The organism is Brevibacterium sp. Z349TD_9, assembly GCF_056173565.1.
This window is the reverse complement of sequence record NZ_CM149680.1, coordinates 1141264-1371949: the sequence shown is the minus strand read 5'-3', so window position 1 is coordinate 1371949 and position 230686 is coordinate 1141264. Positions and strand designations below refer to the sequence as shown.

General features: G+C 67.5%; 197 protein-coding genes, 2 tRNA genes, 3 rRNA genes and 1 pseudogene (2 of these 203 running past the window's edge). 89 read left to right on the top strand and 114 right to left on the bottom strand.

Translation table 11 applies throughout. The features are described from left to right. The 5 genes from AC0VYB_RS06125 to AC0VYB_RS06105 form a co-directional block, all read right to left on the bottom strand. A protein-coding gene (locus AC0VYB_RS06125; protein WP_475385090.1) for an NlpC/P60 family protein crosses the window boundary here: on the bottom strand, positions 1-2454 show its 5' portion. It extends 153 nt beyond the left edge of the window; the window shows 2454 of its 2607 coding nt (coding positions 1-2454); its start codon is at positions 2452-2454; the stop codon falls past the left edge of the window. A gap of 359 nt (positions 2455-2813) precedes the next feature. After that, positions 2814-4313 carry an LCP family protein gene (locus AC0VYB_RS06120; protein WP_475385089.1) on the bottom strand — a complete coding sequence of 500 codons (1500 nt, stop codon included), beginning with the start codon at positions 4311-4313 and terminating at the stop codon, positions 2814-2816. A 252-nt stretch (positions 4314-4565) separates the two neighbouring features. Beyond that, a complete protein-coding gene (locus tag AC0VYB_RS06115; protein ID WP_009374816.1) occupies positions 4566-5714 on the bottom strand; it encodes an acyl-CoA dehydrogenase family protein in 1149 nt (382 codons plus the stop codon). Positions 5715-5750: 36 nt separating this feature from the next. Next, entirely contained in the window at positions 5751-6290 is a 540-nt protein-coding gene (gene purE, locus AC0VYB_RS06110) for a 5-(carboxyamino)imidazole ribonucleotide mutase (protein WP_475385088.1), read from the bottom strand. A gap of 1 nt (position 6291) precedes the next feature. Next, entirely contained in the window at positions 6292-7461 is a 1170-nt protein-coding gene (locus tag AC0VYB_RS06105) for a 5-(carboxyamino)imidazole ribonucleotide synthase (RefSeq protein ID WP_475385258.1), read from the bottom strand. Positions 7462-7604: 143 nt separating this feature from the next. Here AC0VYB_RS06105 and AC0VYB_RS06100 point away from each other — a divergent pair, with 143 nt between their 5' ends. Next, the gene (locus AC0VYB_RS06100) at positions 7605-8099 is read left to right on the top strand and encodes a GtrA family protein (RefSeq protein WP_095375690.1); all 495 of its coding nucleotides are present in this window, start codon (positions 7605-7607) and stop codon (positions 8097-8099) included. A 42-nt stretch (positions 8100-8141) separates the two neighbouring features. Here AC0VYB_RS06100 and AC0VYB_RS06095 read toward each other — a convergent pair whose 3' ends face one another. Further along, on the bottom strand, positions 8142-9320 hold the full coding sequence (locus tag AC0VYB_RS06095) for an alkaline phosphatase family protein (RefSeq protein ID WP_101624558.1): 1179 nt from the start codon (positions 9318-9320) through the stop codon (positions 8142-8144). Further along, complete coding sequence (locus AC0VYB_RS06090; RefSeq protein ID WP_095375688.1) at positions 9320-9907, bottom strand: DUF5998 family protein; 588 nt, start codon at positions 9905-9907, stop codon at positions 9320-9322. The genes AC0VYB_RS06095 and AC0VYB_RS06090 overlap by 1 nt, the downstream gene beginning before the upstream one ends. Before the next feature lie 61 nt (positions 9908-9968). Here AC0VYB_RS06090 and AC0VYB_RS06085 point away from each other — a divergent pair, with 61 nt between their 5' ends. The 3 genes from AC0VYB_RS06085 to AC0VYB_RS06075 all read left to right on the top strand — a co-directional run bounded on the left by AC0VYB_RS06085 (position 9969) and on the right by AC0VYB_RS06075 (position 16464). Further along, the gene (locus AC0VYB_RS06085) at positions 9969-12641 is read left to right on the top strand and encodes a bifunctional acetate--CoA ligase family protein/GNAT family N-acetyltransferase (RefSeq protein ID WP_009374810.1); all 2673 of its coding nucleotides are present in this window, start codon (positions 9969-9971) and stop codon (positions 12639-12641) included. A 380-nt stretch (positions 12642-13021) separates the two neighbouring features. Further along, positions 13022-13573 (top strand): TetR/AcrR family transcriptional regulator, encoded by a 552-nt coding sequence (locus tag AC0VYB_RS06080; RefSeq protein ID WP_009374809.1) that lies wholly within the window; start codon positions 13022-13024, stop codon positions 13571-13573. Positions 13574-13728: 155 nt separating this feature from the next. Next, positions 13729-16464, top strand: a complete 2736-nt coding sequence (locus tag AC0VYB_RS06075; RefSeq protein ID WP_193338768.1) for a DNA gyrase/topoisomerase IV subunit A — start codon at positions 13729-13731, stop codon at positions 16462-16464. Positions 16465-16754: 290 nt separating this feature from the next. On the opposite strand, the gene AC0VYB_RS06070 is transcribed toward AC0VYB_RS06075, so the two are convergent. Further along, positions 16755-18206 (bottom strand): adenylate/guanylate cyclase domain-containing protein, encoded by a 1452-nt coding sequence (locus tag AC0VYB_RS06070; RefSeq protein WP_236586888.1) that lies wholly within the window; start codon positions 18204-18206, stop codon positions 16755-16757. A gap of 341 nt (positions 18207-18547) precedes the next feature. Then, complete coding sequence (locus AC0VYB_RS06065; RefSeq protein ID WP_131248372.1) at positions 18548-19501, bottom strand: biotin--[acetyl-CoA-carboxylase] ligase; 954 nt, start codon at positions 19499-19501, stop codon at positions 18548-18550. A 67-nt stretch (positions 19502-19568) separates the two neighbouring features. Between AC0VYB_RS06065 and AC0VYB_RS06060 the strand changes: the two genes are divergently transcribed. Together AC0VYB_RS06060 and AC0VYB_RS06055 are read left to right on the top strand one after the other, a co-directional pair. Then, the gene (locus AC0VYB_RS06060) at positions 19569-21149 is read left to right on the top strand and encodes an acyl-CoA carboxylase subunit beta (RefSeq protein WP_193338769.1); all 1581 of its coding nucleotides are present in this window, start codon (positions 19569-19571) and stop codon (positions 21147-21149) included. Continuing rightward, positions 21146-21481, top strand: coding sequence for a hypothetical protein (locus AC0VYB_RS06055; protein WP_475385087.1), 336 nt, complete (start codon positions 21146-21148; stop codon positions 21479-21481). Before AC0VYB_RS06060 ends, AC0VYB_RS06055 begins: the two co-directional genes overlap by 4 nt. 17 nt (positions 21482-21498) lie before the next feature. Here the strand turns inward: AC0VYB_RS06055 and AC0VYB_RS06050 are convergent, their stop codons facing one another. From AC0VYB_RS06050 to AC0VYB_RS06040, 3 genes are all read right to left on the bottom strand, one after another. Continuing rightward, positions 21499-22293, bottom strand: coding sequence for a TetR/AcrR family transcriptional regulator (locus AC0VYB_RS06050; protein WP_119296561.1), 795 nt, complete (start codon positions 22291-22293; stop codon positions 21499-21501). Between the two features lie 64 nt (positions 22294-22357). Beyond that, entirely contained in the window at positions 22358-23155 is a 798-nt protein-coding gene (locus tag AC0VYB_RS06045) for a carbon-nitrogen hydrolase family protein (protein WP_475385086.1), read from the bottom strand. Positions 23156-23286: 131 nt separating this feature from the next. Next, positions 23287-24483: an MFS transporter gene (locus AC0VYB_RS06040; RefSeq protein WP_063249449.1), complete on the bottom strand. Its 1197-nt coding sequence runs from the start codon at positions 24481-24483 to the stop codon at positions 23287-23289. A 175-nt stretch (positions 24484-24658) separates the two neighbouring features. Here AC0VYB_RS06040 and AC0VYB_RS06035 point away from each other — a divergent pair, with 175 nt between their 5' ends. After that, positions 24659-26338, top strand: coding sequence for a DUF885 domain-containing protein (locus AC0VYB_RS06035; protein WP_475385085.1), 1680 nt, complete (start codon positions 24659-24661; stop codon positions 26336-26338). A gap of 99 nt (positions 26339-26437) precedes the next feature. Then, the gene (locus AC0VYB_RS06030) at positions 26438-27130 is read left to right on the top strand and encodes a GntR family transcriptional regulator (protein WP_063249452.1); all 693 of its coding nucleotides are present in this window, start codon (positions 26438-26440) and stop codon (positions 27128-27130) included. 28 nt (positions 27131-27158) lie between these two features. Here the strand turns inward: AC0VYB_RS06030 and AC0VYB_RS06025 are convergent, their stop codons facing one another. Both AC0VYB_RS06025 and AC0VYB_RS06020 read right to left on the bottom strand, forming a co-directional pair. Continuing rightward, a complete protein-coding gene (locus AC0VYB_RS06025) occupies positions 27159-28019 on the bottom strand; it encodes an aspartate/glutamate racemase family protein (RefSeq protein WP_475385084.1) in 861 nt (286 codons plus the stop codon). A gap of 32 nt (positions 28020-28051) precedes the next feature. After that, on the bottom strand, positions 28052-29569 hold the full coding sequence (locus AC0VYB_RS06020) for an NCS1 family nucleobase:cation symporter-1 (RefSeq protein ID WP_101624552.1): 1518 nt from the start codon (positions 29567-29569) through the stop codon (positions 28052-28054). 343 nt (positions 29570-29912) lie between these two features. On the opposite strand from AC0VYB_RS06020, the gene AC0VYB_RS06015 reads away from it, so the two are divergent. From AC0VYB_RS06015 to AC0VYB_RS06000, 4 genes are all read left to right on the top strand, one after another. Further along, complete coding sequence (locus tag AC0VYB_RS06015; protein WP_475385083.1) at positions 29913-30965, top strand: Rv2578c family radical SAM protein; 1053 nt, start codon at positions 29913-29915, stop codon at positions 30963-30965. 147 nt (positions 30966-31112) lie between these two features. Then, complete coding sequence (locus AC0VYB_RS06010) at positions 31113-31850, top strand: DsbA family oxidoreductase (RefSeq protein WP_475385082.1); 738 nt, start codon at positions 31113-31115, stop codon at positions 31848-31850. Positions 31851-31922: 72 nt separating this feature from the next. After that, complete coding sequence (locus tag AC0VYB_RS06005; protein ID WP_475385081.1) at positions 31923-32495, top strand: NADPH-dependent FMN reductase; 573 nt, start codon at positions 31923-31925, stop codon at positions 32493-32495. A 146-nt stretch (positions 32496-32641) separates the two neighbouring features. Next, the gene (locus AC0VYB_RS06000) at positions 32642-33379 is read left to right on the top strand and encodes an MgtC/SapB family protein (protein ID WP_009374787.1); all 738 of its coding nucleotides are present in this window, start codon (positions 32642-32644) and stop codon (positions 33377-33379) included. 24 nt (positions 33380-33403) lie between these two features. Here the strand turns inward: AC0VYB_RS06000 and AC0VYB_RS05995 are convergent, their stop codons facing one another. The 4 genes from AC0VYB_RS05995 to AC0VYB_RS05980 all read right to left on the bottom strand — a co-directional run bounded on the left by AC0VYB_RS05995 (position 33404) and on the right by AC0VYB_RS05980 (position 37380). Then, positions 33404-34594 (bottom strand): M20 metallopeptidase family protein, encoded by a 1191-nt coding sequence (locus tag AC0VYB_RS05995; RefSeq protein ID WP_082834997.1) that lies wholly within the window; start codon positions 34592-34594, stop codon positions 33404-33406. A gap of 95 nt (positions 34595-34689) precedes the next feature. Then, complete coding sequence (locus AC0VYB_RS05990; RefSeq protein WP_475385080.1) at positions 34690-35991, bottom strand: metal-dependent hydrolase family protein; 1302 nt, start codon at positions 35989-35991, stop codon at positions 34690-34692. A gap of 51 nt (positions 35992-36042) precedes the next feature. After that, positions 36043-36663, bottom strand: a complete 621-nt coding sequence (locus AC0VYB_RS05985) for a TetR-like C-terminal domain-containing protein (protein ID WP_119296569.1) — start codon at positions 36661-36663, stop codon at positions 36043-36045. A 90-nt stretch (positions 36664-36753) separates the two neighbouring features. After that, complete coding sequence (locus tag AC0VYB_RS05980) at positions 36754-37380, bottom strand: TetR/AcrR family transcriptional regulator (protein ID WP_475385079.1); 627 nt, start codon at positions 37378-37380, stop codon at positions 36754-36756. 65 nt (positions 37381-37445) lie between these two features. On the opposite strand from AC0VYB_RS05980, the gene AC0VYB_RS05975 reads away from it, so the two are divergent. The 5 genes from AC0VYB_RS05975 to AC0VYB_RS05955 all read left to right on the top strand — a co-directional run bounded on the left by AC0VYB_RS05975 (position 37446) and on the right by AC0VYB_RS05955 (position 43406). Continuing rightward, positions 37446-38738, top strand: a complete 1293-nt coding sequence (locus AC0VYB_RS05975; protein ID WP_475385078.1) for an ABC transporter permease — start codon at positions 37446-37448, stop codon at positions 38736-38738. A 313-nt stretch (positions 38739-39051) separates the two neighbouring features. Continuing rightward, a complete protein-coding gene (locus AC0VYB_RS05970; protein WP_475385077.1) occupies positions 39052-40359 on the top strand; it encodes an MFS transporter in 1308 nt (435 codons plus the stop codon). Positions 40360-40430: 71 nt separating this feature from the next. Continuing rightward, the gene (locus AC0VYB_RS05965; RefSeq protein ID WP_063250588.1) at positions 40431-41681 is read left to right on the top strand and encodes an aminopeptidase P family protein; all 1251 of its coding nucleotides are present in this window, start codon (positions 40431-40433) and stop codon (positions 41679-41681) included. Between the two features lie 116 nt (positions 41682-41797). After that, complete coding sequence (locus tag AC0VYB_RS05960; protein ID WP_231882260.1) at positions 41798-42538, top strand: IclR family transcriptional regulator; 741 nt, start codon at positions 41798-41800, stop codon at positions 42536-42538. 37 nt (positions 42539-42575) lie between these two features. Further along, positions 42576-43406 carry an MBL fold metallo-hydrolase gene (locus AC0VYB_RS05955; RefSeq protein ID WP_063250586.1) on the top strand — a complete coding sequence of 277 codons (831 nt, stop codon included), beginning with the start codon at positions 42576-42578 and terminating at the stop codon, positions 43404-43406. 288 nt (positions 43407-43694) lie between these two features. Here the strand turns inward: AC0VYB_RS05955 and AC0VYB_RS05950 are convergent, their stop codons facing one another. The 5 genes from AC0VYB_RS05950 to AC0VYB_RS05930 all read right to left on the bottom strand — a co-directional run bounded on the left by AC0VYB_RS05950 (position 43695) and on the right by AC0VYB_RS05930 (position 51771). Further along, entirely contained in the window at positions 43695-46562 is a 2868-nt protein-coding gene (locus AC0VYB_RS05950; protein WP_475385076.1) for an HNH endonuclease signature motif containing protein, read from the bottom strand. Positions 46563-47299: 737 nt separating this feature from the next. Next, the gene (locus AC0VYB_RS05945; RefSeq protein ID WP_144587942.1) at positions 47300-48649 is read right to left on the bottom strand and encodes a purine-cytosine permease family protein; all 1350 of its coding nucleotides are present in this window, start codon (positions 48647-48649) and stop codon (positions 47300-47302) included. Then, positions 48646-49275 carry a YybH family protein gene (locus tag AC0VYB_RS05940; protein WP_144587944.1) on the bottom strand — a complete coding sequence of 210 codons (630 nt, stop codon included), beginning with the start codon at positions 49273-49275 and terminating at the stop codon, positions 48646-48648. The genes AC0VYB_RS05945 and AC0VYB_RS05940 overlap by 4 nt, the downstream gene beginning before the upstream one ends. A gap of 199 nt (positions 49276-49474) precedes the next feature. After that, positions 49475-50980 carry an acetyl-CoA hydrolase/transferase family protein gene (locus AC0VYB_RS05935; RefSeq protein WP_475385075.1) on the bottom strand — a complete coding sequence of 502 codons (1506 nt, stop codon included), beginning with the start codon at positions 50978-50980 and terminating at the stop codon, positions 49475-49477. A gap of 101 nt (positions 50981-51081) precedes the next feature. Further along, positions 51082-51771, bottom strand: coding sequence for a FadR/GntR family transcriptional regulator (locus tag AC0VYB_RS05930; protein WP_009374762.1), 690 nt, complete (start codon positions 51769-51771; stop codon positions 51082-51084). Positions 51772-51961: 190 nt separating this feature from the next. On the opposite strand from AC0VYB_RS05930, the gene AC0VYB_RS05925 reads away from it, so the two are divergent. Both AC0VYB_RS05925 and AC0VYB_RS05920 read left to right on the top strand, forming a co-directional pair. Further along, a complete protein-coding gene (locus AC0VYB_RS05925; protein ID WP_009374758.1) occupies positions 51962-53812 on the top strand; it encodes an FAD-dependent oxidoreductase in 1851 nt (616 codons plus the stop codon). A 30-nt stretch (positions 53813-53842) separates the two neighbouring features. Continuing rightward, on the top strand, positions 53843-54550 hold the full coding sequence (locus AC0VYB_RS05920; RefSeq protein ID WP_205772075.1) for a DUF998 domain-containing protein: 708 nt from the start codon (positions 53843-53845) through the stop codon (positions 54548-54550). A 13-nt stretch (positions 54551-54563) separates the two neighbouring features. Here the strand turns inward: AC0VYB_RS05920 and AC0VYB_RS05915 are convergent, their stop codons facing one another. Next, entirely contained in the window at positions 54564-54710 is a 147-nt protein-coding gene (locus tag AC0VYB_RS05915) for a GPGG-motif small membrane protein (protein ID WP_009374756.1), read from the bottom strand. Positions 54711-54743: 33 nt separating this feature from the next. Continuing rightward, positions 54744-55916: an ifapsoriasin-like protein gene (locus tag AC0VYB_RS05910; protein ID WP_009374755.1), complete on the bottom strand. Its 1173-nt coding sequence runs from the start codon at positions 55914-55916 to the stop codon at positions 54744-54746. A gap of 202 nt (positions 55917-56118) precedes the next feature. On the opposite strand from AC0VYB_RS05910, the gene AC0VYB_RS05905 reads away from it, so the two are divergent. The 3 genes from AC0VYB_RS05905 to AC0VYB_RS05895 are packed head-to-tail and all read left to right on the top strand — an operon-like array spanning position 56119 to position 58383. Beyond that, complete coding sequence (locus AC0VYB_RS05905) at positions 56119-57024, top strand: macrolide 2'-phosphotransferase (protein ID WP_259800676.1); 906 nt, start codon at positions 56119-56121, stop codon at positions 57022-57024. A gap of 12 nt (positions 57025-57036) precedes the next feature. Then, positions 57037-57585: a GNAT family N-acetyltransferase gene (locus AC0VYB_RS05900; protein ID WP_259864258.1), complete on the top strand. Its 549-nt coding sequence runs from the start codon at positions 57037-57039 to the stop codon at positions 57583-57585. Positions 57586-57594: 9 nt separating this feature from the next. After that, positions 57595-58383 (top strand): fructosamine kinase family protein, encoded by a 789-nt coding sequence (locus AC0VYB_RS05895; protein WP_259864261.1) that lies wholly within the window; start codon positions 57595-57597, stop codon positions 58381-58383. A 119-nt stretch (positions 58384-58502) separates the two neighbouring features. Here AC0VYB_RS05895 and AC0VYB_RS05890 read toward each other — a convergent pair whose 3' ends face one another. Continuing rightward, a complete protein-coding gene (locus tag AC0VYB_RS05890) occupies positions 58503-59381 on the bottom strand; it encodes a DUF4352 domain-containing protein (RefSeq protein ID WP_040340914.1) in 879 nt (292 codons plus the stop codon). A gap of 373 nt (positions 59382-59754) precedes the next feature. Between AC0VYB_RS05890 and AC0VYB_RS05885 the strand changes: the two genes are divergently transcribed. Both AC0VYB_RS05885 and AC0VYB_RS05880 read left to right on the top strand, forming a co-directional pair. After that, positions 59755-61251, top strand: coding sequence for a sensor histidine kinase (locus AC0VYB_RS05885; RefSeq protein WP_009374750.1), 1497 nt, complete (start codon positions 59755-59757; stop codon positions 61249-61251). Between the two features lie 67 nt (positions 61252-61318). Then, positions 61319-62011 (top strand): response regulator transcription factor, encoded by a 693-nt coding sequence (locus AC0VYB_RS05880; protein ID WP_009374749.1) that lies wholly within the window; start codon positions 61319-61321, stop codon positions 62009-62011. A 181-nt stretch (positions 62012-62192) separates the two neighbouring features. Here the strand turns inward: AC0VYB_RS05880 and AC0VYB_RS05875 are convergent, their stop codons facing one another. Beyond that, positions 62193-63542, bottom strand: a complete 1350-nt coding sequence (locus AC0VYB_RS05875) for an MFS transporter (protein WP_063250580.1) — start codon at positions 63540-63542, stop codon at positions 62193-62195. Positions 63543-63657: 115 nt separating this feature from the next. Next, entirely contained in the window at positions 63658-66726 is a 3069-nt protein-coding gene (locus tag AC0VYB_RS05870; protein ID WP_119296608.1) for a cytochrome P450, read from the bottom strand. A 114-nt stretch (positions 66727-66840) separates the two neighbouring features. On the opposite strand from AC0VYB_RS05870, the gene AC0VYB_RS05865 reads away from it, so the two are divergent. After that, entirely contained in the window at positions 66841-67761 is a 921-nt protein-coding gene (locus tag AC0VYB_RS05865; RefSeq protein WP_119296607.1) for a LysR family transcriptional regulator, read from the top strand. A 145-nt stretch (positions 67762-67906) separates the two neighbouring features. Here the strand turns inward: AC0VYB_RS05865 and AC0VYB_RS05860 are convergent, their stop codons facing one another. From AC0VYB_RS05860 to AC0VYB_RS05850, 3 genes are all read right to left on the bottom strand, one after another. After that, the gene (locus tag AC0VYB_RS05860) at positions 67907-68068 is read right to left on the bottom strand and encodes a hypothetical protein (RefSeq protein ID WP_162909074.1); all 162 of its coding nucleotides are present in this window, start codon (positions 68066-68068) and stop codon (positions 67907-67909) included. 159 nt (positions 68069-68227) lie between these two features. Continuing rightward, positions 68228-69505 carry a Na+/H+ antiporter NhaA gene (nhaA, locus tag AC0VYB_RS05855; RefSeq protein WP_222125952.1) on the bottom strand — a complete coding sequence of 426 codons (1278 nt, stop codon included), beginning with the start codon at positions 69503-69505 and terminating at the stop codon, positions 68228-68230. A gap of 140 nt (positions 69506-69645) precedes the next feature. Next, positions 69646-69807 carry a hypothetical protein gene (locus tag AC0VYB_RS05850; RefSeq protein ID WP_162909073.1) on the bottom strand — a complete coding sequence of 54 codons (162 nt, stop codon included), beginning with the start codon at positions 69805-69807 and terminating at the stop codon, positions 69646-69648. Between the two features lie 86 nt (positions 69808-69893). Between AC0VYB_RS05850 and AC0VYB_RS05845 the strand changes: the two genes are divergently transcribed. After that, entirely contained in the window at positions 69894-70304 is a 411-nt protein-coding gene (locus AC0VYB_RS05845) for a VOC family protein (protein WP_063250576.1), read from the top strand. After that, positions 70276-70785 (top strand): ribonuclease E activity regulator RraA, encoded by a 510-nt coding sequence (gene rraA, locus AC0VYB_RS05840; RefSeq protein WP_063250575.1) that lies wholly within the window; start codon positions 70276-70278, stop codon positions 70783-70785. The genes AC0VYB_RS05845 and rraA overlap by 29 nt, the downstream gene beginning before the upstream one ends. A gap of 34 nt (positions 70786-70819) precedes the next feature. Here the strand turns inward: rraA and AC0VYB_RS05835 are convergent, their stop codons facing one another. From AC0VYB_RS05835 to AC0VYB_RS05825, 3 genes are read right to left on the bottom strand one after another with little or no spacing between them, the layout of a single operon-like run. Beyond that, positions 70820-71287, bottom strand: coding sequence for a hypothetical protein (locus AC0VYB_RS05835; protein WP_475385074.1), 468 nt, complete (start codon positions 71285-71287; stop codon positions 70820-70822). A gap of 19 nt (positions 71288-71306) precedes the next feature. Then, a complete protein-coding gene (locus tag AC0VYB_RS05830) occupies positions 71307-72341 on the bottom strand; it encodes an IS30 family transposase (RefSeq protein WP_009381402.1) in 1035 nt (344 codons plus the stop codon). Positions 72342-72357: 16 nt separating this feature from the next. Then, positions 72358-73719: a DUF262 domain-containing protein gene (locus AC0VYB_RS05825; protein WP_280559418.1), complete on the bottom strand. Its 1362-nt coding sequence runs from the start codon at positions 73717-73719 to the stop codon at positions 72358-72360. A gap of 789 nt (positions 73720-74508) precedes the next feature. On the opposite strand from AC0VYB_RS05825, the gene AC0VYB_RS05820 reads away from it, so the two are divergent. The 7 genes from AC0VYB_RS05820 to AC0VYB_RS05790 all read left to right on the top strand — a co-directional run bounded on the left by AC0VYB_RS05820 (position 74509) and on the right by AC0VYB_RS05790 (position 81368). Next, a complete protein-coding gene (locus AC0VYB_RS05820) occupies positions 74509-75819 on the top strand; it encodes an enolase C-terminal domain-like protein (RefSeq protein ID WP_063250239.1) in 1311 nt (436 codons plus the stop codon). A 63-nt stretch (positions 75820-75882) separates the two neighbouring features. Further along, on the top strand, positions 75883-77271 hold the full coding sequence (locus AC0VYB_RS05815) for a sugar porter family MFS transporter (protein WP_131248386.1): 1389 nt from the start codon (positions 75883-75885) through the stop codon (positions 77269-77271). Positions 77272-77297: 26 nt separating this feature from the next. Continuing rightward, positions 77298-77714 (top strand): RbsD/FucU family protein, encoded by a 417-nt coding sequence (locus AC0VYB_RS05810; protein WP_131248387.1) that lies wholly within the window; start codon positions 77298-77300, stop codon positions 77712-77714. Further along, positions 77711-78604, top strand: coding sequence for an amidohydrolase family protein (locus tag AC0VYB_RS05805; RefSeq protein ID WP_131248388.1), 894 nt, complete (start codon positions 77711-77713; stop codon positions 78602-78604). Before AC0VYB_RS05810 ends, AC0VYB_RS05805 begins: the two co-directional genes overlap by 4 nt. Continuing rightward, positions 78601-79593, top strand: coding sequence for an aldo/keto reductase (locus AC0VYB_RS05800; RefSeq protein WP_131248389.1), 993 nt, complete (start codon positions 78601-78603; stop codon positions 79591-79593). Before AC0VYB_RS05805 ends, AC0VYB_RS05800 begins: the two co-directional genes overlap by 4 nt. Positions 79594-79656: 63 nt before the next feature. Further along, a complete protein-coding gene (locus AC0VYB_RS05795) occupies positions 79657-80538 on the top strand; it encodes a fumarylacetoacetate hydrolase family protein (protein ID WP_131248390.1) in 882 nt (293 codons plus the stop codon). 68 nt (positions 80539-80606) lie between these two features. Further along, complete coding sequence (locus tag AC0VYB_RS05790; RefSeq protein ID WP_197907841.1) at positions 80607-81368, top strand: SDR family NAD(P)-dependent oxidoreductase; 762 nt, start codon at positions 80607-80609, stop codon at positions 81366-81368. A gap of 10 nt (positions 81369-81378) precedes the next feature. Here AC0VYB_RS05790 and AC0VYB_RS05785 read toward each other — a convergent pair whose 3' ends face one another. From AC0VYB_RS05785 to AC0VYB_RS05765, 5 genes are all read right to left on the bottom strand, one after another. Beyond that, positions 81379-82086 carry a FadR/GntR family transcriptional regulator gene (locus AC0VYB_RS05785; RefSeq protein WP_101624516.1) on the bottom strand — a complete coding sequence of 236 codons (708 nt, stop codon included), beginning with the start codon at positions 82084-82086 and terminating at the stop codon, positions 81379-81381. Positions 82087-82186: 100 nt separating this feature from the next. Then, positions 82187-83155 (bottom strand): ABC transporter substrate-binding protein, encoded by a 969-nt coding sequence (locus tag AC0VYB_RS05780; protein ID WP_101624515.1) that lies wholly within the window; start codon positions 83153-83155, stop codon positions 82187-82189. A gap of 70 nt (positions 83156-83225) precedes the next feature. After that, positions 83226-84272, bottom strand: a complete 1047-nt coding sequence (locus tag AC0VYB_RS05775) for an ABC transporter permease (RefSeq protein ID WP_101624514.1) — start codon at positions 84270-84272, stop codon at positions 83226-83228. Then, a complete protein-coding gene (locus AC0VYB_RS05770) occupies positions 84273-85796 on the bottom strand; it encodes a sugar ABC transporter ATP-binding protein (RefSeq protein ID WP_101624513.1) in 1524 nt (507 codons plus the stop codon). A gap of 153 nt (positions 85797-85949) precedes the next feature. Next, the gene (locus AC0VYB_RS05765; RefSeq protein ID WP_475385073.1) at positions 85950-86672 is read right to left on the bottom strand and encodes a VIT1/CCC1 transporter family protein; all 723 of its coding nucleotides are present in this window, start codon (positions 86670-86672) and stop codon (positions 85950-85952) included. Positions 86673-86854: 182 nt separating this feature from the next. Between AC0VYB_RS05765 and AC0VYB_RS05760 the strand changes: the two genes are divergently transcribed. After that, a complete protein-coding gene (locus AC0VYB_RS05760; protein ID WP_063250236.1) occupies positions 86855-87775 on the top strand; it encodes a VOC family protein in 921 nt (306 codons plus the stop codon). A gap of 25 nt (positions 87776-87800) precedes the next feature. On the opposite strand, the gene AC0VYB_RS05755 is transcribed toward AC0VYB_RS05760, so the two are convergent. Continuing rightward, entirely contained in the window at positions 87801-90008 is a 2208-nt protein-coding gene (locus AC0VYB_RS05755; RefSeq protein ID WP_259864232.1) for a heavy metal translocating P-type ATPase, read from the bottom strand. A 179-nt stretch (positions 90009-90187) separates the two neighbouring features. On the opposite strand from AC0VYB_RS05755, the gene AC0VYB_RS05750 reads away from it, so the two are divergent. From AC0VYB_RS05750 to AC0VYB_RS05735, 4 genes are all read left to right on the top strand, one after another. Next, positions 90188-91651, top strand: a complete 1464-nt coding sequence (locus AC0VYB_RS05750; RefSeq protein ID WP_144589249.1) for a GntP family permease — start codon at positions 90188-90190, stop codon at positions 91649-91651. Next, positions 91648-93036, top strand: a complete 1389-nt coding sequence (locus tag AC0VYB_RS05745; protein WP_475385072.1) for a four-carbon acid sugar kinase family protein — start codon at positions 91648-91650, stop codon at positions 93034-93036. Before AC0VYB_RS05750 ends, AC0VYB_RS05745 begins: the two co-directional genes overlap by 4 nt. A 53-nt stretch (positions 93037-93089) precedes the next feature. Further along, positions 93090-94136 (top strand): 4-hydroxythreonine-4-phosphate dehydrogenase PdxA, encoded by a 1047-nt coding sequence (pdxA, locus tag AC0VYB_RS05740; protein ID WP_009374725.1) that lies wholly within the window; start codon positions 93090-93092, stop codon positions 94134-94136. Positions 94137-94201: 65 nt separating this feature from the next. Beyond that, positions 94202-94927, top strand: a complete 726-nt coding sequence (locus AC0VYB_RS05735) for a DeoR/GlpR family DNA-binding transcription regulator (RefSeq protein WP_009374724.1) — start codon at positions 94202-94204, stop codon at positions 94925-94927. Between the two features lie 6 nt (positions 94928-94933). On the opposite strand, the gene ligD is transcribed toward AC0VYB_RS05735, so the two are convergent. The 4 genes from ligD to AC0VYB_RS05715 all read right to left on the bottom strand — a co-directional run bounded on the left by ligD (position 94934) and on the right by AC0VYB_RS05715 (position 99831). Beyond that, the gene (gene ligD / locus AC0VYB_RS05730; RefSeq protein WP_009374723.1) at positions 94934-95845 is read right to left on the bottom strand and encodes a non-homologous end-joining DNA ligase; all 912 of its coding nucleotides are present in this window, start codon (positions 95843-95845) and stop codon (positions 94934-94936) included. A 68-nt stretch (positions 95846-95913) separates the two neighbouring features. Beyond that, complete coding sequence (locus AC0VYB_RS05725; protein WP_009374722.1) at positions 95914-96810, bottom strand: dioxygenase family protein; 897 nt, start codon at positions 96808-96810, stop codon at positions 95914-95916. Between the two features lie 55 nt (positions 96811-96865). Further along, positions 96866-97945, bottom strand: coding sequence for a maleylacetate reductase (locus AC0VYB_RS05720; protein WP_009374721.1), 1080 nt, complete (start codon positions 97943-97945; stop codon positions 96866-96868). After that, positions 97942-99831: an FAD-dependent oxidoreductase gene (locus AC0VYB_RS05715; protein WP_144589243.1), complete on the bottom strand. Its 1890-nt coding sequence runs from the start codon at positions 99829-99831 to the stop codon at positions 97942-97944. Before AC0VYB_RS05715 ends, AC0VYB_RS05720 begins: the two co-directional genes overlap by 4 nt. Before the next feature lie 155 nt (positions 99832-99986). On the opposite strand from AC0VYB_RS05715, the gene AC0VYB_RS05710 reads away from it, so the two are divergent. The 5 genes from AC0VYB_RS05710 (at position 99987) to AC0VYB_RS05690 (ending at position 105972) form a co-directional block, all read left to right on the top strand. Then, entirely contained in the window at positions 99987-100952 is a 966-nt protein-coding gene (locus AC0VYB_RS05710; protein ID WP_186372624.1) for a helix-turn-helix transcriptional regulator, read from the top strand. Positions 100953-101058: 106 nt separating this feature from the next. Then, the gene (locus tag AC0VYB_RS05705; RefSeq protein ID WP_131248394.1) at positions 101059-101937 is read left to right on the top strand and encodes a VOC family protein; all 879 of its coding nucleotides are present in this window, start codon (positions 101059-101061) and stop codon (positions 101935-101937) included. A gap of 73 nt (positions 101938-102010) precedes the next feature. Further along, the gene (locus tag AC0VYB_RS05700) at positions 102011-102853 is read left to right on the top strand and encodes a fumarylacetoacetate hydrolase family protein (RefSeq protein ID WP_131248395.1); all 843 of its coding nucleotides are present in this window, start codon (positions 102011-102013) and stop codon (positions 102851-102853) included. A gap of 120 nt (positions 102854-102973) precedes the next feature. Continuing rightward, on the top strand, positions 102974-104140 hold the full coding sequence (locus AC0VYB_RS05695) for an acyl-CoA dehydrogenase family protein (RefSeq protein WP_063250231.1): 1167 nt from the start codon (positions 102974-102976) through the stop codon (positions 104138-104140). A gap of 125 nt (positions 104141-104265) precedes the next feature. Further along, a complete protein-coding gene (locus AC0VYB_RS05690; protein WP_475385071.1) occupies positions 104266-105972 on the top strand; it encodes a class I adenylate-forming enzyme family protein in 1707 nt (568 codons plus the stop codon). 115 nt (positions 105973-106087) lie between these two features. Here the strand turns inward: AC0VYB_RS05690 and AC0VYB_RS05685 are convergent, their stop codons facing one another. The 3 genes from AC0VYB_RS05685 to AC0VYB_RS05675 all read right to left on the bottom strand — a co-directional run bounded on the left by AC0VYB_RS05685 (position 106088) and on the right by AC0VYB_RS05675 (position 111051). Then, complete coding sequence (locus AC0VYB_RS05685) at positions 106088-107185, bottom strand: hypothetical protein (protein ID WP_131248396.1); 1098 nt, start codon at positions 107183-107185, stop codon at positions 106088-106090. 66 nt (positions 107186-107251) lie between these two features. Next, positions 107252-109930, bottom strand: a complete 2679-nt coding sequence (locus tag AC0VYB_RS05680; RefSeq protein WP_063250229.1) for an AAA family ATPase — start codon at positions 109928-109930, stop codon at positions 107252-107254. Next, positions 109927-111051, bottom strand: coding sequence for a metallophosphoesterase family protein (locus AC0VYB_RS05675; RefSeq protein WP_063250228.1), 1125 nt, complete (start codon positions 111049-111051; stop codon positions 109927-109929). Before AC0VYB_RS05675 ends, AC0VYB_RS05680 begins: the two co-directional genes overlap by 4 nt. Before the next feature lie 152 nt (positions 111052-111203). Here AC0VYB_RS05675 and AC0VYB_RS05670 point away from each other — a divergent pair, with 152 nt between their 5' ends. From AC0VYB_RS05670 to AC0VYB_RS05660, 3 genes are all read left to right on the top strand, one after another. Next, positions 111204-112109: an ABC transporter ATP-binding protein gene (locus AC0VYB_RS05670; RefSeq protein ID WP_063250227.1), complete on the top strand. Its 906-nt coding sequence runs from the start codon at positions 111204-111206 to the stop codon at positions 112107-112109. A 71-nt stretch (positions 112110-112180) separates the two neighbouring features. Next, positions 112181-113218 (top strand): ABC transporter substrate-binding protein, encoded by a 1038-nt coding sequence (locus AC0VYB_RS05665; RefSeq protein ID WP_063250226.1) that lies wholly within the window; start codon positions 112181-112183, stop codon positions 113216-113218. Further along, positions 113215-115338: an iron ABC transporter permease gene (locus AC0VYB_RS05660; RefSeq protein ID WP_131248400.1), complete on the top strand. Its 2124-nt coding sequence runs from the start codon at positions 113215-113217 to the stop codon at positions 115336-115338. The genes AC0VYB_RS05665 and AC0VYB_RS05660 overlap by 4 nt, the downstream gene beginning before the upstream one ends. Positions 115339-115425: 87 nt before the next feature. Here AC0VYB_RS05660 and AC0VYB_RS05655 read toward each other — a convergent pair whose 3' ends face one another. Further along, complete coding sequence (locus AC0VYB_RS05655; protein ID WP_131248401.1) at positions 115426-116823, bottom strand: SLC13 family permease; 1398 nt, start codon at positions 116821-116823, stop codon at positions 115426-115428. A gap of 87 nt (positions 116824-116910) precedes the next feature. Further along, on the bottom strand, positions 116911-118059 hold the full coding sequence (locus AC0VYB_RS05650) for a PrpF domain-containing protein (RefSeq protein ID WP_063250223.1): 1149 nt from the start codon (positions 118057-118059) through the stop codon (positions 116911-116913). 113 nt (positions 118060-118172) lie between these two features. Between AC0VYB_RS05650 and AC0VYB_RS05645 the strand changes: the two genes are divergently transcribed. Then, the gene (locus tag AC0VYB_RS05645; RefSeq protein WP_063250222.1) at positions 118173-119093 is read left to right on the top strand and encodes a LysR family transcriptional regulator; all 921 of its coding nucleotides are present in this window, start codon (positions 118173-118175) and stop codon (positions 119091-119093) included. Here AC0VYB_RS05645 and AC0VYB_RS05640 read toward each other — a convergent pair. Continuing rightward, positions 119090-119995 carry a LysR substrate-binding domain-containing protein gene (locus tag AC0VYB_RS05640; protein ID WP_009374594.1) on the bottom strand — a complete coding sequence of 302 codons (906 nt, stop codon included), beginning with the start codon at positions 119993-119995 and terminating at the stop codon, positions 119090-119092. The two genes, AC0VYB_RS05645 and AC0VYB_RS05640, sit on opposite strands and share 4 nt — an antisense overlap. A 113-nt stretch (positions 119996-120108) precedes the next feature. Here AC0VYB_RS05640 and mqo point away from each other — a divergent pair, with 113 nt between their 5' ends. Further along, a complete protein-coding gene (gene mqo / locus AC0VYB_RS05635; protein WP_063250221.1) occupies positions 120109-121677 on the top strand; it encodes a malate dehydrogenase (quinone) in 1569 nt (522 codons plus the stop codon). On the opposite strand, the gene AC0VYB_RS05630 is transcribed toward mqo, so the two are convergent. After that, on the bottom strand, positions 121634-123049 hold the full coding sequence (locus AC0VYB_RS05630) for an APC family permease (protein WP_063250220.1): 1416 nt from the start codon (positions 123047-123049) through the stop codon (positions 121634-121636). The two genes, mqo and AC0VYB_RS05630, sit on opposite strands and share 44 nt — an antisense overlap. A 38-nt stretch (positions 123050-123087) precedes the next feature. Then, positions 123088-124779 (bottom strand): amidohydrolase, encoded by a 1692-nt coding sequence (locus AC0VYB_RS05625; RefSeq protein ID WP_063250219.1) that lies wholly within the window; start codon positions 124777-124779, stop codon positions 123088-123090. Between the two features lie 127 nt (positions 124780-124906). On the opposite strand from AC0VYB_RS05625, the gene AC0VYB_RS05620 reads away from it, so the two are divergent. Further along, positions 124907-125506 carry a TetR/AcrR family transcriptional regulator gene (locus AC0VYB_RS05620; protein ID WP_063250218.1) on the top strand — a complete coding sequence of 200 codons (600 nt, stop codon included), beginning with the start codon at positions 124907-124909 and terminating at the stop codon, positions 125504-125506. A gap of 74 nt (positions 125507-125580) precedes the next feature. On the opposite strand, the gene AC0VYB_RS05615 is transcribed toward AC0VYB_RS05620, so the two are convergent. Then, positions 125581-126510, bottom strand: coding sequence for a helix-turn-helix domain-containing protein (locus AC0VYB_RS05615; RefSeq protein ID WP_227007324.1), 930 nt, complete (start codon positions 126508-126510; stop codon positions 125581-125583). 18 nt (positions 126511-126528) lie between these two features. On the opposite strand from AC0VYB_RS05615, the gene AC0VYB_RS05610 reads away from it, so the two are divergent. Continuing rightward, entirely contained in the window at positions 126529-126939 is a 411-nt protein-coding gene (locus AC0VYB_RS05610) for a VOC family protein (RefSeq protein ID WP_009374580.1), read from the top strand. Positions 126940-127003: 64 nt separating this feature from the next. Here the strand turns inward: AC0VYB_RS05610 and AC0VYB_RS05605 are convergent, their stop codons facing one another. From AC0VYB_RS05605 to AC0VYB_RS05575, 7 genes are all read right to left on the bottom strand, one after another. Beyond that, positions 127004-128152, bottom strand: a complete 1149-nt coding sequence (locus tag AC0VYB_RS05605) for an AAA family ATPase (protein WP_063250216.1) — start codon at positions 128150-128152, stop codon at positions 127004-127006. Positions 128153-128389: 237 nt separating this feature from the next. Beyond that, positions 128390-130036, bottom strand: coding sequence for a molybdopterin-dependent oxidoreductase (locus AC0VYB_RS05600; RefSeq protein ID WP_144589232.1), 1647 nt, complete (start codon positions 130034-130036; stop codon positions 128390-128392). A 3-nt stretch (positions 130037-130039) separates the two neighbouring features. Continuing rightward, complete coding sequence (locus tag AC0VYB_RS05595) at positions 130040-130369, bottom strand: hypothetical protein (protein ID WP_144589229.1); 330 nt, start codon at positions 130367-130369, stop codon at positions 130040-130042. A gap of 41 nt (positions 130370-130410) precedes the next feature. Beyond that, positions 130411-131208 carry a Bax inhibitor-1/YccA family protein gene (locus tag AC0VYB_RS05590; protein WP_009374569.1) on the bottom strand — a complete coding sequence of 266 codons (798 nt, stop codon included), beginning with the start codon at positions 131206-131208 and terminating at the stop codon, positions 130411-130413. A 203-nt stretch (positions 131209-131411) separates the two neighbouring features. Beyond that, entirely contained in the window at positions 131412-132995 is a 1584-nt protein-coding gene (locus AC0VYB_RS05585; RefSeq protein WP_009374565.1) for an AbgT family transporter, read from the bottom strand. Positions 132996-133231: 236 nt separating this feature from the next. Continuing rightward, on the bottom strand, positions 133232-134317 hold the full coding sequence (locus tag AC0VYB_RS05580; RefSeq protein ID WP_009374563.1) for an inositol-3-phosphate synthase: 1086 nt from the start codon (positions 134315-134317) through the stop codon (positions 133232-133234). Positions 134318-134448: 131 nt separating this feature from the next. Beyond that, complete coding sequence (locus tag AC0VYB_RS05575; protein WP_119296587.1) at positions 134449-136041, bottom strand: peptide chain release factor 3; 1593 nt, start codon at positions 136039-136041, stop codon at positions 134449-134451. Between the two features lie 155 nt (positions 136042-136196). Here AC0VYB_RS05575 and AC0VYB_RS05570 point away from each other — a divergent pair, with 155 nt between their 5' ends. After that, positions 136197-136571 (top strand): hypothetical protein, encoded by a 375-nt coding sequence (locus AC0VYB_RS05570; RefSeq protein WP_144589227.1) that lies wholly within the window; start codon positions 136197-136199, stop codon positions 136569-136571. Between the two features lie 39 nt (positions 136572-136610). Here AC0VYB_RS05570 and hrpA read toward each other — a convergent pair whose 3' ends face one another. The 3 genes from hrpA to AC0VYB_RS05555 all read right to left on the bottom strand — a co-directional run bounded on the left by hrpA (position 136611) and on the right by AC0VYB_RS05555 (position 142950). After that, on the bottom strand, positions 136611-140912 hold the full coding sequence (hrpA, locus tag AC0VYB_RS05565; RefSeq protein ID WP_475385070.1) for an ATP-dependent RNA helicase HrpA: 4302 nt from the start codon (positions 140910-140912) through the stop codon (positions 136611-136613). Between the two features lie 146 nt (positions 140913-141058). Further along, positions 141059-142366 (bottom strand): Nramp family divalent metal transporter, encoded by a 1308-nt coding sequence (locus AC0VYB_RS05560; RefSeq protein ID WP_144589225.1) that lies wholly within the window; start codon positions 142364-142366, stop codon positions 141059-141061. 155 nt (positions 142367-142521) lie between these two features. Next, positions 142522-142950, bottom strand: coding sequence for a DUF4186 domain-containing protein (locus tag AC0VYB_RS05555; protein WP_063250213.1), 429 nt, complete (start codon positions 142948-142950; stop codon positions 142522-142524). 133 nt (positions 142951-143083) lie between these two features. Between AC0VYB_RS05555 and AC0VYB_RS05550 the strand changes: the two genes are divergently transcribed. The 7 genes from AC0VYB_RS05550 to AC0VYB_RS05520 all read left to right on the top strand — a co-directional run bounded on the left by AC0VYB_RS05550 (position 143084) and on the right by AC0VYB_RS05520 (position 147959). Further along, positions 143084-143464, top strand: coding sequence for a YidH family protein (locus AC0VYB_RS05550; protein WP_009374545.1), 381 nt, complete (start codon positions 143084-143086; stop codon positions 143462-143464). Then, entirely contained in the window at positions 143461-143802 is a 342-nt protein-coding gene (locus AC0VYB_RS05545; protein WP_009374544.1) for a DUF202 domain-containing protein, read from the top strand. Before AC0VYB_RS05550 ends, AC0VYB_RS05545 begins: the two co-directional genes overlap by 4 nt. An 88-nt stretch (positions 143803-143890) precedes the next feature. Further along, positions 143891-144211, top strand: coding sequence for a hypothetical protein (locus AC0VYB_RS05540; RefSeq protein WP_040340898.1), 321 nt, complete (start codon positions 143891-143893; stop codon positions 144209-144211). 53 nt (positions 144212-144264) lie between these two features. Beyond that, the gene (locus tag AC0VYB_RS05535; RefSeq protein ID WP_201671368.1) at positions 144265-145191 is read left to right on the top strand and encodes an AEC family transporter; all 927 of its coding nucleotides are present in this window, start codon (positions 144265-144267) and stop codon (positions 145189-145191) included. 125 nt (positions 145192-145316) lie between these two features. Further along, positions 145317-146435 carry a TIGR01906 family membrane protein gene (locus AC0VYB_RS05530; protein WP_259821150.1) on the top strand — a complete coding sequence of 373 codons (1119 nt, stop codon included), beginning with the start codon at positions 145317-145319 and terminating at the stop codon, positions 146433-146435. 272 nt (positions 146436-146707) lie between these two features. Then, on the top strand, positions 146708-147601 hold the full coding sequence (locus AC0VYB_RS05525; protein ID WP_009374537.1) for an SDR family oxidoreductase: 894 nt from the start codon (positions 146708-146710) through the stop codon (positions 147599-147601). An 85-nt stretch (positions 147602-147686) separates the two neighbouring features. Further along, a complete protein-coding gene (locus AC0VYB_RS05520) occupies positions 147687-147959 on the top strand; it encodes a hypothetical protein (RefSeq protein WP_259821151.1) in 273 nt (90 codons plus the stop codon). Positions 147960-148051: 92 nt separating this feature from the next. Here AC0VYB_RS05520 and ppk2 read toward each other — a convergent pair whose 3' ends face one another. Together ppk2 and AC0VYB_RS05510 are read right to left on the bottom strand one after the other, a co-directional pair. Then, positions 148052-148954, bottom strand: a complete 903-nt coding sequence (ppk2, locus tag AC0VYB_RS05515; RefSeq protein WP_009374533.1) for a polyphosphate kinase 2 — start codon at positions 148952-148954, stop codon at positions 148052-148054. A gap of 91 nt (positions 148955-149045) precedes the next feature. Further along, a complete protein-coding gene (locus AC0VYB_RS05510; protein WP_095375624.1) occupies positions 149046-150317 on the bottom strand; it encodes an MFS transporter in 1272 nt (423 codons plus the stop codon). A gap of 159 nt (positions 150318-150476) precedes the next feature. Between AC0VYB_RS05510 and AC0VYB_RS05505 the strand changes: the two genes are divergently transcribed. Then, positions 150477-150553, top strand: a tRNA-Leu gene (locus AC0VYB_RS05505). A gap of 704 nt (positions 150554-151257) precedes the next feature. Here AC0VYB_RS05505 and AC0VYB_RS05500 read toward each other — a convergent pair. The 3 genes from AC0VYB_RS05500 to AC0VYB_RS05490 form a co-directional block, all read right to left on the bottom strand. Next, positions 151258-151905 (bottom strand): hypothetical protein, encoded by a 648-nt coding sequence (locus tag AC0VYB_RS05500; RefSeq protein WP_141236328.1) that lies wholly within the window; start codon positions 151903-151905, stop codon positions 151258-151260. A gap of 120 nt (positions 151906-152025) precedes the next feature. Next, positions 152026-152283 (bottom strand): hypothetical protein, encoded by a 258-nt coding sequence (locus tag AC0VYB_RS05495; RefSeq protein ID WP_255248954.1) that lies wholly within the window; start codon positions 152281-152283, stop codon positions 152026-152028. A gap of 1017 nt (positions 152284-153300) precedes the next feature. Then, positions 153301-153495 (bottom strand): hypothetical protein, encoded by a 195-nt coding sequence (locus AC0VYB_RS05490; protein ID WP_095376762.1) that lies wholly within the window; start codon positions 153493-153495, stop codon positions 153301-153303. A gap of 87 nt (positions 153496-153582) precedes the next feature. On the opposite strand from AC0VYB_RS05490, the gene AC0VYB_RS05485 reads away from it, so the two are divergent. Next, entirely contained in the window at positions 153583-154617 is a 1035-nt protein-coding gene (locus AC0VYB_RS05485; RefSeq protein WP_009381402.1) for an IS30 family transposase, read from the top strand. Positions 154618-154643: 26 nt separating this feature from the next. Here the strand turns inward: AC0VYB_RS05485 and AC0VYB_RS05480 are convergent, their stop codons facing one another. After that, a complete protein-coding gene (locus AC0VYB_RS05480) occupies positions 154644-155174 on the bottom strand; it encodes a hypothetical protein (protein WP_475385069.1) in 531 nt (176 codons plus the stop codon). Between the two features lie 513 nt (positions 155175-155687). Here AC0VYB_RS05480 and AC0VYB_RS05475 point away from each other — a divergent pair. Next, a complete protein-coding gene (locus AC0VYB_RS05475) occupies positions 155688-156143 on the top strand; it encodes a hypothetical protein (RefSeq protein WP_095376764.1) in 456 nt (151 codons plus the stop codon). Here the strand turns inward: AC0VYB_RS05475 and AC0VYB_RS05470 are convergent. After that, positions 156100-156474, bottom strand: a complete 375-nt coding sequence (locus tag AC0VYB_RS05470; protein WP_009374522.1) for a winged helix-turn-helix transcriptional regulator — start codon at positions 156472-156474, stop codon at positions 156100-156102. The two genes, AC0VYB_RS05475 and AC0VYB_RS05470, sit on opposite strands and share 44 nt — an antisense overlap. Before the next feature lie 90 nt (positions 156475-156564). On the opposite strand from AC0VYB_RS05470, the gene AC0VYB_RS05465 reads away from it, so the two are divergent. Beyond that, a complete protein-coding gene (locus AC0VYB_RS05465) occupies positions 156565-157170 on the top strand; it encodes an NAD(P)-dependent oxidoreductase (protein WP_144589285.1) in 606 nt (201 codons plus the stop codon). Positions 157171-157241: 71 nt separating this feature from the next. On the opposite strand, the gene AC0VYB_RS05460 is transcribed toward AC0VYB_RS05465, so the two are convergent. The 6 genes from AC0VYB_RS05460 to AC0VYB_RS05435 all read right to left on the bottom strand — a co-directional run bounded on the left by AC0VYB_RS05460 (position 157242) and on the right by AC0VYB_RS05435 (position 162923). Beyond that, on the bottom strand, positions 157242-158096 hold the full coding sequence (locus AC0VYB_RS05460) for a hypothetical protein (RefSeq protein WP_144589287.1): 855 nt from the start codon (positions 158094-158096) through the stop codon (positions 157242-157244). A 125-nt stretch (positions 158097-158221) separates the two neighbouring features. Continuing rightward, positions 158222-159595, bottom strand: coding sequence for an NAD(P)/FAD-dependent oxidoreductase (locus AC0VYB_RS05455; protein ID WP_009374431.1), 1374 nt, complete (start codon positions 159593-159595; stop codon positions 158222-158224). An 81-nt stretch (positions 159596-159676) separates the two neighbouring features. Then, positions 159677-160957 carry a S8 family peptidase gene (locus tag AC0VYB_RS05450; protein ID WP_144589289.1) on the bottom strand — a complete coding sequence of 427 codons (1281 nt, stop codon included), beginning with the start codon at positions 160955-160957 and terminating at the stop codon, positions 159677-159679. Beyond that, positions 160954-161892 carry a Ppx/GppA phosphatase family protein gene (locus tag AC0VYB_RS05445; protein ID WP_144589291.1) on the bottom strand — a complete coding sequence of 313 codons (939 nt, stop codon included), beginning with the start codon at positions 161890-161892 and terminating at the stop codon, positions 160954-160956. The genes AC0VYB_RS05450 and AC0VYB_RS05445 overlap by 4 nt, the downstream gene beginning before the upstream one ends. A gap of 9 nt (positions 161893-161901) precedes the next feature. Beyond that, entirely contained in the window at positions 161902-162423 is a 522-nt protein-coding gene (locus tag AC0VYB_RS05440; RefSeq protein ID WP_009374428.1) for a DUF501 domain-containing protein, read from the bottom strand. Further along, positions 162420-162923, bottom strand: coding sequence for an FtsB family cell division protein (locus AC0VYB_RS05435; protein ID WP_040340891.1), 504 nt, complete (start codon positions 162921-162923; stop codon positions 162420-162422). Before AC0VYB_RS05435 ends, AC0VYB_RS05440 begins: the two co-directional genes overlap by 4 nt. A 406-nt stretch (positions 162924-163329) precedes the next feature. Here AC0VYB_RS05435 and AC0VYB_RS05430 point away from each other — a divergent pair, with 406 nt between their 5' ends. After that, positions 163330-164394, top strand: a complete 1065-nt coding sequence (locus AC0VYB_RS05430) for a hypothetical protein (protein WP_259788543.1) — start codon at positions 163330-163332, stop codon at positions 164392-164394. 380 nt (positions 164395-164774) lie between these two features. Here AC0VYB_RS05430 and eno read toward each other — a convergent pair whose 3' ends face one another. The 4 genes from eno to mfd all read right to left on the bottom strand — a co-directional run bounded on the left by eno (position 164775) and on the right by mfd (position 170929). Next, the gene (gene eno, locus AC0VYB_RS05425) at positions 164775-166055 is read right to left on the bottom strand and encodes a phosphopyruvate hydratase (RefSeq protein WP_009374425.1); all 1281 of its coding nucleotides are present in this window, start codon (positions 166053-166055) and stop codon (positions 164775-164777) included. An 82-nt stretch (positions 166056-166137) separates the two neighbouring features. Next, positions 166138-166941, bottom strand: coding sequence for a tyrosine-protein phosphatase (locus AC0VYB_RS05420; RefSeq protein ID WP_009374424.1), 804 nt, complete (start codon positions 166939-166941; stop codon positions 166138-166140). Further along, on the bottom strand, positions 166938-167405 hold the full coding sequence (locus AC0VYB_RS05415) for a MazG nucleotide pyrophosphohydrolase domain-containing protein (RefSeq protein ID WP_009374423.1): 468 nt from the start codon (positions 167403-167405) through the stop codon (positions 166938-166940). The genes AC0VYB_RS05420 and AC0VYB_RS05415 overlap by 4 nt, the downstream gene beginning before the upstream one ends. Continuing rightward, on the bottom strand, positions 167402-170929 hold the full coding sequence (gene mfd, locus AC0VYB_RS05410) for a transcription-repair coupling factor (RefSeq protein WP_081590944.1): 3528 nt from the start codon (positions 170927-170929) through the stop codon (positions 167402-167404). The genes AC0VYB_RS05415 and mfd overlap by 4 nt, the downstream gene beginning before the upstream one ends. A 242-nt stretch (positions 170930-171171) precedes the next feature. On the opposite strand from mfd, the gene AC0VYB_RS05405 reads away from it, so the two are divergent. Beyond that, a complete protein-coding gene (locus AC0VYB_RS05405) occupies positions 171172-171876 on the top strand; it encodes a rhomboid family intramembrane serine protease (RefSeq protein WP_009374421.1) in 705 nt (234 codons plus the stop codon). 69 nt (positions 171877-171945) lie between these two features. On the opposite strand, the gene pth is transcribed toward AC0VYB_RS05405, so the two are convergent. The 6 genes from pth to AC0VYB_RS05375 all read right to left on the bottom strand — a co-directional run bounded on the left by pth (position 171946) and on the right by AC0VYB_RS05375 (position 177172). Then, the gene (gene pth, locus AC0VYB_RS05400) at positions 171946-172548 is read right to left on the bottom strand and encodes an aminoacyl-tRNA hydrolase (protein WP_040341036.1); all 603 of its coding nucleotides are present in this window, start codon (positions 172546-172548) and stop codon (positions 171946-171948) included. 161 nt (positions 172549-172709) lie between these two features. Beyond that, entirely contained in the window at positions 172710-173357 is a 648-nt protein-coding gene (locus tag AC0VYB_RS05395) for a 50S ribosomal protein L25/general stress protein Ctc (protein ID WP_009374419.1), read from the bottom strand. 143 nt (positions 173358-173500) lie between these two features. Beyond that, complete coding sequence (locus AC0VYB_RS05390) at positions 173501-174544, bottom strand: alpha/beta hydrolase (RefSeq protein WP_131248561.1); 1044 nt, start codon at positions 174542-174544, stop codon at positions 173501-173503. Positions 174545-174642: 98 nt separating this feature from the next. Further along, positions 174643-175614: a ribose-phosphate diphosphokinase gene (locus AC0VYB_RS05385; RefSeq protein WP_009374417.1), complete on the bottom strand. Its 972-nt coding sequence runs from the start codon at positions 175612-175614 to the stop codon at positions 174643-174645. After that, the gene (glmU, locus tag AC0VYB_RS05380) at positions 175611-177065 is read right to left on the bottom strand and encodes a bifunctional UDP-N-acetylglucosamine diphosphorylase/glucosamine-1-phosphate N-acetyltransferase GlmU (protein WP_063250203.1); all 1455 of its coding nucleotides are present in this window, start codon (positions 177063-177065) and stop codon (positions 175611-175613) included. The genes AC0VYB_RS05385 and glmU overlap by 4 nt, the downstream gene beginning before the upstream one ends. Positions 177066-177100: 35 nt before the next feature. Next, positions 177101-177172, bottom strand: a tRNA-Gln gene (locus tag AC0VYB_RS05375). A gap of 64 nt (positions 177173-177236) precedes the next feature. Here AC0VYB_RS05375 and AC0VYB_RS05370 point away from each other — a divergent pair. After that, entirely contained in the window at positions 177237-177659 is a 423-nt protein-coding gene (locus tag AC0VYB_RS05370) for a hypothetical protein (protein WP_009374415.1), read from the top strand. A gap of 92 nt (positions 177660-177751) precedes the next feature. Further along, positions 177752-180295, top strand: coding sequence for a UvrD-helicase domain-containing protein (locus AC0VYB_RS05365; RefSeq protein ID WP_100227338.1), 2544 nt, complete (start codon positions 177752-177754; stop codon positions 180293-180295). A gap of 83 nt (positions 180296-180378) precedes the next feature. Here AC0VYB_RS05365 and AC0VYB_RS05360 read toward each other — a convergent pair whose 3' ends face one another. The 4 genes from AC0VYB_RS05360 to purN all read right to left on the bottom strand — a co-directional run bounded on the left by AC0VYB_RS05360 (position 180379) and on the right by purN (position 183300). Then, entirely contained in the window at positions 180379-180561 is a 183-nt protein-coding gene (locus AC0VYB_RS05360; RefSeq protein WP_009374413.1) for an antitoxin, read from the bottom strand. A 188-nt stretch (positions 180562-180749) separates the two neighbouring features. Next, positions 180750-180986: a hypothetical protein gene (locus AC0VYB_RS05355; protein WP_009374412.1), complete on the bottom strand. Its 237-nt coding sequence runs from the start codon at positions 180984-180986 to the stop codon at positions 180750-180752. Between the two features lie 106 nt (positions 180987-181092). Beyond that, positions 181093-182640: a bifunctional phosphoribosylaminoimidazolecarboxamide formyltransferase/IMP cyclohydrolase gene (gene purH / locus AC0VYB_RS05350; RefSeq protein WP_009374411.1), complete on the bottom strand. Its 1548-nt coding sequence runs from the start codon at positions 182638-182640 to the stop codon at positions 181093-181095. Between the two features lie 33 nt (positions 182641-182673). Next, positions 182674-183300, bottom strand: coding sequence for a phosphoribosylglycinamide formyltransferase (gene purN / locus AC0VYB_RS05345; protein ID WP_040341032.1), 627 nt, complete (start codon positions 183298-183300; stop codon positions 182674-182676). Positions 183301-183414: 114 nt separating this feature from the next. On the opposite strand from purN, the gene AC0VYB_RS05340 reads away from it, so the two are divergent. After that, on the top strand, positions 183415-183867 hold the full coding sequence (locus AC0VYB_RS05340; protein ID WP_009374409.1) for a hypothetical protein: 453 nt from the start codon (positions 183415-183417) through the stop codon (positions 183865-183867). Positions 183868-183945: 78 nt separating this feature from the next. Here the strand turns inward: AC0VYB_RS05340 and AC0VYB_RS05335 are convergent, their stop codons facing one another. Continuing rightward, entirely contained in the window at positions 183946-185169 is a 1224-nt protein-coding gene (locus tag AC0VYB_RS05335; protein WP_009374408.1) for a cell division protein PerM, read from the bottom strand. Positions 185170-185439: 270 nt separating this feature from the next. Here AC0VYB_RS05335 and AC0VYB_RS05330 point away from each other — a divergent pair, with 270 nt between their 5' ends. Continuing rightward, positions 185440-187227: a hypothetical protein gene (locus AC0VYB_RS05330; protein ID WP_179952589.1), complete on the top strand. Its 1788-nt coding sequence runs from the start codon at positions 185440-185442 to the stop codon at positions 187225-187227. Between the two features lie 62 nt (positions 187228-187289). On the opposite strand, the gene AC0VYB_RS05325 is transcribed toward AC0VYB_RS05330, so the two are convergent. The 10 genes from AC0VYB_RS05325 to clpS form a co-directional block, all read right to left on the bottom strand. After that, on the bottom strand, positions 187290-188696 hold the full coding sequence (locus AC0VYB_RS05325) for an amidase (RefSeq protein WP_009374406.1): 1407 nt from the start codon (positions 188694-188696) through the stop codon (positions 187290-187292). Positions 188697-188740: 44 nt separating this feature from the next. Continuing rightward, positions 188741-190486 carry a dipeptide ABC transporter ATP-binding protein gene (locus AC0VYB_RS05320; RefSeq protein WP_009374405.1) on the bottom strand — a complete coding sequence of 582 codons (1746 nt, stop codon included), beginning with the start codon at positions 190484-190486 and terminating at the stop codon, positions 188741-188743. A gap of 1 nt (position 190487) precedes the next feature. After that, positions 190488-191411, bottom strand: coding sequence for an ABC transporter permease (locus AC0VYB_RS05315; RefSeq protein WP_009374404.1), 924 nt, complete (start codon positions 191409-191411; stop codon positions 190488-190490). Beyond that, a complete protein-coding gene (locus AC0VYB_RS05310) occupies positions 191408-192355 on the bottom strand; it encodes an ABC transporter permease (RefSeq protein WP_009374403.1) in 948 nt (315 codons plus the stop codon). Before AC0VYB_RS05310 ends, AC0VYB_RS05315 begins: the two co-directional genes overlap by 4 nt. A gap of 12 nt (positions 192356-192367) precedes the next feature. Further along, positions 192368-193870: an ABC transporter substrate-binding protein gene (locus AC0VYB_RS05305; protein ID WP_009374402.1), complete on the bottom strand. Its 1503-nt coding sequence runs from the start codon at positions 193868-193870 to the stop codon at positions 192368-192370. A gap of 167 nt (positions 193871-194037) precedes the next feature. After that, complete coding sequence (rdgB, locus tag AC0VYB_RS05300; protein WP_095376782.1) at positions 194038-194643, bottom strand: RdgB/HAM1 family non-canonical purine NTP pyrophosphatase; 606 nt, start codon at positions 194641-194643, stop codon at positions 194038-194040. Beyond that, positions 194640-195365, bottom strand: a complete 726-nt coding sequence (rph, locus tag AC0VYB_RS05295) for a ribonuclease PH (RefSeq protein ID WP_009374400.1) — start codon at positions 195363-195365, stop codon at positions 194640-194642. The genes rdgB and rph overlap by 4 nt, the downstream gene beginning before the upstream one ends. Positions 195366-195403: 38 nt before the next feature. Then, a complete protein-coding gene (locus tag AC0VYB_RS05290) occupies positions 195404-196225 on the bottom strand; it encodes an MBL fold metallo-hydrolase (protein WP_009374399.1) in 822 nt (273 codons plus the stop codon). Next, positions 196222-196797 carry a DUF2017 family protein gene (locus AC0VYB_RS05285; RefSeq protein WP_063250195.1) on the bottom strand — a complete coding sequence of 192 codons (576 nt, stop codon included), beginning with the start codon at positions 196795-196797 and terminating at the stop codon, positions 196222-196224. Before AC0VYB_RS05285 ends, AC0VYB_RS05290 begins: the two co-directional genes overlap by 4 nt. 3 nt (positions 196798-196800) lie before the next feature. Next, positions 196801-197106, bottom strand: coding sequence for an ATP-dependent Clp protease adapter ClpS (gene clpS / locus AC0VYB_RS05280; RefSeq protein WP_009374397.1), 306 nt, complete (start codon positions 197104-197106; stop codon positions 196801-196803). Between the two features lie 52 nt (positions 197107-197158). Here clpS and AC0VYB_RS05275 point away from each other — a divergent pair, with 52 nt between their 5' ends. Further along, positions 197159-198478, top strand: coding sequence for a nicotinate phosphoribosyltransferase (locus AC0VYB_RS05275; protein ID WP_475385068.1), 1320 nt, complete (start codon positions 197159-197161; stop codon positions 198476-198478). 33 nt (positions 198479-198511) lie between these two features. Here AC0VYB_RS05275 and AC0VYB_RS05270 read toward each other — a convergent pair whose 3' ends face one another. Together AC0VYB_RS05270 and AC0VYB_RS05265 are read right to left on the bottom strand one after the other, a co-directional pair. After that, complete coding sequence (locus AC0VYB_RS05270) at positions 198512-200296, bottom strand: DEAD/DEAH box helicase (RefSeq protein WP_009374395.1); 1785 nt, start codon at positions 200294-200296, stop codon at positions 198512-198514. Then, positions 200297-200551 carry a DUF3039 domain-containing protein gene (locus AC0VYB_RS05265; RefSeq protein WP_009374394.1) on the bottom strand — a complete coding sequence of 85 codons (255 nt, stop codon included), beginning with the start codon at positions 200549-200551 and terminating at the stop codon, positions 200297-200299. Between the two features lie 31 nt (positions 200552-200582). Between AC0VYB_RS05265 and AC0VYB_RS05260 the strand changes: the two genes are divergently transcribed. Together AC0VYB_RS05260 and AC0VYB_RS05255 are read left to right on the top strand one after the other, a co-directional pair. Beyond that, a complete protein-coding gene (locus tag AC0VYB_RS05260) occupies positions 200583-201098 on the top strand; it encodes a flavin reductase family protein (protein WP_063250193.1) in 516 nt (171 codons plus the stop codon). Between the two features lie 113 nt (positions 201099-201211). Next, positions 201212-201865 carry a GNAT family N-acetyltransferase gene (locus AC0VYB_RS05255; RefSeq protein ID WP_063250192.1) on the top strand — a complete coding sequence of 218 codons (654 nt, stop codon included), beginning with the start codon at positions 201212-201214 and terminating at the stop codon, positions 201863-201865. 49 nt (positions 201866-201914) lie between these two features. Here the strand turns inward: AC0VYB_RS05255 and rrf are convergent. The 4 genes from rrf to AC0VYB_RS05235 form a co-directional block, all read right to left on the bottom strand. Then, positions 201915-202034: ribosomal RNA gene (gene rrf, locus AC0VYB_RS05250) — 5S ribosomal RNA — on the bottom strand. Between the two features lie 135 nt (positions 202035-202169). Further along, positions 202170-205275 (bottom strand): 23S ribosomal RNA (locus tag AC0VYB_RS05245). A 386-nt stretch (positions 205276-205661) separates the two neighbouring features. Next, positions 205662-207187 (bottom strand): 16S ribosomal RNA (locus tag AC0VYB_RS05240). Together the 16S, 23S and 5S rRNA genes form the textbook arrangement of a ribosomal RNA operon. Positions 207188-207713: 526 nt before the next feature. Next, positions 207714-208406, bottom strand: a complete 693-nt coding sequence (locus tag AC0VYB_RS05235; protein ID WP_009379303.1) for an SOS response-associated peptidase — start codon at positions 208404-208406, stop codon at positions 207714-207716. A 34-nt stretch (positions 208407-208440) separates the two neighbouring features. Here AC0VYB_RS05235 and AC0VYB_RS05230 point away from each other — a divergent pair, with 34 nt between their 5' ends. The 5 genes from AC0VYB_RS05230 (at position 208441) to AC0VYB_RS05210 (ending at position 213283) form a co-directional block, all read left to right on the top strand. After that, positions 208441-208956 (top strand): MarR family winged helix-turn-helix transcriptional regulator, encoded by a 516-nt coding sequence (locus tag AC0VYB_RS05230; RefSeq protein ID WP_259787645.1) that lies wholly within the window; start codon positions 208441-208443, stop codon positions 208954-208956. A 151-nt stretch (positions 208957-209107) separates the two neighbouring features. Then, positions 209108-210274 carry an acyl-CoA dehydrogenase family protein gene (locus AC0VYB_RS05225; RefSeq protein WP_259787647.1) on the top strand — a complete coding sequence of 389 codons (1167 nt, stop codon included), beginning with the start codon at positions 209108-209110 and terminating at the stop codon, positions 210272-210274. Position 210275: 1 nt separating this feature from the next. Beyond that, complete coding sequence (locus AC0VYB_RS05220; protein WP_475385067.1) at positions 210276-211325, top strand: enoyl-CoA hydratase/isomerase family protein; 1050 nt, start codon at positions 210276-210278, stop codon at positions 211323-211325. After that, on the top strand, positions 211322-212098 hold the full coding sequence (locus AC0VYB_RS05215; RefSeq protein WP_144587980.1) for an enoyl-CoA hydratase: 777 nt from the start codon (positions 211322-211324) through the stop codon (positions 212096-212098). Before AC0VYB_RS05220 ends, AC0VYB_RS05215 begins: the two co-directional genes overlap by 4 nt. Before the next feature lie 168 nt (positions 212099-212266). Next, positions 212267-213283: an NAD(P)H-dependent flavin oxidoreductase gene (locus AC0VYB_RS05210; RefSeq protein WP_475385066.1), complete on the top strand. Its 1017-nt coding sequence runs from the start codon at positions 212267-212269 to the stop codon at positions 213281-213283. A 15-nt stretch (positions 213284-213298) separates the two neighbouring features. On the opposite strand, the gene AC0VYB_RS05205 is transcribed toward AC0VYB_RS05210, so the two are convergent. Next, positions 213299-214054, bottom strand: coding sequence for an ArsR/SmtB family transcription factor (locus tag AC0VYB_RS05205; protein ID WP_144587982.1), 756 nt, complete (start codon positions 214052-214054; stop codon positions 213299-213301). Positions 214055-214118: 64 nt separating this feature from the next. Between AC0VYB_RS05205 and AC0VYB_RS05200 the strand changes: the two are divergent. Continuing rightward, positions 214119-214499, top strand: a pseudogene (locus tag AC0VYB_RS05200) (hypothetical protein); the annotation flags it as partial. Positions 214500-214588: 89 nt separating this feature from the next. Beyond that, entirely contained in the window at positions 214589-215074 is a 486-nt protein-coding gene (locus tag AC0VYB_RS05195) for an EamA family transporter (RefSeq protein WP_475385065.1), read from the top strand. Here AC0VYB_RS05195 and AC0VYB_RS05190 read toward each other — a convergent pair. Further along, positions 215058-216107, bottom strand: coding sequence for an App1 family protein (locus AC0VYB_RS05190; RefSeq protein WP_475385064.1), 1050 nt, complete (start codon positions 216105-216107; stop codon positions 215058-215060). The genes AC0VYB_RS05195 and AC0VYB_RS05190 overlap by 17 nt on opposite strands. A gap of 79 nt (positions 216108-216186) precedes the next feature. Further along, a complete protein-coding gene (trpS, locus tag AC0VYB_RS05185; protein WP_009379289.1) occupies positions 216187-217185 on the bottom strand; it encodes a tryptophan--tRNA ligase in 999 nt (332 codons plus the stop codon). Positions 217186-217430: 245 nt separating this feature from the next. Here trpS and AC0VYB_RS05180 point away from each other — a divergent pair, with 245 nt between their 5' ends. From AC0VYB_RS05180 to AC0VYB_RS05165, 4 genes are all read left to right on the top strand, one after another. Next, entirely contained in the window at positions 217431-219653 is a 2223-nt protein-coding gene (locus AC0VYB_RS05180) for a carbon starvation CstA family protein (protein ID WP_009379288.1), read from the top strand. After that, positions 219650-219892 (top strand): CstA-like transporter-associated (seleno)protein, encoded by a 243-nt coding sequence (locus tag AC0VYB_RS05175; protein WP_144587987.1) that lies wholly within the window; start codon positions 219650-219652, stop codon positions 219890-219892. Before AC0VYB_RS05180 ends, AC0VYB_RS05175 begins: the two co-directional genes overlap by 4 nt. Before the next feature lie 112 nt (positions 219893-220004). Further along, positions 220005-220382 (top strand): DMT family transporter, encoded by a 378-nt coding sequence (locus AC0VYB_RS05170; RefSeq protein WP_063249831.1) that lies wholly within the window; start codon positions 220005-220007, stop codon positions 220380-220382. Further along, positions 220379-220708 carry a DMT family transporter gene (locus tag AC0VYB_RS05165; RefSeq protein WP_063249832.1) on the top strand — a complete coding sequence of 110 codons (330 nt, stop codon included), beginning with the start codon at positions 220379-220381 and terminating at the stop codon, positions 220706-220708. The genes AC0VYB_RS05170 and AC0VYB_RS05165 overlap by 4 nt, the downstream gene beginning before the upstream one ends. Here the strand turns inward: AC0VYB_RS05165 and AC0VYB_RS05160 are convergent. After that, positions 220683-221513 carry an exodeoxyribonuclease III gene (locus AC0VYB_RS05160; RefSeq protein WP_009379280.1) on the bottom strand — a complete coding sequence of 277 codons (831 nt, stop codon included), beginning with the start codon at positions 221511-221513 and terminating at the stop codon, positions 220683-220685. The genes AC0VYB_RS05165 and AC0VYB_RS05160 overlap by 26 nt on opposite strands. 84 nt (positions 221514-221597) lie before the next feature. On the opposite strand from AC0VYB_RS05160, the gene AC0VYB_RS05155 reads away from it, so the two are divergent. Then, the gene (locus AC0VYB_RS05155) at positions 221598-222083 is read left to right on the top strand and encodes a GNAT family N-acetyltransferase (protein ID WP_009379278.1); all 486 of its coding nucleotides are present in this window, start codon (positions 221598-221600) and stop codon (positions 222081-222083) included. Between the two features lie 81 nt (positions 222084-222164). Here AC0VYB_RS05155 and AC0VYB_RS05150 read toward each other — a convergent pair whose 3' ends face one another. Next, on the bottom strand, positions 222165-222830 hold the full coding sequence (locus AC0VYB_RS05150; protein ID WP_186372584.1) for a LysE family transporter: 666 nt from the start codon (positions 222828-222830) through the stop codon (positions 222165-222167). A 72-nt stretch (positions 222831-222902) separates the two neighbouring features. Between AC0VYB_RS05150 and AC0VYB_RS05145 the strand changes: the two genes are divergently transcribed. Beyond that, entirely contained in the window at positions 222903-223835 is a 933-nt protein-coding gene (locus AC0VYB_RS05145; RefSeq protein ID WP_259821102.1) for a LysR family transcriptional regulator, read from the top strand. 109 nt (positions 223836-223944) lie between these two features. Here AC0VYB_RS05145 and AC0VYB_RS05140 read toward each other — a convergent pair whose 3' ends face one another. Then, positions 223945-224826: a bifunctional methylenetetrahydrofolate dehydrogenase/methenyltetrahydrofolate cyclohydrolase gene (locus AC0VYB_RS05140; protein WP_259821100.1), complete on the bottom strand. Its 882-nt coding sequence runs from the start codon at positions 224824-224826 to the stop codon at positions 223945-223947. Further along, the gene (gene glyA / locus AC0VYB_RS05135; protein WP_009379272.1) at positions 224826-226100 is read right to left on the bottom strand and encodes a serine hydroxymethyltransferase; all 1275 of its coding nucleotides are present in this window, start codon (positions 226098-226100) and stop codon (positions 224826-224828) included. The genes AC0VYB_RS05140 and glyA overlap by 1 nt, the downstream gene beginning before the upstream one ends. A gap of 159 nt (positions 226101-226259) precedes the next feature. On the opposite strand from glyA, the gene purU reads away from it, so the two are divergent. From purU to AC0VYB_RS05115, 4 genes are all read left to right on the top strand, one after another. Then, positions 226260-227111, top strand: coding sequence for a formyltetrahydrofolate deformylase (gene purU / locus AC0VYB_RS05130; protein WP_040342043.1), 852 nt, complete (start codon positions 226260-226262; stop codon positions 227109-227111). 165 nt (positions 227112-227276) lie between these two features. Further along, positions 227277-228923 (top strand): phenylacetate--CoA ligase family protein, encoded by a 1647-nt coding sequence (locus AC0VYB_RS05125; RefSeq protein WP_063249842.1) that lies wholly within the window; start codon positions 227277-227279, stop codon positions 228921-228923. Further along, positions 228910-229332, top strand: a complete 423-nt coding sequence (locus AC0VYB_RS05120) for a hypothetical protein (RefSeq protein ID WP_009379265.1) — start codon at positions 228910-228912, stop codon at positions 229330-229332. Before AC0VYB_RS05125 ends, AC0VYB_RS05120 begins: the two co-directional genes overlap by 14 nt. Positions 229333-229334: 2 nt before the next feature. Next, positions 229335-230686, top strand: partial view of a hypothetical protein gene (locus AC0VYB_RS05115; RefSeq protein WP_280559863.1) — the 5' portion only. It continues 1309 nt past the right edge of the window; only the first 1352 of its 2661 coding nucleotides appear in the window; it begins with the start codon at positions 229335-229337; its stop codon lies beyond the right edge, outside the window.

Below are 230686 nucleotides of genomic sequence, written 5' to 3'. Positions count from 1 at the left end.
GGGCTTGGCGTCCTTGATCGAGATGACCTTGCCGGCGTTGCGCTGCTGACTCGTCGTGCGCGGCAGCTTGATGCCGTTCTTGCCGTAGACGTACTGGGTGAAGCCCGAGCAGTCCCATCCCTTCGGCGTGGTGCCGCCCCAGACGTACTTGACCCCGAGGTAGGACTTCGCGTCCTTGATGATGGCGTTGCGCTGCGCCTGGATCTTCTCCTCCTTTGACGGCTTGTCCTTCTTGCCGTCCTTGGAGTCCTTCGATCCCTTGTCGTCTTTGGAATCCTTGGAATCCTTGGAATCCTTCGATCCCTTGTCGTCCTTGGAGTCCTTGTTGTCCTTGGAGTCCTTGTTGTCCTTCGAGTCCTTGTCGTCGTTGCCGGCTGCAGCACCTTCCCCGGAGTCTGCACCCGAACCGCCATCGGCGGCGCTGTCCCCCGGAGGGGAGCTGTCGCCCGAGGCATTCTCATCGACGACTCCACCCGAGATGGTCCCGTTGGGAGAGAACTCCGTCGTGCCGTAGCCCTCGGCCCAGACGAGCTTCGCCCCTTCGAACAGCTGCTCCCCACGGCCGTCCTTGTAGGTGGGGTTCGACTTCGGGTAGCCGAGGTGCCCGCGCTCGTACCCCTTGGCCTTCCAGTAGCCCTGGAGCACGCCGGTCGTGTACCTCGCCCCGGTCTTGGGCGACCAGTGGATCGAGCCCTTGGAGAAGGTCTGGTACGCTCCCCCGTTCTTCAGCCCGCCTCGCTCGTTGCCCGTCGGCAGTCCGATCGTCTGGACGACATCGCCGCTGAACGCTCCCCGGATGGCGCCCTTGACGTGGTAGGCGCCGGTCTTCTTGGACCAGTAGACGACGCCCTTCTCGTAGTTGCGTCCCTTGGCGCCTGCGATGCCCTTGACATCGAACTCACCGCTCGTGGCCTTGCCGAGGTTGTTCTTCTCCGCGTAGTCCTCGATCGCGGTCTTCGGCTTCGGCTTGGGCTTGGGCGACTCGGTCTTCTCGTCCGAGGGCAGGTCGCCGGACTTGAGGATCGAGTTGACGGTGCTGCGGATCTCTCCGAGCTTCGCGTAGAACGCATCGCCCGGGCAGTCGGTGCTGCCGAGGTCGCGGTGGCCGACGAGGGTCGACTTGCTCGCGGTCAGACCGTTGAGCGAGAACTTCCACGCGATGGCGGCGGCCACAGCGTCACGGGTCTTCTTCGGCGGGGCCGAGCCGTTGTACGTGCCGAGGACCGAGATGCCGAACGTGCCGGAGTTGTGTCCGGCGACGTGGGCGCCGATGACGGCCTTCTCGAGCTTGCCGTCGCGGGCCTGCCACAGGCGGCCGTACTTGTCGGCGACGACGTTGTATCCGATGTCGGACCAGCCGCGTCCCTTCTGGTGGAAGGACTGGATGCCGCGGATGATCGCCGGCACGTCCTCGGCGGAGTAGCTGTTCGATCCCGAGGTGTGGTGGACGACGGCCTGCTTGATGCCGCTCGCGTAGTCAGGGCTGCCCTTGTAGGGCTTGGCGCCCCACGACTTGCGGGAGGCGATGTCGGGCCGCGGGACCTTCGCCGACTTCGCGACGGTGGACACCGAGGACGAGCCGGGGACGTAGTTCTGCGTCGTCACGGTCGCCGCTCCGCCGGCGGAGACGGTCGTCGCCTCGGCGGCGTCGCCGGCGCTGCCCGCACCGGTCTCGGTCGCAGCGGAGTCACCGTCGGTGGCCGGCTGCGCGCTCTGCGGGTCGATCTGGACGGGTGCGTTCTCGGCGACCGCCTCGGCGTCCGCGGACGAGCGCTTCGGGTCGACGAGGACGAGTTCGGCATCGCTGGGAGCCTTCTCGCCGAGGATGCGCATCTGGACGCCTGCCGCACGGTTGACCGTGAAGGGTTCGGAGCCCTCGTTCTTCGCCTCCTCCTGCTTCTCCTCGTCGAGCGTCTGCCAGTTCCCCCAACCGGAGTCGCTCTTGACGCGGACCTGGATGCGGATGCTCGACGGTGCGTTCGAGAAGGTGACCCCGACGAGGCTGGGGTTCTTCGACGGAACGTCGAGGACATCGGAGATGAGGGCGATGTTGACGCCGTCCTCGGTCTGCTGACGGACCGACCCGGAGATGTCGCCGTCGTCGTCGGCCTTCTCCGTCGGGGTCGACCCGTCGGTGGGGGCCGTGCCCTCGGCAGGTGCCGTCTCCTCGGTCTTCTCGCCCTGCGCGGCCTCGGCCGGGGCCGGGGTTTCGCTCGAGCCCTCAGGTGAGGTCAGCCCCGCCGAGGTGGGGGTGACGGCTGCCGTCGCCGCCGACGCACCGGTGCCGACCGTGGCGGGCACCTGGGTGGCGGCGAGTGCCGTCTGCGACTTGAAGACGTTGGGAAGGTTGCTCGACGCGCTCTGGTTGGCGACGGAGGCAGCGGAATCGCTGGAGTCGCGTGCGCCGGGGACGTTGAGTCCGTCCTCGCTCACCTTGAGCGCCTGTTGGGTCACTTCCGGCTCGACGGTTGCAGCAAAGGCAGTCGGAGCCGTGACCGCTAAGGTGCCGACGAGAGCGACTGAAGCGCAGCCCGCGACAGTGGGCAGTATGTATTTCATCGTTACAGCCTTTTCGAGGAAGTCAGGGAAGTTCAGGCCTCGGGGTCGGCTTCACCGTCGGCAGTACGGTGGGCAACCCCAACATCTCAAAATTGTTACACATTTCCGGCGTGTCAGACTAGCCAAATAACGAATGAACATAATTACACCGGTGTGGTTCCCAGTGTTCTCAGGCGACACACCGAGCGAAAGTTTTTTCGCGGGGTCCTTCTCCGGTCATCCTCGACCGGGGATCAGCCCCTCGTCCGCACCCTTTACGGGACGTAGCAGATAGCGCGCGCGTCCTCGTCTCCGCCCTTGTCAGGGCTGGCTGAGGCGGCGAGTTCGCGACCGGCGGAGGCGTCGACGTCAATGCCGGCGGAGACGCCCGCAGCGACGCCTGTCGACGCCGAGAGGGCGCTGTCCTGCTTCTCAGCGTCCGTGGAGGCTTTCTCGATCGCGTTCGCAACGAGGCGTCGCGCCTCGGCGAAGTCCGGTTGTGATGGTGTCACGCGCGGCGGAGTGAGGTCAAGCGACTCGATCTTCTGACTCTTCACCTTGAGGGCAAGGTCGACGAACATGTCGACCTGCGAGGACGGGATGTCCGTCGACACCGCTCCGGGGGTGGCCGCGGCGATGTCCTGGTACCGCGTGAGCACGGTCGCCGGGTCGAGCTGCTTGACCATGGCCTCCTGGACGCAGCGCTGGCGGATCATCCGCTCGTAGTCGCTGGAGAACTCGCGGGAGCGGGCGAACCAGAGCGCGTGGTAGCCGTCGAGCTTCTGCTTGCCCGGTTCGATCCAGCCCTTGACCGGGCCGTGCTTGCCCGTGGCCTTATTCACCTTCGAGGAGATCGGCACCCGCTTGCCCGAGACCAGGGTGATCCCACCGAGGGAGTCGATGAGGTTCTCGAAGCCCTTGAGGTTGACCATGGCGTAGTACTGGACCTCGAGGCCGGTGACCGCTGAGACGGCGTCCATCGTCGCCTGCTCCCCGGCGCGCTTCGGGTCGGGGAACTTCTCCTTGTACTTCTCGCCCTGCTGGAACACGGCATTGAGGAGGCATTCGCTGCCGCAGTTGAAGCCCTGCGGGTAGACCGCGTTGAGCGGCGAATCCTCGGGGAAGGGGACGTTCTGCATATTGCGCGGCAGTCCGATGATGACGGTCTTGCCGGTCTCTGCGTCGATCGAGACGAGGGAGAGCGAATCGGGTCGGATGCCCGTGCGGCCCTTGCCGGCGTCCGAGCCGAGGAGAAGGATGTTGTAGCGCCCGTCGACGGGTTTCGCGGCCTTGCCCGAGGCGAAGAGGTCGCTGACGAGCCCGCGCTGGCTGTTGAGGATGTTCGTGCCCCACGCCAGCGGTCCGACGACGACGAGGAGGAGGGCGCAGAACGCGCCGAGGAATCGAGTGCGCGCCTTCTTCGACAGGGTGACCAGGCGGATGCGGCGGACGGTGTCGAAGAGGCAGACGACCCAGTTGAGCCCGACGACCGGCACCCAGATGGTGAGGAAGGTGAGGATGTAGGGGTTCGTGCCGATCGTGAACGCGAACGTGCGATTGATGAGGATGGCGACGACGGCGATGATGACGAGCAGCCAGCTGATCGCCGTGATCGACAGCGAGATCTTCGCCCACCGGCGGGCACGGAAGAGCAGCTGGACGCCACCGGGAAGGAGGACGGAGACGAGGAGCAGCAGCCACGCCCGCAGGTCCCTGGTCGGCTGTGAGGCGTACGACGGGAAGCGGATCGGGTCGATGTACTTCGTCTCGGCCACTGCCTCACCTCTGCCTCTTGCTCGCTGACTGACTTCGGGCGCACCGACGCCCAGGCATCAATCGTGCCAAACCAACGTCCGAGTCCTCTGTGTCCCTCCATTGTGGCGCGTGGCAGAGGCCGAAGCCCGCACCTGCGCGCCTCGCATGTCGCCGATCACACCGTGTTCTCCCCCACACCTCTGCCCCCGGACACGCAGACGGCCGTTCCCGCCGCGAATGCGGTGGGAACGGCCGTGGAGTCGCCGGAGGCCTCAGCCGAGCAGCTGGCGGCCCATGACGAGGCGCTGGATCTGGTTCGTGCCCTCGTAGATCTGCGTGATCTTCGCATCGCGCATCATCCGCTCGACGGGGTGGTCGACGACGTAGCCGGCACCGCCGAGGAGCTGGACGGCGTCGGTGGTGATCTCCATCGCGGCATCGGAGGCGAAGGCCTTCGCCGCGGCTCCGAAGTACGTGAGGTCGGCGTCACCGCGTTCGCTCTTCGCCGCCGCGGTGTAGGTGAGCTGGCGGGCGGCCTCGAGCTTCATGCCCATGTCGGCGAGCATAAACTGGATGGCCTGGAAGTCGGCGATGCGCTTGCCGAACTGCTGGCGCTCCTTGACGTAGTTCAGCGCGTAGTCAAGCGCCCCCTGCGCGATGCCGACGGCCTGCGCGGCGATCGTCACACGCGTGTGGTCGAGGGTGCGCAGCGCGATCTTGAGACCCTCGCCGGGTTCGCCGACGATCCGGTCCCCGGGCAGGCGGACGTTGTCGAAGAGGAGTTCGCGCGTGGGCGATCCCTTGATGCCGAGCTTGCGCTCCTTCTCCCCGAAGGTGAACCCCTCGTCGGACTTCTCGACGACGAAGGCGGAGATGTTGCGGCCCCTAGCCCCATCGGGGTCGGTGACGGCCATGACCGTGTAGTACTCGGAGACCCCGGCGTTCGTGATCCAGGTCTTCACCCCGTTGAGGATCCAGTCGTCCCCGTCACGGGTCGCGCGGGTCTTCATCGAAGCGGTGTCGGAGCCGGCTTCGCGTTCGGAGAGTCCGTAGGAGAAGCCGGCCTCTCCGCGGGCGACGGGGGCGAGGTACTTCTCCTTGATCGCCGCGTCTCCCCCGAGCTGGACGGGCATGCTCCCGAGCTTGTTGACGGCAGGGATGAGGGAGGAGGACGCACAGCCGCGGGCGACCTCCTCGATGATGATCGCCACGGCCAGGGCGTCGGCCCCGACTCCCCCGTACTCCTCGGGGATGTGCGCGGCGAAGAAGTCGGTCTCGACGAGCGCGTCGTGGGCTTCCTGGGGGTACCGGGATTCGGCGTCGACCTCGGCGGCGAAGGGGGTGATCCGCTTCTCGACGACGTCACGCACCGCCTGGCGGATCTCTTCGTGCTCTTCACTGGGCTGGTAGAGGTCGAACATCGTGCTCCTTTGACTGATCGATCGTTCAGTCAACAATTATTGCCCGAGTGCCGCCCCTTTGTCGAGGGCGACCTGACGCAGGCGGGCCCGATGCTCGTCGAGGCGGGAGCGGATCCGCGCCGACTCCTCGTCGGTCCCGGCGCCGAGGATGCGGGCGGCGAGAAGGCCCGCGTTCTTCGCTCCGCCGATCGAGACCGTGGCCACGGGCACGCCGCCGGGCATCTGGACGATCGAGAGCAGAGAGTCCATCCCGTCGAGGTACTTCAGCGGCACGGGCACGCCGATGACCGGCAGGGACGTCATCGAGGCGATCATGCCCGGCAGGTGGGCCGCTCCCCCGGCCCCGGCGATGATCACCCGCAGTCCCCGGTCGGCGGCGGTCTTCGCCCACTCGACCATGTCCTCGGGCATCCGGTGGGCGGAGACCACCTCGGCGGTGGAATCGATGCCGAGTTCGCTCAGCGCCTCGGCGGCCTCCCGCATCGTCGGCCAGTCCGAATCGGATCCCATGACGATCCCGACCGGGGGCCTCGCCGAGGCGGCTGCCCCGGTGCTCGTCTCTTGTGCAGCTGCCATGTCAGGCCCTTTCGTCGGGGTCCGCAGCGCCGGAGCGTGCGGGTGCGGTCGCGGGGACTCCCGCGGGTGCGGGCATCTCGGGATGGGGGTTCGGGTCGACGCCGGCGATGAAGTCCGCGGCATGCCTGGCCCGGGCGAGGACGAGCTCGCGATCGGAGCCGTAGGCGTTGACGTGGCCGACCTTGCGGCCCGGACGCACGCCCTTGCCGTAGAGGTGGACCTTGACCGCGGGATCGTGGGCCATGACGTGGAGGTAGGGCTGGTAGAGGTCCTCGTGCTCGGCGCCGAGGATGTTGACCATGACAGAGACGTCCTCGCGGGCCTCGGGGCTGCCGAGGGGCAGGTCGAGGACGGCGCGCAGGTGCTGCTCGAACTGGCTCGTCACCGACCCGTCCTGGGTCCAGTGGCCGGTGTTGTGCGGGCGCATGGCGAATTCGTTGATGAGGAAGCCCTCAGGGGTCTCGAACATCTCCATCGCCATCACCCCGGTGACGTCGAGGGCGCCGGCGACGGTGAGGACCGCCTCGGTGATGGCGCGCGCCTTCTCCTCCGGCAGTCCCGGGGCCGGGGCGATGGCCTCCTTGCACACCCCGTCCTGCTGCCAGGTCTCGACGACCGGCCACACGGCGGTCTGGCCCATCGGGGACCGGCCGACCATGACGGCGAGCTCCCGGGTGAAGTCGACCTTCTCCTCGGCGAGGAGGACGGGGACATCGCTCAGCCAATCGGCCACCTCGGCGGAATCGGTGATGACACGCACGCCCTTGCCGTCGTAGCCCCCGCGCGGGGTCTTGGCGATGAACGGATACCCGACCTCGGCGGCGAAGGCCTCGGCATCGGCGGTCGAGGTGATCTCCGCCCACCGCGGGTTGGGCAGTCCGAGCTCGTCCATGCGCCGGCGCATGAGGATCTTGTCCTGGGCGAAGATGAGGGCCTGCGGGCCCGGCCGGACCGCGTGTCCGGCGGCGACGAGGGCCTCGAGGTGCTCGGGCGGGACGTGCTCGTGGTCGAAGGTGAGGACGTCGACGGTCTCGGCGAAGGCCTTGAGCGCCGCAAAGTCCGTGTAGTCGCCGACGACGACGTCGTGGATGACCTGGGCCGCCGGGGAGTCGGCGGTCTCTGCGAGGACGGCGAAGCGGACTCCGAGGGCCTCTGCTGCGGGGGCGAGCATGCGGGCCAGCTGGCCTCCGCCGATGACGCCGATGGTTGGAAAAGTCACGCACCCATCCTAGCGGCGGCTCCCAGCCGGGCCACATCGGCGCTGTCGTACGATGGACCTCGTCGAAGCCGCGCGTCAGGGGACAGGAGGGCACCGTGGGCCGCACCCGCGCCGAGCTCTCCCGCCTCGCGAAGTTCACCGCGGTCGGGGCCCTCGCGTTCCTCGTCGACCTCGCCGTCTTCAACCTCGTCCTCTTCACCACCGACATCGGCCCGCTCATCCCCAAGGTCGTCTCGGTCGCCGCGGCGACGACGGTGAGCTGGCTGGGATCGAGGCACTGGACGTTCCGCGACGGCCGCACGAGCCGACCGTGGCGCGAGGCCATCGGCTTCTTCGCCGTCAACGCCGCAGGCCTCGGCATCGCCGGACTGTGCCTGATCATCAGCCACTACGTCATGGGCCTGACCTCGCCGTTGGCCGACAACATCTCCGGCAACGTCGTCGGCGTGCTGCTGGGCAACGTCTTCCGCTACGTCATGTACTCCCGCGTGCTCTTCCGCGTCCCCGGCACCTCCTCGCCGAGGCGGGAGGTCGTCGTCGGCGCGTCCTCGGACGACGAGCCGTGCGTCGACGTCCCTGCCCGACGGTGACAGCGGTGACCGTCGCGGTCGCACTCCCCCGGAAGGCAGCGCTCACACCACGAGGAGCGGGATCCGCAGTTCGGCGTCCGTCGTCGCTCCGTGGTGTCCGATGAGGGCGAGCGCCGAGGCGGACTCGGTCTGCGAGTCGACGACGGCGAAGCCGTCGGTGCACACGGCGATGACGTCGCCGATGCGGCCGAGCACACGCGGATCGACGGGGCCGAAGTAGCCTCTCGCGATCGCCTCGGCGCGCGGGAGGACGAGGGCCCGGTCGCCCAGGGTCTCGGTCCAGGCGGCCGCGACGTCGGCCTCGGCTCCGGGCTGCGCGTAGAGATGGAGGGCCCTGGGCTCCCCGCCGAGGTGGCGCAGCCCCGCCTTGAGGTCGGGGGCGTCGACGAGGTCGAGGCGACGATCATGGTCGATGTCGACCATGCCGTGGTCGGCGGTGACGACGAGCGCCGAATCGTGGGGCAGGTCCTGGGCGAGACGGGAGAGCGCGCCGTCGATGCGTTCGAGCTCCTCGCTCCAGTTCGCCGAGTTCGATCCGCTCACGTGCCCGGTCTTGTCGAGGTTGCCCCAGTAGAGGTAGACGAGCCGGGTGCCCGGCGCCCTGACCTCGGCCAGCGCCTGCGCGGTGCGCTCCTCGAGCGTCTTCGACGCGCGGAAGCGTCCCCCGCGCAGGGAGGCGCGGTTGAGGCCGCGCCCGGCGAACTTCGCCTCGCCGAGGCTGACGACGTCGACGCCGGCGCCCTCGAGTCGTTCGAAGAGCGTCGCATCGGGCACCCACGTGAGCGGGTCGACGTCGAGATCCCACGTGAGCTGGTTGAACACGGCGTCGCGGGAGGGGTCCAGCAGACGGTAGCCGACGACTCCGTGGGCTCCGGGCAGACGACCGGTGGCGAGCGAGGACAGGGAGTTCGCCGTCGTCGATGGGAATCCCGTCGAGATCGGCCGCCTGGTCGAGGCGAGCGACCGGAAGAAGGGGGTGTAGCCGCTGTTGCGGCTGAGCAGCTCCTCGCCGAGCCCGTCGACGAGGACGACGACGACGGTGCGCGCCTCCCGGTCGAGGCCGAGCCCCTCGGCCCGCCTGCCGGCGGTCTCATCGAGGATGTGACCGGCACCGAGGGCGAGCGACGCGGCGGGGACGACGTCGGAGAGCAGCGGCCCCGCATAGTCGGGAGGACCGAGCAGGGTCGAGAGGTCGACGCCGTCGGTGTCGGGGGCGGTCATCAGCGACGCGCTCGGAGGCGGGCGTGGAAGACGGCCTGACGCAGCCGGTCGGCAAAGGCCGCGATCCGGTCGACGGCCGCCTGCCCTTCGGCTTCGGCGGAGACGCGGAGGACGACGTCCTCGGCGAACGTCGACCCGCCGTAGCCGTGATCGCCCATGCAGTCGGGGTCCCCGCACGTCTCGGGGAAGGCCTCGATGCGGCGGGCGGCACCCCACGAGAGGGTGAGCGAGACCTCGACGGGAGCATCGCCGGGAGCGTAGGAGGCGGGGTCGGTGAAGGTGCGCCCGACCATGACGGTGCCGAGTCGTTCGAGTTCGATGTCCTCGCTGCTCGTCACCGCCCTGGCTCTCCCGCCGGGAGCCGCTGCCGGGTCGTCGTCGACGTGGGCGAGCAGCAGCCTCGTCTCCGTGAGGACGAAGGCGGTGACATGACGGTGGATCGACTCGATGTCGACGTGCGTGTCGATGTGGACGAAGTGGCTGAGCACCGGCTCGCCGAAGAGGGAGTCGGCGAGGATGCCCTGGGTGAGCTGCGGATAGTATCCGGCCGACTGGAGGTCGCGGACGAGGACTTCGGGTAATGCCATGGACTCCATTGTGCCGTACTCGCCGCCTGTGCCGAGTCCGCGGCCCGCCTATGCTTGAGGCATGGAAGACTATCCTGCCGGGTGGGAAGCCGATGTCGTCCTCCGTGACGGCGGCACCGCCCATCTGCGCCCGATCGTGCCCTCCGACGCCGATGCGCTCGCGCGCATGCACGAGGCGCAGTCGCCGGAGTCGATCTATCTGCGCTTCTTCGCGCCCCTGCCCAAGCTGCCCCAGCGCGACCTCGACCGCTTCGTCAACGTCGACCATCACGACCGGGTGGCGCTGGTGATGACGATCGGCGACGACATCATCGGGGTCGGTCGCTACGACAGGATCTCCCCCACCTCGGCGGAGGTCGCGTTCAACATCGCCGACGCCCACCAGGGGCGCGGGATCGGCTCGATCCTCCTCGAGCACCTCGCCGCGGCCGCTCGGGAGTCGGGCCTGCGGAAGTTCACCGCCGAGGTGCTCCCCCAGAACCGCTCGATGCTCCAGGTCTTCCAGGCCGCCGGCTACGAGGTCAGTCGCGGCTTCGACGACGGGGTCGTCGCCGTGACCTTCGACATCGACCCGACGGCGCGGTCGATCGAGGTCCAGGCCACCCGCGAGCACCGCGCCGAGGCGAAGAGCGTGCGCACCGTCCTCCATCCCTCCTCGGTCGTCGTCATCGGGGCGAGCCGAAAGCGGAACTCGACGGGCAACCTCCTCATCCGCAACATCGTCTCCGCCCATTTCACCGGCGAGCTCTGGGTCGTCCACCCCGAAGCGGACCAGGTCGCGGGCGTGCCCGCGTACCCCAGCCTCGGCGATCTGCCGGGCACCGCCGACCTCGCCGTCATCGCGGTGCCTGCCGACTCCGTCACCGAGGTGGTCCAGGAGTGCGCAGCCCACGGCGCCAAGGCCGTCCTCGTCATCTCCTCGGGCTTCGCCGAGACCGGACGCGCCGGCGCCGAGCTGCAGCGGCAGGTCGTCGCGACCTCCCGGGCGTACGGGATGCGGCTCATCGGACCGAACTCGTTCGGGATCGTCAACGAGGCCCCCGATGTCCGGCTCAACGCCTCGCTCGCCCCGTTCCTCCCCGAACCGGGCACGCTCGGGCTCTTCAGCCAGTCGGGGGCGCTCGGCACCGCGCTGCTCGCGACGGCGAAGAACCGGGGCCTGGGCATCTCGACGTTCGTCTCCGCGGGCAACCGCGCCGACCTCTCCGGCAACGACCTCCTCCAGTACTGGGAGGAGGACCCGGCCACGCACACCGTCGGCCTCTACCTCGAATCGATCGGCAATCCGCGGAAGTTCTCCCGCATCGCCCGCCGCGTCTCCCGGGTCAAACCCGTCATCGTCGTCAAGTCCGATGTCACGGGGCGCGAGCTGCCGCCCGGGCACGTCGTGCGCACCTCCTCGCTCGCCCCGCACGCCCTCGACCAGGTGCTCGGTCAGGCGGGCGTGGTCCGTGCCGACACCGTCCACCAGCTCTTCGACTTAGCCCAGGTCTTCTCGACCCAGCCGCTGCCGGCCGGACGCCGGGTGGGTGTCATCGGCAACTCGGCGGCGCTGTCGACGCTCATCGTCCAGCGCGCCCGGGCCGAGGGGCTCACCGTCGAATCCGCCGTCGTCTCCCTCCATCCCGAGGTCGATGCCGAGACCTTCGGGGAGGCGCTCGAGGCGATGTACGACCGCGACGACATCGACTCCGTCATCGTCACCTTCACCCCCTCGGCCGGGGCCGAGGAGAACGAGATCGCCGCCCGTCTCGCCGAGGCCGCCGCACGGTCCGCGAAGACGACCGTCGCGTGCTTCCTCGGCATCCACGGCGTCCAGGACGAGCTCACGAGCTTCCTCACCGACTCCGAGGGCAGACGCGTCACCCACACGGTGCCGAGCTACTTGGGACCCGAGGACGCAGTGTGGGCGCTCGCGCGCGCCACCGACTACGCCCGCTGGCGCTCTGCCGACCACGGCCGCTTCCTCGAGATCGAGGACCTCGACGACAAGGGCGTGCGCGAGATCGTCGATGAGGCGCTCACCGGCGCCGCCCCCGGCTGTCCCGTCGTCCTCTCCCGAGAGCGCGCGCGGGAGCTGCTGGCCTGCTACGGGATCGAGACCGTCCCGTACATCACGGCCGCCTCGGTCGCCGAAGGACTGCAGGCCGCGGAGACGATCGGCTACCCGGTCGCGCTCAAGGCCGTGACGAAGTCGCTGCGCCATCGGATGGAACTCGGCGGTGTGCGGCTGAACATCGACACCCCCGAGGAGCTCACCGAGGACTTCACCGCGATCCAGGACCTCATCGCCTCCCTGCCCTCGGACGAGGAGCCGCTCATCGACGTCCAGGCCATGGCCCCGCCCGGCGTGCCCTGCGTCATCCGCGCCGGAGAGGACCGCCTGCTCGGCCCGATGCTCTCGTTCTCCCTGGCCGGGGACACGACCGAGCTCCTCGGCGACGTCGAGCACCGGGTCGCACCGCTGACCGACAAGGACGCCGGGGAGATGATCCGGGCGATCAAGTCCTCGCCGAGGCTGTTCGGCTATCGCGGGCTGCCTCCGGTCGACATCGACCCCCTCATCGACGTCCTCGAACGCCTCTCCGTTCTCGTCGAGCGCCACCCGCAGCTCCTCGACATCGAGATGCATCCGATCGTCGCGACCGAGACGACGAGCTACATCCTCGACGTCCGCATCTCCCTGCTCGCCGACGCCACCCGGATCGACACGACGCGGCGCCTGCTCAGCTGAGGGCTCCGCCGAGACATCCGACGTCTGCGGCGCACCTCGGGTATCGTCGGAGGTGCAGGGGTCCGCGTCGGACCGCCGGGCCGGCACCTGGCCGACAGGGATCGTCCGGTGCGACGACAGTGCCGCTGTTCGGGTCGAAACGCCTGCCCATGGGCGCGGGCGACCCGATTGGTGGGAACCGACTGGCAGTTTGGCGAGTCATATACCAATCCCCCGAGCGAACATGTAGTGTCTGTATCCGTTCGAGCATGAATAGTTATGCATTTGTGCCCAAAACCCCGCGGCCGGACCCGGCCGCTGTCCGTGACCCCCAGTGGTCATTCACCGTCAGCAGGCACTCCTGCGCTGCAGGAGCGCCCACGAGAGCGAGGCAGAGAGCATTGATCTCACGCAAAGATGTCGTCACGGATTCCGCGATCGCCGTCGTCGCCGAGCAGGGAGTCCGCGGGCTCACACACCGCGCCGTCGACGCCATGGCAGAGCTGCCGGTGGGCTCGACATCCAACGTCTACCGCACCCGCGACGCCCTCGTCACCGGGATCCTCGAACGGATCGGCGAACTCAACGCCCGTCAGTTCGACCGGCTCGTCGAGAACACGGCGGCCGGCGGCACCCCGCTCGCCGATGCCGCCGTCGGACTGTGCTTCGATCTGCTCACCACCGACCGCGACCGCTTCTACACCTCCGTCATGCTCAGCCTCGACCCCGCGCTGCCGGCGGAGGCGCTCGCGGCGAAGCGGTCGAACATGGCGACCGTCGACTCGTTCGTCATGAACCTCTGCGGCATCGACGCCGACCTCGCCCGCCGCATCACCAGCTCGGTGCTCGGCATGATGATCGCCGAGCTCATGTCCGGTTCGCCCTCCCGTGAGCACGTCGAGGCCTACATCGGCGAACTCTCGAAGTGGATGAACGACCTCCCGCGCTCGTAGCAGGACTCTCCCGTCCACGGTGCCCCTGACCACCGCCTCGGCGGGGCGGAAGCGACACGAGACCCCGAGGTGGGCCTGGGAACACGATTCGAACGCTAGAATCGACGGGTGCCGCCGCTGAGGGACAGCGGACGCGAGTGTGTGACAGGAGTTCCATGACCGAAGGCAGAGTCATCGATGTCGACGTCTCGGCGGAGATGGAGAGTTCCTACCTCGAGTACGCCTACTCGGTCATCTATTCGAGAGCTCTGCCCGACGCCCGTGACGGCCTCAAGCCGGTGCAGAGGCGCATCGTCTACCAGATGGGCGACATGGGACTGCGACCCGACCGCGGCCACGTCAAGTCCTCGCGCATCGTCGGTGACGTCATGGGCAAGCTCCACCCGCACGGCGACTCCGCGATCTATGACGCGCTCGTGCGGCTCAGCCAGGACTTCATCATGCGGGTCCCGCTCGTCGACGGCCACGGCAACTTCGGTTCCCTCGACGACGGACCCGCCGCCCCCCGCTACACCGAGGCGAGGCTGACGACGGCGTCGATGCAGATGATCGCCGGCCTCGACGAAGAGGTCGTCGACTTCGTCCCCAACTACGACAACACGCTCACCCAGCCCGACGTCCTGCCCGCCGCGTTCCCCAACCTCCTCATCAACGGGGCCTCGGGCATCGCCGTGGGCATGGCGACGAACATGGCCCCGCACAACCCGGGTGAGGTCATCGCCGCGTGCAGCCACCTCATCCGCAATCCCGACGCCGACCTCGCCGAGCTCATGCGCTTCATCCCGGGACCCGACCTGCCCACAGGCGGGCGGATCATCGGCCTCGACGGCGTCCGGGAGGCCTACGAGACCGGCCGCGGAACCTTCCGGACCCGGGCGACGGTCTCGATCGAGAACATCAACGCCAGGCGCAAGGGCATCGTCGTCACCGAGCTGCCCTACCTCGTGGGACCGGAGAAGGTCGTCGCGAAGGTCAAGGACGCCGTCGGGGCGAAGAAGCTCACCGGCATCGCCTCGATCGACGACTACTCGGACCGGAAGAACGGCCTGCGGCTCGTCATCGGGATCAAGAACGGCTTCAACCCGGAGGCGGTCCTCGCCGAGCTCTACCGGCAGACCCCGCTCGAGGAGTCCTTCGGGATCAACAACGTCTGCCTCGTCGAGGGCCAGCCGCGCACCCTCGGGCTGCGCGAGCTCCTCACCGTCTACCTCACCCACCGCATCGACGTCGTGCGCCGGCGCACGGTCTTCCAGCTGCGCAAGGCCAAGGACCGCCTCCACCTCGTCGAGGGTCTGCTCATCGCGATCCTCGACATCGATGAGGTCATCCAGCTCATCCGCTCCTCCGATGACGCCGCGACCGCGCGGACGAGGCTCATGGACGTCTTCGACCTCTCGGAGCTCCAGGCCACCTACATCCTCGACCTGCAGCTGCGGCGGCTGACGAAGTTCTCGCGTCTCGAACTCGAGGCCGAGCGCGACGAGCTCAAGGAGCGCATCGACTACCTCGAGAGCCTCCTCGCCGACGAGGCGAAGCTGCGCGAGCTCGTCGCCTCCGAACTCGAGGCGACCGCGGAGATCATCGGCACGCCCCGCCGGACCGTCCTCATCGAAGGGGCGATGAAGGAGCTCACGGCGAAGGGGAAGAAGGCCCCGGAGAACCTGCGGATCGCCGATGCACCGACCCGCGTGCTCCTCTCGACCTCCGGTCGGATCGCCCGCACCTCGGATGCCGCGGTGCTCGCCCGCTCGGGCAAACGCGCGAGCCACGACGCCCTCGTCTCCGAGGTGGTCGCGACGACTCAGGGCAAGGTCGGGGCGCTGACCTCGACCGGCACCCTCCACCTCGTCGACGTCGTCGACCTTCCCGCGCTGCCGCCCGGTGCCTCGCGGCCAAACGTCGCCGGCGGGGTGAAGGTCGCCGAGTACGCGGCGCTCGAGAAGAACGAGAAGGTCATCGGGCTCATCGACCTCGAGCGCGAGTTCCTCCTCGGCACAGCCGAGGGCGTCGTCAAGCGCGTGTCCGTGGCGGGCCGTCCGAACAAGTCGGAGTGGGACGCGATCGCCCTCAAGGGCAAGGACACCGTCATCGGCATCGCTCAGCCCCGCGACATCGACGCCTCGCTCGCCGTCTTCGTCACCTCGGCCGCGCAGCTGCTCGCCTTCGACGCCGCAGGCCTGCGGGCCCAGGGATGGAACGCCTCGGGAGTTGCCGGCATCAAGCTCGGCGCCGAGGCGAAGGCGATCTTCTTCGGGGCCGTCCCCCGCGAACCCGATGAGGAGATGTCGCTGTCGGTCGTGACGATCGCCAGCGGCGAGAACTTCTACGGTGCGCCGTCCTCGTCGATCAAGGTGAGCGAGTTCGTCGAGTTCCCCACGAAGGGACGGGCCACCTCGGGTGTGCGCGCCCACAAGTTCCTCAAGGGCGAGACCGAGCTCTCGCTCGCCTGGGTCGGCGACTCCCCGCAGGCGGCCGCGCAGGCCGGAGGTGCACGCACGCTGCCCGGTGAGATGTCGCGCCGTGACGGGACGGGGTCCCCGCTCGAGTCCAAGATCGACGTCATCGGCACGCTCCCCCGCCTCGGCGAACCGGGCGAGGACGTCACCGGCGGCGGAGGCGCCGACGGTGCGGAGGCCGATGGCTCCGGGGGCGCGTCGGCGGGCAGCGGACGCTCCGGCGAAAGCTCTCAGGGCGACAGCGGTGCTTCGGGCAGCGGTTCGCCTCAGGCGGCCCGTTCCGGCGGGCTCGCCACGAGCCTCGACGGTCTCGACCTCGATGCCGACGACGCCCGCGAGGCGATCTCGCGCGCCCGCATCGACACGGACAACGGCGTCATCGTCTCCCACGACGAAGACGATGCGGACGACGGCGACGACTCAGCGCTGTTCTGACGGCGGACACGTGCGGGAACGCGCGTACGTTCCCGCAGCAGCACGTCCTACCCGTAGCGTCGTGTCGCACCCCGGACGCCACGTCATCCCGATCGCTCCGCAACCCGCACCCGCGGCGCCTAATCCACCCCGTGCAACGGGAGGTTTTGGGGCTAAGAGGGCGGGATGCGCTGAGTGGGCGGGATGCGAATTGCTCTCCGCCAAGGGGAGGCTCCGGCGCCAAGGGTGCGGGGTAAGAAAGCCGCAGCATCGCCCCGCCGCAGCGTCCGCCCCTCGCCGCGCCGCCGCGCCTACGACTCGTCGTCGAGGTCGAGCTTCATCCGTGCCGCGGTGCCGCGCTCCATCCGGCAGATCCCGGTCTCGCCGAGTCCCTGGAGAGTGAGCGAGCCGCGCGGTTCGAAGACGTAGGCGTCGGAGGTCGAGAGCACCCGCGCGGTCTCCTCGTCGGTGAAGATCGTTCCCGGCTCGGCGACGGCGGTCAGCCGCGCTGCCAGGTTGACGCTCGAGCCGAAGATGTCGCCGAGGCGCGAGAGCACCCGCCCCCACACGAACCCGACCCGTGCCTGCGGCAGATCGGCGGCCGCGGTGACGCGCTCCATGAGCGACATCGCGATCTCCGCGCCGGCCAGCGGGGTCTCGGCCGCGAAGAACACCTCGTCGCCGACGGTCTTGATGATGCGCCCGCCGCCGGTGGCGACGATGTTGTAGCAGATGCCCTGGAACTCCTGGACCATGTTCGCCAGCTGCCTCGGCTCCATCTTCTGCGACAGCCGCGTGTACGAGACGAGGTCGATGAAGCCGACGGCCCGGGCCAGCGGCATCGACGAGTCGTACCAGCCCTGCCGGTTGTCCATCGCCAACCCGTCGGAGACGTTGACGTTGAGCCGCCCCATCACCTCGGCGAGGTTGCGCCGCCACGAGTACGTGAGCATCTTCTGCAACGGGTCGATGAGGTCCTCGATGACCTCGAGTGCCTCCCGACGGGCCTCGGGTTCGCTCAGGCCCTTCTCCTCGGTGAGGTATTCGACGATCGTCTCCATCTGCCACACGACGAGGCGGTCCGTCGTCTGCCCGATCGCACGCGCCAGCGACAGCGCGGTCTCCTGGTCGATGAGTCCGTCCGCGACGGGCTTCGCCCACATCCGCAGCGCGTGCGCATCGCTGACCGTGTACGCCTTGTCGTGCGCATCCGTCTGCGCCATCCCCAGCGCCCGCCACATCTTCCGCGCCGACACCGTCGAGATCCCGCCGAGCTTCGCCGCCTCCCGGCGATCGAGCACGCGCTTACCGTCGAGGAGGATCTCCTCGAGCCGCTCGGCCGCCGTCCGCGTCTCGTAGACCGGATCGTCGTCGTCATCGTCGACGATGTCGATCGCCGAGGTGCGCGGGTCCTCGTGCAGTCCCTCGGAGAAGTCGTCGGCCCGGTCGGGCCTGCCTGAGGCACCGTCGTCGACGGATGCCGGGTGTCCGTTGAGCATGTTCGCGGTGATGACCGGCATCGCCGAGGTGGCCGTCAGTTCGCTGTCATCGATCTTCGCTCGCCGGCGGGTCGTGTCAGTGCCGCGTGAGACGGTGTCATCAGAACGGGAGGCGGTGTCATCAGATCGGGAAGCGGCACCGTCGCCGGAACCGGCGTCGGCGATATCGGCGCCGGTGGCGTCGTCTGCGCTGGCGTCACCCGGGCCCCCGTGCGCCGATCCGCTGTGTGCAGAGTCGACGTCCTGCGGTCCGCCGTGGGTCACGCCCTCAACCCTCGACGCGCCGTGTCCTGGGGTTGAGAGCACTGGACCGGGATGCCCCGAGGCGTCCTGTTCACTCGTGCCCGCAGAGGCACTGTCTGCCGAACCGGCCTGTGCAACCGCATCCTGCGCAGGAGCACCCGTCGACGTGTCCTGTGTCGGCGCGCCCTCCGCGTCGTTGCCCGCCGTGGCACTGCCCCCGGCAGCGCTGTCCGCCGGACCACGGTTGACCGGCGCGTCCTGTCCCGCAGCGTCTCGCGAGGCGTGCTCCCGCGCACTCTCGTCGTTCCGACGGTGCTCGACATCGTCCGCGGGCACGGCGGCCTGCCGGGTGTCCTCACTCATCATCTCGCGGTCGTCCCGGCAGCAGAGGTGTCGGTCCCAAGGGCCGGTCGCAGATGGTGGACGTCGCCGGCGCTCACAGTGGTCCGGTCGTCGATGATGAGGTCCCCGGACGGGTCGAGCCCGGTGGCCGTCCCGATGAGGTGGCTGCCGTCGGGCCGTTCGACCTTGACCCGTGTCCCCAGCGTCACCATTCCCTCGCGCACCTTCTCCGCGATCCGGCTCCGGCTGAAGTCCTCGTCACCATACTCGTCGATCTCCCTCAGGGCAGGAATGAGCGTGCTGAGTATCGACACTAGCAACGCTTCATGATCGATCTCTGAATCCGGCTGACCGAGCTCGATCGCCAGCGAACTCGCGTCTTCCCGCACGAGGTCTTCAGCCGCGAGCCGGGTGTTGATCCCCATTCCCAGGACGATGCGCGGACCCGAGTCGATCATCTCGATGCGCGCGAGGATCCCGCACAGCTTCTTCCCCTCCGCCGTGAGGACGTCGTTGGGCCACTTGAGGACCGCGGGAACCCCCGCCTCGGCGACGGCCTTCCGGACGGCTTCGCCGGTGAGCAGCGGAATCCAGCCCCAGGACTCAACCCCGGTGCGGGGCGCGAGGAGGATCGAGAACGTCAGTGACTTCCGCGGCGGCACCGTCCACGTCCGCCCGAGCCGACCATGGCCGGCGCTCTGAAAGTCGGTGCCGAGGACGGTGAACGCCGGCAGCTCGGCCCGGTCCGCGCCGCTGCCGACGACAGCGCCGGCGACGTCGCGGACGGGATGGCCGACCGCCTCGGCGGGGTGGGGATCGAGGTGCTCGGGCTTGCGGACCAGGGCGGCGAGCTCGTCGTTCGTCGACGAACAGGACTCGTCCCAGACGACGAGGGGAAGGTCGAGCCCGACGGCCTCGGCGCGGGCGCGCAACGAGCGGACGTCGACGAGGAAAGGCGCGTGTTGGCTGGTCACCAGTCCACTCTAGATTCTTTTGGTGGGAGTGCACAATGAACTCGTGCGCCCTCGATAAGGTGGGGGCATGACGGAAACCCCACGCACCACCGCCGAGCGCATCGACGCCTTCCTCGAGCGTCGCGACGCCGCCCACACCGGCAACGAGAAGTCGGTGGAGAACCAGCACAAGCGCGGCAAGCAGACCGCCCGGGAGCGCATCGACCAGCTCCTCGACGAGGGATCGTTCCAGGAGGTCGACGAGTTCGCCCGCCACCACAACACCCAGTTCGGGATGAGTGCGAACCGCCCCGACGGTGACGGCGTGGTCTGCGGTCTGGGCACGATCGACGGGAAGACCGTCGCCGTCTTCGCCCACGACTTCACGGTGCTCGGCGGGTCGCTGGCCGAGGCGAACGGCCGCAAGATCGTCAAGGTCCAGAAGCTCGCGCTCAAGCTCGGCTGCCCGATCATCGGCATCAACGACTCCGGCGGCGCCCGCATCCAGGAGGGCGTCGGTTCGATCGCGCTCTTCGCAGAGATCTTCCGCCTCAACGTCGCCTCGTCGGGAGTCATCCCGCAGATCTCGCTCATCATGGGTCCTTCGGCCGGCGGTGCCGTCTACTCCCCGGCGCTCACCGACGTGACGATCATGGTCGACAAGATCAGCCACATGTACATCACCGGCCCGGACGTCATCAGGACCGTCACCGGTGAGGAGGTCGGCCACGAAGAGCTCGGCGGCGGCCGGACGAACAACACGGTCTCGGGCAACGCCCACTACCTCGCCAGCGACGAGGAGGACGCCCTCAACTACGTCCACGACCTGCTGTCGTTCCTCCCGCAGAACAACCTCGACCCGGCCGACGCCGACGTCTTCGAATCCGACCTCGAGCTCACCCCCGAGGACGAAGCTCTCGATGCGCTCATGCCGGATTCGCCTTCCCAGCCCTACGACATCCTCGACGTCGTCACCACGGTCCTCGACGACGGCGAGTTCCTCCAGGTCTCCGAGCTCTTCGCCCCCAACGTCGTCACCGGATTCGGTCGTGTCGAGGGCGTGAGCGTCGGCGTCATCGCCAACCAGCCGATGCAGCTCGCCGGCACCCTCGACATCGACGCGTCCGAGAAGGCCGCCCGCTTCGTCCGCCTCTGCGACGCCTTCAACATCCCGATCCTCACCTTCGTCGACGTCCCCGGCTTCCTGCCGGGCACCGACCAGGAGCTCGGCGGCATCATCCGCCGCGGCGCGAAGCTCATCTACGCCTACGGCGAGGCGACCGTCCCCCTCATCACGCTCATCACCCGCAAGGCCTACGGCGGAGCGTACTGCGTCATGGGGTCGAAGCAGCTCGGCGCGGACATCAACCTCGCATGGCCTTCGGCGCAGATCGCCGTCATGGGTGCCCAGGGGGCGGCGAACATCGTCTACCGGCGCAAGCTCAAGGCCGCCGAGGAGGCCGGTGAGGACGTCGATGCGCTGCGCGACGAGCTCATCCAGGACTACGAGGACGCTCTGCTCAACCCGTACCTCGCCGCCGAGGAGGGCTACATCGACGCGGTCATCAAGCCGAGCGAGACGCGGGCCCGCATCGTCCGCTCGCTGCGGGCGCTGAAGAACAAGCACGTCGACGCTCCCGCGCGCAAGCACGGTAACATCCCCCTATGAGCGAGGATTCGACGCAGACCGCCGAGCAGAGCACGGCACCGAGCGACGGTGCCGTGTCCGAGGCGAGCACTGGGACGCCAGTGACCTCAGTCGAGGACCGCGCCGTGGTCCACGCTGACGACGGTCAGCCGGTCAGCGACGAGATGGCCAGTGCGGCCGCGGTCGCCGCGGTCGTCGCGATCCGCCAGGTCGCTCTCGCCTACGCCGCCCACCAGGCCGAGGCGCTCGCCCAGGTCGAGACGACGAAGCACGACCGCGCCGGGTTCAATGCGCCCCGGCGCAACGTCCGCCGTCGTCTGCCCCAGACCTGGACGCAGCCGCTCGGTCGCTGAGGCCGGTCGGCGGGCGCTCAGTCGGTACCGGCGGTGAAGATCGCCCGCAATTCCGCGAAGAGCTCGTCAATGATGGGGTCCGGTTCGCCCTCGTCGCGGCGCAGCCGCATGAACGTCGCCTTGATTGCCATCATCGCCACCGCCGCGAGCACCTCGGCCCGGTAGGAGACCGCGGGCCAGTCCTCGGGGCAGCCGTTCGGGGTCCCCTCCCCCGCCGAGGCGGTCGTTGGGTCCCCGGCTGAGTCGACCGCGGCACTCGCCCCTTCCGTCGCCGAGGCGGTCGCTGAGTCGCGCGTGCCCGTGACGTCAGACTCTGCCGACCCGTCGGCTGCCGTCGCGTCGAGGCGGCGCTGGATCATCTCGCGGAACAGGCGCTCGTTGTTGCCCATCCGCGACATCTGCAGCTGCATGAGCTGAGGCTCCTGCTGGAGGACCCGGTGGTACTGGTGCATCTCCTCGCGGCGGCGCAGCCGGCTGCGGACGACTGCGGCGAGGAGTCCCTCGAGGTCGCTGAGCATGTCTCCCGTCGGTCCGCCCGCCTCGAACTCGGCGATGACCGGCTGGTCCTCGTCGTCGAAGACGGTGTCGGAGCGCCCGAGCAGCGCCTCCTCTTTGTTCGCGAAGTAGTTGAAGAACGTCCGCCGGGAGACTCCTGCGCGTTCGCAGATCGCCTCGATCGTCACATCGGCGTAACCGCTCTCGAGGGTGAGCTCGAGCGTGGCTCGGCGCAGCGCCCGCCCGCGTTCGCGCTTCTTCCGCTCGCGCAGGCCCTCCGGCCGGTCGGCTGCGGTCACGTCGGCTGCTGAAGACATGCCGACATTATTGCACTCCGTGCATTTTCATCTCAATCCCGTCTCGGCCCCGCGGCAACTGACGTCAGTAGCCGAGCTTCGCGTTCGCGAGGACGGGAACCGCCTCGGCGGCCTCATCGGCGAGACCGAGGTCGATCTCGACGATCTCGAGCGTCTCCTCCCCGCCGAGGGAGACGACGACGTGCCCGTACGGGTCGGCGACGAGGCTGTGGCCGACTCCCGTGGGGCCCTTCGGGGGCACGTCGACCCCGCTGACCTCGGGATCGGCCTGGCCGAGAGCGACGACGAACATGTTCGAGTCGATCGCCCGGGCTCGAGCGAGCAGCTCCCACTGCTCGACCTTCCCCGGCCCCGAACCCCACGATGCGGAGACGATGGCGAGGCGAGCGCCTCGGCGGCTGAGTTCGGCGAAGAGCTTGGGGAAGCGGATGTCGTAGCAGATCGCGATCCCCACGGCCTCTCCGCCCAGGTCGACGACGGCCGGTTCCTCACCGGCTGCGACGGTGTCGGACTCCTTGAACCCGAAGGCATCGTAGAGGTGGATCTTCGCATACTCGGTGCGGGTGCCGTCGGGCGCGTAGACGGCGAGCAGGTTGACGACCTTGCCGCCGGAGACGGCGAACTCCCCGGCGATGACGGTGGTATCGGCATCGGCGGCCAGCACGGTGAGCGCCTCGCGCCAGCCCTGCGCCTCGGTCTCGGCGCTCTCGCGCAGGCCACGCCCGAACGCGGACATCGTCGCCTCGGGGAAGACGACGACGTCGGCGTCGGCCTCGGCGGCCCGGCGGGTGTAGTCGCGGACCTTCTCGAGGTTGGCCGCGACGTCGGTCGTCGTGTTGATCTGGGCGAGTGCGAGTCTCATCGCGATCCTCCTGCGGCGGACGGTCGGTGGGCTCCTCTCAGGCTACTCGTGTCCCGACCTCGGGTCACCCGCCGTCCGCACCACGGTCTGGCGGCCGAGGTCCGCCGCCCACGCGGGCGCAGGCGCGCCCGTCAGCCGATGAATTCTCGTCCCGGGCGTCCGCCCCGGCCGCGGCCGTGGACGATGGAGTAGACGCCCATCGCGACGACGACGAGTCCGGCGCAGAGGAGGAACATCCCCCGACCGCCGGTGAGCGGCATGAGGGCGCCGAGGATGATCGGCCCGATGCCGGATCCGACGTCGAGGAGGAGGAAGAACGACGAGGTCGCCACCGGCACCCGGGCCATCTCGACGGACTTGACCGTGATCGTCTGGGCGCTGGGCATGAGCGAGCCGAAGCCGAGTCCGACGAGGACGCCGGCGATGACGATGCCGGTCATCGTCGGCCACAGGGCGATGAAGAGGTTGCCGGCGGCGTTGAGGGCGAGGACCGGATAGATGACGACGTTGTCGCCGTAGACGTCCTGGATCCGGCCGACGAAGAGGCGTGCGACGAGGGAGGCTGCGGCGAAGGCGACGAAGAACATCGAGGCGGCGGCGGGCACTCCGTTCTCGGCCGCGTACCCGGCGAGGAAGACGAGGGCGGCGGCGTAGGCGGTGCCGGCGATGAGCATGATCAGCCCGATGCGCAGACCGTCGCGGTCGACGAGGGTCCGAGGGTGGAGGTGCCATTTGGCGGCCCGCTGCTCGGGCGTGAGCTCCTGCTTCGGCAGCCGCAGGAGGAAGCAGAGGATGAGGGCGATGAGCGACATGAGCGCCGAGGCGAGGAAGAGCACCCCGAAGTCCCAGCGCTGGGGCAGGACGACGCCGAGGTAGGGCCCGAGGGCCGTCGACACCGTCGTCGCCGTGCCGAAGTAGCCGGTGCCCTCACCTCGGCGGGAGGCGGGGATGATCGACTGGATGGCCGTCATGATCGCCGTGTTCCCGGCTCCGAAGGCGACGCCGTGGATGAGGCGGATGACGATGAGGAGGACAAGGCTGTCGGCGGCGATGTACGCGAGCGAGGCGAGGACGAAGACGGCCATGGAGATGACGAGCAGGGTCCGGCGGCCGATGAAGTCGAGGTACTTGCCGGTGAGGATGCGGGCGATGACAGCACCGACGATGAAACCGGACGAGGCGAATCCGGCGGCGGCCTGGCCGGCGGAGAAGCGGGCGACCGCGTACCCGGCCATCGACGTCATGAGCAGGTAGAAGACCATGGACATCGCGAGGTTGAGGCCGACGCCGACGACGAAGTCCTTGGTCCACAGCTGTGCTCGTGCCACGTCCGATCCGTCTCTCTTCCCTCAGCCGTCCGCGTCCCGCCGGGCGGCGGGACCATCCAAGGCTATAGCTTCAGCGAACTCCCAGGATGCGATGTCCGCACTGTGCCCATGTGCCTCTCCTCATGGCCTGTGACCGGAGCCATGAGGTGTGCGTCAGCTCATATAGGGTGAGGTCATGACCGAAAAGAGAACCCCTTCCGCCGTCGACGCCGTCGCTGAGGACTTCGTCGACCGCTCCCTCGCCCTCTCCCCCTCCCTCGCCCTCTACCTCGGGCTCGAAGGAGGCAAGGGCTTCGACGACCTCTCCCCCGCCGGCCTCGCCGCGCTCAACGACCTCAATGTCGAGACTCTGCGCCGCCTCGACGAGGTGGAGGCGAGCGCCGACCTCGACGACGTCGACCGGGTCACCCTCGATGCGATGCGCGAGCGCCTCGGCGTCGCCCGTGACTACTACGAGGCGGGCTTCCAGCACGCCGACCTCAACGTCATCGCCTCCCCCGTCCAGCACGTCCGCGACACCTTCGACCTCCTGCCGACCGCGACGGTGGCCGACTGGGAGACGATCGACACCACGCTGGCCGCCGTGCCCGCATCGCTGGCCGGATACCAGGAGTCACTCGCGCTCGCCAAGAGCCGCGGGCAGGTGGCGGCCCGGATCCAGATTGAGAAGGTCATCGACCAGGCCCGCGATCTCGCCGGGGACGACTCGACGTTCCTCACCCTCATCGCCGGTGCCGATGACAACGCCGAGGTGTCCCCGCAGCTGCGCAACGACCTCGCCGCCCATGCCGATGGAGTCCGACAGGCGTACGCCGACCTCGCCGATTTCCTCGGATCCGAGCTGCTGCCGGCGGCACCGGAGAACGAGGCGTGCGGCAGGGAGGCCTACGCCCTGCACTCGCGGAACTTCCTCGGCGCCGAGGTCGACTTCGACGAGACCTACCGGTGGGGACTTGCGGAGCTCGAGCGCATCGATGCCGAACAGCGCCGGATCGCCGAGGAGATCATGCCCGGCACCGACCTCTTCGACGTGATGAAGGCGCTCGACGCCGATCCGGAGCGCACCCTGCACGGCAAGGACGCGCTGCGCGAATGGATGCAGGGGGTCGCCGACGAGGCGATCGCCGAGCTCGGGAAGACCCACTTCGACATCCCCGAACCCGTGCGCACGATCGAGGCGATGATCGCCCCGTCGTCGACCGGCGGCATCTACTACACGGGCCCCACCGACGACTTCTCCCGTCCGGGACGGATGTGGTGGTCGGTGCCCGAGGGCGTCACCGAGTTCGCGACCTGGCAGGAGAAGACGACCGTCTACCACGAGGGCGTCCCCGGCCATCACCTCCAGGTCGGGCAGGCCACCTACGTCTCCGATACCCTCAACCGCTGGCGCCGGCTCATGTGCTGGGTGTCCGGGCACGGCGAGGGCTGGGCGCTCTACGCGGAACGGCTCATGGCCGACCTCGGCTACCTCGACGACCCGGCCGACTACCTCGGCATGCTCGACTCACAGCGTCTCCGTGCCGCCCGCGTCGTCCTCGACATCGGCTTCCACCTCGGTCTCGAGGCGCCCGAGAGCCTCGGCGGGGGCACGTGGGACCGGGAGAAGGCGTGGCAGTTCCTCACCGACAACGTCGCGATGGACCGCAGCTTCCTCGCCTTCGAACTCGACCGCTACCTCGGCTGGCCGGGACAGGCACCGAGCTACAAGATCGGCCAGCGTCTGTGGGAGCAGTTCCGCGACGAGGCGAAGGCCGAGGCCGGCGACGACTTCGACCTCAAGGCCTTCCACACGAAGGCACTCAACCTCGGCTCGGTCGGCCTCGACACCCTCGGCCGGGCGATCCGCCGCTGAGCGGGGTCAGACCTGCGCCGGCCGGGTCTGCGCAGGTCGGGCCCGGCCAGCCGAGTCTGCGCCCTGCAGCCTCGGCGCCCGGAGTGGGAGAATGACGACGTGAAGAACAATGACAGCCCCCGGTCGGAGACCGTGCGGGTGACGGAGATCCTCCGCGACGAGATCATCGACGGGGTGCGCGCGCCCGGCAGCCGCCTCGTCGAGCGCAATCTCGCCTCCGAACTCGGAGTCAGCCGCGTCCCGGTCCGCGAAGCCCTCAAGCAGCTCGCCTCGGAGGGGCTCGTCGCCCACCGTCCGAACACGTGGGCGACGGTGCGCGAGTTCTCTCCCAGCGATGTCGCCGACCTCGCCGAGGTGCGTCAGGCCTTCGATCTCCTCGCCTTCGAACTCGCGGCCCAACGGCACACGCGGGAGGGACTCGCCTCACTCGAGGCGACGATGGAGGCGGGTCGACGGCAGGCCGAGGCCGGGGACGCGGTCGGTGCGCACCGCAGCGCCGCGGCCTTCCACTCGATCGTCACGGAGCTCTCCGGCAACCGGCTCCTCGTCGAGGTCGGGCAGCTCCTCGACTCACGGATGCGCTGGCAGCTGAGCCAGCACGACGAGCTCGACGTCGTCGCCACCGAACATGCCGAGCTCTTCGACGCGATCGCCCACCGCGACGTCGACCGGGTCCGCGAGCTCGCGACCCACCATCTGAGCACGAGCCGCCAGCAGCATGACAAGCACCGGGAGCGCCTCGCCCACGAAGGCAAGACGGCGGAAACCGAGGACGCGAAGGCCGAGGGCTGAGGGCGACGGGCGGAGGGAGACGACGCGCTCAGCCGGCGGCCGGATGCGTCCTGACGGCCGGGTCGGCCGTCGCGGGTCGGTTCGTCGCCGCTGAACCTGCGTCATCGGACAGCGGCCCGGCGTCTGTCGCCGCACTCGCTTCCTGCGCCGCACTCGCCTCCTGCGCACCCCGAGCGAACGGCCACCCGGTCATCCGCTTCGGTCGCGCCGGCGCGAACGTGCGCACCTTCGAGGTCGAGAGTCCGAGGCCGACGAGGGACTCGGCGAGCCTGACGGCGGCGGCTACACCGTCGACGACGGGGACCGAGCAGCGGTCGACGATCACCTCGGCGAGGTCGGCCATACCCCCGCACCCGAGGACGATGACCTCGGCACGGTCACGATCGACCGCCTCGGCGGCCTCACCCGCGATCGCGTCGACGGCCTGGTCGGGATCGGCCTCGAGGTCGAGGACGGCCATCCCCGAGGAGCGCACGGAGGCGCAGTGCCGGTCGAGCCCGGCGAGCAGAAGCCGATCCTCGATGAGCGGGACCGTGCGGTCGAGGGTGGTGACGACGGAGTATCGGCGGCCCAGCAGCATCGCCAGCGTCGCACCCGCCTCGGTGATGTCGACGACGGGGACGTCGAGGAGCTCCTGCAGGGCTTCCCTGCCGTGCTCGCCGTAGCCGGCCTGGATGACGGCGTCGTACTCACCGTCGTATCCGAGCACGGCGTCCATGACGCCGAGTGCCGCGAGGTGGCTCTCGACGTTGCCTTCGCAGGATTCGGGACCGAAGCTCGGGGTCAGGCCGATGATCTCCGTGTCCGCCGACGCGGCCTCCCGTGCCGCTCGGGCGATCCCGTCGGTCATCGACGCGGTCGTGTTGACGTTGACGACGAGGATTCTCATGGGTCTCTCCGGGTCAGGTGGGTGTGTGCGGGTCAGTGTGCGGTCGGGACGGCGATCTCCTCGCCGTCGACCTCGCGGAAGGTGAAGTCGCGGCGGGCGATGACGAAGTAGATGACGGCGGCAAGCCCGGCGCCCAAGAACCACGAGAACTCCGAGACCGAGGAGAAGGCCGGCACGAGGGCGAGGATGAGCGCGATGAGGGACGCGGGGATGAATGCGCCGATCGCCCGCCAGTTGACTCCGTGGTGGTAGAAGTACTCGCCGTCGTTCGCCTCGGTGTAGAGCTGGGGGACGTTGACCTTCGTCTTCCGCACGAGCCAGTAGTCGACCATGATGATGCCGAAGAGCGGTCCGAGCAGGGCACCGAGGCCGCCGAGGAAGTAGACGATGACGACAGGTGAGTCGTAGAGGTTCCACGGGAGGATGGCGAAGCCGATGATCGCCGAGATGATCGCGGCGCTGCGGAAGTTGAGATGACGCGGGAAGAGGTTCGTCAGGGCGTAGGTCGGGGCGACGAAGTTCGCCATGAGGTTGACTGCGACGGTGAGGATGAGCAGGGACAGCGAGGCCAGCGCGAGGAGGATCGGACTGCCGATCGCCTGGACGATGTCGGCGGGTGAGGTGATGACGGTGCCGTCGATCGTGTACTGCGCGCCGGCGAGCGAGATGACGACGAGGCCGAAGACGAGCATGTTGATGGGGATGCCCCAGAAGTTGCCGACGACGATCGAGCCGCGGGTCTTCGCCGAGCGGGTGAAGTCGGAGAAGTTGAGGACGAAGGTGCCGTAGATCGCCACCCACAGCGCACCGCCGCCGAGGATCTGCACCCACATCTCCCACCCGGTGAGCGGATCGTCGATCGACCACGAGATCCGGAAGTCGACCCTGACGAGCATCCACACGGCCAGGGAGACGAAGGTGAGGAGGATGATCGGTCCCGCGATCGCCTCGTACCTGCGGATCATCTCCATGCCGTAGCTGACGATGATGACCTGGACGATCCAGAGCAGGGTGAAGGAGAACCAGCCGAGGCCGCTGAGTCCGAGGAATTCGACCTCGGCCCATGACTGCAGACCCGGCAGGAACGTGAGCAGCAGGACATTGAGGACGTTCGCGGCGAGGTAGGTCTGGATGCCGAACCATGCGATCGCGACGATTCCGCGCACCGAGGCGGCGAGCTGGGCGCCGTGGATGCCGAAGGCGATGCGGCTCATCACCGGGTAGGGCACCCCGGTCTTGTGCCCCATGATTCCCGAAAGGGTGAGGAGGATGAAGAGGAGGGCGGCGCCGACGAGAAGGGCGACGAGGATCTGCCACGCACCGAGGCCGAGGGCGAAGAGTCCGAGCGCGAAGCCGTAGTTGCCGAGCGAGTGGACGTCGTTGGCCCAGAGGGAGAAGACGCTGTAGGCCGTCCAGCTGCGGCCCTCCTTCTTACAGGGAGCGAGGTCGGCATTGTAGAACCGCGGGCTGATCCGGTGGGCCGCCAGTTGCTCGGGGCTCGGCCCGAGGCGCTCGGGATTCGGCTGGTCGGAGGTCACTGTCGTCGCCATGGGGCACTCGCATCCGAGACGGCATAACACTGGAATACCAAACGAGGATCCACAGGGTCATGGTGATGATTGCTGACCGGTTCAGCGTAACGTGGGTCACAGTTCTTCCGCAATGAAGAAAGAGGCTTTCGTCTGCGAACAATCCGACTGCAAGCGTCGCTCCCGACGGTCCGCACCTGGGCGGATGGCCGCCACGGCGCACGCTGCGGATCTGTATTTTTGGCATACCATTTGTCCGAATGGTGAGCGAAGGGCGCGAGGTGGGCGCGCCCGCACCCCCACGGGCGAGCACCCCGGCGGACAGCCCCTTGACACGGACTCGAACACGTGTTCGAATATTGGCATGCGGTGGAACGAGCAGGAGAAGGTGGCCGGGCTCTTCGGAGTCAAGGGGCTCGTCCGCAGCGTGCGCACTCCGGAGTTCGCGGGGATGACCTTCCACGAGGTCCTCGCGAAGTCGGCGCTCAACCGGGTGCCGAAGTCGAGCGGGATGCCCTTTTCGTGGACGATCAACCCCTACCGCGGGTGCTCCCACGCGTGCGTCTACTGCTTCGCGCGGAGCACCCACCGCTACCTCGACCTCGACGCGGGTGAGGACTTCGACCGCGAGGTCATCGTCAAGGTCAACGCACCGGAGGTCCTCGCCGCCGAGGTGGCCAAGCCGAAGTGGTCGCGCGAGCTCGTGGCCCTGGGCACGAACACCGACCCCTACCAGCGCGCCGAGGGTCGCTACGGTCTCATGCCCGGCATCATCACGGCCCTGGCCGACCATGCGACGCCCCTCTCCATCCTCACGAAGGGCACTCTGCTCCGGCGAGACCTCCCTCTGCTCGCCCGCGCCGCCGAGGATGTCCCCGTCGAGATCGGCATGTCGATCGCCGTCCACGACGACACCCTGCAGCAGGCCATCGAACCGGGTACGCCGACGACCACCGCGCGGCTGGCGACCGTGCGTGCGGCAGCCGACCTCGGGTTCCGGGTGACGGTCTTCATCATGCCTGTCCTGCCGAAGCTCACCGACTCCCGCGAGCACCTCGACGCGGCCCTGCGGGCGATCAGTGAGGCCGGGGCACACCGGGTCGTCTACGGTGCCCTGCACATGCGGCCCGGCGCCCGGGAGTGGTTCTTCGAGTGGCTCGGGCGCGAACATCCCGAGCTCCTCCCCCGCTACCGACGGATGTATGCGAACTCGCCGTATGCCTCGAAGGAGTACCGGACGTGGCTGCGCGCACGGATCGATCCGCTCATCGACCGCTACGGCCTGCGCGGGTCGAGGGACGAGGACTACGGCGAGCGCGGGGCGCTCGGCACCAGGGGTGACCGGTCCGCATCCGGGACGTCCTCGATCGCCATCGGCGCGGAAGGCCTCCCGCAGCTTCAGGCCGCCCTCTTCTGAGCCCCGGATTTCCATCCCACCGGCCCCTGACCCCAACCGGCCGCTGACCACACCCGATATCTGAGCGCCGCCGACCGATCGGCGGCGACCGCGCTCACACCTGTTCGCCCGGGGAATAACGCGCGCTGACCGGTAGTTGAAAGTGTCATGAAAATTGAGATCTGGTCGGACATCGCGTGTCCGTGGTGCTACATCGGCAAGCGACGCTTCGAGACCGCGCTGGAGGGGTTCGCCCACAAGGACGAGGTCGAGGTCCGGTGGCGCAGCTTCCAGCTCGACCCCTCGCTCCCCGATCACGTCGAGGAGTCAGAGGCCGCCTACCTCAGCCGGACGAAGGGCATGCCCCCGGAGGCGGTCAAGCAGATGTTCGCGCAGGTGAGCGAGCAGGCCTCTGGCGAAGGACTCTCGTACGACTTCGACTCCGTCGTCGTCGCCAACAGCTTCACGGCACACCGCTTCCTCCACTTCGCGCAGACCCACGGCGTCATGGCCGAGGCAGAGGAGGCACTCATGTCCGGACACTTCGAGACCGGTCGTGACATCGGCAGCATCGACTACCTCGCCGAGGTGGGTGAGAGTCTGGGAATCGATCCCGCCGAGACCCGCAGGGTCCTCGAATCCCATGAGTACACGCGCGCCGTCGAAGCCGACATCGCCGAGGCGCGCTCACTCGGCGCCAACGGGGTGCCGTTCTTCGTCATCGACCGCAAGTACGGGATCTCCGGGGCCCAGCAGTCGGAGACGTTCTCCCGCGCCCTCGACACCGCATGGGAGGAGAGCTCCACGCTCACCGTCCTGTCCGGTGCCGGCTCCACAGCCGCCGATGCGTCCGACGGTGCCGATGCGCCCAGCGGTGCTGTGTGCGGCCCTGAGGGCTGCGACTGAGGTTCCGACGGTCCAACTCCTCGTCCCTCCCCCTGAGCACCACTTCCATCCCTCCGAAAGGACACCCCCACAGTGAACGATTCCGCCCCACTCATCCGCATCGTCGTCGGCAGCATGCGACCGGTCCGCGTCGGTGACCAGATCGCGGCCGCCGTGTCCGAGGTCATCGCCGACGCGACCGGCGCCCGCGTCGAGATCGTCGATCTCGCCGACCTCAGGCTGCCGATGCTCGATGAGCCGGCGATGCCGGCTCTCGGCAACTACCAGAACGCCCATACGAAGGCCTGGGCCGAAATTGTCTCCGAAGCGGACGGAATCGTCTTCGTCACCCCGCAGTACAACGGCGGCTATCCGGCGTCGCTGAAGAACGCGATCGACTACCTCTTCGCCGAATGGCGGGACAAGCCCGCACTCATCGTCAGCTATGGCGGGCACGGGGGCGGGATGTCCGGGGCGCAGCTGCGCTCGGTTCTCGAATTCATCGGGGTCGACCTCGTCGCCGACAACGTCGAGATCACCGTTCCCCGCGAGTCGTACGGCGCGGACGGTCGCCTCGTCGATGCCCTGGAGATCGTCCAGGGCTACGCTGACAAGCTTGAGACCGCGGCGAAGGCTCTCGACCGGACGTTGGCCCCACAGGCCTGAGCCAAGCGCTGGCCGGGGCTCAGGAGCCACCGGAACTCTGAGGCACGGAGACGGCAGCCCGATCCTGCGCAGTGCGGGGTCGGGCTGCCGTCTCTGCTCGTCCGGCGTTCCGAACCGAGCGGTGCAGGACTAAGGTGAGTTCCATCATGGGCTCCTACACCGATTTCCTGGGACCGACCGCGCTCACCGAGGCAGTGCTGCTGCTGGCGAGCTTCGTGCTCTGTTCGCTCATCGGCTTCGAACGCCAGTTCCGGCAGAAGAGCGCGGGCTACCGGACGCATGTGCTCGTCGGCATCGGCACGTGCGCGTTCACGCTCGTCTCCGCCTACGGTTTCTCCGGTGTCCTCGACAGCGACGTCCAGCTCGACCCCTCGCGGATCGCCGCGCAGATCGTCTCGGGGATCGGCTTCCTCGGCGCAGGTGTGATCTTCAAAGGCCGGAACATGGTCCGCGGGCTGACGACGGCGGCGACGATCTGGGTGGCTGCTGCCGTCGGCATGGCGTGCGGGGCGGGAATGCTCGGGCTCGCGACGATGCTCACGGCACTCCACCTCCTCACGCTCTTCGTCGTCGCCCCGCTCATCCGCAGGATCCCCGACAGTGATCACGGGAAGCTCCTTCGCATCGTCTACCGTGACGGCGGTGGGATCCTCCGAGAGATCCTCGCCGTCGCGAGCTCGATGGGATTCAAGAACACGATCCTCGACTCCCAGCGGTTCGAGGACGAGGACGGGGTGACGATGGTGCGCATCGATGTGAGGTTCGACGGCAAGCGCCCCCTGCACATGCTCATCCCGATGATCATGGAGCTCGACGGGGTGGACAAGGTGAGCATGCGCGAGGACCGTGTCCACTCCGTCGATTCCGACGGCGACCCGTTCTGAGCCGGCTCCGGCTCAAGGGACTGCTCAGCCGCGCAGCGACCTCTCCCATGCGAGCGTCGCCAGAGCCGCTGCCTGGTCGGGAAGGTGGGCATCGTCGAAGAGGACCTCGGGCGAGTGGTTGACCGCCGCCGTCTCGGGGTCGACGCCGTCGGGGGTGACGAAGAGGAAGACGAAGGCACCCGGCACCTCCTCGAGGACATACGAGAAGTCCTCCGAGCCCATGACCGGATCGGGAGCTTCGACGACGCGGTCGGGCCCGAAGGCCTTCTGCAGGGTCTCAACGGTGAAAGCGGCCTCGGCAGCATCGTTGACGGTCACCGGGTACTGCTCGTTCCACACCACCTCGGCGGTGCAGCGATGGGCGGCGGCGATCGATTCGGCCAGTCGCGTGGCGAGCTCCGGAAAACGCTTCGTCGTCTCGGCGGAGAGCGTGCGCACGGACATCGCCAGGGAGGCGGTCCCGGGGATGATGTTGACGGCGGATCCGGCGTTGAGCTGGGTCACCTCGGCGACGATGGGGTCGAAGACGCTGAACGATCCGGTGACCATCGAGTAGATGGCCTGCCCGAATTCGAGGAGGGGGCGGATGGGGTCGACGGCGTCCTGCGGACGCGAACTGTGCCCGCCTTTGCCGTGCATGGTCAGGTGGAAGGTGTTCGCTCCGGCCATGATCGTGCCCGGTCGGGTGACGAAGGTGCCGGGCTCACCGGGGGCGACGTGGATCGCGTAGGCGGCGTCGGGGGTCGATCCGATGGTGTCGAACATGCCCTCGTCGATCATGTCCTTTGCGCCGCCGAGGCCCTCCTCGCCGGGCTGGAACATGAATGCGACGGTTCCGGCGAGCTCGTCCTGGTGGGCGGACAGGAGCTTCGCGGCTCCGACGAGTCCGGAGACGTGGAGGTCATGACCGCACGCGTGCATGTTCCCGTTGGTCGAGGCGTAGTCGAGGCCGGTCGTCTCGACGACGGGAAGGGCGTCCATGTCGCCGCGGAGCAGGATCGTCGGGCCCGGCCGTCCGCCGCGGAGGACGGCGATGACGGAGCTCAGCCCTTTTCCGGTCGTGATCTCGAGCGGCAGGCCGTCGAGTGCGTCGAGGATGGCGCGCTGGGTGCGGGGCAGGTCGAGTCCGAGTTCGGGGTTGCGGTGGAGGTCGCGGCGGAGCTCGATGAGCTCGGTGCTCAGGGCGGCGGCTTCGGTGGTGAAGTCGATCGTCATGGTTTCGTGGTCCCTTCTGCGGTGATGTGGGTGGTCATCGGGTTGTTCGGTGCCGGTCATCGGGTTGTTCGGTGCCGGTCGGCGGGGTGCGTCGGTCATCCGGCGAGGAGCGGGCGGGAAGGTTCGTCGCCGAACCACCCGGCGCTGTCCTTGACGACGGCACCACCCTGGACGATGGCGGTGACGTTGTCAGGGTCGGCGAGCGGGGTGATGTCCGTGACCGGATCGAAGTCGACGACGAGGAGGTCGGCGAGCTTGCCCGACTCCACTGTGCCGAGGTCGTCGTCGAGGCGGAGCAGCGCGGCCGCGTTCTTCGTGCCAGCGACGATCGCCTCCATCGGAGTGAGACCGAGTTCGACGGCGTGGACGGGTTCGCGGAGGTTCTCACCGTGGGGGCAGACACCGGAGTCGGTGCCGAGTGCCACGCGGACGCCGGCGGCGAAGGCGGCGGCGAGGCGTTCCCGGGCGATCGCCGACCAGGTCACCTTCTTCTCGTACAGGTAGCCGGGCACCAGGGCGGGGTCGGGCACGCGCAGTGCGCTGCTCAGGGTCGGGACGAGGAAGGTCCCGTGTTCGAGCATGAGGTCGATGCCCTCGTCGTCGATGCCGTAGCCGTGTTCGACCGAACGCACTCCCCCGCGGATCGCCGCCTTGATCCCCTCCGGGCCTTGAGCGTGAGCGGCCACCGGCTGACCGGCGCGTTTGGCGGTCTCGGCGACGATGAGGCGGACGTGCTCCTCGGGGACGCCGAGGTCGTCGGGGGTGTCCGAGGGGCTCGAGACGCCGCCCGTCGTGCACACCTTGATGACATCGGCTCCCCCGCGGATGAGGAGGCGTACGGTGCGGCGGACGTCGTCGTCGGTGTCGATGATCGGGTGGACGGGCATCGGCATCGGGACTTCGCGTCCGTTGGGCAGGGTGAAGTCGGTGTGCCCGCCGGTGGGTGAGAGCGCTGAGACGGCGATGTGCAGACGGGGCCCGTGGATGAGCCCGGCGCTGATCGCATCGCGGATTCCGCGGTCGATGCCGCCGAGGTCGCGCGCCGTCGTCACTCCCGCCATGAGCGTCCGGCGGGCGTTGAGCGCGGTGCGCAGGGTGCGTTCGGAATCGAAGCGGGCGGCATCGGCCGCCTGGTCCTCGATCGAGAGCCCGAGGTGGACGTGGGCGTCGATGAAGCCGGGCAGAATCGTCCTGCCCGTGAGGTCGATGGTGCGTGCGGCTGGAGGCCGCTGCTCGTCGTCGGCCCGGCGCGGACCGGCGTAGACGATGCGCCCGTCGGCGATCTCGAGCTCGGCGTCGGGAAGCGGCGGACCCCCGGTCCCGTCGATGAGGGTGGCTCCGCGCAGGAGGAGTCGGTCGTCACCGGGAACAATGGGTGGGACGAGTGCCGCGGCCATGGTGTCCTTTCGTCGGTCGTGCAGTCGTGATCGCAGGTCGAGTCGTGATGGTCAGGGGTCGGTGGTCCGGGCCCGCGCGCCGGTGGCTCCGACGAGCGATCTCACCAACGTGCGGTAGGTGTCCTTGACCTCATCGTCGGTGCCCTGTGGCCTGCCGGGTCGGAGCGTCAGCCGGAAGAGGGTGATACCGGCGAGAGCGTCGAGGATGAGATCGTGATCGAGGTCGGGGCCGATCTCCCCGCGGTCGACTGCGCGGTCGAGGATCGCCGTGCCCATCGCGTGTCGTCGCTCCATGAAGCCCTCTGAGATGAGCGGGATGACGTCCATGTCGAACATTGCGAGCAGGAGTCCGTTGCCGCGGGCGCGGGCATCGTGTGAGCGGCGGACGTTCTCGACGTTCTGCCACGCGTGGGCGACGAGGTCCTCGACGACGTCTCCCGTATCCGGTTGCTCGCCGAGGTCGAACGTCTCAAGGATCGCTGCGGCGACGAGCTCGGGCTTGGTCGGCCAACGCCGGTAGATCGCGGTCTTGCCGCACCCGAGTGTCGAGGCAAGCTGCTCGATGCGCAGGTTCGTCAGCCCGTTCGCCTCGACTTCCGCGCGCACGGCGGCGAGCACTCTGGCGGTGAGCTCGGCGTCGAGCGGCCGCCCCTTCGTTGTGGGCTGCGTCATGGTCGGAGCCTCTCACGTCCACGTCGCTTTACGCAACACAACGTTTCGTTTTGAGACGGCAAGGCGCCGACGCCACGGAAGTTCCCCTCGTCAGCACTCGAGGCCGGCGAGGACGGTCGCCATCGACTCGGTCACCGCAGTGCGCGCGTCGGCGCCGAAGACGGCAGTCTGGACGATCCCGCCCTGGATCATCGCGATGACGGCGGGCGTCGCACTGCGGGCGCGGTCGGCGGCGTCCGCCTCGGCGAGGCTGAGCGCACTGCGGAAGTACGCCCCGAGGTAGCCCTCGAACCGCCCTGTGACCTCGGCGAAGATCTTCGCGGCCAGGGCGGCGAACTCGGGGACGTGGGCGGCTTCGCCCCAGACCTGGAGGACGAGCGTGGCGAAGGGATTGTCGTCGAGCATCGCGTTGAGCAGTCGGGGGAAGACGATGCTCGGGGGTGGGACATCGCCTGTGAGGTCGAGGTCGTCGAAGACGCTGAGCCGCTGCTCCATAATCCGCCTGCCGACGTCGATCATGAGTTCGGACTTCGAGGCGTAGTAGAGGTAGACGGCTCCCGCGGAGAGATCCGCCTCCTTGACGATGTCAGCCATCGAGGCTGCGGCGAATCCCTTCCGGGCGAAGCAGGCCAGCGCAGCCTCCTGGATGCGCGTGCGCATCGCGGCCTTGTGCTCTTCGGTGACCTTCGGCACGTCTCCTCCAAAACGAATATTCATTCTTGATTTATCCTAGCGCACGGAGTAAAAATGAACGAGTATTCGTTTTCGATGATTGGACGACGATGGCTACGCGACTTCTCGGCACCACGGCCGATCCCCGGCAATCACCCGCGAAGGGGACGAACGGCGACCCGACGACCGCCTCGGCGGCGGGATCCACACCGCCCGACGGCGGTCTCCCCGCTGCGGACCCGACGGATGACTCGCTCCCGAGGCACAGCATCGGACGGGCCCTGCTTGCGGCGGTGTTCGCTGCGGCGATCGTCAGCGTCATCCTCCTCGCCTTCAGCTGGCCGACGGTCACGGCGGATCCCCGCGATCTGCCGATGGCCGCTGTCGGCGATGACGAGCAGGTCAGCGAGATCACGGACAATGCCCCCGAAGGGATGCTCGATCTGCGGGAGGTCGGCTCGCGCGCCGAAGCGGAGCAGCTCATCCGTGAGCGTGAGGTCTACGGCGCGTTCGTCCTCACGGGCTCCGATCCCGAGATCCTCGTGTCCTCGGCGGCCTCGCCGGCCGTCGCACAGCAGCTGCGCGGAATCGGCGCACAGATGCAGGAGGCGATCGACGCACAGGCGATCGCGGGGATGCAGGACGGCATGGAGCAGATGCAGGACGCGCTCGAGGCGGCCGCACGGGCGGCCGAGAACCCCGGGGCCGCGGCAGCCGCCAACAGTCCGGGCAACCCCGGCGGCCCGGGAAGTCCCGGCGGATCGGGAGAGCTTCCGGACGCCTCGGCGATGGAGGTCCCCCAGGTGACGGTCACGGACGTCGTGCCGCTGTCGGAGAACGACTCGACCGGCGCCGGCCTGGCCATCGCCGGGCTGCCGTTGACGATCGGCGGGATCGTCGGCGGTGTGCTCACGAGCATGCTCGTGCGGTCTCGGCGGATGCGCGCGGTCGCCGTCGTTGCCTACGGCATCATCGGCGGGCTCGCACTCGCACTCATCCTGCAGACGTGGTTCGGCATCCTCCAGGGCGACTTCTGGCTCAATGCGCTGGCCTCGGGGCTCGCTGTCGCTTCGACGTCGGCGATCATCAACGGGTTCGTCTCACTCATCGGCACTGGCGGCATCGCCGTCGGTGCGGTGCTGACGATGTTCATCGGCAACCCGATCTCCTCACTCAACCAGCCCAAGGAGTTCCTCGCCGGGTCGTGGGGCGAGATCGGACAGTTCTTCGTGCCCGGGGCGGCCGGCACGCTGCTGCGCGATCTCTCCTACTTCCCCGATGCACCGATGGCGACGGCATGGTGGGTGCTCGTCGGGTGGTTCGTCCTCGGCATCGCGCTCATCCTCATCGGCCACCTCATCGCCCATGCGAAGAAGCGGAAGGCCGCCTCGGGCAGGCACTGAGCTGTTAGCCGGTTCACCACGGTCACCGCTTCCCCGCAGGTTCGGTTACCCCGCAGGCCCCGGGTCGCTCCACGAGCGATCCGGGGCCTGCGGGGTGATGAGGTCCGGGCGGCCGCGTGGCCCGCCGCACCTCCTCGCGAACCGACGGGGGACACATCAGAAGATCATCACAACTGAGCATTGACCTCGCGCACCGCCATCGGTACATTGAATGCAACCCCGTTGCATTCTTTGCAACTCCCGATTGATTGGTCGGAACGATGGATGAGACAACGAAGTCCACTCTCAGCTCAGACTGCTGGACGGTGACGCTGTGACGCAGACACCAGCTCAGACCTCGACTACCGCGGAGCGCAACGTTCTCCGCAGGGTCGTCACTGCCAGCTTCATCGGCAACTTCGTCGAATGGTTCGACTATGCGGTGTACGGATACCTCGCCGCCACGATCGCTCTCGTGTTCTTCCCCAAATCCGAAGGGAATCTCGCCCTCCTGTCGACGTTCGCGGTGTTCGCCGTCTCCTTCGTCGTCAGGCCGATCGGCGGGTTCATCTGGGGGCACATCGGCGACAGGCTCGGTCGACGGACATCTCTGTCGCTTTCGATCCTCATCATGTCTCTGTCGACATTCGCCATCGGGCTTCTGCCGAGCTATCAGGCGATCGGGTTCGCCGCCCCGCTGCTTCTCCTGGCGGTGAGACTGGTACAGGGATTCTCCGCAGCCGGCGAATACGCCGGCGCCTCGGCCTTCCTGGTCGAATACGCGCCGGCTGGCAAGCGGGGGCTCTACGCCGCAGTCGTCCCTGCGAGCACAGCGTGCGGTCTCCTGCTCGGGTCGGTCATGGCGGCGATCCTGTCGACAGCCCTGACCGATGTCCAGATGGAATCATGGGGATGGCGACTGCCGTTCTTCCTTGCCGCACCGATGGGCCTCATCGGTCGATACATCCGCACGAAACTCGAAGACACACCGGCATTCCGCGAACTCGCGGACGAGGACGATGTCATCAGGGCGCCGGTGTTCTCGATGTTCCGAGACCATTGGAAGCCGCTCATCATCGCCATGTGCGCAGTGCTGCTCAACGCCGTCGGCTTCTACGTTGTCCTCAGCTACATGCCCACCTATCTGACGACCGAGCTCGGTTACGGAGCGACAGAGGCCTTCCTCGCAACGACCATCGCCCTCATCACCTATATCGGGTTCATCCTCCTCACCGGCATCGCGTCCGACAGATGGGGAAGGAAGCGGCTGCTCTTCACGGCTGCAATCGCATTCGTCGTCTTCACCGTCCCCGCGTTTATGCTGCTCGACTCCGGAAGCTTCGCCGTCGTCATCCTCGTCGAGATCGGTCTCGGTGCGATGCTCACTCTCAACGACGGAACCCTGCCCAGCTTCCTGGCCGAGATGTTCCCTACGAGGATTCGCTACAGCGGATTCGCGGTGAGCTTCAACATGTCCAACGCGCTCTTCGGCGGCACGGCTCCATTCATGGCGACTCTGCTCATCGGAGTGACTCAGTCGAAGCTGGCCCCCGGCTGGTATCTCATGGCCGCAGCCGCAGTCTGCTTCATCGCTGTGCTCTTCGCGAAGGAGACCTTCCGCAAGCCGCTGAAGGAGATCTGACCGCCAGTTCAGGCTGACCTGCAGCATCTGACCCCCATCGGCCGACAGCCGACCAACCAGAAGGAGAGAACATGACGACGGCCCAACCCACCGCACCATCGGTCGACCTGCAGCGGCTCAAGTCGCTCGAGAACGGAGTCAAGACCGGCCTCACGTTCACACACGACGAGTTCGCACGCCGGCTCACCGGACTCCGGTCGATCATGGAGAACATGGAGCTCGATGCAGTGGTGCTGACGTCGTATCACGGCATCAAGTACTACTCCGACTTCCTCTTCACCAGCTTCGGCCGCAGCTACGCTCTCGTGGTGACCGCGAACGACACCGTCACCGTCACTGCGAACATCGACGCCGGCATGCCCTGGCGGACGAGCTTCGGCGACAACATCGTCTACACCGATTGGCAGCGGGACAACTTCGTCCATGCCATCCACGAGGTCCTGCGCGAACGACGCATCCGGCCGACGCGCGTCGGAGTCGAGGACGATGCGCTCACAGTACACGGTCGGACGGCCATCGCGGCTGAGCTCGACGGTGCCGAACTCGTCGACATCTCCCAGGAGGCCATGCGGCAGCGCATGATCAAATCTCCCGAGGAGATCGAAGTCATCCGCCAGGGAGCGCGCATCGCGGACCTGGGCGGCGAAGCCATCAGAGCGGCTGTCACAGAGGGGATGTCGGAGTACGAGCTCGCCCTCATCGGCACCGAAGCGATGGTCCGCGAGATCGCGCGCACCTTCCCCGATCGGGAGGTCCGCGATTCGTGGGTGTGGTTCCAGTCGGGGATCAACACCGACGGCGCACACAATTGGCCGACCACCCGCAGGATCCGCAAGGGCGACATCCTCAGCCTGAACTGCTTTGCGGTCCCGTCCGGGTACTACACAGCACTCGAACGCACCCTCTTCTACGGCGAGCCCGACGAACGCTCCCTCGAACTGTGGAAGATCAACGTCGATGTCCATCGGCGGGGCCTCGAACTCATTCGACCTGGAGCTCGCTGCATGGACATCGCCGCCGAACTCAATGAGATCTATCGGGAGCACGGTCTGCTCGCCAATCGGACGTTCGGATACGGGCACTCGTTCGGGGTGCTCAGTCATTACTACGGACGAGAGGCCGGGCTCGAGCTTCGCGAGGACGTGCCGACAGTCCTCGAGCTCGGCATGGTGGTCTCGATGGAACCGATGATCACCGTCGCCGATGGGCTACCCGGTGCCGGAGGCTATCGGGAACACGACATCTGCGTGGTCGGGCAGTCCGGAGCCGAGGACATCACGGGATTCCCGTTCGGTCCGGAACACAACATCATTCCCGCGTGATCGTCGAGGTCATATGGCCATCCTGATCGTCGAACTAGGATGGCCATATGCCTCGACAAGCAACTGAGCCTAGCAACGGACCAGGGCAACGCGGGAACACCGTCATCGAGAACACCATGGCGATTCTGCGCTGCTTCGCACCGGACCGTCAGGAGCTCGGGGTGACCGAGATCGCCGCCCAGGTCGGGTTGCACAAGAGCACAGTCTCGCGAGTGCTCACGGCGTTGGAACACGAGGGGATCGTCGAGCAGCGAGCTTCACGGCGCTACAGGCTCGGGCTCGGCATCATCAGTGTGGCAGGTCCGTTGCTGGCGGATCTCGACGTCAGGCGCGCGGCATATCCGGTCCTCGTCGAGCTGACCGAGAGCACGAAGGAAACCACAGCGCTCATGGTGTGGAACGGGGTCGAGGCTGTCACCGTCGAGCAGATCCCCAGCCCCCAGCAGGTCAAGCACACCTCCAGCCTCGGCTCCAGATACCAGACCGCGTACAGTGCTTCAGTGCAGGTCTTTCTCGCCGAAGCGACTTCAGAGGCGATGGGAGTGCTCGTCGACGCGAAGAGACTCGGCGGAATCGACCAGGACTCCGATCTGGACACATACGCGATGAGACTCCGCGCCAACCGGGAGCGCGGATACACCGTGAACAACGCGGAGACCAGCCCTGACGAAGTCGGCATTGCCGCTCCGGTTCGAGATCATCGGGGGGCGGTCGTGGCCGCTGTGCTCATCGCCGCACCGAAGTACCGCACGGACGAGACGGCCATCGCGCGAATGGGCGAAGCGTGCACACGCGCGGCGCGAGAGATCACTGCGCGGCTCGGCGGCGCGCAGTCGTCGACTTCTTCCTCGATATGAGCGATGCCCTCGATGTGAGAGATGAGGAGTCGAAGCGATGCAGGACCACTCAGACGACGTCGTGATCTGCCGCAACTGCGGCGTGGAGACCGGCCCCACTCCCCCGCCGGTGTGCCCGATCTGCGACGATGAGCGGCAGTGGGTCCCCTCATCGGGGCAGGAGTGGGTGAGCAGAGCGCAACTGGCAGACGAGGGCCACAGGGTTGTCATGGAGGAGCGCGAACCGGGGCTTCATGCTCTGCGGGTCGAGCCCCGTTTGGGCATCGGCCAGACGTGCTATCTGGCTGCGACCGACCAGGGCAATTTGCTCTTCGACGTTCCGCCCTACATCGACGTCGACGCCGTCGCCGCGATTCGCGAACTCGGCGGGATCGCCGCGATCGCACCGAGTCATCCGCACATGTTCGGCATGCAGCTCGCGTGGAGCGCGGCGTTCGACGATGCTCCGGTCTATGTCTGCGAGGCAGATTCCTTGTGGGTACAACGGCACGGACCGGCGATGACCTACTTCGAGGCCGATGCCGCTCCCCTCCCGGAAGTCCTGCTGCGCAGAGTCGGCGGACATTTTCCCGGCAGCGCGGTCGCGCTGTGGACTGGTCGCGACGGTCATGGAGTGATGCTCAGCGGCGATTCGATCGGCCCGGTTGCGCGGTCAGGGTGGGTGACATTCATGCGCAGCTTCCCCAACTACCTTCCGCTCTCCGGCGCGGTCGTCAGGAGGATTGCCGCCTCGGTGGCCGATCTCGACTTCGACAGGATGTACGGCAACTTCGGGCAGACCATCCCGAACGGCGCGTACGATGCGGTGCAGTCCTCGGCGGACCGGTACGCCAGGTGGGCCTCCGGGGAGTTCGATCATCTGACGTGAGTCTCGGAGTCCTGCCATGAGCGGCACTGTCCTGCCATGAGCGGCACTGTCCTGCCATGAGCGGCACTGTCCTGCCATGAGCGGCACTGTTTTGCCGTGAGTGGCGCTGCCCTGCCGTGGGTGACGTGAGTCTCGGTGATCTGAGGCGAACATCGACAGCGATAGTCGAGACCCGACAGCCAAAGGCGAGGTCTGATGGCCAGAGCCGAGGTTTGATGGCCTGAATTGAGTATCGATGGGCTGTGATGCGGCCGAGGCCGGTCGCCCAGCCCGGTCCCCCGAGTTGTATCAGAACGGGGGTGGGTCGTCTTCGTCGTGGTCCCATTGCACGCAGGTCGCCGTCCATGCTCGCGAGCTTTCCCAGAACGGGTCGAGCGGCTCCGTCCACTCGTCTCCGGCCTCGTCCCTCCGCCGCCAGATGGAGTATGCCGATTCCCGTTTCCCAGGCATCAGTCTCTTCATCGTCACCGGATCCGATCCGGGCGGCAGGCACGCCTGGTGAGTGACGTTGGGCCAGTCGAGGCAGTCCGACAGTCTCTTCCGCCGTCGAGCTTCGTTCGATCGCGCGATGTTCTCCGCAAGGAGTCGGTCACGCTCCGCTGCCTCTTCAGCACGCCGGATCGCGTCATCGCGCTCACGCACGGCGTCTTCATCAGGCGGTACTTCGACTGTGTCCTTGAATGGTGGAATCAGATGTTCGGGGATCGGAATTTCGCCGGGGCTGAGGCCGCACAGTTCACTGAACTCCAATGCGTGGGCGACATCGATCGGCTGGTCTGGTGCCCGGGATCGGGTTGTGACTCCGTGTCGGAACTCGTACTCGACGGTTCCCGTGTCGAGCATGCGCACGCGGAACCGGTCGGCCGTCTTGATGGCGTGGTGGCGTTTGCACAGTGGGTGGAGGTTGCCGAACCTCGTCAGCCCGCCTTTGAGCGGATCGAGGTGGAAGAACGGAATGATGTGATCGATCTCCGAGGTGACCGCTTTGCGAGTGCACCCGGGAACGGAGCAGACTGCCCATTTGGAGATGAGTGTCCTGCGGACGTTGTTCGGAATCCGGTACGTCGTCGCTTTCGCATCAAGTGGAGTGCCGGTGGCTGGATCGGTGAGGATCCTCGTCATCGTCGAGCTGTAGCCGGCGATGCGACGAGCGGTCTCAGCCGGAATCGGCGATCCTTCGGGGAGAACGCCCGGAAGATCCGACTCACCGCAGACGGTGAGGAACGGAACGGTGACGACCACGCCGGCCTGCCAGTAGAGCCACCAGTGATGCGTGGGCATCGCGATGACGACCCTGCTGTCGATGATCCGCGAACCGTTGAGCGGGGAGGCTGAGAATGCGCTCCCCCGCCGTGAGTCGTCAGTTCCGACCGCATCCCCAGCGACGCCAGATGCGGCGGCGCGGAGGCTCCCATCGCCTCCGGCGCCGGTGGCGGCCACCTGCCCGTCGTGCATGACGATGGCTCCGTCGGAGTCGATGTCGAAGAGCAGATTTCCCTCGTCGTCGAGGAGCGGCTCTTCGCGTTCGGTTTGCACCCCGGTGACCGGATCGATCGATCGCACTCGGATGCAGAGTCTGGGCTGAGGCCGGGACAGGATGTCGTACTCGAGAGCCTGGATCGAACGCTCATCGGCGATCTCCACACCAGGTGGCAGGTCGAATGCAGCCCCACGACGTGCTCGCACTGCCCGCGCCATTGCTTCGACTCGTCGGTAGCAGGCGTAGAGCTCATCCGTGGGACCGATGAGTGACAGGCACGCCGATCCGTTCTTGTAAGTCTGGAAGTCGACGCGGCGGCGTTCGGCGGCCGTCTTCGACCGGTCCTCGGCCGGCTGGAGCACTGTGATGAATTTGCGCAGCGCCGTGCGCAGCCGGTCGCAGGTCACGTCTGCGCGTCGTTCGGCGAGATGTTCGTCGATCCGGGGAAGATACCTGAAGGCTACGGTTCGGCAGAGGTCGGCAGCCGCCTGGACATGAGCCATGGTGAACTCGCCTGCCCGGACGCGGTCAGCGAAACGCGGCAGTCCGTGGATGATCGTCATCGCGATGCCCAAGTGACGGTAGGCCTTGGAGATCGAGAGGCCGAGGATCGAGGCGGTCTCAGCGACATCCTCGGCGGGCACGTTGTCGCTGATCCAGACCGACATGTCCGTGTCGAGGCCGAAGTCCGGGAAGTCGAGGCGATCACTGTCGGTCTCGGCTTCACCGTCACTCTCGCATTCGGCGTCCGCGTCAGTGCCCGCCGATGCTCCAGGACTATCCGATTCTCGACCATCCTGCATCTCACAGGCTGCGCTCGCGATCGTCTCCGTCTGCATCGATGCGAGCAGCGACCACTGTGCGCTGAAGTCGGCATCGAATGAGAGCAACTCGGTCGGCGACTGACGGATGATGACAAGCTCGGTGGATGCCGCAGGCGGGGAGGCCTTACCTGCACACACCAGACATTCGGGGTCCGCGCAGGGGCCGAAAGGGTCACGGCGAGAATCAGGCGGGGCAGGCACAGGGGGACGGCCCGACGACATAGTGGAGCGGTCCGAGGACGCTCTAGCACTGTCCGACGAGGAGGTGGCGCCGTCCGACGATGAGGCAAAGCGGTTCGACGACAAGGTGGACGTCGACACAGTGTCGACAGTCGAATTGAGAAGGTCACCTGTCGCAGGCTCGCACTGGGAATCGCGTGGGGAGGTACAGTTGCCCACGCCGTCGATACAGTCGCCGTCAGCACCCTGATCGATAACTGCAGGTCCGACAATGCCCTCGTCGACGCTGCCGTCTTCCTGACCGCTATCCTCATTGTCACTCTCGCCGCGGCCGTCACGCTCGAGACTGCACGCGACAGAGGCGGCGATGGTCGCGATCCGGAACGGCGAGTCACCGTCGGGAACGGCGTTGCCCCACGCACGGACAGCTCGTTCAAGGGTCAGACCGGCGGTCGCTTCGAGGACCTTGAGCTGCACCTGGTCCGATTCCGCTGAGATCACAGCGAGCGCACTCGAGCTCGAATCGAGGCGGACGGTCGTCTGAGAACGGGTGTGCGAGCCGTGCTCCGCGCCCTCGTCACCAGCGGCAGGTCCGCTGCCGACACGGGCATCACGAGGTGAGGCCGCTGCGCTGTTCGCAGACTGCCCGTTTCCTGTCGGGATGCCTTTCACGGTGGTTCACCTGCCTCGGACGCCATTGTCGAGAAGTGCTGGTCGCTTCGAACTATCTAGTACGTCAATGATACCTGATTCGAACAGAGAATGTGAATACCTGATTACGAAATACTCTCAAGTATTTTCACTCCATCGGATCCCTACTGTTGTTCCATGTCACCCATTGTTGCAGTCGGCACTGACATAAGATCGAGCATCGCAGTTTCAGCACGCACCGCCGTGATCCGGCACTGCCGGGTCACTGAAGTTCACGGCTGCCTGGACGCACCGCCCCAGCACTGCGTCACTGCACCGCCCCAGCACTGTCCCACTGCTGGGGTTCTGGGCCACATCACCGAACAGCGCCCCACTGCCGGGAACCACGGTCACCGAAGCTCAGGGCTGCCGGGGCACCGCTCCAGCGCCGCCTCCCTACCCCGCTGCAGCACCGCCTCACTCCCGGGGTCGAAAGCTCCCGGGGTCGAGGGCGGCCGAGTACAGGGCTACCGGGATCCGCCTCCACCCGACTGATGCTCCAGCGGCAGCAACGGCCATCGCCGACCCACGGAACCCCACCTCGGCCATCGCCGGCCGACGAACCCCCACCTCGGCCATCGCCGGCCGACGAACCCCCACCTCCACACATTGTCCGCCCACGAACCCCTACCTCGGCGCATCACCCACCAGCGGAACTCCACCGCCGCACGTCCACCCGCCCAAGGAACCCCACCCCGCGGACGGGCACACGCCGAATGTCAGCGGTCGGCCGCCTCGGCGAAACGGGAACGCGTCGACCACGACAGCCCGAGATAGAGGAGGAACGAGATGACGAAGGACGGGATCGTCGCTCCCAGCGGACTCGGCCACACATAGGTGAGAAGGTAGGAGGCGAGCGCTCCGATGATCCACACGATGACGGCTGCCCAGTTGATTCCGCGGACGTAGGAGTAGATCCCGCCATCGTCGCGGAGGATGTCGCTCGTGTAGACGCCGCGCTTGATGATGTAGTGGTCGGCGATGAGGATCGCGAACACGGGGACGAAGAACGCGCCGATCATCGTGAGGAAGTCGGTGTACTGGTCGAGCAGCGCGAGCCACGTCGATCCGACGATCGAGATCAGTCCGAGGACGAGGGCGACGGGCAGGAAGCGCAACCGCGACCCGCTCTTCGCGCCGAGCACGGAGTTGACCATGCCGTAGACGACCATCGTGTTCGTCGCCATCACAGAGAGGAAGATGACGATCGCGAGCGGCCAGCCGAAGCGGTCGGCGAGTGCGGTGGGGTCGAAGGGCTCGGCGGTGCCTCCATCGAGGATGATGAAGCTGAACGCCGTGAGCCCGAGCAGCATCGCGAGCACGGTCGAGGTGATGTAGCCGAGGCCGGAACCGACGATCCCGGCCCTCTGACTGCCGGCGAGCCGGTTGAGGTCGCCGGAGAGCACCGTCCACGAGATCGCCGTGGCGATGACGATGTCGAGTGCGAGCACGGGGGTGAATCCGAGGCTCTCATCTGCGGGGATGGAGACGTATTCACTGGGCGCGTGGCCGATGAAGGCCGTGGCGAAGACGTAGGCCATGACGAGGAGGATGAGGAGGGCGAACCACGGCTCGGCCTTCTCGATCCCCTCGTGACCGAGGATCGCGAGCCCGACGACGAGCGCCTGACAGAGGACGGAGAAGAGGATGGGGTTCGAGAATCCCGTCGTCTGCTCGACGACGTAGTTGACGCTGATGCCGGCAAGCATCGCCTGCACCCAGCTCCATCCCATGAGGATGACGACGTTCGCCGCGACCGGCAGGTAGCTGCCAGTAGGGCCGAACGCTCCCCTGGTGATCGCCATCGTCGCCAGTCCCGTACGCGTGCCGATGTTGCCGACGAGGACGAGCACGACAGTCCCCGTCACCGTCCCCGCGACGATGACGACGATCGCGGTCCCGTAGTCGATGCCGGGGACGAAGAGCGTGCCCGTGAGCATCGTCGTGACCACGAGGTTCGCCGCCAGCCAGATCATGAACATCCGACCCGTGCTCAGCCGCCCCCGCACCACCTGCGAACTGTCGGTGTCGGATCCGACCTTCTCCTCGAGTCTGCGGTACCAGTTCATCGACCGACCGCCTCGGTGCCGGGTGCGTCGCCCGACCTCGCCGAGGCTGCCCTGCCCTGGCCGTCGGAGGTGACCGAGTCAGCGGAGGCCGATCCGTCGTCGCCCGGGACCGTGGACAGGTGCTCGTGGATCGCGATGAGATGACCCTCGCCGAGGTGGCGGAAGACGATGCTCTCCCGTTCCCGATACGACTCCCGGCCGCTCCCGGTCTCGACTGTCGTATCGACGGTGTGGGAGAAGACCGCACCGCCGGGGAACGTCTGGACGAGCGGGTCGGACGAGGCGCACGAGACGACCGACCAACCGTCGGCGAGCCAGCCTTGCCACGTCTCTTCGTACTCGGCTCGGGAGTTCAGGCGGTGGTCCTCGGGGTGGAAGATGAAGGAGGCGTCCTCGGCGAAACCGGCGAAGTACGCATCGGTGTCGGTCGCTGCGAAAGCCTCGACGATTGCGACGGCCGCCTGCGTGACGGCGTCGACCGTCGGGGTGAGGGCCTCATCTGTGAGGTCGGCGGTGGTGCCCGCCGAGATTGTGGCACTCACCGAGGGGGTGGTGCTCGCCGGGGTCGCGGGATCGGAAGCAGCTCCGCGGGAAGCGGAGTCCGGCTGGTTCGACTTCTCTGTCATGGTCTTCAGGCACCCTTCTTCGGTCCGGCCTGCTCAGACACTCTAGTGACGCTCGTCCCATCCGCACTATCCATGGTGGACAGGTTTGCGGCGCAGTATTACAGAGTGGAGGGTTCCCGGTCCCCCTTCGAAGCGACTCCCGCCGAGGCGATGCCAAACACGGCGACCCCGCTCGCCCGGCATCCCCGTCCAGGCGCACTCACATGTGCCCGGTCGCCTGGAACCTCTCGTGCCACGACAGGGCCTCGCCGAGGAGGTGCGGCGTGTGCCTCCCGTGCGGGTTCGCTGCGATCGCCCGCTCGAGGTAGTCCTCGAGCCGGTCGCGGTAGTCCGGGTGGGCGCAGTTCGCGATGATTCGCCTCGCCCTGGCCACCGGGGAGATGCCGCGCAGGTCCGCGAGTCCCTGCTCGGTGACGAGGATCTGCGTGTCGTGCTCGGTGTGGTCGATGTGGCTGGCGAACGGCACGATCGAGGAGATCGCCCCGCCCTTGGCCAGCGAGTTCGAGACGAAGAAGTTGAGGTAGGAGTTCCGGGCGAAGTCCCCGGACCCGCCGATGCCGTTGATGATCGACGACCCCATGACGTGGGTCGAGTTGACGTTGCCGTAGATGTCGGCCTCGACCATCCCGTTGATCGCCACCACGCCGAGGCGGCGGACGGCTTCGGGATGGTTCGACATCTCCTGGGTGCGCAGGAGGATCCGTCCCTTGTACGCCTCGATGTTCGCGTTGAAGTCCGCCGCCCGCTCGGCCGAGAGCGAGAACGCCGTCGCCGAGACCGAGGTGAGCTTGCCGGAGTCGATGAGATCGAGCATCCCGTCCTGGATCACTTCGGTGTAGGCGCGCATCCCCTCGAACTCGCTGTCGGCGAGATCGGCCATGACGGCGTTGGCGACATTGCCGACCCCCGACTGCAGCGGCAGCAGGGAGGGCGGCAGACGGTCGGCGCGGATCTCATGGCGGAGGAAGTCGACGAGGTGGGCGGCGATCGCCTTCGAGTCCTCGTCGACGGGCTTGAACGGGAGGTTCCGGTCCGGGCTGTGCGTCTCGACGACGGCGACGACCTTGGCCGGGTCGACCCGCAGATACGGATCGCCGATGCGCTGCATGGGCTCGAGCAGCTGGATCGGCAGGCGCTCGGGCGGTCGCCTCGTGCCGTAGTAGACGTCGTGGAACCCCTCATACGCGCGGGGGTGCCACGAGTTGACCTCGAGGATGACCTTGTCGGCGAGGTCGAGCCACGTCTTCGAGTTGCCCACAGAGCTGCCGGGCACGAGCAGTCCACCGGGCAGGATCGCCGCGACCTCGACGACGGCGACGTCGAGGTTGCCGTAGAAGCCGAACCACGCCTGCTGCGCGGAATGGCTGAGGTGGGTGTCGATGTACTCGGTGTTCCCGTCGTTGATCGACCGCCGCATCGCCGGGTCGGATTGGAAGGGCAGACGTTTGCTCACGGCCCCCGCCTCGGCGAGGACCCCGTCGAGCTCCGGAGCCGTCGACGCCCCGGTCCACAGTTCGATGCGGAAGTCCCTACCGGCGTCGTGTTCGGCCCGCGCATGGTCGGCGAGCGCGCCCGGGACCGCCTTGGGGTAGCCGGAGCCGGTGAAGCCGCTCATGGCGACGCGGTCGCCGTCGGTGATGTGCGTGGCCGCCTCGGCGGCGGTGACGACCCGTGGGGAGAGGGTCGGACAGGAGATCCTCGACATGCCAGCCAGTCTATCGAGGGGTGTGTTCCGGTCCGCCGTCAGCCCCGGTCAGGACCGCTGGTCGGCCCCGGTCGCGACCGGTGCGCCCGGTGCGGTGGCGCTCAGCCTCCCGCGTGCACCCGCATGAGCTCGGCGGTTCGGTCATGGTCGCGGGCCTCGATGGCCTCGACGATGTCGATGTGCAGCTGCAGGCGCTCGGCGATGAATGACTCGAGCGGAGTGTCGGCGACGGGCAGGACGTCGAGCGTGTGGTCGTCGATGATCGCCATGAGGTTGAGGTAGATCGAGCGCAGCAACTGGTTCGGAGTGATCTCGGCGATGCGCCGGTGCAGTCCCCAGTTCGCCTCGAGGAACCGGTTGGCGTCCTCGGCCTCGACGGCAGCGCGCATCTGCCCGATGTGCTCCCAGAGATCCCGGACGTCCTTGAGCGAGCCGTGGTCGACGGCATCTGAGGCGAGCAGGGGTTCGAGCGAGTCGCGCACCCGCATCGCGTCCTCGACGGTCGTCGAGTCGGCGTCGAGGGCGAGCAGCGAGTTGCCCAGTCTGGCCATCGGCGTCGGCTCGGCGGCGAAGAGTCCGCCTCCGGGCCCGGGGCGCAGGGTGATGATCCCCCGATGCTGGAGCAGGCGCAGGGCCTCGTTGAATGTCCCCTTCGAGACGCCGCACTCGACCTGGAGGGCGCCCTTCGTCCCCAGTCGCTGTCCCGGCTCGAGGCGACTCGCGCGGTCCGAGACCAGCGCGACGGCCCTGTCCACCGGCGAGGTCGTCAGGGCTCTGGTCTCGCTCGTCATCGTCCTTCTCCCCTCTGCTCGACAGTGCCTGGCACGAGGTTACCCGACGTGCTTGACATCACGGTCCCTGACCGGGCACTCTTGAAGCCACAAATTCATCATGATTAATTATACCGAATCGGCGCGACGGTGTCCCGCCCTCGCCGAGGCGGTCGCCCCGTCCGCATTCTCGTCCGAAGGAGAACGAGCAATGACCCCTCCTCCCGCTCCCTCCCGCACCGATGTCCTCGTCGTCGGGGCCGGCCCGACCGGACTCACGCTCGCGGCGATCCTCGCCCGCGACGGCATCGACGCGATCACCATCACCCGCTATCCGACGACCGCGCACTCGCCCCGGGCGCACATCACCAACCAGCGCACGATGGAGGTCTTCCGCGATCTCGGCATCGAGGACGACGTCATCGCCGTGGCCACCCCGAACGCGTTCATGCGCAACAACGTCTGGGCGACGAGCTTCGCCGGGCAGGAGATCGCCCGTCTCGAGACGTGGGGCACCGGCAGCGCCCGCTCGGGTGACTACGAGATCGCCAGTCCCAGCGCGATGTGCAACATCCCTCAGCACATCCTCGAACCCGTCATCGCCGAGGCGGCCCGCAGTTTCGGGGCCGACCTGCGGTTCTCCACGGAGCTCGTCTCCGCGGTCGAGACGCCCGAGGGCGTCGAGGCGACCGTGCGCAACCGCGACACCGGGGAGGAGTCGCTCATCCTCGCGCAGTACATCGTCGGCGCCGACGGCGGTCGCTCGACGGTCGCCGAGGAGTTCGACTTCTCCTTCACCGGGGAGTCGGGGCTCGGCGCGGCGCTGAATATCTGGCTCGACGCCGACCTCACGCAGTACTGCGACTACCGGCCCGGCACCCTCTACTGGATGGCGCAGCCGGGCAACGACTACTGGGTGGGCTCGGGGACGTGGATCAACGTCAGGCCCTTCACCGAGTGGGTCCTCCTGTGCATGTACGACCCCGCCGAGGGCGAACCTGACACGAGCGACGAGGCGCTCGTCGCGCTCGCCCAGTCGACGATCGGCGACCCCGACGTCGAGGTGAGCATCAAGCAGGTCTCGAAGTGGCAGATCAACCACGTCGTCGCCGACGAGTACCGGAAGGGCCGGGCCTTCCTCGCCGGCGACGCCGCCCACCGGCACCCGCCGGCCAACGGCCTGGGAACGAACACCTCGATCCAGGACGCGTACAACCTCGGGTGGAAGCTCTCGGCGGAGCTGCGCGGGGAGGCCGAGATGGGACTGCTCGAGACCTACAGTCAGGAGCGTCAGCCCGTCGGGCGGCGCGTCGTCGACCGGGCGATGAAGAGCGTCGTCGACATGGGACCGATCGCGCAGGCGCTCGGCTTCGCGCCGGGTCAGACCGCCGAGGAGGGGTGGGCGAGCCTCAACGGACTTTTCGACGACCCGGCTCGGCGCCGCGAGCTCATCGAAGCCGTCGAACTGCAGAACTACCAGTTCAACGCCCTCGGCATCGAACTCGGCCAGTATTACGTCTCCGATGGCATCGTGCCCGCCGAAGCCGACGACGATGAACGGGGCCGGTCCGACTCCGAGCCAACGACCGCCTCGGCGGGGGCTCGTTCCTCAGCCGCAGCTCCCGACCCTGACCTCGACCACGTACCCTCGACCCGACCCGGGTCGCCGCTGCCCCACGCCTGGGTCGATCGCGACCGGCAGCGGCTCTCGACGCTCGATCTCGTCGGCTCCGGCGGGTGGACGCTCATCACCGGCCACGACGACTCCGGCTGGGCAGAGGCTGCCGAGACGGTCGCCGGCGAGCTCGAAGTCTCCCTGCGCACCGCGCAGGTGAGCATGGGCGGTGAGTGCAACGACGTCCTCCACCGGTGGGCGGCGATCAGCGACCTCACGGACTCCGGCGCCCTCCTCGTCCGACCCGACCGGATCATCGCGTGGAACTGCGCAGTCCGCCCGGTGGATCCGGCGGCAGCCCTGCGGACGGCGATGATGACGGCGACAGGGCGCAGTCGTCCGACCGCCTCGGCGGATCCGGAGACCCTGGCCGCAGCCACACGATAGGGGCGCGCCGGCAGGTCTACCATGGTCGGCATGAGGGAAAGTCTCCTTGTGCCGGAACGCCAACTGCGGATCGCCGGAATCTGCTGGGCGGGGGCGGGTCTGGTCTATCTCCTCGCCGAGGCGGCCGCAGCGTCGGCCTTCCCGAACTATTCGTACGCGGTCAACTACGTCAGCGACCTCGGCGTCCCCGATGTCGAGGTCCTCGCCGGTCGCCGCATCGACTCCCCGCTCTGGCCGGTGATGACGCTCGGCTTCGGCGTCCAGGGCGTGCTCTTCGCGCTCGGGGCGGTGCTCGCCGTCCGCAGTTCCCGACAGCCGCTGGGTCGTGTGTTCGTCGTCTTCGCGCTCGTCCATGGGCTCGGGATGGTCGTCATCGCCGCCGTCCATGGCGGTCAGGCGACCATCGCGGCCGGGCTCGGGTGGGTCCACCTCCTCGGCGCCGGGCTCGCGCTTCTCGGCGGTCAGGCAGCGGTGATCGTCGCCGGCGCAGCACTTCTCCGCCGTCGCGGGCGGACCTCCACCGACGTCCGCCTCGGCGCGGTGAGCATCGCGCTCGGAGTCGTCGGATTCCTCGGGATCGTCATGCTCGAGATCGACGTGCGGGTGGTGGCGGGCACGATCCTCGCCGACGGGGTGTGGGAGCGGATCGGGTTCTACGCGATCATCGCGTGGGAGCTGCTCATCGGTGTCGCGCTCACAGCACGGCGCCCCGATCCGAGGGGAATCGGGGCGCCGTGAGCGGAGGGCCCGGCTAGGCGAAGATGCTCACCCCACCCGGTCCGACAAGGAGTCCGACGACGATGAGGATGACACCCCAGAGGATCTGCTTCCGGAAGATGGCGAAGATTCCTGAGATGACGAGGATCGCGGCGATGATCCAGAGGATTGTGGCGAGCATGATGACTTCCTTTCGTTGTGGTGCGCGGGGGTCTCAGTGCCTGGGGGCGTTCGGGTTGCGGCCGTCGACGTCGGGCTGATTCGGGTCGAGACGGCGCGGACGGGTCGGGTCGACTGCGTTCAGGTCGCCCTGGTCCGGGTCGGCCGCGTACGGGTCGGCCTGGTTCGGGTCGCCCTGGTGCCCGGCGTACCGTCCGTCTCCGTTGACATCGCCCTGATTCGGGGCGAACCGGCGGTCGGGGTCCTGATCACCGGTGTATCGGTTCGACTCGTACGGGTCGGCACCGCGCGGGTCGCGGCCATCGTAACGATCGGATCCGACGCCCTGTGCTGCGCGGGGATCACGACCATCGACGCCGTCGGCGGCGAGGCCGTCGGTGCTGCCGTAACCGGCGTTGCGGTCGTACCTGCCGGCACCGCCCGCGTCGCGGTCGTACTGGTCGTCGCGATCGCTCACACCGGCAGCTCCGACGCCGCGGCCGTCGCGATCGCGGTCGCCCCAGCCGCGTCCGTCGCGGCCGTCCTGATCACGATCGTCCCAGCCGCGGCCGTCGCGGTCACGGGTGCTCTGGTCGTCCCAGCCGCGGCCGTCCCGGTCACGGGTGCTCTGGTCATCCCAGCCGCGGCCGTCCCGGTCACGGGTGCTCTGGTCATCCCAGCCGCGGCCGTCCCGGTCACGGGTGCTCTGGTCGTCCCAGCCGCGGCCGTCGCGGTCATTGAGATTGCGACCGTCCTGATCGCGGTCATCGACGTCCCAGTCGCGAGCGTCGGCGTCGCGGTCGGTCCTGCGCTCTCCTGTGCGCTCATCGACATCGGGGTCGAGCTCGTCGGCGCGGCGGAGGTCGCGCTCCTGCTCGAGCCGCGACTTCTCTGCGGACTGTTCGAGGTGGCTGGCCGAGACGTCGTACTGCTCGGCCTTGGCCGCGGCCTCCTGTGCCTCGGCTTCGCGCTGACGGGCCTCCGCCGCCTTCGCCTCGGCCTCCGCGTATGCCTGGTCGGCGCGGGAGCGGGCGGTTCCGGCTTCAGCTTCGTAGGCCTCGGTGCGCGGGCTGGACTCGGCGACATTCTGGCGGATCTGCGCTGCCTCCTGACGCTGAGCTTCGCGCTTCTTCGCCGCCGCCCTCCGGCTCACCGCGACGATGACGATGATGGCGACGATGACGACGACAGCTGCGACGACGATCCAGAGGATGGTGGATCCATTCATGCGCCCAATTCCTTTCAGTGCGGTCGACCCTCTTCGGCCGGCTCGACTACTACATCGGTGCTCCTCTCATCGTTGCACGGCACCTCCATACCGGCAAGTGTATTTGCGAATATCTCTTGCCGTATGACACAACTTCGTCACAGCCAGGCATCTTTCCGCCAGTCTGCTGTACTTCGTGTCGCGGGTCAGCGACAGTGGTGGGATGCACCCCAGCCCCGCCCCCACCATCCCCATCAGCGACCTGGCCGCCGCCCACGGCCTCGAGATCGACCCGTCGACGATCGTCGTCAGCGAACTCGGCCTCGACTTCCGTGTCGCCATCGCCGAGGCGGCCGACGGCCGTTCGTGGGTGATGCGGATCCCCCGCCGTTCGGATGCCGCCGACCGCGCCCGCGTCGAAGGACGCCTGCTCGCTGCCATCGGCCCTGAGCTGAGCTTCTCGGTCCCGGATTGGAAGATCCACACCGATGACCTCATCGCCTATCCCCTGCTCCCGGGTTCTCCGGGGCTGTCGATCGATGACGCGGGACAGCCTCGGTGGCATTTCGACCTCGAATCCGCGGACTATGCACGCTCCCTCGGCGACGTCCTCGCCGAACTCCACGCCGTCGATGAGGAGATCGTGGCCGATTCCGGCATCCCCATCGAATCCCCCGCCGAGGTGAGGGCCCGCAAACGCGAGGAGATCGCCGCCGTCGCCGCGGAGTTCGAGGTCTCGCCAGAACTCCTCGACAGGTGGAGGGCATGGCTCGCCGACGACCGGTACTGGCCGACGTGGACGACCGTGACTCACGGTGAGATCTATCCCGCACACCAGGTCATGGAGGGCCCGACGATCCTCGGACTCCTCGATTGGACGACGGCGGCCGTCGGCGACCCCGCCCGCGATTTCGCCTTCCACCAGGCCAGCGTGTCGCCGGAGGCCTTCGACCTCACGGTCGACCGCTACGTCGAGAACGGCGGGAAGGTGTGGCCGAAGCTCGCCGAACACTGCGCGCACCTGTTCTCGACGGCGGCCGTCGACCTCGGACTCTTCGCGCTCGAGACGGACGATGAGGAGCATCTGGCGGCGGCGCGGGAGCAGTTGGGCACCGGGCCGAGAGGATGAGGGATAGCGTCGATGGCCGAGGAACTGCTCACCGCTCGTCTGCGCCTGCGGCGACTGGTACCCGGCGACGCAGCCGTCGTTCGGCGCCTGTGGTCGGAACGTGATCCGCGAGTCCCCGCACGGCGTCGCCTCGACGACCGGGGACATCCGACGGTGGCCGAGCTCGCCGAGTCACTCGCCGACCGAGGCAGCGAGACCGAAGACTCGACACTCGGGCTCATGGCGCTCGAGACGCGTGCGACGGCCGAGTTCGTCGGTTACTGCGGCACCGTGATCGGAGGAGCATCCAGGGCAGAGCCTGAGATCGCCTTCGAGATCGCCGCCGAGTTCCAGGGACTCGGCTATGCGACCGAGGCGGCCCACGCGATCGTACAGGTGGCGCGAGCCGCGGGGACGGCCCGACTGTGGGCATCGGTTCGCGAGTGGAACGCCCCATCGTTCCGCGTGCTGGAGAACGTCGGGTTCGTCGACAGCAGCGTTCGCACCCCCGACACGGTCCACGGCGATTCGATCTGGTGGAGCATGGATCTCTGTCCGGACCAGCAGGACCGTGGCCGTTAGCCTGGGGCCATGAGTGATTTCCTCAAACAGCGTTCAGGTGCCCCGCACGGGTTCTTCGCCGCCGAGGCGGCCGGCCTGAAGTGGCTCTCCGCACCCGGGGTCATCCCCGTCGTCGACGTCATCGACGTCGGTGAGGACGTCCTCCGGCTCGAACGTCTCACCTCCGTCCCGCCCAGCCCCGAGGCTGCTGCGGAGTTCGGACGCAGACTCGCCCACCTCCATGACTCCGGCGCACCGGCGTTCGGGTGGGCGCCGGCGGAACCCGCATGGTTCGGACCCCTGGACTCCCCCTTCGAGGTGTCGGTGGAGCCGACGTCGTCGTTCTCCGACTTCTGGGTCGCCCAGCGCCTGAGGCCGGTGGCCGACGACGTCGCCGCTGAGCTCACGCCCGAGGAGAATGCCACGGTCGCCTCGGCGATCACAGCAGTCGGGACAGGAGCCTTCGACGGCATCGCCGGCTCCGGCACGGAATCCCCCTCTCGAGTCCATGGCGACCTCTGGTCGGGCAACCTCATGTGGACTCCGGCCGGCGGGACGCTCATCGACCCGGCGGCCCACGGTGGGCACCGCCTCGAGGATCTCGGAATGCTCGCGCTCTTCGGCACTCCGTTCCTCGACGAGATCTTCGCCGGATACGAAACGGCCCATCCTATGCCCGAATCGTGGCGCGCGGACCTGCCGGCCCACAGCTTCTTCGCACTCCTCGCCCATGTCCGACTCTTCGGGCGAGGCTTCCTCGACCAGACGTTGAGCGCTGCCCGCGCGATCACCGACCGTGGCGTGGAACTGGGGGCGTGAGAACAGCTGCCCTCACCACGGGTCAGATTGTCACGGTTGAGAACCGACGGAGAACAGCAGTGCCCGGCCCGATCGGACCGGGCACCACTGCGAGCTCCTACGGCAGCCGATCCGCCTGACTACTTGAGCGAGATCTCCACGGGATCGGAGAAGATGCCGCCTTCGAAGGTGAGTCGGTCCGGGGTGACGTCCTCAGGGACGTCGAAGACGAGCACGCCCTCAGCGGTGTTGCCCGGGTTGATCTCCTCGAGGAAGAGGATCGAGTCCTCGTCGGCGTAGATGCCCGCCTCCGAGTCAGAGGAGTACGTGTTGCCCTTGTCGTCACCGAGTTTGATGTTGTCCTCGAAGAAGTACTCGGGTGAGCTCTTCGTGTTCTTCACCGACAGGGAGACCGTGACGAACTGCCCCTGTGCCTCGGTGTTCAGATACTCCGAACCGACGCTCGAGACTCCGTCCTCGACCTTGTTCACGGTGATCTCCCACCCGTCGGCGGTGACGGCATCGCCGATGCCGTACTCGGGGGCGGCCTCGGCCTTCTCCTCGGCGGGCTTGTCCTCCGCAGGCTTCTCACCGGTGTCCTGCTCCTCTGCCGCACCACCGTCGGAGCCACCCTGCGACGAGGTCGAGCCTGTGTCCTCGGTCTCGTCTCCGCCGCCTCCGGAGATCGCACTGAAGAAGATGATGACGACAAGGACGACGAGGAGCCAGAACCACCAGCGCTTGAGCAGGGGCTTCTTCTGCTTCGGAGGCTTCTGCCCCGGGTGCATTCCCGGATAGCCGCCGGGGCCGGCCGGCGGCTGCAGGCCCCACTGGGGAGGCTGACCGGGCTGAGGCTGACCGGGCTGCGGCTGACCGGCGTACTGCGGTGCCGCGTACTGCGGCGACCACTGAGTCTGACCTGATGGCTGGGGACCTGCCGGATGCTGGGGACCGGGCGGCTGGGGAGAGTTCTGCTGAGGACCGGACTGCTGGGGATATGGGTCGGGCGGATTCGACATGATGCTCCTTGCAGGGGCGAATAATTCTGACCCGTTCAGCCTCGGGGAATTCTCAGGATTGCGCGTCCGCCCATCGGATCGAACAGGCGAGCCGATCGGTTGATGCTCTTCACCCGATCGGTGGACTACGCGTGTCAGACCCTGCCGATACGATTCATCTGTGTCAGGTCAACCACCCCCGCCGGAGCAGCACCGGCCGCAGCCGGCTCAGTCGCCGCAGCCGGCCCGGGCTCCGCGCGCTCCTCAGCACCCCGGCAGCATGCTGCCGCATGATCGCGACGGCGCACCCCCGGGCCGCCACGGTTCGGACGTGCGCCGACCTGCGCTCAACATCCCTCCGCGACCTCCCCGCCATCCCGTCCAGTCGACACCCATGGGGCACGGTCCCGCGGCGACGAGCGGACAGCAGCTCCAGTGGTCGCCTCCTGCAGGCAACGTGACCAGTCGGTCGGCGGCTGAGCACGGCCGATCGGCGACCCACTCGGCGTCGGGTCGGCGCGGCTCGACCCCGCGCTGGCTGCGGATCACCGGGAGCATCCTCATCGGGATCGTCATCTTCGTCTCCGGCTATCTCACCTCGATGATGGCTCTGACGGCGAACACACTGGCATTCGGCGACGGCATTCTCAGCGTCATCGGCGTCCTCCTCGTCATCCTGCTCCTGCCGATGTGGGGCACCGTGTTCATGCGCCGCAGATGGCCGTGGGTGCCCTTCCTCGTCGGGCTCGTCCCGGCACTGGCGTGGGGAGACTGCCTCCTCATGCTCATCGGACTGTTCCACCTCATCATCCGGGGGTCCCGCCGCAGTGCGGTCATCGCCGCAGTGACCGGCTCCGTCGTCGTCATCGGTTCGATAGTGCGACACTGCCTTTCCCCGACGGCACTCAATCCGTTCAGCTTCTTCGTCATCTCCTCAGCGGTGCAGCCGGGCAATCCCGCGCTCCCCACACCTCCGGAAGACACCGTCCTCGCCGTCAACGTCGTGACCATCGGCATCGGCACCATAGCTCTCGGTCTCAGCCTCGGACTGGGGTATCTCATCCGGCGCACCCAGCGGATGAGAGCGGTCGAAGCCCGCGCGGATCGAGAGGCACAGCGCAACGAATCGCTCTCGGCCGAACTCGCGCGCCAGTCCGAACGCGAACTGCTCGCGCGCGAACTCCACGACACGCTCTCCCACCGCCTCTCCGTCATCTCCCTCCACAGCGGTGCCCTCGAACTCGGCAGCAAGGACGGCGCCGATGTCGCGTCGACCGCCTCGGCGCTTCGGCAGGAGGCGCACGCCTCCCTCGAGGATCTGCGCGAGCTCGTCGGCGGAGTCCGTGAGGGCACGCTGGCCGGCGCCGGCCCGCACAAGGAGCAGTCGACTCCCCCGAGCCTGGCCTCGATGCGCTCGATCCCCCAGCTCATCACGTCGGTGCAGGCCACCGGCACGATCGTGCGCCCCTCGATCATCATCCAGGACGTCGAGAGCGCATCGACGAGCTTCGACCGAGCTGTGTACCGGATCGTCCAGGAGTCCCTGACGAACGCGATGAAGCACGCCCCCGGAGCGCCTGTGACGGTCGAGGTCTCGGTCTCCGCCGACCGCGGGGGCCATCTCATCATCGTCAATCCCGCGCCTGTGCCGAGTCCGCGTCACGGCCATCGCGACACCGGCGCCGAGGTGCTTCCTGCCCGGCCGTCGGCCCCGCCGTTCTCCCGCGGCGGTGCCCCGGCGAGCCGTCCACTGTCCACGTCCGGTTCGGGATCCGGCCTCGAGGGCATCCGCGAGCGGGCCGTCATGCTCGACGGCGAGGCGCACATCGGTATTCGTGACGGCGACTTCGTCGTCGAGGTGATCCTCCCGCCCTTCCCCCGCCGAGGCTGAAACCGACCGACCCGGCCTGATACCGCAGTCGTCACCGGTGTCTTCACCCTCCGGTAGTCTGTCGTCCATGACCCAGACCGCCGATCCCATCCGCGTCATCGTCGTCGACGACGACCCGATGGTCGTCACCGGGATCAAGGGGATCCTCAGCACGACGGACGACATCGAGACGGTCGGGTCGGCGCTCAGCGGTGAGGACGCCCTCGACCAGGTCGCCCTCCACTTCCCCGACATCGTCCTCATGGACATCCGGATGCCCGGCATCGGCGGGATCGAGGCGATCGAACGGCTCACCAACAGCGTCCGCCCGCCCAAGGTCGTCGCGCTCACGAGCTTCGACAGCGACGATTACCTCTATCGCGCTCTGGAGGCCGGAGCCGCCGGATACCTCGTCAAGGACATCGGCCCCTCCGCCCTCGCCGAGGCGATCCGCAGAGTCCACGCCGATGAGCCGTTCGTCTCCCCTGTCGCCCTCAGACGACTGATCGGAAACGCCACGTCCCGCTCAGCGCGCACGATGCAGCGCGAAGCCGAGGAGCTGCTCGCCGACCTCACCGAACGTGAGCTCGAGATCGCCGTCTACGTCGCGCAGGGCCTGTCGAACCAGGAGATCGCCGACACGATGTTCATGAGTCAGGCGACCGTGAAGACGCATCTCAATCGGATCAACATCAAGCTCGACACGAGCAACCGCGTCCACATCGCCGTCATCGTCGAACGCGCTCAGCTGCCGGCGATGCGACCGCCGTCGACCGGCTGAGCCCCTCCGCCGGCAGCAGGCCCCTGATTCCTCGTCATGGCGCGGACCCCCGACTGGCGACACGCAAGTCGTTGATTCTGCGCACGCATCGATGCCCCGAGCAACCGGCCCAGGGCACCGACGAGGCCTCCGAACTGACCGGCGAGGCGACCGTCGATGTCCGACGGCCGCCTCGGCGAGGTCAGCCCCGGCGCCACACCCCCACAGTCTGGGCGTCTTCGTTGTTCACTGACAGATCGATGCCGCGCCGGTCCTTGACCAGGGAGACGGCGAACAGCGAGATGCCGGCCATGATGACGAGGTAGAGCGACACCGAAGCGGTCGTCCCGGTCGCCTCGAGCAGAGCCTGAGCGATCGTCGGGGCGAACGCTCCGCCGATGACCGCACCGAGGGCATAGGAGATCGCGACGCCGCTGAAGCGGATCGAGGCGGGGAACAGCTCGACGTAGAGGGCCGCCTGCGGCCCGTACGAGAGGCCGAGCCCGATGGAGAAGACACCGAGCGCAAGGTACATGAGCCCGAGGTTGCCGGTGTTGATGAGCCAGAACAGCGGGAACGCGGCGACGATGAGGATGATGAAGCCCAAGACGTAGGTCTTCACCCGCCCGATGGCGTCGGCGAGGTAACCCGAGACGGCCGTCGAGAGCAGCCACACGAACGACCCGAAGGTGATCGCCAGGAGCACATCGATGGGGGCGAAGCCGACGGGGTCGGTCGCGTACTTCGTGACGAAGCCGCCGGTCGTCATGTAGCCGCTCGCGTTGTTGCCGGCGAAGATGAGGGCCGCAACGATGACGAGGGGAAGGTGCTTCTTGAAGAGGACGAGGATCGGCGCCTTGCGCTTGGCCGACTCCTCCTGGATCTCCTGGAACACCGGCGTGTCCTCGACCGTGCGGCGCACCCAGTAGCCGACGCCGATGAGGACGACGGAGAGGAGGAACGGAATCCTCCATCCCCATTCGAGGAACGCATCCCCGGGCGAGATGACGCCGGTCATGAGCGCGATGACGCCCGAGGAGAGCAGCATGCCCAAGGGCACGCCGAGCTGCGGGTAGCACCCGGCTCGGCCGCGCCGGGTCACCTCGGCGTGTTCTACGGCGAGCAGCGCGGCACCGCCCCATTCGCCGCCCGCGGACAGCCCCTGGATGATGCGGAGCAGGATGAGGATGATCGGAGCGGCGACGCCGATGGCCGCATAGGTGGGGATGAGGCCGATGAGCGCGGTCGCCACACCCATCGTCACAAGCGTGACGACGAGGATGAAACGGCGCCCGAGCCGGTCACCGAAGTGCCCGGCGAGGAACGCGCCGAGGGGCCGGAAGAGGAACGAGATGCCGATCGTCGCGAAGGAGAGCATCTGGGCGCCCGCCTCGCCGGCGGGCGCGAAGTAGAGCTGGGCGAAGACGAGGGCAGCGGCGGTCGAGTACGTGAAGTAGTCGTACCACTCGATCGTCGTGCCGATGACGGTGGCGAAGGCGACCTTCCGCTGAGTCCGCTTCGCCTGCGGCGTGGTTCCGTGAGTGACAGTCATGAGAACGTCCTTGTTCGATCGTGATTGCAGTGCTGTGGCCGTGGAGTGGAGCACAGCGCCGGCGGGCAGGGCTCGTGGAACGCGGTCGTGGAGTGAGCCCTGCCCGTGGCGCGGGTCAGGCAGGAGAGTGTTCTGTCGTCAGATTCGAGAGCACTCCTTCCGCCCATTCGCATGCGGCCTCCCCCGCGGGGACGGTGCCGCTGGCATCGTGGCGACCGTACTCGCCCACCCGAGTCGCGCCTCGGGCCTCGAGGGCCTCGGTGAGGAGCTCGCTGCCGCGCGAGTACGTCTTCGTATAGCTCGCATCGCCCATCCCGAACACCGCGAACCGCACCCCGGTGAGGTCGACGTCGCCCTCCTGCAGCTGGGCGTAGAACTCCCTCGCCGAGCTCGGGACCTCCCCGTCGCCGTAGGTCGAGCACACGACGAGGTGGAAGCGGTTCGGGTCGAGGTCGGCGGGGCTGAGCGTCGCGAGGTCGGCGATGACGAGGTCGTCGCGCTCTCCGATGAACGCCCCCAGCTCCTCGGAGACGAGCTCCGCATTGCCCGACTCGGTGCCGAAGAGGATCGTCAGCGGAACGTCGGGGGCAAGGTCGTGGCCGACGCTGCCCGAGGAGGTCTCGAGCTGCGCGTCGAGGCTCTCATCCCGCGCGGCGGAGAGCAGTTCCTGTCGGTCGGTGATCTTCGACCGGCAGCGCCCGACACCCGCGCCGAGGCGCTCGCGGAGGTCGATGCGACGCCAGCCGTCGAAGTCCGTGGACTGCGCACCGGGGTCGAGCCCCGCAGCGCCGTTCGAGATCGTCCCGGCGTTGACCTCGGCGGCCATCGACGCCGCGAGCGTCTTCGCCTCGGTGCGCTGGTCGGGGATCGTGCCGCGGCCGTTGCCCTTGAGCCAGCCGATCGCGAAGAGACCATCGCTGATCCGTCCGTCGCCGGGGATCGGCGAGACCGGGCAGATGCCCTGGCGGGCGACTGTGGCCGTGTCGCGGACGAAGCCGATCGCTGTGATCACCGAATCGACCTCGAGGTGGACGGCTTCCCCGGCGACGTCGATGTCGATGCCGGACACCGCGCCGTCGGTTCCGGTGATCGCTTCCGGAACGGCGGTGAACCACCAGTGGACCTCGATCGATGCACCGGAGGCATGGCCGTCGATCGCGGGATCGAGGAGGTCGCGCAGCGCGTCGAACTTCGCGTCCTTGCCCGGGGCGGTGGTCTCGAGGTCGACACCGTGGAGGACGTGTCGGAGTCCGCGGACGCGGGCGAGTTCGCGGATCATCACCGGATCGAACTTCGCCGCGCTCGGCCCCGACCTGCCGATGACGTCGAGGCGGGAGATGTCGGCGCGCAGCGGCCGGTAGACGCGGTCGTCGAGGTCGCTGCCCTCGAGTGTCTCGTCCTGACTGGTGAGGAGGCGGACGATGTCGACGGCGACGTTGCCCTGGCCGACGATGGCGACACGCGAGCCGAGGGTCACGGCAGGAGCGGCCGCCTCGTCGGGGTGACCGTTGAGGATCCGGGTGAGGGTGCCTGCCCGATAGACCCGGTCGAGGTCGGCTCCGGGCACCGCGAGGTCGCGGTCGTGGGAGAGTCCGCTGGCGAGGACGACGGCATCGTAGTTCGACCTGAGGTCGTCCATCGAGATGTCGCGGCCGAGTTCGGTGTTGCCGATGAAGCGGGCCCGGGGGTCGGCGAAGAGTCGGTCGAACTGCGTGGACACGGACTTCGTGCCCTGGTGGTCGGCGGCGACACCGTAGCGCAGCAGTCCGTACGGTACGGGAAGTCGGTCGAAGACGTCGACGGAGCTGCCGGGAACCTGACGGAGGATCTCCTTCGCGGAGAAGCAGCCCGACGGTCCGGAGCCGACGACGGCGACCTTGGGTCCGGGTCCGCGGTCAGTGCCCGACTCCCCCGCCGAGGTGGTCCCCCCGGTGACGGCGGCACCGTAGTCGGGTCCGGCTGTGGCCCCGGTCCACGTCACCGGCAGCGTGAGCATGCCGCGGAAGACCCATCCGCCGATTGTCGTCTCCTGCGTGGTGTCGATCTCGAGGCCCTTCAGGCTGTTGAAGAGCAGCGGCAGGGCGACGTCGGCGATCTCGGCTCGGGCCGCCCAGTTGCCGAGGCAGACGTGGACGCCCTTGCTGAAGGCGAGGTGGGGCTTGACCTCGCGATGGATGTTGAACTTCTCGGCCTCGGCCCAGACGGTCTCATCGCGGTTGGCTGAGAGCACGCAGATGCCGAGCTTTGCACCCGCCGGCAGAGGGGTGCCGGCGAGGACCGTGTCGCGGGTGACCTGGCGGGAGTACATGCCGATGGGGGCGATCCACCGGATGGTCTCCTCGAAGACCGTCGCCCACAGAGCAGGGTTGGCCATGGCCGCGGCCCGCTGTTCGGGGTGTTCGAACATCGCCAGGGCTGCGACTCCGAGGGCGTCGCGGGGTTCGTTGAGTCCCCCGCCGATCGTCATCTTGATGTTCGCTCGGATCTGCTCGATCGGCATCCTGTCCCCGGGCATCGAGAGCAGCCCGGAGAGGAGGGAGTCGTCGCGGTGGGTGAGGTGGTGGTCGAGCATCTCGTCGAGGGCGAGGTCGACCTCGTTGAAGGACCGCTCGGCCTTCGCCCAGACGACGGGGTCGTCGGAGTAGTTGCCGACGCCGTCGATGAGCGTCTGGGACCAGCGCTGCATGTCCTCCTGGCCGACGTTGTAGAGCCCGATCATCCGCCGCAGCGTCTCGGCGGCGTACGGGGCGGCGAAGTCCCAGATGAGGTCCGATCCCGGACCCTTCTCGATGAGCTTCGCGAGGAGGTCCTCGGCGACCTCGCGATACATCTTCGTCCAGATCCGCTTGACGTAGCCCGGCTTGAGGACGGGCTGCCAGGCGCGGCGCTGCGCATAGTGCTCGGGATCGTCACGGCGGAGCATCGAGTGGCCCATCGCACGGATCTGCAGTGAGTCCTTCTCGTTGGCCGAGTAGACCTCCTGGTCGTGCTCGGTCTCGCTGACCGCTTCATAGCTGGTGATGAGGTAGCGGTTGACCGACGGCACCCAGTGGACTCCGCCTTCGGCGCGCAGTCGTTCGTAGATGGGGAACGGGTCCGCGTAGAGGTCGGGGATCGTCACCCAATCGGCGACCGGAACCTGGTCCGCGGTCTGCGGCGCGTCGGCGTGGAGCTGAGAAGTCATCGTTGTCTCCCCCTCATCTTCGAGATCTGTGATGGCGTTCACAGACCAGTATGTGGAGAATGGAAGAAAAGGAAAAGCGGAATTAATCGCATTACTAGTTCGGAAAAGTCGAATATGCATGCAGACCTCGTCCCCAACTTCAGCCTGCGCCAGCTCTCCTACCTCGTCACGGCAGCCCGCCTGGGCACGATCTCAGCCGCAGCGGCGGAACTCCATGTCTCCTCCTCGGCGATCTCGGACGCCATCACCGCGCTCGAGCATCAGCTCCAATCCCATCTGTGCGTGCGGAGGAAGGCGCAGGGACTCGTCCTCACGGCCGCAGGAAAGCAGGTCGTCGCCCGCGCGCAGACCCTCATCGCCGAGGCGAACGAACTGCAGCGCGAACTCACGACCACCGACGGCGAACTCGCGGGGCCGGTGACGATCGGCTGCTATCCGACCCTGGCGCCGGTGATCCTCCCCGTCCTCCTCGCCGAGTTCGGCGACCAGCACCCGCGGGTGGGCCTCGAGATCGTCGAGACCACGCAGGACCGCCTCGCGGGACGTCTCGAATCGGGTGAGATCGACGTCGCCTTCGTCTACGAGACGCTCATCCCCGGCACCCCCAACCACGTACGCCTCTTCGACCTCCCCGCCCATGTCGTCCTCGCCGCCGACGATCCGTTCGCCGACCGGGAGACGGTGCGCCTCGAGGACCTCGTCGAGCGCGACATGATCCTCCTCGACTCGCCCCCGTCGAGCCAGCACACGCTCTCGATGTTCCATGACCGCGGCCTCCAGCCGAAGGTGCGGCACCGGACGACGAGCTACGAGGTCGTGCGCACGCTCGTCGGTCGCGGGCTCGGTTATGGAGTGCTCGTCCAGCGCCTGCGCAATCCCGCCAGCTATGAGGGCTACCCCCTGGTGATCAAGGAGATCGAGCCGGCGGTCGAGCCGGTCGGCGTCGAGGTCATCTGGCCCTCAGGCATCACCCTGCCCGCACGGGTGGAGGCCCTCATCGAGTTCGCCCTCGCCCGGGAGTGGGGGCACGGGTGACGAATGCCCTCGACGCCGCCGGCCGGTGGTCGGTGACGGTGCGCCGCCGCCCGCCCAGCCGCCTCGACGACGAGACCGGCCCGGTTTCCGGCTCGGCCCGAAAGACAGAGCCGCCCCCGTCCGACGACGAGAGCGGCTCATCGGATCAGTAGTTCTCCGGCGGGTCACTGGCAGGGAACGACTCGTCTCCCCATTCCTCGACGAGCTCGTCCTGGTGAGCGCGGTCGGCGGCTTGGGCGTCGAGCTCCTCGGCCGTGGGGCCGGTGGTCTCGGTGGGCTCGTCTGCGGGTTCGGAAGTCTCGGACATGATCGCGTGCCTCCATCGGTGATGAGTGTGTCATCTCCATTTTGCCCGGTGAGAACGGATTCGGATACAGGAAGCCTGGCCGATTCGGGAATCGGCGCCCGACACGCCGTCGGCGGAGGCGACCGGTGACCGGTCACCTCCGCGAGGGCACCGTCGCCCTCAGGCGGACGAGCGCGTCATGCCGCCGTCGCGGACGAGATCGTGGGTGCGACCGGCCAGACGGTAGTGCCGGTTGCGCACGGCGAGCCAGACGGCCCCGATGAGCGCGGCGAGAAGGGAGCCGCAGAGCACACCGACCTTGACGATCTGCGCGCGGTCGTCGCCTTCGCCGAAGCTGAGATCGCCGATGAGCAGGGACACGGTGAAGCCGACTCCGGCCAGGCACGAAACGCCGATGAGGTCGACCCACCGGAACGTGGGGTCGAGGGAGAATCCTCGGATCCGCGTGACGACGAAGGCCGAGACCGCGATGCCGACCGGCTTGCCAAGGACGAGCCCGAGGATGATCCCGACGGCGACCGGGCTCACCAGTGATTCGGCGAGGCCCGAGAGTCCGCCGACGTCGACCCCGGCGGCGAAGAACGCGAAGATCGGCACCGCGATCACCGCGGAGGGGATGCTCCAGGCATCGGCGAAGCGGGCGGCTGGCCCGTGCCCCTCGGCGCCGTGGATGCCGTCATGGGCGTGGAATCCGCGCTCAGCCGCCTTCCCGCGGCGCACCTTCCCGCGACGCGCCTTCGCTGCCACCGGCACGGTGAATCCGAGGAGGACGCCGGCGATCGTCGCATGGATGCCGGAGGCATGGACGAGGGTCCAGGTCGCGAACGCGAGCGGCATGAGGATCCACCACGCGTGGATCCCCCGCTGCACGGCGAAGCCGAACGCGAGCAGCGGAAGCAGCGCGAGGCCGAGCGGGGCCCATGCCAGATCGTCGGTGTAGAAGACCGCGATGATGGCGATGGCGAGGAGATCGTCGACGACGGCGAGGGTGAGGAGGAAGGTCCGCAGCGCGGGCGGCAGGAATCTGCCGACCATCGCGATGATCGCCACGGCGAACGCGATGTCCGTGGCCGCGGGGATCGCCCAGCCGTTGAGTGCACCGCCGCCCGAATCGAGGTTGACGAGCACGTAGAGCAGCGAGGGCACGGCGACACCGCCGATGGCAGCGGCCACCGGGATCGCCGCGGTCCTCGGGTCGCGCAGCCTGCCGGCGACGAACTCCTCTTTGAGTTCGAGGCCGACGACGAAGAAGAAGATCGCGAGCAGCCCGTCCGAAGCCCAGCTGTTCACCGAGAGGTTGAGCTTGAGGGACTCGGGGCCGAATTTCGTCGAGCGGAGGCTCTCGTACCAGTCGGCCGCCGGGGAGTTCGCAAGGACGATCGCGGCTGCGGTCGCAGCGAGCAGGAGGATGCCGCCGACGGCGTCGTGCTTGAGCACACGGGCGATCGTCTGGCGGAGGGAACGAGCAGGAGCAGAGGAATCAGGGGTGGCCGAAGACATCGGTGAGGTCGCTTTCGCAGAGATGGGATGAGGGCGCGCGGGCGCGTCGATCCACCCCGAGAGGGCGGATCCGCGTGTCAGCGGCGCGGCGGCGGGCAGCCGGCGATCTCACCGTGGGCGTTCGTCCCCCAGGAACTCATCCACCCGTTCGTGCCGTTCGACAGAGTCGTCATGAGCTTCGACTTCGGGAAAACGGCGTCGCGGACGGACTGCCGGAGGGTCGAAACGGAAGAAGGCACCCCTCTACTCTATCGACAACGCCGGGACCTGGGCCAATCACGCCGGGCCCCTGTGAGGGGGTTCGGTCCCGTGCTACGGTGCTGGCATGAGACCCGCTGCCGTCGTCGTCTGCCTGCCCGCCGCCGACCTCGATCGCTCTCTGCGCTTCTACCGGGAGTGCTTCGACCTCGAGCCTTCCGACGCCGACGACATCATCGTCGCTTTCGAACTCCCCCACCTCTCCCTCTTCCTCATCGCCGAGGCGGAGTACCGCACCTACCTCGACCGTGCGGGTGTCGGCACCGCGGCCGTCCCCGCTCCCGGTGCGGTCATCGTCTCGTGCGCGATCACCTCCCCCGGCGAGGTCGATGACGTCGCCCAGCGGGCGGCAGCCGCCGGAGGTCGCGCCGACCCGCCGGTCGACCTCGACGGCTCGCACACCGCCTACATCCACGATCCCGACGATCACGTCTGGGAGCTCGTGAGCAATGAGCAGACCGCCCGCGCCGCCGAATGACTGTGGAGGACATGTGACCGTCTCGACCGCCGACCTTTGGGACGAACGAGGTCCCGAACTCCATTCCATCGCGCTCAACTTCATCGACTTCGGAGACAAGGTCGCGTTCTCGGGGCCGGCCCGCACCGTCCGCTGCTTCGAGGACAACGCGCTGGTGAAGTCGGTCCTCTCGGGCCCGGGCGACGGCTCCGTCCTCATCGTCGACGGCGGCGGATCGATCGCAACCGCGCTCATGGGCGACATGATCGCCGAACTCGCCCTGGGCAACGGGTGGGTCGGCGTCGTCATCAACGGCGCCGTCCGCGACCGCGAGGTCCTCGCCACCCTCGACCTCGGCGTCAAGGCCCTGGCGAGCAATCCGCGCAAGAGCGGGAAGACCGGCGACGGAGAGCAGGACATCGTCGTCGAGTTCGGCGGGGCGACGATCCGTCCCGGAGCGATGGTCTTCGCCGATGCCGACGGAGTCGTCGTCGAACGCTGACGAGATCGGACGCTCGGCGTCGCAACTCACATTGTCAAAGTGAAAAGTAGTAGTCGCGAATATACTCGGCCATCGTGGCTCTGCGATTGGCCAGGAACTCCTGGTAGTTCGCAGCAGTCGTCTCCTCGAGTGTCAGCGGGACCGCATTCTCAGCGAAACTCTTTTGCAATTCCTCCAGCGAATTGATCTCGCCGAGCGACAGTTTTCCATCCTCGATCTGTGTTCGAACGCGTCCAAGATAGGCGGCGGGCACACTGTCTTTGATTCCAATGTTGATCGGCGTCTCGGTCAATGCGAAGTTCGCGATCTGGTTGTACTGCGTACGGTCCGTAACGCCAGACTTCATCAGGTAGTTCTTCGGAACGAGATGGTGAATGTCCCCGGACTCCTCCATCATCTGCCCCACGGTGATGTGCTTCGACAGGAACCCCTTAGCCTGTTTGTGCACCTGCGCGGCGAGGAAGACCGAGAAATACGGACTCCTTATGCTCGTAGTGTTCATACTGGACGGGAGGGCGATGTCAAGGCGTCGAAGCAACATGGGGCTCGCCGGCGAGCAGTCGAGCGAATGCCTCGGTGGGCGTGAGATAGCCCAGTCGGCGGCGGGGTCGATTGTTGATCTCCTCGGCGATGGTGGTGAGGTAGGGCTGGTGATCGGGGATCACCGTGCCCTTGGGCAGATACTCCCGGTAGAGCCGGTTCGTGTTCTCGTTGCTGGGCCTCTGCCAGGGCGAGTGGGGATCGGCGAAGTAGACCGGCATCGCCGTGGCCAGGGAGACCTTCGCGTGCTGGGCCATCTCGCTGCCCTGGTCCCACGCCAACGATGCCTTCATCATCTCGGGCAGGTCGTTGAAAAACTCGATGACCGCGTCAGCGGTTGGCTCGGCGTGTTTCGAGGGCAGGGCCAGCAGCCCGGTGAACCCGCTCATCCGCTCCACCAGCGTCGCCGCGCACGAGGTGCCGTTCTTCCCGATGATCAGGTCACCCTCCCAGTGCCCCGGCACCCGACGCTGGGCGGCGTCCTCACCTCGCTCCGCGATCGGGACCATACCTACGATTGGGCCACCGCGCGTCCGCCCGGTCGTACGTGGTCGGCGCTTGGTCCGCTTGGACTGCAGGAAGATGCCCTTGCGGGCGAGCTCACCCTTCGGGATTGCGTAGATGTACTGGTAGATAGCCTCACCGGAGACGGTTCGGCCGCGTGCGTCAGGAGAGTTCGCCATGCGTTCAACGGTCGGGTCTGTCGCCTCCAGACGCAACCGGCCCGCTATCTCGTTCGGCGTCCAGGACGCGGCCAGGTCGGCGTCCACCCTCGCCTGCAGCACCGGATCCCCCGCGACCTTCCGCTGCTGCGGGCGAGCTCGCCGACGCTGCGCTCTGACGTCTGCGGTCACGGCCTGGTAGCCGCGGGTCTTCGTCGAGTTCCGGTGAAGCTCCCGCGAGATCACCGACGGGCAACGCCCCAGGTGACGGGCGATCCTCCGCACCGACCAGCCCGCTTTCGAGGCCGCCGAGATCTCCGACCTGTCGCTGAACGACAACCCCACCCGCGCCATCTGCACACTCCACCGATCAGACCCCCGCCGACCGGGAGTGTTGCTTCGACGCTATGACACCACCGAGTTCGATCTCCCAGAAGCCGTCGGTGAGCTGTCCGCGCTCGATCTGATCGAGATAGTTGGCGACGCCCAGTTCGCCGATTCGACGCATGTCGACCTCGAATTGCGTCTCGAAAGATCCTGACGCGCGCCCTGTCAACATTGACATGACAAACCATCGACGAACCACGCTCTTGATCTCACCGTCTGTCATCTGCTTCTCGGCGCGCAACCGGATGAACAGCGCATACGCGAAGTTGAGCGCGTTCTTAGAGGTGATCATCTTCGCCTGAGTGAAACCTGCCGATTTTACGGTGAGGACAAACTGCTGGAAATTGTACTGATTGACGATCTCCAGCAGAGCGTTTTCCAAAGTCTCGAATGACTGCACGGCGAGCTCTTCGCTGAAGGACCGAGTTTCGAAATCCCGGCCGGACAGCAGACTGACGAGCGAAGCCATCCTTCCTCTGCCGAAGCCTCGCAAACCGGCGATTCGAATGACGTCCGTGTACTCAGGGTCGTACAGATCGGAGGTGTCATTCCTCAGCCAAGCGATTCGTTCCATCAATCCGGAATCAGCGAACGCTTTGTCATTCGCCGAAATGTCATCGTACGCCTGCGGGTGACGCGCCATATGGCAGAAATAGTCGATGAGCTTGCGGAGGTTCGAGCCGTACATTCCGTGGCTTGAGATCTTGCTCATCGCGAAATCGGCACTGGAAAGGGTAACGCCTTTCGAGTTGATGCGTATGAAAATCTCGGTGACCGTGTTGATGTCGAGATCGTCAGCGAGTGTGATGATGCCGACCTGAGCATTCTGAATTCCAGCAAGCCGCTCAAAAGCGTCCTCGACTGCGTTGGCATCTGCCTCCGGGTTGGCTTCGAGATACGAACTGATCGACCGGAATGTCGATCGGCTGTTCATAAACTCGGAGATATCCGATATCCAGGCTGGGTCACGGTCAAGGAACGGAGTCAGTGTCTCAAACTTCTCCTCTTGCGGATTGAAGGCGATCTGTATCCGCTTCTTGGCGTAGTTTTTGTCGACGACCTCGGCACCGACCAGAGCAGCAGTCATAGCAGTGATTCGCTGTTGACCGTCGATGAGGATCTGCTTGAAGCCGGAAGTGGAACCGTCTTTGAGCCCGACGTCCTGACTCTGCCACGTGATGAGGTAACCGACAGGATAGCCCTTGTACAGGGAATCGAGAAGATCGCGCACCTTCGTCGAAGACCAGACGAACGGCCGTTGCATCTCGGGGATCGCGATCTGGCCACTGCGGACCCACGAGAGCAATGTCTGGACCTGGTCCTGCCTCACTGAATACTTGGACACCTCAGACTCCTTGCAATTGCACTCAACGTCCTGTTCAGAACCTCAATGTACACTCAGATCGACTCGTCGACTGGCCAACGCGATAGACAAGTTCGCAGTCATTCTGAACGGATTGATGGGCCAGCCGCGAGGCGGCGAACGCACGTGAAATCAGGACCCTTCGCGACTACGTATCGAATCCCATCCACATCGGCAGGCGAAGGCAGCGAGACATGCGCCGAACCCCATAACTGCGAAATGGCCCAAGAGTTCTCGTCTGCCCTCCATGCACCTCAAAGATTGTGCAATTTTCTACTCGCTGAACGGGCAATGAGAACACCGGTTCAGGTCCATCTGTCTGCGAGATGCAACACCAGGGGCAGGGAGGTTGACCCATGGCGAACTGGATCGTCGGACTTCGCCATCGTCCGCACACAACGGAGGCGGCGTCCCAGAAACACCAGCCCTCCGAGGTCGACTGGAGCATGGCTTCGATCGCCCGCTCGGCCACGGGGCTGGCCTCAGACCCGCAGATTGCCACGAGTCTCCATCGCCGCTTCGAGGTCCCGCTCGACGCCATCAATGGTGATCGGCCCCTCAGACACCAAACGGTCGCGCGCAGACATCCGATCACTCGTCACTGCAGTCACTGCCCACTCCCCTGCTCATTGGCCGCAACCACACCATCCTCACCCTTGACCACTTAAACATCCTATGTTTAAACTCGGGTTGATGAGCGTGACCGAGTATCTGGACGATCGCCCCGTTCAGACATCCGATCACAACACCGCAGTTGTGTGAAAGGACGCAATGTCTACCATCTCCTCGATCGACGTCGTCGACCTCCGATTCCCCACTTCGGCGAGCCTCGACGGCTCCGATGCGATGAATCCGGACCCCGACTACTCCGCGGCCTACCTCATCGTCTCCACCGACTCAGCCGACGGCCATGAGGGACACGGGTTCGTCTTCACGATCGGGCGCGGCAACGACATCGAGACCGAAGCCGTGCGCGTCATCGCCGAGACCCTCATCGGACGCGAGGTCGAACCGATCCTCGAGGACATGGGCGGCTTCTGGCGCGAACTCGTCCACGACTCGCAGCTGCGCTGGCTCGGACCTGAGAAGGGCGTGAGCCATATGGCCATCGGCGCCGTCGTCAACGCCCTCTGGGACCTCAAGGCGAAGCGGGCGGGCCTGCCGCTGTGGGAGCTGCTCGCCGCCATGAGCCCGGCAGAGATCCTCGACCTCATCGACTTCCGCTACCTCTCGGACTTCATGACCAGGGACGACGCGCTCGCGATCCTCGAACGCGCAGAACCCGGTCGGGCCGAGCGGATCGCCGAGCTCCGCGAGACCGGATACATGGCGTACACGACGACACCCGGGTGGCTCGGCTACTCCGACGAGAAGCTCGCGCGGCTGTGCCGGGAGGCCATCGCTGAGGGCTTCGACCAGATCAAGCTCAAGGTCGGAGCCAACCGGGACGACGACATCCGCCGCCTCGGCATCGCCCGGGAGATCTGCGGGCCTGACTTCCCCATCGCCGTCGATGCCAACCAGCACTGGGACGCCGCCGAGGCGGTCGACTGGATCGACGACCTCGCTCCTTTCGGTCTCCGCTGGGTCGAGGAGCCGACCTCGCCGGACGACATCCTCGCCCATGCCCACATCCAGAAGCACATCGCCCCGACCCCCGTCGCCACGGGTGAGCACTGCCAGAACCGGATCGTCTTCAAGCAGATGCTCCAGGCCGACGCACTGCGGGTCATGCAGATCGACGCCACCCGGGTCGCCGGGGTGAACGAGAACATCACCAACCTCCTCCTCGCCGCTCACGCCGAGGTCCCCGTCTGCCCGCACGCCGGGGGCGTGGGGCTGTGCGAACTCGTCCAGCACCTCTCGATGTTCGACTTCGTCGCCGTCTCCGCGACCATGGACGACCGCTGCATCGAGTTCGTCGACCACCTCCACGAGCACTTCCTCACCCCCGTCGACGTCCACGACGGGCGCTACTGGCCGCCCACGGCACCCGGCGCCGGTGCCGAGATCCACCGGCGGACGCTCTCCGACTACGCGTTCCCCGGCGGTCCTGTGTGGCACGCACGCGAGATCGCCTGAGCGCAGCCCGCGTCCCGGCGCACAGACTCCGAGCACCGAAACCGAACAATGAGGATCGACGACGTGACCGACCGCACCACCACCGACACCCCGCTCACCCGCAGCCACGACAGTGAGCCGATCCCCCGCCGGATCATCCTCATCGCCGTCCTCGCCGGCTTCTCCGGTCTCCTCTACGGCTACGACTCGGGCGCGATCTCGGGCGCCCTGCCGCTGCTCATCGACCAGATGGGCCTCGACGCCGGCGAGCAGGGGCTCATCACCTCCCTTCTCCTCTGGGGCGCCCTGCCCTCGATCATCGGGGCCACGCTCGCCGCCCGCCGCTTCGACCGCCGCCACCTCCTCATCGTCGCCGCCGTCATCTTCTTCGTCGGCTCGCTCGCCTGCGCCTTCGCACCGACACCCGCGGTCCTCGGGGCCGCCCGCTTCTTCCTCGGCCTCGGCGTCGGGATCGCCAACATGTTCGGCCTCATCTACCTCTCCGAACTCTCCCCCACTCGCATCCGCGGACTGCTCACCGGGCTCTACCAGCTCGCCGTGAACTTCGGCATCCTCGCCGCCTACATCGTCGGCGATGCCTTCCAGACATCGGGTCTGTGGCAGTGGATCCTCGGCGTCGGAGCGATCCCCGCCGTCGTCTTCTTCGGCGGCATGGTCCTCTCCCCCGCCAGTCCGCGCTGGCTCATCACCCGCGGACGCGACGCCGACGCGCTCAGGGTGCTCGGCGCCCTGCGCGGAACCGAGGAGATCGCCCGCCTCGAGTTCACCGACATCAAAGACAGCCTCGCCCAGCAGGAGGCCGGACTGCGCGGACTGACGACCTCGGCCCGCCGCCCCATGATCGTCCTGCTCGTCCTCACGTTCTTCCAGGTCTTCACCGGCATCAACGCCGTCGTCTACTATGCCCCGATCATCTTCGCCCAGTCGGGCATGGGCGATCGCGCCGGAAGCTACGCGAACTACGGCGTCGGCATCGCCCTCGTCGTCTCCACGGCCATCGCCCTGCCGATCATCGACCGGCTCGGCCGCGTCCGCCTGCTCGCGATCTCCATGCTCGGGCAGACCGTGGCGATGATCGCCCTCTGGCTCCTGCCCGACGCCGGCTGGGTGTCCATCGCCGCCGTCTTCGCCTACACATTCGCCTTCGGCATCGGCATGGGGCCGGTTTTCTGGCTCCTCGTCCCCGAGGTCCTCCCCCTGTCCGTGCGCGCCATCGGCACCGGCGTCATCACCTTCACCCAGTACCTCTTCAACGCAACGTTCGCCTGGGCCTTCCCCGTCGCCCTCGACGCGATCGGTCCGCTCGTCTTCCTCGTCTTCGCGCTGCTCTCGGCCGCCGCCCTGTGGTTCGTCCTCACCCGCGTCCCCGAGACGTCGGGGCGCTCCCTCGAGGAGATCGAAGCATACTGGAGGACGAGAGGGGCATCCGCCTCGGCGACCGACCAGGACTGACCCCGCACCGACGCAGAGGAGAGCCCATGCTCACCACCCCGATCACCCACCCCGAACTCCTCGCCGCCCTCGCCCGGTGCGGTCACGGGACGACGATCCTCCTCGCCGACGGCAACTATCCCCACCTCACCGGCGCAGCTGAGGGCGCCACCCGGATCGCCCTCAACGTCGCCCCCGGTCTCCTCACCGTCGACCAGATCCTCGCCCCGCTGGCACAGATGATCCCGATCGAAGCGTGCGCGTTCATGCTCACCGCCGAGGCCGGCACCGCTCCCGCCGTGGTCGGCTATACGGTGATCCTGCCGGACGTGCCCTTCACCGGGCACGAGCGCTTCGCGTTCTACGACCTCGCCCGCAGCCGGGACCTCGGCCTCGTCATCGCGACCGGGGACCAGCGCCAATACGCGAACCTCCTCCTCACGGTCGGAGTCGTCGTGCCATGACAGAGCTCATCGACTCCCATCTCCACCTCTGGGACCGCGACCGCTTCACCTACCCGTGGATGGCCGGCCTGCCGGACCTGCCGCGCACCTCCCGGCCCGGCGAGCTCGAAACGGCGGCGACCGGGGCGATCGTCATCGAAGCCGGCGCCGCCCGTGATGAGGCCTTCGCCGAGGTGGAATGGCTGACCCGGATCGCCGCCGGGCCCCCGCTCATCCGCGGCATCGTCGCCGCCGTCGACTGCACTGATCCGGGCCTCGCCGAGGCGGTCGACCGGCTCCGCTCCCACCCCCTCGTCGTCGGGGTGAGGGACAATTTCGAGGGTCGGGCCACAGGCGACCTCGCCGTCGGAGCCTCGGAGACCGCCGACACGCTGCTCGCCGGAACCCTGACCGCCCTCGACGCGGGGCTGAGCATCGACCTCTGCGTGCGCGCAGAACAGCTGAGCGAACTCGAGACATTCGTCTCCGCGATCGTCAGCGCCCGCGGCTCGGCCGACCGGGTCGTCATCGACCACCTCGGCAAGCCCCTGCCCGCCGATCCGGACTTCGCGCATGACGGATGGGCAGCGGCGATGGCTTCGCTCGCCCTGCACCCCGGCCTCCACGTGAAGTTCTCCGGACTCCCCGGTCAGGTGCCCGGGCGGGTGAGCGGCGAGGCCGCGAACGCCCTCGCCGCACGTTATGCGGCCGACACTCTCGCGGCCTTCGGCCCGGCCCGGACGATGTACGGCTCGGACCACCCCGTCTCGACGACCGGCCACGGTCTCGGACTGCCCGTGTGGGAGGAGGCTGCGACCTCCGCGCTGCGCACCGTCCTCGACGAGGCGGACCTCGCCGCCGTCCTGGGCGGGACCGCCGCCGACTTCTATCTCTCAAGGAGGAGCGAATGACTCTGAGGAACTCCGTCGTGCAGCGCCTGCACGACATGCGCACGCTCGGATTCGGAGGCGCCCCGATCGGAAACCTCTACCGGCAGATCGACGACGAGACCGCCCATTCAGCGATCGAGGAAGCCTGGTCACTGGGAATCCGGTACTACGACACCGCACCCCACTACGGTCTCGGGCTGAGCGAGCGTCGCCTCGGCGAGGTGCTGCGGACCAAGCCCCGTGAGGAGTACCTCGTCTCGACGAAGGTCGGTCGGCTCGTCCGCCCCGCGGAGGACCCGCAGGAGTGGGACGACGAGGGCTTCGCCGTGCCCGGCGACCAGGCCCGTGTGCGCGACTACTCCCCGGACGGCATCCGCCGCTCCCTCGAGGAGTCCCTCGAGAGGCTGGGCCTCGACCGCATCGACATCGTCTACATCCACGACCCCGACGACCACTGGACCGAGGCGATCGACGGGGCCGTGCCCGAACTCGCACGCCTGCGCGACGAGGGGATCATCGGCGCGTGGGGTGCCGGGATGAACCAGGCGGAGATGCTCACCCGCTTCGTCACCGAGACCGACATCGACGTCGTCATGCAGGCGGGCCGGTACACGCTCCTCGAACAGGGAGGTCGCGAGGACCTCATCCCGGCGTGCGCCTCCCGCGGGGTCGGTATCGTCAACGTCGGCGTCTTCAACTCCGGGATCCTCGCCAACGCCGACCCGGGCAGGAAGGCGAAGTACAACTACGAGGACGCACCCCGAGAGGTCCTCGACAAGGCCGAGGCGCTCGCAGCATTGGCCGCGGAGTGCGGGACGACGCTGCCGGCGGCAGCCGTCCAATTCAGCCTCCGGGACCCCGCGATCACCAACGTCACCCTCGGCATGCGCACACCTGACCAGGTCAGACGCAATGTCGAACTCGCCGCCCACCCCGTACCCGAGGACTTCTGGGCCCGCGCGGTCGCCGCGGGACTCCTCACCGCCGACCCTGCGACGCTGGGCCCGTGAGGCCCCGCGACCACCGACCGCCCATCCACTCGACCCGACCCTGACAGCACAGAGGAGTTGCGAATGAGACTCATGAGAATCGGCGACCGCGATGCCGAGACCCCCGTCGTCGACGTCGACGGCCGACACTTCGACCTCAGCGCCGTCGTCACCGACATCGACCCGACGTTCTGGGCGGACGGCCCTGCCCGGATCGCCGCGGCGCTCGAGGCCGGCACCCTGCCGGAGATCGACATCAGCGGGCAGCGCATCGGCGCACCGATCGCCCGGCCTTCGGCCGTCATCTGCATCGGCCAGAACTACGCCGCGCACGCCGCCGAATCCGGTGCCGCGGCACCGACCCAGCCGATCATCTTCCTCAAGACCCCGAACACGATCACCGGACCCTACGATCCGATCGGCATCCCGCCGCGTGCGACGACGTTCGACTGGGAGGTCGAGCTCGGCGTCGTCATCGGTGCCCGGGCCGCCTACCTCGAGAGCCCGGAGGCCGCCGCCGAGGTCATCGGCGGCTACCTCGTCGCCAACGACCTCTCCGAACGCGACTACCAGACGGTGCATTCGGGAGGGCAGTGGTCGAAGGGCAAGGTCGTCAAGGACTCGATGCCGCTGGGACCCTGCCTCGTCACCGCCGACGCGATCGACCCGCACCGGCTCCGGCTCGCCAGCTGGGTCAACGGGGAACCCCGGCAGGACTCGAACACCTCTGACATGATCTTCCCCGTCGAGGACATCGTCTGGCGGCTGAGCCAGTACATGCAGCTCGAGCCCGGCGACGTCATCTCCACCGGGACCCCGCAGGGCGTCGCCCTCTCCGGCCGCTTCCCCTACCTCGAACCCGGGGATGTCTCCGAGGTCGAGATCGAGGGACTCGGTCGACAGCGGCAGGCCTACTTCCGGGTCGACGCTCCCGCCGGGACCGGCGCCGACCTCCTCCTCGACTGACCGGCCGACGTCCATCGGCCTGTGACGTCGACCTCCACCATCCGACTCCAGAGAGAAAGCTGCACAGCATGAGCACCATATCGGAATTCGCCGGTCTCACCGCCCTCGTCACCGGTGGCGCATCGGGCATCGGCAGGGCCGTGACCGAGCTCCTTCTCGACGGCGGGGCGAACGTCGCCGTCCTCGACCTCAACCCCGCAGGCGCTCCGGACGGCGCACTCGGGCTCGCCTGCGACGTCTCCGACCGTGCCTCCGTCGCGGCCGCCGTCGAGGCGGCGGCCGCGGAGTTCGGCGGCATCGACATCGTCGTCAACAACGCGGGGATCGGGGCACAGGGGCAGGTCGATGCCAACGACGATGCCGAATGGGAGCGTGTGCTCAGCGTCAACGTCGTCTCCGTCGCCCGGGTCACCGCCGCCGCCCTGCCCTACCTGCGCCGCTCGGAGCACGCAGCGATCGTCAACACCTCGTCGGTCGCCGCCACTGCGGGACTGCCCGACCGTGTCCTCTACTCGGCGAGCAAGGGAGCGATCTACTCGATGACGCTGGCCATGGCCGCCGACCACGTCCGTGAGGGCATCCGCGTCAACGCCGTGTGCCCGGGCACCGCGAACACCCCGTGGGTGATGACCGGGCTGATGGCCAGGGCCGAGGACCCCGAGGCGGAGCTGCGGGCGCTCAACGCCCGCCAGCCGCACGGTCGCCTCGTCGAACCCGAGGAGGTGGCGCGCACGATCGTCTTCCTCGCCAGTCCCCTCCAGGGATCGACGACGGGCACGGCCGTCGCCGTCGACGGTGGCATGCAGGGACTGCGTCTGCGTCCCGAATGAGACGGCTTCCTCAGGCTTCGGCGATGTCGTCGAGATCCTCCTCGGTGACGACATCGACGTGGTCGACCCAGCGCTGGACGCCGGAGACGTGAAGGATCATGATCGACTGGGCCAGCCTGGCGTCCCCGGCGGCGAGCGCATCGATGATGAGCCGATGCTCCTCGAGCGTGCGCTCGACGGCTCCGGCCTCGGTCATCCCCCGCCACGTCCTGGCCCGGGTCGTCTTCATCGACACGGCCTCGAGCATCGCCGCCAGGTAGGCGTTGCCCGAATGCTTCGCGATCGTCGAATGGAACTCGAAGTCGTGGGCGACGAGGGACTCGACCGAGGCGGGATCCGTGTCGCTGATCGTCTGCCGCAGCTGAGCGAGACCCTCCTCGTCGATCCGCTCGGCCGCCCGATACGCGGTCTCGGCCTCGAAGATCCGACGGACCTCGAGGATCTCCTTGAGCGACCCGGAGGCGTGGACGTCGACGAGGAAGGACACCGCCTCGGTGAGGTCTTCGGCCGAGAGCGAGGTGACGTAGGTGCCCGATCCCCGGCGGACGTCGAGGACGTTGATGAAGTCGAGGGCCTTGACCGCCTCGCGCAGCGAGTTCCGTGACAGGCCGAGGCGTTCAGCGAGCTCGGCCTCCGGCGGCAGTCGGTCGCCGGGCCGAAGCTCGCCGGAGACGATGAGGTCCTTGATCTTGTCGAGCGCGTCGTCCGTCAGTGCCATGGCCCCAACCTAGTACACGACCGCCTCGGCGGAGACGACCGCACCCCGGCGAGGTGGGAGTCCGTCCTCGCCGAGGCGGTCGCGCCGTCCTCCGAGCGGATCATTCGTAGAGCAGCTCGGCGATCTTCGGGTCCCCGATGTTCGACTTGTCGTACCAGTAGAAGCTCGTCGGGATCTCCTTCTCGAGCTCTTTGCCGTCGATGGCGTCGACGGCGGCCTGGACGGTCTTTCCGCCGATGTCGAGCGGGCTCTGCGTCACCGCTCCGAGCATCGAGCCGTCCTTGATCGCATCGATCTGCGCCTTGCCGGAGTCGAATCCGACGACGGTGACATCGGTGTTCCCGAGCTCCTTGACGCCCTGGACGACGCCGATCGCCGCGCCTTCGTTCGTGCCGTAGAGGCCGGCGAGGTCCTTGTTCGACTGGAGCATCGCCTTCGTCGCATCCGCGGACTTCGCCTGGTCGCCGTCGGCGTTCTGCTCCGCGACGATCTCGATGCCCGGTTCGTTGGCCTCGAGGTACTCGACGAAGCCGTCGCGCCGGTCGACACCGGTCTGCGCGGTCTCCGAATGGGTGACGATGCCGACCTTGCCCTTCCCGTCGAGGGCTTCGGCGAGCTTCTTCGCATCCTCGGCCGCGGCCGCCTTGTTGTCGGTGGCGACCGTGGTGAGCGGGATGTCGCTGTCGACGCCGGAGTCGAAGGCGATGACGGGGATGTCACTCGACTGCGCCTGCTGGAGCAGAGGGATGACGGCCTTGCTGTCGAGCGCGGCGATGGCGACGGCGTCGGGCTGCTTGTCGAGGGCTCCCTGCAGCTGGGTGACCTGCTGTTCGACGTCGGTCTCGCTGTCGGGGCCCTCGAAGGTCACGGTCACCCCGAGCTCCTTCGCCTTCTCCTCGGCGCCCTTCTTCACGGTCTGCCAGAACTGGTGCTGGTAGCCCTTGGAGATGATCGCGATGGTCCGTTCGCCCTCACCTCCCCCACCTGATCCGCCCGACCCGCAGCCGGTGGCGATGAGCGCTGCGGCAGAGAGAGCCGCGAGCGAGGTGAGCAGCTTGCTGGTCCTCATGGTGTTCTCCTTCGAATGATGAGGCGGTGTGTGGGTGCCGTGGTGGAACGTGATGGGACGGTGGGCCTTCCTAGGTCGAGGACCCGCTCGCCGAGTTCTTCTTCCGGACGATGTCGAGGTAGACGGCGAGGAGGACGACGACGCCGATGGCGACCTGCTGCCATTCCTGGGCGACCCCTGCCATCCGCAGGCCGTTGTCGAGGACGGCCATGATGAGCGCGCCGATGACCGTGCCGATCATCGACCCCCGGCCGCCGGCGAGCGAGGTGCCGCCGATGATCACCGCGGCGATCGCCTGCAGCTCGATGCCGGCGCCGCCGGTGGGCTGAGCCGAGCTGAGACGGGAGGCCGAGAGCACCCCGGCGAGGCCGACGAAGAGGCCGCAGAGGACGTAGACGGAGATGAGCCACGCCCGGACGTTGACGCCCGAGAGCCGGGTGGCCCGCTCATTCGATCCGATCGCGAAGGCCGTGCGTCCGATGAGGGTGCGCTGCAGGATGATCACGGAGACGACGATGAGGACGAGGAAGAGCACGGTGCCCAGGGGCAGGCGCATCCCCGGCACGAGCGAGGCATTCATGATCGCCCCGAACCCCGGCTCTTCGGTGAAGTAGATCGGCTTCGTGCCGCTGATGACGAGGGAGAGCCCCTGCGTGACCATCATCATCCCGAGTGTGGCGATGAAGGACGGGAGCCCGAGGACGGCGACGTTGAATCCGTTGATGAGCCCGATGAGCCCGCCGAAGCCGATCGTCAGGGCGATGCCGACGGGCAGCGGCAGGCCCATGTTCGTGATGAAGACCCCGGCCATGACTCCGCAGAGGATCATGCCCGTTCCCACCGAGAGGTCGATGCCGCCGGTGATGATGATGAACGTGACGCCGAGGGCGAGCAGCCCGACCGTCGTCACCGTGGTGAGGATCGTCGAGAGGTTGGTCAGGGTGAGGAACGAGTCGGGATTGATGATCGCGAAGACGATGACGATGATGACGAGACTGGCGACGGCGAGCAGCTGCTGCAGCGAGTTGCGCCACCGGCTGCGGGTGCCCGCCGGCCGACTCGGCGACGACGCTGCGGTCGTCTGCGACGCGGGGGCGGAGGCGAGTTCGGTGTTCATTCAGGCCACGATTCCCATCGATTCGGTGTACCGGGTGGCGAGTTCCATGATCGAGTCCTGCGTCGCCTCGGCGGCGTCGAGGATGCCGGTGAGGTGGCCTTCGCTGAGCACCGCGATGCGGTGGGAGAGCAGGAGGACCTCGGGCAGTTCGGAGGAGATGACGATGATCGACTTGCCCTGCCGGCTGAGTTCGCGCAGGAGCGCGTAGATCTCCGCCTTCGCCCCGACGTCGATGCCGCGGGTGGGTTCGTCGAAGATGAAGACGTCGCAGTCGCGCACGAGCCATTTGGCGATCGCGACCTTCTGCTGGTTGCCGCCGGAGAGCCGCTCGAGGATCTGCTGGATCGACGGGGTCCGGATCTTCAGGGTGGAGACAAAGTCACGGGCAGCGGCGTCGATCCGCCGTTCGTCGGTGAAGCCGGCGCGGCTGAAGCGGCGCAGACTCGGCAGGGCGATGTTGTCGCGCACGCTCTGTCCGGTGAGGACGCCGAGCTGCTTGCGGTCCTCGGAGAGATAGCAGATGCCCATCCGTGCCGCGGCGGCGGGATTGGGGATGCGCACGCGCCTGCCTCCGAAGCGGATCTCGCCCGCCGAAAGCGGGTCGGCACCGATGATCGCCCGCGCCGTCTCCGTCCGCCCGGCGCCCATGAGCCCGGCCAGACCGAGGATCTCTCCGCGCCGCAGGCCGAAGCTGATGCCCTTGAGTTTCGCCTTCGTCGCCAGGTCGCGGACCTCGAGGACCACCTCGGCGGTGCCCTGATAGCTCGGGACCTCGGTGACGGCGTCGAGTTCGCGTCCGACCATCATCCGGATGACTTCGGGCATGTCCGTCGTCGCTGTGGGCACGGTTCCGATCTTCTCTCCGTCGCGGATGACGGTGATGCGCTGAGTGATCGCCTTGAGCTCGGGCATTCGGTGGGAGATGTAGATGACCCCGGTCTCGGGCGTGACGAAGCGGCGGATGAGGCCGTGGAGGATCTCGACCTCCTCATCGTTGAGGGCGGCGGTCGGCTCGTCCATGATGAGGATCCGCGCGTCCTGGTTGAGCGCTTTGGCGATCTCGACCATCTGCTGCGCAGCCACGGTGAGGCGACCGACGACCGCCTTCGGGTCGAGGGTGAGACCGAGCCTTGCCAGGAGCGCCGCGGCATCCCGGTTGAGCCGACGTTCGCTGATGAAGGGACCGATCCGCGGTTCCCGGCCGAGGTAGATGTTCTGGGCGACGGTGAGGTCGTCGACGAGGTTGAACTCCTGGTGGATGATCGCGATGCCGAGGCGTTCGGCCTCGGTCGTCGATCCGATGCACACCGGCTTCCCGTCGATGCGGAACTCTCCGGTGTCGGGCGTGTAGACCCCGGAGAGCAGCTTCATCAGCGTCGACTTCCCGGCTCCGTTCTCCCCGACGAGTCCGAGGACTTCGCCGGGGCGGAGATCGAGATCGACATCGGCAAGGGCGCGGACGCCGGGGAACGACTTCCCGGCGCCGCGGATGTCGAGCAGCGGGGTGCTCGCGGTATCTGACATCTGGCGGGACTCCTCATTGAATACCTAAGACATCCTATGTCTGTAGTTCAGACTAGATGCCTCGATCGTCAATGACAAGAATCTTCGCCAAACGTTTCCCATCCGATATGAGAATTACCTTCAATACATTGGATGACTTGCCGGACAAGGGAGTCAGCCCGTCGCGACTCCGAAGAGTAGGCCGATGAGGTAGGTCGCGACCATCGTCGCCGATCCCATGAGGACGTTGCGAATGACGGCGGGCCGCCTCGGTGCCCGTCCGAGGCCCGCACTGATCCACCCGGTGAGGAAGAGACCGACGACGACGGCCGCGGCCGCCACCCACACACGGTGGGCGCCGACGGGCAGGAGGATGAGGACGAGCGGGATGAGGGCGCCGGCGGTGAACGAGACGAACGAGGACGCCGCCGCCGCCCACGGATTCGTGAACTGCTCTGGATCGATGCCGAGCTCGACCTCGGCGTGGGCGGCCAGCGCATCCCGCTTCGTCAGCTCCACGGCGACTTCGCGGGCGAGCTCCGGCGAGAGCCCCTTCTCCTGGTAGAAGCCGGCGAGCTCGGCGAGCTCGTCGTCGGGCATCTCCGTGAGCTCCTGCTTCTCCTTGGCGATGAGCGCCTTCTCGGTGTCGCGCTGCGTGCTCACCGACACGTACTCTCCCCCGGCCATCGAGAACGCGCCGGCGACGAGGGCCGCGACGCCGGCGGTGGCGATCGCGGCGATGTTGTCCGGTGTCGCTGCGGCGACACCGATGACGACACCGGCGGTCGAGACGATGCCGTCGTTGGCACCGAGCATGCCCGCGCGCAGCCAGTTGAGCTTCTGACCGGTGCCGCGCTCGTGGGGTTCGTGGGGATGGGGCTGCCGTTGCGCTGTCATGTCCCCATCATCGTCTCCCCTCGCAGGCCCGGCAAGGATGCGCACGCTCCCCTACCCCGGGCGTGACCCGTCTGCGATGGGACCCCTCTCGCCCTGCGGGACTACGATGAGACTTCAGCGCCTCGGGCGACGTCAGCACCTCGGGCACAGCGGAGTCCGCCGGAGACAGCAAGGAGCAGGCCATGTCCACCGATCCCACCTCCGAGACGGCGCTCAGCGCCGATCTCGGCATGGACGCCGTCACCCTGCGCGTCGGCGACCTCGAGACGATGACCGACTACTACGCCGACGCACTCGCCCTCGAACCGCTCGAGGAGTCGAGCCGGGGGCGTGAGGTCCACCGGGCGCTCGGGCGCGGCAGGACGCCCATGGTCAAGTTCGTCGCGACGCCCGGTCTGCCCGGTGTCGACCCTCGGCAGGCGGGGCTCTTCCACACCGCGTTCCTCTTCGAGACACCGGAGTCGTTGGCCGCGACCGTCGCCCACGCCGCGGAGAACACGCGCAGCCGCTTCGTCGCCTCCCAGGACCACCTCGTCAGCCAGGCCTTCTACTTCACCGATCCGGAGGGCAACGGCATCGAACTCTACGTCGACCGCGATCGCGCCACGTGGGGCCACTCCCCCGACGGTGAGGTCGAGATGGATTCGATCCGGTTCGACCCCGACGCGTTCCTCCGTGAGCACCTGACGACCGACGCCCTCGCGCACACCTCGGAACTCGCAGGCACCGTCGGGCACGTCCATCTCCAGGTCGGCGACATCGAGAGGGCGCGGGCCTTCTACGTCGATGCCCTCGGGTTCGGCGTCACGCACTCGACGATGCCCGGGGCGCTCTTCGCCGGCGCGGGCGGCTACCACCACCATGTCGCGATGAACACGTGGAACAGCCTCGGCGCCGGACCGCGGGCGGCGAGCCTCGGCCTCGGGGACCTCGCGATCACCGTGCCGGGCCGCGATGACCTCGACGCCCTCGGGCAGCGTCTGCGTCGCCACTCCCTCGACTTCGCCGACGACGGACGCTCCCTGCGCCTCACCGACCCGTGGGGCACCCAGGTCACGGTCGCCGCCGGAGCGAGTGCGCTCGACGAGGTGCTCGAGCGCTGAGGCCCGAGCGCTGGGGCCGGGCGGTTCACCGCTCCGCGGCGGCGACCGCGGCCTCGGGGCTGAGGTCGAGGCGACGCAGCAGCTGCGCGTTGAGGGCGACGACGATCGTCGAGGCGGACATGAGGATCGCGCCGACGCTCATCGGCAGGACGAAGCCGATCGGGGCGAGGATGCCCGCGGCCAGCGGCACCGCGATGAGGTTGTATCCCGCCGCCCACCAGAGGTTCTGCTTCATCTTCCGGTAGCTGGCCCGGGAGAGCTCGAGGACGGAGAGGACGGACCGCGGATCGTCGGAGGCGAGGATGACGCCGGCCGAGCCGATCGCGACATCCGTGCCGGCGCCGATCGCGATGCCGACATCGGCCTGCGCGAGCGCCGGGGCGTCGTTGACGCCGTCGCCGACCATCGCCACCGTCTTGCCCTCCGCCTGGAGTTCGGAGACCTTCGCGGCCTTGTCCGCGGGACGGACTCCCGCGAAGACCCGGTCGATGCCGAGGTCACGGGCCACGGACCGGGCGACCGCCTCGGCGTCACCGGTGATCATGACGACCTCGATCCCCTGGTGGTGGAGTGCGTCGATTGCCTCCCGTGACTCCTGCCGGATCTCGTCGGCCAGGCGCAGGGCACCGACGACGGAGCCGTCGACGAGGACGTGGAGGATGATCGCCCCCTCACTGCGCCACTTCTCGGCGACCTGCGCCTCGGCGGCTCCGCGTTCGGTGAGCAGATGCGGTCCGCCGACCTCGACGACGGACCCGTCGACCTCGGCGCGCACGCCCACGGCCGGAGACGAGGAGAAGTTCTGCGCGCTCGGCACGCGCAGCCCCCGGTCCTCGGCTGCCCGAACGATGGCGCGGGCGAGCGGGTGCTCACTGTCGGTCTCGGCCGCTGCTGCCAGGGCGAGCACCTCGTCCTGGCCGCGCTCTCCCGTGGTCTCGACGGCGGTGACGGTCGGCTCGCCCTTGGTCAGGGTGCCGGTCTTGTCGAAGAGGACGGCGTCGACGGTGCGCATCGTCTCGAGCGCGAGACGGTCCTTGATGAGGACGCCGGCGCGGGCGGCGCGCTCCGTGGCGATCGAGACGACGAGCGGGATCGCCAGACCGAGCGCATGGGGGCAGGCGATGACGAGGACGGTGATCGTGCGGACCACGGCGGTGTCGGGCATGCCCACGAGCGTCCAGACGATCGCGGTGATGACAGCGGCGCCGAGGGCGAACCAGAACAGCCAGGCGGCGGCCCGGTCGGCCAGGCGCTGCGCGCGGGACGAGGAGTTCTGCGCGTCGGCGACGAGCTTGCGGATGCCGGCGAGGGCGGTGTCGTCACCGGTCGCGGTGATCTCGATGCGCACCCCGGAGTCCGTGGCGACGGTGCCGGCGACGACGGTGTCGCCGACGCCGCGGCGCACCGGGCGGGACTCGCCGGTGATCATCGACTCGTCCATCTCCGCGGTGCCGTCGACGATGCGGCCGTCGGCGGGAACCGCGGAGCCGGGACGGACGACGACGATGTCGCCGACGACGAGGTCCGCGGGTGAGACCGTGACCGTCTGCCCGTCGACGACTTTGACCGCCTCGTCGGGAAGGAGGGCTGCGAGGCTGTCGAGCGCCGAGGTGGTCTGCGCGAGCGAGCGCATCTCGAGCCAGTGCCCGGCGAGCATGATGACGATGAGGAGGGCGAGCTCCCACCAGAAGTCGAGCTCGGGGTCGAGGAGTCCGAGCGACGAACCCCATGAGGCGAGGAAGGCGACGGTGATCGCGAGCGCGATGAGGAGCATCATGCCCGGCTTGCGGGACCTCAGTTCGCTCAGCCCGCCGGTGAGGAAGGGCCGACCGCCCCAGACGTACATGACGGTGCCGAGGATCGGGGCGATCCAGCGCACCCATCCCCACGGTCCCGATTCGGGCACCATATAGCCGACGAGGTGGCCGAACATCGGACTGAATGCGACGACGGGGACGGCGATGATGAGGTTGACGACGAAGAGGCGCCCGAACACGGCGGCATGGCCGCCATGGCCACCGTGGCCGGAGTGGTCGCCGTGGCCGGCATGGTCGCCATGGCCCGCGTGCTCGGAATGATCGCCATGGCTGGCGTGGTCGCCATGATCGCCGTGTTCCATACCGGAGTGGTCCATGTGCGAATGGTCCTCGCCGTGGTCCGTCGGAGCGTGGTCCATGTGCTCGTGACCGGCGTGCACATCGGTGCCCGTGTTGTCCTCGCGCTGTGTGTCCATACCTCGAACATATACCCCCCACGGGTATTATTCAAGGGCCAATCCGAGGTGATCTCGAGAAATTTTCTTTGCTTTCATGCGCATCTATGGCCCATACTTGCTCATACTGTGCAACTTCTGAGCCGGTTCAGTCGGCTCCCTGACCGGATCCCCCGGCCAGCCTCAACGTGGAGGAACCCATGGACCTGCAGCTCATCGCGGCACTCGTCGCCGGGATCGCGACGATCGTCATCATCGTTCTCGCGACCCGCCTCGACGCCTTCATCGCCCTGCTCATCGCCGCTCTCGTCACCGGCGTCGTCGCCGGTCAGGATCTGCTCTCGCTCATCGACGCGGTGACCACGGGCTTCGGCAACACGCTTGCGAGCATCGGCATCGTCATCGGCCTCGGGGTGGGCATCGGCAAGATCCTCGAGGTCTCCGGTGCCGCCGACTCCCTCGCCCGCGCCTTCCTCCGCGCCTTCGGCAAGGGACGCGAACCGTGGGCGATGGGATCGGTCGGCTCGCTCGTGTCGATCCCCGTCTTCTGCGACTCCGGGTACGTCATCATGAATCCGCTCGCCCGGTCGATCGCCCGCGTCAAACGCGGCGGCTACATCACGCTCGCCCTTGCCCTCGGTGCCGGCATGACGCTCACCCACCACATGGTTCCGCCCACCCCGGGCCCGCTCGCTGCGACCGGCATCCTCGGTGCCGACATCGGCGGAGTCATCCTCACCGGCCTCGTCTTCACCGTCCTCCTCCTGCCCGTCGTCGTCATCTACGCGCGCTGGATCGGCCCGAAGCTCGAGCCGTACCTCAACGCCAAGGTCAGCCGCGACGTCTACGCAACGGCCGGCGTCGGAGCGGCGACCGCCTCGGCGACCACCGTCGACACGGTCACCGGGGACGAGGTGACGGTCACCGAGGAGACGACGACGGAGACTCCCGCAACCGCGGTCGGCGGGAAGAAACCCGGGGCGTTCCTCGGCTTCCTTCCGCTCATCATCCCGCTCCTCCTCATCGTCGCGAACACCGTGTCGACGGCGATCGACCGCAACGCCCAGGGCGTGCTCTCCGGGGATGACTACGAACCCTCGAGCTGGGTCGCTCCGCTCGCATTCATCGGCAACCCCGTCGTCGCCCTCATCATCGGCCTCGTCCTCGCCGTCTACACCCTGCTGCCGCGGTTCACCCCGGGCTCGCAGGTCCAGAGCTGGCTCGCCGACGCCGCCGCCTCGGCCGGCCTCATCCTCCTCATCACCGGTGCCGGCGGCAGCTTCGGCATGGTGCTGCGCGAGTCGGGCGTCGGCGACGCCTTGGCCGAGGCGATCGCCTCGATCAGCCTGCCCGCGCTCCTCGTCCCGTTCATCATCGCCTCCCTCGTCCGCCTGGCCCAGGGGTCGGGCACGGTCGCGATGATCACCGCCGCCTCCGTCACCGCCCCGCTCATCGAGCCTCTCGGGCTCAGCCCGCTCGTCGCGGTCATGGCGTGCACGGCCGGGTCGATGGTCTTCTCCTACTTCAACGACTCGTACTTCTGGGTCGTCACCCGCTTCGCCGGGCTCGACGGCATCCAGGCGATCAAGGGCTGGTCGGGGATCACGACCGCCGTGTGGCTCGGTTCCATTCCGCTGCTCTTCGTGCTCGACTTGGTCGTATGAACAGCGACCCGACCGAACCGGAGCACTCCCGGATCCTCATCGTCGCCGACGACCTCACCGGTGGGAACGCGTGCGGCGCCCTGTTCGCCGAGGCGGGACTGCGCACGATCACCGTGACGGGGACGAGTCCGCACGAGAGGGTCGACCTCGACGTCCTCCTCGACGACTACGACGCCGTCGTCCTCAACGCCGACTCGAGGCACCTTCCCGCCCGGAAGGCCGCCGAACTCACCGATGCCCTCATCCGCGTCGCCGGCGACGTCGACCTCCTCGCGTGCCGGACCGACACGACCCTGCGCGGCAACGTCGGCGTCACCGCCGAGGCGGCGCTCGAGGCCCGCCGACAGCTGGCTCAGGCGGCCGGCGGGGTGCCCCGCCGGGTCATCGGCCTGTGCGTGCCCGCCTTCCCCGCCGCCGGACGCACCACGGTCCAGGGCCTCCAGCTCCTCGACGGCACGCTGCTTGAGCACACCGAGCTCGCCCGAGACGTGCGCTCGCCGATGCGGACCTCGGAGGTCGACCGGATCCTCGAGGACGGCACCGACCTCGAATGCCACCTCATCGAGCTCTCCCGGGTCCTGCAGGGCCGACGGGCAGTTCGTGCCGCGGTGATCTCCGGCATCTCCTCCGGTGCCGACGTCATCGTCGTCGATGCCCTGACCACCGAGCACATCGAGCTCGTCGGGTCCGTCGTCGCCTCGGTGACACGCGAGATCGCGGACATCCCCGCAGACGCCCCCGGCGAGCACGCTCGGCTCCACGCGAATCTGCGCCACGGCGAGGTCCTCGACTGGGTGACGATCGATCCCGGTCCCGGCAGCCTCGCCCTCGCCAGGTCCCTGCTGCCCACCCGTTCCCGCGGGGTCGTCTTCGGGATCTCCGGCTCGGCGACCGAGGTCACCCGGGCACAGCTGGCGACCCTGAGCGAGGATCCGTCCGTCTGCGTGGTCCGCACGGTCCTTGACGGCGAGGGCCTGCCCGACGTCGAGGCCACACTGGCACGGATCGGGTCGGTCACCTCGGCGAAGGCGGTCATCGTCGCCACCGTCACCGAGGCCTCCGACGTCGTCGACCTCACCGATGCCGCGGCGGAGGAGACGACGCGCAGGCTGGCTGAGATCGCGGGGATCGTCATGGAGGCCCCCGAGGTCACCGGCCTCTACACCACCGGCGGGGACGTCACCGCCGCGGTGATGTCCGCAGTCGGGGCGGTGGGGATGGAGATCGAGAAGGAGATCATCCCCCTCGCCGTCGGCGGTCGCCTCGTCGGAGGCCGTGCCGACGGAATGCCCATCGTCACCAAGGGCGGGCTCATCGGCGACTCCGGCACGGCCGCGCTCTGCCTCGACTACCTCATGGCGACCTCGCGGGTCGGTGCGGGATGAGACCCCGTCCACCCGACCTCCCACCCCTTTCGCCCCCAGAGAAGGAGCATGACATGTCCGCACCCGTCCTCGCCGTCACCGTCGGAGACCCCGTCGGGATCGGTCCCGAGATCACCGCACAGGTGCTCGCCGAATTCGCCGGGCAGGGCGACCAGCACGGCATCGCCGTCGCCGACCTCGCGGTCATGCGGCGCGCCGTCGACGTCCTCGGACTCGACGTCGAACTGCGGGCCGTGAGCGACTGGTCGACCGCCTCGGCGGGGGAAGGCGTCATCGACGTCTTCGACTTAGGCGTCCTCGGTGACGATCTGCCCGACTGGGGCGTCGTCGACGCCCGCGCGGGACGAGCGGCGGTGACGGCGATCGAGGTCGCGACGAAGGCGGCGATGGACGAGGAGATCGCCGGCATCGTCACCGGCCCGATCAACAAGGAGGCCGTGTGGGAGTCGGGGTCGGTCCACCTCGGGCACACGGAGATGCTCGGTGAGCTCACCGGGGTGACGAAGCAGGACACGATGTTCGTCGTCGAGGACACGAAGATCCCCGATCACAGGCTCCAGATCTTCTTCGCCACGCGGCACATGTCCCTGCGGCGGGCCATCGACGCGCTCACGGTCGAGACGCAGGTCGACTCGATCGAACGCGCCCACCGCGCCCTTCAGCTCTACGGGGTGACCGAGCCCCGGCTCGCCGTCGCCGCCCTCAACCCGCACGGCGGAGAGAACGGGGCGTTCGGGGATGAGGAGATCGAGATCCTCCGCCCCGCCGTCGAGGCGGTCAACGCCTCCCGCGGCTTCGACGTCGCCGGCCCCATCCCCGCCGACTCCGTCTTCCATCAGGGCCTGACCGGTCGCTTCGACGGGATCCTCTCGCAGTACCACGATCAGGGCCACATCGCCGCGAAGACCTACGATTTCGACGGGACGATCTCGGTCACGGTGGGCCTGCCGATCCTGCGCACCTCGGTCGATCACGGCACCGCATTCGACATCGCCGGGCAGGGACTCGCCGACGCGGGCACGATGCGCTCGGCCTACCGGGCAGCGATCGGCTACGCTCCCTTCGTCGACGGGATCCGCGCGGAGTACCTGCCGCGGTGACAGAGTCCGCGGCAGGTTTCACCGACCTGCCGAGGTGAGGGCGAACGAGAAGGGAGAGGTGTGCGATGGCGATCCGCACGGGCACGCAGCGGCGACGTGACGACATCATGTCCCTGCTCAAGACCGGGTCCTGGTCGATTCCGCGCCTGGCCGCCGAACTCGGAACCTCGGAGTCGACGATCCGGCGGGACCTGCGGGAGATGGCCGAGGCCGGAGAGGTCATCCGCACGATCGGCGGAGCAGCTGCCGCCGGCTACGTCGAACCTCCGCTGGGTGAGCGGATGGAGCTCAACGCCGAGGCGAAGGACGTGATCGCGGCGGCCGCGGCGGACCATCTCTCCGACCCGAGCGTGCGCACGGTCTTCCTCGACGCTGGGTCGACGACGGTGCGCCTGGCCGAGCGCATCCGCGATCGCAGCGACCTCACCGTCATCACCCGCGGGCTTGAGATCGCCCTCACCCTCGCCCACCCCGAGGGCCCGACGGTCGTCATGGTCGGCGGCGAGGTCTCGACGATGTCGCACGGCACGACGGGAGCGCTCTCCGACCATGCCCTGTCCCGGATCCACGTCGACTTAGCCTTCCTCGGCGCCGACGCCATCGACCCGGCCGTCGGCCTCGGTGAGCCGACTCTGGCCGAAGCGCGGACGAAGGAGCTCATCGCCGAACGCGCCCGGCAGGTCGTCGTCCTCGCCGACTCGTCGAAGGACGGCCGTGAGGTCGCAGCATGGGCACCGATGCCCGCAGGATGGATCTGGATCGACGAGACGGGTGGAGGCACGACCGGCTGAGCGGGCTCAGGTGCCGCTCAGCCGCTCGAGCCTTTCCATCGCCCTGCTCAGGCCCTGCCGGTGCCGGGCGATGCCCGCCCACGGATCGCCGTGGGTCTTCAGGCGCCGGGCGGCGGAGGCGATCGTGAACTCCTGCGGTGCGACGGTGTCCACCTCGTCCCAGGTGATCGGCATCGACACCGGCGCTCCCGGACGCGCGCGCACCGCGAAGGGCGGCACGGCCGTCTGCGCGTAGGCGTTGCGGGCGACGTCGAGGTAGACCCGGTCACCCCGCTTCGCCTTGCGCGCCGCTGTGGTGAGCAGGTCGCGGTCGCGGGCGACGAGGACCTCGGCGAAGCGGTGGGCGAAGTCGCGGACGACGTCGAAGTCATGGTCGGGGCGCAGGGGAATCATGACGTGGTAGCCGCGGGATCCAGTCGTCTTGACGAAGGCCGTGAGTCCGAGCTCCGCGCAGAGCTGCCCGACCATCGTCGTCGCCCGGCGCACCGCCTCGAGTCCCGGCACAGTCGGGTCGAGGTCGACGATGAGCTGGTCGGGCCGCTCGAGGTCGGCCGCGGTCGAGAGCCACGTGTGCGGAGTCAGGCACGCCTGGTCGGCGAGATAGACGAGCGTCTGCGTGTTGTCGATGGCCACCTGGTCCTGGCTGCGATGCTCGGTCTCGACATCGACCCGCACCCGGTGGACGAAGTCCGGGAAGTACGCGGGTGCCCGCTTCTCAAAGAACGATTCCCCGTCGATGCCGTGGGGGAAGCGCTCCATCGAGATCGGCCGGCCCCGGGTGTGAGGCAGCATCGCCACGGCGATGTCGGCACAGTAGCGGGCGAGATCGGCCTTCGTCACCGGTGGGCCGTCAGGGCCGAAGAGCACCTTGTCCGCGTGGTCGATCCTCACCTGCGCGATCCGCACCGTCTCGCCCATCACCGCTCCTCTGTCGCCGAGTCACCGTGCCTCGCAGTATTCGCGCTCGCGCCCCCCCTGGCAACCCCTCACGCTCCTTCGGGGGCGAGGACAATGTCGAAGCGGGCCCGCGACCATGAGGCGTCGCCGAGATCGCGCCCGTCGGGCGTCGGCGTCCCCGGCTCCTGCTGTTCGAAGTCCTTGATGAGCGACTCCTTGACGCCGAACACCGAGTCGGTGGCGAGCAGTTCGTCGCCGGTGACGAAGATGTGGGTGACGAGTGTGCGCAGTCCGGGGGCGGTGACCATGAAGTGGAGGTGACTCGCGCGCATCGGCGACCGGCCGGTGGCCGCCAGCAGTGCGCCGACCGGGCCGTCGTCGGGGATGGGATACGGGGTGGGGGTGAGTCCCCAGAACCGGAACGATCCGTCGTCCTCGGAGAAGAGATGGGCGCGTCCGTAGACGCGCTCGTCATCGTGCTGGACGTCGTAGAGGCCGTCCTCGTCGGCCTCCCACACCTCGATCCGCGCTCCTGGCACCGGGTTGCCGTCCGTGTCCCGGACGACGCCCTCGACCCAGGCCGGCTGCCCCACTCCCCCGCCGGCGATGTCGCCGCCGTTGTCGATGCGCGGGGCGTCGTCGACGAAGAACGGGCCGAACACCGTGGCCTCGGTCGCGTCCTTGTACGGAGTGTTGCTCACGTTGATCGTCTGCATCGACGCCCCGAGGACGTCGGAGAGGAGGATGAATTCCTGCCTGCGGTCATCGGTGATATGGCCGACGGCGGTGAGGAAGGCGATCGCCTGGTTCCATTCCTCCTCGGTCAGCCGCACGTCGCGGATGAAGCCGTGGAGGTGGGTGACGAGGGAGGTCATGAGCTCCTTGAGCCGCTCGTCGGAGGTGCCTGAGAACGAGGCGATGACCGTCTCGGTCAGGCGCTGCTCGACCTCTTCGGGAGTGAGGTTCGAAGGGGTGGTGCTGGTCATGGTGTCGCTCCTTCGTTTCGGCGGCGCTCGTGCTGTGCGCCGCAGTGGGTTCGCATCAGGCTCTCTTCGCAGCGGACGTCGGTTCGTCACCGCGGAGGGCCGCGGTGAGCAGGTTGGTGAGGTTCTCCTTCGTCACTGCCCGCGGGTTGTCCTCGGGGATCGCGTCCAGGGACAGATCGACCGCCTCGGCGATGTCGGCCTCGGTGAAGCCGAGCTCGGACAGGGCCCGCGGGGCACCGACGGCCTCACGGAGGCGTTCGAGTCCGGCGACGGCGGTCGGCGCCCCGAAGGCCTCGGCCATGCGGGTCTCGGCCTCGGGGACGGCCGGGGCGTTGAAGGCGAGGACGTAGGGAAGCAGGGTGGCATGGGTCTGGGCATGAGGGAGGTCGAAGGTGCCGCCGAGGACGTGGGCGATCTTGTGGTGCATGCCCGACCCCGCCGAGGCGAAGGCCACGGCGGCGAGGTAGGCACCGTAGAGGGTGTCCTCGAGGCCGGTGAGGTCCTCGCCGTCGGGGTCGAGCCGGGGAAGCCCGAGGGTCAGTGCCCGGATTCCCTCGAGGGCGAGCGCACGGTTGATCGGGTCGGCTCGCGGCGCCCACATCGAATCGATGCAGTGGGCGAGCGCGTTGAGGCCGGAGGCCACGGCGAGGTCGTGGGGCAGATCGGCGAGCAGGGTGGCATCGTAGACGACGGTTCTCGGCAGCACGGCGTCGTCGGTGCCCGTGCGTTTGCGGGCGTTCTCCGTCCTCCCCCACACGTTCGTCGCCTCGGAACCGGCGAAGGTCGTGGGCACGGCGATGATGGGGATCCGGGTCTCGAGGGCGACCGCCTTGGCCAGCCCGGTCGCCGATCCCCCGCCGACGCTGACGACGAGGTCGATTTCGGCCTCTTGGGCGGCGGCCACGGCCCGGTCGGCCACCTCGGCGGGGACGTGCATGACGACCTCGCGGTGCCACAGCGCGACGGGGAAGTGGGAGGAGAAGTCGCTCACCTTGTCGGCGGCGGATCCGGAGACGATGACCATGATGCGTTCGGCACCGAGGCGCTCGATCTCCTCGGCGATCCGGGCCGCGGCCTGTCCGGGGGCGAAGACGACGCGCTGGCCGAGCGTCGTGTGGGTGAAGTCAAGGCTCATGCCGGTTCCTCCTGCTTCTCGAGTTGTTCGGCGGCGGCAGACTCTGCCGCCTCCGGAGCACCGGCGTCCGCGGCACTCGCGCGCACTGAGCTTCCGCTGCGGGAGAGGACGGCGGTGAGTGCCGCCTCGAGGTCGGCTGCGGGGTCGGCGGGAAGGCTCTCAACCCGCCACGCGATGTGCTTGTCGGGGCGGACGAGGATCGCGCCGTCCTCGGCGGTGCCGCGTATCCGGTCCCAGTCGAAGTAGAGGTCGGTGATGTCGCGGTCGGGTCCGATGACGACGGTCTCGACGTCGACGCCGAGGCGGTCGCTCACCTCACGTGCCGCATCCTCCCAGGCCGCGCCAGTGGTGCCGGTGATGAGGGTGAAGCGGGAGTAGGGCGCGAGGTCGTGGGTCGAGTGCTTGTCGATCCAGTTGCCCACCCACGCGTGCGGCAGACGGACCCCGGGGTCCGTGCACGCTTCGTAGTAGAGCTCGGGGTCGCGCGGGTTGGGGGTCTGCGCGCGCCCGTCGGCGACGACGGCGGTCGAGGCGTAGCGCTGCCCGAGTTCGACCCCGTGGGCGTTGAACTCGTAGTTCTTCAGCTCCATCGCCGCTTTGACCTGTCGGCGGCGCTCGGCACCGGCAGGGGTCGCGTCCTTGCGGGAGGCGATCGCCGCGGTCATCTCCTCCTCGGACTGTCCCGGTTCGAGGCCGAGGGCTGCGAAGAGCTCACCGAACTCACGCCCGGACTGGTTGGCGCGAGTGACGATCTGCTGGGCCACCGGGGCCCGTTCGCTCGAGTAGGTCTCGAGCAGCTCCTCCCCCGCCGTGCCGCGCAGCACCGCCGCGAGCTTCCACGCGAGGTTGTAGGAGTCCTGGATCGACGTGTTCGATCCCAAGCCGTTCGACGGCGGGTGCTTGTGCACGGCGTCGCCGGCGCAGAAGACGCGCCCCGACTGCAGGCGGGAGGCGTACTGCTCGTTGTTGCCCCACAGGGAGATGCCGGTGATCTCGGCGTCGAGTTCGGGGTCGCCGATGAGATTGCGCACGATCTCGAGGGCGTCGGCCTCGGTGACCTCCGGCACCCCCTGGGTGATGTCGAAGCCCCAGACGATGAGCCATTCGTTCCACGGCCTGACCATGCGCACGAGCCACGCACCGATCCCGCCGATGTTCGAGCCGGGTTGGATCACCCAGTAGAGGACAGAGGGACGGTGACCGACGAGCTTCTCGAGGTCGGCTGTGAACGTGATGTTCATCGACCCGGCGATGTCCATCTCCCCGACCATCGGCAGGTCGATGTCGGCGGCGACCTTCGACCGGGCTCCGTCGGCGCCGATGAGGTAACTCGCGCGGATGAGCTGGGTGCGACCGGTCAGTCGGTCGAGGACGGTGACGTCGACGTGGTCGGGATGCTGGACGTGGGAGAGGTACTCGGTGGAGAAGCGGGTCTGCGTCCCTCGCATCGTCGCGTTCTTCACGAGGATCGGCTCGAGGTAGGTCTGCGGGATGTCGCAGTTGAGGGAGGGCGAGGCGAGTTCGTAGTCGGCGTGCCGGGCCGGATGGTTGCCCCACGTGAGGATGCGTCCGATCTCCTCCCCGGCGATCGAGGTGCAGAAGACGGTGTCGCCGATCATCTCGTGCGGGGTCGCCTCGGCGAGCACCTGATCCTCGATGCCGACGTCGCGGAAGATCTCCATCGTCCGCTGATTGGTGATGTGGGCGCGTGGGGTGTTCGCCGTCCAGCGGTACTTCGTGATCATGACGTTGTCGACGCCGAGGGTCGAGAGGAAGAGTGCGGCGGAGGCTCCGGCCGGTCCCGAGCCGACGATGAGGACGTCGGTGTCGACGGCATCGCCGTCGGGGGTCGCGGTCTCTGCGACGCCGTCGTTGAAGATGACCATGGTGGTGCTCCTTGTCTTGCTGCTGCGGTGGAACAGGACAACTGAGACCGAGCGTGGCAGGTCGGGTGCTCCCCGTCACCCCGCCGAGGCGATCGTGGCCGAAATCGTCAAAAACGTGAGAGCGGCGTCACACTCCGGCGTCTACCATGGTGTCCATGTCTGCAGGAGCTGAGACAGGGAGCGTGCTCGCACGGTTCTCGACCGGGTCGGTGCCTGCGCACCAGCGGGTCGAGGGCTGGGAGGCGTACCACGCCTCGACGCTCGTGGGCCTGCGCACCGAACACGCCGTGGGCGCGCGGTTCCGCGCGCAGACCTCGACGCTCGAGCTGCCGCGGATGCGCATCGCCAGGGTCACGGGAAGCCCGCATACGGTCCAGCGGGAGTCGGCCGACATCGCCGCCCACCCGGTCTCCGGGGCACTCGTCTACCTTCCGCTGACCGGGTCGAGCAGATTCTCCCACCGCTTCGGACGGCTCGAGATCAGCCCCGGGCGCGGTGTCGTCTTGAGCGGAGACACTTCGTTCACCCGCGAACTGAGCACCGGAGTCGACGAGATCGTCGTCAGGCTTCCCCGCGAATCGCTCCTCGAGCTCACCGGCGCGGCCTCGTGGCGTCGACCGACGCCGCTCGTCACCGGGCACGGGTCGCCCCGCGATGCCGCAGGCCGCGAGTTCGCCCACATCGCCGATGCCCTGGCGGCCCGCGGACTGCGCGGAGGCTCCCGCCTCGACGAGCGCATGCTCGACCTGCTCGCCACCCTGCTCACCGACGCCACAGGAGACGCCGGAGCTCTCGACGAGGCGCGAGCGCTCATCAGCGAGCACCACCGCGATCCCGGACTCACGGCTTCCCGGATCGCCCGGCGCGTTGGACTCTCCGAACGCCACCTCTCACGACTCTTCGCCGAGGCGGGCCACAGCGTGCCGGAGACAGTGCTCGCCTACCGACTCGAGACGGCTCGGGACCTGCTCGCCGACCCACGTGCCCAGGAGATGAGCATGGCCGAGGTCGCCGCGGCCAGCGGATTCCGCTCGCAGGCGCAGTTCTCCCGCAGCTACCGACAGCGCTTCGGCTCGAGCCCTCTGCGGGACCGGAAAGCCCTGGTCAGCCTGCCTTCGTGACGTCGAGTTCGAGCACATCCGTGACCGCACCCTTGATTGTCCGGGATTCACTGCTATCGTATTGAGCATAATCATTATGATTTATTGACTCGAAGAGGAGTGGACCATGTCGGCAGAAGGATCAGTCTCAGAGATCGGGTACGTCTCCCTGCACACCCGCGACCTCGGCGCGACACTGACGAACGCGATCGACGTCTTCGGGCTCGTCGAGTCGGATTCATCCGGCAAGAAGGCGTTCCTCACGGCACAGAACAAGCACCACGAGATCGTCTACACCCAGTCGGACAAGGACGCCCTCGACCACACCGGGCTCATCGTCGACAGCACCGCCGAACTCGAGGCGATCCGCGAGAAGGTCGCCCGCGGCGGCTACCAGGTCATCTCCGAGCAGCCGATCGAAGACCACATCGAAGAGGGCTTCGCCTTCGTCGGCCCTGAGGGCTTCACATGGCAGATCTACACCGAGAAGCTCGACTACAGCATGCTCAAGCGCGGATCGAGCGCTCCGGACCGCCTCGGGCACACGAACATCCAGGTTCGGGATGCCCTCACGCAGCGCGACTTCCTCCACGACGTCTTCGGCTTCGTCGTTTCCGACCAGATCGGCAATGAGAACTTCTTCATGCGCTGCAACAACGATCACCACGGCATCGCGGTCTTCACCTCGAACAAGACCGGCATCCACCACCATGCCTGGCAGGCGGGCAACGTCTTCGACCTCATGCGCCTCGGCGATCGCCTGGCACGTCGCGGTGCCCGGCTGGCATGGGGGCCGGTGCGCCACGGTGCCGGCGACAACGTCGCCGTCTACTACGTCGAACCCAACGGCACGGTCATCGAGTACTACTGCGACATGGAGACGATCCGCGACAAGGGCCGGCCGGCCAGACACTGGGATCCCGACGACCTCTACTGGATCAACCAGTGGGACGGCCAGGTGCCTCCCGGCATCCTCGATCACGGGGTCGCCAACGTCGACCGCTGAGGCGCTGCCCACCGAACCTCGACACCCAGGGACCGCCACCCTGCGAACCGACTACTCACAGACAAGGACAACCATGAGACTCGCCAATCACAGCTCCCGCGCCGTCATCCTCACCTCCGACGGTGAGGGCATCGACGTCGCGACCGCCAGCGAGGGCCGCTTCGGCCCCGACATCCAGGACGTCTACGACCAGTGGGACGACTTCCTCGCCTGGGCACCCGATGCCGCCGGGGAGACCGTGAGCATCGACCCCACGCAGCTCGGGGCGGTCTCGCCAAGACCCCTGCAGTCGATGGGGGTCGGCCTCAACTACGACGAGCACGTGACCGAGAGCGGATTCGACCGACCCGACTCGCTGCCGCCGGTGTTCCCGAAGTTCCAGTCCTCGATCACCGGGCCGTACACGACGGTGGCCCTCGTGCCAGAGGGCCGAAACGACTGGGAGGCCGAACTCGTCATCGTCATCGGGCGCGAAGCCCATGACATCCCGACGGGCACCGGCTGGGACTACGTCGCCGGCGTCACCGTCGGCCAGGACATCTCCGAACGGACCACCCAGCTCGAAGGGCCGGCCCCGCAGTTCGGTCTCGGCAAGTCGTTCCCCGGCTACTCGCCGCAGGGGCCGTGGCTCGTCACGCCCGACGAGCTGCCCGATCGCGACGACCTCGCGATCACCTGCACGCTCGACGACGAGGTCGTCCAGTCCGGCCGCACGAGCCAGATGATCTTCGACGTCCCCGCCCTCGTCGAGAGCCTCTCCCGCATCCTCACCCTCTCCCCCGGCGATGTCATCTACTCCGGCACCCCCTCGGGCGTCGGGTTCACCCGCGAACCGCCGAAGCTCCTCCAGCCCGGTCAGGTCCTCGTCTCCACGATCGAGGGCATCGGTGAGATCCGGCAGGAATTCAACGGCTGAGCCGCCGCTTGACCGTCCCCGACCCCGGTGCGAGACTGAACGAACGATCAGTGATCGCGGTCACCGCCTCGGCGAGGATGCCGAAGGCCTGCGATCCGGCACCCACGGAGGACGGACTCAGTGAAGCGGAACCTGTACGACGACGACCACGAAGCCTTCCGCGCGACCGTCGCGGCTTTCCTCGACCGTGAGGTCGTCCCCCACGTCGAGGAGTGGGAGGAGAACCACCTCGTCGATCGTGGGATGTGGGTCAAGGCCGCCGAGGCGGGCGTCATCGGCCTGGCCATCCCCGAGGAGTTCGGGGGTGCCGGGGTCGCGGACTTCCGGTTCGAGATGGTCCGGTCCGAGGAGATCGCCCGCCGAGGCGTCGGCGGGGTGACCGGCGGATGGGGCGTCTCCGACGGCATCGTCCCCGGCTACCTCATGGCCTTCGGGACGCAGGCCCAGAAGGAGAAGTACCTCACCGGTCTGGCCTCGGGGGCGATGATCGGGGCGATCGCGATGACCGAGCCCGGCGCCGGTTCCGACCTCCAGGGGATCACGACGAAGGCGGTCCGCGACGGTGACGAATGGGTGATCAACGGCGCGAAGACGTTCATCACCAACGGCCACCACGCCGACTTCGTCATCGTCGTCGCCCGCACGAACCCCGACGTCAAGGCCGCGCGCGGGACTTCGCTGTTCATCGTCGACGCCGACACCCCGGGATTCGAGCGCGGACGCAAGCTGGCGAAGCTCGGACTCGAGGCCCAGGACACCGCGGAGCTCTCCTTCACCGATGTCCGTGTCCCCGCCGATGCACTGCTCGGGGAGCTCGACGGGGGCTTCGTCCATCTCATGGTCAACCTGCCCACCGAGCGCCTCCTCATCGGGTCGGGAACGCTCGCCGCGGCACGCGCGGCCCTCGAATGGACCGGCGAGTACGTCTTCTCACGGCCGGCCTTCGGGCAGACGATCGGCGACTTCCAGAACACCCGGTTCGAACTCGCCGAGCTCGAGACCCGCGTCGACGCCCTCGAGGCCTTCATCGACCGCTGCGCGCTTGCGCTCAATGCCGGCGAGCTCACCGCCGTCGATGCGGCGAAGGCGAAGTACCTCGGCTCCGACCTCTCGATCGAGGTCATCGACCGGTGCCTGCAGCTCTTCGGAGGCTACGGCTACATGCTCGAATACCCCATCGCCCGCGCCTTCAAGGACAACCGGATCCAGGCGATCTTCGGCGGCGCGAATGAGGTGATGAAGGAGCTCATCGGGCGCGACATCGCCCAGCGGAACCGTCCTGCATGATCGACCGTTGACTCCCCCGCCGCGGGTGAATAGGGTGAGAACCACTGAACGAATGTTCACTCGGAGGGTCAGCGCAGACTTCCCGACGACGCACCCCCACCGACGACGCTGGAGGAAGTGACGCAATGAGCTCATGGTTCGACGCCCGCCCGTGGCTGCAGACATGGGGCGACATCGCCCCGATACCCCACACCCTGGAGACCTCGACACCATTGCGAGACCTCGCGGCGACCGTCGCCGCCCGCGGCGAGAAGACCGCGGTGAGCTACTACGGCTACGAGCCGACATGGACCGACTTCGATCGGGACTCGACGGCGTTCGCCGCGTATCTGTCCGAGCAGGGCATCGGGCGCGGGGACCGGGTCGGGATCTACGACCAGAACACGCCGGCGTTCATGATCGCGACCTACGGGATCTGGAAGGCCGGCGGTGTCGTCGTTCCCCTCAACCCGATGTACCGCGGGGAGCTCGAGCACGTCTTCGCCGATGCCGACATCCAGGCCCTCGTCGTCTCGAAGGCGGCCTACCTCGATCGGGTGAAGCCGTATGCGGAGTCGATCCCCACCGTGGTCCTCGCGGACGACCGCGGCTACCAGGTCACCGGCCCGGAGTCGATCTTCGGAATGTTCGACGGACTTCCTGGGAGGCCTGGGGTGAGCGGGGATCCGGAGACCGGCGACGACCTCGGCGGTCCCGACTTCCAGGCGGTCGTCGAGGAGCATCGCGACACCGGCTTCACCCCCGCCGATCCGTCGCCGGAGGATGAGGCGATCGTCGTCTACACCTCGGGCACGTCGGGGCGGTCGAAGGGAGCGTCGGGCTCTCACGCCTCGGTGTCGAGCAATTCCCGCTACAACGTCCGCAATCCGCTCTTCGAACCCGGTGACGGCTATCTCACGCTCGCGCCGATCTTCCACATCACCGGGTTCATCTGCCTCTTCATCGCCGGTGTCTCCGGGGGTGCGAGGCTCATCGCCAACTACCGGTTCGAGCCCGCGTCGTTCCTCGCACTCCTCGTCAACGAGCGACCGACGTACATGGCGGGACCGGCGACGGTGTTCACGGCGATGCTCGCCCATCCTGCGGTCACACCGGACCACTTCGCCTCGTGCAAGCGTGTGATGTCCGGTGGCGCACCCCTTCCCGAGGGGTTGGTGCGGAAGTTCGAGGAGAGGTTCGGGGTGGCGATCGGTCAGGGATACGGGCTCACGGAGACGGTCGGGCAGGCGGCTGCGGTGCCCGCAGGTCTGCAGGCTCCCGTCGATCCTGACAGCGGCAACCTCTCGTGCGGTCTGCCGCAGCCGGACACGATGATCCGCATCCTCGATGACTTCGGCGAACCTCTCGGCCCTGGTGAGGTCGGTGAGGTCGCGATCTCGGGGCCGGAGGTCGTCTCGGAGTACATCAACAATCCTGCGGCCACGGATGAGAACCTGCCCGGCGGCGAGCTGCGCACCGGGGACGTCGGGTACATGAATGAGGACGGCTGGCTCTTCATCGTCGACCGGAAGAAGGACATGATCAACGCTTCGGGCTACAAGGTGTGGCCGCGAGAGGTCGAGGATGTCCTCTACACGCATCCGGCCGTCCAGGAGGCAGCGGTCGTCGGGATCCCCGACGAGTACCGCGGGGAGGATGTCGCCGCGTTCGTCACCCTGCAGCCGGGCACCGAGGCGACCGCCGAGGAGATCATCGCCTACTGCCGGGAGCGGCTCGCCTCGTTCAAGGCACCCCACCAGGTGACGTTCATCGACGAGCTGCCGAAGACGAGTTCGGGCAAGATCCTGCGCCGCACGATCCGCGCCGATGCCGCCGAGTATACGAAGAGCTAAACAATGGCCATTCCCCAGAATCGTAATCTACGTCCAGCTTCTTTTACGCATACCCATGAGTAACGATTTACACGAAAAGCAACATACTTTCGCACAAAATGCGTGCACTCAGATTCTAAGGGCTCGCCGGTTTCAGCCAACGTTCGTTTACATCTAACCAATTGTCAATCGAAATCAGTCTCCTATTGACAATCTTCTCTTGTCGAACTTTGATCGCTTCCCCTAGTCGCGAAGATGAGTATACAAATTTTTCAATAGCCACAAATACAATTACCACCAAAACGCCGACAGTTATCAAATCTGGCAAACTGATAGACGAACCAGAACTGGCCGACAGCGCCCCAGTCACAGCAACAGCCATCCCAACCGACAATGCCTCAAGAATTCTCAGCAGAATATACAATCCTCTATTTGCATTGCGACCTCGCAGCCAGTTGCTCCACGAAGAAACCCGAAGATAAACAAGAAATAGGGTGCATATTATTCCGTAGGTACACGACACCACCAAGAACCCTGCAATGATCTCGTATGGGAGGCGAGATATAGATGTAACTACCGAAAGAACTGCAACCAACAAAATTGCACAGCCGCAAACTATCGTATAAGGATTGCGCCCGCGATCGGTCGCGCCATCTCGTAAACTGTCGAGAAGCTCCTTCACCTTCTCGCGCTCCAGCATGTTCTCTTCCCTAGCCTTCGAACGAGAAAATCGACTTGGCCCCATCGACGCCGAGGTCAGAATGCAGATAAATGTTCCAAGCAGGCTAATAAATACGACACCTAAACTCGTCTCACGTGGGCCCACGGACACAAAACGAGTCAGTGACGACAACGCAACAGTTGAAAAATAAGCAGCAAAAATAAGATTCAAGAAATCAACATAATTACGTACATCTCCCGCCTCGTCTTCCTCGCCCCACGTCAGCGACTCTGACCTTCTTGATCCAAATGCCGCAAGGGCCACTCCAATGGCGGTTATACCGACAACCTGACCTGGATATCCATATCCATTATCAACGAACTCTCGCAGAATTGATTGAGCCCACCCTGCCTGGACAGCCCGATAGTCATCTCCGATAAAAATTGAAAATATAAATGGGAAGACGATGACGATCGGAACCACAAGAGAAGCCACCATAAATGTTGACAACGCCACTCGCCCATGAATAGCGGAAACTCGGCGCTGGTTAGAATTTCGTGACTTCAAGTTCATATTAGCCCACTCTTGTACTGTGTGATTGGTGGATACTGACAGCTGAGTTCGGCAGTATTCGAGCGACTACCCCAGACTCACGGTCGTCGCGCCGCCGACGGAGGCGAAGCGCTCGGGCTGGCAGGTGAGCAGGATGACCTGCGCGGACTCGCCGATGGTGCCGAGAACGACGTTGAGGGCGGCCAAGCGCTCGGGGTCGGCGAAACCGAAGGCATCGTCGAGGATGACCGGGGCACCCGCCGACGGGTCGACGAGGGCGGCGACGGCGAGCCGGCCGATGAGGGCCAACTGCTCCCGGGTTCCGCCCGAGAGCGATTCGAACGGCACCGTTGTCCCGTCGAGTGTCCGTGAGGCTATCGCGAGATCCTCGGACACCTCGACCGAGAGATCGGGACCGAAGATCGGTCGCCCGAGACGCTCGATCTGCGCCTTGAACGGCGCGACGTACTTCCGTTGGGCCTCATCGCGATGCGCGAGCACCGTCGAGCGGAGCAGATCGATCGCCCGCGCACTGCGCTCGAGACGAGCACATCTCCTCTGCGCTGTCTCGAGTGCTTCCTCGGCGCTCTTGAGCTTCTCGTAGATGCCCTCACCGGCCCGGTCGTCAATGAGCGCGGTGAGTCGATCGACCTCCTGCCGATCCTTCTCCCGCTGCGCCTCCTTGCTCACGACGAGCTGCCGGACGTTGTTGACCTTCATCTCCAGCGTCTGCGGATCCGCGGCGTCATAGGCGGACCGGGCCTCGGCCACTCGCGCCTCGGCAGCACGTGCCTGTTCGGTCGCGGCACTCACCGCCGACCCGAGCGCTTCGTCCGACTCTGCCGCCCTGGCCTCGGCGAGCGCCTTCTCCAGACGTTCGGCCTGCGTCCGCGCCTCCTGCAGGGTGGTCTGCGCGCGGACGGTCTCGACGCGAGCGTCGTCGCGGTTCGCTCGCGCTGTCTCGAGTCGCGCAGTCGCCTCGTCCATGTCCGCCTGGGCATCATCGACGGCCGTGTCAGCGTCGGCAAGAGCCGTTTCGAGATCGGCGACCGTCTCAGCAGAATCGTCGTCGTCGCCCGCGCCGTCCGTCCGCGCGCCGTCCGCCGACCCTTCGCTGTCCGATGCTTCGTCACCGGACTCCCCGTCGTCTCCGCTGCCGGCGATGAGCGCCTCGGCCCGCGCGAACGCCGCTTCGAGGTCCTCGCGCCCGTCCGCTCCGAGCAGGGCTGTCAGCGTCGATACGGCCTCCGCTGCCTCAGCCTCGGCGTCCGCGCGGCGGTGTGCCCGCTCCCGTGCCTGAGCGACCGAATCGACCTGCAGGCGCTCGAGCTCTGCCGAAAGCGCCGACTGCGCGGCCTCGAGCGTCCGGTCGAGCTCGACCGGGGACGCCCCGGGACGCACGGTGATGTCGGCGACCCCGTCGACGACGATGCGCACATCACTGACCACGGCGAGCTCGGTCTCCCTCGTCTCTTCGAGCTCCGCGCCATCGATGCGGACCGGAGTCTCACCGAGGCGGCGGGCGACGATCTGCGCCGCAGCGGAGGTCTTCGCGCTCTCGGCGATGCGCACGTCGGTCTCAAGCGAGATGAGACGGTCGACATCGGCCGCGGTGACGGCGATCGACCGCACCGTCGCCGCAGCAGTGGCCCGCCGCTCCTCCTGCACCCGGATCTCACCGAGGCGACGCCGGAGGTCGGCATAGTCACCGCGCGCCCGTGTCCGGGAGAGACGCTGCGCCGTACGCTTGGCCTCCGCCCGAGCCGCCTCGAGCACCTCACGGGCAGCGGTGACCTCACGCTGTGCCTGCGCGAAGGACTCGTCCTTCTCCGCCTGCGAAGTCTCGAGGTCGTGGGCACGCTCGCTCGCGGCGATCACCGTCTGTGCCGCAGCATCGGCATCGTCGACGAGGGCAGTCCGTCGCTTCCGCGCTTCCTCGGCCAGCGAGACGTCGCGGGCGATCGCCTCGGCGCGCTGCTCGGCGTCGGTGAGCGCGGACTTGAGTGCGTTCAGCGCCGCGAACTCCTCCTCAGCGGCCTCCTTGTCCGCGACCGCGGCAGTCAGCTGCTCGCGCACGGACTCGAGTCGGGCAGAGGCCCGAGCATGCCTCTCGACGAGGTCGTCCATCTCCGCGCTGCGCACGGTGAGCTCACGGTGGGCCTCCTGGGCCGCCGTGACCTCGGCGTCGATGTCCCGGTACTCCCCCGTCGGCCTGCCCGACTTCGTGAAGTACTTCGCATACTCGTCCTCGACCCGGTCGAGGAACGCATCGTGATCGGCGACCTCCGCCCCGGTCTCGCTGAGCGCGGACTGGAGCGCGCTGATCTGCGCCATCGGAGCCTGGGCGAGGCTCTCGCCCTGCGAGACATCGAGGGCGACGAGGAGGTCGACGTCGACGGTGTCGGCGAGGACGGAGAGGAAACGCTCGTGGGCCTCGTCTCCACTCAGCTGCTCGGGGCGCGGTCGCAGGATCTCCAGGGTGGTGTACTGGCCACGCAGCCAGCGCTTCGCGTATCTGAGCTCGATGTCGCCGGTCGTGAGGTGAAGGGAGACCTCGGGTCCTTCGTCGACGCCGATCGGCTGAGTGTCCTTGACGCTCGCCTTCTTCGAACTCGATTTGTCCTCTCGCAGGTGGGCGATCGCCTCGTGGATCGAGGACTTCCCCACTTCGTTGGGACCTTCGACGATGGTCACCCCGTCGGCGAAGTCGACGGTGGCGTCGACGATGCCGCGGTAGTTCTGCAGGCGGATCGAATGCAGTCTCATGTCCCGCTCCTCGCGAATCGGTAGAGGAGTCCCAGGGCATCCTGGGCGGCGGCGTCGTCGCCGGCGGCCCGCTCGGCGAGGTCGTCGAGGGACTCCTGGAGGTACCCGCTCAACCCGAGACCGGCGAAGTCCTCGTCGGCGGCGATGACGGCTAGATCCGTGTGCCGCTCCCACAGGGAGACGAGCGCGAAGAGGTCCCCCGCGTGGTCGAGGACCTCGTCGAGCCTCGCCTTCGCTGCCGTCGAGAGGGTGCCGCGGAGGATGAGCCAGAGCGCGGTGCGGTCCTTGTCGGCGATCGCCGCGAGCCGGGACTCGAGCGCGGTGACGTCCTCAGCAGAGTCCACGTCCTCCTCGATGACGACGAACGACCACTGGCCCACCGGCACCTTCTCGACGTCGACGGCATGGGTCTGCGGGTCGACGTCGACGACGAGGACGTTGCCCGGATCGTCCTCGCGCCGCGAGGTCACTTCCGGCGCGCCCGGATACCAGATGCGCTCGGCAACCTCGTAGGTCGCGTGCCGATCGCCGAGAGCGACGAACTGCGCCCGGTCCGCGTCGAGGACGCGGCGCAGGTTCGCCTCGTCGATCGTCGCCACTGACTCCCGGTCGGGATCGAGGCTGCTCACCGCCCCGTGTCCGGCGATGATGCGGATCCGGCCGGGAGCCACCTCGGCGAGGTCATCCGTCGCGGCCGCGACGAGGTCGTGGAGGGGGCGCTTCGAGAACCACGGAGCTCCGACGACCTCGGTGCCCGGCACCACCTCGACGGGAGCGGAGTCGCGGAGAACCCGGACGTGCTCTGGCTGCCGGGACGTGAAGGCCGGGGAGTCGTAGATCGACGCGGCATCGAGCGGATCGTGATTGCCCGGCAGGAGGACGACAGGCACGGTGAAGGCCGAGAGGACCTCGAAGGTCCGGGAGACGATCGCGCGATCGAGCTGGTTCGACTCGAAGACGTCCCCGCAGACGAGGACGAACTCCGCGCCCCGCTCCTCGGCGAGCTCGCCGATCCGGCGGATCGCGTCGAGCCTGGCCCGATGGAAGCGGGGCCTGGCCTCGGCGCTGAGGAAGTGCGCGGTCATGCCCAGCTGCCAGTCTCCGGTGGCGATGAATCTCATCGGTGCCCTCCTCACGTCGTCACCATCCTATGTATGGGCCCCAGAGTACGAGTCGGCACGGACACGGCCTGTGATGCTCGCCATATCTGCGCGGATCGCGGTCGATTCGCGCCGCCGCCCAGGAACTTAGGATAGGCTATGCAATTGTGAAGATGACAGCTCAGGCGCAGCCGTCCGTCCTCGATGCGCACGGCGGGGCGACGCTCAACGCGGCCCGCCTCCGTCTCGGCTACGAACGCCGTACGGTCGTCGACGACGTCTCGCTCTCGATCGCCTCCGGACGGGTCACTGCGCTCGTCGGGCCCAACGGCAGCGGCAAGTCGACCGTCCTGCGGTCCCTGGCCCGCCTCCACCCCATCGACTCGGGTGCCGTCTCGATCACGGCGGGCGGGTCGACGACACCGTCCTCGGCGCTGTCCTCGCGGGAGTTCGCCACGGTCGTCACCCTGCTCTCGCAGTCGCGCCCGCACCCCTCAGGGGTGAGCGTCCACGACGTCGTCGCCTACGGCAGGCACCCGCACCGCAAGCGCTTCGCCGCGCTCACCGAGACCGATCACGCGGCGATCGACAAGGCGCTTGCCCTCACCGGCACCGCGCACATGGCCGAGCGTCCCGTCGACCAGCTCTCCGGCGGGGAACTCCAGCGCGTGTGGCTGGCCACCTGCCTGGCCCAGGACACCGGGGTCCTCCTCCTCGACGAACCGACCAACCACCTCGACCTGCGCTACCAGGCGGAGATCCTCGACCTCATGCGCGAACTCGCCGACGACCACGACACGGCGATCGGGGTTGTCCTCCACGACCTCGGCCACGCCGCCGCCGTCGCCGACCACGTCATCCTCCTCGATGCGGGACGAGCGCGCGCGGTCGGGACCTGCGAAGAGGTGTTCACCGCCGAGATGCTCACCGAGGTCTACGGCCTGCCGATCACCGTCACCACCGACGAGGACACAGGCCTCGTGCGCGTCGAGGCTCTGCCGCGCCGACGGCGCCGACCCACCGCGCCCCGATCGCAGCGATCATCGGCGCAGCCGACCGCGGTCACCACCGCCCCCTGAACCGCTCTCCCCCTCCCTGTCACAGCCGGCACTCGTCCCCGGAGTGCGCCCACGAGAAGGAAGACCCACCCATGGCCACACTGCCACGCACCTTCGCCCTCGCCTCGGCGAGCGCGATCTGCGCCCTCGCACTCTCCGCGTGCGGGACCACCGACACCGACGCCTCGGCGGATGACGCCGCACAGAAGTCGACTTCGGCGTCGTGCGCCGACGACCAGACCGCGACCTCGACGGACCCGGTCTCGGTCACCGACGACACGGGCACGACCATCGAACTCGACAAGCCCGCGGCGAAGGTCGTCTCCCTCGAATGGCAGTACACCGAGGACCTGCTCTCCCTCTGCGTCGACCCGGTCGCCGCCGCCGACGTCAAGGGCTACACCGCGTGGGACACCGCTGAGAAGCTGCCGGAGACGACGACCGACGTCGGCACCCGTCAGGAGACCAACGTCGAGTCGATCCTCTCGGCGAACCCCGACCTCGTCATCATCGAGAAGGAATCGCGCGACGACAAGGTCATCCAGCAGATCGAAGACCAGGGCGTGCCCGTCATGGTCATGACCGGCGCCGATGCGAAGGATCCGATCGCCTATATGAAGGACACGTTCTCCCTCGTCGCCCAGGCCACCGGTCGCAGCGAACGCGCACAGGCGGTGCTCGAGGACTTCGACGCGAAGGTCGAGGAGTCGAAGCAGGCCATCGCCGATGCGAAGCCCGAAACGACGGACTTCGTCTACTTCGACGGCTGGGTCAACGGCTCGAACGTCGCCATCCGACCCTTCGGTCAGGGCTCGCTCATCGGTGAGCTCGGGGAGACGATCGGGCTGACCAACGTCTGGACCGGTGAGGTCGACCCCGCCTACGGGCTCGGCCAGACCGACATCGAGGGCCTCTCCAAGGTCGGCGACGCGAACTTCTACTACACCGGCACCGAGGATCCCGAGTCCGAGGACTACGTCGAACTGCTGAAGAAGAACGACATCTGGGCGAACATCCCCGCCGTCAAGGAGGATCGGGCCACACCGTTCCCTGCCGGCATCTGGACCTTCGGCGGCCCGAAGTCCTCCGCACAGGCCCTCGACGCCTACGTCGGCGCCCTGACGAAGTGACCCAGACGTCCACCGACGCCGCTGAGACCGACGTCCGGGACGGTGCCGCGGCGCCGTCCCGGGGCGTCGGGCTCCTCGGTGCGCTCACGGCCACCGGGGTCCTCGTCGGTCTCGCCGTCGTCCTCCTCGTGCTCTCGGCGTGGCACATCACGCAGGGCACCTCGGGGATCGGTCTGCGCGACCTCCTCGGGGCGCTCACCGGTGCCGCCTCCCCCGCCGAGGCGGGCCCCAGTGTCCGCGACATCCTCATCGGGTCGCGGCTGCCGCGCGTGGGTGCCGCCGTCCTCGTCGGCATCGCCCTCGGCGTCGCCGGCGCGCTCTTCCAATCGCTGGCCCGCAACCCGCTCGCCTCCCCGGACACGCTCGCGGTCACCGGCGGGGCCTACTTCGCCGTCACCCTCGTCACCGCCTTCGGGCTCGCCGTCCCGGTGTGGGCCTCCGGTGGCGTCGCGTTCGCCGGCGGGCTCCTCGCCGCCGCGCTCGTCCTCGGACTCGCCGGCGGGGCCGCGGCGTCGACGACGAAACTCGTCCTCGCCGGCACCGCCACGGCGCTGGCACTGCAGGCGGGCACGTCGACGCTGCTCATCCTCTTCGCCGAGGAGACGACGAGCCTCTTCTCCTGGGGCTCCGGCACCCTCAATCAGCTCGACGGCTCGGCCGCCCTGCGCAGCGCCCCGGTCATCGCCGTCATCGTCGCCGCGGCCCTCCTGCTCGCCCGCCGCCTCGATCTGCTCAGCCTCGGCGACGACACGGCTGCGGTGCTCGGCGTTCCGATCCGCTCGACGCGGGCCATAGGCGTCATCCTCGCCGTCCTCCTCACCGCCACCGCAGTGACGCTGGCCGGGCCGATCGGCTTCGTCGGCCTCGCCGCGCCGGTGATCACCCGCCTGCTCGCGCGGTTCGTCCCGGTGCTCGCCAAGCATGTCGTGATGATCCCCGCGACCGCACTCATCGGGGCGATCATCGTCGTCCTCGCCGACGCCGTGTTCCGCGCGATCGTCGGAGCCACGGCCGCGATCACCCTGCCGTCCGGGGTGACGACGACCATCCTCGGCGCGATCATCCTCGTCCTCCTCGCCCGCCGGATGCGCACCACGGGTCCGGCACAGCCGACCTCGGCGGCGCGGAGCACGGTGCACGGTGGCCGTCGCGCCGCGCTCGTCATCACTGCCCTCACCGTCGGCCTCCTCGTCGCCACCGTCCTCGCCCTGCTCACCGGGGAGCGGTTCTACCTCCTCGGCGACGTCGCTCTGTGGCTGCGCGATCAGACGGCCCCGGTGATCGGCTTCGCCTTCGACTCCCGGGCACCGCGGGTCGCCGCTGCCCTCCTCGCTGGTGCCGCGCTCGCCCTCTCGGGCACGTTCGTCCAGGCCAGTGCGCGCAATCCGCTCGCCGAGCCCGGGCTTCTCGGCATCACCGGCGGGGCCGGGCTCGGCGCCGTCATCGTCGTCACCCTCGTTCCCGGCGCCACGGTCGTCCTCATCTCCACCTTCGGCATCATCGGGGCACTCGTCGCCTTCGCGATCGTCTACGGCCTGTCGTGGCGGGGCGGGATGAACACCGACCGCCTCGTCCTCATCGGCATCGGCCTGTGGTACGGCTTCACGGCTCTGACCACGCTCTTCCTCATCCGCGCGAACCCGTGGGACACTCCGGCGATCTTCACGTGGCTGTCCGGGTCGACGTACGGGCGCGTATGGGCCGATGTCGCCCCTGTCGCCCTCGTCCTCGTCATCGCGATCCCGCTCGCCGCGGTGTGGAGTCGGGAGCTCGACCTCCTCGCCCTCGACGACGACACGCCGAGGCTCGTCGGAGTCGCCCGCGAACCCGTCCGCCTCGGCGTGCTCATCACCGCGGCCGTCCTGGCAGCGGTGAGCGTCTCCGCGGTCGGCGTCGTCGGCTTCGTCGGGCTCGTCGCCCCGCACGCGGCGCGCGCCCTCGTCGGCAGCCGCCATTCCCGGGTCATCCCCGTCGCGATGCTCCTCGGCGGCCTCGGGCTCGTCGTCGCCGACGCCCTCGGGCGCACCGTCATTGCCCCCGCACAGATCCCGGCAGGCCTCATCGTCGCCCTCATCGGCGCTCCCTACTTCGTGAGGCTGCTCGCGCGGTCACGGGCCTAGGGAACGACCGCCTCGGCGAGGACGGCCGGCACATGACAACGGGTGGGCCCCTCCGTTCGGAGGAGCCCACCCGCGTCTGTCACGTCGTCACATGATGCCCGAGACGACGAGGAGCAGCCACGTGAGCAGCGGGGCGAGGAGGACGACGATCGCACCGTAGATGATGAGGTCGCGCCAGATCGTCTTCGCCGCACTGCCCTTCGCGTTGGCGATGATGAGGGCGCCGTTCGTCGAGAACGGGGAGACGTCGACGATCGTCGCCGAGATCGCGAGTGCGGCCATGACCGCGGTCGCGCTGAGCTCGCTCTGCTCGAGCAGCGGGATCGAGAGCGGGATGAACGCGGTGAGCAGCGCCGTCGACGAGGCGAAGGCGGAGCTGATGCCGATGACGTAGCAGAGGACGACGGCGACGAGGAGCGGGATGCCGATCGAGACGGCCATCGTCGAGAGCGAGTCGATGACGCCGGCCTTCGTGAGCAGGGAGATGTAGACGATCATGCCCGAGACGAGGAGCACCGTCGACCACGAGATCCCCGAGACGAACGTGTCCGAGTGCTTCATCGAGGTGAATGCGAGGACGAGACCGCAGGTGAGTCCGAGGAATCCGATCGGCAGCTCGAAGCCGACCGCACCGATGACCATGACCGCGATGAGGGAGAGCGTCAGCCACACCTGCGGGGTGAGGACGGAGCGCCCCACCGGCGCCGAGGTGGGTGCCGGGTCCACGAGTGTCGTTCCGCCCTTGCCCCACGACGTCCCGGTGCCCGCGGGGGCCGCCGTCCCGCCGAGGCGGCCCGCGGGTGCGCCCGCACCGCTCGAGGGTGTCGCCTCGGTGGGGCCGTCGGCCTCATCCACGGCCTCGGGTTCCGGTGTGGTGCGCAGACGACCGAAGACCCGCATCACGGCGACGGTGAGGATCGTGACGATGACGTTGATCGCATACGAGGCGGCGAAGAGGGCGCCCTGGTCGATGTCGAAGCCGTTCTCCGCGGCGATGTCGCGGACGATGATGCCCGAGACGGAGATCGGTGAGAACGCTCCGGCGTGGGCGCCGTTGATGATCATCGCGCCCATGACCACGCCGCTGTAGCCCGAGGCGGCACTGAAGCCCATCGCTGCGGGAGCCAGCAGGGCGACGGCCGCCGGGGAGAACGTGCCGAGGGAGGTGAGGATCGAGGCGATGACGAAGAAGATCCACGGGACGATGCCGAGGCGTCCGCGCACGGCGCGCACGGCGAGGTCGACGAGCATCTTGATGGTCCCGTTGCGCTGGGCCATGCTGAAGAAGAACGTCACTCCGACGATGGTGAGGACGATGCTCGCGGGGAACTCCTCGAGGATCTCCTTGTCGTCCATGCCGAAGACGAAGGTGCCGAAGAGGAACGCTCCGACGAACCCCATGATGCCGATGTTGATCGGCCACTTTGTGGCGGCGATGAACATCACCACCAGTACCACCAGGATGAGAATCTGGACGAGGGTCATGGGAGGTCCTCCAACTTCATTGTCAGTGTGATTGTCTCTGATTGCGGTTGCGTGGTGCCGTCCGATCCGATGACCGAGCGGGTGGGGTCAGCCGACGAGCTGCAGTGCGGTGTCGGCGTGCGGAAGATCGATGTCGGCGGCGGCGATGCGCCTGGCCACGCGCCTGACCCCGAGTCGGGCGACGTCGCCGGCGGAGTCGAGCTGCACTTCGCAGGTGATGACCCCGGCGGGAGTGCCGATGCGGATGCTCACCTCGCCGCCGCGCGAGAGGAGTCGGTCCGGGCCGATGAGTGAGCGGACGAGGCTGCCGTCGACGAATGCCGCTCGGGCGAGGGCGATCGCCGCGGTGAGGCCGATCGCCGGGTGCGGGTCGAACATCGAGACCATCCGCACCGAGAGGTCGTAGGAGGCGGCGGCGACCCGCTCTCCCGTCGTCGTCGTGAAGTCCTCGGCAGGACCGATGATGCCGACCTTCGGAACGGCAGGGCTGGGGTCCTCACCGGGCAGGGTCAGCCCCATCGCCTGGGACGCCGACTCGCGGATGGCGAGGAGTTCGGGCAGGCGCAGGCGCACCTCGGGAAGGGTGTCGCTGCCGGTCATCCCGAGGTCGGTTGCGGAGACGAAGCATGCGGGAGCTCCGGCGTCGATGGCGCTCACGGTGACCGTGCGCCCGGCGGCACTGAGCACCGTCGTCGCCGCACCCGCGGGCAGAAGCTCCCCGGTCGAGGTGCCGTCGACGTTCTCGAAGAAGACGTTGACGGGCACCCCGGGCATGGCGCTGCCGGGGATCGTCTCGTCGCCGTCGGTGGGGATCGCCCGACCAGGGGTGGCCACCTCGGCGACGAGGACGGATCGGGTGTTCTCGTTGATCATCCTCACCTCGGTCACGTCTCCGCCAGCACGGACGAGCCCGTTCTGGATCGCGAAGAGCGCGACGGCCGAGGCGCAGTTGCCGCAGTTCGACGTGAACTCGACCGCGGTCTGCCCGATCCCGACCTGGGCGAAGAGATAGCTGATGTCGATGCCCGGGATCGCCGAGGGCGAGATGATCGCCGCCTTCGACGTCGTCGAGGAGGCACCCCCGACCCCATTGAGCTGCCGGTCGTCGCCCGACCCGAAAACCGCCGCGAGGGCGGTCGCGATCTGGGCTCGATCCGCGGGCATCTCATCGCCCATGAAGAGCCAGCACTTCGATGTGCCGCCCCGATACCACTGTCCGTGGAGTTGACCGTTCACGTGTGTCTCCTGAATCCGACGCCGCGGTGATGCGGCTTTCGATTCACGGTGTCACGCAGCATGATTAAGTTCAATCAACACTTTGTTACCTCGATCTAAGCTATGCTTAAACCATGAGTTCAGCGCCGTACAGCGTCGATCGACTCCTCCTCCTGCTTCTCGTGTTTCGGACAGGCAGCCTCTCCGCGGCCGCCGATGAGCTCGCGCTCTCCACCTCGGCGGTGTCGCAGCAGATGAGCAAGCTCGAACGCGAAGTCGGCCTTCCGCTCGTCGTCCGGCACCCGAAAGGGATGCGCCTGACCGATGCGGGTCTCAAGCTCGCCGCGCACGCGATGACGATCGACAACGCACTCGCAGCCGCCTGCAACGACATGGAGGCCTTCGCACAGCTCGACCGCGGCGAAGTGCGGATCGCGACGTTCCCGACCTTCGCCGCCTCGGTGATGCCGAAGGTCCTCCTCCACTTCCATGACCTCCACCCCGATGTCGAGGTCACCGTGCGCAGCTACCGCCTCGACCGCATCGGGGAGGCACTCGAGCGCCGGGAGGTCGACCTCGCGACACTCTGGGACTATCCGTGGGCGCCGATCGGGCAGGACATCCCCGTGCAGACCACACTGCTCAAGGAGCCGACGATGCTCCTGCTGCCGGCCGGGCACCGTCTGGCGCGCCGACGCATCGTCGATCTCGAGGAGGTCGCCGACGACCGATGGATCACCCGATCCTCGCACCCGGTCGCCTCAGTGCTCGAGCGGATCTGCCGGGATGCCGGGTTCGACCCGGACATCGTCTTCGAGGCCAACGACTACCCGGAGCTGCTCGGCATGGTCTCGGCAGGTCTCGGCGTCGCAGTCGCCCCGCGGCTGGCGGTGCGCGCGCACGGACCCGACGTCAGGGTCGTCGCGATCCGCGGCAATCCGGCACCGCGGCGGATCCTCCTCGCCAAACTCGCTGAACGCGTTCAATCCCCTGCCACTCTCGCCCTCGTCCGGTCCTTCCGCACCGTGAGCGCGGCGAAGGAGTGGCGGGGCTAGGACGCAGACCCCTCTCCCCACTCCTCTGCCGCCTCGGTGATGTAGTCGCGCAGCCGCGCGACGACCCGGCTGGGCCGGCGGACGGCGGAGACGAGCGCGATCTCCCGGACGTGCGTTCCCCTCAGCTCCACCTCGGTGAGGCCCTCGATGGGGCGGACGCTGCGCGGGATGAGGGCGATGCCCATGCCCCGACTGACGAATTCGCGGATCGTCGAGAACTCCGTCACCTCGGTCTTCACCTCGGGGACGAATCCGGCAGCCAGGCACCACGCGTCGGTGAGGGTGCGCAGGTTGTACGGCTCGGGGTTGGCGATGAACCGTTCGTCGGCGAGTTCGGCCAAGGAGATCATTCGGCGCCGGGCCAACCGGTGGTCGGCCGGGACCGTCGCGACGACGGTCTGACGTGCAAGGACCTCGTGCGCGAGCTCCCTCGGCGGCGGGATGATGATCGCGAGATCGAGCAGACCCGCCTGCAGGTCGTCGACGAGGACGGCTCCGTGGGCCTGTTTGAGGTCGAGGCGGATCCCGGGATGGGCGTCGCTGAAAGCGGCGAGAAGATCGGGGATGACCCCGGCGCCCATCGTCAGGGGGAAGCCGAAGCGGACGACGCCGTGGTCGGGATCGGCCGCCTCGGCGAGGTCGGAGATCGCGATCCCGATCTCCCGCAGCGGAGCCCGGATCTCCGCGACGAGGTCCCTGGCCTGCTGAGTGAGACCGACCGTGCGCCCCCGCGGGACGACCATCGGGACGCCGAGGTGGTCCTCGAGGCCGTGGATGCGCCGACTCATCGTCGACTGGGGGATGCCGAGGACCGCGGCTGCGTCGGTCATGTGACCGTCCTGATCGGCGAGTTCGACGAGTGCCCTGAGATGCGGGACGAGGGCATCGAGTTTTTCATCCATATTCGGATCATACTCATCGATCCACTCATTGGACGGATGATTCGTTTGGGAGGATCGTGGTGGTACGGCCCGGGAACACCCGCCCGTGACCTGCATCCGACATGGAGGACACCATGCCCCGCACACCGCGAACCGAGACTCTCCCCTATGCCGATGTCGTGCTCATCGGCGGCGGCATCATGTCAGCGACCCTCGGGTCGATGCTCGCCGTCCTCGAACCGTCGTGGCGGATCGTCGTGCTCGAGAAGTCCGTCGACCTCGCCTCCGAGAGCAGCGACCCCTGGAACAACGCCGGCACCGGTCACTCGGGGTTCTGCGAACTCAACTACATGCCCGATCCGAACGACGGGACGAAGCCTGCCGCGATCGCCCGGCAGTTCCAGCTCAGCCGACAGTGGTGGTCGCATCTCGCCGAGGCGGGCCTCGTCGATCCTGCGACGTTCATCCACCGCACGGCGCACATGAATCTCGTCTTCAGCGACCGCGACGTCGCCTACTTGCGCCGGCGGGTGGATACGCTGCGGACCGATCCGCTCTTCGCCGATATGGAGTACTCGGAGGATGCCGAGGAGATCGCCGCGTGGGCACCGCTGACGATGGAGGGCAGAGGGCCCGACGGCTCGGTCGCGGCCTCTCGGGTCCGCCGTGGCACGGACGTCGACTTCGGTGCCCTCACCCGGGCATTGACGTCGGTCATCACCGCTGAAGGCGGGGGCGAGGTGCTCACGGGGCACACCGTCACCGGTCTGAGTCGAGACGGTGACGGCTGGATGGTCACGGGGACGATCGGCGAGACGCCTGCGACCGGTGGCAGCCGGTTCGCGATCCGGGCGGGAACGGTGTTCGTCGGCGCGGGCGGCTTCGCGCTGCGGCTGCTGCAGAAGGCCCGTGTTCCTGAGGTCAAGGGCTATGCGGTGCTGCCGGTCGGTGCCGCGTTCTACCGGTGTTCTGTCCCCGCCGTGGTGAGACGCCACAATGCCAAGGTCTACGGGCAGGCCGATGTCGGCGCTCCCCCGATGTCGGTGCCGCATCTCGACAAGCGGGTCGTCGACGATGAGGAGCATCTCCTCTTCGGACCGTTCGCGACCTTCAGCACGAAGCTGCTCAAGCACGGTCGCCTCAGCGACTTCTTCACCACCCTGCGACCGGACAACCTCCACGTCGTCGCCGCTGCGGGCCTGCAGAATCTCAGCCTCGTCCGCTACCTCATCGGCGAGCTCGCCGCGAGCCCAGCGAAGAAGTTCGCACAGCTGCGCAAGTACTACCCGAATGCGCGACCGAATGAATGGGAGCTCATTCCCGCCGGCCAGAGAGCCCAGCTCGTCACCCCCGATCCCCACCGGATCGGGGTCCTGCAACAGGGCACCGAGCTCGTCGTCTCCGCCGACGGATCGATCGCCGGCCTCCTCGGCGCCTCCCCCGGCGCCTCGACCGCAGTGCCGATCATGGTCGACCTGCTGCGGCGGTCGTTCCCAGCCCAGTGGCGTCGGTCCTGGGAGGAGCGCATGATCGACGCCGTGCCCGACCTCGCCCGGCAGGACTGGAGCGTCGAGGCGGTGGCGGCGAGTGAGGTCCGCACTGACCGAGCACTCGGTCTCGGCCGAGACGAAGCATCTGCCGCCGGAGAGTCCGAAGCGTTCAGTCGAGTTCCGGCTCGGCCATCGTCGGTGCCGAGACTCTGAAGGCGCGGGTGCGCACAAGCAGGAAGACGAAGCCACCCAGCGCCCAGACGACACCGACGATCTTCGCGTTCGCGTCAAGACTCAGCCACAAGGCGACATTGATGACGAGGCCGATACCGGGAAGAACATATCCTGCCCACACGCCGATTCTTCCTGCGGGTCGCAGATACTTGAACGTGGCCAGGATCAGCGAGAGGTTGACCGCTCCGAAGGCAACGTAGGCACCGAAGTTGATCAGCGAGGCCGCCGATTCCAGGTCGAGGAACATTGCCGTGGAGGCGAGCACGGCGATGATGACGATATTGACCACAGGAACTCCTGACCTGCGATTGATCCGTCCGAACACCCGCTCCGGCAAGGTCCCGTCTCGTCCCATGGCGTAGAGAAGGCGGGCCGCACTCATCTGTTGGGTCAGCCCGCAGCCGAGGACTGCGAACATGTACCCGCCGACGAACAGCGCCTGGAACGCCGCACCACCGATGTACTTCGCGATCTCCGGCGATGCACCGACGATGTCACCGACCGTCGACACATCAGGGAAGAGCACCTGCATGGTGTAGGTGACCACGACGAAGAACACGCCGGCAGAGATGACGATGACAATGATCGCGCGAGGAATGTCGACCGTGGGTCTGACCGCTTCCTCTGACATCGTGGTCACCGCATCGAACCCGAGGAACGACAGAGCGAGCAGAGATGCGCCTCCCAGAAGGGCTCCGGTCGGCACTCCGCTGGGATCGAAGGGCATCAGACTCAGCTCGCTTCCTCCAGCACCCACGATGATGTTCCGGACGGCGAAGAAGACGAATGCGGCAGCGACAACGAGCTGAACGACGACGAGGATGACATTGACCTGGGCCGCGAGTTTGACTCCGACGACGTTGAGGATCGTGCAGATCACGATTGTCGAGATCACCCAGATCCACGACGGCACCTCTGGCAGGACAGCGCCCATGTAGATCGCAGCGAGGAGAGCGTTGAGCATCGGCAGCAGAAGGTAGTCGAGCGTAGCGGCCCACCCCACCATGAATCCCACGTGAGGATTGATCGTCTCCCGGGCGTAGGTGTATGCGGATCCGGCTCGCGGATAGTACTTCGACATCTTCGCGTAGCTCAGCGCAGTGACGACGACTGCGGCGAAGATGATGATGTATGCCAAGGGCACACGTCCGTCGGTCGTTTCGGCAACGATGCCGAAAGTGTCGAACACTGCCAAAGGGGCCATGTACGCGAGTCCGAGGAAGACGATGTGTCGCAGTCGCAGGCGTCTGCGCAGAGTGCGCGAACCATCGACTTCAGTTTCAGCACTCCTCTGGAGGTTGCTCTCGGTTGCGGCACTCGTCGAACGGTTCTTCTTTGAATCGGTTCGCATTGTCCTGCCTTCCAGATGATTCGATGGATGGATTTCCGTCAGTGGTGTTGGTGACCGGAGCAGCTCGCCGCCTGGCTCCGGGTCTTGGCGGCGACTTCGACGCGGAAGTCGGACGAGAGTGGGGCCATTGCGTCATGGACGATGGCGCCGCCGACGATCGTCAGGTCAGCCCGTTGTTCAAGGATTCCCGCCGCATCGAGAGAGTAGAGATCGGCAGACCAGGCGACGAGGTCCGCCTTCGCCCCGACCGTGATCACTCCGAGATTCTGCTCCTCATGCCAAGCCCAGGCGCCCTGCCGCGTGTAGCCTTCCAGCGCTCGATCGAGCGTGATGGCCTCGGCAGTCGTCCACGACGTCCTGCCGTCGAGACCTGCACGGGTGAGCGCAGAATAGATGCCGACCAACGGATCCATCTCCCCGACCTGCCAATCGCTCGAGAGCGCGACATGAGCACCGGATTCCATCAGCGACCGGACTCTCCAGGCGCGGTCCCATCTCGCCTCGCCGACATTCTCCATCCAGGTTCCCTCGATGAGATCGGGAGAGGCGTGGCGCGGCTGCATCGCTGCTGTCACCCCAAGAGACGCGAATCGAGACAGATCGTCGGGGTGGAGGCACTCGACGTGGACGATTCCGTGACGACGATCCTGTGTCGAATTGGCCACCGTGGCGGCTTCGATGGCGTCGAGCGCGAGCCGGACTCCTCCGTCACCAGTGGCATGAGTGTGCGTCTGGAAGCCGAGCCGGTCGAGCTCCGTGACGATCTTGCTCAGTTCGCCGATCGGTGCCGAGGGGTGTCCACGGTGGCCCGGCCGGTTGGCGTAGTCGTCCAGCATCCACGCGGTGTGCGGCTCGATGACATCATCGGCATAGAGCTTGACCGGCCCGAAGCGGAGACGGTCAGTTCGTGGGGCATCGTGGACTGCGGTTCTCAGGTCCTGGCGAAATTCCGGTGCGGCATCGACCGGGTGGAAGAGAGCGGCGATGACCCGCGACGAGAGCCTGTCCTCACTCAGTGCTCGTTCGAACAACCCGATCTCCGCAACAGGAACCTGCGGTTCGACGACGGTGGTGATGCCTGACCGTGTCGCCATCTCGAGGCTTCCGAGCAGCTTTCGGTACCGCCGATCGGGCGAGTACATGGGAATGTCGCGTTGCAGCGCTTCGAGTCCTGCGCTGGTCATCGCCGAGGTATAGAAGTCGGTGACCCAACCAGTTGGGCGCCCGTCGGATCCGAACTCGGGGTTTCCCCACGCGATGTCGCGCCCATCGCTGATTCCGAGCGCTGCCAATGCGGCGTCATTGAGCCATACTGAGTGCTGATCGTAGGTGGTGACGAAGATCGGTCGGTCCGTGAGGCCGGCAAGGTCGGCCGCGTTGGGTCGACGGTTCTCCACCACTGAGTAGACAGCGTTCTCGGCACACACCCACGACAGCTCCGGACGCTGCGATGCGAGTTCGCCAATTCGACGGCGAACCTCCGACAGCGTCTCCGCACCCTCAAGGCTGACGGCGTCCGGGTCGAACCCGAGCAGCAGGTGATTATGGCTGTCGATGATGCCCGGCGTGAGCAACCGCCCTTCGAGATGCCTGACCTCTCGCGCCTTCGGAGCCTCATCCGCTGCCCCGACGAATGCGATTCGACCACCGAGAATCCCGACGGCTTCCGCCCAGGGGAGATTCGGATCGAAGGTGCGGACTTTGGCGTCAGTGAGCAGAAGGTCAAGCATGTGCGGCCCCGTTTCGATGCATCGTTGCACGGTCAGTTCTATTCTTTGACGCTAGTGTCAAAGAATTGGTTCCAGGCTCACACCGCGGTCCGACGATGTCAAGAGCGGAACGCGATAGTCTCATTCCATGGCACGGACTAAGAACCAATCCCAACGGCGGGACGCGCTCATCTCAGCGACGCTGGAGACCGTCGGCGAGACTGGCCTGAGATCGGTCTCGCTGGCCGATGTGGCGCGGCGAGCCGGCCTGACACGGGGCGCGATCCTCTACTACTACGACGACCTCGATGCGCTGCTGCTCGAGACGCACCGCGCAGGCGTCGAACGGTTCTGCGATGCCAGAGAAGCTGTCATCGCTGAGCTCGATGATCCGCGTCGGCAGCTTTCCGCCGCGATCAGCGAAGGACTGCCGACCGGGCCTGACGACGCGCTCATGCGGCTTCTCTATGAGTTCGATGTCCTCGCGGGCACGTCAAGTGCCCACGACGAAATGGTCGAGCACATGTTCACCAGGCAACTCGACATCTATCGCAGGGTCCTCACTGCAGGCACCGATTCAGGAGACTTCTCCCCTGTCATCGGCATCGAGCAGCTCGCACTCAATCTCGTCGCACTGGAAGATGCCTACGGTTTGCACATCGTTGCGGGCAACTCCCTGCTCACTGTCGCGGACGCCGAAACAGCGATGCGGGCTGCAGCCACCGGACTCGGAGCGGCTCCCGCTTGACCTTCTCGCGTATGGAGAATCCGGACTGACGCAGGAACATCGCGGCTGAACTGGGCGCTGGAACGCGGTCGCAGTCACCGTTCCACTGTTGGAGCATCCGAACCGCTCCTGCCGGCTCGGGCTCGGTCCCGCAGCGCGACATACTCGGTGGGCCGATACCCGGTGACGCGGAGGAAGTCGGCGGTGAAGTGCGACTGATCGAACCAGCCCAGTCCCGTCGCGAGATCACCGAGCGAACCGTCCCAGCCGCGGTCGAGAGCGGCGACGGCGTCGATGACCCGTGAGCGCACGAGGATCCGCTTCACCCCGACCCCGCAGTGGTCGAGGAAGAGCCTCTGCAGGCTGCGTTCGCTCATCGCGACCGCCTCGGCGAGTGCTCGCAGGTTCGTCACCGCCCGATCGGACATGGCCGCCAGTGCCAGACGCACACGTTCGTACCCCGTCGTCATCTCCGGTGCCTGGGAGAGCAGCCAACGATCGAGCACCTCGGCGGCGGAATTGAGGTCATGCGGGACGGCGAGCTCCGCGTCGATCCCGGGGAACCACCGCTCCGCTGCGACGGTCGAGTCGCGGATATCGGCGGGCCGCCCGGTCGTGAACGCACGCATCCCGCCGAGGCGGAACTTCACCCCGACGACGCCTCCGACACCGGAGAGCTCTACGTCGAAGCGCGTGCGCGTCACCGGCCCCGTCACCCACAGTCCCGGGCCGGTGATGCCGGCTCGGCGCAGGTCGCCCCATTCGGCGGTGAGATTGACTGCGGGTTCGGACACCGTCGCCGCACGGTAGCGCTCCCCCGGCTCGAGGTCCCACCTCACCGACCAGTAGCGTTCGATCCACGGCTGCAACGCCTCGGCGGGATCGGCGACGCGGTAGCGCGCGTGATCGAGCAACTCACTGGGCCGGAGCACTCGACCGAGCATGTGCTCCGGCGGCCCGGGATCGGCGACACCGACGCCGGCCTCCGCACCTGGCGGGTTTTTCCTAGCGGCGACGTCGTCCATGACACAAGAATGGCAGACATGACCGACACACAGACAGACACAGCCTCCTCCGATTCTTCGACCTCACCGGTGGCCAGCCTCGCGATGGTCACCCTCGACGCTCCCGACGCCGCCGAGCTCGGGAAGTTCTGGACCGCTGTCCTCGGCTGGCCCATCGTCTACTCGGACGAGAACTACGCGATGCTCAAGGGACCGAGCCACGCCCTGGGCATCGGAACGATCCCCGACTACAAGCGACCGGACTGGCCCGACGACGGGCACAAGCAGTTCCACCTCGACCTCGCCGCCGACGACATCGAGACCGCCGTCGCCAGGTGCGTCGAACTCGGTGCCACCCGCGCCGAACCGCAGCCGGGCGAGACCTGGACGGTCCTCATCGACCCGGCCGGTCATCCCTTCTGCGTCACGGACGCGAAGAACTGGCAGTAGGTCGGAACTTCTCTGATCCGGGGCGGCCCGGGCGCTCTGCCCGACCCCCTCGGTCGGCGCGGGCTCAGTGCCCACGCGTCTGCTCGAGGAGATAGTCGCGCAGGTGCGGGATGACGATGCGAACGAGGCCGTGGGCGGGAGACTCGATGACGCCATGCGCAAGCAGCATCCGCCGGTAGTCGTTGGCCGTCTGCTTCTTCGCTCCGAGACGTTCGGCGATCTCCCCGGTGTGGGAGATCCGGTCGTCGGCGGCCATCGCGTTGAGATAGCGCCGGGCACCCGGGGTGAGGGCGGCCAGGGTGGGTTCGTAGATCTGTTGGATGAGGATCTCCTTGGCCTCGCCGATGATGGCCTCGACGTGGTCGGCGGTGATCACCTCGGCGTCGGCTGACTCCCGCCAAGCCAGGTCTCCGATGATCTGGACCATGTACGGATACCCGAGCGAGGCCTCGGTGCCGAGGGCGAGCGCCTGCGCGTCGAACCTCTTGCCCGACTCCTCGGCCGGCAGGCGGAGGGCGAGCGCCGTCTCGTCCGGGGTGAAGCTGCCGAGGTTGATCCGACTCGCGCGTCGGAGGAAGGTCGAGACCTCGTCGTTGACGATAGTGTCGATGCTCGCCGGCAGGCCCGCGGCGACGAACGCGAGCGGCGCCTCCTGCGACATAGCATAGGCGACGGCATCGGTGACGGCGCGGAACTCGTCGAGGTTCGAGCGGTGGACCTCGTCGAGGGAGATGACGAGCCCCGTGCCGTGCGCGTCGAGGAGTTCGAGCACCTTCATCAGGTGGTGCCGGAAGTCCGGCTGCAGGGCGCTCGTCGTCTCGGTCCGAGTAGTCAGTCCCCCGGCCCCTGCCGGCAGGGTGATGCCGACGACCTTGGACTTCGTCGTCTCATGGGCATCGTGCGCCTCGAGCGCCTCAGGCAGCCTCGCCCCGGTGAGCCTGCCGACGAATCCGGGCGAGGCCTGTTCGCGCACCGTGAGCCACTGCCGCGACTCGGCGACGTCCTCGAAGATGTTGAGCAGCACCGTCTTGCCGACTCCGCGCTGACCGGTGACGAACACGGTCCGTCCCGCTCCCCCACGCTGGTCGAGCGCCCTGGCGAATGCGTTGACCTCAGCTTGGCGTCCGACGGCGACGGGCGGCGTCGTCCCGAACCCCGGCCGGTAGGGTGATTCGCCGCTGCTCGCCGAGGCGGGAGGGATGGTGATCGTCATGACTGACCTGCTCATCGTCGGGAGTTCGTGACCGCACTCCGTATTTTACCGTATTTACCGTATTTGGCGTATGAACCCGTGCGAACACTTGTCGCTCCCCTTGAGCCCCGCCTCGGCGACGATTTCGGCGGCAGGACAGCCATCGACGCGGTGAACCGACAAAAACGCGGTGTGCTAACCGCGTTTTTGTCGGTTCACCGCGTCGGTGCCGAGAGGCCCGCCCGCCGCCCGCCGTTCTCACTCGACGATGAAGTCTCGGTCGTGGAGGCCCGTCGCGCTGCCGGGGATCGCGGGCCTGCGGTCGGAGATCTGCACGGTGCCGTCCTTGTCGATGGCCCGCACAGTCACCGTGTGGCTGCCGGGTGCGACGTCGGTGAAGACGTGCCGCCACTGCCGCCACGTATCGACGCTCAGATCTTCGCTCAGATCGGCCGTCTGCCAGTCGCCGTTGTCGAGGCGCACCTGGACCTGCCCGATCCCGGTGTGCTGGGCCCAGGCCATGCCGGCGGTGACGACCTGCCCATTGCCCGCCGGCACCCGGGCACCTGCCCGCGGCACGTCGACCCGGGAGGCGACGAGCACCGGTCCGTGGGTCGACCAGCCCCGGGTCGTCCAGTACGCCTGTTTGTCGGCGAACCGGGTGACCTCGAGACTCGTCACCCATTTCGTCGCCGAGACGAACCCGTAGAGGCCGGGGACGACGAGGCGCGCGGGATATCCGTGGTCGCGGGGCAGCGGCTTTCCGTTCATCCCCACGGCGAGCAGCGCCGCGCGATCGTCGGTGAGCACCTCGAGCGGGGTCGAGGCGGTGAAGCCGTCGTCGGAGCCCGAGAGCACCATGTCCGCCCCCTGCTTCGGCCGGGCCCGGGCGAGGAGTTCGCTCACCGGATAGCCGAGCCATTTCGCGTTGCCGACGAGGTCCCCGCCGACCTCGTTCGACACACAGGTGAGCGTGACGTAGTGCTCCTCGAGGGGCAGCGCGAGCAGTTCCTCCATCGTCAGCGTCACCTCCCGCTCGACCATTCCGTGGATCCGCAGCGACCACGTCGCCGCGTCGACGGCGGGTGGGACGAGCGCAGTGTCGATCCGGTAGAAGTCCGCGTTGGGTGTGACGATCGGGGCGAGATCGTCGATCTCGAGGTCCGCTCCCGCGGGGATGGGTGGCGCCGAGGCGGCCGGTCGTGGCAGCACCAGGTTCGCCACCGTACCTGCCGCGTTCCGCGCGAGGACCGCTGCGGACTGTCCGGCCGCGATCGCCGCGACCCCGATCGCGCTCAGCCCCGCGGCAATGCCGAGGAACAGCCGCCGGTCGGGACCGTCGGCCGTGTCCGCCTGTTCGACGGCCCCCGAAACCTCGGCTGTGTCCGTACGCTCGACGGTCTCCGCGGACCCACCGGTCTTCGCGGATGCCGGGACCATGGCGGGAGGCACAGAAACCCGTTCGGTGCGGTGGTCCGCCCTGCCGAGGCGGAGCAACCCGAGATACGTCGCACAGCCGAGGCCGATCCCGACGAGCGCAGGCAGCGCGCCGACCAGCGTCCCTCCGGTGGTGAGCTGGAGGACGACCGGCAGGGCTCCGAACCCGATGAGGAGGACGAGGGAGAGGCTGCGATGGTGCGCGCCGAGCCACCCGATGAGACCGCCGATGAGGACGCCGACGACGGCGATGGTGATGACGAGGGCGAGCTTGTCACCCGTCCCGAAGAGCGCGATGGCCGCTTTGATGAGGGCTGTGGGCACGAGCGGGATGATCGTCTGCCCGAGGACGAGCAGCGGCGCCGAGGTGAGCGAGAGGATCCCGGCGAGGAATTCCGAGGAGCCGAAGTAGGTCAGCGCGGCGACCGCTCCGGCCAGCGCGAAGACGAAGGGTCGGCGATCGGTCATGGCCTACGCCAGTCTCCGGCGCAGGTCCACTGCGGCGTCGAGGAGGCGGCCGAGCACCTGTTCGCGCGATGCGGAATCGAGCATCTCTGCTCGCCGTCTGCCGGTCTCGATGAGGACGACGACCTGGTCGGCGAGACTCTGGTCTCCGAGATCGGGAACCGCGCGACCATTCGAGCCGATCGCTGAGAACTCGGCGAGCGCCTCGGCGATGGAGTCCCGACGCGACGTCGTCGACCCCTCCCCTGCCTCGGCGAGCTGGGCGGAGGTGAGCCCGATGATGCGCACACGCAGACGGCGGACCTCGGTGTCGAGGTCCGCCGTCTGCGAGTTCATGGCTCAATCATAGGCGCCGCAGGCACTGCGACGCCCCTGCGTCAGTTCCTGAAGTAGGAGATGAGACGCAGGATCTCGATGTAGAGCCAGATGAGGGTGGTCATGAGGGAGAACGCGCACAGCCACGAGTACTTCTCGGGGATGCGCTGCTTGACGCCCTCTTCGACCATCTGGAAGTCGGCGATGAGGGTCATCGCGGCGAGGATCGTCGCGAAGATGCCGATGATGACGCCGAGCGGCATCGTCATGCCCATGATGTTGATCTCGATGGCGCGGGCGCCGCCGGTGCCGGTGAACATCGCGACACCGAAGTTGATGAGCGAAAAGATCGCGTAGCCGCCGACGGCGATCATCATGAACTTCATCATCTTCGAGCCGTAGCGCACGCCCTTGAACTTGAAGAGGGCGAGCATGACGCCGAAGACGCAGAGGGTCGCGAGCACCGCCTGGAGGACGATGCCGGAGAACTGGGTCTCGAAGATCATCGAGATGCCGCCGAGGAAGACTCCCTGGAACGCGGCGTAGCCGATGATGAGGCCCTTGTTGGGTTCCCGCTTGAATGCGTTGACGAGGCCGAGGACGAGGCCGATGAGCATCGCCGGGAAGGCGAGCACGGGCACGAACCAACCGAGGACGGCGCCGGCGAGGAGGATGGCGAAGAGGACGCCCGTCTTCATCATGACGTCGTCGTAGGTCATCGCCCGGTCGTCGACGGGGCGGCCGGTGTTGCGGTTCTCCGCTGCCGGCTGGTTGAAGAGGTCGTTGAGCTGCTGGTCGGTCATGACGGGCTGCTGGTTGCGTCCCGCCTGGACGCCTTCTCTGATGGTGCGGTCCATCATGGGGTTACTCACGGTCGAGATCCTTTCGATCTGAGTATGCGGGTCGCGCAGACCGGTCGTCGCGCGAATCGAACATCACGCTCAAGTCTAGCCGTCACACCTGGATGGCAACTGTGACCGCAGGGTCGGGCGACAGAGCGTTGTGTGATTGTAACGCTGGGCGATTCGGCCGTATTCCTCACTTTCTCCCTCTGCGGGGGACGTCAGTTCATCTGGTAGTGCATGGCCGCACCGGGTCCCCATGGGAGGCCGGTGAACCACCAGAGGAAGAAGAGCAGGCCCCAGAAGAGGAACATCGTGAACGAGAGCGGGATCGTGAACGACAGGAGCGTGCCGATGCCGGCGTCGCGCTTGTAGCGCTGGATGAAGCCGAGGACGACGACGAAGTACGGCGACATCGGGGAGATGATGTTCGTCGTCGAATCGCCGATCCGGTAGAGGGCCTGCGTCGTCTCCGGGGAGATCGACAGGAGCATGAACATCGGCACGAGGACGGGAGCCATGAGCGTCCACAGACCGGAGCCGGAGGTGAGGAAGAGGGCGCCGAGGGCGACGAGAAGCCAGCCGCCGAGGAGGATGACGAACGTCGAGGTGTCGAGCGAGCCGAAGAAGTCCGCCCCGCGGATCGCGAGGATCTCGCCGAGGCTCGACATCTTGAACAGGGCGAGGAACTGGCTGGCGGCGAAGAAGAGGACGATGACGGGGACGAAGGGCAGCAGGCCCTTGCCCATCATCTCCGGGATCTCGGTGATCTTCGTGATCGAACCGGTCGCGTAGCCGTAGACGATGCCGACGATGAAGAAGCCGAAGCCGATGATCGCGGCGATGCCTGCCATGAGCCCGGATTCGGGTCCGAAGCCGCCTGCCTCGTCGCGGAGGAACGAATCGGCGGGCAGGGCGAGGAAGAAGAGGATCGCGGCGCAGACGACGATGGTGATGACGGCGAAGAGCACACCGCGCTTCTCCTTCGCGTCGAGGGCCATCTTGACATCGAAGGCCTCCGGATCGTCCTCATCGAGGGGGTCGAGCTCCATCGCGTCGGCGCGCTTGGACAGGAGGAGCTCGGTGACCAGGGTGATCGCCCCGGCGACGACGAACATCGAGATGAAGTTGAAGTAGAAGTTCGCGACCGGGCTGACGACGTACTCGGGGTCGATGATCTGCGCCGCCGAGGTGGAGAGACCGCCGAGGACGGTGTCCATGGCATTGACCATCGGGGCCGCGGAGTACCCGCCGGAGGTCGCGGCATACGCGACGATGCAGCCGAGCATCGGGTTGCGGCCCACGGCGCGGAAGGCGAGCCCGCCGAGCGGGATCATGATCATGTACGAGGCGTCGGAGGCGATCGACGAGGCGGTGCCGGCCAGGGCGACGATGAAGGTGATCCACCTCGGCGAGGCGCCGGCGATGGTGCCGCGAAGCATCGCCGGGATGAGCCCGGACTGCTCGGCGACGGCGACGCCGAGGAGGACGATGATGACGAGACCCAGCGGTGGGAAGGTGACGAAGTTCATCACCGCTCCCCCGACGATCTCGCGCAGGGATTCCGTGGTGAAGAGGTTCGTCACGGTCACCGTCTCCCCAGTTGCCGGGTTGACCGCGTTCAGCCCGGTCGCGGAGAAGATCGCGGAGAGGATCATGACGATGACGGCGAGCGAGAGGAAGAGCCAGAACGGGTGCGGCAGCTTGTTGCCGGCCTTCTCGATGACGACGAGGACCTTCATCAGCCAGCTGAGGCGGTCAGGGCTGCCGGCTGCCTTTCCGGTGTCGGCGGTGGTGGTCGACATGGGGTGCTCCTCGGTCGGTCGGCGGTGCTCGGCGCGGGTGCGCACGGTCGGTTACCGTGATCGGCGGCCGGTCGGCCACGTGATCGCGGTCACTGAGAAAGATACCAGCCCACCGACAGCTTCCGTTGTTCCCACCGGGTCTCGCATGGCGGGTGGACGGGGCTGAGACGACGAAGCCGGCCACACCCGTGGTGTGACCGGCTTCGGCCTCGCGCCCCGTCCTTCGGGGGCTGCGGTCAGCGTTCGATGTCGCCGCGGATGAACGCTTCGACCGCCTCGTGGGCGGCATCGTCGTTCTTCTGCTCGGGCGGGGACTTCATGAAGTAGGAGGAGGCGGAGATGAGCGCTCCGCCGATGCCGCGATCGAGGCCGATCTTCGCCGCACGCACTGCGTCGATGATGACGCCTGCCGAGTTCGGCGAATCCCACACCTCGAGCTTGTACTCGAGCGAGACGGGGGCATCGCCGAAGTTGCGGCCCTCGAGGCGGACGAACGCCCACTTGCGGTCGTCGAGCCATTCGACGTAGTCGCTCGGTCCGATGTGGACGTCGCGGGCTGAGAGCTCGGCGCCGGTGTTCGAGGTCACGGCCTGGGTCTTCGAGATCTTCTTCGACTCGAGGCGCTGGCGCTCGAGCATGTTCTTGAAGTCCATGTTGCCGCCGACGTTGAGCTGGTAGGTGCGGTCGAGGACGACGCCCCGGTCCTCGAAGAGCTTCGCCATCACCCGGTGGGTGATCGTCGCACCGATCTGGGACTTGATGTCATCGCCGACGATGGGCACGCCCGCGGCCTGGAACTTCTCGTCCCACTCCTTCGTCCCGGCGATGAAGACGGGGAGAGCGTTGACGAAGGCGACCTTCGCGTCGATCGCGGCCTGCGCGTAGTACTCGGTGGCCTCCTGCGAACCGACGGGCAGGTAGCAGACGAGGACGTCGGCCTCTGCGTCACGCAGCGCCTGCGCCACGTCGACGGGCTCGGAGTCGGATTCGACGATAGTCTCACGGTAGTACTGGCCGAGACCGTCGAGGGTGGGACCACGCTGGACGGACACACCGGTCGGGGGAACCTCGGCGAGGGTGATGGTGTTGTTCTCACTGGCCGTGATCGCCTCAGCGATGTCGGCGCCGACCTTCTTGCCGTCGACGTCGAAGGCCGCGACGAATTCGATGTCACCGACGTGATAGTCCCCGAATTCCACGTGCATGAGTCCGGGCACCTTCGTCCCCGGGGCCGCATCGCGGTAGTACTCCACACCCTGGATCAGGGACGAGGCACAGTTGCCGAGACCGGCAATGGCGACTCGAATCTTCTTCGTTCCCACGAATTCTCCTTCAGTCCTCTCGGGTCTCCCCGGGTGCCGGGTGAGCCCGGCGGTGTCCGCGTGCGCGCGGACTCGATTGTCAATCTTAGTGACTTCGTCAAAACCGCGGAGTCGGCGTCCGCGGTCCTCGATCAGCTGACGACGAGCGGTTCGAGGACGAGGTCGGGATGGTTCTTCTCCACGCCCTGGAGGCGCCAGCGATCGGAGAACAGGGCGAGGAGTTCGCCGTCGGAGCGGCTGAGCACCTCGACGTTGCGTTCGCGGGCGAGCGTCGGCACGCATTCGGGTGTCGTGCGCCGGGCGAGGGAGAAGTTGAGTCGTTCGAGCGAGCAGGGGGCGTTGAACTCGTTCGTCATCCGGTCCTCGGCGACTTCGAACTGCATCGGTCCGACCGCGCCGAGCACGGGTGCCTGGTCACCGCGCAGGTCCGAGCGCAGAACCTGGATGACGCCTTCGTGGTCGAGCTGTTCGATGCCGCGGCGGAACTGCTTGTACTTCGAGGAGTCCTTCGCGCGGATGACCATGAAGTGCTCGGGCGAGAACGTCGGGATCCCGGGGAACTCGACCTTCTTGTCCAGGTAGAGGGAGTCGCCGACGCGCAGGGCGCTCGCGTTGACGAGGCCGACGACATCACCGGGGAAGGCTTCGTCGACGACGTCGCGGTCGCGGCCGAAGACCTGCTGGGCGTACTTCGTCGCGAACGGCTTGCCCGTGGCCGAATGGGTGAGCACACTGCCGCGTTCGAAGACACCGGAGCACACGCGGATGTAGGCGAGGCGGTCACGGTGGTTCGAATCCATGCCGGCTTGGACCTTGAAGACGAATCCGGAGAACGGGGCGGCGACGTCGCGCGGGGCGCTGTCCTTGTCCTCGCGCGCCTCGGCGGCGGGGGCGAGGTCGACAAGGGTGTCGAGCAGCTTGTGGATGCCGAAGTTGAGCACCGCCGAGGCGAACATCACCGGGGTCGACTTCCCCGCGAGGAATGTCTCCTGGTCGTGGTTCTGATCCTCCATGTCGAGGAGCTCGGATTCGTCGACGGCCGTCGTCCACGCCTCCCCCTCGAGCTCGGCTGCGGCCTCGGGGGCGAAGGTCTCCTCGCCGGCGATCGTCGCGCCGCCGTCGGTGCGGGTGTACTTCGTGTACTCGCCGGTGATCCGGTCGAGGACGCCGCGGAAGTCACCGGACTGGCCGACGGGCCACGTGATCGGGGTGGGAAGGAGGCCGGTGCGCTGCTGGACCTCGTCCATGAGGGCGAGCGCATCGAGTCCGGGACGGTCCCACTTGTTGACGACGGTGATGATCGGGATGTTCCGGTGGGCGCAGACTTCGAAGAGCTTCATCGTCTGCGACTCGAGGCCTTTGGCGGCGTCGATGAGCATGACGGCGCAGTCGACGGCGGAGAGCACACGGTAGGTGTCCTCGGAGAAGTCGGCGTGGCCGGGGGTGTCGACGAGGTTGAAGACGGCATCGCGGTACTCGAACTGGAGGGCCGCCGAGGAGATCGAGATCCCGCGGTCCTGCTCCATCTGCATCCAGTCGGAGACGGTGGCGCGGCGGCCGGCCTTTCCGTGGGTGGCGCCGGCCTGACCGATCGCCCGCGCGTGGAGGGCGAGCGCCTCGGTGGTCGTCGATTTGCCCGCGTCGGGGTGGGAGATGACGGCGAACGTGCGGCGGCGTGCCGCCTGCGTCCGGATCTCTTTGTCGGAATATCGGCCAGAAGTCACCAAAATATCCTACCGCCGATCGCCCGCCGAGTCCCTGTCCGATCAGTCACAGTGGCGCCGAGGCAGCGGCGGCGTCGTTGAAGCTCACCGCGGAAGCTCGGATGCTCGGTCTGCTTCCAGCGAGTTGCCGAACTGGGTGTCTATGCTGAGTGTCGATGACTGAGGAATACGTTGACTACGCCGGCCGGTCGGAACCGAAGGAGCGGTGGCTCAAAGCCCTGCCGCTCATCATCGCAGGGGTCCTCGGAGTGCCGCTGCTCGGCATGGCGATCCTCTTCTCCCTGTCGATCGCCCAGATCACGAAGTACGTCTTCGACCTCGGGACATCGGGATGGGAGGCTGCCGGACTCGTCCTGCTCAGCCTCTCCGGCGCATTCTGCGTCATCGTTTACCTCGTCTGTCTCTTCGTCGGTTCACGGCGCCGGACGTGGCGGTGGCGCATCTGGTGGGCGGCGGGCGCCTTGGTCTCCGCCGGTGCCCTCCCCCTCTGGTGGCTCCTCGGCGGGTTCTTCACCGGTGCCTCACTCTAGAACGTCCTTCCCGGAGCTTCGCCCCCGCCCCGCAGCGACCTACAGCTGCGCGAGGGCCTTCGCGATCCGCTTCTCGGAGACCGGGTGGGTGGTGCCGAGCGAGTTCGCATAGAGGCTGACTCTCAGCTCTTCGAGTTGGACGAGGACGTCGCGCCAGGGGCTCGGCACAGAGACGAGCCACCATTCCCACGCCGCCTGCCCCAGTCCGGGGAAGCGGTTGGCGATCTTCTTCGCCACCGCCTCGGCGCTCCCGGTGACCCGATCCATGAGCTGACGATCACGCATCGGCGAATCGACCATCGCCCCGATCCGCACCTTCTCCGCCTCCACCCACTTCGGCAGTGCTGCCACCATCTGCGGGGTCATCGCCGCGATCGCCGCCGCACTCACCCGCGAAGCCGCCCACGCTTGGACGTCGGCGAGGTTGGACAGGATCGCCAGCGACGAGGAGTTCGAGACGAGTCTGTCCAACTCCGTCGCTCGCCTCAGCGCCGTGATGAGGGAGGGCAGGAGCTTCGTCGTCGCTTCGATGAGCTGCGCATTCACCGCCGTCTCGACCCGAGCGAACTCCGCCTCGTCGCCGACCCACGCGGACTCCGCCGGCCCGATCTCGGATTCGACGATTCCGCGCACCCCTGATCGGACGAGGGCGGTGAGCAGTTCGTCCGAGCGCTTCTGATGCCCGGCGAGGACGAGCTTCTCCTCCGTCGTCAGGCCGTCCTGCAGGTACTTCAGCGTCTCTCCTGTGCGTCGGGCGAGCAGCGTGATGACCGCTTCCCTGCTCGCGATCCGCGCCTGCAGGACCGTGTCGAAGGCGACAAGGTCGACGCTGTCTCCGCGGTCGGTCAGTCCGGGCACGACCCCCGCCTCGGCGGCATCAGGATCGGGCAGGTCGCCGACGCTCCACCCTGTCAGTCCCCGCTTCTCCGCGAACGGCGACGCCTTGGCTCGGGCCTTCCTCACAGCCGGTTTCGCCTGCGTCGTCAGGGCGCTGAGGTCGTCGCCGAGCCCGACGGTCGTCGTCCCGTCGACGAGGCGGAAGCGGATGCGCAGATGGGCGGGGATCCGGTCGCGGTCGAAGTCATCGGCACTCACGGTGATCGGGACGAGGTCCTGCAGCCCTCCCCCGCCGGCGCGTTCGCTCAGATGCGCGGCGAGGACCTCGGGCAGGCTGCCCTGATACGGCGTGAGCGAGGGCAGGATGTCGCGGGCGACGTCGGGCGCGGGCACGAAGTAGCGCCGCTTGGCCTTCGGCAGCGACCGGATGTAGGCGGCGACGAGCTCTTCGCGCAGCCCCGGAACCTGCCAGCTGAACTCGTCGGGGTCGACGACGGGCACAGCGCTCGCCGGGATCTCGACGGTCACCCCGTCCTCGCTCGAGCCGGGATCGAACGAGTACCGCAGCTTCGCCGTCGTCCCGTCCGCGAGCTCCCATTCCATCGGGTAGTCCTCGGCCACCGAAGCGGTCAGCGATTCGCTGTCGTCGCTGAGCAGCACCGAGGTCGTGAGGTCGAGCAGGTGCGCATCGCGGCGCTTCTGACCCTTCCACCACGACCGGAAGTCCGCCGCCGAGGTAATCGTGGCGGGAATGCGCTCATCGAAGAACTCGAAGAGGGCATCGTCCTGGTCGAGCACACGACGGTTGCGGGTACGCGACGCGAGCTCCTCGGCCTCCTCGATGACGGCAGCGTTGTGGTCTTCGAACCCGAACCTCTCGCGCCAGTCGCCGTCGATGAGTCCCTTGCGGATGACCATGTCCCTGGCCGCTGCGGCGTCGATCGTCCCGTACCCGACCCGACGGTCGCTGATGAGCGTGACCCCGTAGAGCGCGATCTTCTCGTAGACCATCGCCGATCCGGCCCTCGTCGACCAGTGTGGGTCCGAGTGCTGCCGGCTCACGAGGTCCCCGGCGGCCTCGACGACCCAATCGGGTTCGATCGCGGCGACCGTGCGCGCCCATAGGCGGGAGGTCTCGACGAGTTCGGCGGCCATGACGAAGTCCGGGTTGACCTTGAACAGGCCCGATCCGGGGAAGATCGCGAACCGCGTGCCGCGTGCCCCCTGGTAGTCCCCCAGCCGTTCCGACCGGGACCCGATCATCGAGAGCAGACCGGTGAGGAGAGCGCGGTGAATGGCCACGGCCGTCGGGTCGAGCTTCATCGCCGCGGCATCGGCACCGCGTCCGGCCTCGACCCCGCCGCGGGCCTTCTTCGCCTGCTTCTTCGCCGCCGTGAGCTCGGCGAACCCGATCTTTCCCTGCGCTGTCCGGGCGGTCGATCCCTGCCTCGCCGAGGCGGTCCCTCCCCGGTGTCCGCGCGTATCCTCGGTCTCCCGGCCCCCGCCTCGGCGGGAGTCTGCTGAGACCTCCTCGTCGGAGTCGGCTCCGTCGGCACGTCGGCCCCCACCGGCACGACTGTCATCGGCTGCGTGCTGGCGCCAGCTCGGACGCTCGACGCGGATGCCCGCCGAACCGAGCAGCGACCGGAGCTGACCGACGAGGTCCTGCCATTCGCGGATGCGGACGAAGTTGAGGAACTCGGCCTTGCACTGACGGCGGAACTTCGACGACGACATCGCCGCCTGCGAGTCCTCGAGGTAGTTCCACAGGTTGAGGTAGGAGAGGAAGTCGCTGCCGCGGTGGACGAAACGGGCGTGCTTCTCATCGGCGGCAGCCCGCACCTCGGCGGGACGTTCACGCGGATCCTGGATGGAGAGAGCCGCGACGATGACGAGGACCTCTCCCCCGACACCCGCCTCGGCGCCGGCGATGACCATGCGTGCGAGCCTCGGGTCGATGGGCAGGACCGAGAGCTTCCGGCCGGTAGGAGTGACCCTGATCGAGCCGGTCTTGTCCGCCTCGAGGGCACCTAGTTCGGTGAGCAGTGTGCGCCCGTCGCGGACGGCCTTGGCATCGGGCGGAGTGAGGAACGGGAAGCCGAGGATCTCCTCGTCGCTCGAGGCGAATCCGAGGTCGGCCATCTGGAGGATGACGCTGGCGAGGTTGGTGCGCAGGATCTCCGGGTCGGTGAACTCGGGCCGGGATGCGAAGTCGACCTCCGAGTAGAGGCGGATGCAGATGCCCTCGCTCGTTCTGCCCGACCGTCCCTTGCGCTGGTTCGCGCTCGCCTGCGAGATCCGCTCGATCGGCAGCCGCTGCACGCGGGTGCGGTTCGAATACCGGGAGATCCGGGCGGTGCCGACGTCGATGACGTACTTGATGCCGGGCACAGTCAGGGAGGTCTCGGCGACGTTCGTGGCGAGCACGATGCGCGGCCTGGTGTGCGGCTTGAACACCTTCTGCTGCTCGCCGGCAGAGAGCCGGGCGAAGAGCGGGATGACCTCCCAGTCGCGCAGTCGCTGCGATTTCCGCAGGTGCGCCTCGAGCGCGTCGGCAGTGTCGCGGATCTCCCGTTCCCCGGAGAGGAAGACGAGGATGTCACCGGGATCCTCGGCGCTGAGCTCGTCGACGGCTGAGATGATGCCCTCGATCTGGTCCTCGGCCCCGGCCTCATAGTCCCCGGATTCGCCGGGACCGTCGACGTCGTCGTCGGCGGTCTCGTCGGTCAGGGGCCGGTAGCGGACCTCGACGGGGTAGGTCCGGCCTTCGACTTCGATGATCGGGGCATCGTCGAAGTGGGCGGCGAAGGACTCGGGGTCGATCGTCGCCGAGGTGATGATGATCTTGAGGTCGGGCCGCTTCCTCCGCACCTCCTTGAGGTAGCCGAGGAGGAAGTCGATGTTGAGGCTGCGTTCGTGCGCCTCGTCGATGATGATGACCTCATAGTCGCGCAGGAGCTTGTCCCGCGAGAGCTCGGAGAGGAGGATGCCGTCGGTCATCACCTTGACGCGGGTCTCGTCGGCGACCTGCGCCGTGAAGCGGACCTGATAGCCGACCGTGCCGCCGAGGTCTTCGCCGAGTTCGTCGGCGATGCGCTCGGCGACGGTGCGTGCGGCGATGCGCCGCGGCTGCGTGTGGCCGATCATCCCCTCGTCGCCGAGACCGAGCTCGAGGCAGATCTTCGGCAGCTGCGTCGTCTTGCCCGAACCGGTCTCACCGGCGATGATGACGACCTGGTTGTCGCGGATCGCCTCGGCGATCTCATCCTTGGCCGCACTGACGGGCAGTTCCGGCGGGTAGGTGACGGTGACGGGGTGGGCCGCGCGGGCCTCGCGCAGGCGGGCGCGGCGCTCACGGTGCTCAGCGCCGGTGCGACCCCGTCCGCGGCCGCGCTTCTTCGGCCCGCCGCGGCGTGATCGACCTCTGCCCTGTCCCTGCTGCGCGTTCCGCGCTTCGGTGTCTCGTGTGTGCTGCTCGGCCCCTGCCAGGTTCTCTTCTGCCATGTCATCTCCCAGCTTAGCGGCAGACCTCCACACTCGAACCGGGGCACCGAAGCACCGTCAGAGCCTCTGGTTGCCTGCGGCGTCGGTGGTGAGCGCCGAGGTGGCTGGGCGTTCTCGGATGAGATCGGCTACCGGTGCCGTCAGTCTCAGCTCCACAGGGGTGAGAGCGCGTCGATGAGCTGCTGGATGCCGAGGATGAGGAAGAGCAGGGCCGTGATGCCGAGGGCGAGGTTCGTGTGCCACTTGTTCGCCCACTGCTTGGGCACGCGCCTGCCGTTGAGCAGCCCGAGGAGGGTGAGAGCGAGGAAGGGCATGAACAGCGCGCCGAGCACCCCGTAGGCGAGGATGAGCCCGATCGGCTTGCCGAGGAGGAAGAGGAGCATCGGCGGGAACGTCAGCCACAGGAGGTAGAACTTGAAGTACCTGCCCCCGGTGAGGGTGTCGGGGTGACCGGCCGGCTTCTTGCGCATGTGCCCCCAGAAGTCGGCGAACATGAGCGAGACGCCGTTCCACACACCGATGATCGAGGAGAACGAGGCAGCCCAGAACCCGATGAGGAATCCGACGCCGACGACGTCGCCGTAGCGGGCCTTGAGGACATCGGTGAGGTCGAGGAGCCCTTCGTCCCCGGCCGAGAGCGAGACGCCCGCCGCCCGGACCACCTCGGCACCGACGATGAGCATCGCGATGACGAAGATGCCGGTCATGACATAGGCCATCGTGTTGTCGATGCGCATCACCCGCATCCACTTCGGCGTGATCCATCCCTTCTCCCGCAGCCAGTATCCGTAGGCGGCCAGAGTGATCGTGCCGCCGACGCCGCCGGCGAGCGCGAGCGTGTAGACGACTCCCCCGTCGGGGATGAGCGGGATGAGTCCTCTGAGGAGTTCGGGGATGTTCGGGGCGGCGATGATCGCCAGTCCGACGACGGTGACGAACATGATGCCCACGAGCACCGCGGTGATCCGCTCGAAGACCGTGTACCTGCCCAGCCACACCATGGTGAAGCCGGCGAGTCCCATGACGATCGCCCACACCGTCAGCGGCACCATGGGGAAGAGCGCGGCCAAGGGCAGGGCGGCCGAGCTCATCGCGGTCGCCCCGTAGACGAAGCCCCAGATGATGATGTAGGGCCCGAAGTACCACGTCGTCCACCGACCGAGGCTCCGCCAGCCCTCGAAGATCGTCTTGCCCGTCGCCAGGGTGTAGCGGCCCGCGCCCTCGACGAGGACGATCTTGAGGATGACGCCGACGATGACGGCCCAGAGCAGCGCGTACCCGAAACGGCTGCCGGCGACGAGTGTGGCGACCATGTCCGCGGCACCGACACCGGTGGCGGCGACGACGAGTCCGGGACCGATGATCTTCCATTTCGGCTTGCCCTCGGCCTCGCCGAGGCGATCGGCACCGGAATCCCCACCGGTGGTGGGAGGCTGGCTCGCTCCGTCAGTCATGCGTCTCCTTCGTCGACATCGACCCACACGGGTCTGGAGACATGCTACGACAGAGTGTGTCGGCCACCACACGGCACCCCGGATCGCGGACAGCGCAGGGCGGCGGGGTCCTTGGGACCGGCACGGGCCGAAGGGCACGGGCCGGGCGGGAAACATCAGAACAGGGTGGGCTGAGGCGTCCTCCTCTCCCGCTCCGGTTGCGGGGACGGTCGCCTCGGCGGGGCGGCTGCGGCCTCGAGTTCGATCCACCGGCAGATGATGGCGACGACGTCGGCCTGCTCCGCCTCGGTGAGGGCATGTCCGGCGGCGATGCCGTGGCTGTTCTGCAGGCACGTGCGACAGCACGTCGCCGTCGCATGCTGGGCGAGGAAGACCGGGTGTCCCTTCCACGGTGTCTGCTTGCCGTCCTTCGGCGGGTGGGCCGGCGCCAGACGGGTGGCGATGAAGTCCTCGGCGTGCGCTCGCACGGTCTCCGGTGCCCGGTCGAGGACATAGTCGAGCTCGGCCCCGCGGAGGTGGAAGCGCGATCGGAACGGCGCCCGGGTGATGCGCCTGATCCGCTGGTCCAGCTGGTGATCGTCCATGATGGTGCCACCGTATCCGGCGGCCCTGACACAGCCTTCGCCCCGAGCCTGCGCCGCCGATGTCCCGGCGCCGCACCGCGCTCATCCCGGACGTCGCCCCCGGTCGGCGAGCCTGCGCGTGTATCCTCAGAACGTGGAATCCGATGATGCACGCGGCCGACTCGCCCGTCGGATGTTTCCCGACGGGGAGGATCCCGACCCCCGCTTCACCCTGGCGAACGAACGCACGTTCCTGTCCTGGATCCGCACGGCGCTGGCCTTCATCGGCGGCGGCATCGCCGTCGAGGCCTTCACCGGGGAGATCTTCTCCCCGGGCCTGCGGGCGACGCTGTCGATCGTGCTCATGGCCATCGGCTTCGTCCTCGCCGCCGGAGCGGCCTTCCGGTGGTACCGGATCGAAGCGGCGATGCGCCGCAAGCAGTCGCTGCCGCTGCCGCTCATCATCCCCATCGTCAGCCTCGCCTCGGCACTGGGAGCGGGACTGCTCGTCCTCGTCTTCGCCGGAGTGCTGTGAGCGCGCCCAGGCTGGCCCCGCACGAGGACCCCGGCCTGCAGCCGGAGCGCACGACCCAGTCGTGGCTGCGCACGAGTCTGACGATGACGGTCGTCAGCCTCCTCTTCATCCGCTGGATCACCCTCTTCCCCGTCCTCTCCGTCGCCGTCTTCGTCGTCTGCATCGGACTCGCGGCCGCGGTGATCTCCCTCCAGGTCCATCGGTACCGGGCCGGGTCAGGATCCATCCGCGACGAGCGCGGCAGGCCGAGTCCGTGGCCGATCCTCGGCCTGACCACCTCGGTGTGCCTCATCGCCGGGCTCGGCATCGCCTCGGTGATCCGACTCACCGTCGGCTGAGTCGTTCCGGAGGCTGAGCGGCGGATCGATGTTCCTCGTCGTGAGACCGCGTGACCGCGGGGCCGACGGCGTCTCTAGACTGGAGGGCATGAAGGACGCACACGAAGTCTCCACCGCCCCGCTCGTCGCCCTCGGCCTCGTCGGCGGGTTCCTCACCGCTCGCGAAACCGGCATCCGGCCCCTCGGCGGCGTCGTGCTCGCCGCTGCCGGCGCCTACGCCGCCCGCACGTGGTACGCCAAGCGCGGGTGGCCGACCGCGACCGCGCTCGGCCTGGGCTACCTCGGCGGCTTCGGGCTCTCCCACCCGCTGGCGAAGAAGATCGGCGCCTGGCCTGCGGTGCTCACGGTCACTGCCGCCTCCGCAGGAGCGGCCCACCTCGCCGTCGACGCCCGCGGCGAGACCGCCTGACCCGCCCCTGCCCGTCCGCCGAGGCCCCAGGAAGCGAGGACCACCGGTAAGCCATGCTGGCCGTATTCGAAGGATTCGCCGTCATCGCCGGGGTCATCCTCGTCGGGTTCCTGCTGGGACGCTCCGGGGTGCTCGGCCCCACCGGTCAGCAGGTCATCGCGAAGCTCGTCTTCTATGCGGGCACCCCGACGCTCCTCTACGTCACGGTCTCCCAGACCGACCTCGGGCTCATCTTCAACTCGGCCCTCCTCGCCACGGGCGGGTCCTCGCTCATCGCCGGCTTCGTCCTCTTCGCCCTCACCCGCTGGATCAGGAAGCGCAGCACAGGCGAGGTGATGTTCTCCGCATGGGCGGTCAGCTACGTCAACATCGGCAATCTCGGCATCCCCATCGCCGCCTACGTCCTCCACGACGTCGGCTATGTCGCTCCGGTCCTGCTCTTCCAGCTCATCATCCTCGCCCCCATCGGCATGGCCGTGCTCGACGCGGCGGGGAAGAAGAAGCACGACACACACTGGTACTCGACGATCCTCCAGGTGCTCAAGAATCCGATCCTCCTCGGTGCCGCGGCCGGGGTGGCAGCCTCGGCGACCGGCTTCGAACTCCCCCGCTTCGTCTTCGAACCCATCGACATGATCGGGGCGACCGCGGTGCCCGGTGCCCTGCTCGCCTTCGGGATCTCCCTCAAGGACGGCTGGGCGCTGCCGGTGAGGGGGACGCGCTCACAGCTGAGCTACATCACCGTCGGCAAGCTCGTTCTCCAACCGCTCGTCGCATGGGTCATCGGCGGTCCCCTGCTCGGCTACTCGGGCATCGACCTCTTCGCCATCATCGTCACCTCGAGTCTGCCGACGGCGCAGAACGTCTACATCTACTCGATGCAGTACCGGCAGTCCGAGGCGCTCATGCGCGACGCCGTCTTCATCACGACCGTCCTCGCGGTGCCCACCCTCGTCATCGTCGCCGCGCTGTTCGGATGACGCGTCCCTGACGGTGAGCAGGCTGGGACCGGGCTCCCCCACCGGTGGACCTGCCGCCTCGGCGATCTCCGGCTTCAGGGCGTGTCCTCCCGGGCTCTCCGGCACCCGTCGCTGACAATGGGAACGTGGCTGGAGACGAGAAGAACGAGACCGATGACCTTCTGAGCAGGCGAATGAGCTCGGGGTCGCACAGTGCTGCCGAGACACCGTCGAAGGCACCGCTGACGGCAGCGAACGACCCGTCGACCGACACCGAGGCGTTCGATCCGATCACGGACCCTATCCGCAAGGACGAACCCCGGCCCTCGACGGGACCGGTTCGGGTCACCCCCGCCCATTCCACCGCCCCCCAGGACACCGCACGGACCCGTGAGGTCCCAGCGCACCAGGCGGACACCTCGGCGGCGCCCGCCGCGACGTCGAACACGGCCGCGAGTACCGGCTCCCGGTCCTCGGTGATGAGCGACGCCGACTGGGCGGCGGTGACGAAGGCGGCGACCTCGCGCGACACCCATGAACCCGAGTTCCCGGAGCGGCGGAGGAACCCCCTCGAGATCATCGGCACGATCTGGATCGCCCTCTCGGTGCCCTTCATCCTCCTCGCCCTGGCCGTGCGGACGATCGCGTCGGGGATGTTCCTCAAGTTCGAGTACTTCCGCCCGGGATTCCCCGCCGACCAGTTCGGGTTCGGCCAGGCCGATCGCGAGCACTATGCGACGTACGTCATCGACTACCTCCACAACCTCGACTCCCGGCGCTACCTCGCCGATGTCATCCTGCCCACCGGAGAACCGGTCTTCATCTCCGACGAGCTCAACCACATGGCCGACGTCAAAGGGCTCATCTCTCTGCTCTACCTCATCGCGATCATCGCCTTCATCGGCACCGTGCTCTTCTCGCTCTACCTCTCGCGCAAGGGCGGCATGGGGATGCGCTTCGGCTTCCGGCTCGGCGCGATCTTCAGCATCATCGCCATGGCCGGCATCGCAGTCGTCGCACTGCTGGGCTGGGAGAGCTTCTTCCGCGGCTTCCACCGCATCTTCTTCGCCGACGGCACGTGGGAGTTCTACGCCGACGATTCACTCATCCGGCTCTTCCCGCCGCAGTTCTGGGTCGATGCGGGCATCGGCGCCGGAGCGATCTTCCTGCTGCTCGCCATCATCGTCTTCCTCTTCAGCTTCGCCGGTCACAAGAAGCGCCGCGCCGCCCGCAAGGCTCAGCGCGAAGCGGCCGACGCGATCTGATTCCACACCGTGCGCTCGCACGGTCTCCCTCGGCGCGTGAGCGCCCCCACGGTTCCGGCCGGGTGGTCTTTCCCCTTCCACCCGGCCGCATCGCTGTCATCACCGCCTCCACGGCCGCATCGCTGTCATCACCGGCTCCACGTTCGACCTCGGCGGAGGGGAGCCGGCGGCGCAGCCACCGTCCGGTCGGCCTTGCGCCCATGCCTCATCGTGACTACCGTTGAAGGTAAGGCACCATGCCGTATCGGAAGCACCCGACGAAGGAGCCGACAATGGCGGACCAGCTGACCTTCCAGAATCCCGTGACCCGCTACCCGGTCATCAGCCCACCCGAGCAGGACCAGCCGGAACCCGGCCTCGACCGCGACCTCGAACCCCAGACCGACCGCGGAGAGGACTCATACCGCGGCACCGGCAGGCTGACGGGGCGCAAGGCGCTCATCACCGGCGGCGACTCGGGAATCGGCGCCGCCGTGGCCATCGCCTTCGCCCGGGAGGGCGCCGATGTCGCCCTCAACTACCTCCCCGAGGAGCAGCCCGACGCCGAGGCGGTGAAGACGGTCATCGAGGCGACCGGGCAGAGCGTCCACCTCCTCCCCGGCGACCTCAGCGACGCCCAGTTCTGCCGCGAACTCGTCGAGTCCGCAGCCAGCGCCCTCGGCGGGCTCGACGCCGTGGTCAACAATGCCGGACGCCAGATCTCCGTCGAGGACATCGCCGACCTCAGCGATGAGCAGTGGGACGCGACCTATCAGACGAACATCGCGGCGATCTTCCGCATCTCCAAGGCAGCGATCCCGCTGCTTCCTGCCGGTTCGACGATCGTCAACACGACTTCGGTCCAGGCCTACAGCCCCTCGGCCCATCTCATCGACTACGCCTCGACGAAGGCGGCGATCAACAACTTCACCAAGGGCCTCGCCCAGCAGCTGGCCCCGCAGGGCATCCGCGTCAACGCGGTCGCCCCGGGCCCGTTCTGGACTCCGCTCCAGGTCTCCGACGGCCAGCCCAAGGAGGCGCTGCCGGAGTTCGGGAAGTCGACGCCGATCGGACGGGCCGGACAGCCCACCGAGGTGGCCCCCGCCTACGTCTTCCTCACCTCGCCCGAATCGAGCTACGTCATCGGTGAGACGCTCAACGTCAACGGCGGCGAGCCCTCGCCGTGACCGCAACCGGCACCGGCGCACCCGCATCCCACAGACGCCGGGCACCCACGCCCGACGAACCACCACGACGAAGGAGGAGGCAGACATGAGCACCGACGATGAGCACACCACCGAGGAGACCGTGCCGGACAAGAGCTCGAAACCGGCCGTGGCAGAGACCACCGCACCGAAGGTGACTGTCGACCGCGACGAGCACTCCGTGGGAGGCAGTGCATCGAACAGCGACGGGAAGACCGAGGAGCACGAGGTCGACTCGGAGAAGTTCGGCTCCGAGGACGCAGGTCCGGTCGATGTCGACGCCGTCCTCACGGACGACTCGTCATCTCAGGACGACGGACCCCCGGAGCCTCCGGCCTGAGCGCCCGAGACCCAGCCCTGCCGACCAGCCGCCGATGACGCACCCGTCATCGGCGGCTGGTCTGTGTCGTCGGCGGCTCGTGTCGTCGGTGCTCAGTCGTCGACGGCGTCGCGTCCGCGGCGCACGAGAAGGGGATCCGGGGCGTAGACGACCGAGGTGTCCTTGCCCGCGTAGTCGAACTGGTTGAGGAAGTAGCGCATCGCATTGAGCCTCGCGCGCTTCTTGTCATTGCTCTTGATCGTGATCCACGGAGCGTGGTCGGTGTCGGTGCGCCGGAAGGTCTCCTCCTTCGCGAGCGTGTAGTCGTCCCACCGTCCCAGGGACTCGAGGTCCATCGGCGAGAGCTTCCATCGGCGGACGGGGTCGATCTGTCGGATGGCGAACCGGGTGCGCTGCTCGCGCTGGGTGACGGAGAACCAGAACTTCGTGACGTGGACGTCGGAGTCGATGAGCATCTTCTCGAACACGGGAGCCTGCTCCATGAACGTCTGGTACTCGGATTCCGTGCAGAAGCCCATGACCCGTTCGACATTGGCCCGGTTGTACCACGAACGGTCGAACATGACGATCTCGCCGCTGGTCGGCAGGTGCGAGATGTAGCGCTGGAAGTACCACTGACCGGCCTCCCGGTCCGAGGGCTTGTTGAGTGCCACCACTCTCGCCGCACGCGGGTTGAGGTGCTCGGTGAAACGTTTGATCGTCCCGCCCTTGCCTGCGGCGTCGCGTCCTTCGAAGACGACGACGTGCTTGGCGTCCGTGTCCTGCCCCCAGTACTGGAACTTCAGCAGCTCGACCTGGAGGCGGTACTTCTCGATCTCGTACTCCTCCCGGTCCATGAGGTCCGGATACGGGTAGCCTTCACGCCAGGTCTCGACGGCGCGTCCGAGCGGATCGATGAGCTGCGGGTCCGGGGTGTGACTGTCGGTGACCGTGTATCCCTCGATGCGCAGCTTGTCGATGTACTCGCGCAGGTTCTCGTTCGGCAGGATGGACACGGTCTCTCCTTCGCTTCGGCGGTGCCTGCACCGGGTGGGGATTGTGGGGAGCGGTGCCGGCAACTGGGACGGTATTGGGTCGAGGTGAACATCAGGTTATGCGATCGATGTCGCCTTTCGGAACCAGCCCTGCCCCGATGAGGGGGAACACGGCGACGATCGCGAACGACAGCGGGTATCCGAGCACGGTGATGAGCGCGCCGAGGCCGGGCCCGACGAGGGCGGAGACCGCGAACTGTCCCGTGTTCTGGGCTCCCAGCGCCTTCCCCGACCAGCGGGGGCCGGCCGCTTCGGCCACCGAGGCGAACGCGAGTCCGTTGTCGGCGACGGACACCGTCGAGGCGAGGACGAAGACGATCGCGGCGATGACGGGAAGAGAGGTGAGGGAGACAAGGGCGACACCGCCGGTAAGCGCGCAGGCCGCGACGGCGATGAGGCGGATGAGGCCCACTCGGGTTCCGAGCGCGTCCGAGGCACCGCCGACGACGAGACGCCCGAGAGCACCGGTGAGCTGAGCGGCGGCGACGATGCCTCCGGCCATCGCCGCCGAGACGCCCTGGTCGGCGATGAGCCAGATGAGTCCGTACGTCGAGAATGCGAACTGGGGGACGACGAGGAGTGCGGAGACGACGTGGATGCGCCAGAGGAAGGCATCCGACCGGTAGGGATTCCCCGCCGAGGCTGCTCCCCCGCTCTGCCTGTCACGATCCGTCTCCTCGGCTCCCGCACTCCCCCGAACCCCGTCGTCCTCGGCGGTGGGCACGAGACTCGGGGCCGCCTCGGCGGGGGGAGGATTGCGGACGAGGAGGACGCACACGATCGTCATGAGCGCGGTGACGGCGGCGGCGAACCAGAGGTAGGCGGCGATGCCGCCGGCGGCGGCGATGGGTGGGACGGTGAGGGCGGCGAGCGCAGTGCCCAGGGGCTGGGACATCTGCCGGATGCCCATCGCAAGCCCCCGGCGGTGTCGGGGGAACCAGCCGATGACGACGCGACCGCTCGCCGAGTTCACCGAGGCGGCTGCGGCACCCGAGGCGGCGATGGCGACGGTGAGCAGAATCGGTGAGCCGGCGACGGCGACGGCCGCAGCCGAGGCGAGCGCGGTGAGGCCGAGACCGAGTGACATCGCGAGCCTCTCCCCGAACCGGTCGGCGAAGGCGCCCCAGGCGATGAGCGTGAGGAGAAGTCCGAAGCTCGGGGCCACCGCGACGGTGCCTGCCTGGGTGAGCGAGTAGCCGAGCTCGCGGGTGAGGTGCGGGATGAGGAACGCGGGACCGGTGATCGCTACGGTCGCCGCCATCTGCGAGGCCACTCCGACGACGAGGATGACCCAGGCCTGTCGGCTGGGCGGGGTCGGGGTCATGGGTGAGACGTTAGCCCTCGTTCACAATCTGAAGCAATGCGTCTCAAAGGATGACCTCGAGGGCGCTGCCGTCGGTGGCAGCCGATCCGGAGGACGCGCGGCCGCGCACCCGGGAACATGGGACGGTAGAGTGAGTGCTGGCGATGCGACGGCGCTCCTCCCCCTATAGCCCAATCGGCAGAGGCAGTCGACTTAAAATCGATTCAGTCTGGGTTCGAGTCCCAGTGGGGGGACCACAGCCGCAATCTCTCACCTGCGGCGGAGCAGATCCGTAGACTGACGCCTGCTTGGTTCGGAGTCGAGAACCCCACACCTACCCCATCTTCTGTCATTTCAGTTCTGCGCGGGTCGGTCGAGGATCTCCGTGATTCCCTGAGCCGCGCCGACACCTTCTGCACGCCCCGCTTCTCGGTGACCATACTCTCGGAGTGCCCAAGCACAGTTGACTCCGCCTGTAGAGTCGCCTCGGCTTCAATGAGCATGGCAGCAGATTCTCGGAAGACTGGCGACGAGACGCCATCAGAGTCGTTCTTTGCCTTGAGCGCCTCGTGAAAGGACCGCCGATAATAGTTCGCTCACGTCAACGTTCGCGCTCCAGGCGGAAACACCGCGTTGGATTCAGTTGGAGTCGAGAGGACGCTGCTGGGGAAGATGCAGCGATGGAGTCGTTCTTCACTGTGTTGCAGACGAACGTCCTCGTGCGGTGCCGTCGGGTTTCGCCAGCGCGATTGAGCAATAGGATCGTGCACCGGATTAATAAGACGTATCGCCGAAAGCGTCGGCAGCGGCGTTTGGGTACACAGGCCGCGGTTGAAATCGAGCTGGTTCACCACGAGGAGGTCGTACTGGCGGCATAAGCCCCGGAATCAACTAAGCCTTCAGCAGACCCATACGACTGCGCCCGGACGAAGCAATGCCCACATCGGGGATGCCATCGCGTCTATGAGTCGCTCTGGAAGCGCCAAAGTGCGTTCTCAAAAGCACTAAGGGACCCGTTCCTTCCCGACTTATCGAATGTATCGACAACGATTTCTCGCGCCGAGTGGGATCCGACTGGTTCGATATTAGCCGCTATCAGGGCGTTGTTCACGAAGCGGGTGATCATGGTGTCAGCTTTGACCCCGGGAACCCCGAGCAGCATAGTGAAGTACTCGAAGGTCACCCATCCCAATCCGCGCACGCTGGTATATGTCCTCTTCATCTCATGAGCGTCAGCTTCGAGAAAGTCGCGAGCATGAATGATTCCCGCGGCGATAAACCGATCGGAGGCAGCGATGACCGCCTCGCTCTTAGGACGGCCACCAGTTGTGCCGAACCCAATGATCTCTCCAATGCGCACACTCCCCAGACTGCTCAGTACAACCAGGTTGTCCCTCGCCCCTGCCTCGACGTCGCGGAAGGTTCTCACTCGACCGCTGACTCCTCTGCTCGGGTCCGCGGCGCGATAACGTGCGCGGATCGAGAAGACAGCATCAAGCAGTGCCGTTGATATTTCATCGATCCATCCTCCGCCGTACATGGAGAAATACTCGACAGGTATCTGGTCAACTGCTGAGAGAACGGCACCTGTGCGACTGTGGGGAGTCATATCCATATGGTGGCACGAAACTGTGCTCAAAGTGTCCAATCAACGTTCACGCGAACTCTGCGGGCAACTGGTGCGCGGCACCCGCTCCGAAGAAGGGCCGCCGCGCACCAGTTCTCACCACTATTTGAGTTTCACTTTGATATCGGTGCCCTCACTGATGAGATTCGCATACTCAGTGAGATCTCGATCAGAGGGTGAGCCCCCGAGCTTCTTCCATTCGCGCCTGAGTACAGGCTTGATGGTGGAATCTGGTTTCCCCGCATAGCGCTTGGACAGGTCATTGAACATCTTCTGCCAGCTTTGAGCGAGGCCCTTGATCTCGTCTTTCATCAGCTTCTTCAGATCGCGATCGAAACTGTCGGAATAGTCGATTGTCACATCGGAACTCATCGTCACACGCTTTGCTTGATCGTCTTGCCGGGGTGACGCTGAGCCGTCGACTCTTTGACGAAACGACCTGTTGCCGCCGAACGATTGACGGTCGTCCTGTTCGACGTGCCGGGCCCCACACGCTCAGTCACTGTTGTTGACGGACTTCGACGGGCTGTCGAGGCCTTGACGAATCGTCCCGTACGAGCGCTTCTATTCACGGTGCGTGCCATCTGGCACCACCTCCATTCTGGGCCGTGACCCATTGCGAGCACTGCGCATGGAGCTGATAGTCTCGATACCCTAGTTCCCCAACTAGACATCGAGCCCTGGACAGCTCCACCCTGGAGATCTCCAGGGCTTCGGTGCTCTGAGAACTATTGTAGTAACCGTGGCTGACACGAAGGCGGCCCTTGCGGCCGGCTTCGATTACTGGTGAAGCGGACTGAGCTAGAATCTTGCATCTATGCCGCAGGATCTTCTAGTATCGCGGATCTTACGCTCGAAAGGTCGCAGGCGATGAAGACGAGCACCGGTACCGATCTCAGACGCAACACAGGCCAAGTCTCACATGTTAGGGGCAGAGCCATGTCGGTCCATTGTGTATGTGATGAACTACCAGCTATTTCGTTCCAGTTCAGTGAACACTTGGTAGAGATCCCGCTAGTGCGTACCGTCTTCAATACTGACCCCATCAGACACATATTCGCGTGCCAGGGGCCGTGAGGTGTACTCGATTTCCGTGGTCGACTATCGGGACCTTCCACAACCCCTCTCGGCCAGGAGAGGCAGATTGCTGTGAAGGTATGAAAATGCCCTCGAGGGTGTCTATGACCGTGGAACGCCGCGCGTCGAAAACGGCAATCGTGTTCCGAGCCGATCCATAGCGGCGGTGCGGTGTGAGCCGACATGCGGCGACATTTCTCGGGTTCGATGATGCGATCTTCGTCGACCACTCCGACCGTCGATACCAGACGCTTGGCGTCCGATTGTCGCCGGCCGACGTTTGGTGGGCAGGGAGGCCAGTTACTTGAACTTCTGCTGCGGCTTGTAATTGAAGATCGACTCGCCGGGCCGATATGGCTGGCCGGCAGTCTCACGTTCACGCCGCTCGTCCCTGCGCGACCACCGCATGCCGACACGCACGCCTTGCGCGATGACGAGGATGAGGATGACGAGGCTGATTGCCCAGACGATCAGCAATCCGAAGAATGTTCCCATGGCTTGTGCTCTCCTGAGTAGTGGGTGGTGTCATAGCGTCGAAGCAACACTCCCGGTCGGCGGGGGTCTGATCGGTGGAGTGTGCAGATGGCGCGGGTGGGGTTGTCGTTCAGCGACAGGTCGGAGATCTCGGCGGCCTCGAAAGCGGGCTGGTCGGTGCGGAGGATCGCCCGTCACCTGGGGCGTTGCCCGTCGGTGATCTCGCGGGAGCTTCACCGGAACTCGACGAAGACCCGCGGCTACCAGGCCGTGACCGCAGACGTCAGAGCGCAGCGTCGGCGAGCTCGCCCGCAGCAGCGGAAGGTCGCGGGGGATCCGGTGCTGCAGGCGAGGGTGGACGCCGACCTGGCCGCGTCCTGGACGCCGAACGAGATAGCGGGCCGGTTGCGTCTGGAGGCGACAGACCCGACCGTTGAACGCATGGCGAACTCTCCTGACGCACGCGGCCGAACCGTCTCCGGTGAGGCTATCTACCAGTACATCTACGCAATCCCGAAGGGTGAGCTCGCCCGCAAGGGCATCTTCCTGCAGTCCAAGCGGACCAAGCGCCGACCACGTACGACCGGGCGGACGCGCGGTGGCCCAATCGTAGGTATGGTCCCGATCGCGGAGCGAGGTGAGGACGCCGCCCAGCGTCGGGTGCCGGGGCACTGGGAGGGTGACCTGATCATCGGGAAGAACGGCACCTCGTGCGCGGCGACGCTGGTGGAGCGGATGAGCGGGTTCACCGGGCTGCTGGCCCTGCCCTCGAAACACGCCGAGCCAACCGCTGACGCGGTCATCGAGTTTTTCAACGACCTGCCCGAGATGATGAAGGCATCGTTGGCGTGGGACCAGGGCAGCGAGATGGCCCAGCACGCGAAGGTCTCCCTGGCCACGGCGATGCCGGTCTACTTCGCCGATCCCCACTCGCCCTGGCAGAGGCCCAGCAACGAGAACACGAACCGGCTCTACCGGGAGTATCTGCCCAAGGGCACGGTGATCCCCGATCACCAGCCCTACCTCACCACCATCGCCGAGGAGATCAACAATCGACCCCGCCGCCGACTGGGCTATCTCACGCCCACCGAGGCATTCGCTCGACTGCTCGCCGGCGAGCCCCATGTTGCTTCGACGCCTTGACATCGCCGTGTGGGTTGGCTTTCTAATCACATGTACGGGGCCCATGCGTCGTACTTTCCTTGCAGGTCTTCCATCGCCATTTCGAAGTCCATGACTTTGCTGACGCAGTCGTCGCTTGTCGAACAGTCCTCCGGTATCGCCTCCCCCGCCTCAGAAGCCGCCGTGGCTGCATCCTCGGTGGATTGCCAGATGACTGCAATGGATACTGGCGGATCTCCGAGGTAGACCAGAGAGTTTTCGTTCGTGGCGGAGTCGAGTTCGAGCCGCTTGGTCTCGGCAATGAGGCTGCCGCTTATAAGGCTGAGTTCACAGGCCATAATGTCTGTTCCATTTGCTACCCCCATGGGGCTGCAGCCATTCTCATCCCACGTCTCGAGCCAATCATCAACGTCTCTGCGCCCTTCAGCAATGATCGACGCGAATTCCTCGGCGGCGGGGCTGGCCGCTTCTGCCTCAGCCGCGGCCGGCCCCGTTGCTACGGAGGTCTCTTCTTCAGCGGAGCAGCCAGTGATAATGAAGGAGGCAGCCACAACGGCGACAAAGAGCTTCTTGGGCATGATTGGATCATAATTCTTTGACCGTTCAAGCACATAATCACTACCACTTTAGTATCCAATTCGTTACGAGGGTGTCCTGCGTCATGTTTTGCTGGTTAAAACCCACTGGTGCCCAACGAACCTTTGAACGAGCATGAGTGTCTCTCGCGGAGTCTTCAGGGCTCCAGCGAATACTCGCGCAGCAATGGTCGCTAGTTGCCAGAGTTCACTCCAAACAAGCAGTAGAACGCGGTATGTGCGAGCGAGACACTGTCGTCATGAACCAAGTCGACCTGGCCGCGAGTTCGACTCGCTCAACTTTTACTCAACGTTGTCAACGGAATCCAACGAAAGATCTTGGCACCCCGAGCCGCCAGGCAAAGACAGGATCTCAGGATTCGCGGGCCGGGAGACACTCAATGAAAGCCGAGGAAATGGTTGATTCCACATCGATGCAGTCTGGGTTCGAGTCCCAGTGGGGGGGACCCATGGAATCGGCTCGCCGCGTTCGCGACTCTCGGGCATGATGGCCCTATGACCTCTCTCCTCCTCTCCCCCGGGCAGCCGCCGCAGCCTGTCATCGGCATCGACGACCCGCGCGCCGTCGATGCCCCAGGTCCGGCAGTCATCGTCACCCCGTCCGAGGAGGACGCCGCCGCCGGACGGTCCGCTGCACCGACCTCGCGACCGCTCGCCTATCGCGAGGCCGGCGGGCAGTGGCATGTCATCGGCTCCGAGGCGGCCGATCACTGGTCCGCCCTCTCCCCCGAGGTGAGCGACCGGCTCCTCGCCGATCGCGCGGCCGGCCTCGACGTCGAGGAGTTCAAGGCGATCACGAACGGGGCGAGTGCGTCGATGATCACGAACAACTGGGTGCACTCCGGCCACCCCCGCCGGTATCGGATCGCCGGGGAGCTGCGCGAGCTCGCCGAGGTGGTGGCCGCGCTCAGCGGCCGGCCGCCGACTCCTCACGCTCCCGATTGTCGGTGATCGCAGCAGCGTTGAGTTCGGCCCAGCGGCGCAGAGTGGCCACGGGTTCGCGCAGTGAGCGCCCGAGGTCGGTCAGCCGGTATTCGACGCGCGGAGGCACCTCGGCGTAGGCCTCCCGGGTGATGAGCCCGTCGGCGGCCAGCGATCGCAGCGTCGACGTGAGCACCTTCGGGGTGATGCCCCCGATCGCCAGGCGGATCTCGTTGAACCGCAGCGGCCCGTTCTCGAGGACATCGATGATGAGCACGGTCCACTTGTCACCGATCCGATCGAGGATCACCCGCGTCGGGCATTCGGGGTCGAAGGCGTTGCCTTCCCAGCTGATTCCCATGGAATGGCTCCAATAGTATCTTTGAGGTACCCGGTACCCAAAGCATATCTTTGTGATGTCAACTCAGCAACACCGTCGAAAGGACTCACCATGAGGATCGCACTCTTCGGAGCATCGGGAATGGTCGGCTCGCGTGTGACCATGGAAGCCGCCGATCGGGGCCACGAAGTCACCGCCATCACCCGCTCGGGCACCGAGGTTCCCGGCGCCGCACGCAGCATCACGGGCGAGATGGGCGACGCCGCCTTCGATGCGCAGATCGTCGCCGATCACGACGTCATCGTCTCGACCACCGGCCCCAGCCGCACCGGCGGCGACCACGGAGAATGGCTCGATGCCCTCCGCACCATCGCCGCCGCCAGCGGCGACACGCGGATCTTCGTCGTCGGCGGCGCCGGGTCGCTCCTCGTCGACGGAGTCATGCTCAAGGACACCCCGGGCTTCCCGGAGGAGTACAAGGCCGAAGCCGAGACCGGCACCCGCGCCCTCGAGATCCTCCGATCAGGCGACTACGAGCCGTGGACGCTCATCTCCCCTGCCCCGGTCATCGCTCCGGGAGAGCGCACCGGGAAGTTCACTGTCGGCACCGACTCTCCGGTGGGCGATGCGATCTCCGCCGAGGATTTCGCCATCGCGATGGTCGATGAGATCGAGAAGCCCGCGCACATCAACTCCCGCTTCACCGTCGCCAACTGACTCGCCTCTCGCCGAGGCGGCGGCCGGGTCCCGCTCGGCCACCGCCTCGGCGAGGTCCCGCCTCGGGGAGGTCAGTCGAGCGAGTAGTCCCGGGAGGAGATCGCGAAGCCGTGGTCGCCGTTGACGCAGACGACACCGCGGTCCTCATCCGTCGTGCAGGCGATGCCGCGGACGATGAGGAGCTCACCGTAGCCGAGCACCCGCGTCTGCGTGCCCCAGCCGCCGGAATCGGAGAACTGGGTGAACGTCGGATCCCCGAAGGCCGCGAACCGGGCGGCGCCCCTGGCCCCGAGGACGATCGCCGTCGGCTGCTGCCGCTGGCCCATGTATCCGACCTCGGGGAGGTCGTCGGGGAAGTTGAGGTTGTCGCACCCGACGCCGTCGGCGGCGAAGCTGCAGTGGTGCTTGCGGGATTCGGTGGTGAAGTAGATGCCCTCGGCACCCGTGGCCGTGCCCTCGTAGTCCCACGGCCGGACGTGGTAGCCGGCGGGCGCCTCGACGGAGGCGGGACGGACGACGAACCGCTGCGGGCCCTTCTCGCAGGCGAGCGTGAGACCGTAGTCGGCGACCTCGGCGTCCATCGGGAACACGCACTGCCACCCGTCGACCTGAGTGCCGTGCCCGGATTCGTCGACCGCGTCGTCTCCGCGGCCGAACGCCCCGACCGCCCGCATCGCCTCACCGCAGTCCGTCTCCGGCGTCCCCTGGTAGACACTCTGATCCTCCAGGGGTGCAGGAGCGGTGCCGCAGTGCCCGCGGGGCAGCGGCTCCTCAGCGGCCGTCGGGGTGCCTGCGGCCGGTGGCGCCTCCGCCGCCGAGGCGGTCGTCGCCTCGGGCGCGGGTGACGCCTGATCCTCCCCGCCGATTCCGCAGCCGCCGAGCAGCAGGGCGACCACCAGGGCTGCGATGCCGACGGTGCGCTTCATGGACTCAGAGTAGCCTCATCGCGAGTCCGCGGACCCGGCGGAGACCCAATCGTAACCTGGAACGACGACGGCGCCGGAAGTGCGAACACTTCCGGCGCCGTCGGCGCGTCAATCAGAGGCGGACCTCAGGCCGAGACGGCTTCCTTCTTGGGAACCGGCTTCGACTCAGCGGCCTCGACGAAGGCCTTGCGGGGCACGTCGAGGTCGACGAGCGCCGAGTTGTCGCGGCCGAGCGCGAAGTTGAGGATCCAGTTGCCGAAGACCTTGACCTTGCGGTCGATGCTCGGGATCGCGTAGCCGTGGTAGGCACGGTGCATGAGCCAGGCGAGCAGTCCGCGGGCCTCGAAGTCGCCCATCTGGGAGACGCCCTTGTAGAGGCCGAGCCCGGCGACCGAGCCGATCGTCTTGTGGAAGTACTGCTTGAACTCGGTCTCTCCGCGGAGGGCGGCGAGGACGTTCGCTGCGAGCACCGGGGCCTGGCGCACCGCGTGCTGGGCGTTGGGCACGCAGTATCCGCCGACGCCGCCACCGGAGAGGTCGGGCACGGCGGCGTTGTCACCGGCTGCCCAGGCGCCCTCGACGACGCCGTCTTCGCCCTCGACACGGAGATCGGCGCGCACGGTCACGCGGCCGCGTTCGTCGATCGGCAGGTCGGAGTCGACGAGGACCGGGTTGGCCTTGACGCCGGCCGACCACACGATCGTGTCGGCGTCGAACTCCTCGCCGTTGGAGAGCTTGATGTGCTTGTCGGTGCAGTCCTGGAGGAAGGTCTCGAGGTAGACGTCGATGCCGCGCTCGCGCAGGTGCTCGACGACCCAGCGGGCCTGTGCCTCGCCGACCTCGGGCATGACGCGGCCGAGGGCCTCGACGAGGACGAAGCGGACGTCCGCCTCGGTGAGGGTCTCGTACTGGGAGATCGCGGAGCGGACCACGTCCTCGAGTTCGGCGAGGAGCTCGATTCCCGCGAAGCCGCCGCCGACGAAGACGAAGGTGAGCGCCTTGCGGCGTTCCTCGTCGTCCTCCATGAGGGCGGCGTCGGCGAGACGGGAGAGGAGGTGGTCGCGCAGGGCCACGGCTTCCTCGATCCGCTTGAGGCCGATCGCGTTCTCCTTGAGGCCGGGGATCGGCAGGGTGCGGGCGACGGAGCCGGCCGCCATGATGATGTGGTCGTAGTCGAGCTCGAAGGGCTCGTCGTTCTCGGGTTCGACGACGACGAACTTGTCGGCGTGGTTGATCGACGTCACCTTGCCGGTGATGACCTCGGCGCCGGGCAGGTTGCGGCGCAGCGGCACGACGGCGTGACGGGGTTCGATCGAACCGGCAGCCACCTCGGGGAGGAAGGGCTGGTACGTCATGTACGGGTTGGGGTCGATGACGGTCACGGTGGCTTCACCGCGGCCGAGATTCTTCAGCAGATTCTGGGCCGTGACGAGACCGAGGTATCCGCCGCCGACGACGAGGATGCGTGGACGCAGTTTCGAGTTTCTGATGAGAGCCATAGCCCCATCCTAGGCCCTTGTGAAAACTTTCACTAATCATCCGACGACGCCCCAGATGAGACGCGTATCACGCCCTCAGGATCAGCGGCGGCGACGCAGGTGGATGACGAGGGAGAGGACGATGAGGCTCAGGGCGACGGCCCCGCCGACGCCGAGCGTCCAGTATCCGAGGGTCGGCGTCGATTGGGAGGAGACGACGTCGGTGGGTGCGACCGCCTTCTGACCGCCCTCCTCGGTCGGGGCAGCGGTCTCGGTCTCGGTCGGGTCCTTGTCGGCGCGGCGGTGCATCGTCACCCAGCTCGAGAGCGCGTCGGCGGCACTCGGCACCGATTTCGGCACGTCTGCCTTCATCGCCGCCACGGGATCGAGGCGACCCCAGCCGACGATCGGATCCGGCTTGTCCGCAGTGCTCTGACCCTTGTAGCCCTTCACCGGCTTGGCGGTGGTGAGCAGCTTCGCCGCCACCTCGTCGGCGCTGAGGTCGGGGTTCTCCGCGCGGATGAGGGCGGCGACTCCGGAGACGACGGGTGCTGCGAACGAACACCCCTGGCCCTCGGCGTAGCCACCTGAGTAGTACGGGATCGGGATGTCGGCCGCCGGTCCCATGAGGTCGACGGCGGTCCCCGGTGCGGTCGAGGCGTCGAGCACGCGTCCGTTCTTGCCGAGACCGCCGACGCCGATGACGCCGGGCACGGTCGAGGGCGACCACGCCTGGGTCGCACCCTGGGAGGCGTTGCCGACACAGGCGACGACGAGGACGTCCTTCTCGTACGCGTAGGCGAACGCCTTGTCCCAGCTCTCCGGCCACGCGGGATCGTCCCAGCCGAGGGACATGTTGATGACCTTCGCGTCGTTGTCGACGGCCCAGCGGACTGCTTCAGCCGCCTGCTCGCGAGTCGAACCGGACTCCTTCGGGCGGTCGGGTCCGAGCCACATCGAGGCGGAGAGGACCTTCGCGTCGGGGGCGACGCCGACGGGACCCGGCCCCTCCCCCTGGCCTGCGATGACGCCGGCGACCGCGGTTCCGTGGTGGATCGTCTCCTTGCCCCCGATCGGGGTCGTGCCGTCCTTGCCGAGTCCGCTGAAGTCCTTGGCCTTCGTCACCACGCCCTTGAGGTCCGCGTGGTCCTTGTTCACCCCGGAGTCGATGACGGCGACGTTGACGCCCTCCCCGGTCGAGGTCTTCCACAGCTCGTCGATGCCGTAGTCCTCGATGAACCACTGTCCGGGCCCGGCCTTGGGCGCGGCGAGAGCGGGCTGGGCGGTGCCGACGATGAGACCCATGACGAGTCCGATGAGCGCGAGCCGGCGCGCACCGGCGGTGAGCCGGCGTCCCGTGGTGTGTGCGGTCGGGTGGGTCATGAGGCGAGGTCGAGGGCGATGCCGTCGAGGATGTCGGTCTCGGAGACCGTGATCGCCAGCTCGCCTCCGCGGGTGCGGACGGCGTCGTCGACTCGGGAGACCGTGCGGGCGAAGATGAGGCCGCCGGCGGCGATGACGTCGACGCGACCGGGATGCATGTAGGGCAGTGCGGCGCGGGCGTCCCGATCCATGCGCACGAGGTCGTCGGCCTGCCGCTCGACCTCGGAGACGGTGAGACGGGCCCCGTGGATCCGCTCACGCTGGTAGCTGTCGAGTCCGAGGATGCCGGCGGTCAGCGTCGTCACGGTCCCGGCCACGCCGATGAAGGTGCGGGCGGCGCCGAGGTCGACCACCTCGGCGGCGTCATCGAGGTGGGTGTCGATGTCGGTCACTGCCGCCCGGATCTGCTCGCCGTCGGGCTGGTCGGAGGCCATGTGGCGTTCGGTCAGGCGCACGGAGCCGATGTCCATGCTCACTGCGGCCTCGACGTCTCCGGTACCGAGGACGAGCTCGGTCGATCCCCCGCCGAGGTCCATGACGAGGAACGGGCCCTCATCGGCGCTGCGTCCGGCGGTGGCGCCGAGGAAGGACAGACGGGCCTCCTCGTCACCGGTGATGACGTCGGGGACGACGCCGAGGATCGCGAAGATGCCGGCGAAGAACTCGTCCCGGTTCCTCACGTCCCGACTCGCCGAGGTGGCGACGAAGCGGATCCGCTCCGGCGAGTACTCGGCGGCGAGCTCGGCGTACTCGCGGGTGACGGCGAAGGTGCGCTCGAGGGCCTCGGGAGCGAACTCCCCCGTGGCGTCGACGCCCTGGCCGAGCCGGACGATGCGGGTCTCGCGGCGGAGTTCGGTCATCGCACCGTGGTCATCGATGTCGGCGACGAGCAGGCGCAGCGAGTTCGTTCCGCAGTCGAATGCGGCTACGCGCATGGTCTCCTCCTAGTCGGTCGTCTCGGCGGGGGTGACGGCCGGGGTCGGGACGTCGTCCATGAACGACAGGGCGCGGTCGCCGATCGGGTTGACGCCAGGGCCCGCGGCCAGGGCATGGCCGACGAGTGCATGGAGGCACTTGACCCGGGTCGGCATGCCGCCGGCGGAGAAGTCGGCGATCTCCTCGACCTCGGCGATGCCGGCGGCCTCGCCGATCTCCGCCCGCACGGCGAGGTAGGCCTCATGGGCACGTCGGTACGCCTCGGCGAGGGTCTCGTCCTCACCGAGCTCAGCGGTCCACTCGGCCATGATGCCCGAGGCCTCCAGGCGCGAGCTCTCGGCGACGAACGCCGGATGGGTGAGGTAGAACGTCGTGGGGAACGGGGTGCCGTCCTCGAGCCTCGGGGCCGTGGCGACGACGAGCGGCTCTCCCGTGGTGCTGCGGGCGGCGATGCCGACGACACCGCGGGGAATGCGTCCGAGCTGCTCCTTCAGCGTCGCGAAGTCCGCCTCGGTGCACTCTGTGATCATTGACCGGTTCCCGTCGTGTTGCTCGAATTGCCGACCTCTTCGATCGACTCCAGCAACTCAAGGTACCAGGGTTGACTGCGCTGTGGGGACACTGTGTCCGAATCGTCATCCTCGCTCGTCTCCTGATTGGTGACGATGACGGCGTTCTTGCCCTTCTCGACGTAGTACTGCTCTTCCCGGGCCTTGCGCGCGATGTGGGTCGGGTCCTTGAGATCCTCGTTCTTCTCCCGCAGCGCCTCGACCTCGGAGCGGGTCGCGTCGATCTCGTTGTTGAGCGCCGCGATCTGCTGCGCCTGCTTGAGAGCGGAGTTGATCGAGGGCAGGAAGGTGACGAGGACGATGGCGAGCACGGCGAGGAACACTCCGGCCTGCCACGACATGCGGCGCCCGCGCGCCTCACGCTGCGCGGGCACCTCGACGACCGGCTTGGGGCGACGCCGAGGGGAGGCTTTGCCGGGGGCCGTCTTCGGGGCAGATCTTCTCGGTTTGCTCGGAACCATGACTCTTCCTAGTGCGACCGGGGATTGGGAAGGCAGTCGCAGTACTGACAAGTCTGCCGTGTCGACTTCGCCTCGGCGAGGATTTCGCCGTCGTGGCGTGTTCGCGTCCTCCGCCCCGGGAATGCCCTCCCAACAGGCCGCACGTCCTACCCAGAGCGGCGAATCACACACTTCGCAGCACACACAACCCGGAGCTCAGCTTCCCGCACCCGGAGCCGCATGTCCTACGTTTGCACGGGGATGATTCAGCGGCAGCCATGACGGATGGCGCCCCTCGCCGCTCGCGACGCCCGGTTCGCGCGCGCTCGGCCGTCGCAACCGACTCGGCGTCCACACTCTTATCCACACCCCATGCACAGAGTTATCCACAATTATCAAACTGTCTATTGTGCTTAGACTTCATTTGATGCACTTTGGTTTCATGTACAAGATCTTCACGACCCAAGAGCTCACCCGCCTCGGTTTCACCCACACCGACCTCCGCTTCGCTCGCGACTGCTGTCTGCTCCGCCTCTCCCGAGGCGTCTACCTCGTGCGTCACGTATGCAGCGTCGACAGCCACCGCGTTCTCTGGAGCAGCATCGACGAGGGCACACACGACGAGTTCGTCGCACACGGCGACCAGCGCGACACGATCGAAGCCCTCAACGCCGCCGTCATGGCCCACTGCGAGGTGCGGTTCCAGCAGGGGCAGCGGCACATCGCAGTCCCGTCGACCGGCGATGCACGCGGCAATGCCGCGTCCCCGGAGGACGCGGAGATCATCACCCACATCTCCGCGGCGCTCGTACACGGGCTGCCGGTCGCCTACCCCGTCACGCACCAGGTCGAGGTCGTCCGCCCGGGAGTCAATCGCCGATTCCCCAACCTCCACGTGCGTGGGGCGACGATCCCGAAACAGCACATCCAGACGACCCCTTACGGCCTGCAGGTCACGACGCTCGAGCGCACACTCGTCGATGTCGCCCGCACGTACAGCCTCGAGATCTCCGTGGCCATGCTCGATGACGCCCTGCGTCGCAAGCTCACGACTCCGGCGACGATCCGCACGGTCTTCGCCCAGTCGTTCGAGAAGCGGAACTCGAAGCGCGTGGAACTCGCGCTCGATCTCGCCGATGCCCGCCGCGAGTCACCCGCGGAGTCGGTCGCGGCCGTGCGGTTCTACCAGCACGGCATCGTCGGCATGACCCCGCAGGTGAGCTTCACGACCGACACGTTCGGCACCACCATCCGGGTCGACTTCTGTCATCAGGCGGCCAATCTCATCGTCGAGGTCGACGGCATCGGCAAGCTCTACCTCGGTTCGGGGGTGCCTCGCGACGAGCTCGAACGGGAGCGTCGACGCGAGCAGTGGCTGCGCGATCGCGGGTGGCGCATCGTGCGCATCAGCTGGAAGGAACTGTTCCAGGAGGCGAAGTTCGAAGAGATCAAGCGGGCGGTGATGGGGGCCACGACCGCCTCGGCGAGGTGACGTTGCATCCTCCCCGCCGGTGCAACGACAAAAACAACCCGCACAAGGGGAGGATTTGGCGCTCCGGGTAGGACGTGCGAAGCGAACGGGGCGTTATGGAGCCAAGGGTGCGACGTGGCGCTCAGGGTAGGTGAGGCGACCAGGGGTGAGCACAGCCGACGCGCAATCGCCGAGGCGGGGGCTGGGTGACCGTTGATGGTCACCCGCCCCCGCCTCGGCGCAGTGGTGCGGCCGACTGACGTCAGCCACCGTGCGGCCGACTGACGTCAGCCACGGTGCGGCGCGCGGACGTCAGCCACGGTGCGACCGACTGACCTCAGCCACAGTGCGGCCGGCTGACGTCAGCCGCAGTGCAGCCGGGCCAACCCGGAGGCAGGGCCTCAGGCGTCGAAGCGCGGGAACGCGCGCTTGCCGGCGTAGCGGGCGGCGTCGCCGAGCTGCTCTTCGATGCGCAGGAGCTGGTTGTACTTCGCGACGCGCTCGGAGCGGGCGGGCGCACCGGCCTTGATCTGCCCGGCGTTGGTGGCCACCGCAAGGTCGGCGATCGTCGTGTCCTCGGTCTCGCCGGAGCGATGCGAGATCATCGTCGTGTACCCGTGGGTCTGCGCGAGCGCCACGGCGTCGAGGGTCTCGGTGAGGGTGCCGATCTGGTTGACCTTGACGAGCAGCGAGTTCGCGGTGTCGTTGTCGATGCCGCGCTCGAGGCGCTCGGGGTTGGTGACGAAGAGGTCGTCGCCGACGAGCTGGACCTTCGAACCGATCGCCTCGGTGAGCTTCGCCCAGCCCTCCCAGTCGTTCTCGTCGAGGGGGTCCTCAATCGAGACGAGCGGGTACTTGCCGAGCAGCTCCTCGTAGTAGGCTGCCATGTCCGCAGCCGACTTCTTCTCGCCTTCGAACTCGTAGGCGCCGTCCTTGAAGAACTCCGAGGAGGCGACGTCGAGGGCGAGCGCGATGTCACGGCCGGGACGGTGGCCGGCGATCTCGATGGCCTCGAGGATGAGGTCGAGGGCCGCGGCATTCGATTCGAGGTTAGGGGCGAAGCCGCCCTCGTCGCCGAGTCCGGTGGACAGGCCGCGCTCTTTGAGCACGCCCTTGAGCGCGTGGTAGACCTCGACGCTCCACTGCAGCGCCTCATGGAAGCTCGCCGCGCCGATCGGGGCGATCATGAATTCCTGGATGTCGACGTTCGAGTCGGCATGCGATCCGCCGTTGAGGATGTTCATCATCGGCACGGGCATGACGTGGGCGTTGGGGCCGCCGAGGTAGCGGTAGAGCGGGAGGTCGGCCGAGACCGCCGCCGCCCGCGCGACCGCGAGCGAGGTGCCGAGCATCGCGTTCGCGCCGAGGCGGGACTTGTTCTCCGTGCCGTCGAGTTCGATGAGCGCCTGGTCGACGAGGCGCTGGTCGTCGCTCTCGAGGCCGACGATGGCTTCGTTGATCTCGTCGATGACGGCGTCGACGGCGTTCGTCACACCCTTGCCGAGGTAGCGCTCGGGATCTCCGTCGCGCAGCTCGACGGCCTCGAACTCACCCGTCGAGGCACCGGAGGGGACTCCGGCGCGACCGACGGACTCGTCGGCCAAGAGCACTTCCACCTCGACGGTGGGATTTCCCCGGGAATCCAGGATTTCGCGGGCATTTGCGGCGACGATCTCAGTCACTGATCACTCCTTAGCAGTCGGTATCACATGGGGAACATGTGCCTGCGGTTCAGCTTAGTGCACAACGCGAGGGCGCCCGTCCTCACGCGGCTCGGTCGTCGCCTGCCTCGAGCAGCCGCTGTCGCAGTCGTGCCGGTGTCTGCGGATCCATCCCATGCTCGAGCAGGTACTTCTCCACGGCGTCGTCACCGTAGGTCTCGGTGAGGGAATCGAGGATGCCCGCCAGCAGATCCCGGGGTGCGGCCGTCGCCGTCTCGACGAGGTTGCCCGAGATCCCGGCGTCCGAGTAGTTGCGGAGGACGGATTCGAGGAACGCCCCGCCGAGGTGGTCCTCGGTGACCGTGTAATCGTCGAGGATGTCGTCCCGGTCGACGCCGAGGAGGTCGAGGACGAACGCCGCCACGAGGCCGGTGCGGTCCTTGCCCGCCGAGCAGTGGAAGACGATGCCGTCCCCGCACCGGTTCGCGATCGTGTCGACGGCGAGTGCGAGTCGCGGCCCGAAGTGGTCGATGAGGTAGTCGTAGATCCGGCGCAGGGAACGGTCGGTGAGGTCGAGTCCCGTCGTCTCGGCGAGCTCCCTCATCTCCTCGGCGCTCAGCGGCGCTGCCGGGAAGAACCGGTCCTCGAAGATCGGGAGTTCGATGTGGTCGACGTCGAGGCCGGCGAGGGCGTCGGGGTGCTTCGCCCGCTCGCCGATGTCCCGCAGGTCGAGGACGGTCGTGATCCCCAAGCGGCGCAGCTCCTCGCGCGAGCGGTCCGTGAGCTGGGCGAGGCCGTCGGCGCGGAACACCTTCCCCGTCGCCACGGACTCTCCCCCGCCCACGGGTGCCCCGCCGAGGTCGCGGAAGTTGAAGGTCCCCTCGATGTCGATCCTGTCCAGGCTCACTGTTCCTCGCTTTCGTCCGCGGCGACGCGTTCGTCGTCCTTGATCCGACGGTACTCGGCTTCGACGTCCTCGAGCGAGGCCATCGGTCCGCCCCGCCCCTGACCGTCGAAGGCGAAGGGGTGGCGACGGACGAGTTTGGCCTCGAGTCCGTCGATGACGGCGCCGAGGCTGTGGCCGTAGTCCTCTCCCCCGCTCTCATCGAGCAGCGCGGAGTGGAAGAGCACCTGGTAGAGGACATCGCCGAGTTCGTCGATGACGGCCTGCCGCGTCGCCGGGCCGGGCGAGGCGCGGAAGTCCGCCAGCGCCTCGATGAGCTCTTCCGTCTCCTCCCTGGCGTACTTCTCCAGGCTCGCATGGTCCTGTTCGGACGACCACGGGCACCGGGAGCGCAGCACCGCCATCGCCTCGACGATGCCGTCGACGCGGGGCGCCGCCTCCGCTGACGTGCCGCCGTCGCCGGTCATGCCTGAACGACCTCGGAGGGAACCACCTCGGCGGGGACGACCGGGAGGATCGCGTCGAGGAACTGGTGGGCCCAGCGGAGGATGTCGGAGTCGGTCATCTCCTTGGCTCCGAACCCGTTGCCGTCCATCGGCTTGGGCACGAGGACCGAGCGGATCGCGGGCTTGAGCAGCGACTTCGGATAGAGGCGCTTGAGCCGCACGACCTGGGAGTCCTCGAGTTCGACGGGTCCGAAGCGGACGAAGTTGCCCTGGACGACGATGTCGTTGACGCCCGAGGCGCGCGCCCGGATCCGCAGCCGGGCGACGTCGGCGAGGACGCCCACGGCCTCCGGGTAGGGACCGTAGCGGTCGACGAGTTCGTCGAGGACCTCCTGGAGTTCGTCCTCGTTCGCCGCGGCCGCGAGCTTCCGGTACGCCTCGAGGCGCAGCCGCTCGTGATCGACGTACTCGGCGGGCAGGTGGGCGTCGACGGGCAGCTCGATGCGCATCTCCGCCTCGGGTTCCGTGTCCTCGCCGCGGAAGTTCGCGACCGCCTCGCCGACGAGGCGGACGTAGAGGTCGAAGCCGACCCCTTCGATGTGTCCCGACTGCTGGCCGCCGAGGAGGTTGCCGGCGCCGCGGATCTCGAGGTCCTTCATCGCTACCTGCATCCCGGCGCCGAGCTCGGTGTGCGCGGCCAAGGTCGTCAGCCGGTCGAGGGCGGTCTCCGTGAGCTGGGTGTCGGCGGGGTAGAGGAAGTACGCGTACGCGCGTTCGCGGCCTCGACCCACGCGGCCGCGCAGCTGGTGGAGCTGGGAGAGGCCGTAGCGGTCGGCGTGGTCGATGATGAGGGTGTTGGCATTCGCGATGTCGATGCCGGTCTCGACGATCGTCGTGCACACGAGCACGTCGTACTTCTTCTCCCAGAAGTCGACGATGACCTGCTCGAGACGGTGCTCGTTCATCTTGCCGTGGGCGATCGCGATCCGGGCCTCGGGCACGAGTTCGGCGAGGCGGGCGGCCACGGCCTCGATGTCGCGCACCCGGTTGTGGATGTAGAAGACCTGGCCCTCGCGCATGAGCTCGCGCCGGATCGCGGCCTTGACCTGCTGGTCCTCGTACTTGCCGACGTAGGTGAGGACGGGGTGGCGCTCCTCGGGCGGGGTCGCGAGCGTCGACATCTCGCGGATGCCGGTCACGGCCATCTCGAGCGTGCGCGGGATCGGGGTCGCCGACATCGCCAGCACGTCGACGTTCGTGCGCATCGCCTTGAGAGTCTCCTTGTGCTCGACGCCGAAGCGCTGCTCCTCGTCGATGATGACGAGCCCGAGGTTCTTGAACCGCACCTCCCCGCTGAGGAGGCGGTGCGTGCCGATGACGAGGTCGAGCTTGCCGTCGGCGAGGTCGGACACGACCTTCTCCGACTCCTGCTTCGTCTGGAACCGGGAGAGGGCACCGACGGTGACGGGGAATCCCGCGTACCTCTCGGCGAAGGTCTCGAAGTGCTGCTGGACCAAGAGGGTGGTCGGGACGAGGACGGCGACCTGTTTGCCGTCCTGGATCGCCTTGAACGCCGCCCGCACCGCGATCTCCGTCTTCCCGTAGCCGACGTCGCCGCAGATGAGCCGGTCCATCGGCACCGACTTCTCCATGTCGGCCTTGACCTCGTCGATCGTCGTGAGCTGATCGGTGGTCTCGACGTAGTGGAAGGCGTCCTCGAGTTCGCGCTGCCACGGGGTGTCGGGCCCGTACGCGTGGCCGACGGTCGCCTGCCTGGCCGAGTAGAGGCGGATGAGCTCCCCGGCGATCTCCTTGACCGCCTTGCGCGCCTTCGCCTTCGTCGACTGCCAGTCGGCGCCGCCCATCTTGTTCAGACTCGGGTTCTCACCGCCGACGTAGCGGCTGACCTGGTCGAGGGCGTCGGAGGGCACGTAGAGTCGGTCACCGGGCTGGCCGCGTTTGGCCGGCGCGTATTCGATGATGAGATATTCGCGCGTGTGCTTGGCGGCGCCCTTGCCCGTCGTCCGCTGCGTCATCTCGACGAACCGTCCGACACCGTGCTGCTCGTGGACGACGAGGTCTCCGGGGGCGAGGTTGAGGGGGTCGACCTGGTTGCGCTTGCGGCGGGTCGGCAGTCGGCGCATGTCACGGGTCGAGGTCGCAGCCGCCCGCCCGAGGACGTCGGCCTCGGTGAGCACGGCGAGCTTGAGGTCGTCGAAGACGAAGCCCCCGAACGGGGCGGCCGTGGTCACGGTGACGAGGGCCTCGGGCGCATCGGTCGGGTCCTCGACGAAGGTCGCGGGCACCCCGGCCTCGGAGAACACCTCGACCATGCGCTGGCCCGGCCCTTGTCCTTCGGTGAGGACGAGGATCCGCCACTGGTCGTGGACGAGCCCGCGCACGTCGGTGAGGATCGCCTCGACGTCACCGGCGTAGCCCTTCGGCGGCCGGGCGGGGATGGAGAAGAGGTTCGCGTGCGGGGAGACGAGTTCGGCGTCGGTCGCAAACCCCCCGATCTCCCACCAGGCGAGTCCGATGAGTCCGGCGCCCTCGCGCATCTCCTCGAGCGTGCGGAAGGTCGCGGCGGAGAGGTCGATCGGCGAGTCCCCGCCCGCGGCGGCACCCGACCACGCGGCTTCGAGGAACTCGTTCGTCGTCACCACGAGGTCGGCGGCGCGCGCGGCCACACGTTCGGGTTCGGTGACGATGATCTTCGTGCCCTCGGGCAGGAGCGCGATGAGCGGTTCCATCCCGTCGGCGAGGACCGCGGTGAGCGACTCCATGCCCTCGACGGCGATGCCTGCGGCGATCTTCTCGAGCATGTCGGCGGCGGCGGGAAGGGTGGGGGCGAGCTCGGCGGCCCGCGCCCGGACGGAGTCGGTGAGGAGGAGTTCGCGGACCGGGGGCGCGGACAGGCGCAGGGGGTCGGCGTCCGCCTCGGCGGGGATGGAGCGCTGATCGGCGACGGCGAACTCACGGATCTCGTCGACCTCGTCGCCGAAGAACTCGATGCGCAGCGGATGGTCGACCGTCGGCGGGAAGACGTCGACGATGCCGCCGCGCACGGCGTACTCGCCACGGCGGGAGACCATGTCGACACGGGTGTAGGCGAGTTCGGTCAGACGCGCGGAGAACGCCTCGATCTCGGCTTCGTCGCCGACGGCGAGCTCGATCGGCGGGATCTCCCCGAGTCCCTTGGCCAGGGGCTGGAGGAACGCGCGGACGGGGGCGATGATGAACGTGAGTGCGCCCCCGGGCTTCGGGTGGGCGAGGCGGCGGAGGATCTCGAGGCGCTGACCGACAGTGTCCGAGCGCGGGGAGAGCTTCTCGTGCGGCAGGGTCTCCCAGCTGGGGAAGACGGCGATCGAGTCGGCAGGCACCCAGTCGGCCAGCGACCGCGCGAGGTCCTCGGCCTCCCGGGTCGTGGCGGTGACGATGAGCTGCGGTGAGGCGGCGGGCCCGGAGGAGACGGTGCGCCGCAGAATCGAGGGCCACAGTCCCTTGGTCGCGTCGATGGTCCCGCCGGTCGTCGTCGGGTCGGCCATGGCCTCGACGAGTTCGGTCACGGTGGGATTCTGCAATGTGAGATCGAGTCCGTTGAGCACCTGGCAATTCTAGTCCACGCCCCTGACTCGGACCCGATCCGACCTGTGCGCGCCTGACCAGGACAGGGACCGGGAACGGGAGGGTCGACCGGGGCCGACACCCGCCGCCGGACTCCCTAACAGTACGGTCACGGGCCCGCGTCTCTGGGGGTTCTCCAAAGTTCGTGGCCGATAATCGAGGCATGAGCTCCGACAACTCCCCTCGTTTCACCGCCGAGGAGTCCCGGGCCCTCTTCGGCACCGACTCTCCGCACTCACCCCAGCCAGGCACCCGCCAGTCCCCCGGTGCGCGCCTGCGCTCGATGTACTCCGGCGGGTTCTCCCGCTTCGCCCCCGTCTTCATCCTGCTCGCGATCATGTGGATCGTCGAGATCGTCGACGCGATCCTGCCGGCCGACCTCGACGCCTTCGGCCTGCAGTCGTGGAATCCGATCGCCCTCTACGGGATCGTCACCGGGCCCCTCCTCCACGCCGGGTTCGGACACCTGCTGGCCAACACGTTCCCGTTCCTCATCCTCGGCCTCTTCATCGCCGCCGAGGGCGCCCGCCGCTTCTGGCTCGTCACGGTGATCTCCGCGGTCGTCTCCGGCCTCGGCGCGTGGCTGACGACCTTCCCCGGCCACTACATCGTCGGCGCCTCGGGCATCGTCTTCGGTTACTTCGGCTACCTCGCGGTGCGCACGTGGTTCACCGAGGACGTCCTGCGCAGGATCATCTACTTCGCGATCGGGCTCTTCGTCTTCGTCACCTACGGCGCCTCCCTCGTCTTCGGGCTCTTCCCGCAGGCCAACGGCGTGTCGTGGCAGGGTCACCTCTTCGGCTTCATCGGCGGCATCATCGCCGCGTGGTACATCCACCGCCGGAGCGGTGCCCGTCCCGTGGCCTGAGTGATCGTCTGATCCGGCGGTCCTTCCGACCGGTTCGTTCCCGCCCTCGCCGAGGCGGTCCCGGAGTCCTCAGCTGCGGGCGTGGAACTTCGCCTGCACGGGCAGCAGGCCCTCGATGATGCACATCTCGACGGCGTCGGCGACGTCGGAGACGAAGATCGGCAGGGTCGTGCGCTCGTCCTTCGCAAACGGCCGCAGCACGTAGTCGGCGGTGTCCTGGCGGCCGGTGGGCCGTGCGACGCCGGCGCGGATGCGCACGTAGTCCTTCGTGCCCAGCGCCGAGGTCATCGACCGCAGGCCGTTGTGTCCGCCCTCTCCCCCGCCGACCTTCGCCTTGATCGTGTCGAAGGGCAGGTCGACGTCGTCGTGGACGGCGATGATGTGGTCCGGGTCGATGCCGTAGAAGTCGGCGACCTGCCTCAGCGGCCCACCGGAGTTGTTCATGTATCCCGTCGAGGTGGCGAGGACGACCCGAGGTCCCGGCACCCCGGGAACGGACCCGGTGGGGAGCCGGCCGGTGCCGACGTTCGCACGCAGCTTCGTCCGCGTCAGGCTGATGCCCATGCGCGAGGCGAGTTCCGCGACGACCATCTGTCCGATGTTGTGCCGGGTCGCCGCGTACTCCGGTCCCGGATTGCCGAGTCCGAAGACCAGCCAGGCTTCGCTGCTCATCGTCACCCTCTCCTCATCTCGTCATCCCTGCCGCCCGCCGAAGGCGTGTCCGGACCCAGGATAGGCAGATCGGCGGGCCGCCGTGGTGGCGGCCCGCCGATCGTCGTGGTCACACTCGGGTGAGTGCCGGTCCAACCCCGGTCAGGGTCGGATCAGTGTTCTCACTCCTCCTCGGAGGCCTCGTCCTCGGAGGCGGCCTCGTCGGTCGACTCCTCGTCGGCGGCCTCGTCCTCGGTGGTCTCGTCGGCATCGGACTCGGTGTCCATCTCGAGCTCTTCGGAGATGTTGACGACAAGCAGCTCCGGGTCGGCGACGAGCTCGACGCCGGCCGGCAGCTCGACCTGCTCGGCGAGGATGTGCTCACCGGCGGGGCGGCCCTCGACGGAGACCTCGAAGAGCTCGGGCAGCTTGGTCGCGTCGGCGAGGACGGCGAGCGTCGACTCGACCTGCGAGACCATCGTGCCGGGGGCGGCATCGCCGACGACGTGGACGGGGACGTCGACCTCGATCTTCTCGCCGCGCTTGACGATGATGAGGTCGACGTGCTCGATCTCACGGCGCACGGGCTCGATCTGGACGTCGCGGGCGATCGCGAGGACGTTCTTCGCGCCGTCGGTGCTCTCGATCTCGAGCAGGGCGTTGGCGTGCTTGAGGGCCATCATCGTGGCGTGTCCCTCGAGCGAGATGTGGACGGGGTCGCCGCCGTGGCCGTAGACGACCGCGGGGATGCGACCGGCGCGGCGGATGCGGCGGGCAGCGCCCTTGCCGAATTCGTCGCGGGGTTCTGCGATGAGCTTGAAGTCAGCCATGTTTCTCTCCTTCGTGGTGATCTCTCATGCACCACGGCGAAACAGTCTGAGGCCGCACCCGGGGCCGCATATCAGCGCACCCGAGGTGGGTCAGGACCGCGTCGATCACGGAGACAGGCGTCTCCCTCGCCGAGGCAACCCGACTATTCTACGGCACCCTTGGTGAGTGCTCCAAGTCGTTCCTGAACGGCTGCCGCGCACGCGGCGAGTCCCTCCGCGGTGAGGAGGATGTCGTAGTGGTTGGTGCCGAGGACCTCGACGACCTCCATGCGCGGCCATCGCTGCCGGTAGGAGGCGACGAGCTCGGGCGGGTAGAGGCCGGGCTCGGCGGCGACGAGGTCGCGTTCGGCGGCGAGGAAGGCGACGTCGGACTGCTGCTCCTCGTCGGCCATGACCGCGGCCAGCGCCGCCGGGTAGGCAGCGCCCTGATACATGTCGGCGGAGTCGGCCTCCATCGCCTCGACCGAGGTCGAGGGCTGGAACGTGTCGTCGTCCTTGGCGGCGAGGTCGTAGACGAAGCTCTCGGTCGCCACGGTGTCGAGTCCGTCGACGAAGGCGGGATGGGCGGCGAAGAACGCGAGGTACTCCTCGACGGTGGTGAAGGTCATCGACAGCCTCTCGGCGGCTGGGCCGAGGACGGCGGCGATGAGGTCGTCGGTGTCGAGTGCGGCGTTGAGCTCCTCGCTCTCGGCCTCGCCGGGCGACAGCTCCTCCCCCGCGCCGGGCAGCGCGAGCGGGAGGGGAAGGCCGCCGTCGATGAGGACGGGGCCGCGGAAGCGCACGGTTGCCTCGGTGTCGGTGGTGGTGTCGTCGGCACCGACGACCGCAGGCAGTCTGGCGAGCGTCATCGCGACGAATCCGCCCATCGAATGCCCGACGAGGGTGACGGTGCCCGAGTCGGAGAACGTCTCGATGGCGGTGAGGACGTCCTCGGCGTGGACGCGCATGCCGAAGGGACCGGGCAGGAGGCGTGAGTCCGCGCGTCCGCGCAGGTCCGGTCCGATGATGCGCACGCCCGGCAGGAGCGGGACGAGCCCGGCGAAGAAGAGGTGGTTCGAGGTGATGCCGTGGATGACGCACACGGTGGGCACGGGTCCGGGTTCGGCGGAGACCGGTTCCCACACGCCGACGGAGAGCGCGCCTCCGGCGACGTCCACCCTGTAGCGGTTGTAGTCATGGGTCGACATCCTCCGGGCTCCCTTCCCTCTCCTGCCTCCAGTGTAGAGCGAACCCCCGCTCGGGGGCGGGGGTTCGTCGGTGTCCACGGTGCGGTAGACGGCGGGTCTCAGACCTCGAAGAGGCTGGTGACCGACCCGTCCTCGAAGACCTCGTGGACCGCGCGGGCGATGAGCGGGGCGATCGAGAGCACCGTGAGCTTGTCGAAGATCTTGTCCTCGGTCAGCGGCAGGGTGTTGGTGACGATGACCTCGTCGGCCACGGAGTTCGACAGGCGTTCGACGGCGGGCCCGGAGAACACGGCGTGGGTGGAGACGACGATGACGTTCTTCGCCCCCGCCGCCATGCACGCGTCCGCGGCCTGGACGATGGTGCCTCCGGTGTCGATCATGTCGTCGACGAGGACGCACGTGCGGCCTTCGACCTCACCGACGACGCGGTTGGCCTTCGTCTCGTTCGGCCGCGTGATGTCGCGGGTCTTGTGGATGAAGGCCAGGGGCACGCCGCCGAGGGCGTTCGACCAGTTCTCGGCGACCTTGATGCGGCCGGCGTCGGGCGAGACGACGGCGAGGTCGCCGGGGTACTTGTCCTTGACGTAGCCGGCGAGGATCGGCATCGCGATGAGATGGTCGACCGGTCCGTCGAAGTAGCCCTGGATCTGGGCGGTGTGGAGGTCGACGGTGATGATGCGGTCCGCACCGGCGGTCTTGTAGAGGTCGGCGACGAGGCGGGCGGAGATGGGCTCACGGCCGCGGTGCTTCTTGTCCTGGCGCGCGTAGGGGAAGAAGGGGGCGATGACGGTGATCCGCTTCGCCGAGGCGCGCTTGAGGGCGTCGACCATGATGAGCTGCTCCATCAGCCATTCGTTGATGGGAGCGCTGTGCGACTGGAGGACGAAGACGTCGCAGCCGCGCACGGATTCGGAGAACCGGACGTAGATCTCGCCGTTGGCGAAGTTGTAGATGTCGGTCGGCAGGAGCTCGGTGCCCAGGTTCTCCGCCACCTGCTCAGCGAGTTCGGGGTTCGCCCGTCCGCTGACCAGGACGAGCTTCTTGTCGCCCGCCGTCGTTATCTCGTTCACTTATCCGTTCCCCTATCGGATGCGGCCTCGGCGGCCTGCGCTGCAGGCGTGCCGGGGCGGTTGGCTTCGACCCAGCCCTCCAGGTTGCGCTGCGGGGCCACATTGATGGCGAGCGCTCCTGCAGGGACATCCTTGCGCACCACGGTGCCCGCACCCGAGTAGGCGCCGTCGCCCACTGTGACCGGGGCGACGTACATGTTGTCCGAGCCCATCCGTGCGTGCCTGCCGATCGTCGTGCGGTGCTTGGCGACTCCGTCGTAGTTGACGAACACCGAGGCGGCGCCGATGTTCGTGCCCTCCCCGATCTCCGCGTCGCCGACGTAGCTCAGGTGCGGCACCTTCGCACCCGGTCCGATGTCGGCGTTCTTCGTCTCGACGAAGGTGCCGATCTTGCCGTCTGCGCCGAGCTTCGTGCCCGGGCGCAGGTAGGCGAAGGGTCCCACCGAGGCGCCGGGTCCGACGATCGCGAGCTCCGAGTGGGTGCGCACGACCTGGGCTCCGGCGCCGACCTCGGTGTCCTTGAGCGTCGAGTCGGGTCCGACGACGGCACCATCGTGGATATCCGTGGCTCCGAGGAGCTGGACGCCGGGGAGGATCGTGACATCCTGGCCGAGGGAGACGTCGACGTCGATCCACGTCGTGTCCGGGTCGATGATCGAGACGCCGGCCCGCATCCACTTCTCGCACGTGCGGCGGTTGAGCTCCTTGCCGAGCTGGGCGAGCTGGACGCGGTCGTTGGCGCCCTCGACCTGCCAGAGGTCGTCGGTCGCGGTGGCGGCGACGGGCAGGCCCGCGTCGTGGGAGACCCCGACGACGTCGGTGAGGTACTTCTCGCCCTGGGCGTTGTCCGTGGTCAGGGAGGCGAGACCGGTGCGCAGGGCCGTCGCGTCGAAGGCGTAGATGCCGGAGTTGATCTCACGGATGGCCCGCTCCGCCTCGGTGGCGTCCTTCTGCTCGACGATGCGCAGGAGGTTGCCGGCGGCGTCGCGGACGACACGGCCGTAGCCGGTGGGGTCGTCCACCTCGGCGGAGAGGACGGTGACGGCATTGCCCTCGCCCTCGTGGACCTCGACGAGACCGTTGATCGTCTCCGTCGTCAGCAGCGGGACGTCGCCGTAGGTGACGACGACGGTGCCGGCGAGGTCGGCGGGAAGCTGGGTGAGCGCGCACTCGGTGGCCCGGCCGGTGCCGGGGACCTCGTCCTGGTCGGCGACGAGGACGGTGCGCGTCGAGGTGACCGTGAGCTGGTCGAGGTGGGCGACGAGCTGGTCGCGCTCGTGGCGGACGACGACGACGAGGTGGTCGGGCGAGGTACCCTCGGCCGCGGCGATCGCGTGATGGAGAAGGGAGCGCCCGCCGATCGGGTGCATCACCTTCGGCAGTGCCGACTTCATGCGAGTGCCCTGGCCGGCGGCCAGGACGATGACGGCAGTGGGACGGATCTGCGGCATTGAAAAGGTATCCTTCGCAAGTCGGATGGGGCCAGCTCCGCCCATAGGATTCGAACCTATACTGCACGGCTCCAAAGGCCGGCGTGCTGCCATTACACCAGGGCGGAACAGCGTGCGCCAGTCATAGGGCCCGCGCTCACGAGTACCCATCATGCCATTACGATGAACGGTATGGAAATTCTGCGCGAGGTGCTCCTCACCCTTCATCTTATCGGCATGGCGATCATCGTGGGAGGCTATTTCACGGTCATCCGCTCGCCTCGGGTGCTGCCGGGAATGCTCCACGCGTCCTACCTCCAGCTCGTCACCGGACTCCTCCTCGTCGGCCTCGCGGAGATGGGCGGCGGCCAGGTCGATCACATGAAGATCGGCATCAAACTCGTCGTCGCGATCCTCGTCACGGTCTTCGCATTCCTCGGCAACCGGCAGGAGAAGCGCTTCGCCGCAGAGACGGCGGTCGAATCAGCGGCGGCGGGCACGACCGCCTCGGCGAACGGAGCCGTCACCGCGGTGCGGCACCCCTCGGCGACGATGGCACACCTCACCTTCGCCTTCGCGATCCTCAACGTCCTCGTCGCGGTCTTCGTCGGCTGACCTTCGTCTCCTCCCCCGGCTCAGCCACCTTCCGGGCGCTCGGGTGAGGGCGTCTGCCTGCGTCAGGGGCGGACGGTATCGTTGGTTCCGACATGACTGCTGCAGCTGACCACACTTCGATGACCGCCGACTCCCGCGCCGACGACCTGCTCTCTGGCCTCAACCCTCGGCAGCGGGAGGCCGTCGTCCACACGGGCTCTCCCCTGCTCATCGTCGCCGGTGCCGGATCCGGCAAGACGACGGTGCTCACCAGGCGCATCGCCTATGCCCTGGCCACCGGCCGCGCGCATCCGGGCGAAGTGCTCGCGATCACCTTCACGAACAAGGCGGCGAAGGAGATGGCCGAACGCGTCTCCGCGATCGTCGGACCGGCCTCGCGGGCGATGTGGGTCTCGACGTTCCACTCCGCGTGCGTGCGCATCCTCCGCCGGGAGGCGAAGACGCTGGGCAGAAGCACGAACTTCACGATCTACGACGCCCAGGACGCGCAGCGCCTCGTCGCGCAGATCCTCAAGGAGCTCGGCCTCGACTCGAAGAAGTACGCGCCGCGGTCGATCCTCCACCGGATCTCCAACCTCAAGAACGAGCTGCAGACGGCCGAGGACTTCGTCCCGCGCCCGAACAATCCCGCCGACGAGGTCTTAGGCGACGTCTTCCGTCGCTACACCCAGCGTCTGCGCCTGGCCAACGCCTATGACTTCGACGACCTCATCGCTGAGACCGTCCACCTCTTCGGGGCCTTCCCCGAGGTCGCCGACTCGTACCGTCGCCGGTTCCGCCACATCCTCGTCGACGAGTATCAGGACACGAACCCCGCCCAGTACGCCCTCATCCGGGCACTCGCCGGTGACGGCGCGGGCGGGTCGACCGGTGCCGAGCTCACCGTCGTCGGCGACGCCGACCAGTCGATCTACGCCTTCCGCGGAGCGACTGTGCGCAACATCGTCGAGTTCGAGCAGGACTTCCCCGCCGCCGAGGTGGTCCTCCTCGAGCAGAACTACCGTTCGACCCAGAACATCCTCGATGCTGCGAACGCCGTCATCGCCCACAATCAGGACCGCAAGGACAAGCGCCTGTGGACCTCCGAGGGCGGGGGCAAGCCGATCGTCGGCTGGGTCGCGGAGAACGAACAGGCCGAGGCACGCTTCGTCGTCGACCGCATCGACGAGCTCATCGACGAGGAGAAGTACACCTACGGCGACTTCGCCGTCTTCTACCGCACGAACGCCCAGTCCCGGGCGATCGAGGACGCGCTCGTCCGCTCGGGCATCCCCTACAAGGTCGTCGGCGGCACGCGGTTCTACGAGCGCAAGGAGATCAAGGACGCCCTCGCCTACCTCCGCGTCATCGCCAATCCCGACGACGACGTCAACCTCCGCCGCATCCTCAACGTGCCCAAGCGCTCGATCGGCGACCGCACCGAGGGAATCATCGCCGACTTCGCGGACCGGGAGGGCATCAGCTTCTATGCCGCACTCGGTCGCCTCGGCGAGATCCCGCACCTGTCCACCCGCGCCCAGTCCTCGGTGGAGAAGTTCTACGCTCTCCTCCGCGATCTCTCCGCCACCGCCGAGGTGGCCCCCGTCTCCCGCGTCATCGAAGCGATCCTCGAACAGAGCGGATACCTCGAATCCCTGCAGAAGAGCACGGACCCGCAGGACGAGTCCCGGGTCGACAACCTCGCCGAGCTCGTCGCCGTCGCCGAGGACTTCTCCGCGACCCGTGCTGTCGCCGCCGATCCGGAGGCCGCCGACGCCGACCCCGGACAGTCCGAGGCTGCTGACGCGGACCCCACCCCCGCCGAGGCGGGCCGACCGTCGGGTGCCGAAGCGCAGGTCGCCTCGGATGCTCAGTCCGCATCGGATGCCGAAGCGCAGTCCCCCGCCGAGGCGGCCGCAGACGCATCGATCGACGCATTCCTCGAACAGGTGGCGCTCGCCTCGGACACCGATCAGATCCCCGACGCCGAGCTCGGGCAGGTCACTCTCATGACCCTCCACACGGCGAAGGGCCTCGAGTTCCCCGTCGTCTTCCTCACCGGCCTCGAGGACGGCGGCTTCCCACACGCCCGCTCGTTCGAGAATCCCAGCGAACTCTCCGAGGAGCGGCGCCTCGCCTACGTCGGCCTCACCCGGGCGAGGCAGCGACTGCTCGTCACCCGCGCGGAGACGCGCAGCATGTGGGGTCAGCCGCAATACAACCCGCCCAGCCGCTTCCTCACCGAGATCCCCGAGAACCTCATCGAATGGGAGAGCACCGGCAGCTTCTCTTCGGCCCTCGGCAGCGGCGGCGGGAGCAGCTTCGGCGGCTACGGTGCGCGCGGATACGGCGGCGGGTCCTCCTCGCGCGGAGGCTCCGGCGCTTCCGGTGTCGGCGGGTCCTCACGCACCTCGGGAGCCTCCCGCGGCTCTCGCGCCGCGAGTGCGCCCTCGGCAGGCTTCCCGAATCGCATCCGCCCCAACCGTGAGGTCATCTCGGTGTCCGTGGGCGAGAAGGTCTCCCACGAGTCCTTCGGCCTCGGGACCGTCACCGAGGTCAACGGCACCGGCGACAAGACCGTCGCCGTCGTCGACTTCGGTTCGGCCGGCACGAAGCGCCTCCTCCTCCGCTACGCCCCGGTCGAGAAACTCAGCTGACCGCCCCCAGGGCACAGAGAAGCGCCGAGGTGATCATCCACCTCGGCGCTTCGTCCATGCCGGACGCGGCAATGGACTGAGGATCACTGGTTGCCGATGGCTCCATCGGCGCCGTCGCGGCCCTGGTTGATCTGGTCTTCGAACTTCCCGCCGGAGAGATTGTTGGCGGCATCGGAGGCCTTGTCGAGACCCTGGTCGCTGATCTCTTCGCCCTTATCGCTATTCACGGCGTCCTTGGCTTTGTTGGTCAGGTCATCAAATCCCATGCTGTCTCCTTTCATCGGAAGAGGCCCGTACGGACCTCCTGACGCAGACCACGATGCCACTTTCGTCACCGAGGGCAACCGGAACCTCCGACTTTCACAGAGATCTCCCAATGTGACCATCGCCACTGCCTCGGTAACTTCTCGGCGACTCCGGGCGCCGGCAGCCCTGCCCGTCACTCTCGCTGACGTCAGCGGCTCTGCGGGACGACGATCGCGAGTCCGACGAGGAGGGCTGTGAAGATCAGGCAGGTGAGGATGTCGACGCCCTTCGAGCGGTTGACCCAGAACTCGCCCCACGGCGAGGGCATCGACCGCATGAGCGCGAGTCCCCCGGGGACGGCGGCGAGGACGAAGGCCCCGAGCCGGAAGTCGATGAATGCGCACGCTGCGGCCACACCGGTCGCCGCGAGGCAGCCGAGCAGCACCCAGTCCTTCGAGACCGGATGCGAGTAGCGCCGCTTCCAGTAGATCCACCGCTTGGCGAGCGCCCCTCTCCCCCGCCGGGCATGGCGGGGGGAGGTGCGGGTCCGCTCAGTGGAAGAAATGGCGGCTCCCTGTGAGGTAGAGGGAGACTCCGGCGTCCTCGGCCGCGGCGATGACCTCGTCGTCGCGGATCGACCCACCGGGCTGGACGACGGCGGTGACACCGGCGTCGAGGAGGATCTGGAGTCCGTCGGCGAACGGGAAGAACGCATCGGAGGCGGCGACGGAGCCGGAGGCGCGTTCGGCACCGGCGCGCTCGACGGCGAGCTTCGCCGAGTCGACCCGGTTGACCTGACCCATGCCGACGCCGACCGAGGCGCCGTCCTTGGCCAGGAGGATCGCATTCGACTTCACCGACCGGCACGCCTTCCATGCGAACTCGAGATCGGCGAGCACCGCGGGGTCCGCGGCCGGACCGGCGGCGAGCGTCCAGGACTTCGGCGAGTCGCCCTCGGCCTGGAAGACGTCACGGTCCTGGACGAGGAAACCGCCGGTGATCTGGGTGATCTCCTCGGCCGGGGCGTCGATGTCCCCGAGTTCGATGAGGCGCAGGTTCTTCTTCGATGCCAGGATCTCGAGCGCCTCGGGCGAGAACGACGGGGCCGCGAGGCATTCGGTGAAGATCGGCTTGATCGACTCCGCGAGTTCGGCGTCGACCTCGCGGTTGACGGCGATGACACCGCCGTAGGCCGAGAGCGGATCCGAGGCGTGGGCTGCCCGGTGGGCGGCGGCGGGGGTCTCGGCGACGGCGATGCCGCACGGATTGGCGTGCTTGATGATCGCGACTGCCGGCTGGTCGAAGTCATAGGCGGCCCGGATCGCGGCATCGGTGTCCGTGTAGTTGTTGTACGACATCGGCTTGCCGCCGAGCAGTCTCGCCCCGGCGATGCCGCGCGTGCCGTCGGAGTAGACGGCGGCCGACTGGTGGGGGTTCTCCCCGTAGCGCAGATCCGCGAGCTTGTTCCCGGTCAGTCCCGCGAAGTCGGGCTGCTCGCCCGCGGGAGCGAGCTCCCCGGCGAACCACGAGGCGACGTCGGAGTCGTAGGCCGCGGTGTGGGCGAAGGCGCGGGCGGCGAAGGCCCGGCGGGAGGCGAGGTCGAAGCCCTCCCCTGCCGCCGCCTCGGTGACGGCCGGATAGTCGGCAGGGTCGGTGATGACGGTGACGGTGGGGTGGTTCTTCGCCGCGGCACGGACCATCGAGGGTCCGCCGATGTCGATCTGCTCGATGCACTCGTCGAAGCCCGCACCGCTGGCGACCGTCTCGGCGAACGGGTAGAGGTTGACGACGACGAGGTCGAAGGGCTCGATCCCGAGGTCATCGAGTTGGCTGAGGTGCTCGGGCTTGCGCGAGTCGGCGAGGATCCCGGCATGCACCTTGGGGTGGAGGGTCTTGACACGGCCTTCGAGGGTCTCGGGGAACCCGGTGAGCGCTTCGACCTCGGTGACCTCGACTCCGGCTTCGGCGATCCGCGCGGCCGTCGATCCCGTGGAGACGATCTCGACTCCGGCGGCGGCGAGCCCACGGGCGAGCTCCGTCAGTCCGGTCTTGTCGTAGACGCTGATGAGCGCTCTCCTGATCGCGCGGGTTCCTGTCACAGGTCCTCCTTGAGGGCTTGGTGGGTGATCGGCTCAGACGACGACGTCCGCCGCGGCGGGGTATCCCGAGACGTGGCGGCCGTCGATGGTGAGATCGTGGGTGGTGAGGAAGCGGAGCAAGCGGACGACTTCCTCCCGCTCCCGGGTCTTGATGCGCTCGTGGACGCTGTCCTCGGTGTCTCCGTCGAGCACCGGGACCGTGAACTGCGTGATGATCGGGCCCGTATCGACCCCGGAGTCGACGAGGTGGATCGTCCCGCCGGTGACCTTGACGCCGTGGGCGAGCGCGTCGCGGACGCCGTGGGCGCCGGGGAAGGCCGGCAGCAGCGCCGGGTGGGTGTTGATGATCCGCTGGTCGAAGGCGGCGATGAAGTCGGCGCCGAGGATGCGCATGAAGCCGGCGGAGACGACCCAGTCCGGGTCGAGGTCGGCGACCGTGTCGCGCAGCCGCACATTCCATGCATCGCGGTCGGAGAAGTCCCGAGGGCGGACGACGAAGGTGGGGATGTCCGCGGACTCGGCCCGGGCGAGGACACCCGCGGTCGGAGAATCGGAGCCGATCGCGACGATCTCGACGTCGGCGGATCCGGGTCCGGTGAAGGCGTCGATGACGGCCTGGGTGAGGGTACCTGAGCCGGAGGCCAGCAGAACGATGCGCACGAAGGCCATTCTATCCTCGCCGTCACGGGCGCACCGACCCGGACCGTGCCGGCTTCCGCTGGGGCCGGACCGGGCGCCGAGGCGATTGCCAGTCGACTGTGACAAAATGACGGGGTGACGTCACCGAACAGCACCGAAGAGAAGAATGCCCCCACCCCCGAGGAGGAGAGGCAGGCCGCGCCGGCGCGGCACGGACTCATCCTCATCCTCCTCGTCCTGGCCGCGGTGCTGACGTTCACCTATCCGCTGCCCTTCAAACTCGCCGCCGCGGGCTTCGCGATCGCCGCGATCGTCTGGTCGGTCCGCTACATCATCGCCGTGGTCAGAGCGAAGCAGAAGCGCAGCATCTCCCTCGGCGTCCTCGGCGGACTGCTCAGCGTCTACCTCGTCTTCTCCACCCTCTCCTCCGTGGTGCTCTGGCCCGTCCAGTCGAGCTACGAGGAGTGCGTGCGGGATGCGATCACCCAGCAGGCGGAGCTCAAGTGCGCGAGCGACTACGAGGACGGACTGGGCTCCTGGTTCAAGCAGATCACCGGACAGGACCTCGAGCTGCCCGGCTCGAACTGAGCACAGCGCACCTCTGAGCGGCCTCCGGTGCCGCAGTTCCGACCCCACCAGTCCGACCACCACCCGGGGTGCCGGCGATCAGCTGCGCTCGCTTCCCGCGAGAGCCTCGTCGTCCTCGCGGTCGAACTCCATGTGCGAGAGCATGGTCAGCCCGCAGCCGATGCTCAGACCCAGACCGACCCATCCGGTGACCGCGAGCGCGGAGACGAGGGGTGAGGGACCGAAGGCGGCGAGCCCGATGGGACCGATCGCACCGAAGGAGAAGAGCGCAGCGGTCTCACCGACGATGAGGACGAGCCCGGACGCGACGGCCACACTCATCCATCCGGCGGCATGGACCCGGCGGGCATGCGCGCGGCCGATGACGACGCAGCCGATCCCGAGGAGGACGAGGAGGACCGGTGCGGCCTTCGCCCACACCGGGTATCCCCCGACGAGGAGTTCGAGCACGGGAACGTCGGGCACAGGTCCCGAGGCCGTGAGGAACGCCGAAGAGACGCCGTCGCCGATGCCCACCCCTGTGCCGGCGATCCACGACAGCGCGCTGAAGAGCGCTCCCGGAGCGAAGAGCACCTGGACCACGACGAGGCCGATGCCGGCCGACAGCGGGGAGCTGTAGGCCTCCATCGCCTCGGCGAGGTCGGCCCACCGCAGTCCGAGCCCGACGGCGATGACGACGACGGCGAGTCCGAGGGCGCCGAAGAGCACGCGCCTGCCCAGGGCGGTCGCGGCACTCCAGACCTCCTCGTCGAGTCCACTCAGCCACGGGAGGTCGACGACGCCGCGGACCCGGACATAGCCGAAGGCGAAGGCCGTCGCGAGCAGGGCGAGCAGCCGGAGGACGCCGAGCGGATCGAGAGTCGCCTCCCCGACGAGGACGGCGAGCACGACGAGCGGCCCCGCGTAGACGAGGGCGAAGCCCGAGAGCGCCATGGCGCACGTCGCCCACCACGGAGTCTCCTCCGCCTCATCGCCGGGCTGAGGATCGGCATCGGAGAGCACAGTGATGAGTCGGGCCGCCCCCGAGGCGAGGAGGGCCCACACTCCGAGGGTGACGAGGCTCGGGGGCAGTGAGAAGTCGAAGCCCATCGTCGACATGCTCAGACCGTGGACGACGGCCCAGAGGGCGAAGGCCCACTCGGGGATGATCGAGTAGTCGAGCTGGGCGCCGAGGCCGACGAGCCAGAAGACCGTCGCGACGACGAACGCCGAGGGCACGACGATGAGGCCGAGGCGGAAGGCTTCGACCATGCCCAGGAGGACGGGATGGCGCGTGGAGCTCTGAGGTGGAGAAGTGTGCATCGGTACCATTTTCGCCGACGGCAAGCGCACATTGCGGTATTGACCACGCGATTCCCACGTCCGGGACGTACAATTGCGCCAGAACGCGCGTGTCGGAAGTTAAGGAAGCAGACTGCGATGAGCAACGGGAACGACGAACAGAATGTTCCGCCCCCACCGAACGATCCTCCCCACCGGAACACGGACGCGTCGACCGGCGAGGGCAGTACGGGCGTGACGGGTTCGGGAAGCGGTCCGAACCGAGCGTCCGCAGGTGAGGAGACGGTCGCGATGCCGAGCCCGTTCTCCTCGGACCGTGATGCGCGGGAACCCGCGGCGGATCGTGATGCGCAGAACACCGCGGCGAAGGAAGCCGACGAGACGTCGTTCGGCTCCGACGCTCCCCCGTTCGGGGCCGCTGACCAGGGCAGAGGTCCCGGATCGCAGCAGACTTCGGACGGCGCTGCGACCACTCCCCAGCCGCGCGTCGAAAGCGGCGCTCCGTCGGGCCCGGGCGCCGGAGGCCCGCAGGGGCAGGGCCCCGGTGCCGACAACGGCTCGCAGTGGTCGGGATCGCGCAATGAGCAGGGTCCTCAGTCGGCACCGCATTTCGGCGGGTCCCCATCGCAGCCCGGCGCACCCCAGTACGGCGGACCCGACCAAGGTGGATCGCAGCCCGGCGGCCCGCAGTACGGCGCACCCGGCCCCCAGTTCGGCGGTCCGGGGCAGAACGGTCCTCAGCAGGGCGGCCCTCAGCAGGGCGGCCCCGGCGGTTATTCGAACGAACAGGGCACGAGCCGCTACCCCGCCGTACCGGAGCAGAACGGCGGGTACCGGAACCCGGCGGGTCCGTACCAGAACCAGTCCGACCCCTACCAGAGCGGACCGCAGCAGACCGGTTCGGGGCAGCGGACGGGTTCGGGACCCGGGTCGTCCCAGGCCCTCCCGCAGCCGGCACCGGCCCCCGGTTTCGCCGGTTCGACCGCAGCGACGACCCGGGCAGAGTCCCGGGCACCGAAGAAGAAGGGGAAGCTGCCGCTCTTCATCGCCCTCGGTGCCGTCGTCCTCGTCCTCGTGCTCGTCCTCGTCGGTGTTCTCGTCGTCAACTCGGTGAACAAGAACAACTACGGACCGGACTCGGTTGCCGAGGACTACGTCGCGGCGCTGAACAAGGGTGACTTCGCCGCTGCGGAGAAGATCGCCCCGTCCCCGCGTCCTGAGGGCACGAACCTCGACCTGCTGTCGACGAACTTCACCGAGTCGTCGCCGGCGAAGATCAAGAACGCGAAGGTCGAATCCTCGAACGTCGACGGTGACAACGGCAAAGTCACCGTCAGCTACACGCTCGACGGAGCGAACTACAACGTCGATCTCACCGCGAAGAAGGACGGCAAGCAGAACCTCTTCTTCGACAAGTGGGCGCTGACCGGGCCCGCGCTCCACGTCATCTCCCTCGACGTCCCCGCCGCTGACGGACTGACGATCAACGGCACCGACTACAAGGCGCAGGCGGGCACGACGGCCTTCGCCGTCTACCCGGGCAAGTACGAGTTCGCGATCCCTGCGAGCAAGTGGGTCTCCGAGGCCTCGGACACCGCTGCGGCGAACTTCCCGCAGGCCTATGCCCCGGGTGATCAGCCGAGCGGCGAGCAGGTTTCACCGCTCACGCTCAACCTCGATCTCGCCCCGACCCCGGACTTCGAGAAGGAGGTCCAGAAGCAGGTCGATGCCGAGCTCGAGAAGTGCTTCGACAACAAGGACATCAAGCCCAAGTGCAAGTTCATCAAGTTCGATCCCACGCAGATCCCGGTCGGCGGCACGGACAAGAAGCTCGATGAGCTCGCGAAGAAGAACACCGCGAAGTGGAACATCAAGGAGATGCCCGACGTCAAGGCCTCCTTCGGGGTCGGTGACACCAACACGGGGTCGTTCTTCACCGAGAAGAACGGCAGCTTCGACTTCAGCGTCGACGGAAAGCAGCGCGGCTCCTCGTACTTCTCGAACGGGAATCCGCTGTCGGTGTCGGGAAGTGTGACGATCGAGGGCGACAAGCTCTCCGTCGAGTTCTTCGACTTCTGACGCTCTCCCTCCGACGGTGATCGCCGGGACTCCTGTCGGAGTCCCGGCGATTCTCGTCTCGCTCAGGCTCCGTCGAGGACTGCGCGCCGCGGCAGGGGGACGGCGGCGGCGGCTTCGAACCACCGGCCAGCGGCGATGACGAGGTCGTCGGCGAAGCGGCGCCCGGAGATCTGCACGCCGATCGTCCGCCCGTCGCCGGTGAATCCCGCGAGCACGGTCGCCGCCGGCTGCTCCGACATGTTGTAGGGCATCGTGAACCCGATGTGCCCCATGGGCGCGGTGGCATCGGGGTAGGGCATCGGCTGTTCGGCTGCGAACGCCGCGTCCGGGGCCACCGGGGAGAGGACGAGGTCGAGGTCGCCCGTCGCAGCGACGGTGCGCCGTCGGATCTCCTGCACGCTGTGGTAGCACTCCATGAGGCGCGAACCCGTGACGTCGGCCCCGCCCTGGGCCCACTCCCGGATGTAGGGCAGGATGAGCTGCTGTTCGGCGAACGGGAGCGCCCGGAGGTCGTTCCACGACCGGACCCGCCAGAACAGGTCCATGTCGGCGAGCAGACCGTCGTCGATGAAGGGGGCGACGGGCACGATCTCGGCTCCGGCGGTGCGGAATGCCGCGGCCGCCTCGGCGATCGCGTCGGTCGTCTCCGACGTCGCAGGGACCCCGCACCCGGCGTCGAGGTGGAGGCCGATGCGCAGGCCCGCAGGATCGAACGGCGACGATGACGCATCGGCACCATCGGCGGCGCCGGCGGGAAGCCGCGTCCAGTCACGGTCGTCGGGGGCGGAGATGACGGTCATCGCCGCGGCGACGTCGGCCATGGTGCGCGCCATCGGGCCCGCGCAGCGTCCCATGTAGGGGGCGTCGAGCGGGACCCGTCCGAAACTCGGCTTGAGGCCGGCGAGGCCGAGCCAGGTGCACGGCAGGCGGATCGATCCTCCGATGTCGGAGCCGATGTGGATGGGCCCGTAGCCGGCCGCGGCCGCGGCACCGGCACCGGCGCTCGATCCGCCCGTCGTCAGGCTCGGGTCGAGCGGGGACCGGGTGATGCCGTGGAGCGAGGAGACCCCCGAGGAGAGCATGCCCCAATCGGGCATCGTCGTCGATCCGACGATGACGGCCCCGGCCTCGGTGAGCCTCTCGGTGATCGGCGCATCGTGGTCGGCGAGTGGCACGTCGAGCCACGCATGGCCCGACGGCATCGGCACTCCCCTGCGCGCGATGTTCTCCTTGATCGTCACCGGCACCCCGTCGAGGGGTCCGAGTGGAGCCCCGGCCGCGAAGCGGCGGGCGCTCGCTTCGGCGGCCTCACGGGAGCGCTCGTCGTCACGGTGGTGGAGGGCGTTGATGACGGGTTCGCATGCGTCCATCCGCGACTGCACGCTCGCGAGCACCTCGAGCGGGGAGAACTCCCCCTCGGCGTATCCCGCGGCCATCTGCGCTGCGGTCAGATCGGACAGAGCCGTCATCGTCCTCTTCTCCTTCGTCGTGGGTCTCGGGTCGGCGTCTCGGCTCAGCCGGTGAGCGCGGCGGCCAGGGTCGGGGTCGCGGCGATGAGGCTCGCCGTGTACTCCTCTCGGGGTGCGGTGTAGACCTGCTCGGTCGTCCCCGCCTCGACGATGCATCCGTCCTTCATGACGATGACATCGGAGCACAGATGCCTGACCACGCCGAGGTCGTGGGAGACGAAGAGCAGGGTGAGGGCGTAGTCGTCGACGAGGTCGGTGAGGAGGTTGAGCACCTGCGCCCGGACGGAGACGTCGAGGGCGGAGACGGGCTCGTCGGCGACGAGGATCTGGGGCCGGGTGACCAGTGCCCGCGCGATCGAGATCCGCTGCCGCTGTCCGCCGGAGAACTGGTGGGGGTAGCGCCGCATCGCTGCGGTGTCGAGGTCGACTGCGGCGAGCATCGCCTCGACCTCGGCGAGGCGCTCGTCGCGTCCGATGCCCTTGGCGATGAGCGGTTCGGCGACGATGTCCTCGACCCGCATCCGCGGGTCGAGGGAGGCGAAGGGATCCTGGAAGACGATCTGGAGGTCCTCGCGCAGACGGCGCAGCGCCGAGGCGGACGCCGACTCGACGGCGATGTCGCCGACGCGGACATGGCCGCTCGTCGGTCGGTCGAGACCGGAGAGGATGTTGAGCAGCGTCGACTTCCCCGACCCCGATTCGCCGACGATCCCGAGCCGCTGGCCCCGTGCCACCGTGAAGCCGACCCCGTCGAGTGCGCGCACCGGAGCCCGCCGCCGCAGCAGTCCCCCGGATCGGTAGAGCTTCGAGACGTCGGCGACCTCGATGAGAGGCGATGCATCCCGTCCGCGCGGCGAAGGGCCGTGGCCCGGCGGGTCCGCAAGGCCCTCCTCTGCCGCCGAGGCGGTCGTCGCCTTCCCGGCCGGCGTCCCCGATGGGTCTTCGCCCGGCCCCGTGTAGTCGAGTGCCGTGCGCAGGGTGAAGAGGTGCCCGTCGGCGTCGGTGGCGTCGAGATCGGAGGAGGCGAGCAGGCCCCGGGTGTAGGGGTGCTGCGGGTCGGTGAAGATCTCTTCGACCGTGCCGGTCTCGACGATGCGGCCCTGGTACATGACGATGACCCGGTCGCACAGTCCCGCGACGACGGCGAGGTCGTGGGTGATGAAGAGCAGCCCCGCCCCGACGGCGTCGACCCTTTCGGCGATGAGGTCGAGCATCTGCTTCTGCACCGTGACGTCGAGGGCGGTCGTCGGTTCGTCGCAGATGAGCAGCCGCGGGGCGTTGGCGAGGGCGATCGCGAGCATGACCCGCTGCCGTTGCCCTCCGGAGAGCTGGTGCGGGTAGGCCAGGCGGGCGCTCTCGGGAGCGGGCATCCGCACGTCGCGGAGGAGTTCGAGCACCCGTCCGGGGACCTGCGCGCGGGGGACGCCGCCGTGGAGGCGCAGCGCCTCGGCGATCTGGTCGCCGACCCGCATGAGCGGGTTGAGCGCGCTCATCGGCTCCTGGAAGACCATCGACACGAGATCCGCGCGCATGCGGGCCAGCCGCTTCTCGCTCGCGGTGAGGACGTCGCCGTCGAAGCCGGCGAGGCGGATCGTCCCCGTCGCGTGGAGTTCGTCGGGAAGCAGTCCCATGATCGAGGCCGCGGTCAGGGACTTCCCCGACCCCGATTCGCCGATGAGCCCGACCCGCTCCCCCGGGACCAGCCGGAGAGAGACGGAGTCGAGGACCGGTTCCCCGCTTCCGGCCGGGGTGATCGTGAGGTCGGTGACGTCGACGAGGGTCTCGGTCATCTCAGCGCACCTCCATCTTCGGGTCGAAGCGGTCGCGGAGTCCGTCGCCGAGGAGGTTGAAGCCGAGGACGGCCACCGCGATGGCCAGGCCCGGCCACAGCGCGAGTTCGGGACGGGTGGCGAGGAACTGCTGGGACTCCTGGAGCATCCGCCCCCACGAGGGCACCGGCGCCTGGGTGCCGAGGCCGAGGAAGGAGAGCCCCGCCTCGGCGAGGACGGAGATCGCGAACGTCACCGACGCCTGGACGATGACCATGCCGGCGATGTTCGGCAGGACGTGGACGACGGCGATCGCGGCGGTGCCCCGGTTCGCGGCGCGGGCGGCCCGGACGTACTCGGAGCCGAGCACCTGCATCGTCCCCGACCGGGCGACACGGGCGAACCCGGGGATGGAGGCGATGCCGACGGCGACCATCGCCGGGCCCGTCCCCGGCTGGTAGACGGCGGCGAAGATGATGGCGAGCAGAAGGGCAGGGAAGGCGAGGAGGATGTCGTTGGCGCGCATGATCAGGGCGCCCAGCCACTGACCCCACGGGTACTGGGCGAAGACCGCGGCGAGGATCCCGATCGGGGTGCCGATGAGCAGGGCGATGCCGACGGCGACGACGCCGACCATGAGTGTGATCCGTGCGCCGTACATGATCCACGTAAGGGTGTCCCGGCCGAAGCGGTCGGTGCCGAGGGGATGGGCAGGGCTGCCCGCCTGCAGCCGGGCTGCCGGGTCGACGGCAGCGGGATCGTAGGGTGTCCAGACGAAGGAGACGAGGGCGAGGAGGACGACGAGGGCGACGAGGACAGCACCGATGATCATCGGCGCTCCGACACGTCTGCGCGGACGCCGTCCCCGGCCGCGGGCACCGACGACATGCTCGGCGGCCGGGAGGCCGTCGGCGTGGACGCGGTCGCGTGGGTTCGTCGCGCTCATGCGGCAGCCCTCAGTCGCGGATCGACGACCGGGTAGAGGAGGTCGACGACGAAGTTGATGAGGAGCACGAGCACGATGAGGACCATGACGATGCCCTGGACGGTGACGAGGTCGCGGTTGGATACGGCTCGCACGAGCTCGGAGCCGATGCCGGGGAGGACGAAGATCTGTTCGATGACGACGGCGCCGACGAGCAGGGTCGCGAGCTGGACCCCGGCGACGGTGATAACCGGGATCGCCGCATTGCGCAGTCCGTGCCGGAACAGCGCCCGGGTCCGGGTCAGCCCCTTCGCCCGGGCGGTGCGGATGTAGTCCTCGCGCATGACGTCGAGGACGGCGGAGCGGACGTAGCGGGTGAGGATCGCCGCCTGGACGAGGGCGAGGGAGACGACGGGGAGGACGAGGCGGGCGAGGAAGCCGCCGACGCCTTCGATCGGCGCCATCCACCCCTGGGAGGGGAACCACCCGAGGGTGAGGGAGAAGACCATGACGAGGAGGATCGCGGCGAGGAAGCTGGGGATCGCGATCCCGATCTGGCTGAGCGCCGAGATCGTCGCCCCCACCCAGCTGCGCTGCTCGAGGGCGGCGAAGGTGCCCAGCGGCACGGCGATGAGCACGGCGACGATGATCGCCGCGACGACGAGGATCGCGGTGACTTGGACGCTGTCGACGATGACCGGGGTGATCGGGGCGCCGGTGACGTAGGACGTTCCGAAGTCCCCGCGGACCATCCCGCCGAGCCAGTCGAGGTAGCGCACGAGCGCCGGCTCATCGAGGCCATAGCGGGACTCGAGCTCCGCCACCGCCTCAGCGGTGGCGTTCGTCCCCAGGGCCACCTGCGCCGCATTGCCCGGCAGGACGCTCATGAGGGCGAACACCGCCACCGAGGCGACGAGGAGGGAGAGGAGGAACTGGACGAGCCGACCGAGGACGTAGGCGATCATGGTCGGGACAGGTCAGTTCCAGCTGAGGTCGGCGATGCGGAAGGCATCCGAGACGCGGTTGACGGGGATGCCTGCGACATCGGCCTTGGCGACGACGAGGTTGGGGAAGAGGAAGAGGAAGTCGGCGGCCGCGTCCTCGGTGATCGTGCGCGCGATGTCCTTCATCCCGGAGATGTACTCCTCCTCGGTGCCCGTGTCGGCCTTCTCCGCGAGCTCCCTGATCTTCGCATCGTCGTAGCCGGTGTAGTAGTCGGAGGAGAAGACGGTGAGGATGTCGCGGGGTTCGGCGTGGTTGATCACCGACATGTCGTACTCGTGCTTCGTGAAGGTCTTGTCCAACCACACTGCGGGGAACTCCTGCGTCTCGATCTTCGCGGTGAGACCGACCTCGCTCAGCTGCGAGGACACGATCTCGGAGATCGCCTTCGCGTACGGCAGGTTGGGCACGGTGAAGGTGAACTCCTCGCCGGTGAGCCCGGCGTCGTCGATGAGCTGCTTCGCCTTCTTGGGGTCGTAGGGCCACACCCCGGTGAGATCCTCGTAGTAGGGGTCGGTCGGCGGGACCATCGATCCGATGAGTTCTCCGTATCCGGCCCATGCGGTGTCGAGCACGGCTTTGCGGTCGATCGCGTACATCACCGCTTCACGGGCGCGCTTGTCCTTGAAGATCCCGTCGGCGTTGTTCATCGTCAGCACGACCTCGCCGTTCGTCGTGCCCGAAATGATCTGGTAGTCCGCGCTCTGGAAGTCCCCGGCGAGTTCCGGGGCCTGGAGGTTGGAGACGACGTCGATCTCGCCGGACTTCAGGGCGTTCGCGGCGGAGACGGCGTCCGTGAAGTACTTGAACTCGACGTTCTTCACCGCCGGGGCCTCGCCCCAGTAGTCGTCGCGCGCGACGAAGTCGATCGACTGCCCGCGCGTGAACTTCTCGATCGCGTACGGTCCCGTGCCGATCGCCTCGTTCGCGAGGTCCTCGGTGCCCTCGGTGTCGAAGACGGCCCCGATGAGTGTCGTGAGGTTGAACAGCCACTGGTTCGACGGTGTGGCCAGCGTGATCTCGACCGTGGAGTCGTCGGGAGTGGCGATCGAGTCGACGACGTCCATCTTCGCCCCGAGCGCATTCGTCCACTCGTTCTTCGCTCGCTCGTAGGAGAACTTGACGTCCTCGCTGGTGAGGTCTGCTCCGTTGGAGAACTTCACTCCCTCGCGGAGGGTGAAGGTGTACGTCTTCCGATCTTCGGACACCGTCCAGTCCTCGGCGAGTGCCGGTTGGATCTCACCGGATTCGTCGAGGCGGACGAGGGACTCGTAGACGTTCTCCATGAGGGCCTCGGGGATCGCGACCCCCGAGGTCGAGGTGAAGTCGAGGTTGACCGGTTCGGCGGTGAAGGCGATCGCCATCGAATCGCGCTGCTCGTCCGATCCGGGATCGGAGGCGCCCGCCGAGCACGCGGAGAGGACGAGGGTGAGGGCAGCGGCGGCTGCGACCCAGAGGGCGGTGCGCGGAGACTTCATGGTTCACCTCGTAGTTCGGGACGCCGATCGGCTCGCTCAGTCTAACCGACACGGCAGGGCGCGAATGTGTCCCGTGTCACATCCCGGGCCGCTCACCGGGAACGGGGCCCGGTCCTCGGGGCGGCTGCCGGGTCAGCGGCCTGCGGTCGCCGAGGCGGGAGGCGGTCTCAGAGTCCCGTCTGCTCGGCGAGGATGCCGGCGAGGCCGTCGAAGGCGATGCGCCGATGCGAGCGCGCGTTCTTCTCCTCCGGGGTCATCTCGGCCGCGCTCTTCTCCGAGCCCTCGGGGATGAAGATGGGATCGTAGCCGAAGCCGCCGTCCCCACGCGGTGCGGTGGCGAGGTGGCCGGGCATCGCACCCTCGGCGACGAACTCGCGCCCGTCAGGGGTGACGGCCGCAGCGGCGCAGCGGAACTGCGCTCCCCGGTGTGCGGCGTCGATGTCGCGCAGCTGGGACAGCAGCAGCTCGAGGTTCGCCTGGTCGTCGCCGTGGCGTCCTGCCCATCGGGCGGAGAAGATCCCCGGTGCCCCGCCGAGGACGTCGACGGCGATCCCGGAGTCGTCGGCGATCGCGGTCAGCCCGGTGGCCGCCGCGGCGGCATGGGCCTTGATGAGCGCGTTCTCGGCGAACGTCACCCCGGTCTCCGGGATGTCCCCGAGCCCCGCCTCGGCGGCGGTGCGGACCTCCGTGCCCTCACCGAGGACAGGGAGGAGGATCGCGAGGAGCTCGCGCTTCTTCTTCTCGTTGTGGGTGGCGAGGACGAAGGTCGTCATCGTCCCAGCGCCTCGCGCTGAAGCTCGGTGAGGTCGGCGCAGCCCTTCGCGGCGAGGTCGAGCAGCGAGGAGAGCTCGTCGCGGTCGAACGGCGCACCTTCGGCAGTGCCCTGGACCTCGACGAACTTCCCGGAGCCGGTCATGACGACGTTCATGTCGGTCTCGGCGGTCGAGTCCTCGACGTAGGGCAGGTCGAGGAGGGGCTGACCGTCGACGATGCCGACGCTGATCGCAGCGACCGAATCGGTCAGCGGCTGGTGGGCGGCGGGAATGAGTCCGGACGAGCGGCCCTTGTCGATCGCGTCGGCCATGGCGACGTAGGCACCGGTGATCGAGGCGGTGCGGGTCCCGCCGTCGGCCTGGAGGACGTCGCAGTCGAGGACGAGGGTGTTCTCCCCGAGCTTCGTCATGTCGATGACCGCTCGCAGGCTGCGCCCGATGAGGCGGGAGATCTCATGGGTGCGCCCGCCGAGCTTGCCCTTGACGGACTCACGGGTGCTCCGGGAGTCGGTGGCGCGCGGGAGCATCGCGTACTCGGCGGTCACCCATCCGCGGCCCTGCCCCTTGAGCCACCGGGGGACGCCTTCGGTCAGGGACGCCGCGCAGAGCACGCGCGTGTTGCCGAACTCGATGAGGGCCGAGCCCTCGGCGGTGGTGATCCAGTTCCGGGTGATCTTCACCTCGCGGAGCTCATCAGCTCCTCGTCCGTCTGCGCGCGCCATGGTCCTCTTTCCTGTCTCGGTCTCGGTTGCGGTGGGGCTCACACGCTCCACCAGGCTTCGGGTTTCGCGAGTTCGATGGGGCCGCGGTACTCCCCCGCGGCCTCTCCGCGCACGATCGTGCAGTCCGTCCAGACGGGGATGTGCGTGAGCACGAGGGAGCGGACGTCGGCATCGGTGGCCACACGGCCCGCGCGCTTGCCGGTGAGGTGGACTCCGCGGGCGGAGTCCCTGCCCTCCTGGAACGCGGCCTCGCAGAGGAAGAGGTCGGCCCCGCGGGCGGCTTCGACGAGGTTGGCGCACTCGTCCGTGTCAGCCGAGTAGGCGATGACGGATCCGGTCGCGTCCGTGATCCGCACCGCGTAGGTCTCGACGGGATGGTCGACGAGGAAGGTCTCGATGGTCAGCGACCCGATCTGCCAGACCGATCGGTCGTCGAGGTCGATGAACTCGAACGCGCGGGAGAAGTCCGTGTCTTCGCAGCCGTCGGCGGACGGGGCCTTTCCGGGATCCGTGTGATAGGCGCGGGTGAGTCGCTCCTCTGCTCCGGCCGGGGCGTAGACGGCGGTGCGGGTGCGGATCGTGCCGGTGTCCGTGACGTCTCCGGAGAAGAAGCGCGGGTCGTAGCTGTGGCGGACGTAGAACCCGAGCATGTCCATGCAGTGGTCGGGGTGGAGGTGGCTGAGCACGACAGCGGTGATCGAGTCGAGGTCGACTGCTCGCTGCAGAGGGCTGAGCGCTCCGGAGCCCAAGTCGAGGACGATGCGGGTCGGCTTCTCCTCCTCGGTCTCGACGAGGTAGCAGCTGGCGGAGGAACCGGGGCCGGGGAAGGAGCCGGCGGTGCCGAGGGCGGTGAGTTTCATTCGTCGTCATCCCCTTGCATCTGCGCGAGCAAGGTCATCGTCAGTCGGTCTTGAATCCAGGTCAGGAAGTCGTACAGGGTCAGGGTGAGCTCTTCGGACTCGTCGAGCTGGTCGCGGTGGGCGTACTTCTCCTCCTGCGCCTCCTCGGTGTCGATGCCGAGGCGGACGGCGAGGACGAGCCGAAGGTCGTTGAGGCCCTTCATCCACGCGAGCACCTCGTCATGGCTGAGCGTGATCGCCGCTCCTCGCCTCAGTCCGGCGACGATGATGCGGATGTTGTGCGCCTTCGCCTGGGCGAGGTCGAACTCGGTGAGCCGCCGGAACTCCTGCGAGCGTTCGTCGTCGAGGGGGTCGACATCGGGGAAGAGCCGCAGCAGCGCCGGATCGTCGGGGCGAGGGCGCTCGACGAGGCCGAGCCTGGCTTCCCAGTTCTCCGAATCGGGACGACCGTCCTCCCCCTCATCCTCGGCGAGGAGGGCGGCGAGGTCGGTGAAGACCGTGAGCATGAGTGAGCGTTCGTTGTCCTCGAGTCTGAGGACGACGTCGTCCCCACGAGCGTCGATGGCTGCCATGCCTCAGTCTGATCCTGATTCTGGTTGGCACGCGGCCCACAGTCCGTATTCGTGCATCGCCTGGGTGTCGCGCTCCATCTCCTCGCGTCCCCCGGTGGCGACGACGGAGCGGCCCTTCTCGTGGACTTCGAGCATGAGCCGGTGAGCCTTCTCCGCGGAGTACCCGAAGTAGGACTGGAAGACGTAGCTGACATAGCTCATGAGATTGACCGGGTCGTTGAAGACGACGGTCCTCCACGGCCTGGCCGGATCCACGGCGGTGCGGACGCCGACGTCCGGCTCCAGAACAGGGGTCGTTGGATTGCTCACGTTTCCACAATACGGCAGATCCGTGATGCTGTCGTGACGTAAGATCACGCCTATGAGTGATCTCACACGCACCGATTCCACTGCGTTCTTCACCGATCAGTACGAGCTGACGATGGTGCAGGCCGCCTTGAGATCGGGCGCTGCTCACCGGCCCAGCCTCTTCGAGGTCTTCGGTCGCAGCCTTCCCGCCGGACGCCGTTACGGCGTCGTCGCAGGTACGGGACGCATCCTCGAGATGCTCGAGGACTTCCGCTTCGACGAGGAGGAGCTTGCGTTCCTCAGCCGTGAGCGCATCGTCGATGCCGCGACGATCGACTGGCTGGCGAACTACCGCTTATCGGGAACGATCCGGGGCTACGCCGAGGGCGAGATCTACTTCCCGGGCTCCCCGCTGCTCACCATCGAGTCGAGCTTCGCCGAGGGTGTCATCCTCGAGACGCTCATCCTCTCCGCGCTCAACTACGACTGCGCGGTCGCCTCGGCGGCGTCCCGGATGGCGCAGGCCGCCGGCGACCGACCGGTGGCGGAGATGGGCGGGCGTCGCACGAACGAGCATGCGGCAGTGGCGGCGGCCAGGGCCGCGGTCATCGGCGGCTTCTCCTCGACGTCGAACCTCGCTGCGGGACTGCGGTACGGACTGCCGACGATCGGGACCTCGGCGCATTCGTTCACCCTCCTCCACGACTCGGAGCGCGAAGCCTTCGCCGCGCAGCTCGAGTCGCTCGGCACCGATACGACCCTCCTGCTCGACACCTACGACGTCGAGGAGGCGCTCAAGACGGCGATCGAACTCGCCGGCCCCCGCCTCGGCGGGGTGCGCATCGACTCGGGCGACCTCATCGAACAGGCGAGCGAGGTCAGGGCGGGCCTCGACCGCCTCGGCGCGAAGGACACGACGATCACGGTCACCAGCGACCTCGACGAGTACGCGATCGCAGCGCTCGCCGCCTCCCCCGTCGACGCCTACGGCGTCGGCACTCGCGTCGTCACCGGCTCGGGCGCACCGGCGGCGGGGCTCGTCTACAAGCTCGTCGCGCGCGCCGACGAATCGGGGACGTGGACGGCGGTGGCGAAGAACTCGACGGGCAAGCCCTCCCGGGGCGGACACAAGGAGGCCAGGCGCCTCATCGACGGTGCGATCGCCGTCGAAGAGGCCGTCGGCATCCCCGACCTGCCCGATGACCTCGACGACGGACGGCACCTGTCGGTCGACCTCGTCGTGGGCGGGGAGATCGACCGGTCGTTCACGGGGGCCGGCGGAGTGAAGAAGGCGTGTGCCCGCCATGACGAGTCCCTGGCGGAGCTGCCGCGGTCGGCCAGGCGCCTCCAGGACGGGGAGCCGGCGATCCCGACGGTGTTCTACTCCGGCTGAGGCCCACCCCGGCTGAGTCCTACCCCGGCCCGGTCATTTCTGGCCGACGAACCAGCCCTGGAGCTTCTTGATCCGCGCCTGGATCTGCTCACGGGTGGCCTGGGCCACCGCAGGTCCTCCGCACGCCTTGCGGAGTTCGACGTGGACGGTCTTGTGCGGGGTGCCGGTGCGCCGTGACCAGGCGCCGACGAGGCTCTGGAGCTGGTTGCGCTCCTCCTTCATCGCCCGATGCTCGAGTTCGCTCGTGTGGACCTCGGCGGCAGGAGGCGGTGCGGCGGCGGTCTTGCGCTGGGCCTGCTTGGCCTGCTGGGTGCGCAGGAGTTCGTGGACCTGTTCGGGTTCGAGGAGGCCGGGGATGCCGATGAAGTCGAGTTCGTCCTCGGAGCCGATCGCTCCACCGGTGCCGAACTCGCCGCCGTCGTAGAGCACCCGGTCGAACAGCGCCTCGGCACCGAGCGCCTCGAAGGAGCCGAGCTGGTCGGAGGCGCCCTCGCTGCGGTTGGCCTGCTCGAGGGCCTGATCGTCGAAGACGACGACATCGTTCTCATCCTCGTTGCGCGGCCGGTCGAGGGCGTGGTCGCGTTCGACCTCCATCGAGTTCGCGAGCGCCAGGAGGATCGGCACCGAGGGGAGGAACACGGACGCGGTCTCTCCGCGTTTGCGGGCGCGGACGAAGCGTCCGATGGCCTGGGCGAAGAAGAGGGGCGTCGAGGACGAGGTCGCGTAGACGCCGACGCACAGACGGGGGACGTCGACGCCCTCGGAGACCATGCGCACGGCCACCATCCAGCGGTCGGTCGAGTTCTGGAACTCCTCGATGCGCGCCGAGGCCCCGGCTTCGTCGGAGAGGACGACGGTGGGCTTCTCCCCGGTGAGCTCGCGCAGCACCTTCGCGTAGGCGCGGGCCGCATCCTGGTCAGTGGCGATGACGAGACCACCGGCGTCGGGGACCGTGCGCCGGACCTCGGTCAGACGCATGTCCGCGGCTTTGAGCACGGCGGGGATCCAGTCGCCGGCCGGGTCGAGGGCGGTGCGCCAGGCCTGGGAGTTGATGTCCTTCGTCGTCTCCTCGCCGAGGACGTGGGACATCTCGTCGCCGGCCTTCGTCCGCCACGACATGGCACCGGCGTAGGCGAGGAAGAGGACGGGTCGGACGACGGAGTCCTTGAGTGCCCGGCCGTAGCCGTAGGAGTAGTCCGCGACCGAGGTGCGGATGCCCTCGGCGTCGGGGGCGTAGGTGACGAACGGGATCGGCGAGGTGTCGGAGCGGAACGGGGTGCCCGTCAGCGACAGGCGGCGCACGGCCGGACCGAAGGCCTCGCGGACCGCGTCACCCCAGGACAGGGCGTCACCGGCGTGGTGGACCTCGTCGAGGATGACGAGCGTGCGCCCGGCTGCGGTGCGGTTGTGGTGGAGGACCGGCTTCGCGGCGACCTGGGCGTAAGTGAGGGCGACACCGTGGAATCCGGGGGCGTGCTTGCCCTGGGAGTTCTTGAAGTGCGGGTCGAGTTTGATGCCCACGCGCGCAGCGGAGTCCGCCCACTGGACTTTGAGGTGCTCGGTGGGGGCAACGACCGTGACGCGGTTGACGACGCGCTGGGCGAGGAGCTCAGCGGCCAGGCGCAGGGCGAAGGTCGTCTTGCCCGCACCGGGGGTCGCGACGGCGAGGAAGTCCTTCGGCTGGTCCCGGAAGTAGAGTTCGAGGGCCTCGGCCTGCCACGCGCGCAGTTTGCCGGCCGTTCCCCAAGCGGCGCGCTCGGGGAAGGCCGGTGAGAGCTGTTCGGCGGCGGAGGTCCCTGGGAGACGTTCCGCGGCCATCTACTCCTTGGGTCCTTCAGGCATCGATTCGAAGATCTCCTTGCACTTCGGGCAGACAGGGAAGCGCTCGGGATCCCTCGTGGGGACCCACACCTTTCCGCACAGGGCGATGAGCGGCGTCCCGGTGACCATGGATTCCATGATCTTGTCCTTGGGAGCGTAGTGGCTGAACCGCTCGTGGTCGCCCGGTTCGACGAGCTGCTCTGTCTGCTCACGCTCGATCGTGGCTGAACCGCCTGAAGATGGATAGGTCATGGCTCCATTGTAGTTCCCTAGAATGAGAACCATGGATCGGTCCCACGAGTATTCGCTCACAGAGCGCTATCGCGAGCTCAGCGACGACATCGCCGCGGCCGTCGCCGTGGTCTCGGCCAAGCGAGGCGGTGCCGCGCACGCGATCACCGTCGACTCGTTCCTCGACGTCTCCTACGATCCGCCGACGATGGCGGTGAGCGTCTACTCAGGCTCGAGGATGATGGAGACCTTGGAGATGACCGATCACTTCGCGATCTCCGTCCTCAGCGCTGAGCAGCGGGACATCTCCGAACGCCTCGGGGCGTCGGGGCAGCCCCTCTACGGGGCGCTGTCGGGCATCGACACCTTTCCGGGTCCGCGGTCGGGTCAGCCGATCCTCAGTCATTCCGTCGCGTGGTTCGAGCTGCGGATGACGGAGATCGTCCAGGTCGCCACGCACAGTCTCGTCGTCGGCGAGGTGGTGGCCTTGGGGGCCGGGCCAGGAAGCGGTCAGCTGCAGCCGCTCCTGCGGTGGCGGAAGGCCTACGGCACGATCGGCCGTCGCTGAGGACCATCACCGGGAAGGCCGCGGGCCACCGGCCTGTGGGTGGGTCACCGCGGCGGGCCACCGTCCTGAGCGTGAGTAACCGCGCCTGGCTTCCGAGCCCCTAGACTTCCGGTATGGACCTCGCTGAGATCTGGCCGCCCTTCGGCCTGCGCATCACGACCGGAGACATGGAGCTCGCCCCGACCCGGGAGGCGGATCTTCCGGAGCTCGCCGAGATCGCCCGCGGCGGCGTCCGCCGAGACGGTGTGCGGGCGTTCCTCGTCGACTGGGATTCGGGCACCGACGAGGAGATCGGCCGGTCGATCGCCCAGTATCAGTGGGGGACGCGCGCGAACTACTCCCCCGGTGACTGGACCATCGAGTTCACCGTCCGCGTCGACGGACGCGTCGTCGGCCTGCAGGGGGCGAGCAGCACGGACTTTCCGAAGACGCGGTCGGTGAAGACCGGGTCATGGCTCGCACGGTCCGAGCAGGGACGCGGGTACGGCACCCGGATGCGCCGTGCGCTCGTGACCGCCTTCGCTGATCATCTCGGTGCCCGCACGTTCCACACCGGGTATGTCGAGGGCAACGATGCGAGCCGGCGGGTGTCCGAGAAGCTCGGGTACTCCCCCAACGGGGACTTCACGATCGTGGTCCAGGGCGGTGTGGCATGTACGGAGCATCAGATGGTGCTGCGTGCCGATGACATCGTCCGCGACGATGCGGTCGAGGTCGCCGGCGCCGAGGCGGTCCGCCGGTTCCTCGGTCTCGATGCACACCCGTGAATGCAAAAAGTGGGGGCACCCCCGAAAAGGGTGCCCCCACCAACAATTATTGCGGCAGTCACTTACTCTCCCACAACCACCAAGTTGCAGTACCATCAGCATGACATGGGCTTAGCTACCGGGATCGGAACGGTTAACCGGGCGTTTCCCCACCACTATCACCACCGCAAAACCATCAGACAACCACCACACACGAGAGTGTGTGTGGTAGTGGTCCAAGAACCGTACAGCGAACGCGAACACCATCGTGTCATCTCGTCAAAAAATCGTTAATGCTTTTCACGCACACACCAACCCTCTTGGGTTGTGTGAGTGATCGGCGTATTAGTACCAGTCAACTCCACACCTCACAGTGCTTCCATACCCGGCCTATCAACCCAGTGTTCTCCTGGGCACCTCTCCCCACAAAGGGATGGAAATCTCATCTCGGAGCAGGCTTCCCGCTTAGATGCTTTCAGCGGTTATCCTTCCCGAACGTAGCCAACCAGCCATGCACCTGGCGGTACAACTGGCACACCAGAGGTTCGTCCGTCCCGGTCCTCTCGTACTAAGGACAGCCCTCCACAAATTTCCTACGCACGCAGCGGATAGGGACCGAACTGTCTCACGACGTTCTAAACCCAGCTCGCGTACCGCTTTAATGGGCGAACAGCCCAACCCTTGGGACCGACTCCAGCCCCAGGATGCGACGAGCCGACATCGAGGTGCCAAACCATGCCGTCGATATGGACTCTTGGGCAAGATCAGCCTGTTATCCCCGAGGTACCTTTTATCCGTTGAGCGACCACGCTTCCACAAGCCATGGCCGGGTCACTAGTCCCAGCTTTCGCTCCTGCTCGACACGTCCGTCTCACAGTCAAGCTCCCTTGTGCACTTACACTCGACACCTGATTGCCAACCAGGCTGAGGGAACCTTTGGGCGCCTCCGTTACTCTTTAGGAGGCAACCGCCCCAGTTAAACTACCCATCAGGCACTGTCCCTGAACCCGATCAGGGTCCGAAGTTAAGGAATCCAGAATGGTCAGAGTGGTATTTCACTTGCCGACTCCACCCGATCTGGCGACCAGGCTTCAACATCTCCCACCTATCCTACACAAACCACACCGAAGCCCAATACCAAACTATAGTGAAGGTCTCGGGGTCTTTCCGTCCTGCTGCGCGTAACGAGCATCTTTACTCGTAATGCAATTTCGCCGAGTTCGTGGTTGAGACAGCAGAGAAGTCGTTACGCCATTCGTGCAGGTCGGAACTTACCCGACAAGGAATTTCGCTACCTTAGGATGGTTATAGTTACCACCGCCGTTTACTGGGGCTTAAATTCTCCGCTTCACCCCAAAGGGTTAACGGGTCCTCTTAACCTTCCAGCACCGGGCAGGCGTCAGTCCGTATACATCGACTTACATCTTCGCACGGACCTGTGTTTTTAATAAACAGTCGCTTCTCTCTGGCCTCTGCGACCACCACCAGCTCCCAACCGCAAGGGCTGTTCACCAGGATGGCCCCCCTTCTCCCGAAGTTACGGGGGCATTTTGCCGAGTTCCTTAACCACGATTCTCTCGATCACCTTAGTATTCTCTACCTGACCACCTGTGTCGGTTATAGGGTACGGGCAACACACACCCTCACGTCGATGCTTTTCTCGGCAGCAGAGGATCACCAGATCACCCCACCACTGTGGGGCGCCCATCAGCTCTCACACTTGTGTGGGGACGGATTTGCCTACCCCCACATGCTACGACCTTAGACCACGACTACCATCGCGTGGCCTGGCTACCTTTCTGCGTCACACCTCACGCTTACCGACTCCACACTCAGGTCCTCACCAACCCACCAACCAGACATCCGAAGACGCCACGGGTGGACCGGGGAGTTAGTGTCATGTGTTTTGGTATTGTCGGTTGTGTGTCGGTACCAGAATATCAACTGGTTGTCCATCGACTACGCCTGTCGGCCTCGCCTTAGGTCCCGACTTACCCAGGGCGGATTAGCCTAGCCCTGGAACCCTTGGTCATCCGGTGGACGGGTTTCTCACCCGTCTTTCGCTACTCATGCCTGCATTCTCACTCGTGACGCCTCCACCACTCGTTCACACGGCGACTTCACTGGCGACACGACGCTCCCCTACCCAACACCACACCATTACAGTATCGTGATGCTGCCACAACTTCGGCGGTGTACTTAGCCCCGCTACATTATCGGCGCTCAATCACTTGACCAGTGAGCTATTACGCACTCTTTCAAGGGTGGCTGCTTCTAAGCCAACCTCCTGGTTGTCTTCGCAACTGAACATCCTTTCCCACTCAGCACACGCTTAGGGGCCTTAGTTGATGGTCTGGGCTGTTTCCCTCTCGACAATGAAGCTTATCCCCCACTGTCTCACTGCCACGCTGAACCTTACCGGCATTCGGAGTTTAGTTGACGTCAGTAACCCGGTGGGGCCCATCAGCCATCCAGTAGCTCTACCTCCGGCAAGAACCACGCAACGCTGCACCTAAATGCATTTCGGGGAGAACCAGCTATCACAGAGTTTGATTGGCCTTTCACCCCTAACCACAGGTCATCCCCTCCATTTTCAACTGAAGTGGGTGCGGGCCTCCACAACATCTTACTGCTGCTTCACCCTGCCCATGGCTAGATCACTCCGCTTCGGGTCTAGGACACGCGACTGGACCGCCCTATTCGGACTCGCTTTCGCTACGGCTACCCCACACGGGTTAACCTCGCCACGCACCGCTAACTCGCAGGCTCATTCTTCAAAAGGCACGCCATCACACCAACACGGGTGCTCTGACGGATTGTAAGCACATGGTTTCAGGTACTCTTTCACTCCCCTCCCGGGGTACTTTTCACCATTCCCTCACGGTACTGATCCGCTATCGGTCATCAGGAAGTATTTAGCCTTACCAGGTGGTCCTGGCAGATTCACACGGAATTCCACGAGTTCCGTGCTACTCGGGAGAGTGTGTAACACTGGGGCCACGCGTTTCGTCTACGGGACTCTCACCCACTCCGGTACTGTTTCCCACCAGCTTCGACTACACGTAAGCACTCATCAGCGTCTCGGTCATGCTGAACCGAACACACACACCCCACAACACCATGTACGCAACACCAGCACGCTTGACACGCACACGGTTTAGGCTCATCCAGTTTCGCTCGCCACTACTCCCGGAATCATTCTTATTTTCTCTTCCTACGGGTACTGAGATGTTTCACTTCCCCGCGTTCCCTCCACACACCCTATATATTCAGGTGCGGGTCACCGCACTCGCATGCGGCGGGGTTCCCCCATTCGGACATCCTCGGATCACAGCCCGTTTATCGGCTCCCCGAGGCTTATCGCAGATTTCCACGTCCTTCATCGGCTCCTGATGCCAAGGCATCCACCATGCGCTCTTACACACTCACACCCACCCCTAGGGGTTGGTATCAGTGTGCGCGAAAATATCACACTAAGATTTTTTGACTCAAAGAAAATCACACTACACACCAGCACAAAGGCTGGTGCTTGATGCTCGCGTCCACTATACGATTCTCAAACCACTACCAATCACCACCCCAGCCAGCACCAGCACTGCTGCTGCCTCTGGGTTGGGTCGGTGCCTGGTGAAACCACTTGTGGTTCCAGGACCCAACAGCGTGTCTGTTCTATCCGACCACCCACCCACCGTGCCCGGGGCATTGACCCCAGCCCGGCTGGTTGGGCGAGCGAAGTATGTGATGTTCCACCCTTGAGCAACCCACCCGAACCACACATGGGTTCTGTTGGTGGGCACCATACTGGTGTGCTCCTTAGAAAGGAGGTGATCCAGCCGCACCTTCCGGTACGGCTACCTTGTTACGACTTAGTCCCAATCACCAGTCCCACCTTAGACGGCCCCCTCCTTACGGTTAGGCCACCGGCTTCGGGTGTTACCGACTTTCGTGACTTGACGGGCGGTGTGTACAAGGCCCGGGAACGTATTCACCGCAGCGTTGCTGATCTGCGATTACTAGCGACTCCGACTTCACGTAGTCGAATTGCAGACTACGATCCGAACTGAGACTGGCTTTAAGGGATTCGCTTGCCCTCACGGGTTCGCCTCTCTCTGTACCAGCCATTGTAGCATGCGTGAAGCCCAAGACATAAAGGGCATGATGATTTGACGTCATCCCCACCTTCCTCCGAGTTGACCCCGGCAGTCTCCTATGAGTTCCCACCATCACGTGCTGGCAACATAGAACGAGGGTTGCGCTCGTTGCGGGACTTAACCCAACATCTCACGACACGAGCTGACGACAACCATGCACCACCTGTACACCAGCTTCAAAGAAGAGGACCTGTTTCCAGGACGGTCCGGTGTATGTCAAGCCTTGGTAAGGTTCTTCGCGTTGCATCGAATTAATCCGCATGCTCCGCCGCTTGTGCGGGCCCCCGTCAATTCCTTTGAGTTTTAGCCTTGCGACCGTACTCCCCAGGCGGGGCACTTAATGCGTTAGCTACGGCGCGGAGAACGTGGAATGCCCCCCACACCTAGTGCCCAACGTTTACGGCATGGACTACCAGGGTATCTAATCCTGTTCGCTCCCCATGCTTTCGCTCCTCAGTGTCAGTTACAGCCCAGAGTCCCGCCTTCGCCACCGGTGTTCCTCCTGATATCTGCGCATTTCACCGCTACACCAGGAATTCCAGACTCCCCTACTGCACTCTAGTCAGCCCGTACCCACTGCACGCGCAACGTTAAGCGTTGCGTTTCCACAGCAGACGTGACCAACCACCTACGAGCTCTTTACGCCCAATAATTCCGGACAACGCTCGTACCCTACGTATTACCGCGGCTGCTGGCACGTAGTTAGCCGGTACTTCTTCTGCAGGTACCGTCACTTGCGCTTCTTCCCTGCTGAAAGCGGTTTACAACCCGAAGGCCGTCATCCCGCACGCTGCGTCGCTGCATCAGGGTTTCCCCCATTGTGCAATATTCCCCACTGCTGCCTCCCGTAGGAGTCTGGGCCGTGTCTCAGTCCCAGTGTGGCCGGTCGCCCTCTCAGGCCGGCTACCCGTCGTCGTCTTGGTGAGCCATTACCTCACCAACAAACTGATAGGCCGCGAGCCCATCCCCAACCGAAAAAACTTTCCACCACCAGACATGCGTCCGACGGTCGTATCCGGTATTAGACCCAGTTTCCCGGGCTTATCCCGAAGTCAGGGGCAGGTTACTCACGTGTTACTCACCCGTTCGCCACTCATCCACCCGGTGCAAGCACCAGGCTTCAGCGTTCGACTTGCATGTGTTAAGCACGCAGCCAGCGTTCGTCCTGAGCCAGGATCAAACTCTCCATAAAAAACTTCTTACTTCAGTGATCCCGGCAAGACAGTCACCCATCCACGGGGGTGGACGGTGACCCCACCATGAACCGAAACAGTCCATGGATTTTGGTTGTCTTACCAGAAAAAATTCTGGCATCACATTGTTCAAACAAACACGCTATTGGATTCTCAAACCACAAACACACACCCACACCACACACGAATATTCGCGTCTCGTTGGGGGCATCCACAGATTTCGCACTTTTCGCCTTGCGGCCCGCCGTACCAGCGGATGTCTACTCTACAGTGTCTTTCCGAACCGTGCAACTCGAAGTTCATCTTCGCGTCACTCGGATTCGTCATCGAACTGAAGCGTTCGCTGCCTCAGCAGCTCGATCTACTCTACACGAGTGCGATCCGCTCAGGCAAGGCCGAGAAGGGCGCTGCAGAGGTGATCTCGCTCACCGCGATCCCGGCGCCGGCCGCTGAGTGCCGGAACCCCGGCGAATTCATTCAGCTCCGCGCCTGCGTTCTCACGCCACCGGCGCGACGCCAGCAGCCTCACGCCACCGGCGCGACGAGCTCGGGCGAGTCGTTGCGGACGTTGCCGACGGCCCTGCCCACCTTGTGCCGCGTCACCGAGGCCGGGTCGACCTGGGCCAGGGTCGAGGCGAGCAGGTCGGGAACCTCGCCGCTCGGCACCGCCGGGTCGATCCAGTCGTCGAGGTGCTCCCGGGAGAGGAACACGGGCATGCGGTCGTGGACCTCGCGCAGGTGCCCGGCGGATTCCATCGTGAGGATCGAGGTGGAGACGAGCCACGCATCGTCCGGCTGCTTCCAGAACTCGAAGAGTCCGGCCATGAACAGCGGATCGGCTCCGGCCGCCGACATCATCCACGGCTGCTTGCCGTCCTCGGTGACCTCCCACTCGTAGTAGCCCGGGATGGGCAGTGCGCAGCGGCGGCGTTTGATCGCCTGGCGGAACATCGGCTTCTCGAGCACGGTCTCCGACCGCGCGTTGAAGGCCTTGAAGCCGATTCCCGGATCCTTCGCCCAACTGGGGACGAGACCCCAGTGAGCGGTCTCGAGGCGCCTCGTCACCTCCCCTTCGTCGTCGAGACGTTCGACGACGATGGGGATGTCGGCTCCCGGAGGCACGTTGTAGCGCGGGGTGTAGTCATAGGAGACGACGTCGAGTCGCAGCTCGTCGGCGAGGTCCGCCGGATCCGAGGACAGATTGAGTCGACCGCACATGCGCCAATCCTCTCACTTCACTACACTGTCGACAATGGCGGCGGAGAAGAGCACAGCGTTGAGATTCGATCCCATCGAGGAGTCTCGGAAGCAGTGGCTCGCCCACGGGTGGGACGAGGCGACCGACGGAATGAACACCGTCATCTCGGTCATGCGCATCCATCAGCTCTTCCTCGCCATGGTCGACTCCGCGCTCAAGCCCTTCGCACTGACCTTCTCGCGGTACGAGGTCCTCACCCTCCTCTCCTTCACACGCGCGGGCACCCTGCCGATGTCGAAGATCTCCGCCCGGCTCCAGGTCCACGCGACGTCGACGACGAACTCCGTCGACCGGCTCGAGAAGGCCGGACTCGTCCGCCGCCGCAGCCACCCCGACGACCGCCGGACCACTCTCGTCGACCTCACCGAGGCCGGGCGGGAACTCGCCGCACGGGCCACCTCGGCGCTCAACGACGAGGTCTTCACGTCCCCGGCCTTCGCCGGCACCGACCTCGGCGAGCTCCTCCCCCACCTCGAAGCGCTGCGCACCAGCCTCGAACTCCGTCCCTGAACCGCGGGCACGGCAGACACCTGCTGCCACGTGACCGGACTCCCCCATTTAGTTGGACGTCCAAGTAAATCCTCCGTATCCTGGTGGAAACGGTGACCGCGGTCACCTCGGAACTGCGCGCTGAGCGCCCATTCGCCTTCCTGGAGGAACCATGTCCCGCAGCACTGCGACTGCCCTGCCGTTCGGACTCACCGAGGAGCAGCAGACCATCTCCGCGATGGTCCGCGACTTCGCCGACACCGAGATCGCCCCGCACGCCCTCGAATGGGACCAGCAGCACCACTTCCCCGTCGACGTCATCAAGCGCAGCGCCGACCTCGGCATGGGCGGCATCTACGTCCGCGAGGAGTCCGGCGGCACGGGGATGGGCCGGATGGACGCCGCCCTCATCTTCGAGGCGATGTCGACCGGCTGCCCCTCGGTCGCCGCCTACATCTCGATCCACAACATGGTCGCGTGGATGATCGACAAGTACGGCAACGAGGAGCAGAGGGAGAAGTACCTGCTCCCGCTCGTCTCGATGGAGCACCTCGGCAGCTACTGCCTCACCGAGCCCAATGCCGGCTCCGATGCCGGGGCGCTTCGCACGACCGCCCGGGAGGACGGCGACCACTTCGTCCTCAACGGGGTCAAGCAGTTCATCTCCGGTGCCGAATCGTCCGAGACCTACCTCGTCATGGCACGCACCGGGCAGGAGGGGGCCCGCGGCATCTCCGCGTTCATCCTCGAGAAGGGCATGGAGGGTCTGACCTTCGGCGCCAACGAGCAGAAGATGGGCTGGCGTGCGCAGCCGACCCGCCAGGTCATCATGGAGAACGTCCGGGTGCCGAAGGAGAACATGCTCGGAGAACCGGGGCAGGGCTTCAAGATCGCGATGTCCGGACTCGACGGCGGCCGGCTCAACATCGGCGCGTGCTCCCTCGGCGGCGGACAGTCGGCATTGGAGAAGGCGATCGAGTACATGGGCGAGCGCCAGGCCTTCGGCACCGAACTCACCGGTTTCCAGGCCCTGCGCTTCGAGGTCGCCGAGATGCAGACGAAGCTCGAAGCCGCCCGGTCCCTGCTCTGGCGCGCCGCGAACGCCTACGACGCCGGGGATCCGAACACCTCACTGCTCTCGGCCATGGCCAAGCTCACCGCCACCGACTCCGGCTTCGATGTCGCCAATCGCGCCCTCCAGCTCCACGGCGGCTACGGGTATCTGACAGAGTATGGGATTGAGAAGCTGGTCCGTGACCTGCGGGTCCACCAGATTCTGGAAGGCACCAACGAGATCATGCGCGTGATCATCTCGCGCAAGAGCACAGGAGTGGGCTGATATGACGACACAGGCCTCGGCAGAGCCGAGCATCCTCACCTCGGACTCCGGCGGAGTCGGACGCATCGAACTCAACCGACCGAAGCTGATCAATGCGCTCAGCCTCGACATGGTCGCCGGCATCGACGATGCCCTGCGGGCCTGGTATGACGACGACGGCGTCGCGCTCGTCCTCGTCACCGGTCGCGGCGACCGTGGTCTGTGCGCCGGCGGGGACATCAAAGCCGTGTACACCGACATCGTCGCCGGCAGCGACGAGAACTCCCGGTTCTGGAACCGCGAATACCGGATGAACGCGGCCATCGCCGAATACCCGAAGCCCTACGTCGTCATCATGAACGGCATCACGATGGGCGGCGGCGTCGGGATCTCCGGGCACGGCTCCCACCGCATCGTCACCGATTCGACGAAGGTCGGCATGCCCGAGACCGGCATCGGCCTCTTCCCCGACGTCGGCGGCACGTACCTGCTCGCCCGCGCCCCCGGAGAGCTCGGCACCCACCTCGCACTCACCGGCACCGCCGTCCGCCCGGGAGCGGCGATCGCGCTCGGGCTGGCCGACCACTACGTGCCCGAGGCCGACATCGCCGACCTCATCACCGACCTCGAGTCCGGCGGGGACGTCGAGACCGTCATCGCCCGGTATGCGGCCGAACCCCCGGAGAGCGAACTCGCCGAGGCGGCCGCCTGGATCGACGAATGCTACCGCGGCGATGACGCCGAGGCGATCGTCGCGGCCCTGGCCGCGCACGAGAGCCCCGACGCCCGCGCCGCCGCCGAGCTCATCCTCACCAAAGCCCCCACCTCGGTGAAGGTGACGCTGGCGGCCCTGCGGAAGGCGGCGACGATGACCCTGCCCGAGGTCCTCGAGCAGGACTACCGGACCGCCGTCGAGATGACCCGTCGCCCTGACCTCAGGGAGGGCATCCGCGCGCAGGTCATCGACAAGGACCGCAACCCCCAGTGGTCCCCGGCCACCCTCGCGGAGGTCGACGACGCCACCGTCGAGCAGATCCTCACCACCGAACAGGAAGCCAAGGTGTTCTCATGAGCGAATTCGCAACGATCCTCACCAGCGTCGACGACGGCGTCGCGACGATCACGATCGATCGGCCGAAGGCCCTCAACGCCCTCAATCTCCAGGTCCTCACCGACATCACGGATGCGGCCACGGCCTTCGACGCCGACGACTCCGTGCGCGCGATCATCATCACCGGCAGCGAGAAGGCCTTCGCCGCCGGTGCCGACATCAAGGAGATGGCCGACCTCGACTTCGCCACCGCGTACCGTTCCGACTGGTTCGCCGGCTGGGAGCGGCTGACCAGCGTCCGCAAGCCGATCATCACCGCCGTCGGCGGCTACGCGCTCGGCGGCGGCTGCGAACTCGCGATGATGGGCGACATCCTCATCGCCGCGACCACGGCGAAGTTCGGCCAGCCCGAGATCAACCTCGGCGTGCTCCCGGGCATGGGCGGCTCGCAGCGTCTCACCCGCGCCGTCGGCAAGGCCAAGGCCATGGACATGTGCCTGACGGGTCGGATGATGGACGCCGAGGAGGCCGAACGCTCCGGGCTCGTCGCCCGGGTCGTCGCTCCCGAGGAGCTGTTGGCGACGGCGAACGAGATCGCTCGGACAATCGCCGGGAAGTCCCTCATCGCCTCGGCGATGGTCAAGGAGGCGATCGACGTCGCCTTCGAGACGACCCTCGAACAGGGTCTGCGCTATGAGCGTCGGCTCTTCCACTCGGCCCTGGCGACGAACGACCAGTCCGAGGGCATGGCCGCCTTCGTCGAGAAGCGCGACCCGAACTTCACGGACTCGTAGCCGCCGACGCAGAGAGCAGGCGAGGCCGCAGGGCGCGGACGGGAGGCGATCCCGTCCGCGCCCTACGTCGTCTCCAGGCCCGCGAAGAGCGCCCGGATGGTGGGCCCTCACCGCAACCTAACAATCGTTCAGTTAGAGTGGGGCTGTTCGCTCATCCAAGGAGGCATCGTGAACCTGTTCGAGACGCTCGACCTGCGCCTGCGACTCCCCGTCGTCGGCTCCCCGATGTTCATCGCATCGGGCCCCGAGCTCGTCACCGCCCAATGCCAGTCGGGCATCATCGGCGGATTCCCCACGCTCAACGCGCGCCCGGCGTCGATGCTCGCCGACTGGTTCGCCGAGATCACGGAATCGAATGCGAACTGGACCGCCGCGCACCCTGAGCGTCCGGCCGCCCCGTTCGCCGCGAACCTCATCGTCCACCGCTCGAACAACCGCCTCGAAGCGGACCTCGCCGAGGTGGTCCGCCATGAGGTGCCGATCGTCATCACCTCGCTCGGCGCCCGCGAGGAGGTCAACGAGGCCGTCCACTCCTACGGCGGGGTCGTCCTCCACGACGTCATCAACAACCGCTTCGCGCACAAGGCCGTCGAGAAGGGCGCCGACGGCATCATCGCCGTCGCCGCCGGTGCCGGCGGGCATGCGGGAGCGCTCTCCCCCTTCGCCCTCGTCCAGGAGATCCGCTCGTGGTTCGACGGACCGCTGCTGCTCTCCGGGGCGATCGCGCACGGCCAGTCGATCCTCGCAGCGCTCGCGGCCGGCGCGGACTTCGCCTACATCGGCTCCGCGTTCCTCTCCACCCACGAGGCCAACGTCGTCGACGAGTACCGGCAGATGATCGTCGACTCGGTCGCCGATGACGTCGTCTACTCGAACTACTTCACCGGGGTCAAAGGCAACTACCTGCGCGGATCGATCGCCGCCGCCGGCCTCGACCCCGACGCCCTGCCGGAGGCCGACCCGACGAAGATGGACTTCGGCACCGACCCGGAGTCGGGCACGAGCGCGAAGGCGTGGAAGGACATCTGGGGCTCGGGTCAGGGCATCGGCGCCCTCGGACTCCAGTGCTCGACGGCCGACCTCGTCGATCGCCTCGTCGGCGAGTACGAGGCGGCCCAGGCGCAGCTGCGGACCCGCCTCGCCCGCACCCAGTCCGCACCGACGCAGGCGGCCGGCACCCTCTGAGGCAGACTCACGGACTCACGCGCAGTCGATGCCGAGAGCCGAGAACCGTTCGACGCCCAGCGGGGTGATCTCCAACGATCGCCCCGCCGGGCGCCTGCGCACCAGCGCGAGGTCTTCGCACACGGCGAGCAGACGCCGCCCGAACCGGCCCGAGCAGTGGATCTCCCGCTGCGACCAGTCCATGCACGCTCCGATCCCCCGCCCGCGCCCGGGTGGGAGCTCGAGGCGGACGCCGAACATGTCCTCGAGCACGGCCTCGACCTCGTCGCCGAGGTGCAGGGGGCAGTCGGCACCGGTCACCCGATCGGGATCGTCGGGGTCGACGTCGTCGCGGTCGATGCCGCCGCGTTCGACGAGGACGCCGAGGAGGTCGACGCCGAGGCGACCCGCGAGGTGGTCATAGCACGTGCGTGCCCGTGACAGCGCCGCCAACTCACGGTTGCTGTTCAGCGATGTCACCGCAGGAGGGGCGCAGAGCGCTCCGAGGTGCTCGATGACGACGGCGATGTCGGCCCGGACGCTCTCGGCGAGCTCGACATAGCGGTAGCGTCCGCTGCGCCGCACACTCACCCATCCGGCCTCCCGGAGCACGGAGAGGTGACCGGTCATCGTCTGCGCGCTCACGCCGCAGTAGCTCGCGAGATAGGACACCGGGGTGCGCGAGCGGTCGAGGAGGAGATCGAGGGCCTTCGCCCGGGTCGGGTCGGCGAGCAGCCGGGCGAGCTCCCAGAACGGCGGGACGACGACCGGGGCGGGAGCTGCGCTTCTCATGGTCGGAGTCTACGCCCAGGACACTTCGGCCGGCTCCGAAGTGTCCCGGACCTAGGCTTCGAGCATGCAGATCCTCGCCTCAGTGACCTTCGTCCTCATCTGGTCGACCGGCTTCATCGTCGCCCGAGCCATCGGCGATGCCCCGCAGACGTTCCTCTTCTGCCGCTTCCTCGGCGCGGCGCTCGTCCTCGGTCTCGTCTGCGTCGTCTGTCGCCACCTCGTCACCCGCTTTCCCCACCGTCTGCGACTGTGGAAGCCGGCGGCCGCTCTCGTCGGTGCCGAGTCCGCGGAGCCGGGTTCAGGAGTGCGCACGGTGTGGACGCTCCTCTTCATCGGTGCGCTGCAGAACGGCGCGTACCTGTGCCTGTCGTACTTCGCCGTCGTCGACGGCTTTCCGGCCGGGATCATGGCCCTCGTCGGCGGCTGGCAGCCGGTGCTCACCCTCGTCGTCACCGCGCTCGTCGTGCGCAGGCGCCCTGATCAGGCCGTTCTGCTCGGCGTCGGGGTTCGCTGGTCGGCATCGCCTTCGTCCTCGTGCCCGGTGTTCTCGGGACCGCGGGCCCGGTGCGGCCGATCCACATCGTCCTCGCCTTCACCGCGGTCACGTGCCTGTCCGCGGGCACGATCTGGCAGAAGCGCGTCGCCGCCCATCCTCTGCTGCCGACCCTGGCCTGGCAGTCCCTCGGAGCGGCAGGCGTCGCCTTCGTCGCGGCGATCCTCACCGACGAGCGGGGCGCTGACTTCGGCTGGCCCTTCCTCGCCGGACTCGTGTGGTCGGTGTTCGGCATCTCGATCCTTGCGATGCTCATCATGGTCCACCTCGTGCGCGTGCGCTCCGCGGCCTACGTCTCGGCTCTCGTCCTCGGCGCACCCCCGCTGGCCGCCCTCGAGGCGGCGCTGCTCTTCGGTGAGCGGCTGAGCTTCGTCCAGTGGACGGGCACCGTGCTCACCCTCGTCGGGGTCGGACTCGTCGTCCTCGTCCCCCAGGGCAGCCCGCCGGAGCTCAGACGGTCGAGATGATCCCGCGTTCGGTCAGGCGGGACGCGAGACCGGCGCCGTCGGGCGCATAGATCCACGGCACGCCCTGGCCGCGGCCGTGGCGCTTCGAGCGACCGCCCGCCCACACGGCCTCGCCGACGGTGAGCTGGCGGATCGCGACGGCCGCGACGTTGTTCGGGTGGTTCTCGACGAACTCGCCGTAGATCTCCTCGTCGTTCTGCCCGTCGTCGCCGATGAGCAGCCACTTCATCCACGGGAAGTCCCGGGCGAGGCGTTCGAGCGTGTTGCGCTTGTGCTCCTTGCCCGAGCGGAACACGCGCGTCGTCGTCGGCCCCCAGTCGGTGAGCAGGAGCGGCCCGATGGGATAGAGGTTGCGGGAGAGGAACCGTTTGAGCGTCGTCGCCGAGTTCCACGCCCCCGTCGAGAGGTAGAGGATCGGGGTGTTGGGGCGCATATAGGTGATCCGGTCGTAGAGGACCGACATGCCCGCCACGGGTGAGCGGGCGTGCTCGCTGAGGACGAAGGTGTTCCAGGCGGCGAGGAACGGCCTCGGCAGCGAGGTGACCATGACGGTGTCGTCGATGTCGGAGATGATCCCGAACGTCGAGTCCTCCCCGATGATCCGCACCGCCGCGGAGTCGACGAGTGAGCCGTCGGTCCACAGCTCGATCTCCGTCTCCCCCGGGGTGAAATGGCCGGGGATGACCGTGTCGATGATCCCGCCGCGGTCGGAGGTGACCATGTGCTCTTCGTCGTTGATGCGCACCCACGCCGTGTCGTTGGGCAGCGGCACGCTCACGAACGACCGCCAGCCGCGCACGCTCGCCTGCGCGTCGGCCGACGGATGGCCGTCCGGGGTGAGGACGAGTTGGGCGAGGACCCGCACCCAGTCTGTGCCCCCGTACGTGTCGTAGGCGAGCACGGTGCGCTGGTAGTTCTGATCGGTCGCCCGATTCTGGATCCAGCGGTTGAACCGGTCCTCGAGCCGGGCTGCGGTGTGGAGCATGTCGGGCGTGAGGTTGAGCGGTCCCTCGTCGGGCTTCTTCTTGGCCACGGGTGATCCTCCGGCTCGCTGTCGTCAGGGTGTGGTCAGTGCTCTCTGCGACCGCCGGCGCCGATGCGCCGAGGTCGGATCAGATGAAACCGACCTTGTCATAGACTTCGCGCAGTGTCACCTCGGCGATGGCATTCGCCTTCTCCGCTCCGGCGTCGAGGAGGCGCTGCAGCTGGGCCCGGTCCGCGAGGAGCTCGGTGGTGCGTTCGCGCATCGGGGCGAGCGCCTCGACCGCCACCTCGGCGAGGTCGACCTTGAGGTGGCCGTACATCTTCCCCTCGTAGTCGGCGACGATGTCGGCGACGGGGCGACCGGTGAGCGAGGAGTAGATCGTGAGCAGGTTGGACACGCCGGGTTTGGCCTCGGGGTCGAAGCGGATCTCCGTCTCGTCGTCGGTGACGGCGGACTTGATCTTCTTCGTCAGGGCCTTCGGCTCGTCGAGGAGGTCGATGCGCCCGAGCGGGGACGGCAGCGACTTCGACATCTTCGCCTCCGGGTTCTGGAGGTCGTAGATCTTCGCCGTCGCCTTGAGGATCTGCGCCTCGGGCACGACGAAGGTCTGCCCGAAGCGGTGGTTGAAGCGCTCGGCGAGGTTGCGGGTGAGTTCGAGGTGCTGACGCTGGTCCTCCCCGACGGGCACCATCTGCGGGTTGTAGAGGAGGATGTCGGCGGCCATGAGCGCCGGATACGTGAGCAGGCCGAGGGAGACATGGCCCTGCTTGGCGGACTTGTCCTTGAACTGCGTCATCCGCGTCGCCTCGCCCATCGAGGTCGTGCACTCGAGCACCCAGCTCAGCCGGGGGTGCGCGGGGACCTGGGACTGGACGAAGATCGTCGACTTCTCCGGGTCGAGGCCGGCGGCGATGAACTGCGCCGCAGTGGTCAGGGTCCGCTCACGCAGTTCGGCGGGATCCTGCTCGACGGTGATCGCGTGCATGTTCGCGATGAAGTAGAAGGCGTCGTGGGACTCCTGATGGGTGACGAACTGCTGCAGGGCTCCGATGTAGTTGCCGAGATGGAGGGAATCCGAGGTGGCCTGGATGCCCGAGACCGTGCGGGGCAGTGAAGGTGTCGTCATGCCTCTATGATGCCTCTGACCTGCTCACCCCCGCCAATCGCGGGCGTGTGTGCGGCCCGTTCCCCACAGTGTCCGTCCCCTCGCCGAGGCGGGGGTGAGATCCGGACCACACCTGCGAGTACACTGGCGATGAAGGACACATGATTCGCCAAGGCGACTCTCAGGATCGGGTTCGCACCCGCTGCCTGCGACGACGCTGATCGACTCGTGACCGGAAGTGCCCCAAGCTCAATGAGGAGGACCGAGTGTCGGTTGAATACGTCAAGACGGAGGAGAGCCTGCCTCCTGTCGCGGTGGTCGAAAGGCCCCGGTGGACTCCGGCGAAGATCGTGCTGTGGGTGGCCATCGCGCTCATCGCCGGTGCCGGGTGGACGATGGTCGCCTTCGTCCGCGGCGAGGAGATGTCGGCGAGCTGGTTCGTCGCCGCCGCGGTCGGCAGCTACCTCATCGCGTTCCGCTTCTACGCGAAGTTCATCGAATGGAAGATCGCCCGTCCCGACCCCAGGCGGGCCACGCCCGCTGAGCTCAACGACAACGGCCGCGACTTCGCTCCCACCGACCGCCGGGTCCTCTTCGGCCATCACTTCGCTGCGATCTCGGGTGCCGGACCGCTCGTGGGCCCGATCCTCGCCGCGCAGATGGGCTACCTGCCGGGCACCCTGTGGATCATCCTCGGAGTCATCGTCGCCGGCGGCGTCCAGGACTACCTCGTCCTCTTCTTCTCGATGCGACGCAACGGACGCTCGTTGGGTCAGATGACCCGCGACGAGCTCGGCCGCACCGGCGGCATCATCGCCTCGATCGGGATCATCCTCATCATGGTCATCCTCATCGCGGTCCTCGGCGTCGTCATCATCAACGCGCTCGCCGAGAGCCCGTGGGGCGTGTTCTCCATCGCCATGACGATCCCGATCGCGATCTTCATGGGCGTCTACATGCGCTACCTGCGACCGGGCAAAGTTGTCGAGACCTCGGTCATCGGCATCGTCCTCCTCGTCGCGGCGATCGTCGCCGGCGGGTGGGTCAACAGCTCCCCGTACTGGTCGGAGGTCTTCCTCCTCGACAAGGTCACCCTCGCATGGTGCCTGATGATCTACGGCTTCCTCGCCGCAGTCCTGCCCGTGTGGGTCCTGCTCGCCCCGCGCGACTACCTCTCGACATTCATGAAGATCGGCACGATCGTGCTGCTGGCCGTCGGCATCCTCATCGTCAACCCGACCGTGCAGATGCCCGCGTTCACGGAGTTCGCGTTCAACACCGCGGGCCCGGCCTTCGCCGGCGCCCTCTTCCCGTTCCTCTTCATCACGATCGCCTGCGGTGCCCTCTCCGGATTCCACGCGCTCATCTCCTCGGGCACGACCCCGAAGCTCATCGAGAAGGAGTCGCAGGCCCGGCTCATCGGCTACGGCGGCATGCTCATGGAGTCCTTCGTCGCGATCATGGCGCTCGTCGCAGCGATCTGCCTCGACAAGGGCCTCTACTTCGCGATGAACGCCGCCGAACCGCTCACCGGCGGCACCGTCCAGGGCGCGGCCGACTTCATCAACAACTCGCTCGGCATGTCCGGGGTCGAGACGACCCCGGAGTACCTCCAGCAGGCGGCCACCGATGTCGGTGAGGAGAGCATCGTCTCTCGCACCGGCGGTGCCCCGACGCTGGCGATGGGCATGGCGCACATCCTCCACAACGTCTTCGGCGGACCGGCGTGGATGTCGTTCTGGTACCACTTCGCTGTGATGTTCGAAGCGCTCTTCATCCTCACGACGATCGATGCCGGCACCCGCGTCGCCCGCTTCATGCTCAGCGATGCGCTCGGCAACTTCGCCAAGCGCTTCCGGGATCCCTCGTGGACGCCCGGCGCCTGGCTGACGACGGCGATCATGGTCGGCGCGTGGGGTTCGATCCTCCTCATGGGCGTGACCGATCCGCTCGGCGGCATCAACACCCTCTTCCCGCTCTTCGGCATCTCGAACCAGCTGCTCGCCGCGATCGCGCTCGCCGTGATCTTCGCGATCGTGTGCAAGATGGGTCTGGCCCGGTATGCGTGGATCCCGGGGATCCCGCTCGCATGGGATCTCGTGGTGACGATGACGGCCTCGTGGCAGAAGATCTTCTCCTCGGACCCGAAGCTCGGCTACTGGGCCCAGCACTTCACCTACCGTGACGCACTCGCGGCCGGGGAGACCTCGGTCGGAGCCACGCAGGGGGTCGAGGCGATGAACGCGGTCGTGCGCAACACCTTCGTCCAGGGCACGCTCTCGATCGTCTTCGCCCTCCTTGTTGCCATGGTCGTCGTCATGGCGCTGTGGAAGTCGATCGAAGCCATCCGCAAGGGCTCGATGCCCACGAGTGAGGAGCCCTTCACGGAGTCGAAGCTCTTCGCCCCCGCCGGGCTCATCGCCCGCCGGGCCGAGCGCGAGGTCCAGGCGCAGTGGGAGGAACGATCGGGCACGGAGCCACGGCCATGACCGACACGCAGACCCATCCGCTCACCCGCCTCGTCAGGGACCCGTGGGGGTCGCTGCGCCGAGGCGGGGCCTGGATGCTGTGGTATCTCAAGGAGATCATGGGCGAGAACGCCTACATCCACTACCTCGAGTCCTACGAGCGCCGGCACGGCACCCGGGAGGGAGCGATGGGTGAGCGCGAGTTCTGGCGCGACATCACCGACGAGCAGGACCGCAACCCGAAGGCCCGCTGCTGCTGAGTCGTCCCCGCGGCTGAGACGACTTCGGCCGCGGGGACAGGGCTCTGTCACAGCAGAGCTCTGCTGCTGAGACGGATTGTCGTCCCGTCGTCCCATCGTCGAAGATGGAGGCATGCGGACGTGGCTGTTTCTTGCGGGGGCGATCCTCGCCGAGGTGACGGGGACGCTGTCGATGAAGGCCGCCCTCGAGCACCCCGCCCTCTATGTCCTCATGGCGCTGGGATACGCGTGCGCGTTCGTCTTCCTCAGCCTCACCCTGCGGTCGGGGATGCCCTTGGGCATCGCCTACGGGATCTGGGGCGCGGCCGGGGTCGCGCTCACCGCCGCCGCCTCGGCGGGCCTCTTCGGGGAGCCGATCACCCCGGTCATGGGCATCGGCATCGTCTGCATCATGGCCGGGGTCGTTCTCGTCGAGGTCGGCCACCGCGGTGAGGAGAAGCCGGCGTCGGCGCGCATCGACCTGCCGCCTCGGCGAGGGGAGGACGCATGATCGTCGGCTGGATCCTCCTCATCGGCGCGATCCTCCTCGAGGTCGCGGCGACGATCTGCCTGCGCATGGCCTCGGTCGGCGGATCGAAGGCATGGTACGCGGGCGTGGCAGGCGGCTACATCGTCTCCTTCAGCCTGCTCAGCCTCACCCTGCGCACCGGGTTCCCGCTCGGGGTCGCCTACGGGATCTGGGCGGCCACGGGCGTCGCCCTCACCGCCCTCGCCGGCCGCGTCCTCTTCCGGGAGCGGCTGACCCGGGTGATGATCGGCGGCATCGCCCTCATCATCGTCGGCGTCCTCCTCATCGAGGTCGGCTCGCAGATCTGAGCTCGGGGATCGCGTAGTCGATGACGAGCGGGGCGTGATCGGACCAGCGCTCGCCCCAGCTGTTCGCCCGGTCGACACTTGCTCCCCTGGCCGTCGCCGCGAGCCCCGGGGTGGCCATGTGGTAGTCGATGCGCCATCCCGCGTCGTTGTCGAAGGCCTGGCCGCGCATCGACCACCACGTGTAGGGGCCGTCGATGTCGCCGGCCAGCTGCCGGTGGACGTCGACGTAGCCGACCTCGCCGAAGAACCGGTCGAAGTAGGCCCGCTCCTCGGGTAGGAACCCGGCCTTCTTCCGGTTCGCCTTCCAGTTCTTCAGGTCCCGTTCGGTGTGGCAGACGTTGAGGTCGCCGGTGACGAGGACATGGTCGGAGGCGGCAGCGAGCTCGGGAAGGCGCTCGGTCATCCGGTCGAGGAACCGGTACTTGTCGTCCTGCTTCGGGGTGCCCGCCTCACCCGAGTGGACGTAGGCGGAGACGAGGGTGAGCACGGTGTCGTCGCCGAGGCGGAAGTCCGTCTCGAGCCACCGCCCGGCTCGGTCGAAGTAGCCGTCGGAGCCGATGCCCTCCCGCGTGGCGAGGGGTTCGGCCTTCGCCATCACGGCGACTCCGGCACGGCCCTTCGCCTCGGCGTCATGGCTGATCGTCGTGTACCCCGCACCTTCGAGGACGCCGAGGGCGATGTCGTTGGCGGCACGGACCTCCTGGAGGGTGATGAGGTCGGGGGCGGAGGCATCGACCCAGGTGGGCATCCCCTTTCGCCATGCTGCGCGGACACCGTTGACGTTGACTGAGGCAATGCGGATCATTCCTCTATGATGGCAGAGCGAAGTACTCTTCCGCGCACCGGCGTTATAGAGTGAGAGCACGAACGAACCACATGAGGAGGGGCAATGGCTGATGAGAGATTCGATCCGGAAGAGCTGAGCATCAGTCCGCTCGATGAGGTCGACGCCCGCGAGATGCGCGAGTTCCTCCTCAGTGCGCAGGAGAACTTCTGGGGAGACCGCGACCTGCGGGCCGACCACGACGCGTACTGGTTCCGCCAGTTCGTCGCCTCCGGCCTCGTCGCCCGCTACCGCTCGGAGATCGTCGGCTACCTGCTCGGTGAGATCCCCGCCAGAGGGCCTGCCTACATCCACCTCGTCGCCGCCCGGTCGGACTTCCGCCACCTGGGCATCGGCCGTGAGCTCTACCGCGCGTTCTTCGACCACGTGCGCCAGTTCGGCGGCGATACGGTGCAGGCGACGACGGATCCCGAGCAGACCGGAGCGATCTCGTTCCATTCGTCGATGGGCTTCAGCGGCGAACTCGTCGAGGACTACGCGGGCCCCGGCAACCCGCGCGTCTTCTTCGAGCTCAAGCTCAACCAGGACTGAGGCGCCTCCCCCGGAGCGCCGCACGCGGCCCGGTCATCTCCAACGAGGTGACCGGGCCGTCGTCGTCCGCGCTCTCACCGCTCACCCCGAGGCGAGCAGCCGCAGCGCCAGACCGGCGATGACCGCTGCGGAGACCATCGCAGTGATCCGCCGGCCGGATCCGGAGAGGAGCGCCTTCCCCGCACTGCGGCCGATGAGCACAAGCACGCAGTGCCACGAAGCAGAGGCGAGGATGATGCCGGTCAGGAGCGCGACGGCCTCGGATGCGGTGCCCGCGCTCAGCAGCCCCCCGGAGACGACCACCGAGACGAAGTAGAGCAGCGGCCACGGGTTGAGCGCGGTGAGGGAGAAGAAGAGGAGCGCTTCACGCCAGGCGCGCCCGGGCGCGGTCCGAGGCGGTTGTCCGTCGCCGCACTTCGGTCCACCACCGACGGTTCCGCGTTCGGGATCCGCCGGGTCGCGGGTGAGACCGTCGATCGCGATGCGGGCGGCCAGGACGAGGAGGACACCGGCACCGGCGACGGTGACCGCCGACTGCCATGGTGCGATGAGGCGGGCGGCGGCCGCGCCGCCGAGCAGCGCCGCCACGGCGTAGAGCGCATCCGCGGCCACGGCCCCGAGGACCGCCGCGAGTCCCTGCCGCAGCGTCGCGGTCGCGCTGCGGTGGATGAGGAGGACGGCGACGGCACCGACGGGGATCGCCAGTCCGTAGCCGGCCCAGAGTCCGAGTCCGAATGCCTGCCACATACGGCCACGATGGCTCATCCGAACCGTTCGCGTCTATCGAAGATTTCGCCATTCATTGTGTAGTGTTTCACCATGATCGATCCGCGCCTGCGCACTCTCCGAGCCGTCCGCGAGGTCGGGACCGTCACGGGAGCCGCGGCCGCCCTCCATGTCACCCCGTCGACGGTGTCCCAGCATCTCAAGCAGCTCTCCCACCTCGTCGGTGCCGAACTCGTCGAACCCGTCGGACGGAATGTCCGTCTCACAGAGGCGGCGGAGATCGTCCTCTCCCATGCCTCGGCGCTCGACGCCGAATGGGAGCGAACGCTCGCGGACCTCGCGACCCTGCGCGCGGACGAGGGCGCTCGTCTGCGCATCTCCGGGATCGCCTCGGCGATCGTCTCCCTCATCTGTCCCGCCGTCGACCGCCTTCGCAACCTCGACCCGCGGATCGCAGTGGAGATCCGCGAGGACGCGATCGGGGACCGGTTCCGGATGCTCGCGGACGCGGAGACCGACATCGTCGTCGCCGTCGCCGGCTCTCACCGTGTCGGGGCCGCAGAGGATCGGGGAGGCGAAGCGCACGATCTCCTCGTCGACCCGCTCGACATCCTCGTCGGGGAGGCCCACCCGCTTGCCGACGCGATTTCCGTCGGCCTCTCCGATCTGGCCGACGAGACCTGGATCGGGGCCGGCGATATCCGCGACCAGCAGGTGGTGTTCGCCGACCTCTGCGCTCAGGCGGGCTTTCGCCCGCGCGTGCGCCACGACGCGCTCGACTGGTCGGCGGTCGCCGCGCTCGTCGGTCACGGCCACGGCATCGCCTTGTTCCCGCGCACCGCTTCCCTGCCGGCCGGTGCCGCCGTCTCGAGGATCCCGGTGACGTGGCCCGACTCCCCGTCCATTCCCCATCGGCTTCTGCGCGCCCACGTCCGTCCCGGCAGCGCCGCCCATCCGGTCATCGGCGCGGGACTCGACGCCCTGCGGGAGCAGGGCAGGCTCCTCGCAGGCCCGACGCGGGACTGAGCAGAGACAGCGAACGGCCCGGCCACCTCATGAGAGGCGGCCGGGCCGTCTGCAGTTCCCCGGAACAATCCGGGCCGTTCGAGTGTCCCCGGAACAATCCGGGTCGGTGTCACTGGGCGGAGCGCTGCGCGGTGTCGACGACGTTCCTCAGCAGCAGGGCACGGGTCATCGGACCGACCCCACCGGGGTTGGGCGAGACCCAGGCGGCCACCTCGGCGACGCCGGGATCGACGTCACCGACGATCTTCGACTTCCCCGTCTCCGGGTCCTCCTCACGGGAGACCCCGACGTCGAGGACGATCGCACCGGGCTTGACGTCCTCGGGCCGTACGATGCGCGGGGCACCGGCGGCGGCGACGATGACGTCGGCCTGCTTGAGCAGCTCGGGGAGGTTGCGCGTGCCCGTGTGGGTGAGCGTGACCGTCGCGTTGTACTCCCGGCGGGTGAGCAGCGAGCCGATCGACCGGCCGACGGTGACCCCGCGGCCGATGACGACGACGTGCTTGCCGTCGAGCTCGATGCCGTTGCGGACCATGAGCTCGATGACCCCGCGCGGGGTGCACGGCAGGGGTGTGGTGATCGGGCGGCTCACGTTGAGCATGAGTCGGCCGAGGTTGGTCGGGTGGAGTCCGTCGGCGTCCTTAGCCGGGTCGATGCGCTCGAGGATCGCATCGGTGTCGATGTGGTCGGGAAGCGGCAGCTGCACGATGTAGCCGGTGCACGCCTCGTTGGCGTTGAGCTCGTCGATGACCTCTTCGAGCTCCTCCTGCGTCACCGAGGCGGGCAGGTCGCGACGGATCGACTCGATGCCGACCTCCGCGCAGTCGCGGTGCTTGCCGGCGACGTACCACTTCGATCCCGGATCGTCGCCGACGAGGACCGTCCCGAGACCGGGGACGATCCCCCGCGAAGCGAGCTGACCGACCTGCGCCCGCATCTCGTCCTTCATCTGCGCGGCGACGGCCTTGCCGTCGAGGATCTGCGCGGCCATCAGTACTGCTCCAGACCTTCGTAGAGCGGGAAGTCGTCGCTGAGCCGCTTCACCCGGGCGGCGAGCGCCTCGACGTCGGCACCGGGCTTGAGCGCCTCGGCGATGACGTCGGCGACCTCGGTGAACTCGGCGTCGCCGAATCCGCGGGTCGCCAGCGCCGGGGTACCGATGCGCAGACCCGAGGTGACCATGGGCGGGCGCGGGTCGAAGGGCACGGCGTTGCGGTTGACGGTGATGCCGACCTCGTGGAGGAGGTCCTCGGCCTGCTGCCCGTCGAGGGCGGAGTTGCGCAGGTCGACGAGGACGAGGTGGACGTCGGTGCCGCCGGTGAGCACGGTCGCCCCCGCCTCGGCGACATCGGCCTCGAGGAGACGGTCGGCGAGGATCTGCGCGCCGCGCAGGGTCCGCTCCTGACGGTCCTTGAACTCTTCGGTCGCCGCGAGCTTGAACGCCACGGCCTTCGCCGCGACCACATGCATGAGCGGACCGCCCTGCTGGCCGGGGAAGACCGCGGAGTTGAGCTTCTTCGCGTACTCCTCCTTGCCGAGGATGAAGCCCGACCGGGGGCCGCCGATCGTCTTGTGCACCGTCGAGGAGACGACATCGGCGAACGGGACGGGGTTGGGGTGGAGGCCTGCGGCAACGAGCCCGGCGAAGTGGGCCATGTCGACCCAGAGCTTCGCACCGACCTCGTCGGCGATGTCGCGGAAGGCCTGGAAGTCGAGCTGGCGCGGATAGGCGGACCAGCCGGCGACGATGACCTCGGGACGGTGTTCGAGGGCGCGCTCACGCACCTTGTCCATGTCGATGCGGTACGTGTCGGGGTCGACCTCGTAGGAGGCGACGTCGTAGAGGCGGCCGGAGAAGTTGATCTTCATGCCGTGGGTGAGGTGGCCGCCGTGGGCGAGCGAGAGGCCGAGCATCTTGTCGCCCTGGCGGGCGAGCGCATGCATGACCGCGGCATTGGCCGAGGCACCCGAGTGCGGCTGGACGTTGGCGTACTCGGCGCCGAAGAGGCTCTTGGCCCGGTCGATCGCCAGGTTCTCGGCGATGTCGACGAACTCGCAGCCACCGTAGTAGCGCTTGCCCGGGTACCCTTCCGCGTACTTGTTCGTCAGCACCGAGCCCTGGGCTTCGAGGACCGCGCGGGGAACGAAGTTCTCCGAGGCGATCATCTCGAGCGTCGAACGCTGCCTGCCCAACTCGAGGTCGAGGACTTCGGCGATCTGCGGGTCGATGTCTGCAAGCGAAGCCTGCAGCGAGGTGTCGGACATATGCACTCCTGTGGCGTCGAGGACTGGCGGCACGGATCCGGCCCGCGCGCGTTCCGAAGCAATGCTAACAGCGTTGCCCCCGCCCGGCTCAGGCCGACCGCCTGCCGGATCCCGGACACGTGAGCGGCCGGCAGGGCCGGCGACGATAGGATTCCGGGCATGAGCCGTGAATGGATACTGTCAGTGACCTGCCCCGATGCGACCGGAATCGTCCACGCCGTGACCGGGGTGCTCGCCGGAATCGGAGCGAACATCACCGAATCCCAGCAGTTCTCCTCCCCCGACTCGCACCAGTTCTTCCTCCGCCTCTCCTTCTCCACACCGACCCCGGTCACCGCCGCAGACCTCGAAGGCTCGCTGTCCGAGGTGGCCGACCGTTTCGCAATGGAGATCGGCCTGCAGCCGGGTGAGAAGCGCACCCGCACCCTCGTCCTCGTCTCGAAGGCCGCACACTGCCTCAACACGCTGCTCTTCCAGCAGAGTGCGGGCCGCCTGCCCATCGACATCGTCGGGGTGGCCGGGAACCACGACGTGCTCCGTCCGCTCGCGGAGTTCCACGGCCACGACTTCCACCACATCCCCATCTCCCCGGAGACGAAGGAGAGCGCCGAGGCGGAGCTGCGTCGCCTCGTCACCGACCTCGACGTCGAACTCATCGTCCTCGCCCGGTACATGCAGATCCTCTCCCCCGACCTCTGCGCGGCCCTCGAAGGCCGCGTCATCAACATCCACCACTCCTTCCTCCCGAGCTTCAAAGGCGCCCGGCCCTACCACCAGGCCCACGCCCGGGGAGTGAAGATCATCGGGGCGACCGCCCACTACGTCACCTCCGACCTCGACGAGGGACCGATCATCGAACAGGACGTCGCCCGTGTCGACCACGACCACGACACCGCCGACTTCATCACCCAGGGTCAGGACGTCGAGGCGGCCGTCCTCGCCCGCGCCGTGCGCTGGCACGCCGAGGGGCGCGTCCTCATGGACGGTCACCGCACGGTCGTCTTCGACTGAGCGGAACGAGGCCCCGCTTCGGCGGGGAACGGGGCCCGCCTCGGCGGGATGCGGGGGCGTGCGCCTCGGCGGGATCCGCACCCCCACCTCGGCGACGTGGTGCGGAACTGACACAAATCCCTCCGAGCCGGCCCGCGCGGGCCCGGGCTGGGCTACTGTCACTGTATGAGTGAGACTCAGCCCACAGGCCTGCGCCGCCTGCCGATCCCGCGCGGACCCGTCAACCTCGCCCGGCAGGCCCTGCTGCGGACCGCGAACCTCGGGCTGACGGCCGCGTACGGGACGTACCGGATGCACCCGGCGATCTGGCGCTTCACCGCCCGGCACTACTCGCCGAAGCTCGAGCCCTTCGCTCGGCTCAACGCGTGGATGATCTGCCAGCAGGCCTCCCTCGACGTCCCCGCCTACCAGGACTACCTCGCGCGCACCGGCTTCGCCTTCTCATGGTGGGACCTCGAGGCCTACACCCCGACGTCGAAGGACGCCTTCGTCCGGAAGTACTCTGAGGAACACCGGTGCTGGGGCGGGAGGATCGAGCGGGTGGGCACGGTCGTCGACGAGTCCTCGGGCTCCTCGGGCACACCGTTCAACTGGATGCGCTCGAAGCGCGAACTCGACACCGTGCACAAGAACGTCGCCGGGTACGTGACGATGCTCTTCGGGGACAAGGACCTCTTCTGCATCAACGCGTTCTCGATGGGCGCGTGGGCGACGGGGACGAACACGGGTCTGGCGATGGCGAAGGTCGCGATGGTCAAGAACACCGGGCCCGACCTCGAGAAGATCCTCGACACGATGCGTCACTTCGGGCCCGACCACACGTACCTCATCAGCGCCTATCCTCCGTTCCTCAAGCATCTCGTCGACCGGATGGACTCCGAGCCCGGCGCCTGGGACGACTACCGGATGAGCGGCTTCGTCGGCGGTGAGGCGATGACCGAGGGGCTGCGCGACTACCTCGAACAGCGCTTCGACCGGGTCTACTCCGGCTACGGGGCCTCCGACCTGACGATCGGGATGGCCGGGGAGTCCGACCTCTCCGTCGTCATCCGCAGGGCGCTCGCCCATGACCTCGACTTCCGCGCCGAGGTGCTCGGACCCGACGAGTCCCGCGTGCCCATGGTCTTCCAGTACAACCCGCTCGAGACCTACCTCGAGACGACCGAGGACGGGGAGCTCGTCGCGACGATCAACTCCGCGTCGGTGATGAGTCCCAGGCTGCGCTACAACATCGGCGACGAGGCGAGACTCATCGACTTCCCGACGATGGTCGAACTCACCCGCCGACACCCCGACCTCGCTCGCGCATGCTCGCAGGCGTTCTCCGGCAACGGGATGAAGCTGCCCTTCGTCCTCCTCTTCGGCCGCTCGGACTCGACGATCTCGTACATGGGCGCGAACATCTACCCCCTCGACATCGAGAACGGCCTCTACCGGGACAACCCCCGCGCCCACCTCATCGAGTCCTTCCGGATCGAGCTGCGCGAACTGCCCGACCACGAGCACCGCCCGGCTCTGCACATCCAGCTGCGCGAGACCGCTCCGGCGCTTTCCGCCGGTGAGCGAGCCGAACTCGCCGAGACGATCCGGACCGGCGTCCTCGGCCACCTCGCCTCGGTCTCCCGGGACTTCGCGCAGAGCATGAAGGAGGACCCGACGACCGCGGAGCTCGAGATCGAGATCCACGACTTCGGCACCGGCCCCTTCGCCGAGGCATCGACGAAGATCAAGAACGTCTACCTCCAGAAGCAGCCTGCAGCGTCCGCGTCCGCACCCGCAACTCAGTCAGGGGAGAGCAATGCGATCGAATGACTTCTCACAGGCCCCGCCGCAGGCCCGAGCCGGGGCGTACTTCCTCGGCGCCAACCGGTACCGCAGCCCGCTCGTCATGCTCGGCCAGCTCCGGCGCTGGCCGAAGCTGGCGAAGGCGCTGAGGCGGGCACCGGGCTACCTCTGGCATCGCAGCTACTACGAGTTCCCCGACCGCATCGGCCTCTTCGTCGCCTTCGCGACCCGAGACGACCTCCTGCGGTTCGCGCGCACCCCCGAACACGTCGAGATCATGCACTGGCTCATCGGCGACGGTGAGAAGTCGCCGGCCCGCGGCGGCTTCATCCGCCTCCTCGAGGCCGAGGAGTGGGGCTACACGAACGGCGAGTTCCGCGCCGAGGACGGCCGCCTCGCCATGATCGACTCCTTCACCCCGATCTCCGAGGAGTGAGCGTGGAGGCCGGAGGTCCACGGTCGGGACTGACGCGCCACCGGGTGACGACGAAGGCCGAGCTGCGAGGCTTCATCGACCTCACCGCCTCGATCGCGTCCGCCCGGGGCGAGTCCGATCATGTCGTCCCCCTCGTCGCCTCGGACATCACCGCGTGGGCCTCGGGGTCCGGCTGGTTCGCCGAGGAGGTCGAGCTCTGGCTACTCACGGACGACTCCGGTGCGGCCGTGGGCCGGGTGCTCTGCCATCGGTCCCGTCTCCTCGCCGAACGGCTGAGCGACGGTCCGGGAGCACAGGCACCAGAGACCCTCTTCTTCGGTGCGCTCGAGGCCCTCGATGCGACCGTGATCGAGGAGATCATCGCCCTCGTCCTCGATCGGGCGGACGCGCTCGGCGCCTGCCGGGTCTTCGGTCCCGTCTCCCCGCTTCCCAATGTCACCGGCGGACTCGTCACGGCAGGCTTCGAGCATCCCGGATTCTTCGACACCGCATGGAATCCGGAGTTCATCGCCGAGACCTTCGCCGCCGCGGGATTCTCGACATGGGGTCCCGCGCAGACATGGGAGGTCAGGCTCGACACGGTCCCCCACACTCGCGCGACCGCAGTCAGCCCCGTCGAATGGGCCGAACACGGACTGCGTCGCCGGCCCGTCACACGTCTGGGCTTGCGCGGGTTCGCAGCCCGGCTGCTGCCGACGCTCAACGCCGCGTTCTCAGCCCTGCCCTACTTCACGCAGATCTCCCCCGCCCAGCTGAGATCGCAGATGGCAGGGCTCTCGGTGCTGGCCGATCCCTCACTCATCGTCGATGTCGTCGGCGCCGAGGAGGGCGATGACGCGCCGTCGCGGTGCTTCGCCCTCGTCGTTCCCGACCCTGTCCCGCTGCTCCGTCGCCATGGCGGTCGGCTCGGTCCGGCGGCCGCCTGGGACCTGCTCCGTCACCGCTCCCGCCTCACCGACGCCGTGCTCATCATCCAGGGCACCGATCCCCGCTTCCAGGGTCAGGGTCTGCTCTCCCTCGTCACCAGGGAGGTGTACGCGGGACTCGTCGCCGGCGGCTACCGGCGTCTGCGGGTGACGTTCATCGCCGAGGACAATCCCGCCTCGGCGGCGGTCTTCGCCAAGGCCGGAGGCACGCCCCTGCACTCGCTCTGCTTCCTCGACCGGAGGCTCGAGTCCGCGCCGGAGGGAACGGACTTGGCCCTCGAACGGCCGGCGGCGGATGCCTCAGACACTGCGGCGACGGACGACGCGGACACGACGGGGTCGGACGCGTCCGACGTTGAGGGGGCGGATGCGTCCGACACGACCAGGACGGGAGCCTCAGTCACGGCGGCGACGGGCACCTCTGTCAC

Bases quoted from the DNA above. Each gene is read 5' to 3' on its own strand.
- AC0VYB_RS05975 (WP_475385078.1), top strand. From the start codon at position 37,446: ATGGCTACGCGACTTCTCGGCACCACGGCCGATCCCCGGCAATCACCC.
- AC0VYB_RS05475 (WP_095376764.1), top strand. From the start codon at position 155,688: ATGACCTCTCTCCTCCTCTCCCCCGGGCAGCCGCCGCAGCCTGTCATC.
- AC0VYB_RS06025 (WP_475385084.1), bottom strand. From the start codon at position 28,019: ATGAGAATCCTCGTCGTCAACGTCAACACGACCGCGTCGATGACCGAC.
- glmU (WP_063250203.1), bottom strand. From the start codon at position 177,065: ATGCCGCAGATCCGTCCCACTGCCGTCATCGTCCTGGCCGCCGGCCAG.
- AC0VYB_RS05225 (WP_259787647.1), top strand. From the start codon at position 209,108: ATGTCCCGCAGCACTGCGACTGCCCTGCCGTTCGGACTCACCGAGGAG.
- trpS (WP_009379289.1), bottom strand. From the start codon at position 217,185: ATGACGACACCTTCACTGCCCCGCACGGTCTCGGGCATCCAGGCCACC.
- AC0VYB_RS05870 (WP_119296608.1), bottom strand. From the start codon at position 66,726: ATGACTTCTCAGCTCCACGCCGACGCGCCGCAGACCGCGGACCAGGTT.
- mqo (WP_063250221.1), top strand. From the start codon at position 120,109: ATGCCCCGCACACCGCGAACCGAGACTCTCCCCTATGCCGATGTCGTG.
- AC0VYB_RS05780 (WP_101624515.1), bottom strand. From the start codon at position 83,155: ATGAGGACCAGCAAGCTGCTCACCTCGCTCGCGGCTCTCTCTGCCGCA.
- AC0VYB_RS05275 (WP_475385068.1), top strand. From the start codon at position 197,159: ATGAGTGATCTCACACGCACCGATTCCACTGCGTTCTTCACCGATCAG.
- AC0VYB_RS05405 (WP_009374421.1), top strand. From the start codon at position 171,172: ATGAGCTCCGACAACTCCCCTCGTTTCACCGCCGAGGAGTCCCGGGCC.
- AC0VYB_RS05860 (WP_162909074.1), bottom strand. From the start codon at position 68,068: ATGTCCGAGACTTCCGAACCCGCAGACGAGCCCACCGAGACCACCGGC.
- AC0VYB_RS05310 (WP_009374403.1), bottom strand. From the start codon at position 192,355: ATGATCGCCTACGTCCTCGGTCGGCTCGTCCAGTTCCTCCTCTCCCTC.
- AC0VYB_RS05360 (WP_009374413.1), bottom strand. From the start codon at position 180,561: ATGGGATTTGATGACCTGACCAACAAAGCCAAGGACGCCGTGAATAGC.
- AC0VYB_RS06010 (WP_475385082.1), top strand. From the start codon at position 31,113: ATGAAAATTGAGATCTGGTCGGACATCGCGTGTCCGTGGTGCTACATC.
- AC0VYB_RS05520 (WP_259821151.1), top strand. From the start codon at position 147,687: ATGAGCACCGACGATGAGCACACCACCGAGGAGACCGTGCCGGACAAG.
- AC0VYB_RS05470 (WP_009374522.1), bottom strand. From the start codon at position 156,474: ATGGGAATCAGCTGGGAAGGCAACGCCTTCGACCCCGAATGCCCGACG.
- AC0VYB_RS05455 (WP_009374431.1), bottom strand. From the start codon at position 159,595: ATGGCTCTCATCAGAAACTCGAAACTGCGTCCACGCATCCTCGTCGTC.
- AC0VYB_RS05930 (WP_009374762.1), bottom strand. From the start codon at position 51,771: ATGACGAGCGAGACCAGAGCCCTGACGACCTCGCCGGTGGACAGGGCC.
- AC0VYB_RS05560 (WP_144589225.1), bottom strand. From the start codon at position 142,366: ATGACTGACGGAGCGAGCCAGCCTCCCACCACCGGTGGGGATTCCGGT.
- AC0VYB_RS06050 (WP_119296561.1), bottom strand. From the start codon at position 22,293: ATGTCTTCAGCAGCCGACGTGACCGCAGCCGACCGGCCGGAGGGCCTG.
- AC0VYB_RS05705 (WP_131248394.1), top strand. From the start codon at position 101,059: ATGTCGGCAGAAGGATCAGTCTCAGAGATCGGGTACGTCTCCCTGCAC.
- ligD (WP_009374723.1), bottom strand. From the start codon at position 95,845: ATGGGCGAGACGGTGCGGATCGCGCAGGTGAGGATCGACCACGCGGAC.
- AC0VYB_RS05170 (WP_063249831.1), top strand. From the start codon at position 220,005: ATGCGGACGTGGCTGTTTCTTGCGGGGGCGATCCTCGCCGAGGTGACG.
- AC0VYB_RS05890 (WP_040340914.1), bottom strand. From the start codon at position 59,381: ATGTCGAATCCGCCCGACCCATATCCCCAGCAGTCCGGTCCTCAGCAG.
- purE (WP_475385088.1), bottom strand. From the start codon at position 6,290: ATGGCAGCTGCACAAGAGACGAGCACCGGGGCAGCCGCCTCGGCGAGG.
- AC0VYB_RS05615 (WP_227007324.1), bottom strand. From the start codon at position 126,510: ATGGACGACGTCGCCGCTAGGAAAAACCCGCCAGGTGCGGAGGCCGGC.
- AC0VYB_RS05965 (WP_063250588.1), top strand. From the start codon at position 40,431: ATGACGACGGCCCAACCCACCGCACCATCGGTCGACCTGCAGCGGCTC.
- AC0VYB_RS05570 (WP_144589227.1), top strand. From the start codon at position 136,197: ATGACTGAGGAATACGTTGACTACGCCGGCCGGTCGGAACCGAAGGAG.
- AC0VYB_RS05480 (WP_475385069.1), bottom strand. From the start codon at position 155,174: ATGCCCAAGAAGCTCTTTGTCGCCGTTGTGGCTGCCTCCTTCATTATC.
- rph (WP_009374400.1), bottom strand. From the start codon at position 195,365: ATGGCGCGCGCAGACGGACGAGGAGCTGATGAGCTCCGCGAGGTGAAG.
- AC0VYB_RS05595 (WP_144589229.1), bottom strand. From the start codon at position 130,369: ATGAACTCGCAGACGGCGGACCTCGACACCGAGGTCCGCCGTCTGCGT.
- AC0VYB_RS05320 (WP_009374405.1), bottom strand. From the start codon at position 190,486: ATGACCGAGACCCTCGTCGACGTCACCGACCTCACGATCACCCCGGCC.
- AC0VYB_RS05535 (WP_201671368.1), top strand. From the start codon at position 144,265: ATGCTGGCCGTATTCGAAGGATTCGCCGTCATCGCCGGGGTCATCCTC.
- AC0VYB_RS05725 (WP_009374722.1), bottom strand. From the start codon at position 96,810: ATGACCAGCACCACCCCTTCGAACCTCACTCCCGAAGAGGTCGAGCAG.
- AC0VYB_RS05175 (WP_144587987.1), top strand. From the start codon at position 219,650: ATGACCGACACGCAGACCCATCCGCTCACCCGCCTCGTCAGGGACCCG.
- AC0VYB_RS05430 (WP_259788543.1), top strand. From the start codon at position 163,330: ATGCACTTTGGTTTCATGTACAAGATCTTCACGACCCAAGAGCTCACC.
- AC0VYB_RS05805 (WP_131248388.1), top strand. From the start codon at position 77,711: ATGACAGAGCTCATCGACTCCCATCTCCACCTCTGGGACCGCGACCGC.
- AC0VYB_RS05235 (WP_009379303.1), bottom strand. From the start codon at position 208,406: ATGTGCGGTCGACTCAATCTGTCCTCGGATCCGGCGGACCTCGCCGAC.
- AC0VYB_RS05230 (WP_259787645.1), top strand. From the start codon at position 208,441: ATGGCGGCGGAGAAGAGCACAGCGTTGAGATTCGATCCCATCGAGGAG.
- AC0VYB_RS06095 (WP_101624558.1), bottom strand. From the start codon at position 9,320: ATGACCGCCCCCGACACCGACGGCGTCGACCTCTCGACCCTGCTCGGT.
- AC0VYB_RS05880 (WP_009374749.1), top strand. From the start codon at position 61,319: ATGACCCAGACCGCCGATCCCATCCGCGTCATCGTCGTCGACGACGAC.
- AC0VYB_RS05145 (WP_259821102.1), top strand. From the start codon at position 222,903: ATGATCGATCCGCGCCTGCGCACTCTCCGAGCCGTCCGCGAGGTCGGG.
- AC0VYB_RS05620 (WP_063250218.1), top strand. From the start codon at position 124,907: ATGGCACGGACTAAGAACCAATCCCAACGGCGGGACGCGCTCATCTCA.
- AC0VYB_RS05710 (WP_186372624.1), top strand. From the start codon at position 99,987: ATGTCTGCAGGAGCTGAGACAGGGAGCGTGCTCGCACGGTTCTCGACC.
- AC0VYB_RS05775 (WP_101624514.1), bottom strand. From the start codon at position 84,272: ATGAACACCGAACTCGCCTCCGCCCCCGCGTCGCAGACGACCGCAGCG.
- AC0VYB_RS05305 (WP_009374402.1), bottom strand. From the start codon at position 193,870: ATGAAGTCTCCGCGCACCGCCCTCTGGGTCGCAGCCGCCGCTGCCCTC.
- AC0VYB_RS06105 (WP_475385258.1), bottom strand. From the start codon at position 7,461: ATGCTCGCCCCCGCAGCAGAGGCCCTCGGAGTCCGCTTCGCCGTCCTC.
- AC0VYB_RS05490 (WP_095376762.1), bottom strand. From the start codon at position 153,495: ATGGGAACATTCTTCGGATTGCTGATCGTCTGGGCAATCAGCCTCGTC.
- AC0VYB_RS05810 (WP_131248387.1), top strand. From the start codon at position 77,298: ATGCTCACCACCCCGATCACCCACCCCGAACTCCTCGCCGCCCTCGCC.
- AC0VYB_RS06060 (WP_193338769.1), top strand. From the start codon at position 19,569: ATGACGGAAACCCCACGCACCACCGCCGAGCGCATCGACGCCTTCCTC.
- AC0VYB_RS05990 (WP_475385080.1), bottom strand. From the start codon at position 35,991: ATGGCCGCGGCACTCGTCCCACCCATTGTTCCCGGTGACGACCGACTC.
- AC0VYB_RS05485 (WP_009381402.1), top strand. From the start codon at position 153,583: ATGGCGCGGGTGGGGTTGTCGTTCAGCGACAGGTCGGAGATCTCGGCG.
- AC0VYB_RS05640 (WP_009374594.1), bottom strand. From the start codon at position 119,995: ATGGATGAAAAACTCGATGCCCTCGTCCCGCATCTCAGGGCACTCGTC.
- AC0VYB_RS05255 (WP_063250192.1), top strand. From the start codon at position 201,212: ATGGACCTCGCTGAGATCTGGCCGCCCTTCGGCCTGCGCATCACGACC.
- rdgB (WP_095376782.1), bottom strand. From the start codon at position 194,643: ATGACGACCTTCGTCCTCGCCACCCACAACGAGAAGAAGAAGCGCGAG.
- AC0VYB_RS05500 (WP_141236328.1), bottom strand. From the start codon at position 151,905: ATGACTCCCCACAGTCGCACAGGTGCCGTTCTCTCAGCAGTTGACCAG.
- AC0VYB_RS06085 (WP_009374810.1), top strand. From the start codon at position 9,969: ATGGAAGACTATCCTGCCGGGTGGGAAGCCGATGTCGTCCTCCGTGAC.
- AC0VYB_RS05685 (WP_131248396.1), bottom strand. From the start codon at position 107,185: ATGAACTTGAAGTCACGAAATTCTAACCAGCGCCGAGTTTCCGCTATT.
- AC0VYB_RS05895 (WP_259864261.1), top strand. From the start codon at position 57,595: ATGAGTGATTTCCTCAAACAGCGTTCAGGTGCCCCGCACGGGTTCTTC.
- AC0VYB_RS05835 (WP_475385074.1), bottom strand. From the start codon at position 71,287: ATGAACACTACGAGCATAAGGAGTCCGTATTTCTCGGTCTTCCTCGCC.
- AC0VYB_RS05585 (WP_009374565.1), bottom strand. From the start codon at position 132,995: ATGTCGACCACCACCGCCGACACCGGAAAGGCAGCCGGCAGCCCTGAC.
- AC0VYB_RS05995 (WP_082834997.1), bottom strand. From the start codon at position 34,594: ATGACGATCGACTTCACCACCGAAGCCGCCGCCCTGAGCACCGAGCTC.
- AC0VYB_RS06020 (WP_101624552.1), bottom strand. From the start codon at position 29,569: ATGGCGACGACAGTGACCTCCGACCAGCCGAATCCCGAGCGCCTCGGG.
- AC0VYB_RS05940 (WP_144587944.1), bottom strand. From the start codon at position 49,275: ATGACAGAGAAGTCGAACCAGCCGGACTCCGCTTCCCGCGGAGCTGCT.
- AC0VYB_RS06015 (WP_475385083.1), top strand. From the start codon at position 29,913: ATGCGGTGGAACGAGCAGGAGAAGGTGGCCGGGCTCTTCGGAGTCAAG.
- AC0VYB_RS05510 (WP_095375624.1), bottom strand. From the start codon at position 150,317: ATGACCCCGACCCCGCCCAGCCGACAGGCCTGGGTCATCCTCGTCGTC.
- AC0VYB_RS05735 (WP_009374724.1), top strand. From the start codon at position 94,202: ATGGCGATCCGCACGGGCACGCAGCGGCGACGTGACGACATCATGTCC.
- glyA (WP_009379272.1), bottom strand. From the start codon at position 226,100: ATGTCCGACACCTCGCTGCAGGCTTCGCTTGCAGACATCGACCCGCAG.
- AC0VYB_RS05120 (WP_009379265.1), top strand. From the start codon at position 228,910: ATGCGATCGAATGACTTCTCACAGGCCCCGCCGCAGGCCCGAGCCGGG.
- AC0VYB_RS05670 (WP_063250227.1), top strand. From the start codon at position 111,204: ATGACAGCTCAGGCGCAGCCGTCCGTCCTCGATGCGCACGGCGGGGCG.
- AC0VYB_RS05285 (WP_063250195.1), bottom strand. From the start codon at position 196,797: ATGGCAGCCATCGACGCTCGTGGGGACGACGTCGTCCTCAGACTCGAG.
- AC0VYB_RS05525 (WP_009374537.1), top strand. From the start codon at position 146,708: ATGGCGGACCAGCTGACCTTCCAGAATCCCGTGACCCGCTACCCGGTC.
- AC0VYB_RS05755 (WP_259864232.1), bottom strand. From the start codon at position 90,008: ATGGACACACAGCGCGAGGACAACACGGGCACCGATGTGCACGCCGGT.
- AC0VYB_RS05745 (WP_475385072.1), top strand. From the start codon at position 91,648: ATGAACAGCGACCCGACCGAACCGGAGCACTCCCGGATCCTCATCGTC.
- AC0VYB_RS05765 (WP_475385073.1), bottom strand. From the start codon at position 86,672: ATGACAGCGCAACGGCAGCCCCATCCCCACGAACCCCACGAGCGCGGC.
- AC0VYB_RS05700 (WP_131248395.1), top strand. From the start codon at position 102,011: ATGAGACTCGCCAATCACAGCTCCCGCGCCGTCATCCTCACCTCCGAC.
- AC0VYB_RS05460 (WP_144589287.1), bottom strand. From the start codon at position 158,096: ATGAAGCGCACCGTCGGCATCGCAGCCCTGGTGGTCGCCCTGCTGCTC.
- AC0VYB_RS06090 (WP_095375688.1), bottom strand. From the start codon at position 9,907: ATGGCATTACCCGAAGTCCTCGTCCGCGACCTCCAGTCGGCCGGATAC.
- AC0VYB_RS06000 (WP_009374787.1), top strand. From the start codon at position 32,642: ATGGGCTCCTACACCGATTTCCTGGGACCGACCGCGCTCACCGAGGCA.
- AC0VYB_RS05325 (WP_009374406.1), bottom strand. From the start codon at position 188,696: ATGACGGCTCTGTCCGATCTGACCGCAGCGCAGATGGCCGCGGGATAC.
- AC0VYB_RS05330 (WP_179952589.1), top strand. From the start codon at position 185,440: ATGCCGAGCCCGTTCTCCTCGGACCGTGATGCGCGGGAACCCGCGGCG.
- AC0VYB_RS05665 (WP_063250226.1), top strand. From the start codon at position 112,181: ATGGCCACACTGCCACGCACCTTCGCCCTCGCCTCGGCGAGCGCGATC.
- rraA (WP_063250575.1), top strand. From the start codon at position 70,276: ATGAGCAGACCGCCCGCGCCGCCGAATGACTGTGGAGGACATGTGACC.
- AC0VYB_RS05820 (WP_063250239.1), top strand. From the start codon at position 74,509: ATGTCTACCATCTCCTCGATCGACGTCGTCGACCTCCGATTCCCCACT.
- AC0VYB_RS05220 (WP_475385067.1), top strand. From the start codon at position 210,276: ATGACGACACAGGCCTCGGCAGAGCCGAGCATCCTCACCTCGGACTCC.
- AC0VYB_RS05165 (WP_063249832.1), top strand. From the start codon at position 220,379: ATGATCGTCGGCTGGATCCTCCTCATCGGCGCGATCCTCCTCGAGGTC.
- AC0VYB_RS05625 (WP_063250219.1), bottom strand. From the start codon at position 124,779: ATGCTTGACCTTCTGCTCACTGACGCCAAAGTCCGCACCTTCGATCCG.
- AC0VYB_RS05785 (WP_101624516.1), bottom strand. From the start codon at position 82,086: ATGGCACTGACGGACGACGCGCTCGACAAGATCAAGGACCTCATCGTC.
- AC0VYB_RS05270 (WP_009374395.1), bottom strand. From the start codon at position 200,296: ATGGCCGCGGAACGTCTCCCAGGGACCTCCGCCGCCGAACAGCTCTCA.
- AC0VYB_RS05935 (WP_475385075.1), bottom strand. From the start codon at position 50,980: ATGTCGAGGATCTCCTGTCCGACCCTCTCCCCACGGGTCGTCACCGCC.
- AC0VYB_RS05435 (WP_040340891.1), bottom strand. From the start codon at position 162,923: ATGGTTCCGAGCAAACCGAGAAGATCTGCCCCGAAGACGGCCCCCGGC.
- AC0VYB_RS05900 (WP_259864258.1), top strand. From the start codon at position 57,037: ATGGCCGAGGAACTGCTCACCGCTCGTCTGCGCCTGCGGCGACTGGTA.
- AC0VYB_RS05980 (WP_475385079.1), bottom strand. From the start codon at position 37,380: ATGAATATTCGTTTTGGAGGAGACGTGCCGAAGGTCACCGAAGAGCAC.
- AC0VYB_RS05960 (WP_231882260.1), top strand. From the start codon at position 41,798: ATGGCGATTCTGCGCTGCTTCGCACCGGACCGTCAGGAGCTCGGGGTG.
- AC0VYB_RS05450 (WP_144589289.1), bottom strand. From the start codon at position 160,957: ATGACCCACCCGACCGCACACACCACGGGACGCCGGCTCACCGCCGGT.
- AC0VYB_RS05125 (WP_063249842.1), top strand. From the start codon at position 227,277: ATGAGTGAGACTCAGCCCACAGGCCTGCGCCGCCTGCCGATCCCGCGC.
- AC0VYB_RS05800 (WP_131248389.1), top strand. From the start codon at position 78,601: ATGACTCTGAGGAACTCCGTCGTGCAGCGCCTGCACGACATGCGCACG.
- AC0VYB_RS05155 (WP_009379278.1), top strand. From the start codon at position 221,598: ATGGCTGATGAGAGATTCGATCCGGAAGAGCTGAGCATCAGTCCGCTC.
- AC0VYB_RS05910 (WP_009374755.1), bottom strand. From the start codon at position 55,916: ATGAATGGATCCACCATCCTCTGGATCGTCGTCGCAGCTGTCGTCGTC.
- AC0VYB_RS05865 (WP_119296607.1), top strand. From the start codon at position 66,841: ATGCATGCAGACCTCGTCCCCAACTTCAGCCTGCGCCAGCTCTCCTAC.
- AC0VYB_RS06035 (WP_475385085.1), top strand. From the start codon at position 24,659: ATGACCGAAAAGAGAACCCCTTCCGCCGTCGACGCCGTCGCTGAGGAC.
- AC0VYB_RS05160 (WP_009379280.1), bottom strand. From the start codon at position 221,513: ATGATCCGCATTGCCTCAGTCAACGTCAACGGTGTCCGCGCAGCATGG.
- AC0VYB_RS05600 (WP_144589232.1), bottom strand. From the start codon at position 130,036: ATGACCGATCGCCGACCCTTCGTCTTCGCGCTGGCCGGAGCGGTCGCC.
- AC0VYB_RS05945 (WP_144587942.1), bottom strand. From the start codon at position 48,649: ATGAACTGGTACCGCAGACTCGAGGAGAAGGTCGGATCCGACACCGAC.
- AC0VYB_RS05875 (WP_063250580.1), bottom strand. From the start codon at position 63,542: ATGACTGTCACTCACGGAACCACGCCGCAGGCGAAGCGGACTCAGCGG.
- AC0VYB_RS05750 (WP_144589249.1), top strand. From the start codon at position 90,188: ATGGACCTGCAGCTCATCGCGGCACTCGTCGCCGGGATCGCGACGATC.
- AC0VYB_RS05390 (WP_131248561.1), bottom strand. From the start codon at position 174,544: ATGTCGACCCATGACTACAACCGCTACAGGGTGGACGTCGCCGGAGGC.
- AC0VYB_RS05955 (WP_063250586.1), top strand. From the start codon at position 42,576: ATGCAGGACCACTCAGACGACGTCGTGATCTGCCGCAACTGCGGCGTG.
- AC0VYB_RS05885 (WP_009374750.1), top strand. From the start codon at position 59,755: ATGGGGCACGGTCCCGCGGCGACGAGCGGACAGCAGCTCCAGTGGTCG.
- AC0VYB_RS05645 (WP_063250222.1), top strand. From the start codon at position 118,173: ATGAGTTCAGCGCCGTACAGCGTCGATCGACTCCTCCTCCTGCTTCTC.
- AC0VYB_RS05370 (WP_009374415.1), top strand. From the start codon at position 177,237: ATGGAAATTCTGCGCGAGGTGCTCCTCACCCTTCATCTTATCGGCATG.
- AC0VYB_RS05540 (WP_040340898.1), top strand. From the start codon at position 143,891: ATGAAGGACGCACACGAAGTCTCCACCGCCCCGCTCGTCGCCCTCGGC.
- AC0VYB_RS05795 (WP_131248390.1), top strand. From the start codon at position 79,657: ATGAGACTCATGAGAATCGGCGACCGCGATGCCGAGACCCCCGTCGTC.
- AC0VYB_RS05630 (WP_063250220.1), bottom strand. From the start codon at position 123,049: ATGCGAACCGATTCAAAGAAGAACCGTTCGACGAGTGCCGCAACCGAG.
- mfd (WP_081590944.1), bottom strand. From the start codon at position 170,929: ATGGCCGACCCGACGACGACCGGCGGGACCATCGACGCGACCAAGGGA.
- AC0VYB_RS05555 (WP_063250213.1), bottom strand. From the start codon at position 142,950: ATGGACGATCACCAGCTGGACCAGCGGATCAGGCGCATCACCCGGGCG.
- AC0VYB_RS05915 (WP_009374756.1), bottom strand. From the start codon at position 54,710: ATGCTCGCCACAATCCTCTGGATCATCGCCGCGATCCTCGTCATCTCA.
- AC0VYB_RS05265 (WP_009374394.1), bottom strand. From the start codon at position 200,551: ATGACCTATCCATCTTCAGGCGGTTCAGCCACGATCGAGCGTGAGCAG.
- AC0VYB_RS05365 (WP_100227338.1), top strand. From the start codon at position 177,752: ATGACTGCTGCAGCTGACCACACTTCGATGACCGCCGACTCCCGCGCC.
- AC0VYB_RS05290 (WP_009374399.1), bottom strand. From the start codon at position 196,225: ATGAAACTCACCGCCCTCGGCACCGCCGGCTCCTTCCCCGGCCCCGGT.
- AC0VYB_RS06045 (WP_475385086.1), bottom strand. From the start codon at position 23,155: ATGAGACTCGCACTCGCCCAGATCAACACGACGACCGACGTCGCGGCC.
- AC0VYB_RS05415 (WP_009374423.1), bottom strand. From the start codon at position 167,405: ATGACCGGCGACGGCGGCACGTCAGCGGAGGCGGCGCCCCGCGTCGAC.
- AC0VYB_RS05150 (WP_186372584.1), bottom strand. From the start codon at position 222,830: ATGTGGCAGGCATTCGGACTCGGACTCTGGGCCGGCTACGGACTGGCG.
- AC0VYB_RS05715 (WP_144589243.1), bottom strand. From the start codon at position 99,831: ATGGTCATCTTCAACGACGGCGTCGCAGAGACCGCGACCCCCGACGGC.
- AC0VYB_RS06055 (WP_475385087.1), top strand. From the start codon at position 21,146: ATGAGCGAGGATTCGACGCAGACCGCCGAGCAGAGCACGGCACCGAGC.
- AC0VYB_RS05140 (WP_259821100.1), bottom strand. From the start codon at position 224,826: ATGGCCGCGCAGATCCTCGACGGCAAGGCCGTCGCCGCGCAGATGAAG.
- AC0VYB_RS06115 (WP_009374816.1), bottom strand. From the start codon at position 5,714: ATGTTCGACCTCTACCAGCCCAGTGAAGAGCACGAAGAGATCCGCCAG.
- AC0VYB_RS05445 (WP_144589291.1), bottom strand. From the start codon at position 161,892: ATGCGCGTAGCCGCATTCGACTGCGGAACGAACTCGCTGCGCCTGCTC.
- AC0VYB_RS05760 (WP_063250236.1), top strand. From the start codon at position 86,855: ATGTCCACCGATCCCACCTCCGAGACGGCGCTCAGCGCCGATCTCGGC.
- AC0VYB_RS05605 (WP_063250216.1), bottom strand. From the start codon at position 128,152: ATGACGATCACCATCCCTCCCGCCTCGGCGAGCAGCGGCGAATCACCC.
- AC0VYB_RS05770 (WP_101624513.1), bottom strand. From the start codon at position 85,796: ATGTCAGATACCGCGAGCACCCCGCTGCTCGACATCCGCGGCGCCGGG.
- AC0VYB_RS05905 (WP_259800676.1), top strand. From the start codon at position 56,119: ATGCACCCCAGCCCCGCCCCCACCATCCCCATCAGCGACCTGGCCGCC.
- AC0VYB_RS05680 (WP_063250229.1), bottom strand. From the start codon at position 109,930: ATGAGACTGCATTCGATCCGCCTGCAGAACTACCGCGGCATCGTCGAC.
- AC0VYB_RS05675 (WP_063250228.1), bottom strand. From the start codon at position 111,051: ATGAGATTCATCGCCACCGGAGACTGGCAGCTGGGCATGACCGCGCAC.
- purU (WP_040342043.1), top strand. From the start codon at position 226,260: ATGAGCCGTGAATGGATACTGTCAGTGACCTGCCCCGATGCGACCGGA.
- pth (WP_040341036.1), bottom strand. From the start codon at position 172,548: ATGAGCAGCGAAGCCTGGCTGGTCTTCGGACTCGGCAATCCGGGACCG.
- AC0VYB_RS05720 (WP_009374721.1), bottom strand. From the start codon at position 97,945: ATGAGCCTTGACTTCACCCACACGACGCTCGGCCAGCGCGTCGTCTTC.
- AC0VYB_RS05690 (WP_475385071.1), top strand. From the start codon at position 104,266: ATGAGCTCATGGTTCGACGCCCGCCCGTGGCTGCAGACATGGGGCGAC.
- AC0VYB_RS05395 (WP_009374419.1), bottom strand. From the start codon at position 173,357: ATGGCTGACTTCAAGCTCATCGCAGAACCCCGCGACGAATTCGGCAAG.
- AC0VYB_RS05260 (WP_063250193.1), top strand. From the start codon at position 200,583: ATGGATCGGTCCCACGAGTATTCGCTCACAGAGCGCTATCGCGAGCTC.
- AC0VYB_RS05985 (WP_119296569.1), bottom strand. From the start codon at position 36,663: ATGACGCAGCCCACAACGAAGGGGCGGCCGCTCGACGCCGAGCTCACC.
- AC0VYB_RS05215 (WP_144587980.1), top strand. From the start codon at position 211,322: ATGAGCGAATTCGCAACGATCCTCACCAGCGTCGACGACGGCGTCGCG.
- AC0VYB_RS05845 (WP_063250576.1), top strand. From the start codon at position 69,894: ATGAGACCCGCTGCCGTCGTCGTCTGCCTGCCCGCCGCCGACCTCGAT.
- AC0VYB_RS05610 (WP_009374580.1), top strand. From the start codon at position 126,529: ATGACCGACACACAGACAGACACAGCCTCCTCCGATTCTTCGACCTCA.
- AC0VYB_RS05655 (WP_131248401.1), bottom strand. From the start codon at position 116,823: ATGACCCTCGTCCAGATTCTCATCCTGGTGGTACTGGTGGTGATGTTC.
- AC0VYB_RS06075 (WP_193338768.1), top strand. From the start codon at position 13,729: ATGACCGAAGGCAGAGTCATCGATGTCGACGTCTCGGCGGAGATGGAG.
- AC0VYB_RS05440 (WP_009374428.1), bottom strand. From the start codon at position 162,423: ATGATCACAGAGTGCACCGAGGCGGACTTCGCGACGCTGAAGGAGCAG.
- AC0VYB_RS05920 (WP_205772075.1), top strand. From the start codon at position 53,843: ATGAGGGAAAGTCTCCTTGTGCCGGAACGCCAACTGCGGATCGCCGGA.
- hrpA (WP_475385070.1), bottom strand. From the start codon at position 140,912: ATGGCAGAAGAGAACCTGGCAGGGGCCGAGCAGCACACACGAGACACC.
- pdxA (WP_009374725.1), top strand. From the start codon at position 93,090: ATGTCCGCACCCGTCCTCGCCGTCACCGTCGGAGACCCCGTCGGGATC.
- AC0VYB_RS05590 (WP_009374569.1), bottom strand. From the start codon at position 131,208: ATGATGGACCGCACCATCAGAGAAGGCGTCCAGGCGGGACGCAACCAG.
- AC0VYB_RS05790 (WP_197907841.1), top strand. From the start codon at position 80,607: ATGAGCACCATATCGGAATTCGCCGGTCTCACCGCCCTCGTCACCGGT.
- AC0VYB_RS05925 (WP_009374758.1), top strand. From the start codon at position 51,962: ATGACCCCTCCTCCCGCTCCCTCCCGCACCGATGTCCTCGTCGTCGGG.
- AC0VYB_RS05205 (WP_144587982.1), bottom strand. From the start codon at position 214,054: ATGAGAAGCGCAGCTCCCGCCCCGGTCGTCGTCCCGCCGTTCTGGGAG.
- AC0VYB_RS05335 (WP_009374408.1), bottom strand. From the start codon at position 185,169: ATGCACACTTCTCCACCTCAGAGCTCCACGCGCCATCCCGTCCTCCTG.
- AC0VYB_RS05465 (WP_144589285.1), top strand. From the start codon at position 156,565: ATGAGGATCGCACTCTTCGGAGCATCGGGAATGGTCGGCTCGCGTGTG.
- AC0VYB_RS05315 (WP_009374404.1), bottom strand. From the start codon at position 191,411: ATGAGCGCGACGAACCCACGCGACCGCGTCCACGCCGACGGCCTCCCG.
- AC0VYB_RS05830 (WP_009381402.1), bottom strand. From the start codon at position 72,341: ATGGCGCGGGTGGGGTTGTCGTTCAGCGACAGGTCGGAGATCTCGGCG.